The sequence below is a fragment of the Yimella sp. NH-Cas1 genome, from assembly GCF_022359705.1.
In the GTDB taxonomy this organism is placed as follows: Bacteria; Actinomycetota; Actinomycetes; order Actinomycetales; family Dermatophilaceae; genus Yimella; species Yimella lutea.
The window spans coordinates 2061701-2289939 of the sequence record NZ_JAKSGG010000003.1 but is presented as its reverse complement, the minus strand read 5'-3'; the positions used below and the strand labels follow the sequence as shown (position 1 = coordinate 2289939).

At 66.7% G+C, this 228239-nt stretch carries 224 protein-coding genes, 1 tRNA gene and 8 pseudogenes (1 of these 233 cut by a window edge); 136 read left to right on the top strand and 97 right to left on the bottom strand.

The annotated features are described in order from the left end of the window. Together MF407_RS11345 and MF407_RS11340 are read right to left on the bottom strand one after the other, a co-directional pair. Positions 1-580, bottom strand: the 5' portion of a protein-coding gene (locus MF407_RS11345; RefSeq protein WP_239702330.1) for a hypothetical protein. The gene continues 311 nt to the left of window position 1, outside the view; 580 of the gene's 891 nt are visible here — the first part of the coding sequence; the start codon lies at positions 578-580; the stop codon falls past the left edge of the window. A gap of 142 nt (positions 581-722) precedes the next feature. Beyond that, positions 723-1571: a hypothetical protein gene (locus MF407_RS11340; RefSeq protein WP_239702329.1), complete on the bottom strand. Its 849-nt coding sequence runs from the start codon at positions 1569-1571 to the stop codon at positions 723-725. Positions 1572-1773: 202 nt separating this feature from the next. Between MF407_RS11340 and MF407_RS11335 the strand changes: the two genes are divergently transcribed. The 4 genes and pseudogenes from MF407_RS11335 (at position 1774) to ppsA (ending at position 6479) form a co-directional block, all read left to right on the top strand. After that, positions 1774-3045 carry an aminotransferase class I/II-fold pyridoxal phosphate-dependent enzyme gene (locus MF407_RS11335; RefSeq protein WP_345770860.1) on the top strand — a complete coding sequence of 424 codons (1272 nt, stop codon included), beginning with the start codon at positions 1774-1776 and terminating at the stop codon, positions 3043-3045. Positions 3046-3070: 25 nt separating this feature from the next. After that, positions 3071-3424: pseudogene (locus tag MF407_RS15915) on the top strand (hypothetical protein); the annotation flags it as partial. Between the two features lie 65 nt (positions 3425-3489). Further along, positions 3490-4068 carry a kinase/pyrophosphorylase gene (locus MF407_RS11330; protein ID WP_345770859.1) on the top strand — a complete coding sequence of 193 codons (579 nt, stop codon included), beginning with the start codon at positions 3490-3492 and terminating at the stop codon, positions 4066-4068. A gap of 35 nt (positions 4069-4103) precedes the next feature. Then, positions 4104-6479: a phosphoenolpyruvate synthase gene (ppsA, locus tag MF407_RS11325; RefSeq protein ID WP_239702328.1), complete on the top strand. Its 2376-nt coding sequence runs from the start codon at positions 4104-4106 to the stop codon at positions 6477-6479. Positions 6480-6540: 61 nt separating this feature from the next. Here the strand turns inward: ppsA and MF407_RS11320 are convergent, their stop codons facing one another. From MF407_RS11320 to MF407_RS11295, 6 genes and pseudogenes are all read right to left on the bottom strand, one after another. Further along, positions 6541-7260 carry an ABC transporter permease subunit gene (locus MF407_RS11320; RefSeq protein WP_129626052.1) on the bottom strand — a complete coding sequence of 240 codons (720 nt, stop codon included), beginning with the start codon at positions 7258-7260 and terminating at the stop codon, positions 6541-6543. Beyond that, positions 7257-7889 carry an ATP-binding cassette domain-containing protein gene (locus MF407_RS11315; RefSeq protein ID WP_345770858.1) on the bottom strand — a complete coding sequence of 211 codons (633 nt, stop codon included), beginning with the start codon at positions 7887-7889 and terminating at the stop codon, positions 7257-7259. The genes MF407_RS11320 and MF407_RS11315 overlap by 4 nt, the downstream gene beginning before the upstream one ends. A gap of 97 nt (positions 7890-7986) precedes the next feature. Continuing rightward, positions 7987-8103, bottom strand: a pseudogene (locus MF407_RS15630) (ATP-binding cassette domain-containing protein); the annotation flags it as partial. Positions 8104-8168: 65 nt separating this feature from the next. Further along, a complete protein-coding gene (locus tag MF407_RS11305) occupies positions 8169-9086 on the bottom strand; it encodes an ABC transporter permease subunit (RefSeq protein ID WP_239702327.1) in 918 nt (305 codons plus the stop codon). Continuing rightward, positions 9083-10012 carry an ABC transporter ATP-binding protein gene (locus MF407_RS11300; protein WP_239702326.1) on the bottom strand — a complete coding sequence of 310 codons (930 nt, stop codon included), beginning with the start codon at positions 10010-10012 and terminating at the stop codon, positions 9083-9085. Before MF407_RS11300 ends, MF407_RS11305 begins: the two co-directional genes overlap by 4 nt. 77 nt (positions 10013-10089) lie before the next feature. Continuing rightward, complete coding sequence (locus MF407_RS11295) at positions 10090-10845, bottom strand: NAD-dependent deacylase (protein ID WP_239702325.1); 756 nt, start codon at positions 10843-10845, stop codon at positions 10090-10092. 64 nt (positions 10846-10909) lie between these two features. On the opposite strand from MF407_RS11295, the gene MF407_RS11290 reads away from it, so the two are divergent. Further along, a complete protein-coding gene (locus MF407_RS11290; RefSeq protein ID WP_239702324.1) occupies positions 10910-11569 on the top strand; it encodes a type IV toxin-antitoxin system AbiEi family antitoxin domain-containing protein in 660 nt (219 codons plus the stop codon). Here the strand turns inward: MF407_RS11290 and MF407_RS11285 are convergent. After that, positions 11452-12438, bottom strand: a complete 987-nt coding sequence (locus MF407_RS11285) for an IS3 family transposase (protein WP_170221769.1) — start codon at positions 12436-12438, stop codon at positions 11452-11454. The two genes, MF407_RS11290 and MF407_RS11285, sit on opposite strands and share 118 nt — an antisense overlap. Beyond that, complete coding sequence (locus tag MF407_RS11280) at positions 12435-12923, bottom strand: hypothetical protein (RefSeq protein WP_170221731.1); 489 nt, start codon at positions 12921-12923, stop codon at positions 12435-12437. Before MF407_RS11280 ends, MF407_RS11285 begins: the two co-directional genes overlap by 4 nt. Before the next feature lie 650 nt (positions 12924-13573). Between MF407_RS11280 and rpsJ the strand changes: the two genes are divergently transcribed. The 38 genes from rpsJ to MF407_RS11090 all read left to right on the top strand — a co-directional run bounded on the left by rpsJ (position 13574) and on the right by MF407_RS11090 (position 38051). Then, entirely contained in the window at positions 13574-13882 is a 309-nt protein-coding gene (gene rpsJ, locus MF407_RS11275) for a 30S ribosomal protein S10 (RefSeq protein ID WP_006946210.1), read from the top strand. Positions 13883-13897: 15 nt separating this feature from the next. Further along, positions 13898-14566, top strand: coding sequence for a 50S ribosomal protein L3 (rplC, locus tag MF407_RS11270; RefSeq protein ID WP_129626065.1), 669 nt, complete (start codon positions 13898-13900; stop codon positions 14564-14566). A 5-nt stretch (positions 14567-14571) separates the two neighbouring features. Beyond that, a complete protein-coding gene (gene rplD / locus MF407_RS11265) occupies positions 14572-15573 on the top strand; it encodes a 50S ribosomal protein L4 (RefSeq protein ID WP_129626067.1) in 1002 nt (333 codons plus the stop codon). Further along, positions 15570-15878 carry a 50S ribosomal protein L23 gene (gene rplW, locus MF407_RS11260; protein ID WP_129626069.1) on the top strand — a complete coding sequence of 103 codons (309 nt, stop codon included), beginning with the start codon at positions 15570-15572 and terminating at the stop codon, positions 15876-15878. The genes rplD and rplW overlap by 4 nt, the downstream gene beginning before the upstream one ends. A 25-nt stretch (positions 15879-15903) precedes the next feature. Next, positions 15904-16740: a 50S ribosomal protein L2 gene (rplB, locus tag MF407_RS11255; protein ID WP_239702323.1), complete on the top strand. Its 837-nt coding sequence runs from the start codon at positions 15904-15906 to the stop codon at positions 16738-16740. A gap of 3 nt (positions 16741-16743) precedes the next feature. Beyond that, positions 16744-17025, top strand: coding sequence for a 30S ribosomal protein S19 (gene rpsS, locus MF407_RS11250; RefSeq protein ID WP_129626073.1), 282 nt, complete (start codon positions 16744-16746; stop codon positions 17023-17025). A 62-nt stretch (positions 17026-17087) separates the two neighbouring features. Beyond that, on the top strand, positions 17088-17456 hold the full coding sequence (rplV, locus tag MF407_RS11245) for a 50S ribosomal protein L22 (RefSeq protein ID WP_129626246.1): 369 nt from the start codon (positions 17088-17090) through the stop codon (positions 17454-17456). Between the two features lie 3 nt (positions 17457-17459). Then, positions 17460-18332, top strand: coding sequence for a 30S ribosomal protein S3 (gene rpsC, locus MF407_RS11240; protein WP_239702322.1), 873 nt, complete (start codon positions 17460-17462; stop codon positions 18330-18332). Next, positions 18332-18751, top strand: coding sequence for a 50S ribosomal protein L16 (gene rplP / locus MF407_RS11235; protein ID WP_129626077.1), 420 nt, complete (start codon positions 18332-18334; stop codon positions 18749-18751). The genes rpsC and rplP overlap by 1 nt, the downstream gene beginning before the upstream one ends. Further along, positions 18751-19011 carry a 50S ribosomal protein L29 gene (rpmC, locus tag MF407_RS11230; RefSeq protein WP_129626079.1) on the top strand — a complete coding sequence of 87 codons (261 nt, stop codon included), beginning with the start codon at positions 18751-18753 and terminating at the stop codon, positions 19009-19011. Before rplP ends, rpmC begins: the two co-directional genes overlap by 1 nt. Before the next feature lie 2 nt (positions 19012-19013). Beyond that, positions 19014-19319, top strand: a complete 306-nt coding sequence (gene rpsQ, locus MF407_RS11225; protein ID WP_129626081.1) for a 30S ribosomal protein S17 — start codon at positions 19014-19016, stop codon at positions 19317-19319. 251 nt (positions 19320-19570) lie between these two features. Beyond that, positions 19571-19939, top strand: a complete 369-nt coding sequence (gene rplN / locus MF407_RS11220; protein ID WP_129626083.1) for a 50S ribosomal protein L14 — start codon at positions 19571-19573, stop codon at positions 19937-19939. Positions 19940-19942: 3 nt separating this feature from the next. Then, positions 19943-20284 (top strand): 50S ribosomal protein L24, encoded by a 342-nt coding sequence (rplX, locus tag MF407_RS11215; RefSeq protein ID WP_211345133.1) that lies wholly within the window; start codon positions 19943-19945, stop codon positions 20282-20284. Further along, positions 20284-20856, top strand: a complete 573-nt coding sequence (gene rplE / locus MF407_RS11210) for a 50S ribosomal protein L5 (RefSeq protein WP_129626085.1) — start codon at positions 20284-20286, stop codon at positions 20854-20856. Before rplX ends, rplE begins: the two co-directional genes overlap by 1 nt. A gap of 1 nt (position 20857) precedes the next feature. Next, on the top strand, positions 20858-21043 hold the full coding sequence (locus tag MF407_RS11205) for a type Z 30S ribosomal protein S14 (protein WP_115923839.1): 186 nt from the start codon (positions 20858-20860) through the stop codon (positions 21041-21043). Positions 21044-21161: 118 nt separating this feature from the next. After that, complete coding sequence (rpsH, locus tag MF407_RS11200) at positions 21162-21560, top strand: 30S ribosomal protein S8 (RefSeq protein ID WP_129626087.1); 399 nt, start codon at positions 21162-21164, stop codon at positions 21558-21560. Between the two features lie 25 nt (positions 21561-21585). Next, positions 21586-22125: a 50S ribosomal protein L6 gene (gene rplF, locus MF407_RS11195; protein WP_129626089.1), complete on the top strand. Its 540-nt coding sequence runs from the start codon at positions 21586-21588 to the stop codon at positions 22123-22125. A gap of 3 nt (positions 22126-22128) precedes the next feature. Continuing rightward, the gene (gene rplR / locus MF407_RS11190) at positions 22129-22509 is read left to right on the top strand and encodes a 50S ribosomal protein L18 (RefSeq protein WP_129626090.1); all 381 of its coding nucleotides are present in this window, start codon (positions 22129-22131) and stop codon (positions 22507-22509) included. Between the two features lie 37 nt (positions 22510-22546). Continuing rightward, the gene (gene rpsE / locus MF407_RS11185) at positions 22547-23245 is read left to right on the top strand and encodes a 30S ribosomal protein S5 (protein WP_129626092.1); all 699 of its coding nucleotides are present in this window, start codon (positions 22547-22549) and stop codon (positions 23243-23245) included. Further along, positions 23245-23427 carry a 50S ribosomal protein L30 gene (rpmD, locus tag MF407_RS11180; protein ID WP_129626094.1) on the top strand — a complete coding sequence of 61 codons (183 nt, stop codon included), beginning with the start codon at positions 23245-23247 and terminating at the stop codon, positions 23425-23427. The genes rpsE and rpmD overlap by 1 nt, the downstream gene beginning before the upstream one ends. Further along, on the top strand, positions 23427-23891 hold the full coding sequence (gene rplO, locus MF407_RS11175; protein WP_129626096.1) for a 50S ribosomal protein L15: 465 nt from the start codon (positions 23427-23429) through the stop codon (positions 23889-23891). Before rpmD ends, rplO begins: the two co-directional genes overlap by 1 nt. Positions 23892-24092: 201 nt before the next feature. Then, positions 24093-25400, top strand: coding sequence for a preprotein translocase subunit SecY (secY, locus tag MF407_RS11170; RefSeq protein WP_129626098.1), 1308 nt, complete (start codon positions 24093-24095; stop codon positions 25398-25400). Positions 25401-25507: 107 nt separating this feature from the next. Continuing rightward, positions 25508-26887, top strand: coding sequence for an NAD(P)/FAD-dependent oxidoreductase (locus MF407_RS11165; protein ID WP_129626100.1), 1380 nt, complete (start codon positions 25508-25510; stop codon positions 26885-26887). A 129-nt stretch (positions 26888-27016) separates the two neighbouring features. Then, the gene (locus tag MF407_RS11160) at positions 27017-27589 is read left to right on the top strand and encodes an adenylate kinase (protein ID WP_205744761.1); all 573 of its coding nucleotides are present in this window, start codon (positions 27017-27019) and stop codon (positions 27587-27589) included. A 7-nt stretch (positions 27590-27596) separates the two neighbouring features. Continuing rightward, positions 27597-28463, top strand: a complete 867-nt coding sequence (gene map / locus MF407_RS11155; RefSeq protein ID WP_239702901.1) for a type I methionyl aminopeptidase — start codon at positions 27597-27599, stop codon at positions 28461-28463. Between the two features lie 272 nt (positions 28464-28735). Next, positions 28736-29143: a TOBE domain-containing protein gene (locus tag MF407_RS11150; RefSeq protein ID WP_239702321.1), complete on the top strand. Its 408-nt coding sequence runs from the start codon at positions 28736-28738 to the stop codon at positions 29141-29143. A gap of 32 nt (positions 29144-29175) precedes the next feature. Further along, positions 29176-29904 carry a molybdate ABC transporter substrate-binding protein gene (modA, locus tag MF407_RS11145; RefSeq protein ID WP_239702320.1) on the top strand — a complete coding sequence of 243 codons (729 nt, stop codon included), beginning with the start codon at positions 29176-29178 and terminating at the stop codon, positions 29902-29904. A gap of 11 nt (positions 29905-29915) precedes the next feature. Further along, positions 29916-30710 carry an ABC transporter permease gene (locus tag MF407_RS11140; RefSeq protein WP_239702319.1) on the top strand — a complete coding sequence of 265 codons (795 nt, stop codon included), beginning with the start codon at positions 29916-29918 and terminating at the stop codon, positions 30708-30710. Next, a complete protein-coding gene (locus MF407_RS11135; protein ID WP_239702318.1) occupies positions 30707-31768 on the top strand; it encodes an ATP-binding cassette domain-containing protein in 1062 nt (353 codons plus the stop codon). The genes MF407_RS11140 and MF407_RS11135 overlap by 4 nt, the downstream gene beginning before the upstream one ends. Before the next feature lie 21 nt (positions 31769-31789). Further along, entirely contained in the window at positions 31790-32512 is a 723-nt protein-coding gene (locus MF407_RS11130; RefSeq protein ID WP_141927700.1) for a hypothetical protein, read from the top strand. A 148-nt stretch (positions 32513-32660) separates the two neighbouring features. Next, a complete protein-coding gene (gene infA / locus MF407_RS11125) occupies positions 32661-32882 on the top strand; it encodes a translation initiation factor IF-1 (protein WP_006946284.1) in 222 nt (73 codons plus the stop codon). A gap of 71 nt (positions 32883-32953) precedes the next feature. After that, complete coding sequence (gene rpmJ, locus MF407_RS11120; RefSeq protein ID WP_019286332.1) at positions 32954-33067, top strand: 50S ribosomal protein L36; 114 nt, start codon at positions 32954-32956, stop codon at positions 33065-33067. 231 nt (positions 33068-33298) lie between these two features. Next, positions 33299-33670, top strand: a complete 372-nt coding sequence (rpsM, locus tag MF407_RS11115) for a 30S ribosomal protein S13 (protein WP_129626110.1) — start codon at positions 33299-33301, stop codon at positions 33668-33670. A 77-nt stretch (positions 33671-33747) separates the two neighbouring features. Further along, positions 33748-34152, top strand: coding sequence for a 30S ribosomal protein S11 (gene rpsK / locus MF407_RS11110; protein WP_129626112.1), 405 nt, complete (start codon positions 33748-33750; stop codon positions 34150-34152). Between the two features lie 29 nt (positions 34153-34181). Then, the gene (gene rpsD, locus MF407_RS11105; RefSeq protein WP_129626114.1) at positions 34182-34790 is read left to right on the top strand and encodes a 30S ribosomal protein S4; all 609 of its coding nucleotides are present in this window, start codon (positions 34182-34184) and stop codon (positions 34788-34790) included. A gap of 141 nt (positions 34791-34931) precedes the next feature. Continuing rightward, entirely contained in the window at positions 34932-35951 is a 1020-nt protein-coding gene (locus MF407_RS11100) for a DNA-directed RNA polymerase subunit alpha (RefSeq protein WP_129626116.1), read from the top strand. A 42-nt stretch (positions 35952-35993) separates the two neighbouring features. Further along, the gene (rplQ, locus tag MF407_RS11095; protein ID WP_239702317.1) at positions 35994-36527 is read left to right on the top strand and encodes a 50S ribosomal protein L17; all 534 of its coding nucleotides are present in this window, start codon (positions 35994-35996) and stop codon (positions 36525-36527) included. Between the two features lie 87 nt (positions 36528-36614). After that, positions 36615-38051: a serine/threonine-protein kinase gene (locus MF407_RS11090; RefSeq protein WP_239702316.1), complete on the top strand. Its 1437-nt coding sequence runs from the start codon at positions 36615-36617 to the stop codon at positions 38049-38051. 230 nt (positions 38052-38281) lie between these two features. On the opposite strand, the gene MF407_RS11085 is transcribed toward MF407_RS11090, so the two are convergent. Both MF407_RS11085 and MF407_RS11080 read right to left on the bottom strand, forming a co-directional pair. Continuing rightward, a complete protein-coding gene (locus MF407_RS11085) occupies positions 38282-39649 on the bottom strand; it encodes a M1 family metallopeptidase (RefSeq protein WP_239702315.1) in 1368 nt (455 codons plus the stop codon). A gap of 245 nt (positions 39650-39894) precedes the next feature. Then, positions 39895-41070 carry an MFS transporter gene (locus tag MF407_RS11080; protein WP_239702314.1) on the bottom strand — a complete coding sequence of 392 codons (1176 nt, stop codon included), beginning with the start codon at positions 41068-41070 and terminating at the stop codon, positions 39895-39897. 238 nt (positions 41071-41308) lie between these two features. Between MF407_RS11080 and truA the strand changes: the two genes are divergently transcribed. The 3 genes from truA to rpsI all read left to right on the top strand — a co-directional run bounded on the left by truA (position 41309) and on the right by rpsI (position 43379). Continuing rightward, positions 41309-42139 carry a tRNA pseudouridine(38-40) synthase TruA gene (gene truA / locus MF407_RS11075; RefSeq protein ID WP_239702313.1) on the top strand — a complete coding sequence of 277 codons (831 nt, stop codon included), beginning with the start codon at positions 41309-41311 and terminating at the stop codon, positions 42137-42139. 250 nt (positions 42140-42389) lie between these two features. Beyond that, the gene (rplM, locus tag MF407_RS11070) at positions 42390-42839 is read left to right on the top strand and encodes a 50S ribosomal protein L13 (RefSeq protein WP_129626128.1); all 450 of its coding nucleotides are present in this window, start codon (positions 42390-42392) and stop codon (positions 42837-42839) included. A 33-nt stretch (positions 42840-42872) separates the two neighbouring features. Further along, entirely contained in the window at positions 42873-43379 is a 507-nt protein-coding gene (rpsI, locus tag MF407_RS11065; RefSeq protein ID WP_129626130.1) for a 30S ribosomal protein S9, read from the top strand. Between the two features lie 115 nt (positions 43380-43494). Here the strand turns inward: rpsI and MF407_RS11060 are convergent, their stop codons facing one another. Continuing rightward, positions 43495-44028 carry a helix-turn-helix domain-containing protein gene (locus MF407_RS11060; RefSeq protein ID WP_239702312.1) on the bottom strand — a complete coding sequence of 178 codons (534 nt, stop codon included), beginning with the start codon at positions 44026-44028 and terminating at the stop codon, positions 43495-43497. A gap of 186 nt (positions 44029-44214) precedes the next feature. On the opposite strand from MF407_RS11060, the gene glmM reads away from it, so the two are divergent. Beyond that, positions 44215-45564: a phosphoglucosamine mutase gene (glmM, locus tag MF407_RS11055; RefSeq protein WP_129626134.1), complete on the top strand. Its 1350-nt coding sequence runs from the start codon at positions 44215-44217 to the stop codon at positions 45562-45564. Between the two features lie 110 nt (positions 45565-45674). Here the strand turns inward: glmM and MF407_RS11050 are convergent, their stop codons facing one another. Genes MF407_RS11050 through MF407_RS11035 form a run of 4 tightly spaced genes read right to left on the bottom strand, consistent with a single transcriptional unit; the run spans position 45675 to position 49593 of the window. Further along, entirely contained in the window at positions 45675-46517 is an 843-nt protein-coding gene (locus MF407_RS11050; RefSeq protein ID WP_239702311.1) for an MOSC N-terminal beta barrel domain-containing protein, read from the bottom strand. 3 nt (positions 46518-46520) lie between these two features. Then, on the bottom strand, positions 46521-47378 hold the full coding sequence (locus MF407_RS11045) for a hypothetical protein (protein WP_239702310.1): 858 nt from the start codon (positions 47376-47378) through the stop codon (positions 46521-46523). A gap of 36 nt (positions 47379-47414) precedes the next feature. Continuing rightward, positions 47415-47906 carry a carbonic anhydrase gene (locus MF407_RS11040; protein WP_129626140.1) on the bottom strand — a complete coding sequence of 164 codons (492 nt, stop codon included), beginning with the start codon at positions 47904-47906 and terminating at the stop codon, positions 47415-47417. A gap of 1 nt (position 47907) precedes the next feature. Then, the gene (locus MF407_RS11035; protein WP_129626142.1) at positions 47908-49593 is read right to left on the bottom strand and encodes a fumarate hydratase; all 1686 of its coding nucleotides are present in this window, start codon (positions 49591-49593) and stop codon (positions 47908-47910) included. A gap of 257 nt (positions 49594-49850) precedes the next feature. Between MF407_RS11035 and MF407_RS11030 the strand changes: the two genes are divergently transcribed. From MF407_RS11030 to MF407_RS15910, 5 genes and pseudogenes are all read left to right on the top strand, one after another. Continuing rightward, the gene (locus tag MF407_RS11030; RefSeq protein WP_239702309.1) at positions 49851-51170 is read left to right on the top strand and encodes an extracellular solute-binding protein; all 1320 of its coding nucleotides are present in this window, start codon (positions 49851-49853) and stop codon (positions 51168-51170) included. Then, the gene (locus tag MF407_RS11025) at positions 51167-52117 is read left to right on the top strand and encodes a sugar ABC transporter permease (protein WP_239702308.1); all 951 of its coding nucleotides are present in this window, start codon (positions 51167-51169) and stop codon (positions 52115-52117) included. The genes MF407_RS11030 and MF407_RS11025 overlap by 4 nt, the downstream gene beginning before the upstream one ends. 3 nt (positions 52118-52120) lie before the next feature. Beyond that, positions 52121-52984 (top strand): carbohydrate ABC transporter permease, encoded by an 864-nt coding sequence (locus tag MF407_RS11020; RefSeq protein WP_239702307.1) that lies wholly within the window; start codon positions 52121-52123, stop codon positions 52982-52984. Between the two features lie 42 nt (positions 52985-53026). Continuing rightward, positions 53027-54331 (top strand): sn-glycerol-3-phosphate ABC transporter ATP-binding protein UgpC, encoded by a 1305-nt coding sequence (ugpC, locus tag MF407_RS11015; protein WP_239702306.1) that lies wholly within the window; start codon positions 53027-53029, stop codon positions 54329-54331. Positions 54332-54384: 53 nt separating this feature from the next. Next, positions 54385-54477: pseudogene (locus MF407_RS15910) on the top strand (ATP-binding cassette domain-containing protein); the annotation flags it as partial. A gap of 89 nt (positions 54478-54566) precedes the next feature. Here MF407_RS15910 and MF407_RS11010 read toward each other — a convergent pair. Both MF407_RS11010 and glpX read right to left on the bottom strand, forming a co-directional pair. Then, positions 54567-55490 (bottom strand): carbohydrate kinase, encoded by a 924-nt coding sequence (locus tag MF407_RS11010; RefSeq protein ID WP_129626154.1) that lies wholly within the window; start codon positions 55488-55490, stop codon positions 54567-54569. Positions 55491-55504: 14 nt separating this feature from the next. Further along, the gene (gene glpX, locus MF407_RS11005; RefSeq protein WP_129626156.1) at positions 55505-56494 is read right to left on the bottom strand and encodes a class II fructose-bisphosphatase; all 990 of its coding nucleotides are present in this window, start codon (positions 56492-56494) and stop codon (positions 55505-55507) included. A gap of 120 nt (positions 56495-56614) precedes the next feature. On the opposite strand from glpX, the gene MF407_RS11000 reads away from it, so the two are divergent. After that, positions 56615-57217 (top strand): DUF4245 domain-containing protein, encoded by a 603-nt coding sequence (locus MF407_RS11000; protein ID WP_168990259.1) that lies wholly within the window; start codon positions 56615-56617, stop codon positions 57215-57217. Positions 57218-57279: 62 nt separating this feature from the next. Here MF407_RS11000 and MF407_RS10995 read toward each other — a convergent pair whose 3' ends face one another. Then, a complete protein-coding gene (locus MF407_RS10995) occupies positions 57280-57537 on the bottom strand; it encodes an exodeoxyribonuclease VII small subunit (protein WP_239702305.1) in 258 nt (85 codons plus the stop codon). 10 nt (positions 57538-57547) lie between these two features. Continuing rightward, positions 57548-58786, bottom strand: coding sequence for an exodeoxyribonuclease VII large subunit (xseA, locus tag MF407_RS10990; RefSeq protein ID WP_239702304.1), 1239 nt, complete (start codon positions 58784-58786; stop codon positions 57548-57550). Between the two features lie 252 nt (positions 58787-59038). Between xseA and MF407_RS10985 the strand changes: the two genes are divergently transcribed. Then, a complete protein-coding gene (locus tag MF407_RS10985) occupies positions 59039-60073 on the top strand; it encodes a 4-hydroxy-3-methylbut-2-enyl diphosphate reductase (protein ID WP_129626164.1) in 1035 nt (344 codons plus the stop codon). 109 nt (positions 60074-60182) lie between these two features. Here MF407_RS10985 and MF407_RS10980 read toward each other — a convergent pair whose 3' ends face one another. Beyond that, on the bottom strand, positions 60183-61436 hold the full coding sequence (locus MF407_RS10980; protein ID WP_239702303.1) for a threonine/serine exporter family protein: 1254 nt from the start codon (positions 61434-61436) through the stop codon (positions 60183-60185). Positions 61437-61462: 26 nt separating this feature from the next. Beyond that, a complete protein-coding gene (locus MF407_RS10975; RefSeq protein WP_239702302.1) occupies positions 61463-62668 on the bottom strand; it encodes a DNA recombination protein RmuC in 1206 nt (401 codons plus the stop codon). A gap of 107 nt (positions 62669-62775) precedes the next feature. Between MF407_RS10975 and MF407_RS10970 the strand changes: the two genes are divergently transcribed. Further along, positions 62776-64128 carry an MFS transporter gene (locus tag MF407_RS10970; protein ID WP_239702301.1) on the top strand — a complete coding sequence of 451 codons (1353 nt, stop codon included), beginning with the start codon at positions 62776-62778 and terminating at the stop codon, positions 64126-64128. A gap of 4 nt (positions 64129-64132) precedes the next feature. Here the strand turns inward: MF407_RS10970 and MF407_RS10965 are convergent, their stop codons facing one another. After that, positions 64133-65113: a DUF389 domain-containing protein gene (locus MF407_RS10965; RefSeq protein ID WP_239702300.1), complete on the bottom strand. Its 981-nt coding sequence runs from the start codon at positions 65111-65113 to the stop codon at positions 64133-64135. Positions 65114-65143: 30 nt separating this feature from the next. On the opposite strand from MF407_RS10965, the gene ychF reads away from it, so the two are divergent. The 7 genes from ychF (at position 65144) to MF407_RS10930 (ending at position 76378) form a co-directional block, all read left to right on the top strand. Beyond that, complete coding sequence (ychF, locus tag MF407_RS10960; protein WP_239702299.1) at positions 65144-66223, top strand: redox-regulated ATPase YchF; 1080 nt, start codon at positions 65144-65146, stop codon at positions 66221-66223. Positions 66224-66256: 33 nt separating this feature from the next. Beyond that, positions 66257-66538 (top strand): type II toxin-antitoxin system RelE/ParE family toxin, encoded by a 282-nt coding sequence (locus MF407_RS10955; RefSeq protein WP_239702298.1) that lies wholly within the window; start codon positions 66257-66259, stop codon positions 66536-66538. A gap of 10 nt (positions 66539-66548) precedes the next feature. Further along, on the top strand, positions 66549-66845 hold the full coding sequence (locus MF407_RS10950; protein WP_101601793.1) for a HigA family addiction module antitoxin: 297 nt from the start codon (positions 66549-66551) through the stop codon (positions 66843-66845). Then, positions 66842-67666 (top strand): SDR family oxidoreductase, encoded by an 825-nt coding sequence (locus tag MF407_RS10945; protein WP_188332583.1) that lies wholly within the window; start codon positions 66842-66844, stop codon positions 67664-67666. The genes MF407_RS10950 and MF407_RS10945 overlap by 4 nt, the downstream gene beginning before the upstream one ends. 654 nt (positions 67667-68320) lie before the next feature. Then, positions 68321-69847, top strand: coding sequence for a hypothetical protein (locus MF407_RS10940; protein WP_239702297.1), 1527 nt, complete (start codon positions 68321-68323; stop codon positions 69845-69847). Between the two features lie 160 nt (positions 69848-70007). Beyond that, positions 70008-75218: an ATP-binding protein gene (locus MF407_RS10935; RefSeq protein WP_239702296.1), complete on the top strand. Its 5211-nt coding sequence runs from the start codon at positions 70008-70010 to the stop codon at positions 75216-75218. Continuing rightward, entirely contained in the window at positions 75215-76378 is a 1164-nt protein-coding gene (locus MF407_RS10930; protein WP_182814435.1) for a hypothetical protein, read from the top strand. The genes MF407_RS10935 and MF407_RS10930 overlap by 4 nt, the downstream gene beginning before the upstream one ends. Positions 76379-76554: 176 nt before the next feature. On the opposite strand, the gene MF407_RS10925 is transcribed toward MF407_RS10930, so the two are convergent. Next, positions 76555-77385, bottom strand: a complete 831-nt coding sequence (locus tag MF407_RS10925) for a site-specific integrase (RefSeq protein WP_239702295.1) — start codon at positions 77383-77385, stop codon at positions 76555-76557. Here MF407_RS10925 and MF407_RS10920 point away from each other — a divergent pair. Then, positions 77384-77551 (top strand): hypothetical protein, encoded by a 168-nt coding sequence (locus MF407_RS10920; RefSeq protein ID WP_239702294.1) that lies wholly within the window; start codon positions 77384-77386, stop codon positions 77549-77551. The two genes, MF407_RS10925 and MF407_RS10920, sit on opposite strands and share 2 nt — an antisense overlap. A 68-nt stretch (positions 77552-77619) precedes the next feature. On the opposite strand, the pseudogene MF407_RS10915 reads toward MF407_RS10920, so the two are convergent. After that, a pseudogene (locus tag MF407_RS10915) lies at positions 77620-78808 on the bottom strand (IS3 family transposase). A gap of 86 nt (positions 78809-78894) precedes the next feature. On the opposite strand from MF407_RS10915, the gene MF407_RS15625 reads away from it, so the two are divergent. The 7 genes from MF407_RS15625 (at position 78895) to MF407_RS10885 (ending at position 84312) form a co-directional block, all read left to right on the top strand. Then, the gene (locus tag MF407_RS15625; RefSeq protein WP_275578238.1) at positions 78895-79017 is read left to right on the top strand and encodes a hypothetical protein; all 123 of its coding nucleotides are present in this window, start codon (positions 78895-78897) and stop codon (positions 79015-79017) included. 295 nt (positions 79018-79312) lie between these two features. Further along, entirely contained in the window at positions 79313-79870 is a 558-nt protein-coding gene (locus MF407_RS10910) for a hypothetical protein (protein ID WP_239702293.1), read from the top strand. 119 nt (positions 79871-79989) lie between these two features. Continuing rightward, positions 79990-80652, top strand: coding sequence for a BadF/BadG/BcrA/BcrD ATPase family protein (locus MF407_RS10905; protein WP_239702292.1), 663 nt, complete (start codon positions 79990-79992; stop codon positions 80650-80652). Next, positions 80541-81389, top strand: a complete 849-nt coding sequence (murQ, locus tag MF407_RS10900) for an N-acetylmuramic acid 6-phosphate etherase (protein WP_239702900.1) — start codon at positions 80541-80543, stop codon at positions 81387-81389. Before MF407_RS10905 ends, murQ begins: the two co-directional genes overlap by 112 nt. A gap of 105 nt (positions 81390-81494) precedes the next feature. Then, on the top strand, positions 81495-82379 hold the full coding sequence (gene ppk2 / locus MF407_RS10895) for a polyphosphate kinase 2 (protein ID WP_239702291.1): 885 nt from the start codon (positions 81495-81497) through the stop codon (positions 82377-82379). A gap of 350 nt (positions 82380-82729) precedes the next feature. Beyond that, positions 82730-84139 carry an OFA family MFS transporter gene (locus tag MF407_RS10890; RefSeq protein ID WP_129626186.1) on the top strand — a complete coding sequence of 470 codons (1410 nt, stop codon included), beginning with the start codon at positions 82730-82732 and terminating at the stop codon, positions 84137-84139. Next, on the top strand, positions 84136-84312 hold the full coding sequence (locus tag MF407_RS10885) for a hypothetical protein (RefSeq protein WP_168990254.1): 177 nt from the start codon (positions 84136-84138) through the stop codon (positions 84310-84312). The genes MF407_RS10890 and MF407_RS10885 overlap by 4 nt, the downstream gene beginning before the upstream one ends. Before the next feature lie 73 nt (positions 84313-84385). Here MF407_RS10885 and MF407_RS10880 read toward each other — a convergent pair whose 3' ends face one another. Together MF407_RS10880 and MF407_RS10875 are read right to left on the bottom strand one after the other, a co-directional pair. Continuing rightward, positions 84386-85039, bottom strand: a complete 654-nt coding sequence (locus MF407_RS10880) for a hypothetical protein (protein ID WP_239702290.1) — start codon at positions 85037-85039, stop codon at positions 84386-84388. Then, positions 85032-85484 carry a Fur family transcriptional regulator gene (locus MF407_RS10875; protein WP_239702289.1) on the bottom strand — a complete coding sequence of 151 codons (453 nt, stop codon included), beginning with the start codon at positions 85482-85484 and terminating at the stop codon, positions 85032-85034. Before MF407_RS10875 ends, MF407_RS10880 begins: the two co-directional genes overlap by 8 nt. 97 nt (positions 85485-85581) lie before the next feature. Between MF407_RS10875 and MF407_RS10870 the strand changes: the two genes are divergently transcribed. Further along, a complete protein-coding gene (locus tag MF407_RS10870) occupies positions 85582-86028 on the top strand; it encodes an SRPBCC family protein (protein ID WP_239702288.1) in 447 nt (148 codons plus the stop codon). Positions 86029-86031: 3 nt separating this feature from the next. Here MF407_RS10870 and MF407_RS10865 read toward each other — a convergent pair whose 3' ends face one another. The 4 genes from MF407_RS10865 to MF407_RS10850 form a co-directional block, all read right to left on the bottom strand. Continuing rightward, positions 86032-86706: a DsbA family oxidoreductase gene (locus tag MF407_RS10865; protein WP_239702287.1), complete on the bottom strand. Its 675-nt coding sequence runs from the start codon at positions 86704-86706 to the stop codon at positions 86032-86034. Positions 86707-86820: 114 nt separating this feature from the next. Continuing rightward, positions 86821-87690 carry a universal stress protein gene (locus tag MF407_RS10860; RefSeq protein ID WP_129626194.1) on the bottom strand — a complete coding sequence of 290 codons (870 nt, stop codon included), beginning with the start codon at positions 87688-87690 and terminating at the stop codon, positions 86821-86823. A 52-nt stretch (positions 87691-87742) separates the two neighbouring features. Then, the gene (locus tag MF407_RS10855; RefSeq protein WP_239702286.1) at positions 87743-88816 is read right to left on the bottom strand and encodes an acyl-CoA dehydrogenase family protein; all 1074 of its coding nucleotides are present in this window, start codon (positions 88814-88816) and stop codon (positions 87743-87745) included. Between the two features lie 6 nt (positions 88817-88822). After that, entirely contained in the window at positions 88823-89998 is a 1176-nt protein-coding gene (locus MF407_RS10850; protein ID WP_129626198.1) for an acyl-CoA dehydrogenase family protein, read from the bottom strand. A 137-nt stretch (positions 89999-90135) separates the two neighbouring features. Here MF407_RS10850 and MF407_RS10845 point away from each other — a divergent pair, with 137 nt between their 5' ends. Then, complete coding sequence (locus tag MF407_RS10845; protein ID WP_239702285.1) at positions 90136-91818, top strand: formate--tetrahydrofolate ligase; 1683 nt, start codon at positions 90136-90138, stop codon at positions 91816-91818. A gap of 91 nt (positions 91819-91909) precedes the next feature. Here the strand turns inward: MF407_RS10845 and MF407_RS10840 are convergent, their stop codons facing one another. Beyond that, a complete protein-coding gene (locus MF407_RS10840; protein WP_129626202.1) occupies positions 91910-92641 on the bottom strand; it encodes a VIT family protein in 732 nt (243 codons plus the stop codon). A 150-nt stretch (positions 92642-92791) separates the two neighbouring features. On the opposite strand from MF407_RS10840, the gene MF407_RS10835 reads away from it, so the two are divergent. From MF407_RS10835 to MF407_RS10825, 3 genes are read left to right on the top strand one after another with little or no spacing between them, the layout of a single operon-like run. Next, a complete protein-coding gene (locus tag MF407_RS10835; RefSeq protein ID WP_129626204.1) occupies positions 92792-94267 on the top strand; it encodes a DHA2 family efflux MFS transporter permease subunit in 1476 nt (491 codons plus the stop codon). Further along, complete coding sequence (locus MF407_RS10830) at positions 94264-94686, top strand: NUDIX domain-containing protein (protein WP_239702284.1); 423 nt, start codon at positions 94264-94266, stop codon at positions 94684-94686. The genes MF407_RS10835 and MF407_RS10830 overlap by 4 nt, the downstream gene beginning before the upstream one ends. 41 nt (positions 94687-94727) lie before the next feature. Next, positions 94728-95678, top strand: a complete 951-nt coding sequence (locus tag MF407_RS10825; protein WP_129626208.1) for an L-lactate dehydrogenase — start codon at positions 94728-94730, stop codon at positions 95676-95678. A gap of 65 nt (positions 95679-95743) precedes the next feature. Here MF407_RS10825 and MF407_RS10820 read toward each other — a convergent pair whose 3' ends face one another. From MF407_RS10820 to MF407_RS10800, 5 genes and pseudogenes are all read right to left on the bottom strand, one after another. Further along, entirely contained in the window at positions 95744-96895 is a 1152-nt protein-coding gene (locus tag MF407_RS10820) for an oligopeptide/dipeptide ABC transporter ATP-binding protein (RefSeq protein ID WP_129626210.1), read from the bottom strand. Between the two features lie 16 nt (positions 96896-96911). Next, positions 96912-97931 (bottom strand): annotated as a pseudogene (locus tag MF407_RS10815) (ABC transporter ATP-binding protein); the annotation flags it as partial. 6 nt (positions 97932-97937) lie between these two features. Continuing rightward, positions 97938-98903, bottom strand: a complete 966-nt coding sequence (locus MF407_RS10810; RefSeq protein ID WP_129626214.1) for an ABC transporter permease — start codon at positions 98901-98903, stop codon at positions 97938-97940. 6 nt (positions 98904-98909) lie between these two features. After that, the gene (locus tag MF407_RS10805) at positions 98910-99920 is read right to left on the bottom strand and encodes an ABC transporter permease (protein ID WP_129626216.1); all 1011 of its coding nucleotides are present in this window, start codon (positions 99918-99920) and stop codon (positions 98910-98912) included. Between the two features lie 141 nt (positions 99921-100061). After that, positions 100062-101723: an ABC transporter substrate-binding protein gene (locus tag MF407_RS10800; RefSeq protein ID WP_129626218.1), complete on the bottom strand. Its 1662-nt coding sequence runs from the start codon at positions 101721-101723 to the stop codon at positions 100062-100064. Positions 101724-101926: 203 nt separating this feature from the next. Here MF407_RS10800 and typA point away from each other — a divergent pair, with 203 nt between their 5' ends. The 4 genes from typA (at position 101927) to MF407_RS10780 (ending at position 109146) form a co-directional block, all read left to right on the top strand. Beyond that, on the top strand, positions 101927-103828 hold the full coding sequence (gene typA, locus MF407_RS10795; protein WP_239702283.1) for a translational GTPase TypA: 1902 nt from the start codon (positions 101927-101929) through the stop codon (positions 103826-103828). 28 nt (positions 103829-103856) lie between these two features. After that, entirely contained in the window at positions 103857-104369 is a 513-nt protein-coding gene (locus MF407_RS10790; RefSeq protein ID WP_239702282.1) for a flavin reductase family protein, read from the top strand. A 78-nt stretch (positions 104370-104447) separates the two neighbouring features. Then, a complete protein-coding gene (locus tag MF407_RS10785; protein ID WP_239702281.1) occupies positions 104448-106298 on the top strand; it encodes a VanW family protein in 1851 nt (616 codons plus the stop codon). Between the two features lie 10 nt (positions 106299-106308). Beyond that, complete coding sequence (locus MF407_RS10780; RefSeq protein WP_239702280.1) at positions 106309-109146, top strand: FAD-binding and (Fe-S)-binding domain-containing protein; 2838 nt, start codon at positions 106309-106311, stop codon at positions 109144-109146. 34 nt (positions 109147-109180) lie between these two features. Here the strand turns inward: MF407_RS10780 and MF407_RS10775 are convergent, their stop codons facing one another. Further along, a complete protein-coding gene (locus tag MF407_RS10775; protein WP_211345138.1) occupies positions 109181-109822 on the bottom strand; it encodes a response regulator transcription factor in 642 nt (213 codons plus the stop codon). Next, entirely contained in the window at positions 109819-111036 is a 1218-nt protein-coding gene (locus tag MF407_RS10770; protein WP_141927761.1) for a histidine kinase, read from the bottom strand. The genes MF407_RS10775 and MF407_RS10770 overlap by 4 nt, the downstream gene beginning before the upstream one ends. Before the next feature lie 131 nt (positions 111037-111167). Between MF407_RS10770 and MF407_RS10765 the strand changes: the two genes are divergently transcribed. From MF407_RS10765 to MF407_RS10755, 3 genes are all read left to right on the top strand, one after another. Continuing rightward, a complete protein-coding gene (locus MF407_RS10765; RefSeq protein ID WP_239702279.1) occupies positions 111168-112064 on the top strand; it encodes an ABC transporter ATP-binding protein in 897 nt (298 codons plus the stop codon). Further along, the gene (locus tag MF407_RS10760; RefSeq protein WP_141927762.1) at positions 112061-112888 is read left to right on the top strand and encodes an ABC transporter permease; all 828 of its coding nucleotides are present in this window, start codon (positions 112061-112063) and stop codon (positions 112886-112888) included. Before MF407_RS10765 ends, MF407_RS10760 begins: the two co-directional genes overlap by 4 nt. Before the next feature lie 76 nt (positions 112889-112964). Continuing rightward, positions 112965-113813, top strand: coding sequence for a siderophore-interacting protein (locus tag MF407_RS10755; RefSeq protein WP_239702278.1), 849 nt, complete (start codon positions 112965-112967; stop codon positions 113811-113813). A 12-nt stretch (positions 113814-113825) separates the two neighbouring features. Here the strand turns inward: MF407_RS10755 and MF407_RS10750 are convergent, their stop codons facing one another. Next, on the bottom strand, positions 113826-115625 hold the full coding sequence (locus tag MF407_RS10750; RefSeq protein WP_239702277.1) for an HNH endonuclease signature motif containing protein: 1800 nt from the start codon (positions 115623-115625) through the stop codon (positions 113826-113828). 279 nt (positions 115626-115904) lie between these two features. Then, positions 115905-116903 carry a GNAT family N-acetyltransferase gene (locus MF407_RS10745; protein ID WP_239702276.1) on the bottom strand — a complete coding sequence of 333 codons (999 nt, stop codon included), beginning with the start codon at positions 116901-116903 and terminating at the stop codon, positions 115905-115907. Between the two features lie 64 nt (positions 116904-116967). Between MF407_RS10745 and fdxA the strand changes: the two genes are divergently transcribed. From fdxA to MF407_RS10730, 3 genes are all read left to right on the top strand, one after another. After that, a complete protein-coding gene (gene fdxA, locus MF407_RS10740) occupies positions 116968-117294 on the top strand; it encodes a ferredoxin (RefSeq protein WP_129627706.1) in 327 nt (108 codons plus the stop codon). A 12-nt stretch (positions 117295-117306) separates the two neighbouring features. Beyond that, a complete protein-coding gene (gene dapC, locus MF407_RS10735; protein ID WP_239702275.1) occupies positions 117307-118419 on the top strand; it encodes a succinyldiaminopimelate transaminase in 1113 nt (370 codons plus the stop codon). 168 nt (positions 118420-118587) lie between these two features. Further along, entirely contained in the window at positions 118588-119874 is a 1287-nt protein-coding gene (locus MF407_RS10730; RefSeq protein ID WP_239702274.1) for a citrate synthase, read from the top strand. A gap of 208 nt (positions 119875-120082) precedes the next feature. Here MF407_RS10730 and MF407_RS10725 read toward each other — a convergent pair whose 3' ends face one another. Continuing rightward, the gene (locus MF407_RS10725; protein WP_239702273.1) at positions 120083-121096 is read right to left on the bottom strand and encodes a hypothetical protein; all 1014 of its coding nucleotides are present in this window, start codon (positions 121094-121096) and stop codon (positions 120083-120085) included. Further along, positions 121093-122064, bottom strand: coding sequence for a 2,3,4,5-tetrahydropyridine-2,6-dicarboxylate N-succinyltransferase (gene dapD, locus MF407_RS10720; RefSeq protein ID WP_239702272.1), 972 nt, complete (start codon positions 122062-122064; stop codon positions 121093-121095). The genes MF407_RS10725 and dapD overlap by 4 nt, the downstream gene beginning before the upstream one ends. Positions 122065-122127: 63 nt before the next feature. Between dapD and dapE the strand changes: the two genes are divergently transcribed. The 5 genes and pseudogenes from dapE (at position 122128) to MF407_RS10695 (ending at position 126191) form a co-directional block, all read left to right on the top strand. Beyond that, a complete protein-coding gene (gene dapE / locus MF407_RS10715; protein WP_129627721.1) occupies positions 122128-123222 on the top strand; it encodes a succinyl-diaminopimelate desuccinylase in 1095 nt (364 codons plus the stop codon). A 50-nt stretch (positions 123223-123272) separates the two neighbouring features. Continuing rightward, the gene (locus MF407_RS10710) at positions 123273-124025 is read left to right on the top strand and encodes a TIGR00730 family Rossman fold protein (protein WP_129627733.1); all 753 of its coding nucleotides are present in this window, start codon (positions 123273-123275) and stop codon (positions 124023-124025) included. Positions 124026-124062: 37 nt separating this feature from the next. Then, positions 124063-124359, top strand: coding sequence for a DivIVA domain-containing protein (locus MF407_RS10705; protein ID WP_239702271.1), 297 nt, complete (start codon positions 124063-124065; stop codon positions 124357-124359). Between the two features lie 8 nt (positions 124360-124367). After that, positions 124368-124953 (top strand): annotated as a pseudogene (locus tag MF407_RS10700) (DNA-3-methyladenine glycosylase I). Further along, the gene (locus MF407_RS10695) at positions 124950-126191 is read left to right on the top strand and encodes a hypothetical protein (protein ID WP_239702270.1); all 1242 of its coding nucleotides are present in this window, start codon (positions 124950-124952) and stop codon (positions 126189-126191) included. The pseudogene MF407_RS10700 and the gene MF407_RS10695 overlap by 4 nt, the downstream one beginning before the upstream one ends. Before the next feature lie 150 nt (positions 126192-126341). Here the strand turns inward: MF407_RS10695 and MF407_RS10690 are convergent. From MF407_RS10690 to MF407_RS10675, 4 genes and pseudogenes are all read right to left on the bottom strand, one after another. Then, positions 126342-127663, bottom strand: a pseudogene (locus MF407_RS10690) (SPFH domain-containing protein). Beyond that, the gene (locus MF407_RS10685; protein ID WP_239702269.1) at positions 127664-128110 is read right to left on the bottom strand and encodes an NfeD family protein; all 447 of its coding nucleotides are present in this window, start codon (positions 128108-128110) and stop codon (positions 127664-127666) included. A gap of 25 nt (positions 128111-128135) precedes the next feature. Continuing rightward, positions 128136-128927, bottom strand: a complete 792-nt coding sequence (locus MF407_RS10680; RefSeq protein ID WP_239702268.1) for an enoyl-CoA hydratase-related protein — start codon at positions 128925-128927, stop codon at positions 128136-128138. 38 nt (positions 128928-128965) lie between these two features. Beyond that, positions 128966-129751, bottom strand: a complete 786-nt coding sequence (locus tag MF407_RS10675) for a PaaX family transcriptional regulator C-terminal domain-containing protein (protein WP_239702267.1) — start codon at positions 129749-129751, stop codon at positions 128966-128968. 234 nt (positions 129752-129985) lie between these two features. On the opposite strand from MF407_RS10675, the gene MF407_RS10670 reads away from it, so the two are divergent. Then, the gene (locus MF407_RS10670; RefSeq protein ID WP_115923734.1) at positions 129986-130153 is read left to right on the top strand and encodes a DUF3117 domain-containing protein; all 168 of its coding nucleotides are present in this window, start codon (positions 129986-129988) and stop codon (positions 130151-130153) included. Between the two features lie 71 nt (positions 130154-130224). Here the strand turns inward: MF407_RS10670 and MF407_RS10665 are convergent, their stop codons facing one another. Continuing rightward, positions 130225-130857 carry an O-methyltransferase gene (locus MF407_RS10665; protein WP_129627096.1) on the bottom strand — a complete coding sequence of 211 codons (633 nt, stop codon included), beginning with the start codon at positions 130855-130857 and terminating at the stop codon, positions 130225-130227. Positions 130858-131075: 218 nt separating this feature from the next. Here MF407_RS10665 and sigE point away from each other — a divergent pair, with 218 nt between their 5' ends. The 6 genes from sigE (at position 131076) to MF407_RS10635 (ending at position 134620) form a co-directional block, all read left to right on the top strand. Continuing rightward, positions 131076-131729 carry an RNA polymerase sigma factor SigE gene (sigE, locus tag MF407_RS10660; protein WP_129627120.1) on the top strand — a complete coding sequence of 218 codons (654 nt, stop codon included), beginning with the start codon at positions 131076-131078 and terminating at the stop codon, positions 131727-131729. Further along, positions 131726-132226, top strand: coding sequence for a hypothetical protein (locus tag MF407_RS10655; RefSeq protein ID WP_239702265.1), 501 nt, complete (start codon positions 131726-131728; stop codon positions 132224-132226). The genes sigE and MF407_RS10655 overlap by 4 nt, the downstream gene beginning before the upstream one ends. Before the next feature lie 291 nt (positions 132227-132517). Next, positions 132518-133546, top strand: a complete 1029-nt coding sequence (locus MF407_RS10650; protein WP_239702264.1) for a trypsin-like peptidase domain-containing protein — start codon at positions 132518-132520, stop codon at positions 133544-133546. Between the two features lie 79 nt (positions 133547-133625). Further along, positions 133626-134000 (top strand): preprotein translocase subunit TatA, encoded by a 375-nt coding sequence (locus MF407_RS10645; protein ID WP_239702263.1) that lies wholly within the window; start codon positions 133626-133628, stop codon positions 133998-134000. 47 nt (positions 134001-134047) lie between these two features. Next, positions 134048-134374 (top strand): DUF2975 domain-containing protein, encoded by a 327-nt coding sequence (locus MF407_RS10640; protein WP_239702262.1) that lies wholly within the window; start codon positions 134048-134050, stop codon positions 134372-134374. Further along, positions 134375-134620 (top strand): helix-turn-helix transcriptional regulator, encoded by a 246-nt coding sequence (locus MF407_RS10635; RefSeq protein WP_239702261.1) that lies wholly within the window; start codon positions 134375-134377, stop codon positions 134618-134620. It abuts the gene before it with no gap. Positions 134621-134633: 13 nt separating this feature from the next. Here MF407_RS10635 and MF407_RS10630 read toward each other — a convergent pair whose 3' ends face one another. The 8 genes from MF407_RS10630 to MF407_RS10595 form a co-directional block, all read right to left on the bottom strand. Beyond that, complete coding sequence (locus MF407_RS10630; protein WP_239702260.1) at positions 134634-135392, bottom strand: anti-sigma factor; 759 nt, start codon at positions 135390-135392, stop codon at positions 134634-134636. Then, positions 135385-135957: a sigma-70 family RNA polymerase sigma factor gene (locus MF407_RS10625; RefSeq protein WP_239702259.1), complete on the bottom strand. Its 573-nt coding sequence runs from the start codon at positions 135955-135957 to the stop codon at positions 135385-135387. Before MF407_RS10625 ends, MF407_RS10630 begins: the two co-directional genes overlap by 8 nt. A 126-nt stretch (positions 135958-136083) precedes the next feature. Then, complete coding sequence (locus MF407_RS10620) at positions 136084-137220, bottom strand: Mrp/NBP35 family ATP-binding protein (protein ID WP_239702258.1); 1137 nt, start codon at positions 137218-137220, stop codon at positions 136084-136086. Positions 137221-137248: 28 nt separating this feature from the next. After that, a complete protein-coding gene (locus MF407_RS10615) occupies positions 137249-137881 on the bottom strand; it encodes a DUF1003 domain-containing protein (RefSeq protein ID WP_239702257.1) in 633 nt (210 codons plus the stop codon). Next, positions 137878-139191 carry a CBS domain-containing protein gene (locus MF407_RS10610; RefSeq protein ID WP_239702256.1) on the bottom strand — a complete coding sequence of 438 codons (1314 nt, stop codon included), beginning with the start codon at positions 139189-139191 and terminating at the stop codon, positions 137878-137880. Before MF407_RS10610 ends, MF407_RS10615 begins: the two co-directional genes overlap by 4 nt. 30 nt (positions 139192-139221) lie before the next feature. Next, positions 139222-139698, bottom strand: a complete 477-nt coding sequence (locus MF407_RS10605) for a hypothetical protein (protein WP_239702255.1) — start codon at positions 139696-139698, stop codon at positions 139222-139224. 9 nt (positions 139699-139707) lie between these two features. Further along, the gene (locus MF407_RS10600) at positions 139708-141393 is read right to left on the bottom strand and encodes a long-chain fatty acid--CoA ligase (protein WP_239702254.1); all 1686 of its coding nucleotides are present in this window, start codon (positions 141391-141393) and stop codon (positions 139708-139710) included. Positions 141394-141421: 28 nt separating this feature from the next. Beyond that, positions 141422-142375 (bottom strand): cyclase family protein, encoded by a 954-nt coding sequence (locus MF407_RS10595; RefSeq protein ID WP_239702253.1) that lies wholly within the window; start codon positions 142373-142375, stop codon positions 141422-141424. A 175-nt stretch (positions 142376-142550) separates the two neighbouring features. Here MF407_RS10595 and MF407_RS10590 point away from each other — a divergent pair, with 175 nt between their 5' ends. Together MF407_RS10590 and MF407_RS10585 are read left to right on the top strand one after the other, a co-directional pair. Then, on the top strand, positions 142551-143468 hold the full coding sequence (locus MF407_RS10590) for a TetR family transcriptional regulator (RefSeq protein WP_239702252.1): 918 nt from the start codon (positions 142551-142553) through the stop codon (positions 143466-143468). Next, positions 143465-144766: a hydroxyacid-oxoacid transhydrogenase gene (locus tag MF407_RS10585; RefSeq protein ID WP_239702251.1), complete on the top strand. Its 1302-nt coding sequence runs from the start codon at positions 143465-143467 to the stop codon at positions 144764-144766. The genes MF407_RS10590 and MF407_RS10585 overlap by 4 nt, the downstream gene beginning before the upstream one ends. A 376-nt stretch (positions 144767-145142) precedes the next feature. Here the strand turns inward: MF407_RS10585 and MF407_RS10580 are convergent, their stop codons facing one another. Both MF407_RS10580 and MF407_RS10575 read right to left on the bottom strand, forming a co-directional pair. Then, positions 145143-146627, bottom strand: coding sequence for an aminopeptidase P family protein (locus tag MF407_RS10580; RefSeq protein ID WP_239702250.1), 1485 nt, complete (start codon positions 146625-146627; stop codon positions 145143-145145). 25 nt (positions 146628-146652) lie between these two features. After that, entirely contained in the window at positions 146653-147102 is a 450-nt protein-coding gene (locus MF407_RS10575) for a DUF1795 domain-containing protein (RefSeq protein ID WP_239702249.1), read from the bottom strand. On the opposite strand from MF407_RS10575, the gene MF407_RS10570 reads away from it, so the two are divergent. Further along, positions 147074-147367 carry a hypothetical protein gene (locus MF407_RS10570; protein WP_239702248.1) on the top strand — a complete coding sequence of 98 codons (294 nt, stop codon included), beginning with the start codon at positions 147074-147076 and terminating at the stop codon, positions 147365-147367. The two genes, MF407_RS10575 and MF407_RS10570, sit on opposite strands and share 29 nt — an antisense overlap. A gap of 2 nt (positions 147368-147369) precedes the next feature. Here MF407_RS10570 and MF407_RS10565 read toward each other — a convergent pair whose 3' ends face one another. Continuing rightward, positions 147370-147903 (bottom strand): hypothetical protein, encoded by a 534-nt coding sequence (locus MF407_RS10565; RefSeq protein WP_239702247.1) that lies wholly within the window; start codon positions 147901-147903, stop codon positions 147370-147372. Positions 147904-148036: 133 nt separating this feature from the next. Between MF407_RS10565 and MF407_RS10560 the strand changes: the two genes are divergently transcribed. Then, positions 148037-148885 carry a PHP domain-containing protein gene (locus MF407_RS10560; RefSeq protein ID WP_129627049.1) on the top strand — a complete coding sequence of 283 codons (849 nt, stop codon included), beginning with the start codon at positions 148037-148039 and terminating at the stop codon, positions 148883-148885. 276 nt (positions 148886-149161) lie between these two features. Here the strand turns inward: MF407_RS10560 and MF407_RS10555 are convergent, their stop codons facing one another. Together MF407_RS10555 and MF407_RS10550 are read right to left on the bottom strand one after the other, a co-directional pair. Then, entirely contained in the window at positions 149162-150181 is a 1020-nt protein-coding gene (locus MF407_RS10555; protein ID WP_239702899.1) for a LuxR C-terminal-related transcriptional regulator, read from the bottom strand. 2 nt (positions 150182-150183) lie between these two features. After that, on the bottom strand, positions 150184-151872 hold the full coding sequence (locus MF407_RS10550) for a DEAD/DEAH box helicase (protein WP_239702246.1): 1689 nt from the start codon (positions 151870-151872) through the stop codon (positions 150184-150186). 197 nt (positions 151873-152069) lie between these two features. Here MF407_RS10550 and MF407_RS10545 point away from each other — a divergent pair, with 197 nt between their 5' ends. Further along, positions 152070-152795 (top strand): ferritin-like fold-containing protein, encoded by a 726-nt coding sequence (locus MF407_RS10545; RefSeq protein WP_129627040.1) that lies wholly within the window; start codon positions 152070-152072, stop codon positions 152793-152795. A 71-nt stretch (positions 152796-152866) separates the two neighbouring features. Here MF407_RS10545 and MF407_RS10540 read toward each other — a convergent pair whose 3' ends face one another. The 3 genes from MF407_RS10540 to MF407_RS10530 all read right to left on the bottom strand — a co-directional run bounded on the left by MF407_RS10540 (position 152867) and on the right by MF407_RS10530 (position 154312). Beyond that, positions 152867-153136 (bottom strand): GlsB/YeaQ/YmgE family stress response membrane protein, encoded by a 270-nt coding sequence (locus MF407_RS10540; RefSeq protein WP_129627036.1) that lies wholly within the window; start codon positions 153134-153136, stop codon positions 152867-152869. Between the two features lie 261 nt (positions 153137-153397). After that, positions 153398-153619, bottom strand: a complete 222-nt coding sequence (locus tag MF407_RS10535) for a DUF3107 domain-containing protein (protein ID WP_129627033.1) — start codon at positions 153617-153619, stop codon at positions 153398-153400. 63 nt (positions 153620-153682) lie between these two features. After that, complete coding sequence (locus MF407_RS10530) at positions 153683-154312, bottom strand: TetR/AcrR family transcriptional regulator (protein ID WP_239702245.1); 630 nt, start codon at positions 154310-154312, stop codon at positions 153683-153685. A gap of 68 nt (positions 154313-154380) precedes the next feature. Between MF407_RS10530 and moeB the strand changes: the two genes are divergently transcribed. From moeB to MF407_RS10515, 3 genes are all read left to right on the top strand, one after another. Continuing rightward, a complete protein-coding gene (gene moeB, locus MF407_RS10525; RefSeq protein WP_239702244.1) occupies positions 154381-155553 on the top strand; it encodes a molybdopterin-synthase adenylyltransferase MoeB in 1173 nt (390 codons plus the stop codon). 70 nt (positions 155554-155623) lie between these two features. Further along, positions 155624-158755: an ATP-dependent DNA helicase gene (locus tag MF407_RS10520; protein WP_129627028.1), complete on the top strand. Its 3132-nt coding sequence runs from the start codon at positions 155624-155626 to the stop codon at positions 158753-158755. Next, positions 158755-162114, top strand: a complete 3360-nt coding sequence (locus MF407_RS10515) for an ATP-dependent DNA helicase (RefSeq protein ID WP_129627025.1) — start codon at positions 158755-158757, stop codon at positions 162112-162114. The genes MF407_RS10520 and MF407_RS10515 overlap by 1 nt, the downstream gene beginning before the upstream one ends. A gap of 5 nt (positions 162115-162119) precedes the next feature. Here MF407_RS10515 and MF407_RS10510 read toward each other — a convergent pair whose 3' ends face one another. Beyond that, positions 162120-163274, bottom strand: coding sequence for a phosphotransferase (locus MF407_RS10510; protein WP_129627022.1), 1155 nt, complete (start codon positions 163272-163274; stop codon positions 162120-162122). A 41-nt stretch (positions 163275-163315) separates the two neighbouring features. On the opposite strand from MF407_RS10510, the gene nudC reads away from it, so the two are divergent. The 4 genes from nudC to MF407_RS10490 all read left to right on the top strand — a co-directional run bounded on the left by nudC (position 163316) and on the right by MF407_RS10490 (position 167223). Then, positions 163316-164332 carry an NAD(+) diphosphatase gene (gene nudC / locus MF407_RS10505; protein ID WP_239702243.1) on the top strand — a complete coding sequence of 339 codons (1017 nt, stop codon included), beginning with the start codon at positions 163316-163318 and terminating at the stop codon, positions 164330-164332. Next, positions 164329-166449, top strand: coding sequence for an ATP-dependent DNA helicase UvrD2 (locus tag MF407_RS10500; protein WP_239702242.1), 2121 nt, complete (start codon positions 164329-164331; stop codon positions 166447-166449). Before nudC ends, MF407_RS10500 begins: the two co-directional genes overlap by 4 nt. Before the next feature lie 136 nt (positions 166450-166585). Then, positions 166586-166813, top strand: a complete 228-nt coding sequence (locus tag MF407_RS10495; protein WP_141927787.1) for a hypothetical protein — start codon at positions 166586-166588, stop codon at positions 166811-166813. Positions 166814-166917: 104 nt separating this feature from the next. Further along, the gene (locus tag MF407_RS10490; protein ID WP_141927788.1) at positions 166918-167223 is read left to right on the top strand and encodes a WhiB family transcriptional regulator; all 306 of its coding nucleotides are present in this window, start codon (positions 166918-166920) and stop codon (positions 167221-167223) included. Positions 167224-167355: 132 nt separating this feature from the next. Here the strand turns inward: MF407_RS10490 and MF407_RS10485 are convergent, their stop codons facing one another. Further along, positions 167356-168666 carry an AarF/ABC1/UbiB kinase family protein gene (locus tag MF407_RS10485; RefSeq protein ID WP_239702241.1) on the bottom strand — a complete coding sequence of 437 codons (1311 nt, stop codon included), beginning with the start codon at positions 168664-168666 and terminating at the stop codon, positions 167356-167358. 155 nt (positions 168667-168821) lie between these two features. Then, positions 168822-169577: a hypothetical protein gene (locus MF407_RS10480; RefSeq protein WP_129627008.1), complete on the bottom strand. Its 756-nt coding sequence runs from the start codon at positions 169575-169577 to the stop codon at positions 168822-168824. A 171-nt stretch (positions 169578-169748) separates the two neighbouring features. Between MF407_RS10480 and MF407_RS10475 the strand changes: the two genes are divergently transcribed. After that, positions 169749-170297, top strand: a complete 549-nt coding sequence (locus MF407_RS10475) for a M48 family metallopeptidase (protein WP_239702240.1) — start codon at positions 169749-169751, stop codon at positions 170295-170297. Here MF407_RS10475 and MF407_RS10470 read toward each other — a convergent pair. Together MF407_RS10470 and MF407_RS10465 are read right to left on the bottom strand one after the other, a co-directional pair. Beyond that, the gene (locus MF407_RS10470) at positions 170230-170829 is read right to left on the bottom strand and encodes an NUDIX domain-containing protein (protein ID WP_141927791.1); all 600 of its coding nucleotides are present in this window, start codon (positions 170827-170829) and stop codon (positions 170230-170232) included. The two genes, MF407_RS10475 and MF407_RS10470, sit on opposite strands and share 68 nt — an antisense overlap. Further along, positions 170826-172274: a zinc-dependent metalloprotease gene (locus MF407_RS10465; protein WP_239702239.1), complete on the bottom strand. Its 1449-nt coding sequence runs from the start codon at positions 172272-172274 to the stop codon at positions 170826-170828. The genes MF407_RS10470 and MF407_RS10465 overlap by 4 nt, the downstream gene beginning before the upstream one ends. 179 nt (positions 172275-172453) lie before the next feature. Here MF407_RS10465 and MF407_RS10460 point away from each other — a divergent pair, with 179 nt between their 5' ends. Next, the gene (locus MF407_RS10460) at positions 172454-174016 is read left to right on the top strand and encodes a molybdenum cofactor biosynthesis protein MoaE (RefSeq protein WP_239702238.1); all 1563 of its coding nucleotides are present in this window, start codon (positions 172454-172456) and stop codon (positions 174014-174016) included. 4 nt (positions 174017-174020) lie between these two features. Here MF407_RS10460 and MF407_RS10455 read toward each other — a convergent pair whose 3' ends face one another. Continuing rightward, complete coding sequence (locus tag MF407_RS10455) at positions 174021-174629, bottom strand: PPA1309 family protein (RefSeq protein ID WP_239702237.1); 609 nt, start codon at positions 174627-174629, stop codon at positions 174021-174023. 114 nt (positions 174630-174743) lie between these two features. On the opposite strand from MF407_RS10455, the gene MF407_RS10450 reads away from it, so the two are divergent. After that, the gene (locus tag MF407_RS10450) at positions 174744-177782 is read left to right on the top strand and encodes a UPF0182 family protein (RefSeq protein WP_239702236.1); all 3039 of its coding nucleotides are present in this window, start codon (positions 174744-174746) and stop codon (positions 177780-177782) included. Here the strand turns inward: MF407_RS10450 and MF407_RS10445 are convergent, their stop codons facing one another. The 3 genes from MF407_RS10445 to MF407_RS10435 are packed head-to-tail and all read right to left on the bottom strand — an operon-like array spanning position 177783 to position 179841. Next, positions 177783-178367 carry a TetR family transcriptional regulator gene (locus tag MF407_RS10445; protein ID WP_168990294.1) on the bottom strand — a complete coding sequence of 195 codons (585 nt, stop codon included), beginning with the start codon at positions 178365-178367 and terminating at the stop codon, positions 177783-177785. Continuing rightward, entirely contained in the window at positions 178364-179098 is a 735-nt protein-coding gene (locus MF407_RS10440) for an ABC transporter permease (protein WP_129626988.1), read from the bottom strand. The genes MF407_RS10445 and MF407_RS10440 overlap by 4 nt, the downstream gene beginning before the upstream one ends. Continuing rightward, positions 179095-179841 carry an ABC transporter ATP-binding protein gene (locus MF407_RS10435; RefSeq protein ID WP_129626986.1) on the bottom strand — a complete coding sequence of 249 codons (747 nt, stop codon included), beginning with the start codon at positions 179839-179841 and terminating at the stop codon, positions 179095-179097. The genes MF407_RS10440 and MF407_RS10435 overlap by 4 nt, the downstream gene beginning before the upstream one ends. A 182-nt stretch (positions 179842-180023) precedes the next feature. Between MF407_RS10435 and MF407_RS10430 the strand changes: the two genes are divergently transcribed. Then, positions 180024-180100: transfer RNA gene (locus tag MF407_RS10430), tRNA-Met, on the top strand. Positions 180101-180171: 71 nt separating this feature from the next. On the opposite strand, the gene MF407_RS10425 is transcribed toward MF407_RS10430, so the two are convergent. The 6 genes and pseudogenes from MF407_RS10425 to MF407_RS15905 form a co-directional block, all read right to left on the bottom strand. After that, positions 180172-180540, bottom strand: coding sequence for a hypothetical protein (locus MF407_RS10425; RefSeq protein WP_239702235.1), 369 nt, complete (start codon positions 180538-180540; stop codon positions 180172-180174). A 127-nt stretch (positions 180541-180667) separates the two neighbouring features. Beyond that, positions 180668-181489, bottom strand: a pseudogene (locus tag MF407_RS10420) (oleate hydratase); the annotation flags it as partial. Between the two features lie 113 nt (positions 181490-181602). Continuing rightward, complete coding sequence (locus MF407_RS10415; protein WP_239702234.1) at positions 181603-181890, bottom strand: hypothetical protein; 288 nt, start codon at positions 181888-181890, stop codon at positions 181603-181605. Positions 181891-181934: 44 nt separating this feature from the next. Continuing rightward, the gene (uvrA, locus tag MF407_RS10410; protein ID WP_141927799.1) at positions 181935-184301 is read right to left on the bottom strand and encodes an excinuclease ABC subunit UvrA; all 2367 of its coding nucleotides are present in this window, start codon (positions 184299-184301) and stop codon (positions 181935-181937) included. A 215-nt stretch (positions 184302-184516) separates the two neighbouring features. After that, positions 184517-185230: an SDR family oxidoreductase gene (locus MF407_RS10405; protein WP_239702233.1), complete on the bottom strand. Its 714-nt coding sequence runs from the start codon at positions 185228-185230 to the stop codon at positions 184517-184519. Then, a complete protein-coding gene (locus MF407_RS15905) occupies positions 185227-186042 on the bottom strand; it encodes a transglutaminase family protein (RefSeq protein WP_129627360.1) in 816 nt (271 codons plus the stop codon). The genes MF407_RS10405 and MF407_RS15905 overlap by 4 nt, the downstream gene beginning before the upstream one ends. 90 nt (positions 186043-186132) lie before the next feature. Here MF407_RS15905 and MF407_RS10395 point away from each other — a divergent pair, with 90 nt between their 5' ends. The 5 genes from MF407_RS10395 (at position 186133) to MF407_RS10375 (ending at position 191592) form a co-directional block, all read left to right on the top strand. After that, positions 186133-186834, top strand: a complete 702-nt coding sequence (locus tag MF407_RS10395; protein WP_205744807.1) for a general stress protein — start codon at positions 186133-186135, stop codon at positions 186832-186834. Positions 186835-186882: 48 nt separating this feature from the next. Continuing rightward, entirely contained in the window at positions 186883-187419 is a 537-nt protein-coding gene (locus MF407_RS10390; RefSeq protein WP_129627357.1) for a PadR family transcriptional regulator, read from the top strand. Next, complete coding sequence (locus MF407_RS10385; protein ID WP_129627354.1) at positions 187416-187820, top strand: nuclear transport factor 2 family protein; 405 nt, start codon at positions 187416-187418, stop codon at positions 187818-187820. Before MF407_RS10390 ends, MF407_RS10385 begins: the two co-directional genes overlap by 4 nt. Before the next feature lie 8 nt (positions 187821-187828). After that, positions 187829-189871, top strand: a complete 2043-nt coding sequence (locus tag MF407_RS10380; RefSeq protein ID WP_129627351.1) for an NADPH-dependent 2,4-dienoyl-CoA reductase — start codon at positions 187829-187831, stop codon at positions 189869-189871. Positions 189872-189942: 71 nt separating this feature from the next. Continuing rightward, positions 189943-191592 carry an HNH endonuclease signature motif containing protein gene (locus MF407_RS10375; RefSeq protein ID WP_239702232.1) on the top strand — a complete coding sequence of 550 codons (1650 nt, stop codon included), beginning with the start codon at positions 189943-189945 and terminating at the stop codon, positions 191590-191592. Here the strand turns inward: MF407_RS10375 and MF407_RS10370 are convergent. Together MF407_RS10370 and MF407_RS10365 are read right to left on the bottom strand one after the other, a co-directional pair. Beyond that, positions 191511-191879 carry a hypothetical protein gene (locus MF407_RS10370; protein WP_239702231.1) on the bottom strand — a complete coding sequence of 123 codons (369 nt, stop codon included), beginning with the start codon at positions 191877-191879 and terminating at the stop codon, positions 191511-191513. The two genes, MF407_RS10375 and MF407_RS10370, sit on opposite strands and share 82 nt — an antisense overlap. After that, positions 191876-195637, bottom strand: a complete 3762-nt coding sequence (locus MF407_RS10365) for an FtsK/SpoIIIE domain-containing protein (RefSeq protein WP_239702230.1) — start codon at positions 195635-195637, stop codon at positions 191876-191878. Before MF407_RS10365 ends, MF407_RS10370 begins: the two co-directional genes overlap by 4 nt. Positions 195638-195830: 193 nt before the next feature. On the opposite strand from MF407_RS10365, the gene MF407_RS10360 reads away from it, so the two are divergent. The 11 genes from MF407_RS10360 to MF407_RS15900 all read left to right on the top strand — a co-directional run bounded on the left by MF407_RS10360 (position 195831) and on the right by MF407_RS15900 (position 205016). After that, positions 195831-197057, top strand: coding sequence for an ATPase, T2SS/T4P/T4SS family (locus MF407_RS10360; RefSeq protein ID WP_239702229.1), 1227 nt, complete (start codon positions 195831-195833; stop codon positions 197055-197057). Continuing rightward, the gene (locus MF407_RS10355) at positions 197054-197914 is read left to right on the top strand and encodes a type II secretion system F family protein (RefSeq protein ID WP_129627339.1); all 861 of its coding nucleotides are present in this window, start codon (positions 197054-197056) and stop codon (positions 197912-197914) included. The genes MF407_RS10360 and MF407_RS10355 overlap by 4 nt, the downstream gene beginning before the upstream one ends. Next, positions 197911-198834 carry a type II secretion system F family protein gene (locus MF407_RS10350; protein WP_239702228.1) on the top strand — a complete coding sequence of 308 codons (924 nt, stop codon included), beginning with the start codon at positions 197911-197913 and terminating at the stop codon, positions 198832-198834. The genes MF407_RS10355 and MF407_RS10350 overlap by 4 nt, the downstream gene beginning before the upstream one ends. A 57-nt stretch (positions 198835-198891) precedes the next feature. Then, a complete protein-coding gene (locus MF407_RS10345; RefSeq protein WP_129627379.1) occupies positions 198892-199077 on the top strand; it encodes a hypothetical protein in 186 nt (61 codons plus the stop codon). Continuing rightward, positions 199046-199453, top strand: coding sequence for a TadE/TadG family type IV pilus assembly protein (locus MF407_RS10340; protein ID WP_129627333.1), 408 nt, complete (start codon positions 199046-199048; stop codon positions 199451-199453). Before MF407_RS10345 ends, MF407_RS10340 begins: the two co-directional genes overlap by 32 nt. Then, positions 199450-199911 (top strand): pilus assembly protein, encoded by a 462-nt coding sequence (locus MF407_RS10335; RefSeq protein ID WP_239702226.1) that lies wholly within the window; start codon positions 199450-199452, stop codon positions 199909-199911. Before MF407_RS10340 ends, MF407_RS10335 begins: the two co-directional genes overlap by 4 nt. Further along, positions 199908-200387: a pilus assembly protein TadG-related protein gene (locus MF407_RS10330; RefSeq protein ID WP_239702225.1), complete on the top strand. Its 480-nt coding sequence runs from the start codon at positions 199908-199910 to the stop codon at positions 200385-200387. Before MF407_RS10335 ends, MF407_RS10330 begins: the two co-directional genes overlap by 4 nt. Before the next feature lie 87 nt (positions 200388-200474). After that, positions 200475-201581 (top strand): peptide chain release factor 2, encoded by a 1107-nt coding sequence (gene prfB, locus MF407_RS10325; RefSeq protein WP_141927829.1) that lies wholly within the window; start codon positions 200475-200477, stop codon positions 201579-201581. Positions 201582-202040: 459 nt separating this feature from the next. Beyond that, the gene (gene ftsE, locus MF407_RS10320) at positions 202041-202769 is read left to right on the top strand and encodes a cell division ATP-binding protein FtsE (protein ID WP_239702224.1); all 729 of its coding nucleotides are present in this window, start codon (positions 202041-202043) and stop codon (positions 202767-202769) included. 1 nt (position 202770) lies between these two features. Then, positions 202771-203691 carry a permease-like cell division protein FtsX gene (gene ftsX, locus MF407_RS10315; RefSeq protein ID WP_239702223.1) on the top strand — a complete coding sequence of 307 codons (921 nt, stop codon included), beginning with the start codon at positions 202771-202773 and terminating at the stop codon, positions 203689-203691. 26 nt (positions 203692-203717) lie between these two features. Further along, a complete protein-coding gene (locus MF407_RS15900) occupies positions 203718-205016 on the top strand; it encodes a M23 family metallopeptidase (protein WP_239702222.1) in 1299 nt (432 codons plus the stop codon). On the opposite strand, the gene MF407_RS10305 is transcribed toward MF407_RS15900, so the two are convergent. The 4 genes from MF407_RS10305 to MF407_RS10290 form a co-directional block, all read right to left on the bottom strand. After that, entirely contained in the window at positions 205017-206207 is a 1191-nt protein-coding gene (locus MF407_RS10305) for a PQQ-dependent sugar dehydrogenase (RefSeq protein ID WP_239702221.1), read from the bottom strand. A gap of 32 nt (positions 206208-206239) precedes the next feature. Further along, positions 206240-206719 carry an SsrA-binding protein SmpB gene (gene smpB, locus MF407_RS10300; RefSeq protein ID WP_239702220.1) on the bottom strand — a complete coding sequence of 160 codons (480 nt, stop codon included), beginning with the start codon at positions 206717-206719 and terminating at the stop codon, positions 206240-206242. A gap of 85 nt (positions 206720-206804) precedes the next feature. Further along, positions 206805-209411 carry an FHA domain-containing protein gene (locus tag MF407_RS10295; protein ID WP_239702219.1) on the bottom strand — a complete coding sequence of 869 codons (2607 nt, stop codon included), beginning with the start codon at positions 209409-209411 and terminating at the stop codon, positions 206805-206807. 87 nt (positions 209412-209498) lie between these two features. After that, on the bottom strand, positions 209499-210959 hold the full coding sequence (locus MF407_RS10290; protein WP_239702218.1) for an FHA domain-containing protein: 1461 nt from the start codon (positions 210957-210959) through the stop codon (positions 209499-209501). A gap of 153 nt (positions 210960-211112) precedes the next feature. Between MF407_RS10290 and MF407_RS10285 the strand changes: the two genes are divergently transcribed. Both MF407_RS10285 and MF407_RS10280 read left to right on the top strand, forming a co-directional pair. Beyond that, positions 211113-212387: a pitrilysin family protein gene (locus MF407_RS10285; RefSeq protein ID WP_129627301.1), complete on the top strand. Its 1275-nt coding sequence runs from the start codon at positions 211113-211115 to the stop codon at positions 212385-212387. Continuing rightward, complete coding sequence (locus MF407_RS10280) at positions 212384-213727, top strand: pitrilysin family protein (protein WP_239702217.1); 1344 nt, start codon at positions 212384-212386, stop codon at positions 213725-213727. The genes MF407_RS10285 and MF407_RS10280 overlap by 4 nt, the downstream gene beginning before the upstream one ends. 1 nt (position 213728) lies before the next feature. On the opposite strand, the gene hisN is transcribed toward MF407_RS10280, so the two are convergent. From hisN to aroA, 4 genes are read right to left on the bottom strand one after another with little or no spacing between them, the layout of a single operon-like run. Beyond that, on the bottom strand, positions 213729-214526 hold the full coding sequence (hisN, locus tag MF407_RS10275) for a histidinol-phosphatase (RefSeq protein ID WP_239702216.1): 798 nt from the start codon (positions 214524-214526) through the stop codon (positions 213729-213731). Between the two features lie 47 nt (positions 214527-214573). After that, positions 214574-216334, bottom strand: coding sequence for an FUSC family protein (locus MF407_RS15895; RefSeq protein WP_129627293.1), 1761 nt, complete (start codon positions 216332-216334; stop codon positions 214574-214576). Positions 216335-216344: 10 nt separating this feature from the next. After that, positions 216345-217358, bottom strand: coding sequence for a ribosome small subunit-dependent GTPase A (rsgA, locus tag MF407_RS10265; RefSeq protein WP_239702215.1), 1014 nt, complete (start codon positions 217356-217358; stop codon positions 216345-216347). A gap of 3 nt (positions 217359-217361) precedes the next feature. Continuing rightward, positions 217362-218663, bottom strand: a complete 1302-nt coding sequence (gene aroA, locus MF407_RS10260) for a 3-phosphoshikimate 1-carboxyvinyltransferase (RefSeq protein WP_129627287.1) — start codon at positions 218661-218663, stop codon at positions 217362-217364. Positions 218664-218714: 51 nt separating this feature from the next. Here aroA and MF407_RS10255 point away from each other — a divergent pair, with 51 nt between their 5' ends. The 4 genes from MF407_RS10255 (at position 218715) to rsrA (ending at position 221404) form a co-directional block, all read left to right on the top strand. Beyond that, the gene (locus MF407_RS10255) at positions 218715-219548 is read left to right on the top strand and encodes an SOS response-associated peptidase (protein ID WP_239702214.1); all 834 of its coding nucleotides are present in this window, start codon (positions 218715-218717) and stop codon (positions 219546-219548) included. 3 nt (positions 219549-219551) lie between these two features. Continuing rightward, a complete protein-coding gene (locus MF407_RS10250) occupies positions 219552-220196 on the top strand; it encodes an alpha/beta family hydrolase (RefSeq protein ID WP_168990303.1) in 645 nt (214 codons plus the stop codon). A 231-nt stretch (positions 220197-220427) separates the two neighbouring features. Further along, positions 220428-221135, top strand: coding sequence for a sigma-70 family RNA polymerase sigma factor (locus MF407_RS10245; protein WP_129627373.1), 708 nt, complete (start codon positions 220428-220430; stop codon positions 221133-221135). After that, positions 221132-221404, top strand: coding sequence for a mycothiol system anti-sigma-R factor (gene rsrA, locus MF407_RS10240; protein ID WP_129627281.1), 273 nt, complete (start codon positions 221132-221134; stop codon positions 221402-221404). Before MF407_RS10245 ends, rsrA begins: the two co-directional genes overlap by 4 nt. Before the next feature lie 26 nt (positions 221405-221430). Here rsrA and MF407_RS10235 read toward each other — a convergent pair whose 3' ends face one another. Together MF407_RS10235 and MF407_RS10230 are read right to left on the bottom strand one after the other, a co-directional pair. After that, positions 221431-222705 carry an HD domain-containing phosphohydrolase gene (locus tag MF407_RS10235; RefSeq protein ID WP_129627278.1) on the bottom strand — a complete coding sequence of 425 codons (1275 nt, stop codon included), beginning with the start codon at positions 222703-222705 and terminating at the stop codon, positions 221431-221433. Continuing rightward, on the bottom strand, positions 222702-223940 hold the full coding sequence (locus MF407_RS10230) for a hypothetical protein (RefSeq protein ID WP_239702213.1): 1239 nt from the start codon (positions 223938-223940) through the stop codon (positions 222702-222704). Before MF407_RS10230 ends, MF407_RS10235 begins: the two co-directional genes overlap by 4 nt. A gap of 522 nt (positions 223941-224462) precedes the next feature. On the opposite strand from MF407_RS10230, the gene MF407_RS10225 reads away from it, so the two are divergent. Continuing rightward, positions 224463-224618, top strand: a complete 156-nt coding sequence (locus MF407_RS10225; protein WP_239702212.1) for a hypothetical protein — start codon at positions 224463-224465, stop codon at positions 224616-224618. A gap of 56 nt (positions 224619-224674) precedes the next feature. Here the strand turns inward: MF407_RS10225 and sodN are convergent, their stop codons facing one another. The 5 genes from sodN to MF407_RS10200 form a co-directional block, all read right to left on the bottom strand. After that, the gene (sodN, locus tag MF407_RS10220; RefSeq protein ID WP_129627272.1) at positions 224675-225076 is read right to left on the bottom strand and encodes a superoxide dismutase, Ni; all 402 of its coding nucleotides are present in this window, start codon (positions 225074-225076) and stop codon (positions 224675-224677) included. A gap of 75 nt (positions 225077-225151) precedes the next feature. After that, a complete protein-coding gene (locus tag MF407_RS10215; protein ID WP_275578226.1) occupies positions 225152-225493 on the bottom strand; it encodes a S24 family peptidase in 342 nt (113 codons plus the stop codon). 11 nt (positions 225494-225504) lie between these two features. Continuing rightward, positions 225505-226341: an amino acid ABC transporter ATP-binding protein gene (locus MF407_RS10210; protein WP_129627266.1), complete on the bottom strand. Its 837-nt coding sequence runs from the start codon at positions 226339-226341 to the stop codon at positions 225505-225507. Next, a complete protein-coding gene (locus MF407_RS10205; protein ID WP_239702210.1) occupies positions 226338-227279 on the bottom strand; it encodes an amino acid ABC transporter permease in 942 nt (313 codons plus the stop codon). Before MF407_RS10205 ends, MF407_RS10210 begins: the two co-directional genes overlap by 4 nt. Further along, positions 227279-228190 (bottom strand): ABC transporter substrate-binding protein, encoded by a 912-nt coding sequence (locus tag MF407_RS10200; protein WP_239702209.1) that lies wholly within the window; start codon positions 228188-228190, stop codon positions 227279-227281. The genes MF407_RS10205 and MF407_RS10200 overlap by 1 nt, the downstream gene beginning before the upstream one ends. Between the last annotated feature and the right edge of the window lie 49 nt (positions 228191-228239).

Sequence of the window (228239 nt, the reverse complement as noted above, 5' to 3'; positions counted from 1 at the left end):
GCTCGGGAAGTCCGGCACTCACGAGCAGCAGCCGCGTCCTGCTTTCGTACGGCGACTCGACCCCGGCACGGACGAGGCTCGCCACCGCCCGCGCGGACGACGCACGCGGGCGATGGTCGAAGCTGGTTTCGGCGAGTTGCTCGATCGTCATCGCCCCGGCGTGCACGAGCGAGTCACCCAGGACGAGCAGGTCGACGAATGGCAGCTCGGTGGACAGGTCGGCGAATGTCTGTGCTCCGGTGGTGACGACGATCCCGCCTCGCTCGGTCAGCGTCGGTGGCTTGCGATACCAGTGCAGTTGCACGTCGTCCCGTTTCGAACTTCGTCGTTCGACGGAACCGAGATGAACAACACTGCTTCGCGGCACGACGGCGCCGAGCAGAACGGCTGCGGTCTGCCGACAGGCGAACTCCGCGGCCGGCAGTTTGCGGAGCAACGCGGCCACGATCTGAGTCTCGGACGGTGCGGCGTCGGCGCGGCAGTACAGACCACGCGACAACGCCCGGTACCGGCGGCCGCGCAGTTGCCGCCCCTCGATCCCGGCGGCCAATGCTTCCTTGCGGGTGAACACCTGGTGCATGCGGCAGACCTTGGCACGGACATGACGGTCGCTTCGGAGTTCTCCACACCGTCCACCACCAAAGCGCGACGGTCGTGCGTTACGCCGTAGTACGTGTCCGTACTCGGGCGTAAAGCGCGACCGTCGCGACTTGGATTGCCGATCAGCTACCGACGTAGCACTTGGTCGGCTTGAAGTTGTCGACGGCCATCAGGAACTTCACCTCGTAATCGTTCCAGCCGTCCGTGCGCAACTGCTTGGTCGGCGAGGTGGCTGCCTGGACAACGCCCTGGTCGTCGGAGCAGATGGCGGTCATCGAGGTGTTGCCGCCCTTGCCGTCGGTCTTGTACCGGCCCGAGACGATGGCGGTCTTGGTCGCCGGGTCCTGGGCGACCTTCATGTTCGGGTCCACCTCGGTGACGGTCGCGTAGCTGTTCTCGGCGTTCCTGGTGATCTTCAGACGCACCTTCTTGGCCGACGCCGGCAACTCGCCGCTCGCGCGGGTCACCTTGATGACGTTGGTGCCCTTGTTGACCGAGATGCTGTCCTTCACGGTGCCGACCTCGTTGCCGGACGCGTCCAGCAGCACGTACTCGATGTCGACCAGGCCGCGGCCCGAGGAGTCGACGTGCAGCACGGAGTAGAAGTCGCCGCGGTCGCCGCCGGCGGTGCGGTAGCCACCCAGCTTGACGATCTCGGCCTTGGTCAGCGGACCGGACGGGATGGCGCTCACGCTGGCGTCCAGTGCGGACTTGTCGTTCTTGTCCTCACGCTCGGACGTCGGCTTCTCCTCGCCGGCCTGCTCGGAGCCACCCTGCGAGGTCTCCGACGCCGACTCCGACGTCGTGCTCGAAGAGTCGGACGAGTTCTGCGACTCGGGGGTCGAGGACGCCGAGGACGTCGAGGACGCCGTGCTGGTGGCGGTCGGTGCGTCTTTGCTGTTGCACGCGGTCAGGCCGAGTGCGGTGGTCAGTGCGATTGCGGACAGTGCGACGCGCTTTGTGGTGCGCATGACGAATCCCCCTCAAGGATCAGCTGTATTGGTGTGAACCGTGGTTGCGACGGCGGCACCCGGCAGCGGGTTCCAAGACGATCGCGCCGACCGGGACATCGGCACCGTCGATCGTCATCTCACCGCGCGAGCCCGTGCACGGCAGGGTCGGGCGGGCTGGAAGAATGGGCGACCGTCTGGTTACCTCAATCCGGGAGCTGCTGTGGCCCTTGTCGACCTGTCCGCCGAAGAACTCGCCGCCTTCATGACGGCGCAGAAGTCCGCGTACGACGAACTGAAGTCGCGCGGTCTGAAGCTGGACGTCACCCGTGGCAAACCGTCCGCCCAGCAGCTCGATCTGTCGAACGAACTGCTGAAGCTGCCGACCGGCTACGTGGCCGCCGATGGCACCGACACCCGTAACTACGGCGGACTGCACGGCCTCACAGAGCTTCGCGAGATCTTCGCCGAACTGCTCGGTGTGAGCGTGGATCAGCTTGTGGCGCAGGGTAATTCCAGCCTCACGCTGATGCAGCAGGTGCTGGTCGACTGCTTGTTGCACGGCGCCGTCGACAGCGAGCGCCCGTGGAGCGGCGAGGACAAGATCAAGTTCATCTGCCCGGTGCCCGGCTACGACCGCCACTTCTCGTTGCTGAACTCCTTCGGCATCGAGATGGTCACCGTCCCGATGAACGCCGACGGCCCGGACGCCGACAAGATCGCCGCGCTGGTCAAGGACGACGCGTCCATCAAGGGCATGTGGGTCGTGCCGACGTACGCCAACCCGACCGGCGACACCGTCAGCCAGGAGGTCGCCGCGAAGCTGCTCGCGATGCCGACCGCCGCCCCTGACTTCAAGATCTTCTGGGACAACGCCTACGCGCTGCACCACCTCACGGACGTGGAGACCAAGTCGGTCGACGTGTTGTCGCTCGCCGCGTCGTCCGGCAACCCGAAGCGTCCGATCCTGTTCGCCTCAACCAGCAAGATCACCTTTGCCGGCGCGGGCGTCGCGTTCCTGGCCGCGTCCACCGAGAACATCGGCTGGTTCCTCAAGCACGTGGGTATGAGTTCGATCGGCCCCGACAAGGTGAACCACCTTCGGCACGCGCAGTTCTTCAAGGACGCCGACGGGGTTCGCGGGCACATGCGCAAGCACGCCGAGATCATCGCGCCGAAGTTCGAGGCGGTCGAGCGCATCCTCACCGAACGCCTCGCCGAGCACGACATCGCCGAGTGGACCAAGCCGATCGGTGGCTACTTCGTCAGCCTCGACGTGCTGCCCGGCACCGCGTCCCGTGTGGTGCAGCTGGCCAAAGAAGCGGGCATCGCCCTGACCCCCGCCGGCTCCAGCTTCCCGCTCGGCACCGACCCCGACGACGAGAACATCCGCCTGGCCCCGACCATGCCCCCGTTGGAAGAGGTCGAGGTCGCGATGGACGGCGTGGCCACCTGCGTCCTGCTCGCGGCGGGGGAGTACCTCTCCAAGAACTGAGCTACCCCCAGCACGCTGGACGAGCATGGGCGAGCGCCGCGTTCGGGACCCGGTGACGGTCGCCTACTCAGGCGATACGAAACCGCCCGAAACCGACACCACCACGAAAGCAGCGCGTCCGAAATGTCGGGACATTCTGACGATCCGACCCGGTAGGAAATACCACAAAGGGTGTGGGACAGTGTGTCTTGTGAGTGACCAAGGCCACGTGGAGCCGACGCCGGCGTTCTTCCTCGCCGGTGGTACCGGAATCTCCGCCGAGACCCTCGGCAACATGATTCTTCGGCAGTTCCCCAACGTCACGTTCGTGCGGCAGAAGATCCCGTTCATCACCTCCGTCGAAGCGGCCGGCGAGGTCGTGCAGATGCTGGACGCGGCCAAGACCGACACCGTCACTCCGTTGGTGTTCTCCACTGTCGCCGACGAGCAGATCCGCTCGAACTCATGCGCACCCAGTGCGCGTTCATCGACCTGTTCGGCTCACAGCTGGACGAGGTCGAGAAGGTGCTGCACGCCGAGGCCGCGCACAAGGGTGGCTCGGCACATGCCGTCCGCGACCAGGCCCGGTACGACTCGCGCATGAAAGCGGTCGAGTACGCCATCGAGCACGACGACGGCGCCAGCTTCCGGGCGATCGAGAAGGCCGAGGTCATCCTGTTGGCACCGTCGCGGTGCGGCAAGACGCCCACCACGATGTACCTCGCCCTCCAGCACAGCGTCTTCGTGGCGAACTACCCGCTGGTCGACGAAGACCTCGAGTCAGCCAAGCTGCCGCGTCCGATCGCGCCGTACGCCGACAAGTGCTTCGGGCTGATCTCGACGGCGGCCCGCCTGTCCGCGGTGCGCAACGAGCGACGTCCGGGCAGCAAGTACGCCTCCCAGGCCCAGTGCCTGTTCGAACTGCGTCGTGCGGAAGCGATGTTCCGCGCGCACAAGATCCCGTTCATCAACTCCTCGACGATGTCGATCGAGGAGATGGCGGCCGTGATCATGCAGACCCTCAAACTCAATCGCGTTCACTGACGACCGTTTACACGGCCCTTCCGGAAGGACCTGCAATGAGCAGCAACATCGAGTGGTACGAGAACCTCGGCATGCACGATGTCGAGTTGGTCGGCGGCAAGAACGCCTCCCTCGGTGAGATGGTGCAGCACCTGTCCAAGGCGGGCGTGCGCGTCCCGAGCGGTTTCGCCACGACGGCGGACGCCTACCGCCGCTTCCTGATCGAGTCGGGTCTGGCCGAGCGCATCGACGGGATGCTGAAGACGCTCGACGTCGACGACGTTCGTGAACTCGCCCGCGTCGGCAACGAGATCCGCACCGCGGTCGAGCAGCAGCCGTTCCCGACCGACCTCGAGGCCGAGATCCGTGAGGCCTACGAGAAGCTCGCCGGCGAGCACGGGGACGAGGTCAGCTGGGCGGTGCGTTCGAGCGCGACGGCCGAGGACCTTCCGGACGCGTCCTTCGCCGGGCAGCAGGAAACCTTCCTCAACATCCACGGCATCGACAACATCCTGCACGCGATCAAGCTGGTCTTCGCCTCGCTCTACAACGACCGCGCGATCGCCTACCGCGTCCACAACAACTTCGAGCACTCGGTCGTCGCGCTGTCGGCCGGCATCCAGAAGATGGTGCGCTCCGACATCGGTTCGTCCGGTGTCATGTTCACGATCGACACCGAGTCCGGCTTCAAGGACACCGTGTTCATCACGTCGTCCTACGGTCTGGGCGAGGCCGTCGTCCAGGGCGCCGTGAACCCCGACGAGTTCTACGTCTACAAGCCGGCGCTTGCGGCCGGCAAGCCCGCGATCCTCAAGCGCGGCGTCGGCGGCAAGGCGATCAAGATGGTCTACACCGAAGACAAGTCGGTCGGCCGAACGATCGAGACCGTCGATGTCGACCCGGCCGACCAGGCTCGCTTCAGCATCACCGACGCGGACGTCGAGGAGCTCGCCCGTCACGCGGTGAAGATCGAGGAGCACTACGGCCGCCCGATGGACATCGAGTGGGTCAAGGACGGACTCGACGGCCTGATCTACGTCGTCCAGGCCCGTCCCGAGACGGTGAAGTCGCGCGAATCCGGTTCGCAACTGGAACGATTCACAATGAAGTCGCGCGGCGACGTGCTGATCGAGGGCCGCGCGATCGGTCAGAAGATCGGTGCCGGCGCCGTCCGCAGCCTGAAGTCGATCGACGACATGGCGCAGTTCCAGGCCGGCGAGGTGCTGGTCGCCGACATGACCGACCCCGACTGGGAGCCGATCATGAAGAAGGCGAGCGCGATCGTCACCAACCGTGGTGGACGCACCTGTCACGCCGCGATCATCGCGCGTGAGCTCGGCATCCCGGCGGTCGTCGGCACCGGCGACGCGACCCGCAACCTTCCGGACGGCGCCGAGGTCACGGTGTCGTGCGCCGAGGGTGACACCGGTTTCGTCTACGAGGGCATGGTCGACTTCGAGGTCACCACGACTGCTCTGGACGAGATGCCGGAGCTGCCGGTTAAGGTCATGATGAACGTCGGCACGCCCGACCAGGCGTTCGAATTCTCCCGCCTGCCGAACAAGGGCATCGGCCTGGCGCGGTTGGAGTTCATCATCAACCGCCAGATCGGCATCCACCCCAAGGCGCTGCTCGAACTCGACCAACAGGACCCTGAGCTGAAGGCGGCCATCGAGGAGCAGATCGCGGCGTACGACAGCCCGCGCGAGTTTTTCGTCAAGCGTGTTGCCGAGGGTGTGTCGATGCTGGCGGCGGCGTTCGCGCCTGAGCCGGTCATCGTCCGGATGTCCGACTTCAAGTCGAACGAGTACGCCAACCTGCTCGGTGGTGAGGCGTACGAGCCGCACGAGGAGAACCCGATGATCGGTTACCGCGGTGCGTCGCGGTACCTGTCGAAGGATTTTGCCGACTGCTTCGCGATGGAGTGCGAGGCGCTGCGGTTCGTCCGCGAAGACATGGGCCTGACGAACGTGAAGATCATGATTCCGTTCGTGCGCACCATCGCCGAGGCGAAGGGCGTCATCGAGCTGCTGGGCCAGCATGGTCTGAGGCGCGGCGAGAACGACCTGCAGGTCGTGATGATGTGCGAGGTGCCCTCGAACGCGGTCATCGCAGACCAGTTCCTGGAGCACTTCGACGGGTTCTCGATCGGCTCGAACGACATGACCCAGCTGACTCTCGGCCTCGACCGTGACTCCTCGCTGGTGGCGGGTTCGTTCGACGAGCGCGACGACGCGGTCAAGGCGATGCTGTCGATGGCGATCAAGGCCTGCCGTGAGCAGGGCAAGTACGTCGGCATCTGCGGCCAGGGTCCGTCCGACCACCCCGACCTCGCCGAGTGGCTGCTCGACCAGGGCATCGAGTCGATGTCGTTGAACCCCGACACCGTCGTCGAGACCTGGTTGCGTCTGGCCAAGCACGTCAAGGCCTGATAACCGACGCCGGAGCCGGCGTGGTCGGGTGCTCGTGGTCAAGTCCGGCGTATTGAGCACCTCAGACGTCGGAGATCGTGGTGTGTGACAGCTTGCGGCCGGCGATGAGCACACCGCCGATCAAGCACAACACGGCGGCGATCAGCCCGAACCACACCGGCGGGTGCACCTTCTGGCCCACCTCGGCGACGGAGTGCAGGACGCTGGTGCCCCAGGCGCGAGCCGAGAGCCAGGCCGCCGGCGAGATCAGCGAGGTCAGGCTCGCTTCCCAGACCAGCCAGTACACCAGGCATCCGACGACGCTGCGGTTCAGCAAGGTCGCGAGCGTGGTGAAGATCCCGGCATACGCGACGGACGCGGTCACGCCGCCGAGCAGCGCGCCGAGCCAGAGGTCGTCCTGCACGCCGACCATGATCAGCGCGGCGATCATCATCGGTACCGCCGCGAACACCAGTGTGCACAGCAACACCACGAACGCCTTCGTCGCGATGATCGACAGCCGCGACACCGGTTTGGTCAGCAGGTAGATGATCGAACCGTCATCGAACTCGGAGTTGATCAACGTCGTGGTCGCCATGAGCGCGACGACGGGCACGACGATGCCGATGCCGAACGTCCGCACGAGCACCAGGGGAGCATCGCCGGGAGACAGGGTGTCACCGTCGGCGACCCGGATCAGCGTGGCAAGCAGCAACAACAACGCCGGGATGAGGAACAGCAGGATGGCGCGGGCCCGCCCGAACAACGAGCGGACGGCCAGGCGCAGGATCGGAATGTTCATCGGCCCACCAGGTAACTGAAGACGCTTTCCAGCGATTCGTCGGTCGGGATCAGTTCGAAGAGTCGGACCTCGGCATCACGGGCGAGCTTCGCGACCACCGTCGCGAAGCGTCCGAAGTCGTCGGCTTCGACCTCGAGGTACTTCTCGCCATTGACCCGGACGCCGCGCACGGTGTCTTCGCGCATCAGCAAGGTCGCAAGTAATCGGTTGTCGCTGCTACGGATTCGGTACTGGTTCGGACGATCGGTCATCAACCGTCGAATGGCCGCGAAGTCTCCGGACGCCGCGTGCCGTCCGGAGACCACTACCTCCACCTGGCGCGCCAATTGCTCGACCTCCTCCAGGATGTGCGAGGAGAAGACGATCGTGCGCCCTTGTGCCGCATACGAATTCAGCAGACTCATCATCGAGCGCCGCTGGATCGGATCCATGCCGTTGAACGGTTCGTCGAGCAGCAGCACCGCGGGATCGTGGACCAGCGCCGCGGCCACCTTGATGCGTTGGCGCATGCCCTTGCTGTAGGTCGAGATCTTGCGATCGGCCGCGTCGGCCAGAGCGACCAACCCCACCGCGTGCTTGGTCGCGGCCTCTGCTTGGGGGAGTCGGTGCAGGTCGGCGTTCAGCCGCACTGAACTGCTCGCCGGTGAGGAAGTCGTACATCGGTTCCTGCACCGGCACGAGTCCGATGTGGCGATACATGCCGACGTCGCCGCGCACCGGACGGCCGTCGAGTGTCACGCTGCCGGCCGACGGAGCAAGGAGTCCGGCCATCATCGACAGCAACGTCGACTTGCCGGCACCGTTCGGGCCGAGCAGTCCGGTGATGCCGGGACGGATGTCCATGGAGACGTCGTTGACCGCGACGACGTTGCCGTACCACCGCGAAACCGATTGCAGCACAAGGTCGCTCACAGCGATGCCGCCTTTCGCATCCGCTGGATCAACAGCAAGGTCGGTGCGACCACCCACACCACACAGACCGCAGCGGCCGCAGGCACTCCCACTCCGGTCGGTTTCGGGATGGTCGGGTTGGGCGTCGGTTGATCGAAGAGCCCGGCGACGAGTTCGGCGACCGCGGTGAAGGGATTGAATGACGCCGGGATCTGCCCGCGTGCGGGATGGTCGCTCTGGTAGGTGATGCTCAGCGCGCTGGTGACGATGCCCGAGGTCACCATCAGCACGATGATCACCGCGGCGACGGCGAGCCCGGAGCGCGTCGTCAGCGTGCACACCAACCCGGCGATCGCGGCCAGGATCAGCGCGAGCAAGAGCGCCCCGAACAATGCGGAGAGGTAGTTGCGGGTGTGCACCCCACGGTCGAGTTCGGAGGTCATCGCGACGCCGTACCAGATGGTCATCGGCACGGCCACGACCAGGAAGATCGCGGTGGCCAGTGCGGCCAATCGCGTCAGCACGAACATCGTCCGCGACACCGGACGCGCGAAGTACAGCACGATCGTCCGATACCGCAGGTCGCGCGCGAACAGTACCGGCGCCTGCGTCGCCACGAACACCGTGATCAACAGCTGCGTCCAGTACGGGAAGCCGAAGTAGTTGGACAGGGGCGCGAACAGCTCGGCCTGGTCGGTCAGCGACATCCGTCCGAGCTGGACGATGATGCCCGCCAGCACGACCGCCGGGATGAGCATGAGGCCGGCGATCAGCCATGGCATCACCTTGGACTTGCCGGAGCGACCGACGCCGAACGCATGCCCGAGCGAGACCGTGAACAGTTCGCGCAGGATCGCACCCGTGCCCAGGCGGCGTCCCTGGAATCCGCGATATCCCAGGTCGTGAATGACGCCCTGGCGACTCGGCGTGCTCATGCGTCAGCCCCTTGTTGGAAGACCTCTTCGAGGGTGTGGTGGATCTCCTGCACCCGCACGAGTCCGAGCCCGAGATCGACGGCGACATCGCGGACGACGTCCAGTGCCTCCGGACGATCGATGCGCACCTGCACCTGTTCGCCGGCCGGCCAGGCCTGCAGGCCGTGGTCGACGAGCGCCTGCCCGAACCGGCGGTCACTGCCCGCCGGACCCAGCACCTCGACCAACACCGTGCCGGTCGTGTGCGTGAGCTCGGACGTGGCGGACGCGCGCAGCAGGCAGCCGGCGTCGATCACCACGATGTGGTCGGCGGTGCGCTCGAGCTCACCGAGCAGGTGACTGGTCACCGCGACCGAGATGCCGAAGTCGCTGCCCACCCGTGCGATGAGGTCGAGCATGTCGTCGCGGGCGCGCGGGTCGAGTCCGTTGGTCGGCTCGTCGAGGAAGACCAGGCTCGGGTCGTGCACGATCGCCTGCGCGAGCTTGGCCCGCTGCTTCATGCCGGTGGAGTAGCCGCCCATCGCGCGGTGGCGTTCCTCGTCCAGCCCCACGTGGCGCAACACCTCGGACGTGCGCTCGCGGGCGGCCGTACGGGGCAGCCCGGACATCAACGCCATGTGCATCACGAAGTCGGCCGCGCTGACATCGCCTGGCAGACAGTCGTGTTCGGGCATGTAACCGACGCGCGACCGGATCTGCGCACCCTGCGTGGCGGGGTCGAGTCCGAGGACGTGTGCGGATCCGCTGGTCGCCGGAAGCAGCCCGAGCAGCACCTTGATGAGGGTCGATTTACCGGCACCGTTCACGCCGACGACGCCGGTCACGCCGGCGGGGATCCGCAGACTCAGGTCGTCGAGGGCGCGCACGCCGGGGTACTGCTTGGTCAGTCGGTCCGTCTCGATGACGAACCCCTGCGCGGGTTGCACCGTCGGCACCCCCTCATCAGCCGGAACGATTCGTCCGCAGCGTATGCCCGCTCATCGACAGTGTCCGGACGGCGCGCTCAGGTCGCCCGGATCGCTTCCACCAGCGCGGGCAGGGCGCTCGCCGCCGGTGCCCGCCAGACGTGGGTCACCTCGTCGCTGTGCTCGGTCGGATTCGGGTTGATCTCGATCACCGGCACGCCCCGAGCCGCGGCGAACCTCGGGAGCAGCGACGCCGGCGCGACGATGCCGGAGGTGCCGACGGTGAGCACCAGATCGGCACTTTGTACTTCCTCGACCGCCCGGTCGAACGCGTCCGGCGGGAGCATCTCGCCGAACCACACGACGCCCGGACGCACCAGCCCGCCGCACGCCGGACAACTGGGGGGAGTGAGCCGTTCGACCGGCTCGTGCGGCACGTCCACGCGATCGGTGTACGGACGCTCGCAGTCGCTGCACCGGAACGCCGACAGGTTGCCGTGCAGGTGGACGACGTCGCGGCTGCCGCCGCGTTCGTGCAGGTCGTCCACGTTCTGTGTCACCACCAGGACGTCGGCCCCTTTCTCCCAGTCGGCCAGCGCCCGGTGTCCTGCGTTCGGCTCCACCTGATGGTGCCGCTCGAACCGCCACAGGTACCAGGCCCACACCATCTCCGGGTCCTCGTCCCAGGCCTCGATGCTCGCCAACTGCATCGGGTCGTAGTGGTTCCACAGCCCGTCCTCGGGGTCGCGAAACGTCGCAAGCCCGCTCTCGGCCGAGATCCCCGCACCGGTGAGCACCACCACCCGCCGCGCGTCCCGGGTCACCTCGAGTACTTCATCCGGCACGTTCGTCATGCGTTCACGGTAGTTGTCCACAGGGCCCTCAGCAGGATCCGCGGATCGGGCGCACCATGTGCCGATGGACGTCGTGTCGTGGGAAGAGGTGCAGTCGCGTGGACTCGGCGCCCGGGACGTGCGCCGACTCGTCGCGACCGGTGAATGGACACGTCTGCGGCGAGGGTGGTTTGCCACCCGCGCCGCTGCGGACGACGAGGACGCTCAGGTGGTCGAGCAGATCGACCGCCGCCACGAATCTCCCGGTGGGATTTTGACCGCTCTGCAACTGCGACTCGCCGGCGTCGCCTATGAGCCGCAGTTCGACGTGCCTGACTCGGGACAGTGGACGCCCGCCGGACGTGGGTATCGCGCCGACTTCCGCGTGACCGGTCACAACGTGCTCATCGAGTTCGACGGCAAGGTGAAGTACGAGAACGGCGACTCGGTGTTCCAGGAGAAGAAGCGCGAAGATCACCTGCGCTCGCTCGGCTGGATCGTCGTCCGCGTTGTGTGGTCCGATCTGAAGATCCCTGGGCGCGTTGCGACCCTCGTCCGTGAGGCGGTGGCGCAGGTTACGTACAAAGGCCCGGGTTACGTCCGGATGCGCACGTTATACGGAATGAATCAAGCTGTTTGGGACAGCTGTGGGTTGGGTGTGTTGGGTTTGTTGATCCAGACGGTGTCTGGGGGCATGTGCGTGATCGGCGGTTTGTGGTGCCGGGCGGTGTGCTTGGCGGCGTAGGCGGCTTTGGTGGTTGCCCACTGGTCGTGGGTACTGCTCCAGGTGCCGTGGTGGACTCGGGCCGGGGTGTGTCCGGCGAGGCCGGCGTGGTGGTGGCGGGTGTTATACCGGTCGAAGAACTCGGCACTCCACTGCCGCGCGTGTTCTAAGGAGTCGAACTCTTCGGGGTAGTCCAGGTCGTACTTCACCGTTTTGAACAACGCCTCGGCGAACGCGTTGTCGTTCGACACCCGAGGGCGTGAGTACGAGGCGTGGACGTGCATCGTGGCCAGCAGTTCTCGCACGGTCCCGGCTCGCATCACGCCACCGTTGTCGGCATGGATGACCTGCGGTGTGCCCTGCTGGGCGGTGAACGCGTTGTTGAACAGTTCCTGGGTGAACCGGTGGTCCTCGACGTGCTCGACGCGGTACCCGACCACGTACCTCGAGTACAGATCGATCATCGAGTACAGCTTGAAACTCATCCGTCCTGGACCGGGCAGGTTGGTGATGTCCCAGCACCACACTTGTCCCGGGGCGGTGGCGTGCAACCGGGGAGTGGACCGTGCACCGTACCCGCGGTGCGCGGTGTGCCGGCGGCGATCACTGGACTGCCCTTCGCGACGCATGATGCGGTGCATCGAGGGCAACGAACACAGGTACACGCCCTGATCCAGTAGTTCGAAGTGTGCCTGCCGGATCGATAACCCTGCCAACTCGACCGTGTTGAGGGCCTGCACCACGGCCTTCGCCTCGGCAGCGGTGACACGGTTGGGGTACGCCCGTTCCGTGTGGGGCACCACCACCCCGATCCGTGGGGGCGGATTGAGATATCGGTAGTAGGACGACCGAGCGATCCCCAGCCAGGCACAACCCTGGACGATGCTCACTCCGGCATGGCCGAGGGCCGTGACGGTATCGGCGGCAACCTCGAAGTATCGGGGTCTCTCAACCAGTCCGGCATCCCCGGGCGGGGTGGTGGTTCCTCCTGGTTGGGGCCCGCGCTCTTGGCCAATCCCTCCAAGAGCGCGGCAGCTTTTCCCAGCAGTTCCACCGCGGACTGCGATTGCTCCAGTTCTTGTTGCAACCGCTGGTTCTCACGCCGCAACCGTTCCAGCTCAACGCGTTCGTCATATTTCAACACGTGCCTCGCTACCGTCGTTGGCTCTTTGGTGGCCGGGTCGACCAACCGGCCAGCGTCCCGCCACATCGACCACTTCTTGATCGAGAACGGCGTGACACCGACCCTACGCAGGAACGCGGCCTTCGCACCACGCTCGAGGCACTGGTCATGCTCCAGCAGTAGAGCCCACCGCTGCTCATCAGTGAAAGCCGCATGACGCGACGGACGAAACGGCACCTCATCAGAAACCATCAGGGAAATCCTTTCCCCACCCAGCTGTCTCACAACAGCCTGACGCACTGGGTATAACGTGCGCATCCGGACGTAACGTGAGCACCTGTACGTAACCTGCGCATCTGCACCTACGGCGTGCATCGTTGCCGGCCGCGAACGCGAGAAAGCAGCGGAAGCCCCAAACCCGTCTCCTTCAAGGCCTGCTTGTGAACCGGACGCCACGAGAAGCCCGACGCCGGAGGCGATACGGAGCCCGCCTGCGAAGGCGAGCACCCGAGAGCCGGACGGGGACACGAAACTTCCCGGAAACCGACGGCAACGCCCCGAGCAACGAAGGTGCCCAGCACCACAACGCCTCGATTTGGCGCGTACGCCACTGCATGGCACACTGGACAAGTTGCTTGCTGCGTGATGTCGCATCTGTTCGACCGGTTCAACCCGGGCGAAGTGCGGAATCTTCGTTGGCGCTGAGGCGAAGTTCGGCCCAGTGACAACGGCACAAGCCCCGGTCCCTACGGACCGGCCCACCCCGCCACTCGGTGAAAACGTGTGCGCTGTGCTGCGAAGCAGGTGCGACACACCCGACCGCGGGGGTCGGGGCCGGAGCCCGAAAAGGCCGGCCAATTGACAGATGTAATAGAAGTACGGCGAGAGAGAGACGCGACAAGATGGCGGGACAGAAGATCCGCATCCGGCTGAAGTCGTATGACCACGAAGTCATCGACAGCTCGGCGCGCAAGATTGTCGACACGGTTACTCGTGCCGGCGCAACGGTGGTCGGCCCTGTGCCGCTCCCGACGGAGAAGAACGTCTTCTGCGTCATCCGTTCGCCGCACAAGTACAAGGACAGCCGCGAGCACTTCGAGATGCGTACGCACAAGCGGCTCATCGACATTGTTGACCCGACGCCCAAGGCAGTCGACTCGCTCATGCGTCTCGACCTCCCGGCTGACGTCAACATCGAGATCAAGCTCTGAAAGGGGGAGTGACTCATGACTCACACCACTGAGCGCTCCGTCAAGGGCGTTCTCGGCGAGAAGCTCGGCATGACCCAGGTGTGGGACGAGAACAACCTTCTCGTTCCCGTCACCGTGATCCAGGCCGGCCCCTGCGTCGTCACGCAGGTGCGCGGCGAAGAGACCGACGGCTACCACGCGGTCCAGATCGCCTTCGGTGCGATCGACCCGCGCAAGGTCACCAAGCCGTTGACCGGTCACTTCGAGAAGGCCGGCGTGACGCCGCGTCGCCACGTCGTCGAGATCCGCACCGCTGACGCTGCCGAGTACACGCTCGGCCAGGAGATCACGGTCGACACCTTCGAGACCGGCCAGGAGATCGACGTCGTCGGTCGCACCAAGGGCAAGGGTTTCGCCGGTGTCATGAAGCGTCACGGCTTCCACGGCGTGAGCTCCTCGCACGGTGCGCACAAGAACCACCGCAAGCCCGGCTCGATCGGTGGCTGCGCCACCCCGGGCCGTGTCTTCAAGGGCATGCGTATGGCCGGCCGTATGGGCGGCGTGCGACAGACCACCCAGAACCTCACGATCCACGCCGTGGACGCCGACAAGGGCCTGCTGCTCGTCAAGGGTGCCGTTCCCGGTCCCCGCGGCGGCGTCGTCCTGGTGCGCACGGCTGCTAAGTCGATTCAGAAGGACGCCTGATTTCGATGACTTCCGTTGACATCCTGAACCCGTCGGGTTCGAAGTCGGGCTCCGTCGAGCTGCCGGCCGAGATCTTCGACGTGACCACGAACGTCCCGCTGATCCACCAGGTTGTTGTGGCTCAGCTGGCCGCTGCCCGTCAGGGCACTCACTCCACCAAGACGCGCGCCGAGGTGCGCGGCGGTGGACGCAAGCCGTACCGCCAGAAGGGCACCGGCCGCGCCCGCCAGGGTTCGACCCGTGCGCCGCAGTTCGCCGGTGGTGGCATCGTCCACGGCCCGCAGCCGCGTGACTACAGCCAGCGCACCCCGAAGAAGATGAAGGCCGCCGCCCTGCGCGGAGCCCTCTCGGACCGGGCGCGTCACGGCCGCATCCACGTGCTGACCGCGATCGTCGAGGGTGACAAGCCGTCGACCAAGTCGGCCGCGAACCTGCTCGGTGGTTTGTCGGACCGCAAGAACCTGCTCGTCGTGCTTGCACGCAACGAGGAGGTCTCGACGCTCTCGGTGCGCAACCTGGCCGACGTCCACGTGCTGTGGGCCGACCAGCTGAACACCTACGACGTCCTGTGCGCCGACGATGTCGTGTTCACCCAGGCCGCTCTGGAGAGCTTCCTGGCCGGGCCGACGCAGGCCGCGAAGCTGGACAAGGGTGCCGCCAAGGCGTCCGCTCCCGCCGCGCTGGTCGACACCGACGCCGCCGACACCGCCGACAACACTGACGAGACCGCCACGACCGAGGCTTCGGCCGAGGCCGGCGGCGAGGTGACCGAGGGTGGCTTCGGCTCCGACTCGGCCGCACCACTGGCCGGTGGCGCATCGCCCGACCCGGTGAAGTTCACCGTCAAGGGCAACAAGGACTCGATGAAGTACCACGTCGCCGGTTCGCGTTGGTATGACGCGACCGCCGCCGAGGTGTGGTTCACGACCGCCGAGGCCGCGGCTGCCGCAGGCTTCGAGCCGGCCGGTGGAGCCAAGGCTCAGCAGGTCAAGGAGGACGACAAGTGAGCACGCAGTTCAACGTCGGCAAGGACCCGCGCGACATCCTCGTCGCGCCGGTGCTGACCGAGAAGTCGTACAGCCTGCTGGACGAGGGTAAGTACACGTTCGTCGTGGACCCCCGCGCCAACAAGACCGAGATCAAGATTGCCGTCGAGCAGATCTTCGACGTCAAGGTCGACTCGGTCCACACGCTGAACCGTAAGGGCAAGACGCGCCGTACCCGTTTCGGGATGGGCAAGCGCAAGGACACCAAGCGCGCGATCGTCTCCCTGAAGGAAGGCTCCATCGACATCTTCGGCTCCGCGAGCTGAACGACGGCGAGGACAAGGACTAACAATGGGTATCCGTAAATACAAGCCGACGACGCCGGGACGGCGTGGTTCGAGCGTGGCCGACTTCGTCGAAGTCACCCGCTCGACCCCCGAGAAGTCCCTGGTGCGTCCGCTGCCGAAGACCGGTGGTCGTAACGCCTCGGGCCGCATCACCACTCGCCACATCGGCGGTGGCCACAAGCGCGCTTACCGGGTGATCGACTTCCGTCGTTCCGACAAGGACGGCGTGCCGGCGAAGGTCGCTCACATCGAGTACGACCCGAACCGCACCGCGCGCATCGCGCTGCTGCACTACGCGGACGGCGAGAAGCGTTACATCATCGCCCCGAACAAGCTCAGCCAGGGCGACACGATCGAGAACGGTGTCGGCGCCGACATCAAACCCGGCAACAACCTGCCGCTGCGCAACATCCCGACCGGTACGGTCGTCCACTGCATCGAGCTTCGGCCCGGTGGCGGTGCGAAGATCGCCCGCTCGGCCGGTTCGCGTGTGCAGCTCGTCGCCAAGGACGGCCCCTACGCCCAGCTGCGTATGCCGTCCGGTGAGATCCGCAACGTCGACGTGCGCTGCCGCGCCACCGTCGGCGAGGTGGGCAACGCCGAGCAGAGCAACATCAACTGGGGTAAGGCCGGCCGTATGCGCTGGAAGGGCAAGCGCCCGACCGTCCGTGGTGTCGCCATGAACCCGGTCGACCACCCGCACGGTGGTGGTGAGGGCAAGACCTCCGGTGGTCGTAACCCTGTGTCGCCGTGGGGACAGAAGGAAGGCCGCACCCGTCGGCCCAACAAGAGCAGCGACAAGATGATCGTCCGTCGCCGTCGTACTGGAAAGAAGCGCTAAGAGATGCCTCGTAGCCTGAAGAAGGGTCCCTTCGTCGACGACCACCTCGCCAAGAAGGTCGAGGTCCAGAACGAAGCCGGCACCAAGAACGTCATCAAGACCTGGTCGCGTCGCTCGATGATCACCCCGGAGATGCTCGGCCACACGCTGGCCGTGCACGACGGCCGCAAGCACGTCCCGGTCTTCGTGACCGAGTCGATGGTCGGCCACAAGCTGGGCGAGTTCGCCCCCACTCGTACCTTCAAGGGTCACGAGAAGGACGACAAGAAGGGCCGCCGCCGCTGACGCGGGGGCGAGACCTGGTGACTACCAGCATGACTGCAACTACCGAAAGCAAAGGACAGGCGATGGAAGCCAAGGCGCAGGCGCGGTTCGTCCGTGTGACGCCGATGAAGGCCCGCCGCGTCGTGGACCTCATCCGGGGCAAGAACGCCCAGGAAGCGATCGCCGTGCTCACCTTCGCGCCGCAGAGCGCGAGCGAGCCGGTGCTGAAGGTGCTCAACAGCGCCATCGCCAACGCACGCGTGCAGGCCGACAAGCACTCTGTTGCGTTCGACGAGCGCACCCTCGTGGTGACCTCGGCGTTCGTGGACGAGGGCCCGACCATGAAGCGGTTCCGCCCCCGTGCCCAGGGCCGCGCGAGCCGCATCAACAAGCGCACGAGCCACATCACCGTGTTCGTCGCACAGCCCGAGAAGAAGGACGGAGGCCGCTGAGACATGGGTCAGAAAATCCACCCGAACGGTTTCCGCCTCGGCATCACGACCGAGCACAACAGCCGTTGGTTCGCTGACAGCACCAAAGAGGGTCAGCGCTACAGCGACTACGTGAAGGAAGACGTCGCGATCCGCAAGCTCATGTCCAAGGGCATGGAACGCGCCGGCATCTCCCACGTGGAGATCGAGCGCACTCGCGACCGCGTCCGCGTCGACATCCACACCGCTCGTCCGGGCATCGTCATCGGACGCCGCGGCGCCGAAGCCGACCGCTTGCGCACGTCGCTGGAGAAGCTCACCGGCAAGCAGGTTCAGCTGAACATCCTCGAGGTCAAGAACCCCGAGGCCAACGCTCAGTTGGTCGCCCAGGGTGTCGCCGAGCAGCTCGCTGCTCGTGTGAACTTCCGTCGCGCCACGCGCAAGAGCATCCAGTCCGCTCAGCGGGCCGGCGTCAAGGGCATCAAGGTGATGGTCTCCGGTCGTCTGAACGGCGCCGAGATGAGCCGCACCGAGTTCTACCGCGAGGGCCGTGTTCCGCTGCACACCCTGCGCGCCAACATCGACTACGGCTTCTACGAGGCCCGTACGACGTTCGGCCGCATCGGTGTGAAGGTCTGGATCTACAACGGTGACCTCACCGCCAAGGAACTGGCTCGCGAGCAGGCTGCTGCTCCGTCGCGTCCGCAGCGTCGCCGGGACGACCGTCCGGCACGTAGCGGTGACCGCGGTGGACGTGGTGGCGAGCGCGGAGGCGACCGTGGTCGTCGCGACCAGGCTCCTGCCGAGTCCACCGAGGCTGCGATGGAGGCAACCGCCGAGGCTGCCGCGACCATCGAGACCCCGAGCACGAGTACCCCTGAGGGAGGCGACGCCTGATGCTGATTCCGCGTCGTGTGAAGCACCGTAAGCAGCACCACCCCAAGCGGACCGGTGCAGCCAAGGGCGGCACCACCGTGGCGTTCGGCGACTACGGCATCCAGGCTCTCGAGCCGGCCTACGTCACCAACCGTCAGATCGAGTCCGCTCGTATCGCGATGACCCGCTACATCAAGCGTGGCGGAAAGGTCTGGATCAACATCTACCCGGACCGCCCGCTGACCAAGAAGCCGGCCGAGACCCGCATGGGTTCCGGTAAGGGTTCGCCGGAGTGGTGGGTCGCCAACGTCAAGCCGGGCCGCGTCATGTTCGAACTGTCCGGTGTGTCCGAAGAAGTTGCTCGCGAGGCCCTGCGCCTGGCGATGCACAAGCTGCCGATGAAGTGCCGCTTCGTCGCACGTGAAGGTGGTGACTTCTGATGGCTCTTGGTTCCAAGGACCTCGCGCCGGCGAAGCTGCGCGAGCTCGGTGACGAGGAACTCGTTTCCCAGCTCAAGGAAGCCAAGCAGGAACTGTTCAACCTGCGTTTCCAGTCGGCCACCGGCCAGCTGGAGAACAACTCGCGACTGCGCGCCGTCCGCAAGGACATCGCGCGGCTGTACACCGAGATGCGCGAGCGCGAGCTCGGCATCGGCCGGGACGCGAAGACCGAGTCCGACTCCGACGAGAAGGTGAGCTGAACATGGCTGAGAAGACGGAGCAGGAAACGGTGACCGACAACCTCGGACACGGTGGAGACCGTAACTACCGCAAGACCCGTCAGGGTTTCGTGGTGAGCGACAAGATGGACAAGACCGTCGTTGTCGAGGTCGAGGACCGCGTCAAGCACGCGCTCTACGGCAAGGTCATGCGCAAGACGCACCGCCTGAAGGCGCACGACGAGGCCAACTCGTGTGGCGTCGGTGACCGCGTCCTGATCATGGAAACTCGTCCGCTGTCGGCGCAGAAGCGCTGGCGCGTGGTCGAGATCCTCGAAAAGGCGAAGTGATCTTCGTCGTCGTGGTGGGTGTTCAGCACCTGGCTGCGACGACGTGATTTGGAGCCGTACGGCGACAGACCGTAGACTGGACTGTCGCCGTACGGCGCCCAAACCCTCAGCGTTCACGCACATGCTTCCGCTCCGTGGATCCCACGGAGCGTCGACATGAGAGCGCCGAACCTGAGATGTACATGTATCCGTTCCGCAAGGCTCGGACCCGATCGGGTCTCGAGAACCGGTGAGACGACAGGAGAAGAACTGTGATCCAGCAGGAGTCGCGACTGAAGGTCGCCGACAACACCGGTGCCAAGGAAATCCTTTGCATCCGTGTGCTCGGTGGCTCTGGTCGTCGCTACGCCAGCGTCGGTGACACCATCGTGGCGACCGTCAAGGACGCCATCCCGGGTGGCAACGTCAAGAAGGGCGATGTGGTCAAGGCCGTCATCGTCCGCACCCGCAAGGAGCGCCGTCGTCCGGACGGCAGCTACATCCGCTTCGACGAGAACGCCGCGGTGATCCTCAAGAACGACGGTGACCCCCGTGGCACCCGCATCTTCGGCCCGGTGGGCCGCGAGTTGCGCGACAAGAAGTTCATGAAGATCATCTCGCTCGCACCGGAGGTGCTCTGACTCATGGCGAAGATGAAGATCAAGAAGAACGACCTGGTTCAGGTCATCAGCGGGCCCGACAAGGGCAAGCAGGGCAAGGTCATCTCGGTGAACTCCGAGACCGAGCGTGTGGTCGTCGAAGGCGTCAACCGCGTCACCAAGCACCTGCGCGCCGGCCAGCCGGGCCAGGCCAGCGGTGGCATCCAGGTCGTCGAGGCGCCGATCCACGTGTCGAACGTGATGATCGTCGACCCCGAGACCGGCAAGCCGACCCGCATCAAGACCCGTGTCGAGACCGTCGATCGCGACGGTCGCAACAAGACCGTCCGGACCCGCGTGTCCGTTCGCTCGGGTAAGGACCTGTGATGACTGAAACCGCAACCACCACCGAATCGATGCCGCGCCTCAAGCAGCGCTACAACGACGAGATCAAGCAGGCCCTGCAGAGCGAGTTCAACTTCGCGAACGTCATGCAGGTGCCCGGCGTGGTCAAGGTCGTCGTGAACATGGGTGTCGGTGACGCCGCCCGTGACAGCAAGCTGATCGAGGGCGCCATCAGGGACCTGGCCGCCATCACCGGTCAGCAGCCGGCCGTGACCAAGGCCCGCAAGTCGATCGCGCAGTTCAAGCTGCGTGAGGGTATGCCGATCGGTGCGCACACCACGCTGCGCGGCGACCGCATGTGGGAGTTCCTGGACCGCCTGGTCTCGGTTGCTCTCCCGCGTATCCGCGACTTCCGCGGTCTGTCGCCGAAGCAGTTCGACGGCAACGGCAACTACACCTTCGGTCTGAACGAGCAGTCGATGTTCCACGAGATCGACCAGGACAAGATCGACCGCGTGCGTGGCATGGACATCACCGTCGTCACCACCGCTGCCAACGACGACGAGGGTCGCGCGCTGCTGCGTCAGCTCGGCTTCCCTTTCAAGGAGAAGTGACATGGCGAAGAAGGCCCTGATCAACAAGGCGAACGCCAAGCCGAAGTTCGCGGTTCGCGCGTACACGCGCTGCAACCGGTGCGGTCGCCCGCACTCGGTGTACCGCAAGTTCGGCCTGTGCCGTATCTGCCTGCGCGAGATGGCTCACCGCGGCGAACTGCCCGGCGTCACAAAGTCCAGCTGGTGATCCGTCGCTACGGCGACGGAACGACAGCACACTCATTCATCAGTTTCAGATCTACACCGAAGGTCGGCCGCGAACAATCGCGAGCTGAAACCGCGGTGAGGGAGGGCGGGACAGCCCAATGACCATGACAGATCCGATTGCGGACATGCTGACCCGAGTCCGGAACGCCAACTCGGCGCACCACGACTCGACGTCGATGCCGTTTTCGAAGCTCAAGTCTCACATCGCCGAGATCCTCAAGTCCGAGGGATACATTGCGGACTTCCGGGTCGAAGAAGCGACCGTGGGCAAGACCTTGATCATCGACCTCAAGTACGGCCCCAACCGGGAGCGCTCGATCGCCGGCGTCCGCCGCGTGAGCAAGCCCGGTCTGCGCGTGTACGCAAAGTCCACCAACCTGCCGAAGGTTCTCGGTGGACTGGGTGTCGCGATCATTTCGACGTCGTCCGGCCTGTTGACCGACAGGCAGGCCGCTTCCAAGGGTGTAGGCGGGGAAGTCCTCGCTTACGTCTGGTAATCCGGGAACGAAGGAGGAATAAGACATGTCTCGTATTGGACGTCTTCCGGTTCCCGTGCCGAGCGGTGTTGACGTGACCATCGACGGTCAGGACGTCGCGGTGAAGGGCCCCAAGGGCTCGCTCGCCCTGACCGTTCCGTCGCCGATCACCGTCGCCAAGGGCGAGGACGGCACCGTCGAGGTGTCGCGCCCGAACGACGAGCGTGAATCGCGTTCGCGCCACGGCCTGACCCGCAGCCTGATCAACAACATGGTTGTCGGCGTCACCGAGGGTTACACCAAGAAGCTCGAGATCCACGGCACCGGTTACCGCGTGACCGCGAAGGGCTCCGACCTGGAGTTCGCTCTGGGCTACAGCCACCCGATCACGGTCAAGGCTCCCGAGGGCATCACGTTCGCCGTCGAGAACCCGACCCGTTTCTCGGTCACTGGCATCGACAAGCAGCTGGTCGGCGAGGTTGCTGCGAACATCCGCAAGCTGCGCAAGCCCGACCCGTACAAGGCCAAGGGCGTGCGCTACGAGGGTGAGCACATCCGCCGCAAGGTCGGAAAGGCCGGTAAGTAAGCCATGGCAAACGCACGTATCGTCAAGCGTTCGAGCAGCAAGGCTGCTGCTCGTAACCGTCGTCACTTCCGTCTGCGCAAGCGCGTCTCGGGTACGACCGCTCGTCCCCGCATGGTCGTGAACCGCAGTTCGCGTCACGTCTTCGTGCAGATCGTCGACGACACCGAGAGCAAGACCCTCGTGTCGGCGTCGACCATGGAGGCCGACCTGCGCTCGTTCGACGGTGACAAGACCGCCAAGGCGAAGAAGGTCGGCGAACTGCTGGCTGCTCGCGCCAAGGACGCCGGCATCGAGGCTGTCGTCTTCGACCGCGGCGGTAACCGGTACGCCGGTCGTGTCGCCGCCATCGCCGACGGCGCCCGCGAGGGTGGTCTGACGCTGTGATGCACATGACCAACACTGCTGAGAAGAGGAACCACTGATGGCTGGACCCCAGCGTCGAGGTGCCGCTGGCTCCGCCCAGGGCGGCCCCGAGAACAGCGACAACAACAACAACGCCAACGACCGCGGCGGCCGTGGTGGCCGTGGCGGACGTGACGGCGGTCGCGACAACCGTCGTGGCAACCAGAACGACGACCGCAACCAGTACCTGGAGCGCGTCGTCGCGATCAACCGCGTGGCCAAGGTCGTGCAGGGTGGTCGCCGGTTCAGCTTCACCGCGCTCGTCGTGGTGGGCGACGGCCAGGGCACCGTGGGTGTCGGCTACGGCAAGGCCAAGGAAGTTCCGGCCGCCATCGCCAAGGCTGTCGAGGAGGCGAAGAAGAACTTCTTCCGCGTCCCGATGATCGGTGGCACCGTGCCGCACCCGGTCCAGGGTGAGGCTGCTGCAGGCGTCGTCCTGCTGCGTCCGGCTGCTCCCGGTACCGGTGTCATCGCCGGTGGTCCGGTGCGCGCCGTCCTGGAGTGTGCCGGTGTTCACGACGTGCTGTCCAAGTCGCTCGGCTCGGACAACGCGATCAACATCGTCGGCGCCACCGTCGCGGCCCTCAAGGGCCTCGAGCGTCCCGAGGCTGTCGCGGCTCGCCGCGGTATGCCGCTGGACCACGTCGCCCCGGTCGCGCTGCAGCGCGCCATGGCCGCTGCTGCTGCGGAGAAGTCCGCTGAGAAGGCAGGTGCGTGATGGCAACGCTGAAGGTGACCCAGATCCGTTCGGATATCGGTAACAAGCCGAAGGCGCGTGAGACCCTGCGGACGTTGGGCCTCAAGCGCATCGGCCACACCGTCGAGCAGGAGGACCGCCCGGAGATCCGTGGCATGGTCCGCGCGGTGCGCCACCTGGTGACCGTTGAGGAGATTGACTGATGGCTGACAACGAGCAGAAGACGCACGCACTGAAGGTGCACCACCTGCGTCCTGCCCCCGGTGCCAAGACCGCCAAGACCCGTGTCGGTCGTGGTGAGGGCTCCAAGGGTAAGACCGCCGGACGCGGTACCAAGGGCACCGGCGCTCGGTACCAGGTGCCGGAGCGTTTCGAGGGTGGCCAGACGCCGCTGCACATGCGTCTGCCGAAGATGCGGGGCTTCAAGAACCCGTTCAAGGTGACCTATCAGGTCGTCAACCTCGACAAGATCTCGGCGCTGTTCCCCGAGGGCGGCACCGTGACGATCGACGATCTCGTGGCCAAGGGCGCGGTCCGCAAGGGCCAGCCGGTCAAGGTGCTCGGCACCGGCGAGATCTCCGTCAAGGTCGACCTGACCGTGACCAAGTTCTCGGCTTCGGCCAAGGACAAGATCGAGGCCGCCGGCGGTTCGATCACCGCAGCGTGATCGGTCGGCAGACCCGATGACTGTCGCCCCAGGCGACGGGCCCGCAACGGCCCGATCGTCCTGGGGCACAGTCGTCTGCGGATATTCGTTACAGGTAGAGTTCCGCTAGTTTTCCCAGGCTGCGCACACCGGCGCGGCACATTCGACTTCGGCCGGGATCGGCCGGTTGCCGCCGCGGCGGCGCTTGCTCAGGAGGATCCTTTGCTTTCTGCCTTCGGACGGGCGTTCACAACGCCCGACCTGCGCAAGAAGATCCTGTTCACGCTGGCGATCATGGCGTTGTTCCGACTCGGCTCGCACGTGCCGACGCCGGGCATCTCCTACCAGTTGCTGCAGGCCTGTCAGTCCGCGGCGAGCGGTCAGCAGAGCCTGCTGGGCCTGGCCAACCTGTTCAGTGGTGGCGCCCTGTTGCAGTTCTCGGTGTTCGCGCTCGGCATCATGCCGTACATCACCGCGAGCATCATCGTGCAGCTGTTGACGGTGGTCATCCCGCGGTTCGAGGAACTGAAGAAGGAAGGCCAGTCCGGTCAGACCAAGATGACGCAGTACACGCGTTATCTGACCATCGGCCTGGCCCTGCTGCAGTCCTCGACGCTGGTCACCGGCGCGGCGAACGCCCCCTACCGACTCATCGGCGGAACGGCCGACACCTGTTCCACCATCACCACCGACAAGAGCCTGCCGACGCTGATCATCATGGTGCTCGTGCTGACCGCCGGTACCGGTCTGGTCATGTGGCTGGGTGAGCAGGTCACCGAGCGCGGTGTCGGAAACGGTATGTCGCTGCTGATCCTGGTGGCTGTCGCTGCCGCCGTCCCCGGCTCCGTCTGGGCGATCAAGGACCAGGGCTGGGGCAAGTTCATCCTCGTCTGCCTGCTGGGTATGGCGATCACCGTGGCCGTCGTGTTCGTGGAGAACTGTCAGCGCCGTATCCCGGTGCAGTACGCCAAGCGGATGATCGGACGCCGTTCGTACGGTGGCACGTCCACCTACATCCCGCTCAAGGTCAACATGGCCAACGTGATCCCGATCATCTTCGCCAGCTCGTTGCTGTCGTTGCCGGTCATGCTTGCGACCTTCGCCGACCAGACCAAGGGCTGGGGGCTGTGGGTCAACGAACACCTGGCCCGCGGTGACCACTGGTTGTACATGGCGATCTACACGCTGTTGAACATCTTCTTCACGTTCTTCTACGTCTCGATCACCTATCAGCCCGACGACGTCGCCAACAACCTCAAGCAGGGTGGCTCCTTCATCCCGGGCATCCGTGCCGGTTCGGCGACCGCGAAGTACATCGGCTACGTGCTGAACCGCATCACCGCGGTCGGTGCGCTCTACATCGCCGTCCTCGCGCTGATCCCGCTGGTTGCGCTGGCGCTGGTCAACGCCAACCAGAACTTCCCGTTCGGTGGCGCCTCGATCATCATCCTTGTGGGTGTCGGTCTGGAGACGGTCAAGCAGATCGACTCCAAGCTGCAGCAGCATCACTACGAAGGTTTCCTGCGATAGGTCGTCTCGCGCGGGTCGGCCGTTGCGGATCGCGACAGCGCGGTGTGGTGCGTAGATCACAGCCCTGGACCGCTGGGTAGCCGATCGGATCCGCCTAGGCTGAGGGCATGGGTGAGCACACTGGTCGTAAGCCGCGCGTCGTCGTCCTCGGTGGTGGGTTCGGAGGTCTGTCGACCGTCCGGGCACTGCGCAAGGTCGATGTCGATGTCATCCTCATCGACCGTCACACGTACAACACTTTTCAGCCGTTGCTGTACCAGGTGGCCACCGCCACCCTGAACCCCGGCGATGTCACGTGGTTCCTGCGTGCGGTGCGCGAGCACAACCCGCGGGTCCGGTTCATCAACGGCGACGTCGAGACGATCGACCACGACGCTCGACAGGTCAAGCTCGAGGGCGGGGAGTCCGTCGACTTCGACCACCTGGTGATCGCCACCGGCGTGACCGCGAACTTCTTCGGCATCCCCGGCGCCGACGAGCACGCACTGCCGCTCTACACCCGCGCGCAGGCGCTCGAGGTGCGTGATCGTCTGTTCACCGGGCTGGAGTACGCCGCCGCGCACCGCAAGGGCGAGGACGTCCGGGTCGTGGTGGTCGGTGGGGGAGCGACCGGTGTGGAGACCGCCGGCGCGTTGGCCGAACTGCGTAACAACGACATGCCGGTGACCTACCCCGAGCTCGATCGCACCCGCACGCACGTGACGCTGATCGAGATGGCGCCGCACCTACTGGCTGCGTTCGGCGAGAAGAGCCGCGACTACGCGCGCCGTTCGCTGGAGAAGCGTGACGTCGACCTGCGCTTCAACACCACCGTGAAGCAGGTGCGCAGCGACGGCGTCGTCGTGAACGACGGCGAGTTCATCCCGGCCGGTGTGGTCATCTGGGCCAGCGGGATCAAGGCGCCGGACGAGGTGGCGAACTGGGGCGTGCCGCAGGGGCGGGGCGGACGCATCGAGGTCGACGACCACCTGCGGGTCAAGGGACTGAAGAACGTGTTCGCGGTCGGAGACATCTCGGTCGAGGACGGCGACCGCGCGTTGCCGCAGCTCGCGCAGCCCGCGCTCCAGGGCGGCGCGTACGTCGCCAAACTGATCCGCAACGAGATGAACGGTGAGCAGACCGCCCCGTTCGAGTACAAGGACAAGGGCATCCTGGCCACCATCGGACGCAGTTCCGCAGTGGCCGAAGCGACGAATCTGCCTCGGATGCAAGGCTTTCCGGCGTGGGTGGTGTGGACCGGAGTGCACGTGTTCACGCTGCTCGGGGTCCGCAACCGCGCTGCCGCGATGGTCAACCTCGGCTCGCGCTACCTGTTCTGGCACCGCAGCCACAATGCGATCGTCGGCGACACCCCGACCGCGCAGACGCTGCGTCCGGAGCAGATGCAGCAACTCATGGCAGAGCGTGACGCCTCGCCGGTGGCCATCGAAGGCGACGGTACGCCCGCTGCACTGGCCGATCGCGGCGAAACAGGGTCGCACTCCTGAGCTGTGCCGTAATGTCCGCCACCTGACCTGCGAGGCAGCGGGGCCGTGCCGCTCGGTAGGCTGCGCCCAGTGTTTCCATGTGTTTCCCATGGTCGAGGTAACTCGACCCTGAACTCGGAGGTTCGCTAGATGCGACTGATCATCATCGGCCCGCCCGGCGCCGGCAAAGGCACGCAGGCCGAGCGCATCACGCAGCGCCACGAGATCCCGCACATTTCGACCGGTGACATCTTCCGCGCCAACATCAAGAACGAGACCGAACTCGGCAAGCAGGTGAAGTCGATCCTGGACGCCGGTGGTTACGTATCCGACGACCTCACCAACGCCATCGTGGCCGACCGCCTGAAGCAGGACGACGCGCAGAACGGCTTTCTGCTCGACGGTTACCCGCGCACCCCGGCCCAGGTCCAGGCGCTGGACGAGATGCTCGCCGCGGAGGGCAAGAAGATCGACGCCGTCCTCGAACTCGAGGTCGACGACGAGGAACTCATCGCCCGTCTGCTCAAGCGTGCCCAGACCTCCGGCCGCACCGACGACACCGAGGACGTCATCCGCGACCGTCAGGCGATCTACGTCCGGGAGACGCAGCCGCTGACCACCCTTTACCGCGAGCGCGACCTGCTGGTCGCCGTCGACGGCGAGGGAGAGATGGACGAGGTCACCGAGCGCATCGAAGGCGCGTTGGCGAAGGTGGCGCAGTAAGCACGTGATGTTCGGACTCGGCAAGGAGAAACTGCCGGTCAAGACGCCGGAGCAGCTGCGGCTCATGCGCAAGGCCGGCCTCGTGGTGGGGCAGTGCCTGCAGGAGGTGCGGGCCGCTGCGGTCGACGGCATCAGCACCGGCTACCTCGACGCGCTTGCCGAAGCGTTCATCCGTGCGCAGGGTGCGACGCCGTCCTTCCTGGGATACCAGGGCTTCCCGGGTTCGCTGTGCATCTCGGTGAACGAGGAAGTCGTGCACGGCATCCCGGGTGAGCGACTGTTGAACAACGGCGACCTGGTCTCCATCGATTGCGGCGCGATCGTCGACGGCTGGCACGGCGACTCGGCGATCTCCTTGATCGTCGGCGGTGACCTGAACGCCCGGCCGCAGGACGTCGCGCTCTCGAAGGCGACGCACGACTCGATGTGGGCGGGCATCGGCGGCTTCCGTTCCGGCCGCGGCATCTACGAACTCGGCGGCGACATCCAGGACTCCATCGAAGCCTCGCAGCAGGCGATGAACGCCGACGGGCTCGAGGTCGCGTTCGAGATCGTCGACGGTTACACCGGCCACGGCATCGGCCGTGAGATGCACATGGAGCCGACGGTCTACAACGAGCGCGTGAAGGCCAAGGGGCCGCAGGTGCGGGTCGGCGCCACCGTCGCGATCGAACCGATGGTCACGCTCGGCACCTACGAGACCCACGAGTTGGGCGACGACTGGACGGTCGTCACCGACGACGGATCGCGTGCGGCGCACTGGGAGCACACGGTCGCGCTGACCGACGACGGGCTGTGGGTGCTGACTGCTCTGGACGGTGGACGAGTCGAACTGGAAGCCCGCGGCCTGCCCTTCGGCCCGCTCGCCGACTGACCTCGCGCCGGGACCGCTGATTTCTCGGAAGCTTCTGTGGTCGCCTACCAGCGCATCTCACCGTGGTTTCGGCGCATACGCCCTCCTTCGTCGGGCGTATGGCTCAACCAGCGGGTGGGGTGTACGGCTCAACCAGCGGGGATGGGTGAGCCGATCTTTTTCGCTGGTTGAGCCGGGCGCCTGAGGGACGAAGGTGCACGCGCCGAAACCGCTGGCATGCTCGAAGCGACTCATCCACAGATCTCCGCAAATGAGACCTGTAGCATTCGACAATGCCGCAGATACGGATCAAGGACGCCGCTGCGTTCCTCGGGGTCAGTGATGACACAGTCCGCCGGCTGGTCGACAACGGCAGCCTCCCGGCAACGACGGACGCCAGCAATCGCAAGGTGATCGACGGACGGGGCCTCGCACAGTTCGCCAAGGAGCACCCGTCCGGCGCTATGGCCGACCCGTCGTCCGTCGGACGTTCGGCGCGCAACAGGTTCGTCGGCATCGTGACCGAGGTCGTGATGGACAAGGTGATGGCGCAGGTCGAACTGCAGTGCGGACCCTTCCGCGTCGTGTCGCTCATGTCGAGCGAGGCCGCCCGCGAACTCGGCCTCGAACCCGGTTCGGTCGCGGTCGCCGTCGTGAAGTCGACCAATGTCATCGTCGAGACCGCCGGGGGCGTCTCGTGAAAATTCTCTCGGCGGTCGTTGTGTGCGTGGCAGTGGCCGCTGGTACCACCGGCTGCTCCGGCGACGAACCGGACGCGAAGGTCCTGCGGGTCTACGCGGCGGCCTCGCTGAAACAGGCCTTCACCGAGATCGGCGCGACCTTCGAGGAGAAGAACCCCGGCGTGACGGTGGAGTTCAACTTCGCCGGGTCCTCCGACCTCGCCACTCAGTTGAAACAGGGCGCGCCGGCCGACGTCTTCGCATCGGCAGATCCAGCGAACATGAAGAAGGTCGCGGACGACGGACTGCTGGCCGGCGGCTCCACGGTGTTCGCCTCGAACATCCTGCAGATCGCGGTGCCGCCGAAGAACCCCAAGGGCATCAACTCGCTCGCCGACCTCACCGGGAGCGGCATCAAGGTCGTGGTCTGCGCGCCGCAGGTGCCGTGTGGTTCAGCGACCCAGAAGGTGCTGCGTGCCGCGAGTCTCACCCTGAAGCCGGTGAGCGAGGAGTCGTCGGTCACCGACGTGCTGAACAAGGTCGTCACCGGCGAGGCGGACGCCGGCCTCGTCTACCACTCCGATGTCAGGGGCGCGGCGGGCAAGGTCGAGGGCATCGACTTCGAGCAGTCGAGGGCGGCGCGCAACAAGTACCCGATCGCCGTCCTCCGCGCGAGCGAGCAGTCCGATCTGGCGAAGGCATTCATCGGTGCGGTTGCCGCGCCGAAGGGGCAGAGTGTCCTGGGGCACGCCGGCTTCCAGCAAGCGTTCCCGGTCGAGTGAGGCGCGAACCCGTGCGCACAACGCGGCGATCGGACTACACCGGCCTGCCGCGGTGGGTCTACGCACCCGCGGCCCTGGGGGCGGTGTTCGTGCTGCTGCCGCTGGTCGCGATGATTGCGAAGGTCGACTGGGCGCGTTTCCCCGGACTGGTCACCTCGGATGCGTCGCGGGACGCTCTCGTCCTCAGCCTGAGGACCTCGAGCGCCTCCACCGTCCTTTGTCTGATTCTCGGCGTCCCCATGGCAATGGTGTTGGCGCGCAACAGTTTTCCCGGACAACGTGTCGTTCGATCGCTGGTGCTCCTACCCCTCGTACTGCCGCCGGTGGTCGGCGGTATCGCGCTGCTCTACACGTTCGGGCGACGCGGTCTGCTGGGCAGCACGCTCGACGTCCTGGGCGTACAGATCGCGTTCTCGACGACCGCAGTCGTCCTCGCCCAGACCTTCGTGGCGCTGCCCTTCCTCGTGCTCAGCCTCGAAGGGACGTTGCGCAGCGTCGGTCAGCGTTACGAACAGGTGGCTTCCACACTCGGCGGCACGCCGACCTTCGTGCTCATCCGGGTGACGCTGCCGCTGGTGCTGCCCGGGGTGTTGTCCGCAGCGGTGCTCGCGTTCGCCCGCTCGCTCGGTGAGTTCGGGGCAACTCTGACCTTCGCCGGCAGCCTGCAGGGAGTCACCCGCACCCTGCCATTGGAGATCTACCTGCAACGTGAGTCGGACGCCGACGCCGCGGTCGCGCTCTCCCTCGTCCTGGTCGTGGTCGCGGTGCTCGTCGTCGCACTGGCGCAGGGCAGGCGGGACCGATGACCGGGGCTCTGTCGCTGCGGGCATCCCACGAAACCAGAGGGCTCGACGTCGCGCTCGAGGTGAAGCCGGGGGAGCACGTCGCGATCCTCGGCCCGAACGGCGCCGGCAAGTCGACGGTGCTGTCGCTCATCGCCGGGCTGTTGCGTCCCGACGCCGGCCGCGCCGTCCTCGACGATCGCACGCTCTTCGACGAGAGGACCTTCGTGCCGCCGCACGCCCGCGGGGTCACCCTGCTGGCCCAGGATCCGTTGCTGTTCCCGCACCTGTCGGTGCTCGACAACGTCGCCTTCGGCCCACGGGCGTCGGGCGCGACGGCGAAGCAGGCACGCGCCACCGCCGAGACCTTCCTCGACGAGGTCGACGCGTCCGAGTTCGTCGACCGCAGGCCGGCGCAGCTTTCCGGGGGGCAGGCACAACGTGTCGCGATCGCCCGGGCGCTCGCCGCAAGACCGTCATTGCTGCTGCTCGACGAACCGATGGCGGCCCTCGACGTCGCGGCCGCCCCGTTGTTGCGTCGCGTTCTCAAGCGGGTGCTCGCCGACAGGTCCGCGCTGATCGTGACCCACGACGTCCTCGACGCCTTGCTGCTGTCCGACCGGCTGATCGTGCTGGACCAGGGACGAATCGTCGAGGACGGCCCCACCCAGGACGTCATCGCCCGCCCGCGTACTCCGTTCACCGCTCGTATCGCCGGACTCAACCTGATCAACGGCATCGCAGCGTCCGGAACCCACCTGGTCGATGCGCACGGTGTCGACGTCTCCGGGGCACCGACCGAGCAGCTCGCGACGGGGGAGTCTGCGCTCGCGGTCTTCAGCCCCAACGCCGTCGCCGTGTACGAGACGCCGCCGCACGGCAGTCCGCGCAACACCTTCGAGGTCACCGTCGTCGAGCTCGAACCGCGGGATGCGCAGGTGCGGGTACGCGCGCACGACCGCGCCGGACACACCCTGCTCGCCGACCTGACCGCGTCCTCGGTGGGGGAGTTGGACCTGTACCCGGGCAAGCGCGCCTTCTACTCGGTGAAGGCGACGGCCGTGACGATTTATCCGTCCTGAGTCCGTGGCACACTGACGCCCATGTCAGGGGCGAGACTCACGATCGATTTCGCAGGCGAGATCTTCGAGGTCTCCCCGGAACGCACGTTCACCGTCGGGCGCACCGGCGACCTCGAACTGGACGACAACGGGTACCTGCACCGTCATTTCCTGGAGTTCGCGCATCGCGACGGGCTGTGGTGGATGCACAACGTCGGCAGTAGGTTGCCCGCGACCATCACCGGCGGCAGCGGCCTGATGCGCTCGACCGTCGCGCCCGGTGCCGGCGTCCCGATCGTGTTCTCACCCTCGGTGGTCACCTTCTCCGCGGGCGCAACCACCTACGAACTCGAACTCACCACGAACACCGACATCTTCGAGTCCACGCCGCATGTCGTCGATCCCGGCCGCGGCAAGACCACGATCGCGCCGACGACCTTCACCGTCTCGCAGCTGCAGGCGATCGTCGCACTCGCCGAGCCGATGCTGAAGTACAGCGGGTCGGGTGCGTGGCAGATCCCGACCTCCGCCGACGCCGCCAAGCGACTGGGGTGGACGCAGACCAAGTTCAACCGCAAGCTCGACAACGTGTGCGACAAACTCGCGCGCGCCGGCGTCCGCGGTCTGCGCGGATCGGAGAGCGATCTTGCCGTGAACCGTCGGATGGTGTTGGTCGAGTACGCGGTCGCGACTCTGCTGATCACCGCAGACGACCTGCACCTGTTGGCCCTCGGCGAGGACACGCCCGACCGCATCGTCCGCTGAGCCCACCCGAATCCGCTCGATTTGGGCGCAGTGGGCCACCCGGCGTAAGCTCGTGCGTCGGTTCGGTATGTCTTGTCGACACTCCGATCCGCAACCACAGGGCCGCCCATCCGGGGCGGAACCGTTGACCAGTGAGTATGTGGAGGATATGGCCAAGAAGGACGGTGTCATCGAGATCGAGGGCACGATCGTCGAAGCTCTCCCGAACGCAATGTTCCGGGTGGAGCTCACGAACGGTCACAAGGTGCTCGCACACATCTCGGGAAAGATGCGTCAGCACTACATCAGGATCCTCCCCGAGGACCGTGTTGTGGTCGAGCTTTCCCCGTATGACCTGACCCGTGGCCGCATCGTCTTCCGCTACCGCTGATCGCATTCGCACACCGCCGAGACCTGTCCAGTGATGGGTGAGTCGCGGCCTGATCCGAAGACAGTAGGCAGATGAAGGTCCAGCCGAGCGTCAAGAAGATCTGCGACAAGTGCAAGGTGATCCGCCGTAACGGCCGGGTCATGGTCATCTGCGAGAACGCTCGCCACAAGCAGCGCCAGGGCTGACCAAACCCGCACGAGTCGTGTCTTCGAGCAAGACGCAGACGAAAAACTGAAGATCGCCCCGTTCACCTGGACGAGGCGAACCATCGCAGCGCCCGACCCCTGTTCCTTCACTGAGGAACAGGACGTCACCTTCGGCTCGGAGGCCGAAGACCCGCACCACTCACTCCTGAGTGAACACGGGACCGGCGACTGCACCAGACCTCCGGACGAAAAGCACAGGAGAAAGCCGACATGGCACGACTCATCGGTGTCGACCTGCCGCGCGACAAGCGCGTCGAGGTCGGCCTCACGTACATCTACGGTGTGGGCAAGACCCGCGCCGCCGAGGCGCTCGCCGCCACGGGCGTGAACCCGGACACCCGGGTTCGCGACCTCAGCGAAGAGGAACTCGTCAAGCTTCGCGACAACCTGGAGCAGTACCGCCTCGAAGGCGACCTGCGACGTGAGGTTGCCGCGGACATCCGCCGCAAGGTGGAGATCGGTTCCTACCAGGGCCTGCGCCACCGCCGTGGCCTGCCGGTCCACGGCCAGCGCACGAAGACCAACGCTCGTACTCGCAAGGGTCCGAAGAAGACGGTCGCCGGCAAGAAGAAGGCCAAGTAATCCAGGCCTTCCGGCCAGTCGGGCACGCAATCGCGTGCCAACCCATTCGCTGAAGTCTTACCCGTAGGAGAAAGTTCATGCCTCCCAAGAGCCGTACGGCTGCGGGCGCCAAGAAGGTGCGCCGCAAGGAGAAGAAGAACGTTGCCGCTGGTCACGCATACATCCGCAGCACGTTCAACAACACCATCGTTTCCATCACTGACCCCACCGGTGCAGTGATTTCGTGGGCCTCGGCCGGCCAGGTCGGTTTCAAGGGCTCGCGTAAGTCCACCCCGTACGCCGCCCAGATGGCTGCTGAGGCTGCTGCCCGCCGCGCCATGGATCACGGCATGCGCAAGGTCGACGTCTTCGTGAAGGGCCCGGGTTCGGGCCGCGAGACCGCGATCCGTTCGTTGGCCGCGGCCGGCCTCGAGGTCGGCGCGATTTCCGACGTCACCCCGCAGCCGCACAACGGTGTCCGCCAGCCCAAGCGTCGCAGCTGAGCTGACGAGAACTTCAAGGAGAAGATGACATGGCCCGTTACACCGGTCCCATCACCAAGAAGTCGCGTCGCCTCAAGACCGACCTCGTCGGCGGCGACAAGAACTTCGAGATGCGCCCCTTCCCGCCCGGCCAGCACGGCCGCGGTCGGGTGCAGGAGAAGGAATACCTGACCCAGCTGCAGGAGAAGCAGAAGGCTCGCTTCGCCTACGGCGTCATGGAGAAGCAGTTCGTCCGGTACTACAAGGAAGCGGCTCGCCGCTCCGGCAAGACCGGTGAGAACCTGCTCATCATCCTCGAGTCGCGCCTCGACAACGTGATCTACCGCGCCGGTCTGGCCCGCACCCGTCGTGCGGCCCGCCAGCTGGTCAGCCACGGTCACTTCGAGGTCAACGGCGTGCGCGTCGACGTCCCGAGCTACCGCGTGGAGCAGTACGACATCATCACCGTCCGTGAGAAGTCGCGCGAGAAGTTCCCGCTGCAGCTGGCCCGCGAGACCGTCGGCGACCGTCCGATCCCGGCGTGGATGCACGTCGTCCCGGGCAGCCTGCAGGTGCTGATCCACCAGCTGCCGACCCGCGAGCAGATCGACGTGCCGCTCACCGAGCAGCTCATCGTGGAGCTCTACTCGAAGAACTGATTCGACTTCCCGGGTTCGCTTGTCCTGCAAGCGAACCCGGGAATCGGTCGCTCTTCACGGCACAACCCTGATCCCGGGGGACAGAGCCCGATCAGGTTTCGTCAGGCGTCAAATAGCGGTCGCCTGTGGAAAGGAAACAACGTGCTCATCGCACAGCGTCCCGTCCTCTCGGAGGAAGTTGTCTCCGAGAACCGCTCCCGGTTCGTCATCGAGCCGCTCGAGCCGGGCTTCGGTTACACCCTCGGCAACTCCCTTCGTCGCACCCTGCTCTCGAGCATCCCGGGTGCCTCGGTCACCAGCCTGCGCATCGACGGTGTGCAGCACGAATTCTCCACGATCCCCGGGGTCAAGGAGGATGTCACCGAGATCATCCTGAACATCAAGGGTCTGGTCGTCTCCTCCGAGCACGACGAGCCGGTCGTCATGTACCTGCGCAAGCAGGGCCCGGGCGTCGTCACCGCGGCGGACATCGCGCCGCCGGCCGGTGTCGAGGTGCACAACCCCGACCTGGTGATCGCCACCCTGAACGACAAGGGCAAGATCGAGATGGAGCTGACCGTCGAGCGCGGTCGCGGCTACGTCTCGGCCAACCAGAACAAGTCCGCAGACCAGGAGATCGGTCGCATCCCGGTCGACTCGATCTACTCGCCGGTGCTGGCCGTCACCTACAAGGTGGAAGCCACCCGTGTCGAGCAGCGCACCGACTTCGACAAGCTGATCGTCGATGTCGAGACCAAGAACTCGATGGCTCCCCGCGACGCGATGGCGTCGGCCGGTAAGACGCTGGTCGAGCTGTTCGGTCTGGCTCGCGAGCTCAACGTCGAGGCTGAGGGCATCGACATGGGTCCGTCGGCCACCGACGCCGCGCTGGCCGCCGACATGGCACTGCCGATCGAGGACCTCGACCTCACCGTCCGCTCGTACAACTGTCTCAAGCGCGAGGGCATCCACACCGTGGGTGAGCTCGTCGGACGCAGTGAGGCCGACCTTCTCGACATCCGCAACTTCGGTACGAAGTCGATCGTCGAGGTCAAGGACAAGCTGCACGAGATGGGCCTTCAGCTCAAGGACAGCCCGCCCGGGTTCGACGCGAGCGCGATTGCCGACCGTTACGAGGACGACGCTGACGAGATCAGCTTCGCCGAGGACGAGCAGTACTGAGCCGCAACGCTTTTCGCGTAGCAAAGACCAACAGGAGAAATCATGCCTACCCCTACCAAGGGCCCCCGCATCGGTGGCGGTCCCGCGCACGAGCGGCTCATCCTCGCCAACCTGGCGCAGTCGCTGTTCGAGCACGACCGGATCACCACCACCGAGGCCAAGGCCAAGCGCCTTCGTCCGCTGGCCGAGCGTCTGATCACCTTCGCCAAGCGCGGTGACCTGCACGCCCGTCGTCGCGTGATGACCGTCATTCGTGACAAGGGTGTCGTCCACCGTCTCTTCGTCGAGATCGCGCCGGACATGACCGACCGTCAGGGTGGTTACACCCGCATCACCAAGATCGCCCCGCGCAAGGGCGACAACGCTCCGATGGCCGTGATCGAGCTCGTCCGCGAGCCCGTCAACGCCAAGCCGAAGCGCGCTGTCGTCGCCGAGGCCGAGGCTGCCACCAAGCGTTCCGCCAAGGACGCGGAGGCTGCTGACGAGGCGACCGCTCCCGCGCCCCTGGGCGACACCGAGGACGCTGCGGCCGGCTCCGAGCCGGGCGATGGCGAAAAGGTCCAGCAGGAGGCCTGAGTCCTCACGCACGCGTGACCGGCGTCGTTCCCGAAAGGGAGCGGCGCCGGTTCGCATCTGCCGGGTCTGCAACTAGAGTCCTGCGTCATGGGCAGGACGCTCCGGCAGGGGGAGATCTTCGCCGGCTTTCGGGTTGAACGACGTCTGGGCGCCGGTGGCATGGGCGCGGTGTACGCGGTCGATCATCCGCGCCTGCCACGCCAGGTGGCGCTGAAGTTACTGACGGCGGACGCCACCGACCAGGGTGCCGCTGCCCGCTTCGAGCGCGAGGCCGAGACCATCGCGCGGCTGGACCACCCGAACATCGTCGGAGTGCTCGATCGCGGCATCGAGGACGGCCACCCGTGGATCTCCATGCAACTCATCGACGGGGTGGACGCCGACAGCCTGCTGCGCAGCGACGGTCCGCTGCCGCTGGGTCGTGTGGTGCACATCGGGACGCAGATCGCCGAAGCACTGGACGCTGCACACTGCCGCGGTGTGGTGCATCGCGACGTGAAGCCTGCCAACATCATGCTTGCCCGCGCCGAGCACGGGCAGTCCGAACGTGCGCTGATCACCGACTTCGGCATCGCCCGGTTGGAACAGGCAGTTGACGTGGGCGGTGCTTCGCCCGGCGAGGATTCCACCGCGCCGGTCGACATCACCGGCAGCCTGGACGGCGTCCGGGCGACCGCGGCGTACGCGTCCCCGGAACAACTCGCCGGTGATCCGACCGACGGGCGCTCCGACCAGTACTCCCTGGCGTGCACCGTGTTCGCACTGCTGACCGGCCACGGCCCGTACCCCGGCCCGGCGCGGACGGCGATCATGGGTCACCTGAACGCCCCGATACCTTCGGCGGACGTCGAGCGTCCCGAGATTCCGAAGGCCGCGGCCGTCGCACTGCAGCGGGCGATGAGCAAGCACGCTGCTGATCGATACGACAACTGTGCGCAGTTGATGCAGCACTTCCGGACGAGCCTGGCGGCGCCTGCCGTGCCTGCTGCGACGAAGCGGAATCGGATGCTCCTGCCGGCCGTCGGTGTTGCTGCGCTCCTCGGGGTCGGCGGAGTCGGACTGTGGCAGGTGCTGGGGGCGGACGCGGACCAGAAACGGATGGTGATCGGCGCGACCACCGCCACTCGCACGACCGCTTCGACCAGCACGAAGCCCACCGAGGACGATCTGTGGCGCAAGGGTGCTCCGGTGCTGGCGATGTGGCCGAACCTGTTCCCACAGTCACCGTCGGCCGAGGGCTACCAGAACATGCTGTGTTCGCCGAACGACGAGGAGAAGTCGTTCCGTAAGGTGCAGAGCTCGTACCGGTTCATCTGCGCGGTGCGGCAGCAGGGACCAAGCAAGCCGGTGATCGATGTCGATCTGGTGGTCTACAAGCCGGGGGACGGGCAACGCGCACAGGACGCCATGGTCGACGGCGTCCCACCGCTCCCGGTCGTCGCGCACGGCACGAAGCTGCGTACCTACCACCTCAACGATCCGGTGGCGGGCAGCTGGATCCTGGTGCGGTACAACGGCTGCTGACAAGAAGGACATCCACATCCAGGTGGGCACGAAGGATGGCTCACTGAGCTACTCCGAGCTGTACGACTGGATCGCAGCCGCCCCGTTCTGAGCGCTTCCCCGTCGAGGTGGCGTGGTCTCGATCGCGGCACTCCGCTAACGCTCCGCACCTACTCGACCACCGTGGATCCGCACGTACTCGACCACCGTGGGTCGCACCTACTCGACCACCGTGGATCCGCACCCGTCTGTCAGGCGGCCGGCGGCTCTTGCGTCGGCGTCGTCTCGCTCTCCAACCACGTGGTGATCCAGGTCTTCAGATCGACGCCGATCTTGTCACTGAAGTGCTTGATGAGGTCGTCGCGGGTGACGTTGCCGTACTTCTTGACCGACGGCCAGGTCTTCAGCGCCGCCCAGAACTTGTCGCCGTAGGCGGTGGCCATGCGGTCGTACATCACGGCCCCGCACACGTAGACGTTGGAGGCTGCGAAGTCGTCCTTGTCGTACTTGCCGGGAGGGCCGGACTGACGGCGCAGGCCGGGTTCCATCGACCGGTAACCACTCATCGTCATCTCGTACGGCGAGAACCCGGCGTGGTCCTCGTACTTCGCCTGGAGGAAGAGAGCCAGACCCTCGTTCAGCCACATGTCACGCCAGTCGACCGGGGAGATGACGTCACCGACCCACTGGTGTGCGTACTCGTGGGCGAGGGTGGGCAGGAAGTATTCGCGCTGATTCGCGGTGCTGTCGCCCATCGTGTTCATCGTCTGGGTCTCCATCGCCGAATCCGACGGCACCATCAGCGAGCCGCCGGTCGCGAACGGGTAGGGCCCGAGGTACTTCTCCAGCCAGGTCAGGATCTCGGGCGACTTCTTCAGACCGTCGACGACACGCGTTCGGTCGGAGCGATCGGGGCGGTACCAGTAGAACAGTGGCAGATCGCGAGGACCCTTGTCGGTGAGCAGCGCGTACTCACCGAAGGCCACAGTGGTCAGGTAGGACGATGCCGGCTGATCGAGGTGGAACCTGCGCACACTGGTCTCGCCGGTGACCTTCTCCGGGCCGGGGCGACCGTTGAACACGCCCTTCGTGCCCTCGTGAGCAGTGAGTGTCGCGTCGTAGAACGCCTTGTCGGCCGGCTGGTCATTGACCGGGTACCAGGTGAACGCCCCGAACGGTTCCTGCATCGTCCAGGCGGTGCCGTCGGGCGACACGGTGAAGCCGAGCCCTTCGTCCTGGTCGCTGCGTTCGGACGGTGCGGGGACGGGCGCCGGGGTGCCGGAATAGTCGACCACGAGTTCGTGGCGGCTGCCCTTGTCGAGCGTGCCGGTCGCAATCTTGAGGACGCTGTCGCCGCGGCTCGAGGTGACCGGTTTTCCGTCGAGAGTGGTCGCGTTGACGGTGAGCGGGGAACCGAGGTCGAACTGGACGTCGGTGCGCTGCTCGGTGACCCGGAAGGTGATCTTCGCTTTGCCGGTGAGCGTCTTCGTGCTGGGCTTCCAGTCGAGCGCGAGGTCGTAGTGGAGAGTGTCGAGGTAGGGCTCACCGCGGTGCGGGTAGTAACTGTCCTCGACCGGGTTCGACTGTGCCGCAGACAGATCCGAGGGCCTGTCGGGCACGGGAGGCAGGTTCGGTTCCGACGGCCGATCGCCGGACGTCGATGTGTCCGGGCCGCTCGGTTCGGACGTGCCGCTCGACGTGGGCGCCGGGGTCACCGACGTGTCGATCCCGTTGCACCCGGCAAGGAGCGACCCGGCGAGGGCGAGTGCGAGCAGTCGGGTGGCTCGATGGCTGCGCCGGCGTACGTCCATTGCTTTCCCCCAGGATTCGGAACGGTCCTCAGGGTAGACGCCGCTGCCGACACTCAGGTTCGAAAAGCCTTGGCCAGCGGCAGGATCGCCAGCACGAGCACCATCGGCACCGCGAATCCGAGGCGCAGGTTGTCGTTGCCCACGGCCCCGGTCATCACGGCGCCGAGGAGTGCGCCGACGTAGTTGAACTGGTTGAACCGCGCGATGATCGCGTCGACCTCGGCGCGCACCATGGCGGGATCAGGATTGGTCAGTGATTCCCGGGCGATGGACGCCGCGGCGGAGTACGACAGCGGCGCGATGACCGAGATACCGAGACCCATCACCGTGAACCCCAGCATCGCGACCCAGCCCGCCGATGCGAAGACGACCGTCGTGAGTCCGATCGCGCCGAGCACGGCTGCGGCGCTGACGAGCGGCACGGCGCCGAAACGGTGGGCCAAATGGTCGCCGGCACCGCGTCCGAGCAAGGAGGCGATCAGATAGGGGAGCGTGGCGATCGAGACCATCGCCGCCGACGCGGCGAACTGCTTGTCGAGGTACGTCGGTCCCCAGGCGGTGACGGCGGTGTCGGCCATGTAGAACAGCACCATTGCGGCACCGACCAGCAGGATGCGACGCCACGGTACGGACGTTCTGCTCTCGCCCTTCTTCTCGCCGATCGGGACGATCGGTCCGCCCACCTTCCGGTACGGAGCGAACACCAGCGCCGCAGGGATGACAGCGAGTCCGAGCGCCGCCAGTTCGAACGAAATCGTATGTGTCGCAAGGGCGCCCAATGTTCCGAAGATGCCGCCCAGCGTCCAGGCACCGTGGAAGGTGGGCATGATCGGGCGCGCGTATTCGTGCTCGACGGCGACGCCCTGCATGTTGCTGCCGGCGTCGACGAGCCCGACCGCGAGCCCGTACGCCGCCATCGACAGACCCGCAGTGAGCATGTTCGTACCCAGCGCGAGCAACGGGAGTGTGAGTGCCATCAGTCCGAAGCCGACCCGCAGCGCGAGCGCGCTGCCGCGGCGGGGAGCGATCCACTCGCCGGCCAGCGAGCCGAGGCCGGATGCGAGGACGAGTCCGAGCAGCAGCACCGACATGTCGCCCGGGCTGAGCTCGAGCTTGTTCTGCATCTGCGGCAACCGGGTGGTGAGCGAAATGAAGACCAGCCCCTGCCCCAGGAACGCCGCCGCCACCGCAGCACGCTGGGAGGCGTGGGAGTGACGGGGGCCGGTCATGGGCGGCATCGTCGCACGCCTGTCTTCACCACGTCCCGGAAAATGAACAATCGTCCAAGATCTCGGCCGCGCCGTTGACCAGCCGGTCGTCCCATGACGGCGCCCGAATTGTCGAGATCGCCGAGGAACTCTGCGAGCCGGATCGGCATGAGGCTCTCCTGAACCACCATGACGACTTGCAAACATCCCTTTGCGGTTCAGGGCGGCCACCGGCTCCGCGAGTCGTTAGGCTGCCGACGTGCGACTACGGGTGGATTTCGGCTACGACGGCACGGACTTCTCCGGCTGGGCTGCGCAACCCGGACGGCGCACGGTCGAGGACGAACTGGCCAAGGCCTGGGCGACGATCCTGCGCGCCGATGCACCCAAACTCACGGTCGCCGGACGGACCGACGCAGGCGTGCACGCGCGCGGTTCGGTCTGCCACCTGGACGTCGACGAAGAACTGCTGGCCAAGCTGCCCGGGCGCTCGGACCGCGACCCGGTGGACGCCGCAGTCACGCGTCTCAACGGAGTGCTGCCGGACGACGTCGTCGTCCATTCAGTGTCGCTCGCTCGGCCGGGCTTCGACGCTCGCTTCTCCGCCAGCTCGCGTCGCTACCTCTACCGGATCGCCGACGCCGACGCGTTCCGTGACCCGCTGCGCCGGCGCGACACCGTCTGGATCAAGTCGCCCCTCGACCTCGACGCGATGGACGAAGCAGCCGCGAAACTGTTGGGGCTCAACGACTTCGCCGCCTTCTGCAAGAAGCGCGAAGGTGCCACCACCGTCCGGACGCTGCTGCGCCACGACTGGGCGCGCGCTGCTGACGGTGTGCTCGAAGGCACTGTCGTCGCGGACGCCTTCTGCCACTCGATGGTGCGTGCCCTGGTCGGTGCGATCGTCCCGGTCGGGGAGGGGCGGCGTCCTGTCGACTGGCCCGCACAGGTGCTGACGGCCGCCGTCCGTGATCCCGGTGTGGCGGTGATGCCGGCGCACGGCCTCAGCCTCGAAGAAGTTGCCTATCCGCCGGACGCCGAGCTGGCCGCTCGCGCCCAACAGGCTCGATCGGTGCGCACGCTCGATTGATCAGCCGCGGTTCGAGGTCGCGGGCGATGCCACCGCCGAGTGGACTTTTTGCACAGAAGTTGTGCAATTGATCGTCCGGCAGTGTGCGGACGTCGCTCCAAGCGGTTTGATTTCGTTGCTACGCAAGGGAATCGCCTGATTTGGGTGGACGCTCGTGCGCTCCCTATCATTGAACAGTTGCCTGCGCCCAGTGCGGCAGGCCGATCCGCTCCACCGAGCGGACCACCCGACAGACCAGAAGGAAAGACGAGTGCGTACCTACACGCCCACGACCGTCGCCGCTCAGGCCGACCGCAAGTGGCACGTCATCGACGCCACCGACGTCGTTCTCGGCCGCCTCGCGGCCCAGACCGCGACGCTGCTGCGCGGCAAGCACAAGCCGACCTTTGCTCCGCACATCGACACCGGTGACTTTGTCATCATCATCAACGCCGACAAGGTCGCGTTGACCGGTGCGAAGCTGGAGAAGAAGCGCGCTTACCGTCACTCGGGCTTCCCGGGTGGCCTGAAGTCGGTGTCCTACACCGAGCTCATGGCCAAGGACCCGGCGAAGGCCGTCGAGAAGGCCGTCCGCGGCATGCTGCCCCACACCTCGCTCGGCCGCAACCAGCTGGCCAAGCTGAAGGTCTACACGGGTTCCGAACACCCGCACGCTGCGCAGCAGCCCGTTCCGTTCGAGATCAACCAGGTCGCGCAGTAAGCGCCCCCGGTTACATAGTTTTCAAGGAGAATCGTGGCTGACCAGCAGATCGACAACGAGGCCCTCGAGGCCGACGAGCCCACCCTGAGCTCGTACACCAGCGAGTCCACCGAGGCCCCGACGAGCGAGCCGACCCGCCGCCCGTCCGCTTCGGCACCGGGCGGTGCCACCGGCCGCCGCAAGCAGGCCGTGGCCCGCGTCCGCATCGTCCCGGGAACGGGCGAGTGGAAGATCAACGGCCGCACGCTCGAGGCCTACTTCCCCAACAAGGTGCACCAGCAGATCGTCAACGAGCCGCTGACGCTGCTCGAGCTCGACGGCGCATACGACGTGCTCGTGCGCGTCCACGGCGGTGGCCCCTCCGGCCAGGCCGGCGCCGTCCGCCTGGGTGTCGCCCGTTCGCTGAACGGTGTCGACGAGGAGCTCAACCGTCCGGCCCTGAAGAAGGCAGGCTTCCTGTCCCGTGACGCTCGCGTCCCGGAGCGCAAGAAGGCCGGTCTCAAGAAGGCCCGTAAGGCACCGCAGTACTCCAAGCGTTGATCCGACGCTTTTCGTCGAACGCCCCGTCGCTCAGTGCGACGGGGCGTTCGTCCTTCTGTTCCGTCTTGCCCGAAAAGGCGACCACTCCAAGGCCCGGCCCCGAAGGCCCAGCGAACTACTGCGGCGGGTCGACGGGATACGGCGCGAGAAAGACCGCCACCCGCTTGGCTCCCGGACTACCCGCACCGATGCGTCGGTAGCGCTCGTTGAGCTCGTCCAGCTCGGCCAGATAAGCGACGAACTGCTCCTCGGTCGCCAGGACCGGCACATCGCGCAGGCCGCACGACTCCTGCCAGATCGAAGCCCACGCGTCCTGATCGTCGATCCAGCGGTGCGCCCGCTGGGCGAAATGGTCGACGTAGTCGTGATCGAGCCAGCGCCCGGTGGGGTCGTCCTCCGCGACGTCGTCGAAGGACTCGTCGTCGTCCTCGTCGTCGGCGATCGCCCAGACCCGGGTCTTGGCGTTGCCCAGGCCGGTGTCCTCGACCAGGCCGGCCGCCTCGAGCACGCGCAGGTGGTAGCTGATGACGCCGGTGTTGGTCTCCAGGACGCGGGCCAGCTCGGCTCCGGTGGCGGCACCGTCAATGCGCAGGTGCGCGACGATGCGCGACCGCAGCGGGTGGGCGAGGGCCCTGCGTGGCTGTGACATCGCCCTCGATCCTAGGCCGTCGTGCCTGGTCAACGCGTCGGCCGTGGCCGGATCGGCGGCACCGGACGCCGTCGGGCGTACACTCGTCCGGATGCTCCGCCTCAGGGCTGCGAGCCCAAGGGAGTGTGAGCAAGTCAAACAAGGGGTCCGTCGTGGCTCCGGCATCGATCGAAGCTAGGTGAGTAAGTGACGCGTCTGTTCGGCACCGATGGAGTACGAGGACTGGCCAACGGCCCGGTGATCAACGCCGACAAGGCGCTGCGGCTGTCCGAGGCAGCAGCCAGGGTCTTCGGACGCACGATCACCGGCGGCGGCGAACGCATGACCGCGGTCGTGGGACGCGACCCGCGCGCCTCGGGTGAGTTCCTCTCCGCGGCGGTCATCGCCGGCCTGGCCTCCAGTGGAGTCGACGTGTACGACGTCGGCGTTCTGCCGACGCCCGCCGTCGCGTTCCTCACCGCAGACCTCGGCGCCAACTTCGGCGTCATGCTCTCGGCAAGCCACAACGCGATGCCGGACAACGGCATCAAGTTCTTCGCTCTCGGTGGCCACAAGTTGCCTGATGAGGTCGAGGACCGCATCGAAGAGGCGATGGACGCCACCCCCGACCGCCCGACCGGTGCCGCCGTCGGACGCGTCCGCCCGTTCACCGAAGGTGCTGCGCGCTACACCGATCGGCTGCTCTCGTCGCTGCCGCACTCGCTCGACGGGCTGCATGTCGTCATCGATGCCGCCCACGGTGCGGCCAGCGAGGTCGGCCCGGATGCGTTCCGCCGCGCAGGTGCGAAGGTCACCGTCATCGGCGCCGAGCCCGACGGTCTCAACATCAACGACGGCTACGGCTCCACCCACCTGGACAAGCTCCAGGCGACCGTCGTGAAGGCGGGTGCCGACTTCGGCGTGGCCTTCGACGGCGACGCCGACCGCTGCCTCGCGGTCGACGCGTCCGGCAGCCAGGTCGACGGCGACCAGATCATGGCGATCCTCGCGGTCGGCATGAAGCAGCGCGGTGCGCTCGCGGGTGACACCCTGGTGGCCACCGTGATGAGCAACCTGGGGCTGCACAAGGCGATGGAACAGCATGGCATCACGGTCAAGCAGACCGCGGTCGGTGACCGTTATGTGCTCGAGGAGATGCGTCGCAGTAGCTACAACCTGGGCGGCGAGCAGTCCGGCCACGTCATTCTGACCGATGTCGGCACCACCGGCGACGGGGTGCTCACCGGACTCATGCTGGCGGCGCAGGTCGCATCGTCCGGCCGCACGATGGCCGAACTTGCCACCGTGATGTCCCGCCTGCCGCAGCACATGATCAACGTCAAGGGCGTCGACAAGGCGGCTGTGGGAAGCAATGCCGCTGTGCAGGAAGCGATCTCGCAGGCGAGCGCGGAGCTCGGCGCCGACGGACGCGTGCTCCTGCGTCCCTCGGGTACCGAGCCGGTCGTCCGGGTGATGGCCGAGGCCCCGACCGCTGAGCTTGCCGAGTCGGTGACCGCGCGTCTGGCGCAGGTGGTCCAAGCAGAGCTGGCGCTCTAGAGCCACCACCCGAAAGTCCGCAGTTCTGGCGAGTTGACCTCGAAGAACTGCGGACAGTCGATTTCCTGCGTCCGTAGAACGCGCGGGTGGAGTCGCCGGTTGTGCGACTTTCAGGTGTGGGGGATGACCTCGTCGCCGAGGGAGATCTCGCCTTCGGAGTCGGGGATGAGGGCAATGGCCATCCAGGTCTTGCCGTCCGAACGCCGGTGCTGCGCAAGGGTTCTGATCGGTTCCTTCGCCGTGCGATAGGTCTGTGGATCGATCGTGGTCATCACGCATCGGTCGACCCGTTTCGCGACCCGGAAGTCGACGTCTGCGATACGGACGCCGCTCCAGCCGTCCTCGGCGAACGCCTCGGGCACGCCGTCGATCAGGATGTTCGAGCGGAAGCGGTCGGATCCGATGGTCGCAGCATCCTCGCCGCGTTCCACCGCGTGTTCGGTCACCCAGTCCTGCAATCGAGCGACGGACGCCGTCGACAGCAGGGTGACCGGGTAGCCGTCCTGAAAAGCGGCATGGTCGTCCGGGCGTGAGAACTCCGGGTTCAAGTGTCGTGCAGTCGGATTCGAGCACCACACCAGATGGAATCCCTGGGTGCCGAGGGCGCGGTCGAGCCAGGCGTCCGCCTGCGTACCGGCGGCCCGCGCGGTCATCGGCGGACGGGTGAACATTCGCACCGAACATTCCTCGCCGTCGTGCGGAAGGTCGACGGTGAGCGGCTCGATGCCGGGCGCCGACAGCCTCAGCGCCACCTGGGCGAGCCCGGTCGCAGCATTGTCGGCCACGACGCTGAACAGCGGCGGGAATTCACGGGCGGAGATCAACTCGCCGAAGTCGTTGACGACCATCCACTCGCGGTCGCCGGCCAGTCCGGCACGGGTGACGGACGCCTTCTCGACCGGTCGGATCGCGGTGCTCTTGACGGGGTGGACGGCCAGAGAGACGACCCGCATCGATCAGCTCTTCCGCTTGGTGCCCGGGAGGTAGCCGGTGTCGATGACTGCCTTCACGAACGGCTTCGCCGTGTCCAACAGACCGGCGGCATCGGGTACGTGCGCCCAGAACGAGGCCGCGCTGTGGTCGGTCTCGCGTTCCATCTCGTCGTAGAGCTTCGCGCCGGCGTCGGTCATCGCACCGTCGGCGCCAAGAACTCCCTTGGCGCGCAACGATTCTGCGGCGCCGTCCCAATCGGCGTCCGACCACCCGCGGGTCTTCTGCGAGATCTTGCGCCCGAGGGTGCGTCGGCGCAGGTCGGGGTCGGGGTGCGGGGCCTCATGGAAGACCAACGCCTCAGCGGGGGAGAGACCGGCGAGGACGAGTGCCGCCACGTGACCGTCGCCGCGGTACTCGCGGGCGATCGTGATCGCGTGCCAGAACTGCAGGTGCGGCTCGTTGGGCCACGGCGCGAAGGCCCACGCAGCGGCCAGCGGGCGTCCGGCGTAGGACGCTTCGCCGATCGCTACGCGCAGCGCGCCGACCATCTCGCTGAGTTCGGGAGCCTCGACGCGGTCACCGAGCGCATCGCGCAGAGATGCATCCACCGCACGGGTCCGCGCTGCGTCCACCTCGGACAGGCCGGCGGTCAGCGCCGCGTTCCAACCGTGGTTCACGTATGCCGGATTGAAGTTGTAGAACGTGGCCGCGACGACCGCGGCGGTGCACCGTCCGAGCGGTGCGGCGCGTCCGCCGAAATAGAGGCCGAGCGGGTCGAGTCCGAGCGACTGCTGAGCGGCCTCGTTGTGCGGGTTGAAGTAGGCGAGCACGTGATACGGCTCGAGGGTCTCGTACGCGGCGCGGGCCATCACGGAACTCATGCGCCGACCCTACGCCCCGTGCGGGTTGAGCCGGCTTCAGTCGAGCGGTTTGAGCAGGCCGGTGTCGACGTCGTAAATGAACCCGCCCACCTCGGCGCGCTCGCCGATCAACGGGTGGCTGCGCACCTTCATCAGGTCGGTGCGCAGCGCCTTGCGCTGGTCGTCGACCACATGGAATCGCTGCCAGGTGGAGTCGGTGCCGGTGAGTTCGTTGATCTTGGCGTGCAGTTCGTCCTCGGTCTGCGCCGCCATCGCGCACTTGGTGTGCGGGATGACGACGATCCGGTTGACGTTCAACAGGTGCACCGCGAGCACGAGTGCCTCGAGGGCCGGCTCGTTGACGCGTCCACCCGGGTTGCGGAAGATCTTCGCGTCACCGGGCTTCAGGCCGAGCATGCCGAGCGGGTCGATACGTGAATCCATGCAGGTGACAACGGCGACACCGGCCTTCGCGATGCCGTCGAATCCCTTGAGCGAGAACGCATCTGCGAACGTACGGTTCGCTTCGAGCAGGTCGTCGAATGCCATGTCATAGCCCCAATCGTGTGGTGATGGTGAATGCGGTCGGCCTCGCGGTGGAAGCGAAGAAGTCGTTGCCCTTGTCGTCGACCACGATGAACGCGGGGAAGTCCTCGACCTCGATCTTCCAGATCGCCTCCATACCGAGTTCCTCGTACTCGACGACCTCGACGCTCTTGATGCAGTCCTGCGCGAGGCGAGCAGCGGGGCCACCGATCGATCCGAGGTAGAAGCCGCCGTGCGCGTCGCAGGCGTCGGTGACCTTCGTGCTCCGGTTGCCCTTGGCCAGCATCACCATCGATCCACCCGCGGCCTGGAACTGGTCGACATAGGAGTCCATGCGGCCGGCTGTGGTCGGGCCGAAGGAGCCGGACGCGTAGCCCTCGGGGGTCTTGGCCGGTCCGGCGTAGTAGACGGGGTGATCCTTGAGGTACTGCGGCATCTCCTCGCCGGCGTCCAGGCGTTCCTTGATCTTCGCGTGGGCGATGTCGCGGGCGACGACCAGCGGACCCGTGAGCGACAGTCGGGTCTTGACCGGGTGCTTTGACAGCTCGGCCAGGATCTCGGGCATCGGTCGGTTCAAGTCGATCGCGACGACATCGTCAGAGCCCTTGTCCTCGAGTTCCTCGTGCGTGGTCTCGGGCAGGAAGCGCGCGGGGTCGGTTTCGAGCTGTTCGATGAACACTCCCTCCGGCGTGATCTTGCCCAGGCACTGGCGGTCGGCCGAGCACGACACCGCGATCGCGACGGGCAACGAGGCGCCGTGGCGGGGCAGGCGCACCACCCGCACGTCGTGGCAGAAGTACTTCCCGCCGAACTGCGCACCGATACCGAAATTGCGGGTCAGCTCCAGCACGCGCTCCTCGAGCTCGGTGTCGCGGAAGCCGTGCGCGGTCATCGAGCCACTGGTCGGCAGTTCGTCCAGGTACTTCGCGGACGCGTACTTGGCTGTCTTCAAAGCGAATTCGGCACTCGTGCCGCCGATGACGATCGCCAGGTGGTACGGCGGGCACGCGGCCGTACCCAGCGAGCGGAGCTTCTCGTCGAGGAACTTCAGCATCGCGTCAGGGTTCAGGATCGCCTTGGTCTCCTGGTAGAGGAACGACTTGTTCGCCGAGCCTCCGCCCTTGGCCATGAACAGGAACTTGTACGTCGTTTCGTGCCCGGCCTGGGTGTCGGCGTACAACTCGATCTGTGCGGGCAGGTTGGAGCCGGTGTTCTTCTCCTCCCAGGTGGTGATCGGAGCCATCTGTGAGTAGCGCAGGTTGAGCTTGGTGTACGCGTCGTACACACCGCGGCTGAGCGCCGCCTCGTCCGGGGCGTCACCCTCGACGAGAACCTGAGATCCCTTCTTGCCCATGACGATTGCGGTACCGGTGTCCTGGCACATCGGTAGCACGCCGGCGGCAGCGATGTTCGCGTTCTTCAGCAGGTCGAGTGCCACGAACTTGTCGTTGTTGGACGCGTCCGGATCGTCCAGGATCCCCCGCAGCTGGCTCAGGTGCGCCGGGCGCAGGTAGTGCGCGATGTCGTGCATCGCGGTGGACGCAAGCAGTTGCAGAGCCGAAGGATCGACCTCGAGGAAGGTTCGGCCGCCGGGGCCCTCGACGGTGCGGACTGCCTCGTCGGAGAGTTTGCGGTACGTCGTGGTGTCGGGCCCGATGGGCAGCAGGTCCTCGTAGGCGAATTCGGCCATCGCTTGCTCCTTGTCGTCGATGCGGGACCAGCGTATTCCCGTGCCGGGCATGCCCGGGGGCAGGATCGGGCGCGTACGCCTGGAACGACGACGGGGTTCCGGTCGGATAGTCGTCGTGTCCGGATCGAGACAAAACGGGTACCGGCGATACGGCCCGAATGACCCAACCATCAGTAAGGTCGGTTTGTCGTGACATTTGTCACATGCGAGTGGTAGGACATGCCGATCACTCGAAAGGACACGACAGGAGCGATCACATGACAGGCCGAACGCCACCTCGGCGCAGTGCCGCGTTCATCGCGGCGACTGCCCTCGTGGCCAGCATGGGGCTCGCTGCGTGCGGCAGCGACGACTCCGCCGGGGGCACCCCGACCCTCACCTGGTACATCAACCCCGACGTCGGTAACGCCGACCCGTCGGCCGCGAAGGGTGGTCAGGCCTACCTGGCCAAGCGTTGCGCGGACGGATCCAAGGGCAAGTACAAGATCAAGGTGCAGTTGCTGCCCAACGACGCGAGTGACCAGCGACTGCAGTTGCTGCGCCGTCTCGCCGCAGGCGACAAGACGATGGACATCATGAGCGTCGACCCGGCGTTCGCCACCGAGTTCGCGGCGGCCGACTACTACGCACCGGTGCCCGACAGCCTGCAGGCGCAGTTCAAGCAAGACCGGGTCCAGTCGTCCGTCGACGCGTCGATGTACAAGGACAAGCTCGTGTCGGTGCCGTTCTGGGCCAACACCCAGCTGCTCTGGTACAAGAAGTCGGTCGCTCAGAAGGCCGGACTCGACCCGCAGAGCAAGCCGGTCACCTGGGACCAGCTGATCGAAGCTGCCAAGAAGACCAACACCCAGATCGGCGTCCAGGCCAAGCTCTACGAGGGCTACGCGGTGTGGATCAACGCGCTGATCACCAGTGCCGGCGGCGCGATCGTCGAGAACCCCGGCGAGACCTACGACAACCTCAAGCTCGGCATCGACAGCGCAGCCGGCAAGAAGGCCGCCGACATCATCCGCAAGGTCGCGACGTCCGGCGTGGCCGGTCCGGCGATCGGTTCGTCGACCGAGACCGAGTCGCTCGGTCTGTTCGACGGACGCAACGGTGGGTTCCTGGTCAACTGGCCCTACACCTACGGCGCACTCGCGAACACCGACAAGAAGGACGTCGGTGCCGCGCTCTACCCGCGCGTCTCAGCGGGCGAGGAGTCCAAGCCCCCGTACGGCGGCATCCAGCTCGCCGTCGGCAAGGAGTCCAAGCATGCCGACCTGGCCTATCAGGCGATCTCCTGCATCACGAACCAGGAGAACCAGACCATCTACATGACCAAGTCGGGCAACCCCGCCAGCCGCAAGAAGGTCTTCGACGACGCAGGCGTGGAGAAGGCCTTCCCCGGCGGCATCGCGAAGTTGATCCGGGAGAACCTCGACAACGCCGCACCGCGTCCGCTCACCCAGTACTGGGGTGACATCTCGTTGGCGCTGCAGCAGCGGTTCAGCCCGCCCGGGGCGCTCACCCCGCAGACCCCGGCGAGCACCCAGAAGTACATCGGCGAGGTCCTCAACGGAAAGGCACTGTTGTGAGTACCGCTACAGAAGCCGCTCCCGACACCCGCAAGCGCAAGGGCGGACTCTCCGACCGCGCGAAGGGTGAGCGGTCGCTCGGATGGAAGCTGGCCGGCCCCGCGTTCATCATCATGCTGCTGGTGACGCTCTACCCGATCGCGTACGCGATCTACCTGTCGCTGTTCAGCTACCGCCTCACCGACCCGAGCGCACGCAAGTTCGTCGGGTTGCAGAATTACATCACCGCTCTGGGTGACGGCCTGTTCTGGGAGGCGTTCATGACGACGTTCTTCATCGTGGTCGTCACGCTGGTGTTCGAGTTGATCCTCGGTTTCGCGATCGCGTTGCTGATGAACAAGGTCGTGCTTCCGCGGCGCACGCTGCGCACGATCGTGCTGATTCCGTACGCGATCATCACCGTTGTCTCCGCGTTCGCGTGGTTGTACGCGGCGCAACCGGACACCGGATTCATCAACCACTGGCTGCACACGCTGAGCTTCGGCGCCTGGGACCTCAACTACGACTGGTTCGGCGGACGCTGGAGCGCGCTGTTCATCATCTGCCTGTCGGAGATCTGGAAGACGACCCCGTTCGTTTCGCTGCTCCTGCTGGCCGGTCTGGCCCAGGTGGACGGCGCGATGGAGGAGGCCGCGAAGGTCGACGGTGCGTCCTGGTGGCAGCGACTGACCAAGGTGATCCTGCCGAACATGAAGGCGGCGATCATGGTCGCCACCCTCTTCCGCACGCTCGACGCGGTGCGTATCTACGACAACCCGGTGGTGATGACCGGTGGTGCGAACAAGACCACGACGCTGTCGATGCTGGTCGGCCGGGAAACGGTCGAACGCGTCGAGATCGGCATGGGCTCCGCGCTCGCCGTGATCCTGTTCATCATCGTGCTCATCATCGCGGGCATCTTCGTCAAGGGCTTCAAGGTCGACCTGGCCGGTGGAGGGAGGAGCTGATCCATGGAAACCAACGTCAGCAACAAGGCAAAGTGGGGAATGTTCGCCTTCTCCATCCCGGTGATGATCTGGACGATCATTCCGATCATCTGGATCTTCGCGACCTCGCTGAAGAAGCCGGGCGACCTCACCAACCCGGACAAGAGCACGTTCGGCAACTTCTGGCCCAAGGAACCCACTTGGGACAACTACAAGCTGATCTTCAGCTCCGACGGTGCTGGTGAGCTCTTCAAGCCGGCCCTGTGGAACTCGATCATCATCTGTCTGCTCGCGACCTTCATCGCGGTGATCCTGGCGACGTTCTGTGCGTACGCCATCGCCCGACTGGACTTCCCGGGCAAGAAGCTGATCCTCACCACGGCGCTCGCGGTGTCGTTCTTCCCGGTCATCGCGATGGTCACCCCGCTGTTCAACCTGTGGCGTCAGATCGGCCTGTTCGACACAATGCCCGGTCTGGTCATCCCGTACCTGGCGTTGACCCTGCCGTTGTCCATCTGGACGCTGTCGGCCTTCTTCCAGCAGATCCCGTGGGAGATGGAGCAGGCGGCGCAGGTCGACGGCGCAACCAGCTGGCAGGCCTTCACCAAGGTCATCGCCCCGTTGGCCGCACCCGGTGTGTTCACGACCGCGATCATCGCGTTCTTCACCGCCTGGAACGACTTCGTGTTCTCAAGCAACCTGACCTCGGAGAACGCGCGGACCGTCCCGGCTGCGCTGGCTTTCTTCACCGGCGCCAGCCAGTTCGAACAGCCGACGGGCGCCATCTGCGCGGCCGCGGTCGTCGTCACCATCCCCGTCGTCATCCTCGTGCTGCTGTTCCAGCGCCGGATCGTCTCGGGTCTCACCTCCGGTGCCGTCAAGGGCTGACCGGGCACATCTCGTACGCCCTGTTTTCGAAAGGCAGATTTCATGTCAAGCATCGAGTTGAAGAACATCGTCAAGAAGTACGGTGACGGCTTCCCGGCAGTGAACGACGTATCGCTGGACATCGCGGACGGCGAGTTCATGATCCTCGTCGGCCCGTCCGGTTGCGGTAAGTCCACGCTGCTGCGGATGGTCGTGGGCCTGGAGGACATCACCTCCGGTGACCTGCTGATCAACGGCAAGCGGGTCAACGACCTCGCGCCGCGTGACCGCAACCTGTCGATGGTGTTCCAGAACTACGCCCTCTACCCGCACCTGACGGTGGGGGAGAACATCGCCTTCCCGCTGCGGCTGGCCAAGGGTCAGCACAGCGAGGAGGAGATCAAGTCCAAGGTGCAGGCCGCCGCCGACATGCTGGAGCTCAACGAGCACCTCGAGCGCAAGCCGGCCAACCTGTCCGGTGGTCAGCGGCAGCGTGTGGCCATGGGTCGCGCGATCGTCCGTGACGCGGACGCGTTCCTGTTCGACGAGCCGCTGTCGAACCTGGACGCCAAGCTGCGCGGTCAGATGCGTACCGAGATCGCGCGCATGCAGCGCCGCCTCGGCATCACCACCATCTACGTCACCCACGACCAGACCGAGGCGATGACCCTCGGCGACCGGGTCGCGGTGCTGAAGAAGGGTGTGCTGCAGCAGTGCGCATCGCCGCGCGAGTTGTACGAACAGCCGATCAACCTGTTCGTTGCCGGCTTCATCGGTTCGCCGCCGATGAACTTCCTGCCCGCGCGGGTCGACGGCGACACCCTGCACCTGCCGTTCGTCGACGTCCGTATGGACGGCGATCTTGCGGCCAAGGTGAAGGGCAAGGATCTGGTGATCGTCGGTCTGCGTCCCGAGCACATCAAGGACGCCTCGCTGGGCGACAAGATCGACGGTGTCACGTTCACCGCGAACGTCGACCAGACCGAATGGTTGGGCAACGAGCAGTACGCCTACATCCCGTTCGAGGCCGACTCCGCGGTGCGCGACAAGCTCGAGGAACTCGACCGCGACCTCGACGGTGAGGGCATGCGCACCCAGATGATCGTCAACCTCGACTCCCGTTCGCGGGTGCTCGAGGGAGACGACGCCGAGTTGATCTTCGACCCGTCGTTGATGCACGTCTTCGACCCGGAGTCCGGCGACAACCTGACCCGCGACGACGACAAGGCGGCCGAGATCGCTCGCGACTCCGAGCAGCAGCGCAAGGCTGCCCTCGATCGTGCGAAGGCGCGCGAGGCGAAGTCCTCGAACACCCCGGTGCACGCCGGCGACCGTGATCGGGACGGTGGCTCCTCGCGGGCGTCCTGACCACAGGTACACCAAAGGGCCCGTCCCGGTTCGCCGGGGCGGGCCTTGCCCGGTTCGCGGGGCGTCCGCCGCATCACCTGTCGTTCGGTCAACGGCGTCGCGTCGCCATCGCGACCGTGCTTGCGATGGAGCCGGAAATCCTGGTCAAAGCGCGCCACCGACTGAACCCCAACCAAATCGGCGTGAGTTTGTGCCCTTCGCCGGGCCCGGCGAAGGGCACGAACTCACGCCAATTTCAGTCGATTGCGAGGTCTGCTCGGGTCGGCGGGTTGGCTCCGGCACGGGACACCGTGATCGATGCCGCCGCGACTGCACGTTGGAGTGCGGGCAGGACGTCGTCCCAGCCGGCTTTCTGGAACCGGGACCGTGCTGCGAGGCTGCCCAGGAAGCCGGCGTCCGACAGGCCGCTCAATAGCCCGGACATGAACGAGTCGCCCGCACCGACCGTGTCGGTCACCGAAACCGACTGGCCGGCAACGGTTTTCACCGCATCGTCGAAGCCGGCGGACGGCAGGCAGGCGACCGCACCGTCGGACCCCCGCGTCACGACGATCAAGGCCGGACCGAGCTGCGCCCACAGGCGCGCGATCTCCTCGACCGGTACCTCGCCGTACAACCAGCGCACATCCTCGTCGCTGGCCTTGACCACGTCGCAGAGCCCGACCAACTGCTCGATGTCGGACCGCGCGTCGCCCGGCTCGCCCATCAGCTGCGGACGGCAGTTCGGGTCGTAGGAAATGGTGCCGTGGGCGCGTTGGGTGAAACACGCCTCGCGGATGGCGGACGCGCCCGGTTGCAGTACGGCCGCGATGGATCCGGTGTGCAGGTGCTCGGCCGCGGGAAGCTCGTACGGCACCTGCCAGTCGATGTCGAACGTGTACGTCGCCGCACCCGTCTCGTCGAGGACGGCCTGCGCGGTGGCCGTACGTTCGGCACCGTCGCTGCCGGCCACCAACTGGACGTCGTCCGCGGCGAGGTGCGCGCGGATCGCGGCGCCGCGGTCGTCGTCCCCGATGAACGTGGCCAGTTGTGCCGGTTGCCCGAGCCGGGCCAGCCCTATGGCGACGTTCAGCGGCGACCCACCGACATGCTCGGCGACCTCACCGTTCACCGGGCGCACGACGTCCACGAGCGCCTCGCCGACCACCAACGTCCGCATGATCAAGATTCGGCTCAGCGGTAGTCGTCGACCTTGGCCGCGATGTGCCGGGCCTCGACCATCCGGATGGTGCCACTGGTGGAGCGCATCACCAGCGACTGCGTGGTGGCGCCGCCACCTTCGTAGTGGACGCCCTTGAGCAGTTCGCCGTCGGTGATGCCGGTGGCGACGAAGAAGCAGTTGTCGCTCTTGACCAGTTCGTTGGTCGACAGCACCGCGTCGATGTCGTGACCGGCATCGATCGCGCGCTGCTTCTCGTCGTCGTCGACGGGCCACAGGCGACCCTGGATGACGCCACCCATGCAGCGCATCGCGCACGCGCTGATGATGCCTTCGGGGGTGCCACCGATACCGAGCAGCAGGTCGATACCGGTGCCCTCGCGGGCGGCCATGATCGAGCCGGCGACGTCGCCGTCGCTGATGTAGCGGATGCGGGCGCCGGCGTCGCGCACCTGGCGACCGAGCTCCTCGTGGCGCGGGCGGTCGAGCATCACGACGGTGACGTCGGAACGGTTCATTCCCTTGGCCTTGGCGACCCGTCGGATGTTCTCGGCGACCGGCAAGCGGATGTCGACGACGTCGGCCGCTTCCGGGCCCGCCGCGAGCTTGTCCATGTAGAAGACCGCGCTGGGGTCGTACATCGAACCGCGCTCGGAGACCGCCATGACCGACACCGCGTTGTTCATGCCCTTCGCGGTGAGGGTGGTGCCGTCGATCGGGTCGACCGCGACGTCGACCTCGGGGCCGGTGCCGTCACCGACACGCTCGCCGTTGAACAGCATCGGCGCGTTGTCCTTCTCGCCCTCACCGATCACGACCACGCCGTTCATCGCGACGGTGGAGATCAGTTCGCGCATGGCTGCGACGGCAGCGCCGTCGGCGGTGTTCTTGTCGCCACGGCCCACGAATCGTGCGCCGGCCATTGCGGCGGCCTCGGTGACACGCACCAGTTCGAGCGCGAGGTTGCGGTCGGGTTTGATCGAGATCGACGGCTGTTCGGACATGGGTCTCCTTCGAACGGGCGTGGGGCTTGGGCTGAGCCTATCGGCCATGTGGCGTGCGCCACCGTCCGATCCGGGTAGTCGATGGCGCGGTCACGCCCGCGATGAGGGACGATGGACGGCGTGACCGTCGACGAAACCGCCACGCAGCAGCACCCGCAGGAGCCCGGCACGCAGCAGCCGGCACCGAAGCGACGGGGTATGCGCGGTAACGCAAAGAGCATGATCATCTCGATGCTCGTCGTCGTGCTCGGCGTCATCGGTTGGAATGCGCTGATTCCCCGGGTGAACAAGATCGATCGCGAGGGCGTCGACGTCGCCGCCATCGCGCGCGAGACCAACATCTCGCTGAAGTGGCAGGTGTCCTACCCGCAGCCGGCGCCGAAGGGGTGGATCCCTGCCAACGTCCGGGTCATCCGTTTCCAGAACCAGCCACCGACCTGGCAGGCCGGCTACGACCTGCCCGACAGCAAGTACATCGCCGTCCAGCAGACGGCCGAACCTACCGAGATGTGGGTGAAGCACCAGACCAACTACGCCAAACCGCAAGGCACGGTGCAGGTCGATGGTGCCGAGTGGACCAAGCTGTACCGCTCGAGCAACAAGCAGTCGTCGCTGGTGCGCAAGGATCCGTTGAACGGCCTCTCGACGATCGTGACCGGTCGTGGCGAGTGGTCCGAGCTGCAGAAGTTCGCCTCGCTGTTGAAGCCGGCCAAGACGTCCTGAGGTTCGCCCTCGGCAATCGGTCCTGGTAGCAACCGGTTTCGTCTACTACGGATGTAGCGAGGTCAGTCGTCGGCGGGTTCGTCGCCGGTGAGCCGCTGCACCCGCTCCTGCGCGTCGTCCAGCCAGGTGTGGCAGTGCTTGGCCAATGCCTCGCCGCGCTCCCACAGCCGCATCGACTCCTCGAGCGACACCGAGCCGGCCTCCAACGTCGAGACGATGCGGGCCAGCTCGTCCCGCGCCTCTTCGTAACCGAGTTCCTTCACGTCGGCGAACTCGTCGCCGGCGACGGCTGCTTCGGTCTTCGGTTGCTGCTTGGGCATGCGTGCCAGCCTACGACGCTGGCTCCGCGACGGGACGGACGGCGAAGTCGCCGCGCGCCACGGTGACCCGCAGCAGGTCGTCCGCTGAGACGTCCGCGACGTCGGTGATCACGGTGCCGTCGACCTGACGCACGACCGCATACCCGCGCTCAAGGATCTGCTGCGGCGACAGTGCGCGCAGTTGCCCCTGCAGGTGCGTAACGCTGTCGTGCGAGCGTTCGAGCCTGTGCGACAACCGAATTCGTGCGCGTTCCTGCAGTCGGACGATCTCCTCGCGGCGCGTCTGCACCATCGTCTGCGGGTCGGCGAGCACCGGACGGCTGGTCAGCATGTCGATCCGCTGGCGTTCGTGGGAGATGCGCCGGTGCAGGCTGTGTGCACCCGTCTCGCGCAACCGGCGAACACCGGCAAGCTGCTCCTGCAGGTCGGGGACGATGAGCTTTGCCGCGTCGGTCGGGGTGGACGCGCGGACGTCGGCGACGAAGTCGAGCAACGGACTGTCCACGTCGTGCCCGATGGCGCTGACCACGGGGGTGCGCGCCGACGAGATCGCTCGGATCATCGTCTCGTTGGAGAACGGCAGCAGATCCTCGAACGATCCGCCGCCTCGGGCGATCACGATGACATCGATGTCGGGATGCGCGTCGAGCTCGCTCAGCGCGGCGGTGACCTCCTCGACCGTCGACGACCCCTGGACGGCAACCTGCCTGATCTCGAATCTCGTTGCCGGCCAACGGCGCCGAGCGTTCTCGACGACGTCGCGCTCGGCCGCGCTGTTGCGTCCGCAGATGAGTCCGACGGTCTTGGGGACGAACGGCAGCGGCCGCTTGCGGGACGCATCGAACACCCCTTCGCTGCGCAGCAACTGCTTGAGGCGCTCGACCCGGGCGAGCAGTTCGCCGATGCCCACGGCGCGGATCTGACGCGCGTCCAACTGCAGCGAACCGTTGCGCGACCAGAAGGTCGGCTTGGCATGCATCACCACGCGAGCGCCCGGCTGCACGGACGGTCCCATCGCGTTCAGCGTGTTGACGTGGGTGGTGACCGACATCGACAACTCCGTGTCGGTGTCGCGCAGGGTGAGGAAGACCGTGGGCGCTCCCGGACGGCGGTTGACTTGCACCAGCTGCCCCTCGACCCAGACCGGTGACATCTTGTCGATGTAGTCGCCGATCCTCATGCTCAGCAGGCGCAGCGGCCAGGGCTCGTCGGCCGTGGTGTCGGCGGCCTTCTCGGGCAGGGGAGTCACGCTGCCGAGAATAAGCCGCGTTCGTCTTGCCGACGTGGGCACATGGAAAGGTCCCGCGTATGTCCTCCCCTGAATGACATACGCGGGACCCTTCACCCCCGTGAGCGCGGCACCCCCGTGTCCGCGTCATAACCATCGACGCCGTGACCGCGGTGATCGGTTGCCTGGAGTCGGGAAGATCTCGCGATGTGAGACAGATCGCAGGGTGGCTGCAATTCGGGACGCGGCGCTCGCTCACCTACCATGGCAAGCATGACTTCGACGACCGAGACCGTCCGCGCCGAGAGCACCGACACCAAGCGCGTCCTGCTGGCTGCGCCGCGGGGGTACTGCGCCGGTGTCGACCGCGCGGTCATCACCGTCGAGAAGGCGCTCGACCTGTACGGACCGCCGGTGTACGTCCGCAAGGAGATCGTGCACAACAAGCACGTGGTGACCACGCTGGAGAAGCGTGGGGCGATCTTCGTCGACGAGACCCAGGAAGTACCCGAGGGCGCCACGGTCATCTTCTCCGCCCACGGAGTCGCGCCGGTCGTGCATGACGAGGCCGCTGCGCTGTCGTTGAAGACGATCGACGCCACCTGCCCGCTGGTCACCAAGGTGCACCGCGAGGCCAAGCGGTTCGCGTCCGACGACTTCGACATCCTGCTCATCGGGCACGAGGGCCACGAGGAGGTCGTCGGCACGTCCGGCGAGGCACCCGAGCACATCACGCTCGTGGAGAGCCCCGACCACGTCGACGAGGTCACCGTGCGCGATCCGGAGAAGGTCGTCTGGCTGTCGCAGACCACGCTGTCGGTCGACGAGACGATGGAGACCGTGCGCCGGTTGCGCGAGAAGTTCCCCAAGCTTCAGGACCCGCCCTCGGACGACATCTGTTACGCCACGCAGAACCGCCAGCTTGCGGTCAAGCAGATGGCGCCGGACACCGATCTGATGATCGTGGTCGGCAGCCGCAACTCCTCCAACTCGGTTCGCCTCGTAGAGGTCGCCCTGGAGCACGGCGCGAGGGCCGGGTACCTGGTCGACTACGCCGACGAGATCGACGAGTCTTGGCTCGACGGTGTCTCGACCGTCGGCGTCACCTCCGGTGCGTCGGTGCCCGAGGTGCTCGTGCGCGACGTGCTGACCTACCTGGCCGAGCGCGGCTACGAGGACGTCAAGCCGATCGTGGCCGCCGAGGAGAGCCTGCTGTTCGCGCTCCCGAACGAACTACGTCGCGACCTCAAGGCCAAGAACGGCGCGGACGCCGACAAGGTGCGCCACGACGCCGGCTCCCTGCACTGAGGCGTCCCCCACGCCGGCGCTGACATCGGCGCCAGTCGCGCGGGGTATCGAGATTTGCTCGCATCCTGACGCGAGCGGATCTCGTCACCCCAGGCATCCGGCCGAAGCTTCAGCCGGCGGCGGCACTCACCCGCCGGGACTGCGCCGCGACGTAGGCCAGGCGCACCCAACGGGCCAGCGTCGTGCCGATCACCAGGCCGAGGGCGACAGCGAGGATCACGCCGGCCGCGACAGCTGCGGTGGGACCGGACAGCTGCGGTTCCAGCCCGAGTTGAGCGACCGAGACCAGGCCGATCGACCCTGGCACGAGCAGCCAGAAGCTCGGTAGAAAGAGCACCATGCGTGGCAACCCCCGGCGAAGCACTGCGACAGACCACGCAGTGACGCTCGCAACGATCGCGCCCACGAAGGCACCGGTCCAGGCAGTGTTCGTCAGCGCTTGGGTGATCAGCTGAGCGGTCATCGTCGCGGCGAGCACCAACAGCACCCAGGGCGCGATGATCCGAGGCACGGACTCCTGCAAGCAGATCCCGGCGGTCACCAGCAGCAGTCCGAGAGTCGGGCTCCACCAGCCGAGGTCGTCGGTGCGGGCGTTCTGCAAGGCTCCGGCGTCGACGTCCAACAGTGCGGCGGCGCCGACGATCCCGATGGCGAACATCACCAATTGCGTTGCGCCTGAAGTCAATCGGGCTGTTCCACTGACGACCGCACCGTTGACCAGTTCGGAGAGGCCGGTCACGATCGTTGCGCCGGGAAGTAACACCGCCACCGGTGGCAGGAGGGTGCGCAATGGACTTGCCACGTAGCCCTGTCGGTACGCCCAGAACGCAGCGAGCGAAACTCCGAACGCGGCCACGCATGGAAGCAGGGCAGCGGGCAACAACCCACGTCCGGTGCCGCGCATGAGCATCGCGACGAACGGCGACATGATTGCTCCGAACGCGACCGCTGCCCAGGACGGTTGGAGGATGAGGGCCAGTCCGATGCCGACGCAGAGACCGCCGAGGTACATCCCGCTGACGGGATGTCTGTGCGGCTGGGCGCGAAGGCCGCGCAGGCGCAGGAGGGCTTCATCCGGATCCATCGAACCGGCAAGGAGGCCTTGCTGGATCGCAGCGACCGCTGCGGATTGATCCAGGCGCAGCGGACCCTCGACGGACTCGTAGGTCGCGGGTGTGCCGTGGCCGAGTGACAGCGCCACGCCGACCGGCTGCGCGTGCAGTTGGACGCCGGGGTGGCCCAGGCGAGTCGCGATGACCCGGATGTCCCGCTCGACCTCATGCGATCCGGCGCCGCCGGCGATGAGTGCTGCAGACAGGTACACCAGCAGTTGGCGCACCTGGTCGTCACTGGCTCGGTTCACCCGCCGATTATTGCGGAGGCAGGCGACTACGCCGTTTCGCAGGCGTCGTCGGGCCCCGATCGGTCGGGTACGCCGAAGTCCAGCCTCGGCCGCCTGACCTCGTCGTCGAGTGCGTCGATGAGTTCGGCGGCGGTCAGTGGGCGCGGTGCCTGCTCGATCGGCGGCACGTCGGGCACTGGCTCGGAAGCAAGGCCGAGCGACTCCATCCGCCGCGCGGACACCAGCACGCGTGCTTCGAGCGTGCCGACCATCGCGTTGTACGACTCGACCGACCGGCGCAACGAGTCGCCCATGCGATGGGTGTGCCTGCCCAGGGTGCCGAGGCGTTCGTACAGCTCGCGTCCGATCGTGAGCAGTTCCTGGGCATTGGACTCCAGCGCGTCCTGACGCCATACCAGCGCCGTGGTCTGCAGGGCACTCAGCAAGGTGGCGGGGGAGACCAACAGCACCCGGCGGCCCATCGCGCGATCGATCAGGTCGGGGTCGGTACGGACCGCCGCCGCGAGGATCGCCTCGGACGGCACGAAGCACAGCACCGCCTCGGGCGTCGTCGCGAAGCCGCTCCAGTAGTCCTTGGCCGAAAGCGCATCGACGTGTCCACGAAGTGCCGTGCTGTGGGTGCGCAGCAGACGCTCGCGCTCGGTGTCGTCGACCTCGCCGGACTGCGCCGCGAGGAAGTGCTGGATCGGTGCCTTCGAGTCGACCACGAGCACTTTGCCACCGGGCAGGCGGACGACGGCGTCCGGACGAATGTCTTTGCCGTGCCTACTGATTGCGCGCACCTGTTCGTCGAAGTCGCAGTGCTTGATCAGACCGGCATGCTCAAGCACCCGGCGCAGTTGCATCTCACCCCAGGCCCCGGAGGTGTTCGAGGACTTGAGCGCACCGGCGAGCACCGCGGTCTGCTGATGGAGCGCGCCGGTGGTTTCGTTGACCGCGCGCAGTTGTGCACCGAGGGCGCCGTACTGCGACGCGCGGTCGCGTTCGAGCGCCTCCACCTGGCGCTCCACCCGGGCGAGCGTCGAGGAGAGCGGGGCCAGTGCCTGGGCGGTCTGCTGGTCTTCACCCAGCGCTGCTTCGAGGTCGATCACCCTCTCGCGCAGCAGCCCGGCCTCGGTGGTCGCGCCCACCACGCGCGCCTCGTACCGCGTGCGCAACCAGGACCACAGCACCGCTGCGGCCACCGCAACACCGACGACCATGCCGAGGACGAAGAACCCGATCTGACTCATGACTTCAGCCTTGCATCGACCACCGACAAGCACCGTAGGTGGCGAACTGCCGCACGCGAGTCACCGGGGCGATAGATTTCGCACCGCACCCGCACCCAGGAGGACCCATGTCCAGCGCCGTCAGCACTGAGGGCACCAAGAGCGTCGCCGCCGGCGAGCTCACCCGCAGCCAACGGCTCGACCGGTTGCCGTTCAACAAACTGCACGGACGGTTGCTCGGCGGCTCCGGCATCGGCTGGGCCCTCGACGCCATGGACGTCGGACTCATTTCTTTCCTGATGGTCGCCATCAAGCAGGAGTGGGGCCTGTCGACCGCGCAGATCTCCTGGATCGCGTCCGTCGGCTTCATCGGCATGGCCGTGGGCGCGTCGATGGGCGGATACCTCGCCGACCGCATCGGCCGGCGTAACGTCTTCGCGCTCACCTTGATCGTCTACGGCCTGGCGACCGGGTTCTCGGCGTTGTCGACCGGTTTCTGGATGCTCATCGTGTTCCGCTTCGTGATCGGCCTGGGCCTCGGCGCCGAGTTGCCGGTCGCGTCCACGTTGGTCAGCGAGTACGCGCCGGCTCGGATCCGGGGGCGCATGGTCGTGCTGTTGGAAGCCTTCTGGGCGGTCGGCTGGATCCTCGCCGCGCTCATCGGCTACTACGTCGTGCCGCAGGACAACGGCTGGCGCTGGGCGCTCGTGCTCGGTGTCGTCCCGGCGCTGTATGCGATCTACGTCCGCCGGGGACTGCCGGAATCGGTGCGCTTCTTGGAGAAAGTCGGACGGATCGACGAGGCGGAAGCGTCTGTGCGGCGCTTCGAGGAGGCGTCCGGGATCGAACCCGTGCCGTCACCGACACCGCCGCCGGCTGCGAAGCCGTCGATCAAAGCGTTGTGGGAGAAGCGTTTTGCCGGACGCACGGTCGCGCTTTGGCTCACCTGGTTCGGGGTGAACTTCTCCTACTACGGGGCCTTCCTGTGGATCCCGACCTTCCTGGTCGCGCAGGGTTTCCCGATGGCGAAGTCGTTCGAGTTCACGCTGTGGATCACGCTCGCCCAGTTGCCCGGCTATGCGGTTGCGGCGGTGCTGATCGAGAAGATCGGACGCCGGTTCACGCTCGCCGCCTTCTTGCTCGGGTCGGCGGCCTCGGCGATCGCGTTCGGGCAGTCGAGTTCGGAGTCGGCGATCTTGCTGACCGGCTGCCTGCTGTCGTTCTTCAACCTCGGTGCGTGGGGTGCGCTGTACGCGGTCACCCCCGAGGTCTACCCGACGACGATGCGTGCCACGGGCAGCGGCAGCGCGACGGCGTTCGGCCGGATCGCGTCCATCGTCGGCCCGTTGCTCGTGCCCTGGGTGCACGATAACTACGGCACCGGCACGACCTTCGTCCTGATCGCGGTGTCGTTCGCCGTCGCCATGCTCGCTGCACTCGGCCTGCCGGAGTGGAAGGGCAAGGAACTACAGAGCGCTTGAGCGGTCAGTGCGTCCGCGTCGCTGCGCGACGAGATCGGACGCGGAACAGCGGCTGGGTGAGTCTGTCCATGCGTTTCCACGCGAAGCGCTGAACGAGCACGGTCACGGTGCCGGCCAGCAGCATGCCCGCGAGGTTGAGTCCGAGTTGTTGGAGCGACCCGACGATCTCCGAAGGGGCCTCCAGCGCGAGACCGAGAGCCAGGTTTCCCGCGGCCGGCACGGTGGTCACCGAGATGAAGACACCGACCATCGCCTGGCCCTTGTCCGCCGACAGTGCCAGCACCCCGGCGGCTCCGGCGAGCAGCGCCACGACGAACGACCACTCGTCCGGGTGCCAGATGAATGCCGTCTGGGGACGGGGCCTGGTGACCATCTCCCACGTGACCCAGCCGAACAGTGCGGCGATCCACGCGACCACCACCGTCACCGCGATCGCGAAGGTGAAGCTCAGCACCAACAGTTTGAGACCGCGATAGGCCAGCCGTCCCGTGCCGAGCACCAGGCCGGTGCAGATCGCCGCGACGGTCCCGAACTCGGGTCCGACCACCATCGCGCCGATCACCAGGATCGAGGAGTCGGTCAGCACCGCGATCGCGGCGAGCATCACCGCGATGACCAGGAACAGGTGGAAGGTGATGGTCGGTCGGACGGCGCTCGCGGCCTGGCTCTTGACGACGTCCCAGATCACGGCGTCGTCGGGATCACCTGCGGCCGCCTCCTCCACCTCGTGGGCACGCCGGAACGGTGTTGCGGTCAGCGGGACGATGGCGATCCCGCCGGTTTCGTCCAGTCCCAGGTCGGACAGGTCTTCCAGGATGCTGCTCGCGACCTCGCGGGCAACGTCGGCCTGGATGAGATCGCCCGGCGGTTCGATGCTCGCCCCGGGGATGCGGATGACATTGGTCACCGTCGCCTTGTCGGACAGCAACGACAGCACCGGATCGACCAGATCGGGCGGCACGGTGAGACGCAGGTGGACGAGCATGCGCCAAAGGGTAGTTAGACTCTTGTCCCCGTGGCCCTCACCATCGGAATCGTCGGACTGCCCAACGTCGGCAAGTCCACCATGTTCAACGCTCTGACCAAGAACAATGTGCTCGCCGCGAACTACCCGTTCGCGACCATCGAGCCCAATGTCGGCGTCGTCCCGTTGCCCGACCCGCGCCTGAAGGTGCTCGCCGGAATCTTCGGTTCCGCGCAGATCCTTCCCGCGACGGTCTCTTTCGTCGACATCGCCGGCATCGTCAAGGGCGCCTCGGTGGGTGAGGGGCTGGGCAACAAGTTCCTGGCCAACATCCGCGAGGCCGACGCCATCTGTCAGGTGGTGCGCGCCTTCGTCGACGACGACGTCCACCACGTCGACGGCAAGGTCGAACCATCGTCCGACCTGGAGACGATCAACACCGAGCTCATCCTGGCCGACCTGCAGACCTTGGAGAAGGCCGTGCCGCGTCTGGAGAAGGAGGTCAAGGGCAAGAAGACCGACAAGGCCGTCCTGGACGCCGCCGTCGCCGCCCAGAAGATCCTGGAGACCGGTGACCCGCTGTCCAAGCACCCGGGCGAGATCGACCTCGAAGCCGTCCGCGAACTCGGTCTGCTGACCACCAAGCCGTTCATCTACGTGTTCAACGTGGACGAGGACCAGCTCACCGACGAGGACTTCCAGGCGAAGATGCAGGAACTCGTCGCTCCCGCCGACGCGATCTTCCTGAACGCCAAGCTGGAGTCCGAGGTCGCCGAACTGGACGACGCCGAAGCGCGTGAGTTGCTGGAATCAGTCGGCATCGAGGAACCGGGTCTGGATCAGTTGGCGCACAAGGGTTTCAACACTCTCGGCCTGCAGACCTATCTGACGGCAGGTCCGAAGGAGACCCGCGCCTGGACCATCCGCAAGGGCTGGACCGCGCCGCAGGCCGCCGGTGTCATTCACACCGACTTCCAGAAGGGCTTCATCAAGGCCGAGGTCATCTCCTTCGATGACCTCGTCGAGACCGGCTCCGTCGCCGAGGCCCGCGCGAAGGGCAAGGCCCGCATGGAGGGCAAGGACTACGTCATGCAGGACGGCGACGTGGTCGAGTTCCGATTTAACGTCTAGCGTTAATGACGCGCTGCGTTATATGATGGTCGGGTGATCGTCTCCTTTGCCGACCGCGATGCCGAACGCCTGTTCCTGCGACAGCGCGTCAAGCGTCTCGACTCTCGTCTGCACAAGAAGGCGCTCACAAAGCTGTTGCTACTCGATGCTGCCCACGAGCTTGATGAACTCCGCGTTCCACCGGGGAACCGGCTGGAAGCACTCAAGGGCGACCGGATCGGTCAGCACAGCGTCCGAATCAACGACCAGTGGCGGATCTGCTTCGTCTGGACTCCTGCGGGCCCCAGCGAGGTTGAGATTGTCGACTATCACTAGGAGGTGCGACATGGATGACAAGATTCCCCCGATCCATCCGGGCGAGATCCTCATGGAGGAGTTCCTCGTTCCGATGGGCGTAACTCAGAACCGGCTGGCAGTATCCATCGGCGTTCCGCCGCGTCGGATCAACGAGATCGTGCACGGCAAGCGTCGGATCACGGCGGATACGGCTCTGCGTCTGGGGCGCTTCTTCAGCATGAGTGCGCAGTTCTGGATCAACCTGCAGGTGCGCTATGACCTTGAGGTCGAGATGGACGCCCTCGGGGACGCGCTGGACAGCATTCAGCCGCTACGGACTGCATGAGCGCCCGGTCACTTCGAGGACGAGCGGCACTCGTGACGGGGGTCAGTCGTCGGCAGGGGATTGGGTTCGCGATTGCGTCGAGGCTGGTCCGAAGCGGGGCTGACGTGCTCGTGACGCACCATCGGCCGCATGACCTGGACCAGCCGTGGGGTGGGGACGACCTGGAGGCAGTGATGCAGGAGCTCGACGCGAATCGTGCTGACTCCAGCCAGCGCGTCGTCGACCTTGCGGTTGATCTGGCTCAGGACGGTGCTCCCGAGGCTGCCGTGCATAGAGCTGTGACGGAGCTCGGCCATCTGGACATCCTCGTCTGCAACCACGCCCGATCGGGCGGCGATGGGGCCCTCGGCGACCTGACCGCCGAGATGCTCGACGCCCACTGGACCGTCAACGCCCGCTCGTCCCTCCTGCTGGTGCAGGCGTTCGCCGCGCAGCACGATGGACGCCCGGGTGGTCGCGTCGTCCTGATGACCTCGGGCCAGGGCCTCGGACCTATGCCGGGCGAGGTGGCCTATGCGGCGTCCAAGGCAGCACTCGCGGGTGTCACGGTGACCTTGGCCGACCAGCTTGCCGATGTCGGCATCACCGTCAACACGGTCAATCCAGGGCCAGTCGACACGGGATACATGACCCCCGAGATCATGGCTCGGGTCGCGCCGATGTTCCCATTCGGGCGGATGGGCGAACCGGATGATCCCGCTCGCTTGGTGGAGTGGCTGGTCAGCGATGAGGGCCGTTGGGTGACGGGGCAGGTGCTCAACACCGAAGGTGGGTTCGCGCGCTGGCGTCCTCCTGCTGACGGTCGGCCGCCGGAAGCCTGAGACGTACCTCCGTGCTGCTCCGCAGTGAACCGAAGCGCCTACGTGCTGATTGACTGGTACAGGTGCTGCTCGTTGTCTGATTCGGATGCTGCTGGTGTGATCCCCCTCGCGCTGTTGGCGCCCTGGCGGCCGTTCAAAGACGTGTTTCCTACTCAGAAGTCCCCGACGGATCGGTGTGCACCGATGTGCCGTGATGGTTACAAGTGGCGGAACGTGGTGGAGTTCCGCTTCAACGTGTGAATCGGCGCAAAACCGCAGGTCAGAGGGGGTGTGACCCCTCCCAGTCCGCACAGAGTCCGCAAGAATTTCAGCAGGATGAGCTCGATCGGGCGGTGTCGGCGGGCCGATCGCTAGCCTCGCTCCTCAACTGGCACGTCTGTGACGTGACCTTTGGCGTAGGACGCAGGTCCGCTGCGTGGCGTATGAGTCGGACTCCTGCCATACGGTGAAGGCGTGAGCATTCCGTACATCCCCGGCTACACCACCGCAGACGGTGGCACGAGCCTGTCGGCAATGTGGAGCCCACCCACCGGCGGTTACCCACCCACACTATGGCCAGCTCGTCGGCTGGATGACATCGATTCGAGCCCTTCCGGTTGGGTCGTTGTCGAGGAGCACTTCTTCACCCCGAGCGAGCACGGGGGCCGCGGCTGTGTGCTGATTGAAGCCGGCAGCGAGGAGGACGCGCTCACCGATACGACGTGGATCGGGCGAGACCTAGGAGGTTTCAGCGTCTGGAGTTCGCCGAGCGGCGCAAGCGGCTACGACAACGGCCTCATCGAGAGTCGAGGCGGCGTCGCCACCGAATTTTTCATTCAGGCGCTCAACGCCACCGGCGCTTCCTTGCCGCAGATAGAGGTCACCCACCCGTTCCTGTGGTTCTGGGACGCCTTCGAGGTCCCGAACGGTTGGCACTACGTCAGTGCCGCCGGTCGCGAACACGAGTTGATCCGCTACTCGCGAGGCGAGGACGCCTGGAAGGTTGAGGTGCGTGTCCAAGAGTTCCGGACTTTCCTTAAGACCTGTGGGAAGTCCGCGATCCTTCAGGTTGACTACGTCACGAAGGTCGCGGATGGCAACTTCGAACGGGTTGACAGCGACTTCCGCAACGCGTGGGCCCACGTCGACTTCCATGCCGTCGCAGACTTCCTGACTGGCGTTGACCGGCCCTCGATGTCGCGCCTGTTCGGCCAATACGTCCTAGTCGGGCAGAACACGGGTCGACGACCTCGGTGGGAAGAATTCCACTCCGCGACCGAGCACCCGAAGTTCATCTACGGCACCGACTCCGAGACGGGAGAGCACCTCACTCACTCCTGTGACCCCGGCGAGCTCGGGACGTACTTCGACAAGGACAACTCGCGCCTCCACTACCTCACTCCCATCTATTTCAAACGGGAAGTGCTCCAGGACTACGTCGCGGAACCGGGTAGGTATGAGGTGACTCCCTTTCGTCTGTCTTGCTTCAATCTGTGGGGGGTCGATATCTCGATCAACAGTGCCGGTCTGGTGGAGGTCTACCTCGGCGACATTGGCAGCAAGATCCCGCACGAGGAATGGGGGCACTGGCGTAGTTACAACGTCCCGCCCGAAGGAAAGATGGAAGAGGGGCGCTTCCGTCGCGACTTCCTGAACCAATGGGCATCATCACCCGACCCGATTGGCGACATGCGGCAGGCACGCGTATCCGCGAACGAGGCTGCTCGTCAGAAGCTCGGAGGACAACTGTGGCGCTCCCTGCCTGCTGACCTCGAGTTGCAGTACCGGTCGCTCATGGGCCCGCTTACAGACGATCCATCCGCCCTGATCGGCCCTCTCCTGATCATTGCGAAGGTGTTTGTCGACGGACTTGACTCCAAGCTGCTGAAGCGGACTGTCGGTGGGGCAGAGAAGGACGAGAGGTCGCTGTCGCTGCTGAAGAAGCTGCTTATTTCGCTCGGCGACACGAGCGACGCATCCAAGATCCTCCGCGACCTCTACGCAATGCGATCCCGCGGAGGTGTCGCTCATCTCAGCAACTCGGAGTCGAGGGTCGCGCTCGCTGAACTAGGGATTGACGAGGTGGCACCGACCGCCGCTTTTCAATCGATCGTCCTTCAGGTCGGAGCTGCGGTCACGAAGGTGAGCGACTTGCTGGCCGATTCGGCACGCAGCGACTTGGACCATCAAGGGAGGGAGTGATGCCCGGACGAACGTTCTCGGCGAAGTGCCGTAGGCAGGTGGTCTTGACGAGCTGCTCGCCGCGGCTGGGGCGTCGATGGTGGTCGCTTGCCACATGCGCTCCATGGCGATCACTACTCAATCGGCGCGAGGCGTCCCTGGCACTGGTTGAGGACCAGACGTGAACCTCAGGGCGACGCACTACGGCTACACGTACCAAGACCTGCTCACAAGCGTCGCGCTCGTCGACCTCATGCTTGGAACCGCGACGGACATCACGGTCGACGCGAAGGGATTCGAAGGCGACCGATTCGACGACCTGACCATCAACTATGGTTCCGGTCGACGCGTCCGCGTGCAGATCAAGCACACCGAACAAGACCGCGAACTTTCCCAGGCGACCTTCTCCGCCGATGGCCGCAGTCTAAAGCTCAACTACCTGTTCGACGCGCTCCTCAGCGACCTGGCCGCGCATGCGGCCTCCACGTATAGGGTCGTCGTCCGGGACGGCGCCCCTGCCGCTGACCTTGCCACGGTCCTCAGGCCCGTAGATCCCGCACTCGACCCCGGTGACCCCCTGTTCGGCGTCTCGACGCGTCGGTACAAGTTTGACCCTGATGCGCTGCGCGTGACGGCGCCGTGGCAGAAACTCGTCGAGCATCTCACCGACGAACAGATCCACGCGGCGTGCTCCAGTCTCACCATCGATACCAACGCTCCGGCCAGCACCATCAACCTGGTCGCGCCAGGACCTGCCGAACTCGTGCTCCTGCGGCGATCAATCGAAGAGCTCGGGGCCGGACGTCCGCCAAACACCCATCGGGCACCCGAGGACGTCGCACTTGCTCTAATACACGCGGCCACAGCCGCACGCACTCTAAGTGGATACGTCCGGCGCGAAGACATCTCGCCGCGCATCGGGCTAACCACGGACTTCGGAGCCGTAACCGAAGGTCACCCCGTAGAAAGGGCCGTCGCCGTCAGCCGTACTGGCGCTGCGGCAGCCGTGCAAGCACACCTGCAGGGCCTCATTACCGCGGGCGGGCGCGCCATCCTCACTGGGGAACCAGGAGCTGGCAAGTCCTGGCTCTGTGAACAACTCGCGGACGCGTACCGTGACGCCGGCTGGATCGTCGCGAGGCACCACTGCTGGCTCGGTGCCTCCGACATCGACCGCGACGAACGCGTACTGGCCGATGTCGTCATCGGAAGTCTCCTCGCGCAGCTTGAGCAACTGGCGCCTGAAGCAACGGTCGGACTTCGACCTAGATTCGCCGCCACTCGCGAGACGCTCGAAGCTGCGCTCCACGCTTGCCACGACGCCGAGCCGCAGCGAAAAATCCTGCTCATCGTCGACGGTCTCGATCATGCTGACCGCGTCCTCGGGCGACACTCCGGGGTATCGCCGGACCCGTCTCGAGTGCTAGTCGACCGACTCGCCAACGTGGACCTTCCGGCTGGAGTCGCGATGCTCATCGCCAGCCAGCCTGGAACACATCTCGATAACGCCAAACCATCCAGCGGCGAGCCGATACAAATGCCGCGAATGTCTTGGGAAGAAGTGAAGCTGTTCGCGCAGCGCCACCATCTCATCGCTAGTGAGGGCACGGTCGAGAGGCCTGTCGCGGAAGAACAAGACGATCGCAGCATCGTTGATGCCCTCTACGACAGATCCGCCGGCAACGCCCTCTACGCTACTTACCTCTGTCGCCATGCTGTCCGAGCCTCACCACTCGACCACGACAACGCCCCGCCACCAGCACCGCATGAGTTGATCCACCGTCTGCAGCGGGTACCCACACAAGCGACCGACCTCGACGCGTACTACGACCACCTCCTTAATGGGCTCACCGGTGACCAAGTAGCCGCCATCGGCGCGCTCGCAGTATGCGATTTCGCGCTGAACGCTGCTGAACTCGGCGAGATGGTGCCCGAGGTGACGCTTTTCCTCGACTCTGCCCTCGCGGCGCTCGCGCCCGTCTTGAACTCCCAACCCGGCCTGGGAGGTCTAAAGATTCACCATGAGAGTTTCAGCCGTCACATTCTCAGAGACAAGCCAGAAGTGTGGGTCGCGACAATCCGTCAGAAGGCTGCCGCGTGGCTCGAAGCACGCGGCTTTCTTTCCGACGCGCGTGCGTTCCGGCACTTGCCCGAACTCCTTGCGCAACTCGACGAGTACGACGAACTGAGAGCACTCGTCGGCCCCAGCTTTGTCGGAGACGCCATTCGTGCCCTCCAGCCGCCGGAGGCTCTTAAGAGAGTTGTCGGGGCAGTGGCTCGACAGAGCGAACAGCGCCTCGACTGGCCAACCCTTACGACCTGCATCGAACTTCGTAAGGCCATCGACGTATACGAGACCGAGTCGCTTCCTGACACTCTCGTTAATTACGGCGACGTCGTTGTCTCCATCCTCGGCGCAGACACGGTTGCTGGGCGGCTCCTATACGACGGGCGAGCCACGTTCCCCGCAAGATGGGGCCTGCGACTATGCCGGATTGTCGACCAGGCCGGTGCTCCGGCTCCCTGGGAGGCCTATCTGCTCGCGCGAAAGCGCGAGGAAGAACGTGACCGCACTAGGTACCTTGGCGACAACGATGGCAACCTTCACCTGGCCACACAACTCGCTTCATTGCGTGTCCGTGAGCAACGAAACCGCTTCGGTGACGACTTCGTCGATCGCGTCGCCGAGAACCTCGACGGCGACCACGCTGCCGACCTCGGCGAGCTCGTCGAGGTGTTCACATCCGGACTGCCAACGGGGGCCATGCCGGAGGTTGTAGCCAGGATGACCGACCCCGCCAAGGCAGCTCGGGCCTTCCTCACCCTGGCCGACCTGGCAGCCGCGGGCGAACGGGGCCTGCCAGCGCCCACGGACCTTGCCCGTGAAGCCCACCGCCTCAATCCAGTCGGCGACATCCGGGGCTATCTCCGCCACGGGATCACCCCAGAGGAGGTGCTCGCCGGACTCGGCACCGACGACTTCGCAGCCGATCTGAGGGCTGCCACCAGCGCAGTCACGACAGAACACCATCCCGACTACAACGTCGTCGCCCGCTGGCTCGCACTCCTTATGCTCGCGCACGCACTCGACCGGACGACGCCCCTGACACTGAGCAGCCAAGTCGCCGGCCTCGGGTTCTACCGTGCATGGCTCCAGTTCGCTATCTCGACCGTCGGCATCGCGGATGATGTCGCCAGCGGGATCATCTCGCCTCCTGATGCATCGACGACTGTCCGCGTGGCACTTGAGCGGCTTGCCGAGCACGCCGAACCATTCACCGGGTCACCGCGAGCCTGCGACCTCTACTCCATTCACCCGCTCATACATCACGTCATAGAGAACGCGCTCGTTGTCGTTCAACAAGGTGACCTCGACGCGGTCCTCGGCCACCTCACCGCTATCGGCGAAGGGACCAGCACATCGCTCATGGGGATGGCTGAAAACGGCCCGTTGACCACAAATGGCCTGCTCGAACTTCTCGCGCGTGTCTCCGAGAGCATTGGTATCGAGGCCACCCATGCCCTGATCGAAGGTATCCGCGAGCATCGCCAGGTCACGCACGGCATGTACTCGGTTGAAGCCGATTTCGAACTCGCGACCGCGCGAATCTGCTACGCGGCCGGCGCGACAGACGAGACGCAAGAGTGCTGGGCCCGCGCCGCTGCGCTCCTCGCCACCTACGGAGGGCACAAGGACCCGACCATCGGTGAGTTCATGGACACCGTCACTGATCTTGCCGACGTCGACGTTGACACTGCTCGGGAAGCGCTCGGAAGGCTCCTCGACCTCGCCTATCTCGTTAGGCAGCACACCGACGGACGCGGGACCAATCATGTGCCCCAGGACTGGTGGGAAGCATCAGCCCGCATCGACCCCATTGCGGCGGCCCTCGACGGCGCGAACGTCTGGCTCGCCGAACTCGGGTTCGAAGACGCCCGCGTGCAGACCGCACTCGAGGAGTTACTGGAAACCCAGTCCTCCGCCGCCGATCCCATCGTGGCCGCCGCTCTGCGTCTTGCCGCCGGGTCAGACTGGCGCCGCCCGAACATCGACTTTGAGGTCTTAGTCCGCCTCCAGCCTGAATACGGCCAGACGCCCCAAGCAGACGCCGTGCTCACCTCGACTGCCAACAACATCGCAGCGTCGTACGACGACCAGCCCCTGATGTACGCGAGTGAGACCACCAAGTCCGTAGCCACGGGCGACCTCATCGACGCCGTTACTGCACTTGGCGGTACGGCGTTCGCCATCCGGGAGCCTCGCGAGGACAAAGACGAGAACAGAGCAAATATCGACCGCCGAACCGAGCCCACCGATCTGCTGAACGCACTCGACAGCCATCAACGACCCGTCCTCCCGGCAGGTCGCGATGGCGCGATCGCAGCTGCCCGGGACTACGACAACAAGGACTACCGTGACGACGCGGGCGCCGCACGATGGAGCTTCGATGCACTGGCGAACGCCATCGGATGGCGCATCCTCGAAACGATCCAGACAGACGGCGCTGAAGCAGGCATCGCACTCATAGACGACATCGCTCGCGAGGTCCCCACCTACAAGGACAACTCGATCTTCGCTGCCCTCGGCGAAGGACTCGCTGCGCGGTGCGACGACACGACGACCGAACTCAAGACGGTGGCCTCCTACTGCCTTGCGCTGGCGTACACCCGCATCCGGGGCGGCGGAGGTTGGCGCAACTTCGCAGGACGCGAACAAGCCGACCTGTGGGTCACGGCCTACGCCCTCGATCCCTACACCGCTGAACGCACGCTGGCCGCTGCTGTCGGTCACACCGCACGCAGCAACTCGGTCGCGTTCTACGGAGTCACCCAAGCCATCATCTCCGCTCTCGCCGCCCAACCAACGGCTTGCGCAGGTGGCACCGCCATCGACTGCTGGAATGCCGGCTACGAGGTTCTCCGAGCGCGTGTGCCCAGGACTCCGGCGCGCGGCCACCACACCTACAACCCAACCAAGGCCCCCGACCCACTCGACCACCTCAACAATGCGTTTGCCATCCTGGCTGTCGCATCCATCTCCCAAGGAATGCGCGCTGACCTACGACGTGCCCTCCTTGCCGTCACATTGCTCCTCACTTGCCGCCCGACGATCGCGCAAGTGGCGCTCGTCCGGGTGCTCGAACATCCGCTCGACGCCGCACGCATCACGTGGCTCCTCGAGGTCGTCAAGGACTGCCTCCCCCGCGGCCAACTGACTGACGAAATGGCGGCCCTCCTCACGGCGCTCTCCAAAGCCGACCTGCTTTCTGTGCGAGTTGTTGCCGCCGATATTCTCAGGAGTCACAACAAGCCGGTCCCAGTCCCGCCAGCCACCGAACCGGCGGCTGAGGTGCGGCTCGCGTTCAGCCAGTTCATCCAGGAGTACGAATGAGCGACGGGGATGAACTTCTGCGTGCACAGGCGATGGTCGCCATGGCTGTTGGGGACCGACTTGAGCTCGCCGAGGAACCGCCAGGATTCCGCCTCGCCATTACTGGCGGCGTCCTTGCCCGCCTCGACTCCATCACTGCACGAATGCGCGATCAGTTCGAACACCTTCGCACCCCGAGCAGCAGGCGCATCCCGGACGCCTACTACGCAGACGAACAAGAGACCGAGAACGAGTTGCAGAAAGTGGGTGCCGGCCTACGCGCGGCGATCGCGCTCGGCGGCAGCGTCGGTGACCCGTTTGAGATTGAGAGAGACCTCGCAGCCGACCTCACGCCCACTGGCATATGGGCGCGCCGCAGCGAAGCATCGAGAGTTCCGCGACCCACGACCCGGCCCGCGGTCTTCGATTGGTCGCTGGAACCAATCCCGTGGATTGACGATGAAGACTTCAATTGGCCACCGGCTGACGCAGATGCCCTGACCGGAACTCGTCAGTTGGCAGGCGGTGAAGGGGAACGGGTCCGAGTCGGCGAGGTTCCGTTTACCGACTGGGTGCAGTTGGGGTTCATCGAGCGACAACGAACGTTCGCGACCCGGTACCCCACGAACCCTGGCCGCCAAGTCCTACTGATGGCGGGCTTGGAGGTGTGCGACGGGCCCCCGCCAGCGAACAGTGGGCCGCTTTCGGAGCTGCCGCCGGGACTCTGGGCGTACGCGTACACCGACCTCGTCTCCGGCCTAGACCAAGACGGTGCACGCGCTGCAGTCGCAACCATGCGAAAGCCGCTGGCAGCACTCGTGTCCTTTGAGCAGACGCCGGGGGCCCCGTCACAGGAGCGTGGGCTGGGGCTGCACCAGTTCTGCCTCACCCCGCAACTGGAGATTGTGGCCCTCCTGGGTCTTCGGCCCGAAACCCCGGCAATCCGGCACACTCTTGTCGACGACCAGGGTCAAGCGATGGTCTGTCGGCAGTGGCGCAGTTATCTCGTTCACGATGGCAACTACGGGCCGCTCGAACCAGCGGTCGTTGGCGCAGATCTCATCATCCGCCGCGATCTGTTCGACATCCTCGAAGCAGCCATCGGAGCCAAACGTATAGACCTTGGCCTCACAGTTCGCCACCACCAAGGGCCGGAATCACACAACGACACCGAGGACTAATGACGGACGCGAGCTGTCACACCATTGTTGCGGATTGGCACGAATCGTCGATGACCTTGACCCAGCCCAACGGAGGCACGACTGTTCCAGGCGGCTGTGTGGGTGCTGGGACGCCCCCGGGGAGTGAACGGGCGGCACGCAGGCGAAGTGATCTGCGATCCAAGAGCGCGGGTCACTCACCCGTACCCGCAACCAAGTCGACTAGGGGTGCGGCGGGTGGGCCGAGCGACGCGGACATGATCGACTCCGCTGCGTGCCTCGTGCGCCTCGGCGGTCGGCCAGAGGTGGGCGTACGTGTTGAGGGTCGTGGTCGCCTTCGCGTGGCCGAGGGAGCGCTGGACCGTTACCACGTCGCAGCCGGCGGCGATGAGGCCGGAGGCGTAGAAGTGGCGCAGGTCGTGGAGCTTGATGCTGGTGAGGCCGGCGTCCCGCAGGGTCTTGCGCCACCAGTAGCCGACGGTGTTCTGGTGCGGTGGGTCGTCGCCCTCCCCGGCGAAGAGCCACCGATTCTTGCCGGTGGTGCCGTGAGCGGTGACGTGCTCGGCGAGCACGCTGATGAGGCTGTCGGCGAGGTAGATGACGCGCTCTGAGCCGTACTTCGGTGCCCGTACGTCGATGGCTCCACCGTTCACGCGCTGCACCTGGCGGGAGACCTTCAGCGACCTGCGGAGGAAGTCGACGTCGCCGAACTGGACCCCGGCGGCCTCACCCAACCGCAGGCCGGCGAAGGCGCAGAGGGCGATGAACGGCTGGAACCGCTCGTCAGCCACGGCCATGAGCTGCCCCACCTCCTCAGGGCTGGGGATCGACATGGCCACGTCCGCGCGACGGCCGCGGGGGAGGCGGACGCCGTCCGTCGGGTCGGAGCCGATCACCCGGTCCTTCACCGCGGCGCGGAACACCGACCTGACGTTGACGTACCGCGTCTTGATCGTCCCGGGGGCGAGTCCGGCGGCGTTCATCTGCTTGATCCAGGTCTCGACGTCCGAGCGCCGGACCTGCTTCATGGGCTTCTCCGCAAACGGCACGGATCTGGCCGCCAGCGACATCGCGAGGACGGTGCCGGGTGCCCAAACCTGGCGGGCCGACCACTCGCCGAAGAACGCCGCGAACGTGATTCGTCCGGCCTTGGGGTTGGCGTACGTGCCGGTGACTACCGCCGAGGTGACGTGATCCAGCCACTGCTGCGCATCGATCTTGCGGTCGAAGGGGACTGCTGCACGATCGGGTGACAGGTTGGGTCACGCAGCCTGAGTGGCTGGCGTGGTCATGATTGCTTCGTATTCGACGGGGGTCAATCGTCCGAGGGCGGACTGCCTGCGGCGTCGGTGGTAGGTCCTCTCGACCCAGGTCACGATCGCGATCCGGAGCTCTTCGCGAGTGGCCCAGGCACGGCGGTTGAGGACGTTCTTCTGGAGTAGGGCGAAGAAGCTCTCCATGGCGGCGTTGTCACCCGCGGCGCCGACCCGGCCCATCGATCCGACCATGCCGTGACGGTTGAGTGCACGGACGAATTTCCTGGAACGAAATTGCGATCCTCTGTCCGTGTGGACCACGCATCCGGCCACATCACCGCGCCGCGCGACGGCATTGTTGAGCGCCGCGACCGCGAGCCGGGACTTCATCCTCGAGTCGATGGAGTAACCCACGATCCGGTTGGAGTAGACGTCCTTGAACGCGCACATGTAGAGCTTGCCTTCACCGGTCCAGTGCTCCGTGATGTCTCCGACCCAGAGCTGGTTCGGACCCTCCGCGTTGAACTCGTGACGGGTCACGCCGTGCGTGTCAACGAAGGCGCACAGGTCGTCGTGGACCGGCGGGCCGGGCTTCTTCGCCTGGCCCTTCTTGGGCTTGCCGAACACGCTCCACCAGCCGTTGGCAGAGCAGATCCGCCACGCGGTCCGCTCCGCCATCGCTTGGCCGGCATCGCGGACCTCGTCGACGAGGAACCGATAACCGAACTCCGGGTAGTCGTAGGCGTCGAACAAGGCGTTCGCGCGGTAGGCCTCGACCAGTTCGGCATCGGTGACCGGTTGGGCGAGCCAGCGGTAGTAGGGCTGGCGAGCGATCTTGAGCACCCGGCACGTCACCGAGACGGGGATCCCGTCCTCGGCCAGCTCGCGGACGAGCGGGTACATCATTTTCCCGGAAGGTTCGCCTGCGACAGATAGGCGGCCGCCCTGCGGAGGACTCCACTTCTTGCTCGAGCAGCCGGTTGCGGCGCTTGAGCTCACGCAGTTCGGCGTTCTGGTCCTCGGTCATCCCAGGCTTCACGCCGTCCTCGACATCGGCGCGGCGCATCCACGAGTTCAGCGTGGTCTGGTGGATCCCGAAGTCCTTCGCGATCTGGTCGAGCGGGGTCTTCGGGTCCCGGCTCCTGGCGACACGAACCACGTCGTCACGGAACTCGCGGGGGTAGGGCTTGGGCACAGCGACATCCTCTCAAGCCTGCCCATCGGGCAAGCCAGGTCAGTTGTCACCTATCCGTGCAGCAGTCCCAAGATCGGGCCGCTGACGTGGCCACGCTGAAGGCCGCAGGCGAGAAGTTGGATGCGCTGCTGAACCTCACCGAGGACGAGGTCGATGCTGTCATCGAAGACTTCAAGCAGCTGCAGCGCAAGGGCAAGAAGAAGGCGTAGTGGCGAGGGAGAGGCGAAGGAGAACATGACCAGGCCTGAGACTTGGCGAGGTCAATGACGAGGGTCGCGGTCCGCAAATAGTCCGCAAGAAGTCCGGCGGAGACCGATTCTCGCCGACGACGTCCAACGGTCCCGCCAACGCGTTGCCGCAGGTCAGGCCGTGTGTTCCGGCTTCAACCGACGACGACCAACGACCACCGAGAACCACGGCTTTCGTTCCGCTTCAATGTCTAAAGTTGCTCGCCTTCGCGCGTGACGATTTCCGATCGGGATCACCGGTGTGCAGGTGCCCGCTGTGTCGATCGCCGAGGGCGAGTCGCCTGCGGATGCCGTCGTACGCGAGGTGGAGGAGGAGGGGGCCGGCATCACGGCTAGGATCGTTCGCTCGCTCGGACTTGAGTCGTACGACATGTGGCCCGCAAAGCCCGAGGGTTCGGTCAAGACCTCGTACGCGCGCAGATCGAGGGACGGATGGTCGGCATGCTCGCCAACTCATTGGCGTCGGTCTCTGGCGTTCAACAACATCCTCGCGCACCATATCCCGCAGCTCGCCCGCCCGGAAGGCGCAGAAGACCGCACGGCGCTTCCGGTGTCGGGGGACGACGCGGAGGCCAAGACACAGGTCAGTGAATTGGTGGTTCGTCTCGGTTTCGACACCGTCGACGCCGGTTCGGCGGCCGAAAGCTGGCGGACCGAGCCCGAGAGCAGCGCGTACACGCCTCTTTACCTGGCCGACGCAGACACGCCGGACCAGGAAGTGATGAGCGCACTCTCCGGACCGGTATCGGCCGCAGCCCTGCGGGACGCGTTGAAGCGCGTCGAGCGTGTCGACGTGGCGGCGCGCCAGTTCTGAGGGTGCCGGCGGTCTTCACCGCTGCACGATTCACCCGGACGGCTTGATTCGGTCTCACTGTTGTGAACGAATGCTCCGGGTGACCAGGTATCCCAGGCGTCCGCGACCGGCTTGACGTGATGAACGACGTCCTCACCTTCGACATCGGAAAGACCGGATGCCGGGTTGCGCTCTGGCGCAACGGTATTCAGGTCGGCATGGCGGAGGGTCCGGGTGCCGTGGGCGTCGCCGATCCGGACGGCGTCGACCAGGCTGTGGCCAGTACGAAGCAAGCCCTCGACCGATTGCAGACAAGGTGCTCGCTCGGTGATGTCGGCGCTGTCGCTGTCGGTCTTGCCGGCATGGCGAGTGCGCCACACCGGCGTGTCGAACTCCTGCACAGGCTGGAGGGCCAACACCGGGGCGTGACCGTGTTGGTGACGAGTGACGCCGTGCTGCCCCATGTCGGCGCGCTGGCCGGGAACGCGGGAGTCGTACTCGCCGCAGGTACCGGCGCCACCGCGCTCGCGGTCGCCGCCGACGGGCACTATTGCCGCGTCGACGGTTGGGGGTACCTGCTCGGTGACGCCGGAAGCGGTTACGCCATCGGACGGGCCGGTCTGGAGCAGGCGCTGCGTGAGCACGACGGACGAGGTGGCAGCCCCGGCCTGATGAGTCGTGCACGCGAACGCTGGCCGGATCTGAGCACGTTGCCCTCGTCGCCGCCCAGCTCGAGCAGGACCGCGGTGTCAGCGCGGCCGTCGAAGCCGCCGCGCCGCAGATCACGGCAGCACTGGAGGTGATCGTCGAGCGACTCGAAACCGGTGGACGGCTGCTCTACGCCGGAGCCGGCACACCAGGGCGGCTCGCGGTGCTCGACGCCGCCGAATGCCTGCCCACGTTCGGCGCGGGCCCCGAGACCGTCCTGGCGATCATGGCCGGGGGAGAACGAGCGCTCACCCGTGCGGTCGAGGGCGCTGAGGACGACGCCGACCAGGGTGCGCGTGACAGGCACATGGCTCAGGTGAGCGAGCGCGACGTGCTGGTGGTGATCAGCGCATCGGGGCGCACGCCATACGTGCTCGGCGCAGCCGTCGCGGCTAAGCAGGTCGGTGCTGCGACCGTCGGCATCGTCAACAACGCGGGCACTGCCGTCGCAGACGCGGTCGACCTTCCCATCGAGGTGCTGACCGGTCCCGAGTTCGTCACCGGATCGACGCGATTGAAAGCGGGTACCGCGCAGAAGCTGGTGCTCAACATGCTCTCGACCACCGCGATGATCCGTCTCGGCAAAGTGCACGGCACGCTCATGGTCGACGTAGTGGCGACCAACGCGAAGCTGCAACGTCGCGCCTTGCGCATCGTGACCGAGACGACCGGCACCGACGACGCCACCGCTGCTGCGGCGCTCGCATCCTGTGACGGCAACGCGAAGTCGGCCATCACCTCCGTACTGCTGTACATCCCGGCCGAGGAGGCAGTGCGTCGGCTCGCTGCGGTGGACGGACATCTCGCGCGTGTCCTGAGCGGCGGCGAATAGCCGCTCACACGGGAATTGCGCTGCGCCGGAATCGGTTTCAGGTATTCGTCCGTAACAGGCGCCGAAAGGTCGCCGGGGTGATGGAATGGACGCATGGTGCAGCACATGAACCTTCGTGAGTACATCGACAAGCTGAAGATCGAGGGCTACTCGGTCGCCGGCGCGAGCGAGGAAGACCCGGTGCTGATCGCACCCGACGGCAAGGCTGTCGAGACCTGGCGCCAGGGCTACCCGTACGAAGAGCTTCTCGACCGGGACGTGTACGAGGAGGAGAAGTACAAGCTGCAGGTCGAACTGCTGAAGTTCCAGTACTGGACGCAGGACGTCGGCGCCAAGCACGTCATCGTCTTCGAAGGCCGCGACGCCGCCGGCAAGGGCGGCACGATCAAGCGCTTCGTCGAGCACCTCAACCCGCGTGCCGCCCGTGTGGTCGCGCTCAACAAGCCGTCCAACACCGAACAGGGCCAGTGGTACTTCCAGCGCTACGTCAACCACCTGCCGACCGCCGGTGAGATCGTGATGTTCGACCGCAGTTGGTACAACCGCGCGGGTGTCGAGCGCGTCATGGGCTTCTGCACCGACGAGGAGTACGACGTCTTCATGCGCCAGGCGCCCCGCTTCGAGCGGATGCTCGTCGAGAGCGGCACGACCGTCACCAAGTTGTGGTTCTCGGTGACCCAGGACGAGCAGCGCACCCGCTTCGCGCTGCGCCAGATCGACCCGGTGCGTCAGTGGAAGCTGTCGCCGATGGACCTGGAGAGCCTCGACCGGTGGGAGGCCTACACGAAGGCCAAGGAAGCCAACTTCGAGCTCACCGACAAGCGGTACGCGCCCTGGATCGTGGTGAAGAGCAACGACAAGAAGCGGGCTCGCATCAACGCGATGCGCGCCTTCCTGCACCAGTTCGACTACGAGGACAAGGACGAGTCCGTCGTCTTCGCCCCCGACCCGAAGATCGTGACTCGCGCGAAGCACACCGTCGGCGACTGATCGGCGGTCCCCGCCCCCCGCGTTTCAGGTCACAGTTTCGTCGAGCCTGCGGCGGCCGGTCCGGCGCGGTCCAGAGTTCGGCGGGCACGCTCGGGAAACCCACGACCGGCCGCGTCCAACCTCAACTACGTCAAGGACGGCACGATCGCCAATCAGGCGATCGTCAAAGTGGGCTCCGACGGCAAGATTGCCCTTTTTCACCGCAGCGTCGGCCCATGTGCTCGTCTATCTCACCGGGTCCGGCCCTTTCGTCGTGCGTTCCGGTCCGGTCGGCGAGAAGCACGGTGTGGCAGTGCGCCGCTCGCTATCAAGGCGTGGTGTGATGCATGGCACAAACGAAAGGAGGGACGATGGCGTTCCTGGACAAACCGAGCTCGGTCGCACCACCGGGCTACAGCCGCTGGCTCATTCCGCCGGCGGCGCTCGCGGTACACATGTCGATCGGGCAGGTGTACGCGTTCTCCGTCTTCAAGGCCTCATTGGTGGCCCGCTTCGACTCCTCACAGACCGCGGTCGCGTGGGTCTTCTCGATCGCGATCGTCTGCCTGGGTCTGTCCGCGGCGATCGGCGGAAGCTGGGTCGAGCGCAACGGTCCGCGACGGGCGATGCTGGTCTCCGCCGTCTTCTGGTTCACCGGCTTCCTGGTGGGCTCGCTCGGCATCGCCACCGGTCAGCTCTGGCTGCTCTACCTCGGGTACGGCATTCTCGGCGGCATCGGTCTGGGCATCGGCTACATCTCACCGGTCTCGACGCTGATCAAGTGGTTCCCCGACCGCCCGGGCCTCGCGACCGGAATGGCGATCATGGGATTCGGCGGTGGCGCCCTCGTCGCCGCGCCGCTGTCGAACTCGCTGATGCAGCGCTTCGACGGTGACTTCGACCCCACCGCGAAGGGTTCGGTCGCCTCGACGCACGCGTTGACGATGACCTTCCTGACGCTCGGCGTCATCTACCTGATCTTCATGATGATCGGTGTCGCACTGATCAGATTGCCGCAGGGATACGGCGGACACGACGACACCGTCGCCCACCATCCCGGACGAAACGGCGCACTGGTGCGGGCGAACGAGGCGATCAAGACCCGCCAGTTCTGGCTGTTGTGGATCGTGTTGTTCTGCAACGTGACTGCCGGTATCGGCATCCTCGAGCAGGCCGCCCCCATGATCCAGGACTTCTTCCGCAGCGGCGGCAGCTCGGCGATCACCGCAGCCGTCGCGGCCGGGTTCGTCGGCATGCTCAGCCTGGCCAACATGGGCGGACGCTTCGTCTGGTCGGCACTGTCGGACTACATCGGACGCAAGCCGATCTACATGTTGTACCTGGGTGTCGGAGCGGTCATGTACCTGCTGCTCGCCTCGACCGGACACAAGGCGACGTGGATGTTCGTCGTCTTCGCGCTGGTGATCATCTCCTTCTACGGCGCCGGCTTCGCGACCGTCCCCGCCTATCTGAAGGACCTCTTCGGCACGCTGGAAGTGGGCGCGATCCATGGCCGGTTGCTGACCGCGTGGTCGGCGGCGGGTGTCGCCGGACCGCTGATCATCAACGGCTTCCTGGATGCCGCCGGTAAGCCAGGATCGCTCACGGCGGCCGATTACCGTCCGGCGATGTTCACGATGGTCGGTGTGCTGGCGGTCGGCTTCGTCGCGAACCTGCTGATCACCGTCGTGAACGAGAAGCACTTCGACCAGCTCGCCGAGCCGGAGAAGAAGTACCGCTCGCGCGATGCAGCCGCAGCGACCACGGGAGGATTCGAATGAGCAACAACGAGATTCGGGAAGAACCCCGGGACGAGGTCCGGCACGAGCAGGTGCCGGGTCAGCACGCGAGCACCAGTCCGCTGATGGTCGCCCTCGCGTGGGCGCTCGTCGCGATGCCGCTGCTCTACGGGCTGTGGCAGGCCGTCATCAAGGCGTCCAAGCTGTTCGCCTGAACGAACGCGAATCGGCCGGCCGGGAGTCATCCCGGCCGGCCGATTCATTGGTGAATCAGGCTGATTCGATCAATCAGCGGTGCAGGTCGAAGCGGTCCAGCTCCATGACCTTGACCCAAGCGTCGACGAAGTCGCGGGTGAACTTCTCCTGCGCGTCGTCCGAGGCGTACACCTCGGCGACGGCGCGCAGCTCGGAGTTCGCACCGAAGACCAGGTCGGCGCGGCTACCGGTAAAGGTGGCACCGGACGTGGCGTTCTTGCCGTTGTAGAGGTCGCCCTCGCCGCGCTCCCAGGAGGTCTCCAGGTCCAGCAGCGTGACCAGGAAGTCGTTGGTCAGCGCACCCTCGCGGTCGGTGAGCACGCCCACCTTGGAGCCGGCGGTGGCGGCGTGCCAGGCCATGCGGATCATGAACGGGGCGTAGGTGCCGAAGTCGGCCGGCCACCAGTCCTTGGAGTCGGTCATCACGTGTGCGATGTCCTTCTTCACCTCGGCCAGGTCGAGGGCCTCGAACGCCTTGACGTAGTCGAACTCCTCGCCGAGCGGGTTATGGGCCGGGGAGTTCTTGGCGAGGATCTTGATGTTCAGGCGGTTCGGCCACCACCGCTTGTTGTGGTCGGGGTCCGCTGCCGCGCTGTGGGTCACCGGGCAGCGGGCCTCCTTGGCCTCGCCCTGGTCGTTGGTCTCCTCGATCGTCGTGGTCTCGATCGGGTCGGACACATCAGTCATTTGTGATTCCTGACTTCGTCAGGGTTGAACCGGCGGTCGTGCAAGCGGGGCACATGCCCCAGTAGATGACCTCGGCCTCGTCGATGACGAAACCGTGGTCGTCGTTCGCCGTCAGGCAGGGTGCGTGGCCGACCGAACAGTCGACGTCGGCGATCACCCCGCAGGATCGGCAGACCAGGTGGTGATGGTTGTCGCCGCGTCGCCACTCGTACCGGGCGGGGGAGCCGGCGGGTTCGATCTTGCGCACCAAGCCGGACGCCGTCAGCGCCGACAGGCAGTCGTACACGGCCTGGTGCGAGACGGCCGGCAACTGTGCGCGTACAGCCCGCAGGATCTCACTCGCGTCCGCGTGTTGGTTGGCGCGGACAGCGTCGAGCACGGCGACGCGAGGGCGAGTCACGCGCAGGCCGGCCTCACGCAGGCTGCGGTCGAGCTTCTCGGTCATCACCCCTCATGTCTATCCCGTTTTCTTGAACGATTTAAAACAAGCAGGTGAACGGTCTCCCATTGTGGACGCCGCCACACTGTGCTGCAGTGGGCGCATGGACAGCAGCCAGGAACGGGTCGTCTCGGCCACCCGCGTCATCGACGCACCCGTGGACGTCATCTTCGAACTCATCGCCGATCCTGCCCGGCAGCCGGAGTGGGACGGAAACGACAACCTCTCGAAAGCCGCTGCAGGACAACGGGTTCACCAGGTCGGTGATGTTTTCCGGATGACCACGACGAAGGGCAAGGAACGCGACAACCACGTCGTCGAGTTCGAGGAGGGTCGGTTGATCGCCTGGAAGCCCTCCGGTGTCGGCGAGCCGCAGGCGGGCCATCTGTGGCGCTGGGAACTCGAACCGATCGACACCGGCTCGACCCGGGTGACGCACACCTACGACTGGACCGGCCTCAGCGACGAACAGCGCTTCGAACGGGCGCGCTGGACGACGTCCGAACGGTTGCTGGGTTCGATCGACCGACTGGCAGCTGCGGTCGAATAGACCTCAGCCGCAACAGCTTCCGCCGCAGCAGCCGCCGCCTTCGGGGGCGTCCTCGAGGGCAAGCGTGAGCGCCTTGGCGAAGGTGTCGACCGGCTGCGCACCGCTGACGCCGAAGCGCCCGTCGACGACGAAGAACGGTACGCCGTTGATCCCGATGCCCCTGGCCTGATCGGCGTCCGAGCGCATCGCGGTGTCGTACTGCTCGGAGCCGAGAGCCTCACCGATCTCGTCCGCGGACAGCCCGTGCTCGGTGCCGATGCGGGTCAGCACGTCCTTGTCGGCGATGTTCTCGCCGTGCTCGAAGTGCGCAGCGAAGAGCGCGCGATTGACCTCGGTCGCAACGCCACGCATCTGAGCCAGGTGCACCAGGTGGTGTGCCAGCCGGCTGTTGGCGACCTTGAGGTTGGCGTAATCGAACTGCAGACCGTCGGCAGCGGCGACGCCGGCTACCTGCTCGGTCATCGCCTCGATCTGGTCGCGGGGCATGCCCTTGGATTCGGTCAGGTAGTCGATCTCCGAACCCTCGAAGTGCTCGGGAAGGTTCGGGTCGAGCTGGTAGCTGTGCCAGATGACCCGGACGTCGTCGCGGCCCTCGAAATCGGCCAGCGCCTGGTGGAAACGTTCGGTGCCGATGAAGCACCACGGGCAGGCGAGATCGGACCAGATGTCGACGTTCATGCCCCTATCAAAGCCGGGGACCGCCTCCGCATTCCCGCCGGGGCCCGCGAGTGTCATGAGGGATGAGGCAGACACGCCTCATCCCTCATGACACTCGAACCGGACTCGTTGTGGTCAGCGGACGATCGCCACCGGGCACTTGGCGGAGTGCAGGACACCGTGGCTCACCGAGCCCAGCATCATGCCGCGGAACCCGCCGCGACCGCGCGTGCCGATGGCGAGCATCGAGGCGCCGACGCGGTCGGCCTCGGCGGCGAGAGCGGACGCCGGATCGCCCTCGATTACCTCGGCGGTGATGGAGAGGTCGGGGTGATCCGTGCGGAGCCGATCAGCAGTGCCGCGCAACTCGGCCTCGACCGCTTGGTGGATGCCTTCACCGGCGGTCATCAGCACCGCGCCGTCGACGTACGAGGCGGCTGCGATGGTCGCGGCAGGCTGCGACCACACGGCCACCAGGTGCAGCGGCGCACCGCGTTCTGCGGCCACCTCGCAGGCCATCGCGAGGGCCCGCTGGGACGGCTTGGAGTCGTCCACCCCGACCACGATCGGGTGTTGCGGACCGACGGACGGTGCATCCGCGCGGACCACCACGACCGGGCACTTCGCATGTGCCGCAACGGCATACGAGACCGAACCGAGCAGAGCCGACAGCACCGGACCACGTCCGCGACTGCCGAGCACGATCACGCGCGCACCCTCAGCCGCCTCGACGAGGATCTCGGCCGGGTTGCCCAGCGAGTGGTGCGGTTCGACGTCGGACGCACCCAGCGCGGACGCCTTCTCCGCACCGATCTTCGCCATCTCGACGGCGCCGTCCTCGATGACCTGGCGGTCGATCATCACCCCTGCGCCGGCGTCCGCGAACGTGGGCATTGCGGTGGCGGACACGACGCGCAGCTTGTCGCCGCTGCGTCGTGCCTCACTGGCCGCCCATTCGAGAGCGCGTTCGCAGTCCGGGGTGTCGTTGTAGCCGACGACGATCATGGCTGAACCTCCCACTCGTTCCTACTATCCAGTGTAGTGAACGGAGTCGGGCTCAAGCCAGGACGTCGACCATCTCGTGTTCGCGCACTCCGGCGATCAGGCGGGCCAGGTGGTACCGGCTGTCGCCGAAGGTGTGCTCGATCTGCGTCAGTCGCGTGGTGTGGTGGCCGACCGAGTATTCCGCGGTCATGCCGATGCCACCGTGCAACTGGATCGCTTCCTGTCCCACGTGGCGACCGGTGCGCCCGGTGATCAGCTTCAGCCGCGACGCGGTCGCGCTGTCACCCGGGTGGTCGGCTATTGCCATCGACGCGAAATTGACTGTGCTGCGGGCCAGTTCGACGCTGACGTACATGTCGGCAGCGCGCTGGGTCAGCGTCTGGAAAGCCGCCAGCGGCACGCCGAACTGCTTGCGCGTCTTGAGGTACTCCACGGTCGAGCGCAGCGCCGCACCCATGGCGCCGAGCGCTTCACCGCCGAGCGCGATGATGCCGACATTGAGGCCTTCGGCGAGCAGGTCGAGGTCGCCGAGGCGGATCGCCTCGGCGCTTTCGAACGAAACGCTCGCGCCGGACGCCTTCGGTTCCCTGACCAGGAAGACGCAGGTGCAGCCCTCATCCGGGCACTGCGCCGTGGTGACGACGGCGTCGGCCTCGGTCAGGTCGTTGTTGCCGAGCTTGTGACCGGTGATAGTCCATCCGTCGTCGGACTTGGTCGCGGTCGCCTCCGGGTGTTCGGGGTCCCAGGCGCGGCCGGGCTCGGCCAGTGCCGTGAGTACGACCGAACTGCCGTCGACGATCGACTCGAGCAGGTCGTCGCCGCCCTCGCCACGGGCGATCATCACGGCAGCCGCCATGGCGTCGGCGTAGGGGAGTTCGAGGCGGGCAGCGCCCAGTTCGGCCGCGGCGATGGAGACCTCGACCGGGCTCGCGCCCATGCCGCCGGCGTCCTCGGAGATGGGCAGACCCAGCAAGCCCATCTCGGCGATGGCCGTCCAGGCGTCCCGGTCGAGCGGCCGCGGACCGACCGGTACATCACCGGAAGTTTCCTGCGGCACAAGGCGATTCGCCATCTCGCGCACCGCGCTCTGCAGGGCCTTCTGTTCGTCGTCGTAGGTGAAGTCCATGGTTGTTCAGCCCTTCAGTCCGAGGATGCCGCCGGAGATGACGCTGCGCTGCACCTCGTTGGATCCGCCGTAGATGGAAGCCTTGCGGAAGTTGAGATACATGGGCGTGGAGCGCGCTGCCCACTCCTCGATGTCGTCGGTCGGCGTCCAGTGCAGCGACGCCGGTCCGGCGATGTCGGTGATGAGTTCGAGGACCTCCTGCTGCAACTCGCTGCCGCGCAACTTCAGGATCGAGGACACCGGGTCCGGCTTGCCCTCCTTGCTGTTGCCCGCGACGCGCATGACGGTGACCTCGAGGGCCATCACCTCGGCCTCGAGCTCGGCGATCCGGGCCGCGAGCAGCGGGTCGTCCAGCATGGTGCCGGTCGCCGTCTTCGTCTGTGCCGCATAGGCTTTCGCGTCGGCGAGGTTGCGCTTGATCGAGCCCACGGGAGCGACACCGACACGCTCGTTGCCGAGCAGGAACTTCGCGTAGTCCCACCCCTTGTTCTCCTCGCCGACGAGCTGGTCAGCCGGCACGCGGACGTTCTCGAAGAACACCTCGTTGACCTCGTGGCCGCCGTCGATCAACTTGATGGGACGCAGGGTCACGCCGGGGGAGTTCATCTCGATGAGCAACATCGAGATGCCCATCTGCTTCTTCGGCGCGTTCGGGTCGGTGCGCACCAGGCAGAAGATCCAGTCGGCGAACTGCCCGAGCGTCGTCCAGGTCTTCTGACCGTTGACGATGTATTCGTCGCCCTCGCGGACGGCGGTGGTGCGCAACGAGGCCAGGTCGGAGCCGGCGTCCGGCTCGGAGAAGCCCTGGCACCACCAGATGTCGAGGTTCGCGGTGGGCGGCAGGAAGCGCTCCTTCTGCTCCTGCGAGCCGAAGGAGGCGATGACCGGGCCGATCATGTTGGCGTTGAACGCCAGCGGCGGCGGGACGTTGGCCGCCTGCATCTCGGTGCGCCAGATGTGCCGCTGCAGTTCGGTCCAGTCCTTGCCACCGAACTCGGTCGGCCAGTGCGGGACGGCCAAGCCGTGCTCGTTGAGCAACCGCTGGGCGCGACGCATGACGTCGGGGTCGACCTCGCCGTCCTTGGACAGGCCGGAGCGAAGCTCCTCGGGAACGGTCTCGGTGAAGAACCGGCGCATTTCCTGCTGGAAAGCCCGGTCCTCGTCGGTCAACTGGCGTTGCATCGTTCAGCCTCGATCCATCGGACGGCAGTGGTTGTTCTCACGGTAGACGTTCGATCCCGGCTTGGTAAGCGTTTGCTTAGTCGAGTTCGGTCCGGCATCCGCTGTGCCGCCGGAGCGGGTGCGGCAGAGTGTGATCCATGACGCAACCCAGTGATGTGGAGATTGCCGCCACCACCCCCATGCGGCCCATCGAAGACGTCGCCGAACGAGCCGGCATCCCGGCTCGGGCCTTGTACAAGTATGGCGATCACAAAGCCAAGGTCGACGTGCGACACGTCGCCGCTTCGCAGCGCAGGCCCGGTTCGAAGCTGGTGCTGGTGACCGCGACCAGTCCGACCCCGGCGGGCGAGGGCAAGACGACGACCAGCGTCGGTCTCACCGACGCGCTCAACCAACTGGGCGAGAACGCGATCGTCTGCCTGCGCGAGCCCTCGCTCGGTCCGGTGTTCGGGATGAAGGGCGGCGCGGCCGGCGGTGGTTACGCGCAGCTGAACCCGATGGCCGACATCAACCTGCACTTCACCGGCGACTTCGCCGCGATCGCAGCGGCCCACAACCTCTTGGCTGCAATGCTCGACAACCACCTGCACCACGGCAACGAGCTCGGCATCGACCAGCGGCGCATCCTGCTCAAGCGGGTGCTCGATGTGAACGATCGGGCGCTGCGCGACATCGTCATCGGACTCGGCGGCGTCATCAACGGCATCCCGCGCGAGTCGGGGTTCGACATCGTCGTGGCCTCGGAGATCATGGCGATCTTCTGTCTGGCCACTTCCCTGGAGGACCTGCGCGAACGGATCGGACGCATCGTCGTGGCCCGCACGCGTGACAACAAGCCGGTGACCGCGGCTGATCTGAAGGCCGACGGCGCGATGACAGCCCTGCTCAAGGACGCGTTGTCGCCCAACCTCGTCCAGACCCTCGAGGGCAACCCGGCGTTCGTGCACGGCGGTCCCTTCGCGAACATCGCGCATGGTTGCAACTCGGTCATGGCGACGAATGCCGGTCTCGCACACGCAGACTGGGTCGTGACTGAAGCAGGCTTCGGTGCCGACCTCGGCGCGGAGAAGTTCGTCGACCTCAAGTGCCGCATGACCGGGCTGCGTCCGGACGTCGTCGTGATCGTTGCGACGATCCGTTCGATGAAGTACCACGGCGGCGTTGCCACGGCCGATCTGACGACCGAGAACCTGCAGGCGTTGGACGACGGTCTGCTGAACCTCTACCGCCACTTGGAGAACATCCAGAACGTCTTCGGTCTGCCGGTCGTCGTTGGCATCAACCGTTTCCCCTCCGACACCGACGCCGAGATCGACCTGCTGCGCAAGCGCATGGCCGACCGCGGGGTGTCGGTGCAACTCGCGACCCACTTCGCCGACGGTGGCGAAGGTGCACTCGACCTGGCGCGCGCCGTCCGACTCGCCGTGGCCGAGAGCCCGTCACCCGACCTGCAGTTCACCTACGGCGACGAGGCATCCTTGGAGGAGAAGCTGCACGCCGTTGCGACGCGCGTGTACCGCGCGGGTTCGGTCGACATCCCGGCCGCGGTCCGCAGGCAGATCGCCGCACTCGAGGCGGAGGGGTACGGCGACCTGCCGGTCTGCGTCGCCAAGACCCAGATGTCCTTCTCGACCGATCCGGCATTGCGCGGAGCGCCCACGGGACACACCCTCGAGGTGCGGGAGGTCCGTCTCGCCGCCGGCGCAGGCTTCGTCGTCTTCGTCTGCGGCACCATCATGACGATGCCCGGATTGCCGAAAACTCCTGGTGCAGAACGTATCTCGGTCGATGCGGAGGGTCAGGTCACCGGTCTGTTCTGAGACTCGCCGAGTGGCCGGGCTGTGAACCGGTGGCCGGGACATAACCCGGCCACCCGACCGTAGCCCGGCCACTCGGTGAGTCAGACGTGAGTCAGACTCCGGTGCCGACCAGGCTGCCGATGCCGAAGGTCACGGCCATCGCGAGCGATCCGCCGAGGACGTTGCGAAGGACGGCGGCGCGCACGTTCGCCTCGCTGAGACGGGCGCTGACGGCGCCGGTGATCATCAAACCGATGGCGACCGCGAGGAAGGTCACCGGCACGTTGATGCTGCTCGGCAGCAGGATGACCAGCACCGGCAGCAGCGCCCCGAGAGTGAACGCGCCCATCGAGGCCCAGGCGGCGTGCCAAGGGTTGGTGTATTCGTCGGGATCGATCCCGAGTTCGACCTCGGCGTGCGCGGCGAGCGCGTCGTTGGCGGTGAGCTTCACCGCGACCTGTTCCGCGAGCTCGCGATCCAGACCCTTGCTCTGGTAGATCTGCGTAAGCTCCTCGAGTTCCTCCTCGGGCATCTCCTCCAGCTCGCGAATCTCTTTGGCGATCAACGCTTTCTCGCCGTCGCGCTGAGTGCTGACCGAGACGTACTCGCCGGCCGCCATGGAGAGTGCTCCCGCGACCAGTCCGGCGCTGCCCGCGACCAACAAGGACTGACGGTCGTTGGTCGCACCGGCGACACCGATGACCAGCCCCGCAACGCTGATGATGCCGTCGTTGGCACCCAGCACTGCGGCGCGCAACCAGTTGAGCCGGCTGGCCGTGCTCTCGGTGTGCGGTTCGTCGGGGTGCGGGACGACGGCGTCCGCCTTCGTGGCGTCGGTGCTCATGCCGTTCCTCCCTCGCGTCGTCTGTCTGTGCACGCAAGTGTGCACGCAACTGTGCACGGAGCGCTCCATCCAACTGTGCTCGGGCGAAGCGGCGGTGTCCACGAAGGGAAGGCTCATCTGACCAGCCGGCAGCAGGCCTATCGTTGCCGCATGGCAACCGATGATCTGAAGGATTCCTGGCGCGCACTGTTCGCGCTGTTGTTCGGGTTCTTCATGATCCTGGTCGACTCCACGATCGTCTCGGTCGCGACGCCGGCGCTGATCGAGGGACTGGGCGCCGACATCACCGGGGTGGTGTGGGTGACCAGCGCCTACCTGCTCGCGTACGCGACGCCGCTGCTGATCACCGGACGCCTCGGCGACCGCTTCGGTCCCAAGCGGGTGTACCTCGTCGGGCTCACCGTGTTCACGCTTGCGTCCTTGTGGTGCGGCCTGACGTCGTCCATCGGCGGGCTCATCACCGCGCGCGTCGTGCAGGGCGTCGGCGCAGCCCTGTTGTCGCCGCAGACGATGACGATCATCACCCGTATCTTCCCGGCCGAACGGCGTGGCGCCGCGATGGGTGCGTGGGGCGCGACCGCGGGAGTCGCGACGCTCGTGGGTCCCATCCTCGGCGGCGTGCTGATCGACGAGCTCAGCTGGGAATGGATCTTCATCATCAATGTGCCGATCGGGGTGCTCGCGTTCGTGCTGGCCTGGCGACTGGTGCCCGACCTGTCGGTGCAGTCGCATCGCTTCGACCTGCTCGGTGTGGGGCTGTCGGCGGTCGGGATGTTCCTGGTGGTGTTCGGTATTCAGGAGGGACAGCGTTATGACTGGGGCACCATCACGGGGTTCATCTCGGTGCCACTGCTGATCATCGGGGGACTGCTCGTCCTGGCCGCCTTCGTGTACTGGCAGCGGGTGAACCGATCCGAGCCGTTGGTGCCGCTGGTCCTGTTCAGCAACCGCAACTACTCTCTTGCCAACGTGGCGATCGCGACCGTCGGACTGGCGATCACCGCGATGGCGTTCCCGATCATGCTCTGGGCGCAGGTGGTGCGCGGCTGGACGCCGACCCAGGCGGCGCTGCTGCTCGCACCGATGGCCCTGCTCACCGCCGCGCTCGCACCCTTCGTCGGACGCCTGGTCGACCGGATGCATCCGCGGATCCTCGCCGGGTTCGGGCTCTCCTGCTTCGTGGTGGCGCTGGTGTGGCTCGGGTACCTGCTCGACCGAGACACGCCGTTGTGGCTCGTGCTGATGCCGATCCTGCTGCTGGGCGTCGCCAACGGCTTCATGTGGTCACCGCTGTCGGTGACCGCAACGCGCACCCTGCCGCCGCAGCGAGCCGGCGCCGGTTCGGGTGTCTACAACACCACCCGCCAGGTCGGCGCGGTGCTCGGCAGTGCCGCGATCGCCTCGTTGATGGAGGCTCGACTGGCCGACCGGCTCGGCGCGGGGGTGGGGTTGACCTCACCGGAACCCGGCGCCGCCGGAGGATCGATCGGTCACATTCCGCACGTCGCCCACGAGTTCTCCCGCGCGATGGGTGAATCGCTGTACCTGCCGGCGGCCGTCGTCCTCATCGGCGTCGTCGCCGTGTTGTTCTTCACTGATCCGCACGGTGTGAAGGCGGACGCGTGAACCGGCACGTCGTCGGGGCTGCGATCGTCGACGATCTGGCTGCACCGACGCTTCTGCTCGCGGCCCGCAGGTCAGCCCCCGCAGCCCTTGCCGGCGGCTGGGAGTTCCCCGGCGGCAAGGTCGACGAGAGTGAGAGCCACGAGATGGCGATGCACCGAGAACTGTTGGAGGAGTTGGGAGTTCACGTCCATCTCGGCGACGAGGTGCCCGGTCCGCAGGACGGCGGTTGGCCGCTCGGCGAGAACTATCTGATGTTCGTCTTCTTGGCTGTCATCACCTCGGGCGTACCCGCGCCGCTGGAGGATCACGACGAGTTGCGCTGGCTGCCGCTCGATGATCTGTTCGACGTGGGCTGGTTGCGCGACGATCTGCCGATCGTTCACCTGCTGCATTCGCGTTGGTCACGGGCGGGCTCGTAGGCTCGGCCCCGTCAGCGCATCCGTCGGCAGGGGAGAGCCCGATGAAGTACGTCGAGAACAAGGTCGTCCTGATCGGTGCCGGCGCGGTCGGCATCGCCTACGCGTACGCGCTGGTCAACCAGGGCATCGCCGACGAACTGGTGCTGCTCGACACCGACGAGAACCGCACCCGTGGCGAGGTCACCGACCTCAACCACTGCGAGGCGTGGGCGCCGAGTCCGATCACCGTCACCCACGGCGGCTACGAGGAGTGCAGGGACGCCGCCATCGTCGTGCTGTGTGCCGGTGCTGCTCAGAAGGCCGGCCAGACCCGGCTCGACATGGTGGGCACCAACGTCCGCATCACCCAGGACATCGTCAGCGAGGTCATGGCGTCCGGGTTCGACGGCATCTTCCTGGTGGCTACGAACCCGGTCGACATCCTCACCTACGCCACCTGGCGGCACAGCGGTCTGCCGTCGGCACAGGTGCTCGGATCGGGCACCAGCCTCGACACGGCGCGACTGCGGTACAACCTGGCGCAGTACTTCGAGGTGGCCACCACCAACGTCCACGCGATGATCATCGGCGAACACGGCGACTCCGAGCTGCCGGTGTGGAGCGCCGCGTCGATCGCGGGCCGCTCCCTCGCCAAGCGCATCGCGGCGAACCCGCAGATCGAGGCCGACATCGAGGACATCTATGTGCGGACGCGGGACGCCGCCTACGACATCATCGCCGCCAAGGGATCCACCAGTTATGGCATCGGCATGGCGCTGGCCCGCATCACCCGGGCGATCCTGTCGAACCAGAAGGTGACGCTGCCGGTGTCCGCGCTGCTCGAAGGGCAGTACGGCCAGGAGGGCATCTACATCGGGGTGCCGGCCAGCATCGGCCGCCGCGGGGTGCGCGAGGTGGTCGAACTCGACCTGGACGACCAGGAGACGCAGCGCTTCACCGCCAGCGCAGACACGCTACGGGCGGTCATGCGCGAGTTCTGGCCCGAGGCCTGAACCGAAAACGCGTGAGACGTGGTCGCTTTGCACCAGGACGACCACGTCGCACGCGTCTTTCCGGCCTACAGCTTCTCGGGCTCGAACATCGACCCGGCCTCGTCGGAGGAGTCACCGGTCTGGTCGGTGGCGACCGCCTTGACCTCGTGCGGCTGCAACTCCCCGGACGCGATCTGCTCGGCGTAATGGCAGGCGACCCGGTGTCCCTGGGTCACGCCGTCGATCTGCACGATGCGCAGTTCGGGACGGTCCGTGTCGCACTTAGTCTCCTGCTTCCACGGGCATCGGGTGTGGAAACGGCAACCGCTCGGCGGGTTGGCCGGGCTCGGAAGGTCGCCGACCAGGATGATCCGTTCCCGACTGTCCTCGACGACCGGGTCGGGTACCGGGACTGCTGACAACAGCGCGCGCGTGTACGGGTGCAGCGGGTGCGCGTACAGGCCGTCGGCGTCCGATTCCTCGACCAGTGAGCCGAGGTACATCACGCCGATGCGGTCACTGATATGGCGCACCACCGCAAGGTCGTGCGCGACCACCAGATAGGTGAGTCCGAACTCTTCCTGAAGGTCTTCCAACAAGTTGATGACCTGGGCTTGCACCGACACATCGAGCGCGGAGACGGGCTCATCGGCGACGATCAGCTTCGGGTCCACCGACAGTGCCCGGGCGATACCGATGCGCTGACGCTGCCCGCCGGAGAACTCGTGCGGGTACTTCTTCAGAGCAGCGGGAGGCAGACCCACGGCCGACAGCAGTTCGCGCAGCCGCTTGTTGGCGGCCGCCTTGTCCTTCGCGAGTCCGTGGGCGTTCATGCCCTCGAGCAGCAGCGCCTCGACGGTCTGGCGGGGGTCAAGGGAGGACAGCGGGTCCTGGAAGACCATCTGCATGTCTTTGCGCTTGCGGCGCAATTCCTCACCCTGAAGCGAGGCGACGTCGACGCCGTCGAAGATCACCGTGCCCTCGGTCAGGTCTTCCAGGCGTAGCAACGCACGTCCGAATGTCGACTTGCCGCAACCGGATTCGCCGACCAGACCGTACGTCTCGCCGCGCTTGATCTGCAGGTCGACGCCGTCGACCGCGTACACATAGCCGACCGTCTTGTCGAAGATCACTCCCCGCTTGATCGGGAAGTGCACCTTCAGGCCCGTGACGTCGACCAGGACGTCGTCGCCGTCGGAGCGGTTCGTGCGGTCCTGTTCGGTGGTGGCGGTGCTCATCGGCGGTCCTTCCTTCGATCGGGTTGAAGCAGCGCAGGAACCGGTCTGCGTCGAAACCGGGTTCGATCTGCTCCAACTCGGGGGTCTGCTCGGTGCACCGACCGATCGGCTGCGAACACCGCGGCGCGAACGCGCAGGCCGACGTCCAGGGCAGGTTGTCGGCAACCGAACCGGGCACCGGGTTGAGACGGCCGCGGGGCGCGTCCAACCGGGGGATCGACTGCAGCAGACCGTAGGTGTACGGGTGACGCGGCTGGGCGAACAGGTCGTGGCGCGCAGCACGTTCGACGATGCGTCCGCCGTACAGCACGTTGACCTCCTCGCACAGTCCGGCAACGACGCCCAGGTCGTGGGTGATCATCACCAGAGCGGTTCCCGAGTCACGGACGAGTTCGCCGAGCAGGGTGAGGATCTGTGCCTGAATGGTGACGTCAAGGGCGGTGGTCGGCTCGTCGGCGATCAGCAGGCGAGGCTTGCAGGCGAGCGCCATTGCGATCAACGCGCGTTGACGCATGCCGCCGGACAGTTGGTGCGGGTACTCCTTCAACCGCCGATTCGGGTCGGGAATGCCGACCTTGTCGAGAAGCTCCTTCGCCTCCGGCATCGCCTGTTTGCGGGAGAGGCCGCGGTGTCGCTCGATGACCTCGGTGACCTGAATGCCCAGGGGTACAACGGGATTGAGCGAGGACAGTGGGTCCTGGAAGATCATCGCGACGTCGCGTCCGCGGCGTTCACGCATCTGGTTGTCCGACAGGGACAGCAGGTCGGTGCCCTCGAACTCGACGGTGCCGGAGACCTTGTTGCCGCGCTTGGGAAGCAGGCCCATGATCGCCATCGACGTGACCGACTTGCCGCAGCCCGACTCACCGACGAGACCGACGGTCTGGCCGGGGCGGACGTCGAAGGACACTCCGTCGACGGCACGGAAGGGCTTCTTGCCCTTCGTGCCGAAGTCGACGGTCAGATCGCGCACGCGCAGCAGCGCCTCGGACGAGGCAGGCCGGCGCCGCGGGGTTGTTTCAGTGGTTGTCGTCACCGTGGGTCACCTCCGGGACTTCGGGTCGAGGGCTTCGCGCAGGGACTCACCCATGAGCGTGAAGCCGAGTGCGGCGGCGATGATGCACAGCGCCGGGTAGACGGCCATGTGCGGGAAGGCGTCGACGAGGTCCTGCGCCTTGCCGAGCATCTGGCCCCACTCGGGCGAGGTGTCGTCGGGGTTGCCGGCGCCGAGGAACGACAGCGCGGCCGCGTCGATGATCGAGGTGGCGAACACCATCGTGGCCTGCACCAGCACCGGCGACAACGAGTTGGGCAGCATGTGCCTGAACACGATCGCCGACGGTTTCACACCGAGCGCACGCGCGGCGAGCACGTGATCGCTGGAGCGCTGCGCCATCATCGAACCGCGCAGCAACCGGGCGAAGGTCGGTGTCATCGCGACGCCGATCGCCACGATCACCGTGGTCTGCGAGGCGCGGCCGAACATCGCCGCGATCGAGAAGGCCAGCAGCAGTGACGGCAGCGACAGCATGATGTCGACGATGCGCATCACCAGCGAGTCGACCCAGCCACCGAGGGCGCCGGCGAGGGTGCCGAGGATCAGCCCGCCGACGAAGGCGAAACCGGTCGCGCTGAACGCGATGATCAGCGTGTTGCGCGAGCCGTAGATAAGTCGGCTCAGCAGGTCGCGGCCGCTGGTGTCGCCACCGAGCGGGTAGCCGTCCTGGGCGTCCGGCACCTGGTGGTTGGCCGAAACCTGGTCGATGAGGTCGCGCGCCGTCGGGTCGTGCGGCGCGAGCAGCGGCGCGAAGATCGCCATCAGGAATATCAGTGCCACGATCACCGCACCGATGATGAACATCGGGTTGCGGCGCAGCCGCTCCCAGGCGCTGGCGATGAGGCTGACGCCCTCGCCGTCCTTGATGCCACCGGCGTCGACGTCGGAACGCGCGGTAGACTCGGCGAGCTCGTCGATGCGCGCCTTCTTGGAGTTTGCGTTGAGAACCATCGTCGATCACCGGATCCTGACGCGCGGGTCGATGTACGCGTACGCGATGTCGACCAGCAGATTGATGAGCACGTAGGTCAGTGCGGCCATGATGATCAGCACCTGCACCACCGAGTAGTCGCGGGTCTCGAAGCCGACCTTCATCGCATCGCCCAGCCCGGGGATCGAGAACACCGTCTCGGTCAGCACCGCACCGGTGAGCAGACCACCGACCTGCAGACCGATGGTGGTGACCACCGGGAGCATCGCGTTGCGCAGCACGTGGCGGGTGCGGATGGTGGCCGGCTTCAGACCCTTGGCCTCCGCGGTGCGGATGAAGTCCTCGTCCAGCACGTCGAGCACCGACGCACGGGTGATGCGGAAGATCACCGCGAACGGGATGGTGGCCAGGGCGATCGCCGGCAGGATCAGGTGTTTCGCGGCGTCCCATGCGGCGTCGTACTCGCGGGTGATGAGTCCGTCGAAGATGAAGAACCCGGTGACGCGGGTGGCGTCGAGCTCGGGACTCTGGCGACCGGCGACCGGCAGCAGGTGCCAGTCGACCGCGAAGAACTGCTTGAGGATCACCGCGAGGAAGAACACCGGCACGGCGACGCCGACCAGCGAGACCAGAATGCCCAGCCCGTCGAAGATGCCGCCGCGCCGCTTCGCCGCGAGGTAGCCGAGGGGGATCGCGGTGATGAGTGCCAGCACGATCGCGAAACCGGTGAGTTCGATCGTGGCGGGGAGGCGGTCGAGGAACACCTTCATGGCGTCGGTGCCGGCCGCGACCTGCGAGCTCACACCGAAGTCGCCGCGCAGGGCGTTGGTGAGGAACTTCCAGTACTGCACCGGCAGCGGCTGGTCGAGACCGAGGGTCTTGCGCAATTGAGCGGCGCGTTCGGGGGTGGCGCGCTCACCGAGCATGGCGGACACCGTGCCGCCGGGGAGCATGCGCAACCACACGAAGATCAACAGAGACAGCGCGAACAACACGCCGATCATCTGGATCACCCGGCGGGCGATGTAACGCAGCAACGCGGGCTCCTTCCGTGGGGGTGGGGTACGTGGTCGGCCGGCTCACGGGGCGAGGGTGCCGGCAGACGAACCGGCGGCCGTGCCCGGTAACACTAGGACACGGCCGCCGGCTACGGCTGAACCTTGCTTACTTCTTGGGGCTTACTTCTTGACCGCGGTGGAGAAGTCCTCCGAGGTCAGCGGGCTGGCCACGATGCCGCTGATGTTCTTGCCGAACACGATCGCCGGCGGCGAGTTCGAGATCGGCAGACCGGGCAGGTAGTCCTTCATCAGCTTCTCGCTCAGCTTCTTGTACGCAACCGTGCGCTGTCCGGCGTCGACGATGCTGTCGGCGTCGGTGATCTCCTTCTGCAGCTGCGCGCCCCACGGGTAGGAGGTGACGCCCATCTGCTTGCCGATGAAGAAGTTGGCCAGGAAGTTGTCCGGGGTGTTGTAGTCACCGGTCCAACCGATGAAGAACGCCGGCGACGCACCGTTGGAGGTGCCGTCGGTGTAACCACCGGCCCACGGCTTGGTGACCGTGTTGACCTTCACGCCGACCTTCTCCCAGTCGGCCTTGACGGCCTGGAAGATCTTCTGCGGGTCGGGCATGTAGGGGCGGGTGACCTCGGACGGGTACCAGAGGTCGATCGACAGGTTCGACTGTCCCGCCTCCTTGAGCAGGCTCTTCGCCTTCTCCGGGTCGTACTTGTACTGCTGCACCGCGTCGCTGTAGCCGTCGACGGTCTTCGGGTACCACTGGGTCGCCACCGTCGCGCCCTCGGGCAGCTGGGTCTTGACCAGCTGGTCACGGTTGATCGCGTAGTACAGCGCCTGGCGGACCTTGAGGTCCTTCAGTGCGGGGTTCTTCGTCGGATTGAGGCCCAGGTAGAGGATGTTGAAGGCCGGACGAACCATGAGGTTCATGCCCGCGCTCTTCAGCGAGGCCCAGTCGACGGGGTTCGGCAGGTCGTAGCCGTCGACGTCACCGGCCAGCAGCGCCTGCTTGCGCGAGGTGCCGTCGGGGATGATCTTGAAGACCAGCTTGGCGACCTTGGCCTTCTCGCCGTAGTAGGAGTCGTTGCGCACCAGGGTGACCGTCTTGTTCTGCACGTCGTACGACTGGAACTTGAACGGGCCCGTGCCGGTGGGGTACTTGGCGGCGTACTCCGACTGGGTGATGCCGTCGCCCTGCGCCTTGACGTCGTTGGCCTTGTACTTCTCCAGCGCCGTCGGCGACTGCATCGACCAAGCCGGCAGGCCCAGCAGCGCCGGGAACTTCGAGGTCGGACGCAGCAGCTTCAGCTCGACGCTGTCCTCGCCCTTGGCGGTGCAGCCCTGGTAGAGGTCGGTCTTCGACTTGTTGAAGCCGCCCATGTTGTCGTTCCAGTACGACGCGGCGGTCTGGCCGGCCTCGTTCTGCTTGTCCATCCGCTCGAAGTTCTTGCACACGGCGTCAGCGTTGAACGGGGTGCCGTCGGAGAACTTCACGCCGGTGCGCAGCTTGAACGTCCAGGTCTTGCCGTCGGAGCTGGGGTTCCAGCTGGTGGCCAGGCCCGGCGTGAGGTCGGCGGTGCCCGGCTTGAAGTCGACCAGGCCCTCGAACATCTGCCGAGCCGGTCGGAACGACTCGCCGTCGGTGGCGTAGAAGGGGTCGAAGGTCTTGGGCGCACCCGCGGCGGCGAAGGTCATCGTGGCGTTCGACTGGCCGCCGCTCTCGGACCCCTTTCCACCCTCTTCGCGCTTGGACTCGGCACAGCCGCTTAGCACCAGCGCGGCTGCGCTGACAACGGCGAGCGCGGAGGCCTTCCTGGAGGTCTGCATCTTTTCTCCTCATCGTGTGGGCGGGCAGCATGGACCCTGCCCCGTACGGATGTGGCGACCCTAGACCGCATGTGAGGACATACACACGGGCATCGCCCAGGCTGTTACCGATCTGAGTCCTGGTGTCCGGTCAGGCCGTGCGCGGTCGGGGACCGATGGTCTGTGGTCGGAAGCAGTGTGCCCGGGATGAGAGAATCGCGGTCATGCCCTTGAAGACCCGCGACGACGTTCGAAACGTCGCCATCGTTGCTCACGTCGACCACGGCAAGACCACTCTTGTCGACAAGATGCTCTGGCAGACGGGTGCGTTCTCCGAACGCCAAACCGTCGAGACGACCGGTGAGCGGGTGATGGACTCCGGTGACCTCGAGCGTGAGAAGGGGATCACGATCCTCGCCAAGAACACCGCGATCAGCTACGACGGCCCCGCCGCCGACGGCCAGAAGATCACCATCAACATCATCGACACCCCCGGCCACGCCGACTCCGGCGGAGAGGTCGAGCGCGGCCTGTCGATGGTCGACGGCGTCGTGCTGCTCGTCGACGCGTCCGAGGGCCCGTTGCCGCAGACCCGCTTCGTGCTGCGCAAGGCCCTCGCCGCGCACATGCCGGTGATCCTGTGCATCAACAAGGTCGATCGCCCCGACTCGCGCATCGAGGAGGTCGAGGAAGAGGCCTACGAACTGTTCATGGACCTGCTCGACGACGCGCAGGGCAACATGGACCAGCTCGACTTCCCGGTCGTGTACGCGTCCGCCAAGAACGGTGTCGCCTCGACGGTTCGTCCGGCGAACGGCGAACTGCCCGAAGGCGATTCGATGGAGCCGCTGTTCAAGACCATCCTGGAGACGATCCCGGCACCGTCGTACGACGACGACGCTCCGCTGCAGGCACACGTCACCAACCTCGACTCCAGCAACTTCCTCGGACGCCTGGCGCTGCTGCGTATCCACAACGGTGAGATGCACAAGGGCCAGCAGGTCACCTGGTGCCGTCATGACGGCACCCAGCAGAAGGTGAAGATCACCGAACTGTTGATGACCCAGGGCCTGGAGCGTCAGCCCGCCGACAGCGCCGGTCCGGGTGACATCATCGCCGTCGCCGGTATCCCCGAGATCACCATCGGTGAGACGCTCGCCGACCCGGAGAATCCGATCCCGTTGCCGCTCATCACGGTCGACGAGCCGGCGATCTCGATGACGATCGGCACCAACACCTCGCCGCTGGCCGGCAAGGTGCGTGGTGCGAAGGTCACCGCCCGCCTGGTCAAGGACCGCCTCGACCGCGAACTCATCGGCAACGTGTCGCTGCGCATCCTGCCGACCGAGCGTCCGGATGCCTGGGAGGTGCAGGGCCGTGGTGAGTTGGCGCTCGCGATCCTGGTCGAGCAGATGCGGCGTGAGGGCTATGAACTGACCGTCGGCAAGCCGCAGGTGGTCACCAAGGAGATCGACGGCAAGACGCACGAGCCGGTCGAGGCCCTGACCATCGACACGCCGGAGGAGTACCTCGGCGCGATCACGCAGATCCTCGCGGCGCGCAAGGGTCGCATGGAGCAGATGACCAACCACGGCACCGGCTGGATCCGGATGGAGTTCAAGGTGCCCTCGCGTGGCCTCATCGGCTTCCGCACGGAGTTCCTCACCGAGACCCGCGGCACCGGCATCGCGCACCACGTCTTCGACGGCTACGAGCCGTGGTACGGCCAGATCGTCACCCGCATGTCGGGTTCGATGGTCGCCGACCGTACCGGCCCGGTCACCGCGTACGCGATGGTCAACCTGCAGGAGCGCGGCGTGCTGTTCGTCGAGCCCGGCACCGAGGTGTACGAGGGCATGATCGTCGGCGAGAACTCCCGCGCCGACGACATGGACATCAACATCACCAAGGAGAAGAAGCTCACCAACGTGCGTGCCTCCTCGGCGGACAACTTCGAGAAGGTCATCCCGCCGCGCAAGCTGTCGCTGGAGCAGAGCCTGGAGTTCTGCCGCGAGGACGAGTGCGTGGAGGTCACGCCGGAGAGCGTCCGTATCCGCAAGGTGATTCTCGACGCCGGTGAGCGCAACCGCGCTGCATCGAAGGCGCGTAACGCCGAGAAGTCCTGAGCCGCAACGTAATTGGATGGTGACCCCGATGAACCGGAGTATTGACGGCCTACCGGTGGATGTCGACCCCGACGCCTACCGGCAGGCGATCGGACGTCTGGTCACCGGGGTCACCGTCGTCACCACTGTGGCCGACGGGCACGACCACGCGATGACGGCGAATGCCGTCACGTCGGTGTCGCTCGATCCGGTGCGGTTGCTGATCTGCGTGGAGCGGGAGGCTCGTTTCCACGACGCCGTGATGTCCGCGGGTGTCTGGAGCGTCAACATCCTGGACGCTTCGCAGCGCGCCGCCGCGGCGTGGCTCTCGACGCGGGGGCGCCCCCTGCACAGTCAGCTCGATCGGGTGCCGCATCACCGTGACGAGACGGGTGTCGCGTTGCTCGACGGCGCGCTGGCAACGATCGTGTGTCGAACCGGTGACACGCTGGTGTCCGGCGACCACACGATCGTGGTCGGCGACGTACTGTCGTTGCACATCGCCGACCAGCCGGGGGAGGCGCTGGTCTATTTCAGGGGCCGCTTCGGCAGCCACAAGTAGATCGCGCCTGCGCGGTGTGGCCCGGCGACAAGCGGGGGTCGGCACGGATCAAGGCATGGACAGATGGGTAAGAAAGCAGTGAGTGATAAGCCTTCGCGTCGGGGCCGCTGGATCGCCGCGATCGCCGGTGGCACGGCGGTCGTCCTGGGTCTGGGTTACGTCGGCACTGCTGCCGCCGTCACCGACAAGATCCCCGACGGCACCACGATTGCAGGCGTCGACGTGGGCGGCATGACGAAGGCGAAGGCCGAGGACGCCGTCTCGACCCGAACGCGTTCGACGATGAATCGTCCGATCACCGTGAGCGCCGAAGGCAAGAAGTTCACTCTGGACGCCGCCCGTTCCGGTCTCTGGCTCGATCCGGGCCGGGCGGCCGACGGACTCACCGGGTTCTCGCTGAATCCGTCCGTGGTGGGCAAGCACCTGTTCGGTGCGCGCGAGAACCGTCCCTTGACGGCGAAGGCAGACACTCAGAAGTTGGCTGCTGCGATCACCGCGGCCGCCGGCACCTTCAAAGGGTCCGCCGTCAACGGGTCGGTGAAGTTCAACAACGGCAAGGTCGACGTCGTCCGTTCCAAGGACGGCACCGGCATCCACGCCGACGCCGTCGCCCAGCAGATCGCGAAGGGTTGGCCGGCCAAGACCGAGTACACCGCCACCATCGGCCACGTCGAGCCGCCGCTGACCAATGCCGAAATCGACGCCTTCGTGAAAGACTTCGCCGGCCCGGCGATGAGCGGGCCGGTCACCGTCAAGGTCGGCGCCAAGACCTCCAAGGTCACGCCCGTCGCGCTCAGCGCCGTGCTCAGCGCCAAGGTCCAGGACGGCACGTTGAAGCCGGTGATCGACGAGGCCAAGCTGCGCGAAGTGCTCGACACCCTGTCCGGTGAACTCACCACACCTGCGCAGAACGCGCACTACGGTCCGGGTGGCAGCATCGTGGAGGCCAAGAACGGCTCCGAGGTGGACCCTGCAGGCGCCGGCCCGCTGCTGATCAAGGCGCTGACCGACCCGACCCGCACCCTCACGTTGAAGTCCAAGCCGGTCAAGGCGGCGATGGTGGCCGCCGACCTGAAGAACCTCGGCACCGAGAAGATCTCCGAGTTCGTGTCGCGCTACCCCGGCGGTGCCCAGAACGAATCCCGCACCAAGAACATCCAGGTCGCGCTGGCCAAGATCAACGGCATGGTCATCGCACCCGGTGAGCAGTTCAGTCTTCTGCAGTCACTGACTCCGATCACCAAGGCGAACGGCTACGTCGAGGCCGGGGTGCTCGTCGACGGCATCCACGAGAAGGGCACCGGCGGTGGCATCTCGCAGGTCTCGACGACGATGTACAACGCCGCATTCTTCGCCGGAGTCCGTCTGGACGAGCACACACCACACGCCTATTGGATCCCGCGGTACCCGATGGGACGCGAGTCCACGCTCTGGGTGCCCACGATCGACCTGCGGTGGACGAACGACACCGGCCGCCCGATCCGCATCGAGGCCGGCACGCAGAACAGCGCCGCGGTGATCAGGTTGTACGGCACAAAGACCTTCAACGTCTCGACGAACACCGGACCCCAGTTCGCATTCACCGAGCCCAAGACGCGCTACATCACCAAGAAGGGGTGCGAGGTGCAGGCGCCGGCTCAGGGCTTCAAGGTCACCGTCACCCGTGTCGTCACCGACCTCTCGGGCAAGGTGGTCAAGAACGAGGCGAACACCACGAAGTACATCCCGTCCGACAAGGTCGTCTGCGGCCCTGACCCGAACGCCCCGTCGACCTCGACGGCGCCACGGGCGTCGGCCACCGGCGCGGCTGCGTCGAGTCCACCGACCACACCGGCCACCACACCGGTGTCTGCCTCGGCGTCTGCCTCGGCGTCTGCCTCTGTGTCTCCCTCCTCGACCGCACCGGCGGCGACGTCGACCAAGAAGTAGATTCTGGGGCGTGAGCACCACCCCTTCGATCGCTGCCGACGCCCTGCGCCGGGCCGGAGTCCGTGATGTCCTGGCCGACGGCACGAATCGCGCCGCGTACTCGACGGACGCCTCGCTGTACCGCTTGCTGCCGACGGCGGTCGTGCGTCCGCACGATCGGGACGAGGTGCTTGCGACCTTGTCAGTCTGTCGTGAGCTCGGGCTCCCGGTCGTGGCACGGGGAGCGGGCACGTCCTGTGCCGGCAACGCGATCAGCAGCGGGGTCGTGCTTGATTTCTCGCGGCATATGAACACGTTGCTGTCCCTGGACGCGGAGGCAGGTATTGCCGTCGTCCAGCCGGGCATCGTCCATGCAGCCCTGCAACGACAGGCGCTCGCTGCCGGGTGGCGGTACGGTCCTGATCCCTCGTCGCACACCCGCTGCACGATCGGCGGCATGATCGGCAACAACGCGTGCGGATCGAGGGCATTGGGCTACGGCAAGACCTCGAACAACCTGCTCGCGCTCGAGTCGGCGCTCGCCGACGGCACCGTGCTGCGAACGTCCGTGGGTGCTCCTCGCAGCGATGTGTCGGCGTCCGCGCCGGTGCTCGGCGAACTGGACGCGCTGGTCGGCTCCTCGCTGGCGCTGATCCGACAGGAGTTCGGCCGATTCGGACGTCAGGTGTCCGGCTACGCGATGCAGGAACTGTTGCCGGAGAACGGTTTCGACGTCACACGGTTTCTTTCCGGGTCGGAGGCGACGCTGGCCGTCGCGACCGAGGCAACCGTCCGACTGGTGAAGGAACCCGGAAGGCGCGTGTTGATCGTGCTCGGCTACGCCGACATCTACGACGCCAGCGATGCCGCGGCCGGGCTGTTGCCGTTCGCGCCGATCGCCGTCGAGGGGATGGACCGCAGGATCGTCGATGTTCTCGCCGCCCGACGCGGACCGGCCGCGGTACCGCCGCTGCCGCGCGGAGACGGCTGGCTGTTCGTCGAGTTGGCCGGTGAGGACGACGGGGAACTGCAGCGTCAGGCCGAACTCGTTGTGGCACAAGGGTCCTGCCTCGATTCGATGATCGTCACTGATCCCGTCGTTTCTGCCTCGCTCTGGCGGGTGCGTGAGGACGGCGCCGGACTGTCCGGACGCTCACCGCGGGATCTGCCGGCCCATGCCGGCTGGGAGGATGCAGCCGTTCCGCCGGCGGAACTCGGTCCGTACCTGCGCGAGTTCGACGACCTGCTGGTCGAGCACGATCTTTCCGGGCTTCCGTACGGTCACTTCGGTGACGGGTGCCTGCACATTCGGATCGACTTCCCGTTGGCCGCGCCGGGAGGGACGTCCCGGTTCGGTGACTTCCTGGACGCGTCGGCCGAGCTCGTCGCGAAGTACGGCGGTTCGCTGTCCGGGGAGCACGGGGACGGCCGTGCACGCAGCGGACTACTGCCGCACATGTACTCACCGCAGGCCATCGAACTGTTCGCTCGGGTCAAGCAGATCTTCGACCCCGACGGTCTGCTCAACCCCGGAGTGCTCGTCGACCCGGATGCTCCGACCGCACACCTGCGCATCCCTGCGGCGAGGAAGCCCGCGGTGCCGCTCGCGCTGCGCTACCCGCATGACGGCGGCGACTTCGCGCAAGCGGTCCACCGCTGTACCGGCGTCGGTAAGTGCCGCGCCGACAACAGCGGCACGCACGGAGTCATGTGCCCCTCCTACCTCGCCACCGGCGAGGAGAAGGACTCCACGCGAGGCCGCGCCCGTGTCCTGCAGGAGATGCTCAACGGAGAACTCGTCAGCGGCTGGGACGCGCCCGAGGTGCACGACGCTCTCGACTTGTGCCTGTCGTGCAAGGGCTGCCTGTCCGACTGCCCGACCGGCATCGACATGGCCTCCTACAAGTCCGAGGTGCTGCACCAGACGTACAAGGGCAAGCGACGTCCGGCGTCGCACTACTCATTGGGCCGTCTGCCGCAGTGGGTTCGCCTGAGCCGCAAGACTTCTCGTCTTGCTTCGACGCTGAGTGGCGTGGGTGACAGGTTCGCGTTCGCCAAGAAGCTGGCCGGCGTCGACCCCCGTCGCTCCATCCCGCGATTGGCACCGCGCACCTTCCGTGCCTGGTGTCGCGACAACGGTGTGCCGCTGTTCGATGCGGCGAACGTCGAACCCGGCCAGGTCGTTCTTCTGGTCGATACCTTCACCGACTACTTCGCGCCCGACACCGGAGCGGCTGCGGTCCGGGTTCTGCGTGCCGCTGGTGCGCAACCGGTCATCATCGAGCGGGACGGATGCTGTGGGCTGACACTGATCAGCACCGGCCAGCTGGATGAGGCGAAGGAGACCCTCGGCAGTTCCATTGATGAGCTGGATCTCGCTGCAGCACAAGGGCTTTCGATCGTGGGTCTCGAGCCGTCATGCACGGCGGTGTACCGGAGCGATGCCCACGAACTCATCGGCGGCGAGGCGTCCGACCGGGTGGCGGGCGCGGTTCTCACGTTGGCGGAGTTCCTGTCGTCGTTGCCCGACTGGCGTGCACCGGACCTGTCCGGTCGCGCGATCATCGCCCAGCCGCACTGCCACCATCACGCGGTCATGACCTGGTCACCCGATGCGCAGTTGCTCAAGGCTGCCGGAGCCGACGTCCGGCGACTGTCGGGTTGCTGCGGTCTTGCCGGCAATTTCGGTGTGGAGCAAGGGCATTACGAGGTGTCGGTCAAGATCGCGGAGCAACAGCTGCTCCCTGCGCTCGAAGCTTCACCTGACGCCGTCCTGCTCGCTGACGGTTTCTCCTGCCGGACCCAGGCCGATGACCTCGCCGATCGCAAGGGTCTTCACCTGGCACAGATCCTCGACCAAGCGCTCTGAGGGCCGGGCACCTCGGCGATCGAGCAGCAGCGGGTCAGCGGCTCGCTTCGTGCACCATGATCGCCGCCTGGACGCGGTTGCCGGCGTCGAGTTTGGCCAGGATGCGCGAGACGTGGGCCTTCACGGTGGGGACGCTCATGTAGAGATCGGCCGCGATGTCGGCATTGGACAACCCGCGGCTGATCAGGACCGCAACTTCGTGCTCGCGATCGGTGAGTCGCTCCAGGCGGGCGGCGTTCGCGGGGTTGTCGGGCGTGGATGCAGTGACCCGGTCGACCAGTTGCCGGGTGACGCTGGGGGAGAGCACCGGCTCGCCCTCGCAGACCGCCTTGACCGCGCCGACGAGACGCTCGGGTCGCGAGTCCTTCAGCAGGAAGCCGCCGGCACCGGCGCGCAATGCCTGCACCACGAGGTCGTCGGCGTCGAACGTGGTCAGGACGATGACGTGTGGCGCGTCGTCCGCCGCACGCAGCGTCGCGGTGGCGTTGATGCCGTCCATCACCGGCATCCGGATGTCCATGAGTACGACGTCCGGCTTACAGTCGCGGGCGATATCGAGCCCGGCAGCACCGTCGGTCGCCTCACCCACCACCTCGATGTCGGGCGCGCCGCCGAGGATCATCCGCAGCCCGGCGCGCACCAGAGCGTCGTCGTCGACCAGCAGTACCCGGATCACACGCCGACCTTCTCACTGTCGCGCAGCATGGGCAGCACCGCCTTCACGACGAACCGCTCCGATCGGTCGATGCCGTAGTGCAGCGAGCCGCCCGCAAGTTCCACCCTCTCGGTGAGTCCCAACAGACCCAGTCCTGATTCCGGCAGACCGGTCTCCTGTCGGGTGACGGGGTTGCTCGTGCGGATGCGTAGGCTTACCTCGTCGCGATCGATGTCGATCGTGATCGGGACCCCACGCGCGTGCTTGCGTCGGTTGGTCAACACCTCCTGCACGACCCGGAAACCACTGCGAGACAACGATTCCGGGATGTCGTCAAGGTCCCCATGGATGACGAGATCAATCGGTCCGTCGCCGGTCGGGGTGTCCTGCACGAGAGCCTGGACGGCGGACAGATTGGGCTGTGGCGGTTCGATGCCCACGTTCTCGGCGTCGCGCAGGACGCCCAACACCTCGCGCAGCTCGGTCAGCGCAATCTGCGAGTTGTCGCGGATGATCTCTGCGGCCTCGCGCACCTGCTGTTCGGACAATCCGGTGCGATAAGCGAGCGCGCCGGAATGCATGGCCACCAGCGAGATCCGGTGAGCCAGGACGTCGTGCATCTCGCGGGCGATGCGGCTGCGTTCACCTAGTCGGGCTTGCTGGACGCGTGATTTCTCCTGTTCGCCCGCGGCCTGGACTTGGCGACGTAGGTTGGCGACCAACTCCCGGCGGGCGCCGATCGCGACGCCGACAGCCACACAGAAGGCCGTGCTCAGGAGCGACATGATGACGGAACTCATGATGTCGGCGGTGGAGCGCTGCGGCATGGGGTGCAGCAGTTCGTAGACGACCTGGCCGCCCAGCCACCCGATGGATGCGACCACGATCTCCGCCCACCGGCGGCGGGTGCTCAACGAGATGAAGGCGATCGCCGCAGGAGGCACCGCTGCGACCGCCACCGACGACAGCACGATCGTCGAGGCACAGATCGCGATCGGCCGGCGACGCCGGAAGAACAGCAGGCCCAGGGAGGCGAGGCCAGCCCCGATCTCGACGATCCACCAGCGCGACTCGGCTTCGTAGCCGGGGTAGTTGCTGGTGGCGAGCACCAGCACGAGCACGACGCTCAGGATCGTCGCCGAGCCGAAGCGCCATGCCTCGCCCCAGGCGTGCCTCAAGCGTCCCGACGAATGCGCCGGTGCCTGCGGTGCGGAGGGACGAAGAGCTGCGGTCATCGCTCCAGCGTAGGCAGTGGCGGGGCAGGCCAATATCCGTCCCTGGTCGCAGCCGACCCCCTACGAAAGTCGCACCAGGTGCATCCCCGAGGCCGATGCGCCGGCGTCCTCGGACGCGAAGGATGGTCACCATGATCGAAGTCAACGGATTGACCAGAACCTACGGAGCGCATCGCGCCGTGGACGACGTGACCTTCCGGGCCGAGCCCGGCCGGGTCACCGGCTTCCTCGGTCCGAACGGTGCCGGCAAGTCCACCTGCATGCGGATGATGGTCGGGCTGACACCACCCACCGCCGGTACTGCGACCATTCTCGAGCGGCAGTACACCGCGCTGCCGAACCCGGGCCGCCACGTGGGGGTGTTGCTCGATGCGTCGGCCCAGCACCCGGGGCGCACCGGACGTGAGGTACTTACTCTCGGCGCTCGCACGATGGGTCTGCCGAAGGGGCGGGTCGACGAACTGCTCGAAGTCGTGGGCCTCACCCCCGTCGAGGCGAAGCGTCAGGTGCGCAACTACTCGCTCGGCATGCGCCAGCGGCTGGGGATCGCCCATGCGCTGCTCGGTGACCCCAAGGTGCTGATCCTGGACGAGCCGGCCAACGGACTCGACCCGGCGGGCATTCGCTGGATGCGCAGTCTGCTGCGTGGCTTCGCGGACGAGGGCGGCACCGTGCTGCTGTCCTCACACCTGTTGCACGAGATCGAGGTGATCGCGGACGACCTCGTGGTCATCGGCCGCGGTCGCATCGTGGCACAGGGGGCCAAGCAGGAACTGCTCGCTACAGCAGGCACTTCGGTCACCAGCACCGACAACCAGCGCCTGGGTGAAGCTCTTGCCGGACAAGGCGTTTCGGTGACCGCTGTGGGGCAGAAGCTGCGCGTCGACGCGGAACCGATCGTTGTGGGCACGGTTGCGCTGCAGCACCAGATCGTCTTGACCGAACTCACCAGTGCCGGCGCCGCCGGGCTCGAGGACATGTTCCTCCAACTCACCGCGGGCGACGCCCGAGAAGGGGTCGCAGCATGAGCAACGCCACCACCGACCAGCACCTCGACAAGGCACTGTCGGGTGTCCGGCTGCCGTCTCGACTCGATCCGGGCGAGGTATCCCGAGTGCCGTTCATGCGCCTGGTCTCCGTCGAACTGCGCAAGCTCATCGACACCCGCAGCGGGCGCTGGCTGCTCATCGGCATCGCGTTGGTGACGGCCGTCGTTGTCGCGATCCTCGCGTTCACCGGTAAGGCGGACACGAACAAGGACTTCGGCAACTTCCTCGGTGCGACGATCATTCCGCAGAGCTTCCTCCTGCCCATCCTCGGCATCATGGCCGTCACCACCGAATGGTCGCAGCGCACCGGGCTGGTGACTTTCACCCTCGAACCCAAGCGGGCACGGGTCGCCGTCTCGAAGCTGCTGGCAGTCCTCATCGCCGGCTTCGCCATCGTCGCACTCGGTGCGCTCATGGCTGCGGGCTTCACGCTGCTCACCGACGTGGTGCGAGGCTCCGACCCGTCGTGGTCGGTCTCGTGGCAGGTGGTCGTCGGCATCCTGGTCGCGCAGTTGATCAATGTCGGTATGGGTTTCGCGTTCGGTGCGCTCATCCAGAACACCCCCGGCGCGATCGTCACCTACCTGTTCCTGCCGATCGTCTGGTCGATGGTCGCCTCCGTCTCCTGGATGCGCACGGTCGGTGAGTGGGCCGACACCGGCCAGACTCTGCAGCCGCTGTTCGATGCGCAGATGCAAGGTGACGACTGGGCAAAGCTTGCCGTCTCCGTGCTCATCTGGCTGGTGCTGCCGCTGACCCTCGGCATCTGGCGGATGGTGCGAAGCGAGGTCAAGAGTTCCTGAGCTCTCCAGTGACGCGGGTCCTGTCGCTCTTCAGGGGGAGCGACAGGGCCCGTTCGCATGAAGTTAGGCTTACCTTATGTCTGATCGTCCGCGCCGCGTCCCGAAGTCCGTCACCGTCGTCCGCACCGAGCAAGTGGCACCGCAACTCGTTCGGGTGGTCGTCGCCGGCGACGATCTGGCGCAGATCGGGGAACTGGAGTTCACCGACCACTACGTGAAGCTGCTCTTCCCGCCGGCGGGCGCCGACTACGCGTGGCCGTTCGACCCGGAACTCATCCGCGAGGAGCGCCCGCGCGAGCAGTGGCCGGTCACCCGCACCTACACGATTCGCTGGTTCGACCCGAGCACCCGCGAATTGGCGCTCGACTTCGTCGTCCACGGGGATGCCGGAATCGCCGGGCCGTGGGCATCTCGTGTCCAGCCGGGGGAGAACATCGGGTTCATGGGTCCCGGTGGAGCCTGGGCGCCCAGCCCCGACGCCGACGTCCACCTGTTGATCGGTGACGAGTCAGCGCAGCCGGCCATCGCCGCCGCCATCGAACGACTTCCCGCCGCAGCTTCGGCGAAGGTCTTCGTCGAGGTTCGCGACGTCGATTCGCACATCCCGATGCCGGCCGGGGAGGGTGTCGAGATCACCTGGGTGCACCGGGAGGAGGAGCGTCTCGGCCACGGGCACAGTCTCGCTGCCGCGGTGCGGCGTGCCGAATGGCCGGACGGTGAGGTGCACGCGTTCGTCCATGGCAACGCCGACATGATCAAGGACCTGCGCAAGTACCTGTTCATCGAACAGGGCCTGCCGCGTGACCAGGTTTCGATCTCCGGCTACTGGCGTACCGGGCAGGACGAGAACGCCTGGCAGGCGGGCAAGCGTGAATTCGTCGAGCAACTCGAGGCCGAGGAGTCCGCGCTCGAAGAAGCACACTGACGCGGCGACGGATCAGAGTCCTTCGGTGTCCCGGTAGGTCTGTAGGAGTCCGGGTTCGGTGGTGTAGGTGCGGCCGGTGGGTGAGGTCCAGGCGCACACGCCGGCGGTGTTCATGACCACCTGCCAGCCGCTTTGTTTCATTTTGTGGTGGTGTCGGCACAGGCATTGCAGGTTGGTGTCGGTGGTGGGTCCGCCGCGTTGGTAGGCGGTGACGTGGTCGGTGTCGGTGAACACCGCGTGCCGGGCACACCCGGGTGCTCGGCAGTGTTGATCGCGGGCTTGGATCCTGCGGCGCATCGTCTCGGGTGGTCGGTACGCCTGTGAGGTGTCCTGGTGGATGAGTTCGCCGGTGAGTGGGTTGAATTCGACCCCGGTGGTGGTGATCGTGGTGGCGTTCTGGATGAGTGCTTCGATCCCGTACCCGGACAGTGCGCCCGCGCGGTGATGGATTCCTAACGCACCGGTGTCGCGGTTCGTGTCGCTGCTCGTGCTGGTGAAGAGGCCGAGCGCTTCGCCGCGGGTCACGGTCTTCTTGGATGACCTCCCCTTGCTGGGACCGGGTGTGTCACCGCCGGTGCCGCCGGGACCGTTCCCGCCACCGCCGGGGTTGCCGCCTGGGTTGCCGCCTAAGCGGCCGTCGTCGCCGTCATCGCCACTGTCCTCCTTGCCGCGGTCACGACCGGAATCGCCGTTCCTGTTCGCGTCCGCAGAGTTGTTGCTGCAGCCCTGGCATGCGGTGGGAGTAAGGATCTGAATATCAAGGATGTAGTTCAGGTTGCGGGTGACGATCTCGTACAACGCGTCGGCCCGGTACTCACCCAGGAGTTTGTCGGCAGCGTCTTCACTGGTGTCGGACCGTTTGAGATCGTAGGCGCGTTTCTCGACCAGGTCACAGATTTCCGCGACCTGCGCATCGGGCAGGACCGCGGTGAAGGACGCCAACCCGGGGGTGGGGTGGGGGTCGAACCACACCCCGGTCTGCTGTGCTTTCGTACGCTTGTGGGTCTTGCGGGCGGCTGCCGCCTCGAACCTGGTGAGGAGGGTGCGGGTGGAGCGGCGTGCGGACGCCGCACCCCGGCAGTGGATCTTGCGTTGAAGGATCGTGTCTTCGATGAGTTCGCAGGTGTCGGGGCGGGCGTCCTGCAGTTCGGTCGCGACCGCGGTCACGGTGTCCAGGTTCGCCACACCAGCAGCCACCTCCGTGAGCAGAACCGGTGTTTTGGTGGCTGCCCACACCGATTTGCGCACCAGCTGCGACGCGGCGATGCAGGACAGGCGCAGTTCGGCCGCGACACCATCAGCAGCGAACTCACCCACATGCCCCGGCTCGTGTTGCACGAAGTCAGTGCAGGTCACGTCGTGGGCGTCCCAGCGTGCGTACTGACTGATCGAGATCGCCCGGACGGCGCCGGCGGTGTTCATCACCGAGTGCGCCACCCGGATCGATTCCTCGAACTGCCGGGTCTGTGTCACCCAGTGATCCTCGTCGTCACCCTGGTCGCCATCACCTTGCTCACCGGCCGTCTGTTGGTCGATCCCGGTGAGGTCGGTGAGGTCGTCCTGCGTGAAGAACTTGTCGCCGGCTGCGTCCACGGTGAACGGGTTGTCGCTGTTGAGGCGTTCGAACACGTTGTGTGCCAGCAGTTGGGCGATGAGCAGTTGGATGGTGGCGGGGTTCGCGCCTGGTACCAGTTCGGGGTGCGATGCCAGTTCGATGGCTGCGTCGACACCGTCTTCGAGCATCACTGCTTCGAGCAGGTCACGCGGGGTGATCGCGTCCTGTCCGAGGGGTTTCGTCGTGGTGTTCGACATGCCCACATCGTACACCTGTTCGAACCGAGTTGGAATGGTGTGAACGGACGAATATCGTTTGTGGACAACCGAATTGGTTACTCGCGGGTTGTGGAGAATGCGTGGTTGAGCGGTCGTGGTTGGGCGGTCGTGGATGGTTGCCTTGGTTTCGGCGCGTACGCCCTCGTCCCTCGGGCGTTCGGCTCAACCAGCGGCGCCGCGTACGCCCTCTCCCTCGGGCGCGGGCTCAGCGCGCGTGACGGGTGTTCGGTTCAACCGGCGGGGCGGAAAGTGAGTGACTCAGAGACGGGCGTAGATGTACTCGTGGTGCGTGCTGAACCCGAGCGATTCGTAGAGCCCGATGGCCGGTGCGTTGTCGCTGCTCACCTGTAGATACATCGAGCGGACGCCGCGTCGGTCGGCCTCGCGAGCAGCAGCTCCGACGAGGGCCCGCCCGAAACCCTTGCCGCGAAACGCTTCTGCCACGTGCAGGTCGAAGAGTCCGACCCAGCCGGGGGAGTATGCGAGGCGGGTGTTCGCGCGCGGCGCGGTGTCGGAGAGCGTCAGGTATCGGCCGTCCTCGACCCCGGCGAGAACGCGTGCGGCGACGGTTCGTCGATCGATCGTGCGCGGACTCGCCGCACTCCACCACTGGTCCGTCGGTCGAGTTGTGGCATCGACGGTGACGCCTATTGCGGATCGCGCCAGCGCGATCTCGCGTACCGCCGCGGTCATGACAGCGACCCGCGGCGAGCAACGTCCGCCGCGCCGGTCGATCTCGGCCACCACCGGGTGATCCGATGGATCGAAACCGACCGGGCCGGCGATCTGGAACAACGCAGGCAGTCCGAGGCGGGCGTACCAGTCCACGCAGCGGTCCACCGCGTCCGAAGGCGAGAAGCCTGAATCGCCAACGGCAAGAACGGAATTGGCTCGTCCGGTGAATCCTTCGGCGCTGCGCAGCAGCCAATCGCCGAGATGCTCGCTGGTCAGCGGCGGCAGGCCGTCGACCATCAGTCGTTGCAGGTCGTCGATGGGGACGGTGCGGTGCGGATGACCACGACGTGATGCCTTCGGCGGAATCTCCTTGGCCGCGACGACGTCGGCCCACTCGACACGAACGCGTCCGTGCCGGGAATCGACCTCGATCCCGCTGCCGTCCGCGCAGAGCAGCTCGCCGGTCACGTCGGTGAACACGGCGCCGGTCGGGTCGCCCGGAAGAAGTCGGCGACGGACCGCAACCCTGCGTCCGACACGAACCGGCCAGGGAAGGTGAGACTTAGTACGCTCGTCGCCCATACGGCTTGCATACTAGGTCAGCAGAAAGTGACCAGCCGGTCCATCATCATCAGGAGGACTCCTCATGACGTACGTCATCGCCCAGCCTTGTGTCGACCTCAAGGACAAGGCGTGCATCGAGGAATGCCCCGTCGACTGCATCTACGAAGGTGAACGCAGTCTCTACATCCACCCGGACGAGTGCGTCGACTGTGGTGCCTGCGAGCCCGTCTGCCCGGTCGAGGCCATCTACTACGAGGACGACACCCCCGAGGAGTGGGCCGACTACTACAAGGCCAACGTCGAGTTCTTCGACGACCTCGGCAGCCCCGGCGGCGCGGCGAAGATGGGTCTCATCCCCAAGGACCACCCGCTGATCGCGGCGCTGCCGCCGCAGTCGCACGACGAGTGATCCGGCCGGCGCGTGCCCGTCGATCGTCATCTTCCTGATTTTCCCTGGGACACCCTGGCGCAGGCCAAGGCTGTCGCGAACTCGCATCCGGACGGCATTGTCGACCTCTCGGTCGGCACGCCCGTCGACCCGACCCCCCAGGTCGTCCGTGACGCGTTGATCACGGCCGCGGATGCGCCCGGCTACCCGCAGGTCTGGGGCACCCCCGATCTGCGCGAGGCGATTTCGGCCTGGTTCGCGCGCCGGCGCAATGCGGCCGGTGTCGACCCCGACGGCGTCATGCCGACCATCGGTAGCAAGGAACTCGTCGCTTGGCTGCCGACGATCCTGGGCCTCGGGCCGGGAGATGCTGTCGGTTTTCCCGAGATCGCCTACCCGACGTACGACGTCGGGGCGCGCATCGCCGGAGCGACCCCGGTGCCTGCTCAGTCGACCGTTCAGTTCGGTCCGCGTGCTCCGAAACTGTTGTGGCTCAACACTCCTGGCAACCCGCACGGTCAGGTGTTGCCCATCGATCACCTGGCCAAGGTGGTCCGGTGGGCCCGTGAGCGCGGCGTGATCGTCGCGTCCGACGAGTGCTACGCCGAGTTGGACTGGCGTGACGGTGTCGACGACCTCACCACGCCGAGCATCCTGGACGAGCGGGTCTGCGGCGGCGACCACACCGGCCTGTTGTCGGTCTACTCGATGTCCAAGCAGTCGAACATGGCCGGCTACCGGGCGGCGTTCGTCGCCGGTGATCCGGCTCTGGTCAAGAGGCTGGTCGACTTCCGCAAGCACGCCGGGATGATGGCGCCCTGGCCGGTGCAGCGAGCCCTGCTCGCCGCGGTCCAGGACGACGAGCACGTCGCCATCCAGAAGGAGCGCTACCGCTCGCGTCGAAACACCCTTCTCGGCGCACTGCGCGAATCCGGTTGGCGCACAGACCATTCCGAGGCCGGTCTGTACTTGTGGGCGACCAAAGGGCAACCGTGCCGGACCACTGTCGACGAACTCGCCGGCAAGGGAATCCTGGTGGCACCCGGAGACTTCTACGGCGCAGCTGCGTCAGCCCACGTCCGCGTCGCGCTGACCGCCCCCGACGAGCGGATCGAGCAGGCGGCGGCGCGTCTGACCGCCGATTGATCACGGTTGACCGGTGGGCGGCGGACGCGTTTCACTACGTCTGCAGAACTGTAATTCTTGACACCCGGGGTGCCCCATCTGCCGGTGCAGTGCTGGGGTACCGTCATCGTCAGGCTCAGCAACCGGCGTCTGCGCCGGATTTTCGCGAGGACGGAAGGCATTTCCCTTATGACTGACACCGCTCCGGCCACCTTCGCTGCGGGTGACAAGAAGCTCGAGTTCGCCGTGATCCCGGCGACCGAGGGCAACGACGGCTACGACATCTCGGCTCTGTTGAAAGAGACCGGCAATGTCACGCTCGACGTCGGATTCGTCAACACCGCATCCTGCAAGTCGGCCATCACCTACATCGACGGCGACGCGGGCATCCTGCGCTACCGCGGCTACCCGATCGACCAGCTGGCCGAGAAGTCGACCTTCCTGGAGACCTCCTACCTGCTGATCTACGGCGAGCTTCCCACCAAGGAAGAGCTCGAGGAGTTCACCGGCAAGATCCAGCGGCACACGATGCTGCACGAGGATCTCAAGGACCTCCTGGCCGCCTTCCCGCGTGACGCGCACCCGATGTCGGTCCTGTCGGCCGCGGTGTCCGCGCTCGGCACCTTCTACCAGGACTCCCTGTCGATCACCGACAAGGAGCAGATCGAGCTGTCGACGATCCGGCTGCTGGCCAAGCTGCCGACCATCGCCGCCTACGCGTTCAAGAAGAGCGCCGGTCAGCCGACGCTCTACCCGGACAACAACCTCGACCTCGTCGAGAACTTCCTGCGTCTGACCTTCGGTTACCCGACCGAGGACTGGACCCCGAACCCGACCGTCACCAGGGCGCTCGACCAGTTGTTCATCCTGCACGCCGACCACGAGCAGAACTGCTCGACCTCCACCGTCCGTCTGGTCGGTTCGGGTCACGCGCACCTGTTCGCCTCGATCTCGGCCGGCATCCACGCGCTGTCCGGTCCGCTGCACGGTGGCGCGAACTCGGCCGTGCTGGAGATGCTCGACACCATCGAGAACGACTTCGGCGGCGACGTCGACAAGTTCGTCGAGAAGGTCAAGAACAAGGAAGACGGCGTGAAGCTCATGGGCTTCGGGCACCGTGTCTACAAGAACTACGACCCGCGTGCGGCCATCGTGAAGAAGGCCGCCGACGAGGTGCTCGAGGCGCTCGGCGTCGAGGACCCGAAGCTGGAGATGGCTCGCCGGCTGGAGGAGATCGCGCTCTCCGACGACTACTTCGTGTCGCGCAAGCTGTACCCGAACGTCGACTTCTACACCGGCATCATCTACAAGGCGATGGGCTTCCCGGCCGAGATGTTCACGGTGCTGTTCGCGATCGGCCGCCTGCCGGGTTGGATCGCCCAGTGGCGCGAGATGGTCGAGGACCCGGCCACCAAGATCGGCCGTCCGCGCCAGATCTACATCGGTGAGAGCGAGCGCGACTACCCGTCCGCCTGACCCACACCGAGCGGTTTCAATAACGACCGGATCCCTCTACTACAGCGGTAGTAGAGGGATCCGGTCGTTATTGCGTGCGGGCCCGTCAGAGTTCGAGGGCCATCGGCGACATCGCCACGAAGTTCTGACCGAGGTTAAAGAACGTGCCGTGCAACAGGACGACCGGATTGGGGTGTGCTGGGGTCGGCTTGCAGTTCCACAACCCCGCTCAGTGCAGTTCGATACGCACCGTCGTCGCGGAGGCCGTCGGATTGGTCGCCTTGTCCCACGTCCAGCCGGAGCGGTCGGACGTGCGGTTCCAGGCCCGCCCGCCGACGACGACCGAGCTGATCTGCTCGGACTGCGCATGCGCGACGGCCCAATGGCCGATACCCCACGCCTGTTTCGTGGACTGTGCACGCACCGTGACGTACTTGCCGCTCGGTGTGGCGGTCACCCCGGTCTGCTCGCGAAGCTTCGCGACGACGTCGGTAGGAGAGCCCGGCTCGGTCGGGTCGTCCAGTCGGCAGCCCAACGACTCGGGGAACTTCCCCTCGAAGGAGGTGGCCAGCACTCGACCCTGGGTCTCGTGATCGGCATACGCCTCCGGGTAACCGGAGCGCTGCACATCCTGGGCCACTTCGGTCAACGGCCGGGTCTGCCATTGGTCGACCTTCACCAGAGCGGCGTAGAACCGGCGACTGGCGTACACCGGGTCGAGGATCTGCTCGGCGGTGCCCCAGCCCATGCTCGGACGCTGCTGGAACAGTCCTAGCGAGTCCCGGTCACCGCTGCGCAGATTGCGCAGTTTCGACTCCTGTATCGCGGTGGCGTTCGCGATCTGGCTCGCCCTGGTGGGCAGCCGCAGGACGTCGGTACCGACCATGCTGATCGTGGCCGAGTTGGCCACCTGCTCCGGACTCCACTGGTAGTCGAAGCGGTCGTCACGCACTTTGCAGGAGTTGGATCCGACGGCGTCCTGCACCCGCTGATATCCGTAGTAACCACCACCGGCGATGAGCGCCAGCAAGCCCAGCGGTAGCAAGCAGCCGAGCGTGCTGGTCAGGCGAGTGCGCCGGTGATCGGACTCGAAGCGCGCGTCGCCGAGGTGAAGGGCGTCCTCATCGTCCCAGTCGCTGTCGGCATCGCCATAGGGGTCGCCGTAGGAGTCGGCGGTGCCGTTGTGATGCCGGTCGTACAGCTCCGTGGTTTCGCCGCGGCGCCGTTTGCGTCCGAAGATCACGCTCGGGCGCCGGTGGTGTGGTCGCCGCTGTGGGTGTTGGCGTGCAGGGCCTCGTTGAGCTCGATGCCCTTCCCCTCGCGGGCACGGCACTCGACGGTGCCGGTCTCGGAGTTGCGGATGAACAGCATGTTGGATCCGCCGGACAGTTCGCGTGCTTTCACGACCGAACCGTCGGGCATGGTGACCTTGGTGCCGGCGGTGATGTAGAGCCCTGCTTCGACCACGCAGTCGTCGCCGAGCGCGATCCCGATGCCGCTCTCCGCGCCGAGCAGGCAACGCTCGCCGATGCTGACCCGCTCGGTGCCACCGCCGGACAAGGTGCCCATGATCGAGGCGCCGCCGCCGATGTCGGAGCCGTCACCGACCACGACGCCCTGCACGATGCGGCCTTCGACCATGGAGGTGCCCAGGGTGCCGGCATTGAAGTTGCAGAAGCCCTCGTGCATGACCGTGGTGCCCTCGGCCAGGTGCGCACCCAGACGGACGCGGTCCGCGTCGGCGATCCGGACTCCGCTCGGCACAACATAGTCGGTCATCCGCGGGAACTTGTCGACACCGAAGACCTGCACCGGTCCGTCGACCCGCAGGCGCATCCGGACGGTCTCGAAGTTCTCCGGGGAGCAGGGGCCCAGGTTGGTCCATACGACGTTCTGCAGCACGCCGAACAGTCCGTCCAGGTTCATGGAGTTGGGCTGCACGATCCGGTGGGAGAGCAGGTGCAGGCGCAGGTAGGCGTCCGAGGCGTCCTTGGGTGCCTCGTCCAGGTCGATGCTGGTCAGCACCACCTTCGTGCGCACCTGGCGGCGCGGGTCCTCGCGCACCTGGGAGGCCAGCTCGGAAGGTGCACCATACGGATCGTCCGCCGGGGCCTGCCCCAGTCGCGGGGCGGGGAACCAGGTGTCGAGCACCCGGTCGTCGGTGGTGATCGTGGCCAGGCCGTAGCCCCAGGCGTTGCGCTGCTCGGTCATGCCTCAAGGCTAGGTGAGACTCCCCGCGGAGCCCGGTAGCGACCGTCCGACAAGATGTGTTCCATGGCTTCTCTCGACCTGAACACGGATGTCGTGACCTTGACCGCCGCCCTGTGTGACATTCCATCGGTGAGCAAGGACGAGCAGGCGATCGCGGACGCGATCGAGGCGGCGTTGCGCGAACTGCCGCATCTGAGCGTGCAGCGGGACGGCAACGCGATCGTCGCCCGCACCGACCTCGGCCGCGAAGAGCGCGTCGTGCTCGCCGGGCACATCGACACCGTCCCGATCACCGACCCGCCGAACGTTCCCGTGCGCCGGGTCGACGGGATGCTCCTCGGGCGTGGGACGACCGACATGAAGGGCGGGGTGGCGGTGCAGCTGGCGCTCGCGGCGGGAGTGCCCGAACCGACCCGCGACGTCACCTACGTCTTCTACGACTGCGAAGAGATCGAAGCCGAGTTCAACGGCCTGGCCCGGCTCGTGCGCAATCACCCCGACTGGCTCCAGGCCGACTTCGCGGTGCTGCTCGAACCGACGGACGGCGGGATCGAGGGCGGCTGCAAGGGCACGATGAAGGTCGACGTGTCGGCCAAGGGCATCGCCGCTCATTCGGCACGACCGTGGAACGGACACAACGCGATTCACGAGGCGGGGGAGATCCTCGCCCGGCTGTCCGCGTACGAGCCACGTACGGTCGACGTCGAGGGCCTCGCCTACCACGAGGCGCTGAACGCGGTCGGTATCGCCGGCGGCATCGCGGGCAATGTCATCCCTGACCGATGCGTCGTCTCGGTCAACTACCGGTACGCACCCGACCGCGACACCGAGCAGGCGCTGGCCCATCTGCGCGAGGTCTTCGCCGGGTACGAGATGGAGGTCAAGGACGCCGCCGACGGGGCGAAGCCCGGCCTCGACAAGCCCGCCGCCAAGGGGTTCGTCGACGCGCTCGCACTCCCGGTCGTCGGCAAGGAGGGCTGGACGGACGTCGCACAGTTCTCGGCGCTCGGCGTCCCGGCGGTGAACTTCGGGCCCGGCGACCCGAACCTGGCACACACCGACGACGAACGCTGCCCCGAGGATCAGATCACCGCCGCCTTGGAGGCCATGCGGCGATGGCTGTCGCCCGACTTCGCGGATGGGAGCCAGGCACGATGAACGCAGCCAAGGGGGAGGAGCCGATCGGCATGACTCGCGCCGAGATCGAGATGGTCGAGATCGAACGCCGCGGCTACCGCCGCGGGGCCACGACGCTGCGTGGTTCGCAGGTGCCCCACACCACCACCGACCAGCGTCTGCTGGATCGCCAACCCGACTCCGACTGGTTGCACACCGACCCCTGGCGGGTGATGCGCATCCAGGCGGAGTTCGTCGAGGGATTCGGCGCGCTCGCCGAACTCGGACCGGCGATCAGCGTGTTCGGCTCGGCCCGCCTCCAGCCCGGCAGCGAGCACTACGCCAAGGCTGTGCAGGTCGGACGGTTGCTCGCCGAAGCCGGCTACGCGGTCATCACCGGCGGTGGACCGGGCGCGATGGAGGCAGCCAACAAGGGGGCCTGCGAGGCCGGGGGAGTCAGCGTCGGACTCGGCATCGAACTACCCTTCGAGACCGGCCTGAACGAGTACGTCGATCTCGGTGTGAACTTCCGCTACTTCTTCGTCCGCAAGACGATGTTCGTGAAGTACTCGCAGGGATACGTTGTGCTCCCAGGCGGATTCGGCACGCTCGACGAACTCTTCGAGGCGATTACGCTCGCGCAGACGCAGAAGATCACCAGCTTCCCGGTGGTGTTGCTGGGCGCAGACTTCTGGACCCCGATGCTCGACTTCGTCACCGGAACGCTGCTGGCCGAGGGGATGATCTCGCCGGACGACGTGAAGCGACTGCAGATCGTCGACGACCCGGCCGAGGCTGTCGAGATCATCATCCGTGAGGACCGCCTGCTGCACCCTCCGGCGTGAGTCGGATCGCGAGGCCTCCGGGCATTACCCTGTCCGGGTGATCCTCGTTCTCATCGTCCTGCTCGTGGTCGTGGCCGGCCTGGCGGTTGCCGCTGTCATGGGACGCTTCGGCGGGTTCATGGACGACGCGGTCACCACGACACCCTTCGAGACCCTGCCCGACGGCCACCTGACCTCGGACGACGTCGCGTCCCTGCGCTTCGACCAGACCGTGCGCGGCTACCGCATGGGGCAGGTCGACGACGTCCTCGACCGCCTCCGTGAGGCGCTCGACGACCGCGACGCCGAGATCGCCCGTCTGCGTGCCGAGCGGGACCAACGCATCGAGTATTAGAGAATTCCTTGGGGGACAACGCAATCGTCATCGGACCGGACGGCATCGCACGTTGTGCGTGGGCCGGGTCCGATCAGCTCTGTCTCGCGTATCACGACGACGAGTGGGGTCGGGCCGTACACGGTGAGCAGGCGCTGTACGAGCGGATCTGCCTGGAGGCCTTCCAGTCAGGCCTCGCGTGGATCACGATCCTGCGCAAACGACCCGCGTTCCGCGTGGCCTTCGCCGAGTTCGACCCTGATGCAGTCGCCTGCTTCGACCAGGGCGATGTCGACCGGCTCATGAAGGACGCCGGCATCGTGCGCAACCGGCGCAAGATCGACGCGGCGATCACGAACGCGCTCGACGCTCATCCTGCGTGAGCGAGGCGGACTCGACGAATTCGTCTGGTCGTTCGCCCCGCGGCACCACCGTCCGCCGACAAGCCTCAGCCACGTGCCGGCTCGGACACCAGAGTCTGTGGCACTGTCGAAAGCGTTGAAACAGAACGGTTTCGCGGACGTCGGGCCGACCACCATGTATGCAGCCATGCAGGCATGCGGTCTCGTCGACGATCATCTCGCCGGCTGTCACCGGCACGCAGAGCCGCGATGAGCCTGGCAGCCTGTTCGGCGTTGATGCGCGTCCAGCAGCGTCTGGGTCGGTCCGTCGACGCCCACCTGGGCTGGTGGGTCCTCGGCGCGTTCCTGCTCGCGCGGTTGTTCTCGGCGGTGCTGATGGCCCGCATTGCGCCGCACACGGGCGAGATGGTGGTCGCCTACCGGGAGGAGCGCGGACCGCTCGGCTACTGGGACATCGTCCATTCGTGGGACGGCAAGTGGTACGAGCAGATTATCCGTGAGGGCTACCCGAAGGTGCTGCCGCTCGACCAGGAAGGCGAGGTCGCGCAGAACACCTGGGCGTTCCTGCCGCTCTACCCGGCCATGACAGCGGGACTGATGCTGGTCAGCGGGTTGTCGTTCGGCGCCGCGGGATCACTGATCTCGATCTCCTATGCCGGTGCCGCTGTCGTGTTGATGAGCGTGCTGTTGCGTGAACGGATCGGTGCGCGCGGCGCGTTCGCCGCCACGCTGTTGTTCTCGGTGGCGCCCTCGTCGCCGGTGCTGCAGATGACCTACACCGAGTCACTCGGGATTCTGCTGCTGACCATCTTCCTGTGGGCGATCACCAGGGAACGCTGGCTGACGGCGAGCGCCACCGCGCTGCTGCTCGGCTTCGAACGACCGATCGCTCTGTCGCTCGTCGGGGTCGTGCTGGCGGTGCTGCTGCGAATGGTGCTGCGGCGGCACGATCTGCGGCTGCGCCCTCGTGACGTCCTGGGCGCGTCAGTGACGTTGATCGCGACCGGCATCTGTGGCCTTGCCTGGCCGGCCGTGGCTGCTTGGCGCACAGGGGAGTTGGACGCCTACACGCGCACCCAGGCCGGGTGGCGTGCCGGAGACGTCGTGCCGTTCAAGCCCTGGTACACCAACTTCCAGATCCTGTTCGGTGAGGGCAGGGGCGTCATCGTGCTCTTCGTCCTGGTCACCGTCGTGTTCATGATGATGACGGGGCCCTGGTCGCGCGGACTGGGTTTCGTGCTGCGCGCGTGGATGGTGTCGTACTCGCTGTACCTGCTGGCCATCGTGGACGTCTGGAGCAGCACCTTCCGCTTTCTGCTGTTCCTCTGGCCGATCACCGCGATCCTGGTCGGGGCCGCGCAACAGCGGTCGGGGGACCGGTTGCTGGTCGGCTGGCGTACCGCCGCCTGGGCTGTCGTCTTCCTCGGCTGGCAGATCTGGTGGGTGGACGAACTGTTGCACTTCACCCCGCCCGCCGACAGCGCGATCTGACACCAAGGCAGATTAGGACGAGACTCACCCACACGCTGGTCGAGTAGGTGCGGAGCGTTAGCGGAGTGCCGCGATCGAGACCGGATGAGGAACGTCCGAGACGAACAGCCCCGCCGGTGACCGGCGGGGCTGTTCGGTGAAGCGGATGGGTCAGTCCTGCTGCCCCGGGTGCTTGGGCAACTGGACGCCCTGGCCGAAGCCGTCGGGAGCCTGCTGCGGCGGCAGCGTCGGGTGAGCCTGGGTCGAGCCACCGTCACCGCCGGTGATCGCCCGTGGATTCTGCGCGGCGGGCTGCTGGTTCTCCGCGGCCGCCTGGTCCTTGGCTGCCTGACGGTCGGCACGGCGCTCTGAGCGACGCTTGGCGTCCTCCTCCATGATGTCGCCGGCGACGGACTGACGGGCGACGGCTTCGGCCTCGGCGACGGCCTTGGCGACAGCCGGGTCGCGGCTGAGGTCAAACCATTCCTCGACCTCGTCCTCGTCCACCTTGGGGACGTCCTCGTAGGACGGCATCTCGTAGCGGAAGGTGCCGTCGTCGCTCTGCTGCCCGAAGGACTTCGCGAAGCCCTGCAACGCTGAACCGAAGTCGCTCGGCACGACCCACACCTTGCTCGCCTCGCCCTTGGCCATCTCCGGGATCTGACGCAGGTACTCGTACGCCAGCAGTTCGGGCGTCGGCTTGGCCGCACGGATCGCGGCGAACGTCTTCTCGATGGACTTGGCCTCACCCTGGGCCCGCAGGTACAGCGCGGCACGGTCACCCTGGGCGCGCAGGATGCGCGACTGACGGTCACCCTCGGCGGCGAGGATGGAGGCCTGCTTGGCACCTTCTGCGGCGAGGATCTGGCTCTGCTTGTCACCCTCGGCCGACTTGATCGCCGACTCGCGATGACCCTCGGCGGCCAGGATGGTTGCACGCTTCTCGCGATCCGCCTTCATCTGCTTCTCCATCGATTCCTGGATGGAGGGCGGCGGGAAGATGGACTTCAACTCGACACGGGCGACGCGCAGACCCCAGCGGGACGTGGCCTCGTCCAGGACGCCACGCAGCTGGGTGTTGATGACCTCACGGGAGGTGAGCGTCTCCTCCAGCGTCATGCCGCCGACGACGTTACGCAAAGTCGTGGTGGCCAACTGCTCCACGCCGACGATGTAGTTGTTGATCTCGTAGACGGCAGAGCGGGGGTCGGTCACCTGGAAGTAGACGACAGTGTCGATGTTGACCGTCAGGTTGTCCTCGGTGATCACCGGCTGCGGGGGAAGCTCACCACCCGTTCGCGCAGGTCGACCTTGGCGCGGATCCGGTCGACGAACGGCATGAGAAACAGCAGCTGCCCCGACACCGTCTTGGTGTATCGGCCGAGTCTCTCGACGACGGCTGCTTCCGCCTGCGGCACCACGGCCACCGACTTGACCACGATGATGACCGCCAGGATGGCGATGATCGCCGCGATGATGAGTAACGGTTCCATTCAGTTCTCCCCGAAATTGTCGCTGTCAACGACGGCAACAGCACCGTCGATCCGATCCACGACGAGCTTCTCGCCGGGTTCGAAGGTCATGTCCGGTCGAGCCGGACGAGCAGTCCAGATGTCGCCACCGATCCGCACCAGGCCGCCGTCCTCGGTGACCTGTTCGACCACTTCTGCGCGTGCGCCGAGCAGGGCGTCGGTGTTCATCGCGTGCATCGGTCCGGACAGGAAGTGTCGCTTGAGCGGCGGACGGACCAGCAGCAGCAGGGCGATCGAGACGACTGCGAACACCACGGCACTGACCCAGGTGTCGGCGCCGGCCGCGGAGGTGCCGGCTGCTGCGAGAGCGCCACCGCCGAGCATGAGCAGGACGAACTCGCCGCCGAGGACCTCGAGCCCGATCAGGGCGAGCCCGGCGACGATCCAGAAGAGTGTCGTCCAGTCCATGTGCCCTACTTCCTCGACTTCGTGCTCAGCGTCCCTCGAACACCGGTGGCTTCTTCGCGATGAACGCGTCCACGGCCGCGCGGTGATCGGCCGTGCCCCCGGTGAGTTTCATCAACTCGGCTTCCTTGGCCAACGATTCGGACAGCTCATGAGTTGCCGCGAATCCGACCGCGCGCCGGACGGACCCGTACGCCATCGTTGGTCCCGATGCTAACCGCTGAGCCAATTCGGCGACTGCGGAATCGAATTCATCGTCGGGGACGACCGTGGTCGCCAACCCGAGTTCGAGGGCCTCGTCGGCCTTGACGGTGCGCGGGAAGAACAGCAGCTCCTTCGCTTTGGCGATACCGACCAGACGCTGCAGCGTCCACGAGGACCCGGAGTCGCAGGATAGAGCGATACCGGTGAACGCCAGATTGAAACCAGCGCTCGCGCGCAGCACGCGTAGGTCGGCGGCGAAGGCGAAGGCAGCGCCTGCACCGGCAGCAACACCGTTGACCGCGGCGATCACCGGTTTGTTCATGGTTGACAGCAACTCGACGATCGGGTTGTAGTGCTCCTCGACGGTGGTGTCGAGTGCGTCCGAACCGAGTTCGAGCAGCCCGAGGTGTTCCTTGAGGTCCTGGCCGACACAGAAGGCGCGGCCGGTGCCGGTGAGCACGACGACTCGCACGCTCTCGTCCTCAGCAGCCGCCTGCAACGACGACAGCAGCAAATCCTTGGTCGGGATGTCCAGCGCGCACATCTCGTTCGGGCGGTTGATCCGAACGGTCGCGACACCGCCGTCCCGCTCCACGACGACAGGGGCCTCGGTCATGGACGTTCTCCTTGGTTGGTCAGGCCACGGACGGGCTTTCAGGCCCGGCCGAGTGCGGTGCGGATACAGGACTCAACGTACGCCGACGCTCCCGGCCGCAGCCGGGCGGCCACGTCGCGGAAGCGCTCGGACGCAACGGTGCCCGGCCACGCGGCGGGTAGAACCTCGGGTGGCAGGCCGGGGTCACGGAACAGGAACTTGCGCCACTCGTGAACTGCGAGCGTCCTTGTCAGATAACGCTCTTCGTCGCTCGCATCGTCGGGGAAGCCCTGCACCAGTTCGGTCAGCCAACGGTCGTACTGTCGGTGCGCGTCGGCGATCTGCTCCAGGTCCCACATCGACGACGCGAACTGCCGCGGGTCACCGGACAACTCTGAGTGGAACTCGCGATAGCCGGGCCCGAGGGTGCCTGCGAGGTCGTCGCTCGCACGGGGAGCGATCCAGGTGTCGACGGCCAGCCTGGCGTAGCCCAGGTACTCCATCGAGGCCCGGACGCGGGCTCGAGCCGACCGGTCGCCGCTGTGTTCGACGACGACGATGTGCCACCGACCGTCCCACTCGGGCGTGCGGTCGGCGTAGATCCGTTGTCCGGCGGTGGCCAGGCGCTGCGCGGCCCGCGGGGTCATCGCGTAGCCGCGCGCGCCGTCCCGGGTCTGGGCGGTGAGCCAGCCTTCGCGGGCCATGCGCGAGATCGCGGTGCGGGTCGCCGCCGGGGCGATGTCGACGACGCCGGTGAGCTGCACGAGTGCCGCGACGGGGGCCCACTTCGTGCTCGACAGCAGGTGGTCGCCGTAGATGTCGAAGACGGCGGACCTGGCGAGCATGGCCACATGCTGCCACGGTCTGTCGCGGCGTGGGATGGGCGCCGTTGCGACAGACCGGGGCCGGTCGGGGGATCGTTGCAATTCGTTGACCACCGAATTTCCTCCCTGCGCCCGCACTGGGGGATAATGGTCGACGTAAAGGGTGCGTCACCGAGTCATCGGCAAGACAAAAACGAACTGTGTGGATGCCGACGCGCCCGTCACGAAAGCCACACGGCGGAAGGGGAAGCACCCATGGCGGCGATGAAGCCGAGGACTGGCGACGGCCCGCTCGAAGTCACCAAGGAAGGCCGGAGCATCCTGCTGCGCATGCCGCTGGAAGGCGGTGGCCGACTCGTGGTCGAGATGAACGCCGAAGAGGCGCAGGCGCTGGGCGACGCCATCAAGGGTTGCATCGGCTGATCACCCGGTACAGATGACGGAAAGTCCCGTGGATCAACTGATCCACGGGACTTTCGTGCTGTTCCGGACGGTCAGCGCTTGATCGCGACCAGCAGTCCGTCGCCGACAGGCAGCATCGTGGTCGCGAGATCTGAGTCGTCGCGCAACTGCTTGCCGAGGTCGCGCAGCGTACGGGTGACCTCGTCGCGAGCGGTCGGGTCGGCGACCTGGTCGTGCCAGAGCATGTTGTCGATCGCGAGCACCCCGCCTGGATGCAACAGGCGCAGCGCTTGCTCGACGTACTGGGGGTACTCGGTCTTCTCGCCGTCGACGAGCACCAGGTCGTAGCCACCGTCGGTGAGCCGGGGCAGGACCGACAGCGCACTGCCGACGATCGTGCGGGTGCGTTGTGGTGGGTAGCCCGCCTCGGCGAACGCCTGCTTGGCGGCGTGCTGATGCTCGCTGGAGATGTCGATGGTGGTCAGGATGCCGTCGGACGGCATGCCGGTCAGCAGCCACAGGCCGCTCACGCCGGCACCGGTGCCGATCTCGACGACGGACCGGGCCTGGCAGGACGCGGCAAGCATGCGCAGGGCCGCTCCCGTGCCGGTGCCGACGGGGACGCATCCGAGCTCGTCGCCACGGGATCGCGCGCGCTCGATGTGCTCCGGTTCGACCGTGAACTCCTCGGCGTAGGTCCAGGTACCGGGTCGCATGGATGTCATGGCTGACAAATCTACTTGGCGCGCCCGACAGTGCGAAAATGGATGCGGAATCGACCAGGGGAAACAAACAGGCGAGACCGATCGTTGAACCGAATGACGCTCACGGGCGTCCAGTCGGTGGGATCGACAGCAGCTGTACCGCGGTCACACAGCTGACACACAGCCGGGTGGGTGAGGCTGGAGCCGCGCAACGACTGGATGAACTGGGGGACAACGACATGACCGCGACGCCCGATAGGACGACGTTGAAGCGAACCAAGACAGTGGTGCCCGACCAGGCCCCGGCAGGCTGGCAGCCGCCGACCTGGGAGGAGATCGTCGCCGAGCACTCCACGCGGGTCTACCGGTTGGCCTACCGCCTGACGGGCAATGTCCACGACGCCGAAGACCTCACGCACGATGTCTTCGTCCGGGTGTTCCGCTCCCTGGGCTCATACCGTCCCGGCACCTTCGAGGGCTGGCTGCACCGCATCACCACCAACGTCTTCCTGGACAAGATGCGCCGCAAGCAGCGCATCCGGTTCGACGCCTTGTCCGACGACGCCGCCGCCCGGCTGGTCAGCCGCACCGGCAGCCCGGAGCAGTTGTACGCCGACGCACACTTCGACGACGACATCCAGCGTGCGCTCGATGCACTGTCGCCCGACTTCCGCGCCGCGGTCGTGCTCTGCGACATCGAGGGTCTGTCCTACGAAGAAGTCGCCGCGACGCTGGACGTCAAGCTGGGCACCGTCCGATCCCGCATTCACCGCGGCCGCGCCCAACTGCGTGCCGCCCTGGCGCACCGCGACCCCGCGGTTCGCCCGGTCGAACCGGTCGTTCCGGCTCGTACCTGTCTCGGTCTGGGGCGGCCCGTGGAGGTCGGCGGATGATCTGTCCCGAGCACGACGTCCTCGTCGATTACGTCGACGCAGTCCTCGACGCCAAGACGGCAACCGTCCTTGAGCGGCACCTGGTCGCGTGCCAGTGCTGTCGGTCGAAGGTGGCTGCCGAGCGGGATCTCATCGGTCGGATGCGCGGGGTTCCGGCCAACGCGCCTCGCGGCGACTCCGACTTCATGGCCGGACTGCTCAGTCTGGGTGATCTGCCGACCCAGCCGATGCCGGCCCGACGATCCTCGTCGAAGTCGCCGGCGACGATTGCCTGCCACGCGCCCGCTCAGTACGTCTCCGCGCGCAAGCCGATCGGTATCGCGGCGCTGGCCGTCGTCGGTTGCATCAGCGCGGCCGTCGTCGCCATTCATGCTCCGGTGCAGAGCGGCACGCCCGCTCGCATGCCGGTGATGCGCAGTCAGCCAGCCACGGGGCAGTCGCCGATGGCGCGGGTGATCGGTTTCGAGCAGAACGCTCCCGGCTCGCCGCGTCCGTAGTCCCCGCGGCGAGCGGGTCCCGACCGGCCTCTCCCCCCGCGTCGGTGCACGACCGGGTCACGATCGAGAATGGACACCATGTCGCAGGACCCGCGATCCAGACCCCTTCCCGTCCCGCGCCCGGGCGCTGCCCCGCACCCGCACGGGCCGGCCACGCCCACCTCCGGCGCAGGGAACCCGACAGGCAGCGCCCCCGGCCCTTTTCCGGCGCCGCCGGTGCTCGGTCCTGCTATTGGTCCAGGTGATGGTCCGCAGGCACCCGCGCCACGTCGTCCCAGGCGGGCCGGTCTGTTGATCGCGAGCGCCGCGCTGCTTGCTCTGTTGTGCGGCGGCGTCGGCGGGTATGTCGGCAGTGAACTTGCCGGTCGACAGGATTCATCATCCGCAGACGTAGCCGCCGGCAATGTCGAAGCCATCGCGAACAAGGCTCTGCCGAGCGTCGTCACAATCAGGATCAGCAGTTCGTCGGGGGTGCCGCGGGGCAGCGGATCCGGCTTCGTGCTGCGCTCGGACGGTTACATCGTCACCAACAACCACGTCGCGTCCGCGGGTGGTGACGGTGCCGGCCTCAAGGTCCTGTTCTCCGACCAGTCGGAAGCGGACGCGCGGATCGTCGGGGTCTCCCCGACGTACGACCTCGCGGTCCTGAAAGTGGAGCGCAAGGATCTTCCGGCGCTGGAACTCGGCGAGTCCGACGACCTGAAGGTCGGTCAGTCGGTGATCGCGGTGGGTGCTCCGCTCGGCCTCACCGGGTCGGTCACCACCGGCATCGTGAGTGCGCTGAATCGGCCCGTGGTCACCGGCGACGACGATTCGTCCGGAGGTGCCAGCAGTGAGTCCAACTCGCGTTCCTACATGAACGCGATCCAGACCGACGCGGCGATCAATCAGGGAAACTCCGGTGGCCCGCTGTTGGATCTGCGGGGAAAGGTCATCGGCGTGAACTCCGCGATCTACTCCTCGCGCAGCGGAGGAAGCATCGGTCTGGGTTTCGCGATCCCGGCGGACCAGGTGCGGCGCACGTCCGACCAACTCATTCGTACGGGCAAGGCCGAGTACCCGGTCATCGGTCTCGACTTCGACCCCGGCTATTCCGGCGACGGTGTGAAGGTCTCGAAGGTCAACCCCGACGGGCCGGCTGCGAAGGCCGGTGTCAAGGAGGGCGATGTGATCACCTCGATCGACGGTGTGGCCACCAAGGACCCAAAGACCTTCCTGGTGACGTTGCGTTCCAAGGAGATCGGCGACACCATCACGGTGGGATTCAAGACCGGCGAGGAGCAGAAGTCGGTGACGATGCGCACGGGAGCCGGCAGCTGAATCGCCACCCGGCGCCTGCGGTGCGCCGGACGTCGTAGGCTGTGCTTCGGCCTGTGCACGAGGGAAGGAGAGAACACCAGTGTTCGGTATCGACACCTGGGAGTTCGTCCTTCTCGTCTGCCTGGCCGCTTTTCTGATCGGCCCCGAGCGACTACCCGAATACGTGGCGAAGTTGCGCGGCTGGGTTAAGCAGGCACGCGAGTATGCCGAAGGCGCGAAGTCGCAGCTCAAGGACGAGATCGGCCCCGAGTACGCCGACATCAACTGGCGGCAGTACGACCCGCGTCAGTACGACCCCCGCAAGATCGTCCGGCAGGCGCTGTTCGACGAGGACGACGATGCTGCCGAGGTTCCCGGGCAGCACGACCCGGTGATGGACGAGGTGGGGTCCACCTGGGAGCCGATGCGCTACGACCCCGACCGACCCACCCCGTACGACGACGATGCCACCTGAATCCTAAACGCTCCTATCGTTTCACGATCGATTAACATCGTTGCTCGATGAGCAGCAGTGGTGTGCAACAGACGATGGCACGTCGAGCCACGGTGTTCTCCCACGACTCCTTCCACTACGTCGATGGCGTCATTGCGTCGATCGGTGCAGGTTCCCTTCTTCTTTTCGCCGTCGCGGTGGTGGCGCGCTTCGCCAATCACAGCACCGCAGGTGACGAGGTCGCCCCCGGCGTCGTCGGGCTCATCTGCGCAGCCTCGCTCGTGGTCGCCGGCGTGGCCCTCGTGGTGTATGTCCTGCGCGCACTGCTGGCCCAAGCAGTGACCCTGGACTCGCGGGCGAAGTACCTACAATCCGAACTCGACGAGGTGATCTGATTGCCGATCATCACCGAGATCGACGTGATGTTGGCGCGCCGGAAGATGAGTGTGGGCGAGCTCGCCGATCGCATCGGCATCACCCCGGCAAACCTGGCGGTACTGAAGAACGGCCGCGCCAAGGCCGTTCGGTTCGCGACGCTCGAGGCGTTGTGCGAGGTGCTCGAGTGCCAGCCGGGCGATCTGTTGCGATGGGATCCGGGCGAGGTCACCGACGAACGCGCCCGGAGCACGGTCTCGGCGTGACCGACCGGCTGCCTCAAACGAGTTCGACCACGAAAAGCGGCGGGGAGGTCGGTGCCTGCGGGGTGGTACCGCTCGGTTCGAGGGTGACTCCGAATGTCTTGGCCCGTCGCAGGTCACCTCGCAGCTGCATCGATACCGACGACCTGTGCGACATCTGCGACGTCGTCAGCGCTCCCGCATTGGCCGTACCGCCTGCGCCGTTGATCAGCCACATCGTGTACGCCTTCCCCGCAATCGACTGCGGGACCGGGTCGAAACGAACGGCGCCGAGACCGTCCGACGTCCAGGCCACCGTCACCTGTGAACCGCGGTAGGTGGCTGTGCTCCGGCGTGCCTGGTCGTCGGCCAGGATCTGCTCGGCGGGGTCGACCGACTGCGGTTCGCGCAGTCGCCGCACGGTGACTGTCCCTACGCCCGCGATCGCGGCCGTCGCTGCTGCGGCAAGCACCGCTCGCCTACTGATTCCGCGACGCCGCACCGCCGCGGGCCGGTGAACGCGATCACCGGTGCGCCCGCGTGCCGGCGCACGCTCGTCCGCGCCGGTCTCCTGTGCAATGTCCTCGGCGAACGCCGCCAGCACCTTCGACCTCAGCCCGGGCGGCGGCACTTGTGCTGTGTCGAGCGAGAGCCCTTCCAGAGTCGATCGCATGAGTTCCAGTTCGCTGCGACAACGCGCGCACGTGGCCAGGTGGGTTTCGAACCGGTGTCTTTCCAGATCATCGACCGCATCCAGCGCGTAGACCCCGACAAGATCGTGGATCGACTCAGACATTGTCTGCTCCGAGCACCCCGCGCAGACAGGCGGCCATTTCTCGCAATCCGTCCCTCACCCTGGACTTCACCGTGCCGAGCGGCGCGCTCATTTTCTCCGCAATCTGACGCTGTGTCAGCCCTTCCCAGTACGCGAGTTCGATGGCATGGCGTTGCACTGCACTGAGCGTTTCCAGGCATTGCCGGACCGCGAGTCCCGCTTCCGCTGCGACCATGATGTCCTCGGGACCGAGCGCGGGGCCGACGGGCTCTTTGGCGTACCTTTCGTCCCGGCGGCGAGCCGCCTCGACCGAGCGGACGCAGTCCACGGCGCGCCGGTGGGCGATGGCGAGCACCCAGCCCCAGGCACTCCCTGCGGGACGGAAGAAGGACGCCTTCTGCCATACCTCGAGAAACACCTCTTGGGTGACCTCCGCGGTCAGAGCTTCGTCCCGGAGTACACGCAGCACCATTCCGTAAACGCGGGTCGACGCCAGGTCATATGTCCTGGCGAACGCGTCTTGGTCGCCGGCGGCGCACGATGCGATCAGCACGCCCAAATCGGTTGCGCGATCGGAAACTGTCATAGCTGCATCCTGTCGTTGTGAACCGTCCTTGCTTCGAAACGGGCGATGAGTATTCGTAGCGATCGGTCGCACGGATGAAGGAACAGGCCGCCCGGACGCCGCCGCGGAGTGTCCGGACCAGCGGGGTCAGCGGACGCTCGGGGTGAGGCCCAACGAACGGCCGGCCAGCCCGCGCGCACGCGTCCCGAGGCCCTTGGCGATCGCGCGCAGCGCGACTGCGGCGGGGGAGCCAGGACGGGAGAGGACGACCGGGGCGCCGGTGTCGGCACCCTCACGCAACGCGGTGTCGAGCGGGATCTGACCGAGCAGTTCGACGGACGCACCGACCGAGCGCGACAGTGAGTCTGCGACGGCCCGGCCACCGCCGGATCCGAAGATCTCCTGGCGGGTGCCGTCGGGCAGTTCGAGCCATGACATGTTCTCGATGACACCGGCGATGCGCTGTTTGGTCTGCAGCGCGATGGAACCGGCGCGCTCGGCGACCTCGGCGGCTGCCTGCTGCGGGGTGGTCACAACCAGGATCTCCGCGGTCGGGATCAGCTGGGCGACCGAGATCGCGATGTCACCGGTGCCGGGCGGAAGGTCCAGCAGCAGCACGTCCAGGTCGCCCCAGAACACGTCGCCGAGGAACTGCTGCAACGCCCGGTGCAACATGGGGCCGCGCCAGACGACCGGCTGGTTGCCGGGGACGAACATCCCGATCGAGATGACCTTCACGTCGTGGGCAATCGGCGGCAGGATCATGTCGTCGACCTGCGTCGGCTTCTGGTCGACGCCCAGCATGCGCGGCACCGAGAAACCGTAGATGTCGGCGTCGACCACGCCGACCCGAAGGCCGTTCTGGGCCATCGCAGCAGCGAGGTTGGTGGTGACCGACGACTTGCCGACACCACCCTTTCCGGACGCGACCGCATACACCCGGGTGAGTGAACCGGGCTTGGCGAACAGGATCTCCTTCTCCGCAGCTCCGCCACGCAGCGACGCCTTGAGGTTTGCGCGCTGCTCGTCGTTCATCACGCCGAGACGCACCTCGACGCCGGTGACGCCCTCGACCCGCTGCACAGCAGCGGTGGTGTCGGAGGTGAGCTTGCTCTTCAGCGGGCAGCCGGAGATCGTCAGCAGGATCGTGACGCTGACGTGGCCGGAGTCGGAGATGTCGACGCTCTCCACCATGCCGAGGTCGGTGATGGGCTTTCGGATCTCGGGGTCCTCGACGGTCGCGAGTGCAGCGCGGACGGCATCGAGTGTGGGGGCGACAGACATGCTCTCCATGGTAGGCGCCTGAGCGCGGTCACCCCAATGCGGCCGTGCCTGACTCACTCCGCTGCGGTTTGTCCTTCTTCTTGCGCGGCTTCTGCTCGGACTCCGTGGGCTGGCCGAGAATCCCGCGCTCCTCCATCTCCTCCAGCAGGTTGCGCAGCTCGCTTCGGACGAAGTCGCGAGTTGCGGTGTCACGCAACGCAAGTCGCAGCGATGCGACTTCGCGGGTGAGGAACTCCGTGTCGGCTAGGTTGCGCTCATCGCGTCCACGGTCCTGTTCCAGAGCGACGCGGTCACGGTCGTCCTGTCGGTTCTGCGCGAGCAGGATCAGCGGAGCGGCGTACGACGCCTGCAACGACAGGATCAGCGTCAGCAGGGTGTAGTTCAATGCACGTGGGTCGAACTGCGCCGCCTCCGGCATGAAGGTGTTCCAGGCCAGCCAGAGGGCGACGAACACCGTCATGTAGAGCAGGAACGCCGGCGTTCCCATGAACCTCGCAAACCGCTCGGACAGCACCCCGAACCGTTCGGCATCGACGCCGGGCCATGACAAGAACCGTCGCCGAAGTTCGCGCGGCTGGTCCAGGCGTGAACTCGACGTCTCGCGCCGCACGGTCTGCTTGCGGTCGATCTTCTTGTCCGGACGCTCGGCACGTTCGCTCATCGCAGACCACCTCCCGAACGGTTGACGGAGGAAGCGTTGCGTACGTCGTGCCGACCTTCGCGCCAGTCGTCCGGGAGGATGTGGTCGAGCACGTCGTCGACGCTGACCGCGCCCAACAGGTACCCGTTCTCATCGACCACGGGCAACACGACAAGGTCGTAGGTGGCCAGCGTGCGCGTCACTTCCTCGAGGTTGGCATCCACCGGGATCGCCTCGACCGTCTGGTCGACCGCCATCCCGACGGACGTGTTCGGCGGTTCCCGCAACAGTCGCTGGGCGTGCACCAGGCCGATAAAGCGTCCGGTCGGTGTCTCAAGCGGTGGGCGGCAGACGAAGACTGCTGAGGCGAGCGTCGGCGCCAGTTCCTCGCGGCGGATCATCGCCAACGCCTCGGCGATCGTGGCGTCCGGGCCCAGGATCACCGGCTCGGACGTCATCATGCCGCCGGCGGTGTTCTCCTCGTAGGTCATCAACCGGCGCAGCGGGGCGGCGTCGTCCGGGGCCATCAACTGCAGCAGGTGTTCGGCCTGCTCCGGCGGCAGGTCGGCGAGCAGGTCGGCCGCGTCGTCCGGTTCCATGGCCTCCAGGACGTCGGCGGCCCGTCCTCGTTCGAGGCCACCGATGATCTCGATCTGATCCTCCTCGGGCAGCTCTTCAAGGATGTCGGCCAGTCGGCTGTCGTCGAGCGCAGCGGCGACCTCGGCGCGGCGCTTGGGGTTGAGGTCGTGGATGACCTCGGCGAGGTCGGCCACGCGCAGGTCCTCGTAGGTCTCCAGCAGGCGCTCGGCACTCTGCGCGCCGGACTGACGGCGCAGGCCCTGCACCTGGTCGAGGTCGACCAGCGAGGTCGTGCCGGGACGCCGGCGGATCAGCCGGGACACGGCCCGGCTGGTGGACGACTGCGCCTGGCCGCTCTGCCGGACGAACACCTTGGTCAGGATCCAGTCGCGGCGCGCATTGCGCGCGATCGCGATGTCCTCGACGACCGCCTCGAAGCTGCCGTCCGGGTCATTCACGGTGACCCGGCGCTCGAACATCTCCGCGAGCACGAGCGTCTCGGTGGCGCGCTGCTCGAACCGGCGCATGTTGACCAGACCCGTGCTGATCAGGGCTGCGGGGTCGATGCTGGTCACGCGGGTCATCGGCAGGAACACGCGCTTCTTGCCCGGCACCTCGATGACCAGGCCGATGGCGCGGGGATTGCGACCGGTGAAACTCACCACGACGTCGCGAACCAGGCCGACGCGGTCGCCCAGGGGGTCGAGCACGGTCAGCCCGGCGATTCTCGACACGAAGATCCGGGTGCTCACAACAGGTCAGCCTATGTCCCCGAAGGAGATTCAGTGTCTGCGGCGTAGCCGTCCGAAGTGTCGTGGCCGCCAACGGTCGGTCGTGGCGGGCGTCTGCTCCGGCGGACGGGCACCGGAAGGCTCGTTCGCGCCGGGTTGCGGGACCGGGGCGTCGACATCGACGTCGATCGCCCAGACCGCACAAGAGGCCTTCCACCGGTCCAGCACCTGTTGACCCGGAGCGCCTTGGCGCGCGCCCATCAGAGCGGTGATCGCGGGCTCCCAGGCCGGCACGCCCGGACGCAGCCGGAAGGCGCTCGCAGGCACCGGGCCGACCCGGGCGCGGGTGTCCTTGGTACGCAGGATGACCTCGATCTGCGCAGGCAGCACGGGCAGGTGCTGCTCGTCGGGGCCGCTCACGACGTACAACCGACTGCCGTCGACGGCGTGCCACACCGGCCACGGTCGACCCTCGACGACCAGCCAGCTGATCGCCGACCGGGGGAGCACCGCACCAACCTCGCTCATGTGCGCAGACTACTGACTCGCAGCCGAACCCGTCTTCGCGTCGTCGCGTAATTGCCGGCGCAGGATCTTGCCCGTGGTGGTCTTGGGCAGTTCGTCCATCAGATCGACGTGTCGCGGGTACTTGTAGGCGGCCATGCGTTCCTTGCAGAACTGCACCAGTTCCTCGGGGGTGGTCGACGAGCCGTCATTGAGCGACACGTACGCCTTCACCGACTCACCGCGGTACTCGTCGGGCACGCCGACGACCGCGACCTCCCGGACGTCCGGGTGGGTGTAGAGGACGTCCTCGACCTCGCGCGGCCAGACCTTGTAGCCGGACGCGTTGATCATGTCCTTCTTGCGATCCACGATGTAGAACCAGCCGTCCGCGTCCATGAATCCGACGTCACCGGTGCGCAGTTCGCCGCCCGGCAGTGACTCCGCGGTCGCCTCCGGCTTGTTCCAGTAGCCCGGGATGACCTGTGGACCACTGCTGCAGATCTCGCCGACCTCACCCGGCGCAAGCTCCTCGCCGTTCTCGCCGACAATGCGAACAACGGTGTCGTACACCGGGACTCCCACTGACAGTGCACCTGAATCCTCATCGACCGGAGCCCTTGATCCAGCCGGCACGCAGTGCGTCGGCGAGTTCGTCTCGGTCAGACCGTAGGCGTTGTGGATGTAGTGACCGGACAGCTTCTCGAACCGGTCGGTCACCGCGGGCGCGATCGGTGCGCCACCGGAGTAGATCAGCCGGAATGAGGAGAAGTCGTCCTTGCTGACGCCGGGTGTCGAGGACAGCGCGATGAAGACCGTGATGGATCCGATGGTGAACGTCGGGCGGTGTTCACGCAAGGTGTCGAGCACGACGTTCGGCTCGAAGCGGTAGGCCAACACCAGTGGACAACGAGCCGCGATCGCCGCACCCACGTGCCCGACGAGCCCGGTGATGTGGAACAGCGGTGCGATGCCGAGCACGCGATCCTCGCTGGTGAGCTTCATCCACCGCAGATAGGTGGAGGAGTTGAACGCCATGTTGGCGTGGGTGTTCATCGCACCCTTCGGTACACCGGTGGTGCCGGAGGTGTACGTCAGCACCGCGATGTCGTCCGGGGAAGGAGTGCGCGTCCTCGGCTCGCGCCCGGCGTACTCCTCGATGATTCGCGACAGCGCGGTCGTGCCCTCGGGGGCGTCGCCCCGGCGGACGTCGGCGAACAGGCGCTCGTCGTCGCGGCTCTGTTCATCGAGCGGGTTGACGCTGACCACGGTGCGGACGGACGTCTGCCCACCTTCGACCACGCCCGCGACGACCTGGTCGTACAGCTCGTCGTGGCACAGCACCGCCACGGCACCGGAGTCACCCAGCAGGTAGGTGAGTTCGCGAGCCTTGCTCATCGGGTTGATCGCGACGCCGCAGCCACCGGCCTTCCACGCGGCGACCAACCCGATGAGGAAAGCGGGATGATTCTGCAGGTAGAGAGCAAGCCGGTCACCCTCGGCGAAACCGCTCTCCTGCAGGAAGACTGCGAGCGTGTCGGATCGCTCGTCGATCTCCTTCCAGGACAATGCGCGGTCGAACCACAGGACGGCGGTGTCGTCCGGTGCGGCTTTCACGGCTTCACGCCACAGCGACAACATGTCAGGTCGGTCGGCGGTGATGCTGTGCGGCTGACCGTCCTCGTATCGCGACAGCCAGGGGTGCTCGGCGTTGCTCATTCTGCGTCAGGTCCTCTCGTGCTCGCTGCTACTTGATCGCGAGCGGGTTGACCGGCGAACCGGTGGCGCGGTGCACCTTCAGGGGAGCGGCGGCGTACAGGAAGGTGTACTGCTTGTCCTGCGCGCTGGAATCCGCGAGCGTCTCCAGGTCGCAGATCTCGGTGAGCGTGACGCCGAGGTTGCGCATGAGCGCGTTGTGCAGCACGAGGGCGACGCCGTTGTTCGGGTCGTAGGTGACCTCGTTGGCGATCGTGTCGGTGACCAGGTTGGGGATCTCCATATCCTGGAACCACTCGACGAGTTCGGGGCTGTAGACAAGGCCGGGCTCGTTGAAGCCCTCGTAGAACTTCTCACCCTCGTCGAAGAAGCGCTGGATGAAGTTGGTGCGGATCACGATGATGTCGTGCTTCTCGATCGTCGTGCCCTGGGCCTCGGCGCACTTGACGAGGTCTTCGTGGGTGAAGGTCTCACCCTTGTCCATCGCGTCCTTGCCGACGAACCGCGCCATGTCGAGCAGGATGCCGCGTCCGACGACACCGCGCTGCGCGATCGGCTCGACGCTGGCCTTGTCCATGCCGCCGACGGTGGTGCGGGCGTCGTAGCCGTTCCACAGCTTGCCGCCGTACCAGACGTGGCCGAGGGCGTCGTACTGCGTGGAGCCCTGCAGGAAGGCGTTGATCTTGTCGTCGGCGTAGTGCAGGCCGCCGGGATACTGGGGTGCGTCGTCGCTGTCCCAGGTGGCCTCGTCCAGCAGCATCGTGCGCTCCGCAGGGGCGCGGCCTGGCCACACCGGGTCGCCCTTCGGGTCGTTGATCAAGCGCTGGAGGGTGTGCACCTCGCCCTTGGTGACCGACTTGATGCCACGCAACACCTCTTGATCGGTGAGGTAGTTCAGCGAACCGACCTCGTCGTCCGGGCCCCATTTGCCCCAGTTCGAGGGGGAGTCCTTGAGCAGTTCGTCGAGGCTGATGGCGTCTGACATGTGGGACCTCCGCAGTGAGAAGCGGGCCGAATGCCCGCTCGGTCATATTTGATGTGTGTGGTCAGCGTCACAAGCCGACGACGGGATGTCAACAGGGATCCAGCCAGGTTCTCACCAGGTAGACGCTCGTCCAACAACTCTTTCGCGGATCATTATGTTCATCTAGCCTGAACACATGTCGACGATCACCACGGGCGTGCGCGTGGGGCGATCGGTGCGCGCGCACCGGCAGCGACAGGGAATCTCGTTGCGCGACCTCGCCGCTCGGCTCGAGGTCAGCCCGGCGACACTCAGCGGTATCGAGAACGGCAACACCGCGCTCTCGGTGGACCGGCTGTTCCACATCGCCGACGAGCTCGACGTGTCCGCGCCGCGGCTGCTCGAGCCCGGCGATGTGGACGACCTTCCGCGTCCGCCGGCGACAGCCAAGGGTCTTGCTTCGTGGCCCGACCTGCCGGACAGCGGCGCCGGTAACTGGCGCACATTCCACGATCTCCCGCTCGACCCGGCACTGACCGGGGCGCTGATCGCGTTCTGCCAGAAGGGTTTTCACGGAGCGTCGATCCGCGACATCGCCGACTGTGCGGGGCTCAGCGTGGCCGGCCTCTATCACTATCACCGGTCCAAGCAGTCCATGTTGCCTGCGTTGCTCGACCTCACGATGGCCGACCTCTTCTGGCGCCTGGAGGCCGCCCGCGACGGGGACCCGGATGCCGACGAGCGACTGCATCGCACGGTCGAATGCCTCGCGCTCTACCACGCACGGCGTCCCCGCTTGGCTTTCCTCGGTGCGAGCGAGATGCGCAGTCTCGCGCCGTCGGACCGCAGCCGGATCACCCGGTACCGCAAGGACGTGCAGAGGATGCTGGATGACGACATCCGCGCCGCTCTGCGCGAGGACCCTGATGCCGACCGGCTCGTGGTGACACTCGGCAACTCGATCTCCACCATGTGCACCTCGATCGCACAGTGGATCCACCACGACGGTTCGATCAGCCCCGAACTGATCGCCGTCGACTATGCCGACGCCGCAGTCGCCATGGTCACCCAGAGACGTCAACCCGCAACCCGATCCCGAAAGGCCACACGATGAGCACCCTGCCCACGCCACAGTCCCCGGAGAGCGTCTTCACCTACGGTGCGCCGCAGCTGAAGTTCGGTCCCGGCGCGGCCGACGAGATCGGCTACGACCTCAGCCTGACCGGTGCCAAGCGCGTCCTGGTCGTGACCGACCCGGGCGTCGCCGAAGCCGGGGTCGCGCAGCGCGTCGCCGACCAGATGGGTCAGTTCGGCATCGAGGCCATCGTCTGGGACGGCACACATGTCGAGCCCACCGACGACTCGTTGCGTGAGGCCGTCGACTACGGCCGGTCGAACGGCCCATGGGACGCGTTCGTCGCCGTCGGGGGCGGCAGCAGCATCGACACCGCCAAGGCAATCAACCTGATGACGTCCAACGAGGGCGAACTGATGGACTACATCAACGCGCCCGTCGGTGGTGGCAAGGCGCCCCAGAACCCGCTCAAGCCGCTGGTCGCCGTCCCCACCACGACCGGTACGGGTTCGGAGAGCACGACCATCTGTGTGCTCGACGTGCTCTCGCTCAAGGTGAAGACCGGGATCAGTCACGCCCGGCTGCGTCCGACGATGGCCGTCATCGATCCGATGGTCACGCTCACCCAGCCGGCCGGGGTGACCGCCGCCGCCGGGATGGACATCCTGTGCCACGCCCTCGAGTCGTACACCGCGCGTCCGTACACCTCCTACGAGCACAAGCAACCGCACGAAAGGGTGCCCTACTGCGGGTCGAACCCAATCGCCGACATGTGGTCGGAGAAGGCACTGGCGCTGCTGGCCGGGTCCTTCCGCACGGCGGTCCACGACGGAGACAACCTGGACGCACGTGCGGACATGGCGCTCGCCGCCACTTTCGCCGGCATGGGCTTCGGGAACGCCGGCGTGCACATCCCGCACGCGAACGCCTATCCGATCGCCGGCCGGGTCAAGGACTTCCACCCGAAGGACTACCCCTCTCACGAGCCGATGGTGCCGCACGGAATGTCGGTGTCGCTCACGGCTCCTGAGGCCTTCCGGTTCACGTTCGATGCCGACCCCGAGCGGCACCTGAAAGCTGCCCGGCTGCTCGCGGCCGGTGCTGACAAGAACTACGACTCCGTCCCTGACCCCGAACTGCTACCGACCGTCCTCATCGACCTCATGCGTGACATCGACATCCCGAACGGGTGTGGCGCGGTCGGCTACGACAGCAGTGACATTTCCGACTTGGTGGAGGGGACGATGAAGCAGCAGCGTCTGCTCACCACCTCGCCCAAGCCGGTGACCGAGGAAGACATCGCAGGCATTTTCGAGCGGAGTCTGAACCTCTGGTGAGCTGGTGACGACCCGACCGCAGCCGCCCGCCGAATTCTCGGCGGGCGGCTGTCGTCCGGGGAAGGAGTGTGTCGAAGGTCTCGTTGTTTCAAATTGGAAGTTTTCGATATCGAAATGTACGATAGAGAACATCAAGGCCACCGACAAGACCCAGGAGAGGAGGCCGGTGATGCTCGGTCAGATGCCGTTCACGCGCCACCAGCTGGCGATCGTCAAGGCTGCAGACGCATACCGCACGGAGAAGTCGCGTTCCAGCGCCCTGCGCGGATTGTTCAGCCGCTGATTCTTCGGGAAGCCGCTGCCAGCACAGCAGCCTCCTCGCACATGACTAAGGTCCTCAACCGAATTCGGTTGAGGACCTTCGTCGTGGGGCCGATCAGCCGCGCTGCACCCGGGCGATCCACTCCTCGACGTCGGAGCTGCTGCGTGGCATGTGATCGGACAGGGTGCGGTGCCCGTCCTGCGTCACCAGGACGTCGTCCTCGATTCGGACGCCGATGCCACGGAACTCCTGCGGCACGAGTTGGTCGTCCGCCTTGAAGTACAACCCCGGCTCGACGGTCAGGATCATGCCCGGCTTGAGTTCGGCGTCCATGTAATCCTCCTTGCGGGCCAGCGCGCAGTCATGGACGTCGATACCTAGGTGGTGGCTCGTGCCATGCACCATCCACCGACGGTGGTACTGGCCCTCTTCGGTGTCGAGCGTCTTCTCGACATCGACTCCCTCGGGCAACAGGCCCCACTCGAACAGGTGCTCGGCGATGACCCGGATCGCGGCCGCGTGCACATCGCTGAACTTGTTGCCCGGCTTCACCGCGGCGATGCCGGCCTCCTGGGCGGCGTGCACCGCGTCGTAGATCTTGCGCTGCACCTCGGAGAACGTGCCGTTGACCGGCAACGTCCGTGTGATGTCGGCGGTGTAGAGCGAGTCGACCTCGACGCCGGCGTCGAGCAACAGCAGGTCGCCGTCCTTCACCTCGCCGGTGTTCTTGATCCAGTGCAGTGTGTTCGCGTGGTCACCGGAGGCGCAGATGGAGTCGTATCCGACGCCGTTGCCCTCGTGGCGGGCGACCAGTCCGAAGACGCCCTCCACCCAGCGCTCGCCGCGTCCGCTCTCCAACGCCTTCGGCAGATCGGCGATGACCGCCTCGAAACCACGCTCGGTGGCGTCCACCGCGTCCTGCATCTGCTCGATCTCCCAGTCGTCCTTGATCAGACGCATGGTGGAAAGAACGCGGGCCAGCTCGTCGTCGAGCGTCGTCTCCTGCTGCTCGACACCCGCTTCGCTGCGCACTTTGTCGACCAACGCGGTGATGTCGCGGTCGGCGTCGCGCACCACGGCGAGTTGGACGGCGCCGGCATCCTTGGCTAGCGCGTCGGGCAGCTCGTCGATGTGCCGAGCGGTCACACCCAGCTCGGCCTCGATGTCCTCCAACGTCGGGCGGGCGCCGACCCAGAACTCGCCGTAGCGCGAGTCGCCGAAGAACTCCTCGGTGTCGCGCCCGGCCAGCGGACGGAAGTACAGCACGGCCTCGTGGCCGGATTCGGTCGGCTCCAGCACCAGCACCGCATCGGGTTCGCGATCACTGCCCAGGCCGGTCAGGTGGGCGAACGCCGAGTGCGGCCGGAACTGATAATCGCAGTCGTTGCTGCGGACCTTCAGGCCGCCGGCAGGCACGACCAGTCGTCGACCGGCGAAATCGGCGCTGGCCGACGCGCGCCGGTCGGCCGCGAAATCGGCCACCCGTGCGCGGTCGGGCGCGCTGGTGTCCCGTTCGGCCCAACCGGACGCAACGAACTGGCGGAATGCCTTGGTGTACGGACGGCTTCGGTGCTCGGGTTTCTTCTGCTCTTCACTCACCCGACCATCGTCGCACGGCCACGGATCAGCTCGTCCAGGTCCAGGAGCCGAGGATCGCGTTCATCGCGCTGTCACCCGCAGCCTTCTCGCTCGTGGCGTTGGTCATCGTCGAGATGTAGACCGTGTTGCCCTTCTGGGTGAAGTACTGCGTCTGCGACATGTCCTTGCCGCTTACCGTCCGCTTGACGACGTAGCCCTTGGCATCGCCGCCGGCGATCTTTCGGTCGGCCACCGGGGTCACGGTGGCGTTCTGCTGACGCATCTGCGTGGCGCCGGCGTTGACGTAGGCATCGAGGTTCTGCCCCGGGGCCCCCGGGGTGCTGACGACGTTGAAGTTGCTGAAGACGCCACCGGTCGGCTTGTCGGCCTTGATCGCGAGGACGATCTGGGCGTTCGGCACGGTCGCCTTGGCCCAACCGGCCGGCTTGGTGACGTGGAACTCGTTCTTGCTGTCGGCCTCGGCGCCCGCCGGCAACCCGCCGCCTGCGCTGCTCGATGCCGAGCTGGTCGGGCTCTCGCTGGGCGAGGAGGACTGCGGGCTGGAGCTCGAGGAGGTGCTGCTGGACGTCGAGGAGGAGGGCGACTCGGTCGACGTCGAACTCGTCGCAGAGGACGTGGTCGAGGAACTCGTCGAAGAATTGGTCGAGGAGTTGACCGTGACCGGCGCATCGGACGCACACGAAGTCAGCAGGACGGCAGTGGCAGCAGTGGCGAGGCAGGCAGTTAGGCGCATGCCGTAAGGCTAGACCGTGGTGCGGTCCTGCCGGGCGTCCAGGCTAGTGCGGGATACCTCTGAGCGCGCGAAATGTTCAGCATTCTCCGGATGCCACAGCAGTGCCGCTGCCGCCACCCCCACGAGAGCCACCGCCAGTGCGAGCACGGTCGCCACCGGCGACGGATAGCCGCGTGTCAGCAGACTCCAGGTGTGCAGCAGCGCGAACAGCGCGAGCACGGTCGCCGCGATGCGCGACCACCGACGTCCCCGTCGGTTCAGCCAGGCCATGATCAGCCAGACGACTGCTGCGACGCAGGCGGACACAGCCAGCACGGTGACCATCGTGCTCGTCGCCTCGTCCACCTCGATCGCCGTGAGCCGCTCCCGGGGGTGGGTGCGGCCACGTTCCTCGAGTCCGGCTCGAATATCGTCGCGCAGCGTCGATGCCACCAGGGCGCTGAGCGCGGAGAGGGTGGCACCGACCCACATGAGCAGCACGGCGCGCCGCAGCGGCCGGGGTGCGTCGTTCATCAGTTCCTCTTCGAGTCGAGCGTCATCCACGTGGGCAGCGAGCGGTCATCGCGCCACGACGTCTGACTTCGCACCGACAGTAGTCGTTCCTCCGCCCGGTGGATCGGCCTCAATGATTCCCTGCCCAGCCTGTCCGATTGTGCCTGCGGCGTAGCCTGCTGGGGTGCGCATCGACCTCCATACCCACTCCATCGAGTCCGACGGAACCCAGACTCCCGCCGACGTCATCCGGTCGGCGCAGGAAGCCGGTCTCGACGTCGTGGCGTTGACTGATCACGACACGACCTCCGGCTGGGAGTCAGCCCGGAGCGTCGCGCAGGACGTGGGGATCGGCTTCGTCCCCGGCATCGAGATCTCCTGCGAGATCGATCACCTGAGTCTGCATCTGCTCGGTTACCTCGTCGACCCGCAGCACAGCGGGCTGTTGGGCGAAATGGAGAAGGCGCGGATCTCCCGCGAGGGGCGCGCCATGGCGATGGTCGACCTGCTCGAACCCGACACCGGCCTCACCTGGCAACACGTGCAGGCGCAGGTCGCGCAGGGCGCCACGATCGGACGTCCGCACATCGCGGACGCGCTTGTGCAGATCGGTGCCGTGGCCGACCGGGCGGACGCCTTCGACCGGTTTCTGTTCTCCGGCAGCAAGTACCACGTCGGCCATTACGCGGTCGATCCGGTACGCGGGGTCGAACTGGTGCTGGCGGCGGGCGGGGTGCCGGTGCTCGCCCACCCGTTCGCCCACGTCACCGGACGGGTGGTCGCCGACGCCACGGTGGAGGCGATGATCGAAGCCGGGCTCGCAGGGATAGAGGTGGATCACCGTGACCAAGGGCCGGCGCAGCGGGCCCACGCGCTGGAGTACGCGACCCGTCATGGGCTGATCCGTACCGGCAGCAGTGACTATCACGGGGCCGGCAAGCCCAACCGTCTGGGTGAGAACACCACGGACCGCGCCGAGTTCGAGCGGTTGCTGGCTCTGGCGAGCGGACCGGCCGAGGCGTTCGTGCCATGAGTCGGTGGGTCCGTTCGGCGCCATCGGTTCAGTACCCGGAGTAGGTCTAGGACCTGCCGGGGCGACCCCCGCAGCGTTGCAGCCGCCCGGGTCGACCGCCTGAGCGGCTCGGGAAACACCGATAGCCAGCATCCCCCCTGCATGCTGGCTACCGCGTGGTGGTCCTTCGAGGCCGATGGAACATCGGACCCTTCCTCGAATCTCCGCCATGAACATCGTGCCGGGTTTCGTCAAGCGTCGCCATGAGACTTCGGCGTAGGTTCGCCGGCAAGGGTCCTAGGACCGTTTGCGCGGTTCGGGAGGGGACGTCGCGAGCAGGTCGGCCATTGCGAAAACGATCGCCGAGCGCTGGCCGACACCTAGCTTGCCGAGCACGCTGCCGACATGTGTCTTGACTGTCTTGAGGGAAATGCCGAGTTCCTGTGCGATCTGCGCGTTCGTCAGCCGCTCGGTGGCGATCATCGTCGCGATCTGGTGCTCGCGCGGAGTCAGATCGACCCGCACCGGTTGCTGATCGTCGTCCGCGCCGGAGGTCAACGGTTGGGTGAGCATCCATTCGGCCATGTCGACCTGGGTCTGCTCGAGCGTCATGCGTACGGCCGCGATGTCACGGAGCAACTTGTCGTCGCCGATTTCCTCGACGGCCCGAGCGATCTCGCCGGTCCGACGGTAGGCCGCCTCGAGTTGGTCGGTGATCTGGACGAAGCGTTCTCGTGGATCGCCCGACATCGCGCTGTTGAGTTCGGGATGCAAGGAGTACAGCGCCTCGGGTGCGGCTCCGACGTGGCGGTCGCGAGCCTGCGCAAGCATCAGTGCCTCCCCGAGCCAGAGCGCCGCGTGAACGACCTCGTCGTCGTACACGTCCGGCGTCAGGCTCTGGATCGACATCAGTCCGGCGATGTCACCGGTGTCAGGGTCCTTCAGCGGCACGATCACCGCGTCGGCGGAGATCTCGTCCGGGTCGCCGAACGGGATCGTCCGACTCAGCAGCGCACCGTCATCGGAGCGGAAGACGTACGGCCGCCCGCTGCTGCGGATCCAGTGGGACAGACCGCCCTTGCCGAACTTGGTCACGTCCGGCTGCAGGTGCCGGTCGTGGTCGTAGATGTACGGGATCACGACCGTGTCTTCACCGTGGAAGAAGCCCAGATAGAAACTGTCGATCGGCGCGATGTTGTGCAGCGTCATTCGGCAGATCGAGTAACGGCGCCGGTTCGAGCCCGGTTCGGAGGTGCGCAGCCGGTGATCGGCGAGCCGCAGATGGCTCACGACCCGATCGGAGAACGGCCGCTGCATGCTCACGACGAAGTGCTGCCCGACGCGTCACCGTTTCCGCCGGCGTTCCCGCTGCGGGTCCGGCGACGGCGACGCGGCCGTGTAGCACCTTCGCCACTCGCAGACCCGCTGTCGTCCTTCGACCGCTTCGGTGCGGTCTCGGACGCACCGTCGCGTCCACCGTCGCGTCCACTGCCGCGTCCACCGGAGCGACGCTCGCCGTCGCGGCCGCCACGTCCGTTGCCGCCGCTGCGGCCACGGCCGGCACCGGAGGCACGGCCGGACCCGCGAGCACGGTTGCCGGCCGATGCACCGACCTCGCCGAGGTCCTCGAGTTCCTCCGCATCGAGGCCGGCACGGGTACGCGCCGAGCGCGGCAGCTTCCCGGTGACCGAGGGGTCGATGTCGAGGTCGGTGAACAGGTTGTCGGAGGAGGAGTAGGTCTCCACCGGCTCCGGGATGCCGAGGTCGAGGGCCTTGTTGATCATCGTCCAGCGGTGCAGGTCGTCCCAGTCGACGAACGTGACTGCGGTGCCGGTCTGGCCCGCGCGTCCGGTGCGTCCGATGCGGTGGACGTAGGTCTTCTCGTCCTCGGGGCACTGGTAGTTGACGACATGGGTGACGTTGTCGACGTCGATTCCGCGGGCTGCGACATCGGTCGCGACCAGCGTGTCGATCTTGCCGGAGCGGAACGCACGCAGCGCCTGCTCGCGAGCGCCCTGGCCGAGGTCACCGTGGATCGCGGCTGCGGCGAACCCGCGCTCGGCGAGATCGTCCGACACCTTGGCGGCGGTGCGCTTGGTGCGGGTGAAGATGATGGTGAGGCCGCGGCCCTTGGCCTGCAGGATGCGGGCCAGCATCTCGACCTTGTCCATCGCGTGGGCGCGATAGACGAACTGGGTCGTCGCCTTGACCGTGTGGGCGTTGCCGCCGTCCTCGGTCATCGCGCGGATGTGGGTCGGCTGGGTCATGTATCGGCGCGCGAGTGCGACGACGGCGCCGGGCATGGTGGCCGAGAACAGCATCGTCTGGCGTGAGGCGGGAGTCATCGCGAGGATCTTCTCGACGTCCGGCAGGAAGCCCAGGTCGAGCATCTCGTCGGCCTCGTCGAGGACGGTCACCTTCACATTGCGCAGGTCGAGGTCACCGCGCTGGCTGAGGTCGATCAGACGGCCGGGCGTGCCGACGACGACCTCGGTGCCGCGCTTCAGAGCGGCGATCTGCGGTTCGTACGCGCGTCCGCCGTAGACCGCCTCGACGCGCACCGAACGGCGCGTGGACGCGGTCTTGAGGTCGTTCGTGACCTGGACGGCCAACTCGCGGGTCGGCACGACGACCAGGGCCTGCGGTGCACCCGGCACGGTGAGGGTGTCGAATCCGTCCTCGTCCGGGCCGGTGACCCGGTGCAGTAGCGGCACGCCGAAGCCGAGGGTCTTGCCGGTGCCGGTCTTGGCCTGGCCGATGATGTCGTGGCCGCCCAGTGCGACCGGCAGGGTCATCGACTGGATCGGGAACGGAGCCAGGATGCCGGCGTCGGCCAGCGAGGCGACGATGCCGGGACGGACGTCGAAGTCGGCGAACGTCTGCTCGACGACAGGTGCCGGCGCAGCGTCGGAGACATCGAGGGTGACGATGTCGGCGTCGGCGATCGTGGGCTCGGCGTCGGGCTCAGTGGTGGTTTCAGCGGTGGGTTCGGTGTTGATGTCGGTCATGGGTGTGGTCGATTCCTTCGATCGGGCGTCTACGCCGTGCGGACGCGGGCGCGGCACAGGCGTGACTTGAGGGGAGCCGATCGGGAGTCTTCGCGGGCGGCCTCGGGGCCGCCGATGGTTCGATGCGTGTCATGTGTGCCGACCGGGCACCGTTGTTGACAAGGCAATCGTAGCCGCAGGTGGATAGCATCACGGCCATGGCCGATGACCTGACCCCTTCCGAAACCGTCGAACGCCCCGCGAGGAGCGCGCAGGACCTCGATGACCCGACCTTCCGCGCCGGCGTCGTTTCGCTGCTGGGCATGCTGGCGTACGGCGAACTCGTCAGCTTCTTCACCGTGGTCGCCGACGCCGATCGCGCACCCTCGACCGTGAAGAAGGTGCGGCTGACCGAGGTCGCCATCCGCGAGTTCGAGCACCACAAGCTGCTCGCCGCCCGCCTGGAGGAGTTGGGTGCCAAGCCGCATGAGGCGATGGCGCGGTTCCGCCCGGCGCTGGACGAATGGCACCGCCGCTGCCAGCCCACCGACTGGTATGAGGGCCTGATGAAGGTTTACGCCGGTTCGTCGATCGCGTCGGACTTCTACGCCGAGTGCGGGCGTTTCGTCGATCCGCAGACCCGCGCCCTCGTCGAGCAGGTGCTGGACGACGCCGATCACTACGCTTACGCCAAGCAGGAACTCGAAGCAGCGATCGTCCGCGACCCGAAGCTCGCCGCACGGATGGCCTTGTGGGGCAGGCGAATCGTGGGGGAGGCACTGTCGCAGGCGCAGCGCGCGGCCGCCGACAATGACGAACTCACCGCACTGCTCGTCGACGACGGTTCAGGGCGCGGTCTCGACCTCGCCGAGGTGATGCACCTGTTCACCCGCATCACCGAGGCCCACACCGAGCGGATGGCAGCTCTGGGGCTGTCTGCCTGAACCGAACGGAAACGAACGAGCCCGCCACCCCGAACGGATGGCGGGCTCGCTCGTTTTACGCGAGGTGTTGCTCAGACGCGGCTGTTGCGCGAGGTGATCGCGGTGTAGCCGAAGACCAAAGCCGCACCGATGATGACGCTGATGAAGAACTGGATCCAATCGAAGCCCTTGGTGTCACCGACGCCGAGCTGACGGGCCAGGAAGCCACCGATGAGGGCGCCGAGAATACCGAGAACGATGGTGATGGCGATGCTGATGTTCTGCTTACCGGGCACCACCAGACGGGCGAGTGCGCCGATGACGATACCGGCGATGATCCAGGAAATGATGCTCGAGAGCATTGATACTCCTTGGGGTGAATCTGGCCTTCAGGGGCCGTTTCCCGAACACCGGGGTTGTGGTTCGGGTCCTGCTGTGTTGCAAGCAGATTCGGCACCCATTTGGCGCTTCCTCCACCTACCTGTCCACGAAGCTACTCCGCAGACGCCGGCAGTGGTGGGATGAGGTCAACCCCAAGTTGGTAACGAAACGGACACGACCCCCGCCCTTCGGGTGGGATCGTGTCCGTTCGCACGTAGTGGTCGAGCAGTGCTGCCCGTGGCTCAGCTGCCGAAGCCGACGCGGCGCTCCTGCTCCGAGCCGATGTCGACATAACCGAGCGCCTCGGCCGGCACCACGACGGTGTGGCCCTTCTCGTCGGTGAGCGTGATCGCGGTGCCCGCGCTCAGCGCGTTGGTGATCAGCTCGCGTACCTGGTCGGCGGAGTCGGTGGACTCGATGACGATCTCGCGCGCGATGTTGCGCACTCCGATGCGGATTTCCATGGCTCTCCTGAAGTCTGTTCGGACCGGTTCTGCTCCGAGCCTATGTCGGCTCTCGGCGAGAGGTCAGTCCTGGTCGGCGGTCTTGGGGAACCCGGCGATGCCGCGCCAGCCGAGAACCGTGACGAGACGCTCGGCCTCCTGTCGCGGCATGCGGGGTTCCTGCGACACCCAGAACCGCGCGACGACCTGCGCCATTCCTACCAGGGCCACGCCCAGCACCATCGCCTGCTCGGGCGGCAGGCCGGTGTCCTCGGCGATGACCTCGGACACTGCGGTCGCACTGAGCGTGCCCATCCGCTCGACCCGGGCGGCGACGACCGGCTCGTTGATCAGGTCGGACTCGAACACCATCCGGAAGGCGGCGTCCTTGCGCTCGACGAACTGGAAGAACGCGCTGATCGCCGCAGCCACCCGGTCGCTGTTGTCCTCGGTGGAGGTGAGGGCGGCATTCACCAGCTCGGGCACCTCACGCGTGTGGTGCTCCAGGAGGGCGAGGTAGAGGTCGAGCTTGCCCGGAAAGTGCTGGTAGAGCACCGGTTTGCTGACATTGGCGCGCTCGGCGATCTCGTCCATCGCCGCGCCGTGGTAGCCCGCCTCGACGAAGACCGACTGGGCGGCCTCCATGAGCTGGGCCCGCCGAGCCGAACGAGGCAGCCGACCACCGCGCGCAGTCGTGTCAGACGAGTCGCCCACGATCATTACCTCCAAGTTCTACTCGCCGGTCAGTTCGTCATCTTATGCACAGATCTAGGCTGGACGGCATGGATGGTGAAGCATCGGAACAGGGCAGATCACAGGTGGTGAATCCGGTCGGCGTTCTCGATGAGGACCAGGTGCGCCGATACGCGCGCCATCTGTCCCTGCCGTCCGTCGGCCCGGCCGGTCAGCGCCGTCTGCTGGACGCCCGAGTGCTCGTCATCGGAGCAGGTGGTCTGGGCGCGCCGGTGCTGCAGTACCTCGCGGCTGCCGGCGTCGGAACGATCACCGTGGTCGACGACGACGAGGTCGATCTCAGCAACCTGCAGCGTCAGGTGATCCATCGCACCGGCGATGTGGGGGCGGCGAAGGTCGACTCGGCCGCACGAGCCGTCGGCGAGTTGAACCCGGACGTCCGGATCGTCGCCGTCCGTGAGCGACTTGACGCCGCCAATGTCGTCGATCTGTGCAGCGATCACGACGTGGTCGTCGACGCGACCGACAACTTCGGCACCCGCTTCCTTCTCAACGATGCCTGTGTGCTGCTCGGTCTGCCGCTGGTGTGGGCGGCGATCAACCAGTTCGACGGCCAGCTCACGGTGTGGTCTGCGGGGGAGGGGCCGTGTCTACGGTGCCTGTTCCCGGTGATGCCCGACCCGGCGGCTGCCCCTTCGTGTGCTGCGGCCGGTGTGCTCGGAGTTCTGCCGGGTCTGCTCGGAGCAGCCCAGGCGTCCGAGGCACTCAAGCTCGTGCTCGGTCTGGGCGCCCCGCTGGTGGGTCGGATCGCGGTGTTCGACGCGCTCGCGTTCGAATGGTCGCAGATCCCTGTCGCCGCCGACCCGTCATGCCTGGTCTGCGGCCCGGACGCGGTGCCGATCGACATCCGTGACGAGGATCCCGCGTCGTCGACCGACCGGGTCGAGGTCGTGCCCATGGTCGATGCGGTCGAAGCCGGGCGGCTGCTCGCCTCGGGCGCGGTGCGGCTGGTCGACGTGCGTTCGGCGCAGGAGTGGGCGCAGGCGTCCGTTGCCGGTTCGCAGTGGTTGCCACTGGACGACATCCGGCAGGGCGCCGCCCCCGAGGCCGATGGGCTGCCACTGGTCGTGATGTGCCGCTCCGGCGTCCGGTCCGCCGAAGCAACACGTCTGCTGCTGGAGCGCGGCATCGACGCGCGCTCCCTCGACGGCGGGATCCTGGCCTGGGCCGCCGCCGTCGATCCGGCCCTCGACCCCGCCTGAGCGCGTCCTGGGGCGGGCCCCGTCCGGCCCACGCCCGAGGTTGTCGGTGGCGGCTGGTGTGATGGCTGGCATGGTCGAACTGGTCCGTTGCGCACCCGACGCAGTGCAGGCTCCCGTTCTCGACGCCGCCCAGGGTGCTGCGGTGTCGAGTCCCGCGGCGACCCGTCTGGTGCTGGGCGCGCCGGGCACCGGCAAGAGCCTGCTCGCGGTCGAAGCAGTCGTCGACGCCGTCGATGCAGGAGTGCCTTCTGACTCCTGCGTGATCCTGTCGCCGACCCGCGTTCGTGCCGGCGCGCTGCGGGAGCGAGCATCAGCACGTCTGGCGAGCACCTCCAGCGCACCGATGGCGCGCACTCCCCAGGCGCTGGGTTTCGGCATCCTGCGCCGGATTGCTGCAGTGGAGGGGCGGGAGGCGCCCCGTCTGTTGACCGGCCCCGAACAGGACGTGATTCTGCGTGACCTGCTCGCCGGGCACGCGTCCGGTGAGGTGCCCGGCCCGCGTTGGCCCGACTTCGTGCACGAGGCGCTGGCGACCCGAGGGTTCCGGCACGAGCTACGAGACCTGCTCATGCGTGCGGTCGAGTGGGGTGTCGATGCCGACCACCTGCGTCTGCTCGGTGAGGAGCACGAACGGCAGGAGTGGATCGCTGCCGCACACGTGCTCGACGAGTACGACCAGGTCACGGCTCTGTCCCGGCCGGGAGCCTACGACCCTGCCTGGATCATGGGCGGTGCGGCCGACCTGCTGGAGGCCATGCCCGACCAACTCGAGCAACTGCACCGGGAGTTCGCGTTGATCGTCGTCGACGACGCACAGGAACTCACTCGAGCCGCAGCACGACTGGTGTCGCTGCTCGCCGGACCGACGACCCGGTTGATGCTGATCGGCGATCCCGATGTCGCGGTGCAGACCTTCCGCGGCGCCGACCCGCGGCTGTTCCTCGATCTCGCCGAGCGCGCCGGCTCACCGGCCCGGTTCGAACTCGGCACCGCTCATCGTTCGCCGCGCACCATCCGCGAAGCAGCCGCGCGGGTGACCGCACGCATCGGCTCGGTGGCCGGCGGCGAGCACCGGAGCCCGTCCGCCGCCGCACGTGAAGGGTCGGTCGAGGTGGCGATGCTGCGTGCGGTGAGTCAGGAATCGGCTCATATCGCAGCCGAACTGCGCCGTGCGCACCTCGAGGGCTCCGTGCCGTGGTCGCAGATGGCCGTGATCACGCGGGGGCAGGCCCGCATCTCCGCGCTGCGTCGGGTGCTGCAGAGTGCAGGTGTGCCGGTGGCGATGCCGCCGACGGTCATCGCGCTGCGCGACGAACCGGCAGTCCGACCGCTGCTCACCTTGTTCGAAGTCGTGGCCGACCTCGCCGCGGGTCGGGTGCCCGCCTGGACCCCCGACGACATCATCGATGTGCTGAGTTCTCCTCTGGCACATATGGATTCGTTGTCCATCCGGCGTCTTCGTCGTGCCCTCCGCTCGGCAGAGTTGGCCGACGGAGGCAGTCGCTCCAGCGACGAATTGTTGGTCGAGACGGTGCACCGACCCGAGTTTCTCGGCGATGTCGGCCCGGACGCGGTCGGCCTCTTGCGCATCTCCGCCGTCCTTGCGGCGGGCACGGCCGCGTGGCAGGCGGCGGACGCGTCCGCGGAGACCGTCCTGTGGGAGATGTGGATCGCCGCCGGCGTCGCCGGTCCGTGGTCACGCGCGGCGCTCGCCGGTGGCACCTCGGGCGCCCGTGCCGACCACGACCTCGACGCCATCGTCGGCCTCTTCGGGGCGGCGGCGTCCTACGTCGACCGGCTGCCCGGTGCGTCACCGGCCGGTTTCCTCGACCACATCCGTGACCAGGAGGTCGCCGGTGACCGGCTGACCTCCTCGGCCCCGGCGCAGGACGCGGTGGATCTGCTGACCACTCAGGCGGCCGCCGGCCAGGAGTGGCAGTTCGTGGTGCTCGCCGGAGTGCAGGAAGGGGTGTGGCCCGACTTGCGGCTGCGCGGTTCGCTGCTCGGATCCGAAGCGTTGGTCGATGCGCTCACCGGACGCCCTGCCGATCTGCGCTCGCAGGCCGCGGCGGTGCGTTACGACGAGACCCGGCAGTTCCTCGTCGCGTTGACGCGCGCCTCAGAGCGGGTCCTGATCACCGCGGTTCGATCGGATGAGGAGCAGCCGAGCGTCTATCTCGACATCGTCGACCCGATCGACGATCCGGACGGCAGGAAGCACACCGATGTCGGACGCGGGTTGAACCTGCGGTCGATGGTCGCCGAGCTTCGCCGTGAACTCGTCGTTCCCGAGTCCGGTCCGCAGGGGGAACTCACCCCGGTCGAGGCGGCTCGGCTGCTCGCCGAACTCGCGCACCGCGACGTCGCCGGCGCCGACCTCGATCAGTGGTGGGCCTTTCACGAACTCACGTCGACCGATCCGGTGCGGCGGGTGGATCAGCCGGTGCGGGTCTCACCCTCGAAGGTGGCCGACTTCGGCACCTGTGGGCTGCGCTGGTTTCTCACCTCCCGTGGTGGCGACGGTCCTGACCAGGGTGCGGCGAACATCGGGATCCTGGTGCACGAGATCGCGGCCGAGTACGCCGACACCGATCCCGATCGCATGCAGCAGGCGTTACGGGACCGCTGGGGCCGTTTGGGTCTCGGCGAGTCGTGGATCAGTCGGCAGCAGTTCCGGCTGGCCTCGCTGATGCTCGCGCGGATGCACCGTTACGTCGACGAGGCGGCCGCCGGCGGGTGGACCCCGATCGGCGTCGAACAGGACTTCCAGGTCAGCGCCGGACGCGTCCGCCTGGCCGGACAGGTCGACCGAATCGAGCGGCACGAGACCGAGGGCATCCGGGTCATCGACCTCAAGACCGGAGGGTCCGCACCGTCCGGTAAGGAAGTCGCCGAACACCCGCAACTCGGCGCCTACCAGTGGGCCGTCGAGCACGGTGCCTTCGGAGCCGACGAGACCTCCGCCGGGGCGGCATTGCTGCAGGTGGGCAAGGGCTCGGGCAAGGGCGTCAAGGAGGACTACAACCTGCAGCAGCAGGTGCCGCTGTCGTCCACCGAAGATCCGGAATGGGCCGACCGGCTGCTGCACGCCACCGCCGAGGGAATGGGTGCCGCCGAGTTCACCGCGACTCCTGGCAAGCAATGCAGCACCTGCTCGGTGCGGGCGGCCTGCCCGGTACTTCAGGAAGGGGAGTCGAGCTGATGAGCAGCACGGCTGTCATGCACAGCAGCCTCGAGATTGCGCGCCGGCTCGGCATGTTCCCGCCGACCGACGAGCAGCGAGCCATCATCGAGGCCGACCCGGACGCCCCGATGCTGGTGGTCGCAGGTGCGGGTTCGGGCAAGACCGAGACGATGTCGAACCGGGTGGTGTGGCTGGTCGCCAACGGCTTCGTCCAGCCCGATCAGGTGCTCGGGCTCACCTTCACCCGCAAGGCAGCAGGCCAATTGGCCGAACGCGTCGCTCATCAATTGCGCGCGCTGCGTGCCGCAGGCCTCTGGGTGCCGCAGCAGGACGCCGACGGAACGCTCGGGCTGTCCGACAGCCCGACCGTGCTCACCTACCACTCCTACGCCGGCCGACTCGTGCGTGAGCAAGGCCTGCGCCTCGGCGTCGAGCCCGACTCCCGAATGCTCACCGAGGCAGCGGCCTGGCAGTACGCCGCCGAGGTCGTGCATGGCTACGACGGGCCGATGGACGATGTCGACAAGGTCGAATCCACTGTCACCGCAGCCGTGGTCGCGTTGTCGGGTGAGATGTCCGAGCACCTGCTGACGCCGCAGGACCTGCGGCTGGAGATCGAGGCAATCCTGTACGGGTTGGAGGATCTGCAGGAGGCCGGGCGGCTGAAGAAGGCGTCCAACCCCGACTACCGCGACCTCGTGGCTGCGATGCGAGCGCGACTGGCGGTTCTGCCGCTCGTGGAGCGGTACCAGCAACTCAAGCAGGCGAGGTCAGCACTCGACTTCGCCGACCAGATGGGTCTCGCGGCCAACCTGGCGTCGCGATTCGGCGGGGTCGGTCAGTTGGAGCGGCGCCGGTTCAAGGCGGTGTTGCTGGATGAGTTCCAGGACACCAGCGAGGCACAGTTGCAGCTGTTGAAGAATCTCTTCGTGGCCGAGGGCGAGCCGGTGCGGGTCACCGCCGTCGGCGACCCGCACCAGTCGATCTACGGCTGGCGCGGGGCCAGTGCCACGACGCTCGGCTCATTCCCCGCACACTTCGCCGACGCCTGCGGTGACGCCGCCGTCCGACCGCTGTCGCGCAGCTGGCGCAACGACCGGGCGATCCTGGCCGCGGCCAACGTGGTGGCCGCCCCGCTGCGGCAGGGAAGCCCGGTGGCCGTGCCCGCCCTGCAGGCAGCCGAGACCGCGGGAGAAGGGGCAGTGTTCGCTGCCCGTCTGGAGACGATCGAGCAGGAAGCCGATCACGTCGCTGCGTGGCTCGCGCAGCGGTGGCAACCCGACCAGAACGGCGATCACCCGACGGCCGCTGTCCTGTGCCGCAAACGCTCGCTGTTCCCGTTGATGATCGACGCGCTCGATCGCGCTGACCTGCCGGTCGAAGTCGTCGGCGTCGGCGGTCTGCTGATGACGCCCGAGGTCGCCGATCTGGTGAGCCTGCTCTGGGTGGTCCAGGACCCGACCCGGGGCGACCGGTTGATCCGGTTGCTCACCGGCCCGCTGGTGCGGCTCGGTGCGGCCGACCTCGATGTCCTCGCCGCTTGGTCGCGGCGCATCGAACAGGACGGCAGACCACAGGTTCCGCGCACCGAACAGGACCGTGAGCCCGACACCCGCGATCGGCCGTCCCTGGTCGAAGCCTTGGATCATCTGCCGCCGGTCGACTGGGCCGGGCCGGCCGGAAATCCGATGAGTTCTGTTGCTCGAGAGCGACTTTCCGGTTTGTCGCTGGCGATCCGCAGCCTGCGCCGTCTGACCGGTCTCCCGCTTGCCGAACTCACCGGCGAGGCCGAACGCGCACTCGGTCTCGACATCGAGGTCATGTCGCGGCCCGGAGTGACCCCGCAGACGGCGCGGGTGCACCTCGACGCGTTCGCCGACGTCGCGATGAACTTCACCGCCAGTGCCGACCGCCCGACGCTCGGCGGCTTCCTGTCCTGGCTGGATGCAGCCGAGGACGAAGAACGCGGCCTCGACAAGGCCGAGATCGAGTCCAACAGTGCGGCGATTCAGGTGCTCACCATCCACGCGGCCAAGGGTTTGGAGTGGGATCACGTCGCGATTCCGGGGATGACCGAGACCGTCTTCCCCAACCACCGCCGCTCGGCCACCTACAACACCGACCTGCAGGGATGGAGTGTCGGCGCCAAGACCGACCCGAACGACCGCAGCACCTGGGTGCTGGAGGAGAAGGGCTGGACAGTCGGCCTCGATGGTGTGCCCTATGACCTGCGGGGCGACAGCGACGGGCTGCCGTCGCTTCCCATCGGTGAACTCGCCGACCTCGTCGAACTGCGCGATGAGTACAAGAAGTTTCGCGAGGCGAACGGCGAGCACGGCCTCGCGGAGGAGCGGCGGCTGGCGTACGTCGCGCTCACCAGGGCGAAGCACTCGATGCTGATGACCTCGTCCGTGTGGTTCTCGGGGAGCAAATGCCGCCTGCCCTCCCGCTTCCTGTGCGATGTCATCGACGCCGGACACGTTGTTTTCGAACCGAATTCACCCGATCCAGACCCGGACGCGACGAATCCCCGGCTGGTCGACGGGCTGTCCATGGTGTGGCCCGACGACCCGCTGGCCCGGCGTCGCAGCGCGCTGCTCGAAGGCCGCGAACACGTGCTGAACGCATTGCAGGAGATCACACCGGCGGCCGGCCCCGATCCCCTCGGCGCTCTGGAGGTCGACGGTCCGTTCTCCGATGCCGAACGTCGTCGGCGACGCGAACTACGCACCCTGCTGCACGAACGCGCGGTCGGCACCGGGGTGCGGGTGCCGACCGTCCAGTTGCCCGGTCATTTGTCCGCCTCGTCGGTGGTGGCGTTGGCGAGCGACCCGGAGAAGTTCGCGCTCGACCTGCGCCGGCCGATGCCTTCCCCGCCCGCGTACGCAGCGCGCCGAGGTACCCGCTTCCACGCCTGGGTGGAGGAGCACTACTCGAAGGCGGCCCTCGTCGACATCGACGAACTGCCCGGGTTCGCCGATCTGGACGCCGACGTCGACGCCGACCTGGAGACGATGAAGGCCAACTTCCTCGCCTCCGAATGGGCCGGACGTGCCCCGATCGCCATCGAGGTGCCGATCGAGACCTGGGTCGCCGGGGTGTCGGTGCGCGGTCGGATCGACGCGGTCTTCGAGGACGCCGATGGCTATCTGATCATCGACTGGAAGACCGGTCGTCCGCCGTCGGGCCTCAGCGGTTCGGCACGTGTCCTGCAGTTGGCGGCCTACCGGCTGGCGTATGCACGACTACGCGGCATCGAGCCGGAGCGGGTGAAGGCCGCGTTCTACTACGCCGCGACGGGTGAGACGGTACGCCCGGAACTGCCCGGCGACGACGCGATCGACCGGCTGATCACCGCTATCCCGCTGCAGGAGTAGCGGATTCAGTTCTTCGGGTCGCGCTTGATCTGCATTTCGACGGTGTCGTCGTCGCGCAGGTGCTGTTCGTCCTCGGCCGAAGTGTCCGTTGTACGGGCGTCCGTGGTGACGGCGTCGGTGGCCGCGAAGTCGTCGTCACGAACATCCGGCTCGGGCGACGCACTGTCGACGTCGACGCTGTCCTCGCCGGCGAGTTCGTCCAACTGGTCGGCGGTGACCGCTCTGGACCTGCGCGGGGGTGCCGGCATCAGGCTTTCGTCACCGGAGGTCTGTTCGTTGAGCCGGCGAAGAGCGGCAGCCCGGCGGTCGATGAGCGCGTCGTCGTCGGCGGCGACGGCGTCCAGCAGCACCGTGATGCGTTGCAGTTCGGCGCTGAGCCGGATGCGTCGCTCCAGGTGCTTGTCCGGTGCCTCCGTGCGCACCGCGGAGTAGGACTCGAGCACGGTATCGAAGGCCTCCGACGGCGCCAGCACCCATAGGGCCGCGAAATCGTCGGCCGGGTCGCAGACCGCGGCGTTCTCCCAGGACGCGATCGCGCAGACCTTGTCCGACCCCCAGAAGACGTCATGACCTTCGAGCGGTCCGTGCGTGACACAGGTCGGGAAGCGCCAGAGCGAGACTTCCTCCAGGGCCCGTTCCCAGCGGGCCAGCAGGGCCGAGGGCACGAGTCCGGTACCGGCGGCGCGGTCGAGGATCGCCAACCTGCGCGAGCGGTAGCCGTCGCAGTCGTAGCTGGGCACCCCGACTTCATCGGCAACTCGAGGGTCGACGTCGTGCAGGGCGGCCAGGGCGCGTCCGACCTCGATCGCCTCCCGGCTGCCGCCGGTCAGGCCGCGCCACACCATCGGGTCGCCAGGAAGCTGCGGGGCCACCGTGACCAGATTGCGATCGGCCAGCGTCATCCGTCCCTCGGCCACGGGCACCGCGAAGGGCACCCGCTTGGCGAGCAGGCGGGTGAAACTGCCGGCCTGCTCGGCGGCAGCCGCAGCCGCCGCGTTGCGCGAGACGCGAACGGTCCAGGGCTGCCCGTCGGACGACTCGACCCGGGCCTGCTGGTACTTGTCGGTCACGCGGGTCGGCAGCGCGACCACGGAGCGGGGCTGCACGCGGGGGAGGGCTGCATCGGCGAGGGCGGCCAGAACGTAGGGACTGCGAAGCACGGCCTCACGGTACGCGGACACGGTCGCCTAGCCTGGGAGCCGTGGCCGATTCGTCCCCAACTCATCGCGATTCAGATCTCGTTCCGACCCCCGGCGGGGATGACCGGCACGCGCATCTGATGCTGTCGCGCAGCATCCTCGACCGTGACTCCTTGCGCCGGGAGGATCCATCGCTGCTGCAGAGCCTGTTGTCGTCGCCCCGGACCCGGGTACTGCACCTGCGTGGTGAGCGAATGCCGGTCACCACCCAGGGCGATGTGGTGCGGTTGCTGCTGCGGGCTCCGCAGCCGGCCGACAGCGACCTTCCGGCTGCGTACCTCGGCCGACAGGAGGGAGCCGACTTCGTCGCCGTGTTCGACGTCCCGGAGCGAAAGGTGCCCGGCGATGCCGGTACCACTGATCCGGACGACCTCGCCCGTCAGAGCGAGCGCACGCACCGCAGCCTGCGATCGCTGGCACCGGGGTTGCCCGTCGCCGATCTCGGCTTGGCAACAACGTCGGTCGCCATGGCGAACTGGGTTGCCACCCAACGGTTCTGCGCCCGTTGTGGACGCCCCGTCGCACTGACCAAAGCGGGCTGGGTCATGACCTGCGATGAGGGGCATCATCATTTCCCGCGCACGGATGCCGCGGTCATCATGTCGGTGGTCGATCCGGACGACCGGCTGTTGCTGGCCCAGGGCACCCGGTTCGTGCTTCCCACGGGCATGTCGGTGCTCGCTGGTTTCCTGGAGCCAGGTGAGTCGATGGAGGCCGCCGTGGCTCGGGAGGTGATGGAGGAAGTGGGTTTGCCGATCGTGGAGGCCGAGTACGTCGGCAACCAGCCGTGGCCCATGCCGGCCTCGTTGATGATCGGTTACGCCGCACGCACGGACGAGACGCGGTTGCGCCTTGATCCGGTGGAGATCCGCACTGCCCGCTGGTTCACACGGGCCCAGTTGGACGACGCGTTGGCCGGCGGCGAACTCACGGTCCCGCCGCGCCTGTCGATCGCTCGCCACCTCATCGAGCGCTGGTACGGCGCGGCCTTGCCGGCGCAGCCCGGAGACGTCTCGTGACGCCCGACGAGGTACTGCACGGCCTCGACCCCGAGCAACGGATCGTCGCCTCGAACCCGCTCGGTCCGATGTGCGTTCTCGCCGGCGCCGGCACCGGTAAAACCCGCGCCATCACCCACCGGATCGCCTACGGCGTCCACTGCGGTGCCTACCAACCGCAACGCATTCTGGCCGTGACCTTCACCGCCAGAGCGGCGGGAGAGATGCGCACGCGTTTGCGCGGACTGGGGCTCGACAAGGTGCAGGCGCGCACCTTCCATGCAGCATCCCTGCGTCAGCTGGGTTACTTCTGGCCGAAGGTCATCGGCGGGGCTCCGCCGCAGATCATGGGGCAGAAGGCGCCGGTGATCGGCGAAGCCGGGGCTCGGCTACGGCTGCAGCTGGATCGGGTGGCGATCCGCGACATCGCCTCCGAGATCGAGTGGGCCAAGGTCGGCATGCTCACCCCCGAGACGTACGCGCGGCACGCGGCCAAGGCGGGGCGCAATGTCGCCGACCTCGACCACATCGCGATGGCGCGTCTGTGGGAGATGTACGAGGACGTGAAGTCGGGGCGCCACGTGATCGACTTCGAGGACGTCCTGCTGCTCATGGCCGGCTTCCTGGTCGAGCGGGATGACGTGGCGCGCGCCGTCCGCGAGCAATACCGCCACTTCGTGGTCGACGAGTACCAGGACGTCAACCGCGTCCAGCAGACCTTGCTCGATCTGTGGGTCGGCGACCGAAGCGACGTGTGTGTGGTCGGTGACCCGGCGCAGACGATCTACTCCTTCACCGGTGCCTCGCCACGACACCTGCGCGAGTTCGCCACCAAGCACGCCGGCGCACAGACCGTTCGCCTGGTGCGCAACTACCGCTCGACCCCGCAGGTGCTGCAGTTGGCCAACGCCGTGCTCGGCGCCGCCAAGGACGGGGGATACGCCCAACTGCAGGCGCAGTCCGACGACGGTCCGGCCGTCGAGTTGCACCAGTTCGCCGACGACGTCGCCGAAGCGTCCGGCATCGCCCAGCGCATCAAAACGCTGCTCGCGCAGGGCGTTCCGCCCAGCGAGATCGCCGTCCTCTACCGCATCAACGCACAGTCGGAGCCGCTCGAACAGGCGCTCGCCGAAGCCGGCATCAACTACCTCGTGCGCGGCGGGGAACGCTTCTTCCGTCGTGACGAGGTCAAGCGGGCCGTGGTCCTACTGCGAGGTGCGGCTCGTTCGGACGACGGTTCGGCGCCCTTGGGTGCGCTGGTGCGTGACGTCATCACCGCGGCCGGATGGTCGCCGCAGCGGCCCACCGGCGGGGCCCTGCTCGAACGCTGGCAATCGCTCGAAGCCCTCGCGACCGTCGCCGACGATCTGGTGACCGCGAACCCGCAGGCACGCCTGCCAGACCTCATCGTCGAACTCGACCGACGGATGGCCGAGCAGCACGCGCCGTCCGTCGAGGGGGTCACGCTCGCTTCCCTGCACGCGGCCAAGGGCCTGGAATGGGACGCCGTCGTATTGGCGGGATGCTCCGACGGCCTGCTGCCGCTGTCGCATGCCGAAGGCCCCGAAGCGATCGAGGAGGAGCGCCGACTGACCTACGTCGGCCTGACCCGTGCCCGCAAGCACCTGGTGCTGACCTGGGCGCAGGCACGTCAACCGGGCGGCAAGCCGACCCGTTCGGTCTCGCGCTTCCTGCACGCCGCCGACGGAATCCTCGACGGTGTGGCGCCGCGGCAGCGCAGCGAGAAGCGCTCGACGGGTCGGGGTAAGAAGGTCGAGCGCGCCAAGCTGGTGCGCTGCCGCACCTGCGCGAAGGATCTCTATACGGCGGCCGAGCGAAAGATCGGCCGTTGCAGTGACTGTCCGCCCACCTACGACGAACAGACCTTCGAGGCTCTGCGCACCTGGCGTAAGGGCGTCGCCGACCGCCAGCGGGTGCCGGCGTTCGTCGTCTTCACCGACGCGACCCTCATCGCGATCGCCGAGCGCGGTCCGGTCGACGAGAGTGGATTGGTCGGGGTCTCCGGGGTGGGCGCCCGCAAGCTCAAGGTTTACGGACCGTCGGTGCTGGGCGTCCTGCGCGGCGAGCCTGCCGATGACATGATCGAAAAGTCTTGTGCTGCAATGGAATCCGACTGAGCTTTACTGCATCGAGAAATTGGTCGTTAAATAAGTTGCCCCGTGTGAGAAGGCGCACGTAGCCTGAGACACGTTCAGCCCGGCCCCTTCGTGGGTGTGCTGGGGTCGTTGATGAGTCGAGAGGAGGGTTGGCCTGATGGAGACCAAGACCATGTGCACTAAGACGGGCCTGTTGTCCGATCTGCGTTTTGCGCACTCGTCCTCGCCGACCCTCGCAGGCATCTCTGCCTCGACCCAGGGGAGCAGTGTGTCCGTCGTCTCGATGGTCGCCGCCGAGTACTCGCGTGAGCGCAGTGGCAATGCCCCCTTCTTCGGCACCGATGTCGAAAAACCTCCGCGGCAGGAGGTCACCGTCTCGATCTGATCGCAGATTGACGGTCCTCTTTCAAAGGCCGCGGAACCCTGACAGGGTCCGCGGCCTTCGTGTATTCCGCGGACGAAGCACACGACTACGAAAGATCAACAGACATGTTCGAAGCGATAGACACGGGGCTCCGTGACTTCATCGACCAGGCCATCGACTCTCAGGAGGACGGGATCGAACTGCCGTGCCAGGTCAACGACCCGGAGATGTGGTTCGCCGAGCGGCCGGACGACATCGAGTTCGCCAAGGCGCTGTGTGGCACGTGCCCGCTGCAGCGTGAATGCCTCACCGGAGCCGTCGACCGGCGTGAGCCGTGGGGCGTCTGGGGCGGCGAGCTGTTCCAGGCCGGCGTCGTGATCGCGCGCAAGCGTCCTCGTGGACGTCCGCGCAAGAACGCGATCGCGGCATGACCACCGTCTCGTCCGGCGGAAGTCGGGTGAACGGTCGACAGCAGGTCGGCAAGGGCGCAGGGGTGATGAGTGTGGTGCGATTTCGGGGGACGCACCACGCCCACCACCCCTGCGCTCTCGTCGCGGGCTGACTCAGAAGTCGGCGCCGGGGACGTTCTCGGCGAAGATCCGGCGGGCCGGCACGGTGCCGTCGATCTGGCAGAGCACCGCCACCCCGCCCAACCAGGTGCGGTAGATCAGCACGAACTCCGGCGGAAGATTGAGGCGAAGGCCCACACTGAACTGGGAGCTGCGCGGGTCGTTGATGTAGTTGAACACGCTGCGCAGCCAGGTGCGGGTGAACTCGAACTCGTCGTGCCGTAGTGGCTCGATGAGGACAGCGAAATACTCCAGCAGCTGGTCGGCGTCGATGTCGATCGACGACTTCACGAACCCGGCTTCCCGCAGCAGGTCCAGCAGGCCCTCGGCATCCTCCTCCAACGCGAGCGTGACCAGTTCGCCGAGCACCGGCGGCAATCCGTCCGGAAGACGGTTGACCGCGCCGAAGTCAAGCACGCCCAGGCGCCCGTCCGGCAGCAGTCGGAAGTTGCCGGGATGCGGGTCGGCGTGCAGCAACCCCGCTTGTCCCGGCCCGCCGAGCAGGAACTCCAGGTAACGACGCGAGACCAGGTCGCGCTCTTCCTGGCTGCCCTCGGCGATGATCCGTGACAGCGGGGTGCCCTCGACCCATTCGCTGACCAGGACGAGGTCGGTGGCGTGGACGACGTGGGGAAGGGCGAAGTGTTCGGAGCCCTCATAAGCCTCGACGAACTGTTCCTGCATCACCGACTCCAGGCGGTAGTCGGTCTCCTCGCTCATCCGGGCGCGTAGTTCGTCCAGGATCGGCACGACATCCAGCCCGGGAACCCACGAGGTCGAGACGCGCATGACGCGTGCCAACTGGTTGAGATCGGAGAGCATCGCTTCGGCTGCTCCCGGGTACTGCACCTTGACCGCCACCTCACGGCCGTCCTTCCAGACCGCTCGGTGCACCTGACCGATCGAGGCCGAGGCCACCGGCGTGTTCTCGAACGACTCGAACTTGCCGCGCCAGCGGGTGCCCAGTTGTTCACGCAGCACCTTGTTGACCGACTCCTGTGACATGGCCGGCGCGGAGTCCTGCAGTTTGGTCAGCATCGAGCGGTACGGCGCGGCGAGTTCCTCGGGCAGCGCGGCCTCGAAGACCGACAACGCCTGCCCGAACTTCATCGCTCCGCCCTTGAGCTCCCCGAGCACCTTGAACAGCTGTGCGGCTGTCTGCTCCTGCATCTTGGCGGTGACGGCTTCGGCGGGCGCACCTCCCACCCGGCGGCCGAACCCGACCGCGGCCCGCGCCCCTATCCCCAGAGGTAGCGATGCCAGCCGTGCGGTTCGCACGACGGCCTTGCGAGGAAGATCCGTCATGGGGACATTGTGACTGACGGTGGGCTGAGTCCGGCTGACCGGCGTCCCGCTCACGTCCGGACATCTGGAACACCTCCGGTCGTCCGGGTCGGATCTGGCAGCGCCGACGGCACCAGATGCGACGTGGACGACAAGATGCGACCGGGAAGGCAGGATCACCCCGCCTGCTGCGCCTGGCACACGCACAGCGGGTGGATCGGCCAGACGTGATGCATGACTCGGCCGAGCGAACTGGAGACCGACATCGCCGAGCCGATGGGAAGCGGGTTGTCGCTCATCAGGCCGCGTGCGACCAGCCCGGCGAATCCGACTGCTACATGGGCGAGTTCGGGAGATGTGGTGGGTTCGTCGTCGTACAGATCGTTGCCGAGCACCTGGGGACGAAGGCGTTCCCAGCGCCGGTCGAGATCGTGCCGTCGGGCGTTCAGGCACCCTTCGCACGGACCGGCATCCGCCTGCAGCAGGGGTCCGACGACGATCTGATCCGGGCCGATTTCGACGACCAATCGTGAGACTCCCGGGCCCAGGCGTGCGCCGGGTGCGCCGACCGTGATGCCCAGCATCGGCAGGTGCGGATTCGCGGTGGCGCCGAGCTGGTCGAGCAGGTGCGCGATCGCGACAGCCACCGGGCCACACCCGTGCACCGCGAAGTCGAGTCCGCGCAGATCCGGCGGCAGCGTGCAAGTGACCGCGTCGCGCAGTGCGTCGGCGGCGCGTGCGTCGAGTCCGCGGAAGGCGGTCGCCCATTGCGAACGGGTGAGGGCGCCGGCAGCGACGATGCGGTTGATCACCGCGGGTCGGAACGGCCCGACGACCTGGGGTGAGCGTGCTCCCAAGCCGATCAACAGATGTGACTCGTCGTAGCGCAGCGCGCGAGAACGGTTGGGCGACAGGGTGATCGGTTCGATCATGGTGGTTTCTCCGTGACGTGGAGGATGGCTGCGACCGGGGCGTCCGGTCAGAGTGCCACTGATCAACCGAGCCGGTTCCGGTTCTCCACAGCGCCCGGCTCATGGTGCCGGTTCTGAGCGAGGTGGTGGACGATTCGTGCCGTGTCGGTGCTCGGACGTAGGTTCACCGGCATGGAACCAACGCCTGAGGTGGAGATCGTCCGCTCCTCCCGCCGCCGCTCGACGCTCTCGGCGACGCTGGTCGATGGACGCGTCGTGGTGCGGGTGCCGGGCACCATCTCCACGGCCGAGCTCGACCGTCTCGTCCCTGGGCTGGTGCGTCGGGTGATGGCAAGGCAACGCCGCCCGGCCGCGTCCGACCAGGCGTTGATGCAGCGGGCACGGGTGTTGTCCGAGCGTTACCTCGACGGCAAAGCAGTGCCGGCATCGGTGCGTTGGGTGGGCAACCAGCAACGCCGGTGGGGTTCGTGCTCGGTGAGTTCGAAGCAGATCAGGCTGTCGGACCGGTTGCAGAACATGCCGCAGTACGTCATCGACCATGTGCTCGTGCACGAACTGGCGCATCTGTTGCACGCCGACCACGGGCCGGCCTTCAAGGCGCTCGTGGCGCGCTATCCGCAGCTCGAACGCGCAGAGGCGTTTCTCGCGGGAGTCAGCTTCGGCTCGGGGCTGCCGCCGGTGCCGATGGACGACCTGCCCGACGAGCCAGCAGATCCCTGATCCGCAGTACGGTCGCGGGTAGATCGGGATCGGTCGGCTGCGGGATCGCGTCCACCGGCCACCACGCGGCAGCGTCCGACTCCTCGGATACGACGCACTCGGCCGGTTCGTCCAGCACGATCGCGACCCGCACGTCGCGGTGAGAGGTGCAGCGGCCGAACGCAGCCGAGAGCTGATGATGGTGCAGGTCGACGATCATCGCGTTCGCGACATCGACCGGTAGCCCGGTCTCCTCGCGCACCTCGCGCACCGCGGCATCGATGACGCCGGCGTCATCACTTTCGAAGTGACCGCCCGGCTGCAGCCACAGCCGGGCCTTGCGATGCATGATCAACGCGACATGCTCCAGCCTCGGGTCGAAGACGAAGCCACCGCAGGTCAGGTGGTCGGACACTCCGTCGCGGCTCACCGCGTCCGGATGAACCGCCAGGTGTGCGAGGTACTCCTCGCGCACGTCGTTCAGTTCGGCAGTGGGCGCGTCCCAATGCTCCAGCAGGCGGACGACGTCCGCCTGCAGGTGTTCGAAGCTCATGCCTTGGGATCGTCGCCGGACTGGTCGCCGGACTTGTCGCCGTCACCGTTGCCGGGCTCGTCGGCCGGGGAGTCCGACTTCTCCGACTCCATCTCCTCGCGGCCCTGTGCCAGCAATGCGGCGAGCGCGTCGTCCATCTCGTCCGGCTGTGCAGGCTTCTCTCGGGCTTGCTCCTTTTCGCCGTTGACGTAACCCATCGGGTCGTCGAGGTCGTCGGCGCCGGGAGCGAGATCGGGGTGCTTCCAGGCCCCGTCGCGGCCCGCCGTTCCCTTGGAATCCTCAAGTGCGGCAAAGAGATTGGCGGCGTCACGCATGCGACGTGGGCGCAGTTCGAGTCCGACCAGGCTGGCGAAAACTTTCTCCGCCGGACCACCGGTCGCGCGGCGACGGCGAACCGCCTCGGACAGGGCGTCGGCGTGCGGCAGGTGCGGGCGCACCGCACGGTCGCTCACGGTGTCGACCCAGCCTTCGACCAGGGCGAGCAATGTCTCCAGGTGAGCGAGGGTGCGCTTCTGGGCCTCGCTCGGCTCCGGGCGGAAGATCGATCCGGAGATCGACTCCTGCAGTGCAGCCGGGTCCTGCATGTCGGCGTTGCGCATGGCCTCGTCGATCGCCTCGGTGTCGATCGAGATGTCGGCGGCGTAGGACTGCACGGCCGCGATGAGGGCCGGGCCGAGCCAGGGCACGTTCTGGAACAGGCGCGTGCGAGCCGCTTCGCGTACCGCGAGGTACAGGTGGATCTCGCCGGCGTCCATACCGAGTCCGTCGGCGAACGCGGCGACGTTCGTCGGCATGATCACCACCGGGTTGCCCTCGACGAGGGGAAGCCCGACCTCGGTGCCCGTGACCAGTTCACCGGCGAGCGTGCCGACGGCCTGGCCGAGTTGCATCGAGAACACGGCACTGCTCATCCGACCGAGCATCGGCTCGAGCTGACCCATCATCTGCGGCGGCATGCCGAACTGCTCGGCGCCGAGATTGCCGATCTGGTCGCGCATCGCGCGCATGACGGCGGCGTTGACGGCGTCCGAGATGGGTTCGACCAGGCGGCGCCAGGTGGGCATCGTCGCCTCGACCCACTCCGAACGACTCCACGCCTTGCCGGCTCCGGTCGAGGCGAAGTCGGTGACCTGGTCGAGCCACAGGTTGGCGACCATCACCACCTGGTCGACGTCCTTGGCCGTTGCGGCCGACACGCTCGGGTCGCCCTCGGTCGAGACGGTGCGGCGGGCGACGTCACGGGCGGCTTCGATGTTGAAGCTGCCGTCGGACGGCGCCGCCATCATCGCGGCCATCTGCTGCTGCATCTGGGCGAACATGGCCGGATCGATGTGGCCGAGGCCGAGCTCGGACATGGCCTCGCGCATGTCGTCGCCGCCGCCCATCAGGTGCTTGAGCAACTCGTTGAGGTCGGGTACGTCGTCGGGGCGCTCTTCGGGGTTCATCTCGTTCCTTCGCGCAACGGATCGTGGGTCTGATCCTCGGTCCGGTCTGTTGGTCGTAGGTCACTTGCTCGGGTCAACCACACGGCGATGCGAATCGTTCCCGGTGCCAGGTTCGAGAAGTCGAGCCCACAGTGCCTACGCTACGTCGGTACGCCGCCCGAGAAGCACCTGGAGTCCTGATGAACCAAGCGCGGGTCACGCTGACCGACGTCCGCGACACCCCTTTGTCCGTGGACGAGGTGCTGACGGCCGTCCAGGACCCCGCTGCGGGAGGCATCGGACTCTTCGTCGGAGTCGTGCGTGACCACGACAACGCCAAGGATGTCGACGGGCTGGAGTACTCGGCGCATCCCAGTGCCGTTGACGGATTGCGGCGGGTGTGCGAGCAGGTGCTGAGCGACGAGGTGAGCAAGGTGGCAGCGGTCCATCGCGTCGGTTCGTTGCAGGTGGGTGACCTCGCTGTGGTCGTGGCGGTGAGCGCGCCGCACCGTGGCGCCGCGCTGGACGCGTGCCACCGCCTGATCGACGACCTCAAGCTGACGGTGCCGATCTGGAAGCACCAGAGTTTCTGCGGACGGTTCGGACGAGTGGGTCGGCCTGTGAGCGCACCGACGCCCGACCGATCGCACGACCCATCGCCCGAACACGCCGAAGGGCAGCCGTCCGCGCAATCGACGGCCGGCCGGCGCGGCCTGTCGTTCCGCAACGTTCTGCTGATCGCCGTCACCGTGCTGGTCGTCATCGCGATCGCCTTGATGTCGATCATCAAGGTGCCGGTCGTGATCCTGCGGCCCGGCCCGGCGACCGACACTCTCGGGAAGGTCGACGGCAAGGACGTCATCGCGATCCAGGGCGCCAAGACCTACCCGACGTCCGGGTCGCTCGACTTCACCACCGTCTCGCTCGCCGGCGGACCCAACTATCCGGTCTCGGTGATCGAGTACCTCCAGGCGAAGTTCCTGGACAAGAACGCGCAGATCGAGCCCGAGGAGGCGTGGTTCCCCAAGGACGTCAGCGGCGACCAGATCAAGCAGAAGAACGCCGCCGACATGACCGACTCGCAGGAGACTGCCGAGGTCGTCGCCATGCGTTCGGCCGGCTTCACGGTGCCGCAGAAGGTGCTCGTCGGCATGATCGCCGAGGGCGCGCCCGTGGGGAAGGCGCTGGTGGTGAAGGACCAACTGCTGAGCATCGCCGGCAAGAAGGTCACCGACCTCGCGTCCGTGCACGCCGCGATGGACGGCGTGAAACCCGGTTCGTCGGTGCCCGTCCAGGTGCTGCGCGGTGGAAAGAGAGTGTCGGTGTCGGCGAAGACGGCTGCCGCCCAGAACGGACGGGCGGTCTTCGGTATCGGACTCGACCCGGAGTACACGATGCCGTTCGAGGTGAAGGTCAACGCCGGCAATGTCGGCGGGCCGTCGGCCGGAATGATGTTCACCCTGGCGATCTACGACAAGATCACGCCCGGCGCCATGACCGGCGGCAAGAAGATCGCCGGCACCGGCACGATCAACGAGATGGGCGAAGTCGGGCCGATCGGGGGAGTGCGCCACAAGATGGTCGGTGCGAAGGACGCCGGGGTCGGTTACTTCCTCGCGCCCGCGTCCGACTGCGACGAGGTCGTCGGCCACGAGCCGGACGGTGTGACGGTGATCAAGGTCGCGAGCCTCAAGGAGGCACTCGCCGTCATGCCGAAGATCGCCAAGGGCGAGACCACCGGATTCCCCGCCTGCACGAAATAAGGTGTCAGTCCTCGTCGTCGAGACTGGCCCGCAGTGCGGCCACCAAGCCGGGTGCGATGTCCGTGCCCACGGCGACCTTGTCGTCCTCGTCGTGTTCGCGTTGCCGCAGCAGGCAGATCGCCTCACCGTCGCGCAGCACACCGACCAGCAGCCGGACGTCGCGACGGTCGGGGTGCGCGGCCAGCACCTCGGCGGCCTGCTCGGCGTTGTCGGGCAGGTCGTTCTCGGCCTCCGGCGGCACCACGATGCGTTCGATCGCCAGCAGCACACCCTCCACCTCGGGCGGCCACGCCAGGCGTCCGAGCATCGACTCGATGGACGAGGTACGCGGCATGCCCTCCTGCTCGATGGCGCTGAAGGAGTCCGGGTCGGCACCCTTCAACTGATCGGCGAGTGCCGGTTCGTTGGCCAGCAGCGCAGAGTTGGTCGCGAGAGCGAACAGGCGCGGTGCCTGGTCCCAGCCGGCCGCGGCGACGTGACGTTCGGTGTCGACGGCGCACTCACCCAACGGGCTGAGAAGCGGCTTGGCCGTGGGCTGTGACTCGGGCTGTGACTCGGGCTGGTCCAGGGACTGCTCGGAGATCGGCTGATCGGGCGCTTGCTCGTCGGTCATGTGCGTCATCGTCTCGCACAGGTCTCGATCCCGGCGAACCGGCGGTCCTTCGGCGGGGTCGCCGGGTTAAGGTCTCCAGGACGCCAGTTGGCGCGAAGCCCGACGGAGGTACACGTGAGTTCGGCCGACGACAACGCACGCGGCGGTTCGGGAGACGGCCCGGGCGGACGCGACGACGCGTGGACCGCGCTGGACGAAGCGCGGCGACGCGGGGCCGGACGCCGGCGCTGGCTGATGCTGGGTGTCGCGCTGTTCCTCGGTTACCTCGCGATCCGATTCGGGGCTCGCCTGTGGACCGAGAAGTTGTGGTTCGACGCCATCGGCTACTCGCAGGTGTTCCGTAACGAGATGTTGGCCAGGACCGGGTTGTTCATCGCCGGCTTCCTGCTGACGGCGGGCCTGGTGTGGCTGAGCATGCGACTGGCCTACCGACACCGTCCTTTCCTTCCGCCGGGGTCGATCGAACCCGACGCGATGGAGCGTTACCGCGCGCTGGTCGAGCCGGTGCGGTCGACCGCGTTCAACGGCATCCCGATCCTGATCGGTCTGTTCGGCGCCGGAGTCGCCGGTAGTCAGTGGAAGACCTTTCTGCTGTGGTGGAACCGCACCGACTTCGGGGTGAAAGATCCCAAGTTCGGTAGGGACATCGGTTTCTTCGTGTTCAGCCTGCCCTGGTGGCAGTTGGTCACCGCGCTGCTGACGATGGTGCTGATCTTTGCTCTGGTCGCAGCGGTGGTGGTGCATTACATCTACGGCGGCATCTCGCTCACCCGCGAACCCGGCTCCCGATTCACCTCGGCGGCCAGGCTGCATCTGTCGCTGGCGGCGGCCGGCCTCGTCCTCGTCCGGGCGGCGGCCTACTGGCTCGACCGGTATGCCCTCACCACGAAGGATGCGCGGCTGATCACCGGTATCGACTACACCGCCGACCACGCGCAGATCCCCACCAAGACCGTGCTCGCGGTCGCCGCCGTGCTGTGCGCCGGCATGTTCATCGCGACGATCTGGACGCGTACCTGGCGCCTACCGGTCATCGGGCTGTCCTCGATGGTCGTACTCACGTTGGTGCTGTCGGCGATCTACCCCACGATCATCGCCAACTTCAAGGTCAACCCGAACGCGCGTGCGCTGGAGTCGCCGTACATCGCGCACAACATCAAAGCCACGAAACAGGCGTACGGGATCACCAACCTGGTGGCGACCAATCAGCAGCCGGAGACGGCAGCCAAGCCGGCCGAACGTCGCAAGGACGCCGCAGCGATTCCCGGCATCCGGTTGGTCGACCCGTACATCATCTCGCCGACCTTCCGGCAGTACGAGGGCCAGAAGCAGTACTACCAGTTCGCCGACGTGCTCGATGTCGACCGGTACAAGGTCGACGGCAAGGAGACCGACGTCGTGGTCGGCGTCCGCGAATTGGATCAGTCGGGTATCCCTGCGGGACAGCGCAACTGGGTGAACGAGAAGACCGTCTACACGCACGGGTACGGCGTGGTCGCGGCGTACGGCAACCAGCGCGGTGACGAGGGCCAGCCCAACTGGCTCGCCTCGACGATGCCGCAGCAGAGCAAGGTCGGAAAGTTCGAGCCGCGGGTGTACTTCGGTGAGATGTCGCCGAACTACTCGATCGTCGGCGGACCGGAGGGTGCGGCTCCGGCCGAACTCGACTACCCCGACAGCAGCACCGGCGGCGAGCGTCGCACCACCTACGCCGGAAACGGCGGCGTCGCGCTCGGCGGGGTGTTCCGCAAGCTCGCGTACGCGGCGAAGTACCAGGAGTACAACTTCCTGTTCTCCGACAGCATCAACGAACAGTCGCGCATCCTCGACGTCCGAAACCCTTCGGACCGGGTGAAGAAGGTCGCTCCCTGGCTCACTGTCGACGGCGACCCGTACCCGATCATGGCCGGTGGACGCATCCAGTGGGTTATCGACGGTTACACCACGAGCGCGCGCTACCCGTACTCCCAGATGTCGTCGCTCGATTCCTCGACCGAGGACTCGATCACCAACAACGCCGACAACGTCCGCTCGATCCGCGAGGGGTCGATCAACTACATCCGCAACTCGGTGAAGGCGACCGTCGATGCGTACGACGGTTCGGTGAAGTTGTATGCCTGGGACGAGCAAGACCCGGTGCTGAAGGTCTGGCGCAAGTCGTTCGGTGGCACGGTGCTGCCGCTGTCGCAGATGCCGACGGCGGTGCGTGAGCACGTCCGGTACCCCGAGGACCTGTTCAAGGTGCAGCGCGAGATTCTCGGCAAGTACCACGTAAGCGACCCGGCGACCTTCTTCAGCGGCACGGACTTCTGGCAGGTGCCGGCCGACCCGACGCGGGCGGGCAGCGGTCAGCAGCCGCCGTACTACCTGTCGATCTCGATGCCGGGGGTGCAGCAACCCACCTATTCGCTCACCTCGTCCTACATCCCGGTCAGCAGCGGCGGTCAAAGCCGGCAGAACCTCGCTGCGTACCTCGCCGTCGACTCAGATGCGACGCCGAGACCCGGTCAGCCGAACGGCAGCTACGGCACGATGCGGCTGTGGACGATGCCTCGTAATGTCACGATCAAGGGGCCCGCGCAGTTCCAGAACGACGTCAACACCTCCAACGAGGCATCGACGACCTTCCCCCAGACGCTGTCGGTGTTCATGCAGGCCAACGGTGACCGAGTGCAGCGCGGCAACCTGCTCACCCTTCCCCTCGCGGGCGGGCTGCTGTACGTCCAGCCGATCTACGTAAAGGCCTCCGGCACAACGGGATTCCCGCTACAGCGGGCGGTTGTCGTGCAGTTCGGCAACAAGCTTGCCTGGGGCGTGACTCTTGGGAACGCGCTTGATGATCTGTTCGGTGCCAGCGCCGCCGGCAGCGACGACGACAAGCAGCCCGATCAATCAGACACCGTCGACAAGGCTCTCTCAGACGCCAACAGCGCGTGGACGCGTGGGCAGGACGCCCTCAAGAAGGGTGACCTGGCCGGCTACCAGAAGGCGATGAACGAGATGAAGGCCGCGCTCGACCGAGCCGTGCGGTTGAACGGAGCTGCGGGCACGCCGACCCAACCGTCTCCGAGCCCGTCGCCCTCTCCCAGCCCGTCGCCGTCTGCGCCTGCCACGGCCCGTCCGTCCGCAGCACCGGCTTCCGCCACGCGTTAGTCAGAGTTCGCCGGTCAGGTAGCGCTGCAGGTTGGGCGCGACGGCGTCGACCAGTTCGTCGATCTCGGCGTCCCGGACCGCAGGGAGCCCCAGGATCTGGCGGGTCACCAGCAACCCGGCGATCTGACTGGCGAAGAGGGTGAGTCGCAGTTCGACGTCCCGATGGTCGTCGAGGCGCTCGCGGATGGGGGCCAGGATGACGCCGGTCAGCAGGCCGCGGACGAGTTCGTCCTCGCCGTTGATGAGAGCCTGACGGAACCGGGCGACGATGCTCGGCCCGGCCGGTGAGGCCCACACGGTGAGGATCTGGCGCAACGCCGTCGCAGCGAGTTCGTCGATCGGGCAGGTGCGGACCGGCTCGAGCACCACGGCCGGGTCCGACGGGAACTCGACCGCCGCCACGAACAGTCCGCGCTTGTTGCCGAAGTAGTGGCTGATCAGTGCCACATCGACCTCTGCTTCGTCGGCCACCCGGCGCAGCGTCGTGCGGTCGAAACCGTTGGTGCTGAACAGTTCTCGTGCCGCGTCCAGGATGTCGTCCTTCGCGCTCGAGCCTGCGGAGCGGCGTCCGGTGCGGCGGCTCACTTGGTCTGCCTCGGCATCGACCATGCGGCCAGAGCCAACGCGCCGAGCGCGAAGAGGGCGAGAACACCGACGTTCGTCAGGACGTCCGCCGACGGGTCGGCCTGCGAACCGATCGCCTGCAGTCCCTTGACCGCGTAGGTCATCGGCAGGAGGTCCGAGAGCCACTCCAGGACGGTCGGCATTCCCTCGCGCGGTGCGAACAACCCGCACAGGAAGATCTGCGGGCCGATGACGAGCGGCATGAACTGCACGGCCTGGAACTCGGTGTGGGCGAACGCGCTGGCGAGCAGGCCGGTGGCGACACCGACGATCGAGGCGATGACCGCGACCAGGAGCACCCAGGCGATCGGCCCGGCCGGGTCGACGCCGAGCAGCCAGTGCGTCACAGCCACCAGGACCAGCCCTTGGACGAGCGCGGTCACCGCGAAGGCGACCGCGTAGCCGATCAGCAGATCGGCTCGGTGCAGGGGAGTGGTGAGCAGGCGTTCGAGTGTGCCGCTGGTGCGTTCGCGCAGCATGGCCACGCTGGTGACCAGGAACATCACGAGCATCGGCAGGATGCCGAGCATGGTGAGCGCGACCCGGTCGAAGGTGCGCTCGTCGTTGAACACGAAGTACAAGAGCGTCAGCAACAGGGTCGGCACCATCACGATCAACCCCATGGTGCGGTGATCGGCCTTCAACTGCTGCAGGATGCGTTTGATCGTGGCAGTTGCGATTCGCGGGTTCATCGGTTGCCTCCAGTGCGGATGAGGGCGAGGAACGCGTCCTCCATGGAGTGCTTGCCGGTGCGTTCGAGCAGGTCGTCCGGCGGTAGATGGGCCAGTAGGCGACCGTCGCGCATGAGCATGACGCTGTCGCAACGGGCGGCTTCGTCCATCACATGGCTGGACACCAGCAGCGTCGTGCCGGCTTCGGACAGCCCGCGCAGGTGGGCCCAGATGTCCTCACGGGTCAGCGGATCGAGTCCGACAGTGGGCTCGTCGAGCACGAGCAGCTCCGGTTCGCCGACGAGCGCGCAGGCCAGGGATGCGCGGCTCGCCTGGCCGCCGCTGAGGTTCTCCACGGGGCGGTCGGCGAACTCGCCCAGCCCGACGGTCTCGATCGCTCGATCGGCGTCGTGCTTCGAAAAGCCTTGCAGTGCAGCGAAATAGACAGCGTTGTCGCGCACGGTGAGGTCGCGGTAGACGCTGACCGCCTGGGTGACGTAGCCGACCTTGCGACGCAGCCCGGCGTCGGTCGGGGAGTGGTCGAGCACGGTCAGTTCTCCGCGTTCGATCTTCTGGACCCCGACGATCGTGCGCATCAGTGTCGTCTTGCCACAGCCGGAGGGTCCCATCAGCCCGACGACCGTCCCGCGCGGTACCTCGAAGGTGAGGCCGTGCAGAACCTCGTTGCCGGAGCGGCTGACGACGAGGTCACGCGCGGAGACTGCCGCCCGCGAGGAGAACTCATCAGGCGTTGAATTCATCATGTGTTGAAATGTCCTCGAATGTCGGCTCGAAGTCAAGGGCTGCGTGGTCGATGGTGTTCGCGCTGGTCGAACAGCGTTGAGGCGCACGGACTTTCAGCACTGGCCGCGCTCGCCTCCGGATGACGGTGAGTTGTCGATTTGGTGAACGGCGAACCGGTGATTTATGGTTATGGACATACCGACGCGGGGTGGAGCAGCTCGGTAGCTCGCCGGGCTCATAACCCGGAGGTCGCAGGTTCAAATCCTGCCCCCGCTACCAAAGCCGTTTTACTCCAACTGGCGACCTGAGGGTCATCGTGGAGTGAAGCGGCATCGAACAGATCCTCGGAGTTAGCTCCGAGGATCTTTTCGCTGTGCGGCGTGATGTCGCGATGATCGGGTCGCCCTGGGGTTTCCAAACAGGATCACCGCCGTCTTGGTGTTGCGGCGACGAGCGTCGTTGACGCAGTGCAGCACGTAGTTGTACGCATTGAGTTGCTCGTCGAGCAGCACGAACTGTTCGCGGTGCTGCACCTCCTCAGCTGCGAGAGCCATGAGGTGGTTGGACGGTGCGACCCGACTGCCGGTGAGTTGGTCGGCAGCTTCCGCGCCGCTTGCACCGGCGAACGTGGTGCGCAACGGCTCCCTGAACGCGCCCCGTCGCTGACCCGTGACGAGCCGCCTGAACTCGTCCTGCGGCTTCGCGAACAAATCGCGCACCCCGGCATCGGTGCCCACCGAGAGCGAGGAGGACCGGCGTCGGGAGCGCGAGGCCGAGATCCGGCGTGAGCACCGGCTCGCCCGGCGAGTCGCCATCGAGGCGGGCCGCACGGCCGGCGCCTGGCGCTCAGCCGCGCAGGAGCCCGGCCTGCTCGAGGAGGCGTCCGATCTGGTTGTCGTCGAGCCGGTCGACGAGCGTGGAGCGCACCCGCCCGGGGCCAGGGACCTTGATCGGGTAGCCGCCGCGGAGTCGGGCAGAGGCGTCGAGGAGCGCCCGCACGTCGTAGGTCGACCCCCACACCTCGCGGACGGCTCGCTCGATGCCGACTAGCGAATAGGCCGCCTCCATCCCGGTGCGGACGGAGTACTCGGTCGTGAAGATGCAGTCCCGGCTCGTCTCGGCGAACTGGCCGATGAAGGCGAAGTTCTGCGCCCCCTCGGGGACGACGTCGGGGCGGTCGCCGGCCTTGCGCGGCATGAAGAAGCTCGTGACGTAGGGCATCATGACGGGCACGCAGGTCGCGCCGTCGGCCGCCAGCTCGGGGATCTCCTCGACGGGGACACCCATGTGGTAGAGCCACTCCTGGACGATCTCCTCGCCCGTGCACTCCTGGATCGACTTCTTCACGTAGTCGCCGGGGACGTCGCTGAAGAGGGCGTAGACCCAGACGACGACCTGGCCGGGGTCTTGGGCCTTGAACTGCGGCTGACGGTTGACCGTCCACGACAGGAGCCACGAGGAGTCGCGCGCCGTGACGATCCCGCCGGTCACGGTGCGGCTGGAGAGGGGGTCACGGCCGCAGATTCGGCGGATCTGCTCGGGGATCCGCTCATCGAGGGTCGTGACCGTCGCCGACTCCCACTTCGTCTCGGGAATGCTGCTGCAGAAGACCTCCGGGCGGCCGAATGCCGGGTCCTTGCGGGCGACCTTCTTCCACAGGTCCCACGACCTCGCGATCGCCGGGGCCACGGGCGGGTGACACGGGCCGCGTTGGGAGACTGGCGCCTGGGTAAGGAGTCCGGTATGGCTCCGTCGACGCAGTGGCGATCGTTCAGACGAAGTCAGGCATGCTCACCCGCGCCAGTCGGATGCCTCGCGGTCCGCTCACGCAACCAGGTAGTCGTTCCGGCGGCCATGCCCCGCGACTTGGGCATCTGGTGCACCGGGACCACGATGAGCGAAGCCTCACGTCGCAGGGACCACTTGATGGCGTGATAGACGGCTGACAGCGATTCAGTGCTGTTCACGGCGATAAGTCCCGGGGCAATAAGCATCGCTTCATGCCACGGCCCCTCCAGGTCGGCTAGGTCGGCCAGGTCTTCCGAGGTCCAAGCGAGGTAGACGGTCAATGTCGTCATCCTTTTCGACGTGCGCAGCGGCGACCGCAGCCAGCTCATGTCCGCTCGAGCCGCCGCGCGAGGTAGGGCGCGGTCACGCTCCCGTCGGCCTGCACGATGTCGGCCGGCGTCCCGGTCGCGACGACTCGACCGCCGGCGTCTCCTCCGCCCGGGCCGAGGTCGATGACCCAGTCGGCTGTGGCGATCACGTCGAGGTCGTGCTCGACGAGAACCACCGTGTTGCCGGCGTCGACGAGCTGGTGCAGCTGGCGCAGCAGCAGCGCGGTGTCGGCGGGGTGCAGTCCTGAGGTGGGTTCGTCGAGCAGGTAGAGAGTGTGGCCTCGGTGCGCCCGCTGGAGCTCGGTAGCGAGCTTGATGCGTTGCGCCTCGCCGCCGCTCAGTTCGGTCGCAGGCTGTCCCAGTCGCAGATATCCCAAGCCCACCTCGCGCAGCGTCCGAAGGCTGCGTGCAACGGTCGGCACGTCGGCGAGGAATCTCGCGGCATCGTCGACGGACAGGGCGAGGACCTCCGCGATGTTCTTGTCGCGATAGGTGATCTGGAGCGTCTCGGGGTTGTAGCGATCGCCGTGGCACGTCGGGCAGGGAGCGTAGGTGCCAGGCAGAAAGAGCAGCTCGACGGAGACGAACCCCTCGCCCTGACAGGTCTCGCACCGGCCCCCGGCGACGTTGAAGGAGAAGCGGCCGGCGCCGTAGCCACGAGCCCGGGCCGCGTCCGTGGCGGCGTACAGCTTCCGCACGGCGTCGAACATCCCCGTGTATGTCGCGAGGTTGGACCGCGGCGTCCGGCCGATCGGGCGCTGGTCGACCAATACCAGTCGGTCGAACGACTCACGAGCAGTCGGGTCCTCGGCCAGGACCTGGGTGACCAGGGTCGACTTGCCGGACCCGGACACCCCGGTGACGGCGGTCAGCACGCACAGCGGGATGTCGACAGACACGTCGCGCAGGTTGTGGCGATGTACGCCGGTCAGTCGCAGCCAGCCCTGCGGGGCCCGCGCATCGTGCACAAGCCGCTCAGAGCGACCGAACAGGTAGGCGCTGGTGACCGAATCCGTAACCTCTTCGAGGTCCGCGACAGGGCCGCTGTGAAGCACCCGACCTCCGGCCTCGCCCGCACCCGGGCCGATGTCGACGACCCAATCTGCTCGTCGTACGACGTCGAGGTCGTGCTCCACGACGAACAGCGTGTTGCCAGACGCCTTGAGGCGGTCCAGGACATCCAGCAGGGGCTCTGCGTCGGCCGGGTGCAGTCCGGCGAAGGGCTCGTCCAGGACGTAGACGACCCCGAACAGACCCGAACGCAGCTGCGTGGCGATCCGCAGGCGCTGCGCCTCTCCAGGCGACAGCGTCGTCGAGCTCCGTCCCAGGCTCAGGTAACCCAGGCCCAGATCTAGGAGCACCTCGACGCGCGCGACCAGGTCAGTGCAGATCCGCGACGCGACCTCGTCGGCACCCGCGGGCCGCTCGGCGACCGGACGCAGCAGAGTCACCAGCGCTGTGAAGGGCAGGTCGTTGACCTCGGCGATGGAACGCCCGAGGAAGGTCACCGCGAGGGCTTCGGGCCGTAGTCCACTGCCCTGGCAGTCCGGGCAGGGCGCTTCCTCCACGAACCGCATGGCCCGCTCGCGCATCCGCTCGCTCGTGGAGTCGGCCAGCACGTGCATGACGTGGCTGCGCGCGCTCCAGAACTTGCCGTAGTAGCCGTGGTCGACGCGACCTGGTTCAGGCTCGATGAGCACCGAGGGCTGCTCTTCGGTGAACAGCAGCCAGTCGCGGTCCCGCTTCCTGAGACTGTGCCACGGCTTGTCGACATCGATGCCGAGCCCCATCACGATGCTGCGCAGGTTGGCGCCCTGCCACGCGCCCGGCCAGGCGGCGATCGCCCCTTCACGGATGCTCAGTGACGGGTCCGGGACGAGCAACTCCTCGGTGACGTCGTGGACGACGCCCAGGCCGTGGCAGCGCGGGCACGCGCCCGCGCTGGTGTTGGGCGAAAACGCCTCGGCCGCGAGGTGATCGGCACCAGCCGGGTAATCGCCGGCCCGCGAGTAGAGGATCCGCAGCAGGTTGGACAGCGTGGTGATGGTGCCGACCGACGAGCGCGAGGTGGCCGCGCCCCGGCGCTGCTGAAGCGCGACCGCAGGCGGCAGGCCGGTGATCTCCTGCACGTGCGGGGCGCCGACCTGCTGCAGCAGCCGGCGCGCGTAGGGCGCTACCGACTCGAAGTAGCGGCGCTGCGCCTCGGCGTACAGCGTGCCGAAGGCCAGCGACGACTTCCCCGACCCAGAGATCCCGGTGAACGCCACCATCACGTTGCGAGGAATGTCCACATCGATATTGCGCAGGTTGTTCTCATTGGCACCGCGAACATGCACAAAGCCATCGGTCGCATCGGTGGTCACGTGCTGCCCCTGTCGGTCGCCCTCGGTGTCGTCGACGACAAGTTATCGCGCTGCCCGAACGCCATCGTCACTGAGACTCGTCCGCGGCGGACCTGGGTGCAGCAGATGCGTGTTTGCGTGACGGGCCGAGGCGGTGTGCACGGCTGTCAGCCGAGATGCTCCTGGTCTCGGAGCTGCCGCCGGACTCGGCGGCCGTCCGAATCGCGCCGGAATCCTTACGATGGTCGCCGGTTCGTCGCCGCGGGCGCGGGACGGATCGAGATGGTTTCGTAGGTCGCGTCCGGCGTCGCGGTGAGCGCGGTGCGGACAGCGGTCGCCACCGACTCCGGGCGCAGGAACTCCAGCGGGTCGTACGGCCGGTTCTCGGACGCGACAAGTTCGCGCTGCATGTCGGTGTCGACACGTCCGGGGTGCACGGAGCAGACGCGGATGCCGTCGGGGCGCAACTCCTCGCGCAGAACATCGGTCAGCGCGGTGAGGGCGAACTTGGTCGCCGGGTAATGGCCGCCCTTGCCGGACGCCTTCAGGCCCGAGCCGGAGTTGATCGTGACGATCGTGCCCTCAGCGGCCTGTAGCGCCGGCAACAGCAGGCGAGTGAGGTCGGAGACCGCAATCACGTTGAGCTCGAACATTCTTCGCCAGATGTCACGCGAGGAGTCCTCGGTGCGTTGACCGCCGGCGACGCCTGCCGAGTGCACGACGGCGTCGAGACGATCGAGTCCCAGCGCGGCGACGGCGTCCGCCGTCGACTGTTCGTCGGCTAGGTCGCAGATGAAGGGCTGAGCAGACTCGTACGAGGCGCAGGCGGATTCGACAGCATCTCGGTCACGTCCGCCGATGATCAGGTGATGGTCGGGCGCGAGAGCGGCACACACGGCGGCGCCGATCCCTCGGGTGCCTCCGGTGACGAGCACGCTGGGGCGGGTCATTCGGTGGCCTCCTTGCTGGTGACGGTCATCAGCTGCATCCAGGGCGCTCCGTAGGTGGTCACCATCGCGACGTCGGCGGCATCGCGGCCGATACCGATGATCACGCGTCCCTTGCGTGGGCTGTCCCAGCGCGGGTCGAAGTCCCACCAACGATCGCCGAGCCACACCTGAGTCCACGCGTGGAAGTCGTACGGACGTCCGGTCGGTTCGACGTCCATCTCGCTGATGTAGCCATGCACGTACCGCGCGGGGATGTTCATCGCCCGGCAGAAAGTGATCATCAGGTGCGCGAAGTCGCGGCAGACGCCCTGGCCACTGGCGAAGGTGTCGACCGATGTCGCGGTGCTCGTGGTCGAGCCGGTCGTGTAGCTCAGCCACTGGTTGACGAAGGTGTTGATCGCTGCAACCCGCTGGTAGCCCGGCTTCATCGTGCCGAAGCGCTTCCACGCCTGGTTGCCGAGCAGATCGGGCAAGCAGTAGCGGCTGGTCAGGGTGTAGAGCAGCACGTCGTCCGGGAGGTCGGTGGGCGCCATCTCGGGGGCGTCCTCGTCCCAGGAGTCGAACGCGTCCGGAACTGTGGCCAGGGCCGAGTAGGTGAGTGTCGTGACCCCGATCGGCAGGGTGAGGCGGGTGCACGGGTTGTCGTACACGTCGCGGAAGTGGTGCAACGGGAGGTCGTCGGTGATCGTCCAGTTCTCGTCCTTGATCGACACGGTGTCGGACGGCTGCGCTGCCACCTGGAAGACGGCGGCGGTGGGCGCCAGCGAGGAGTAGCGGAAGGTGCATCCGAGTTGCAGGGTGCGAGTGGACACGACGCTCCTGTTCGTTGGATCGGGGGACCTGCTCACTCTAGGTGGGGACGACAGCGCTGCGGTGCCTCGCAGGGGTGGCACAATGCAGGCATGAGCACGCCTGGCATGCGCCCGAACAACGCCCACCTTCCGAAGCTGACCCTCGACTACCCGATGTCGCTGGGTGTCTTCAGCGAGTACGAGGAGGCGCAGCGGGCGGTCGACTACCTGTCCGACCACGAGTTCCCGGTGCAGCAGTGCATGATCGTCGGCACCGACCTCAAGCAGGTCGAGCGGATCACCGGGCGTCTGACCTGGGGACGCGTGCTGCTGGGCGGCCTGGCGTCCGGTGCCTGGCTGGGTGCGTTCGTCGGACTGATCTTCAGCCTGTTCTCCAACGAGAACGGCCTGTCGATGATCCTGTCCACGGTGCTGCTCGGTGCGCTCTTCGGAGCGTTCTGGGCGGCCATCGGTTACGCAGCAACCCGGGGCCGTCGCGACTTCACCTCGGTGTCTCAGGTGGTCGCCACGAAGTACGAGGTGCTGGTCGAGCACAAGAGCGTCAATCAGGCGCGTGAACTGCTGTCGCAGATGGGCGGCGACGCAGGCCGCGCGGCGCGGGCTGCGCAGGAAGCGACGTACGCTCCCCGTGATGCCGGTCCGCAGCGCACCTACAGCGAATCGTTGAACGACGGTCGTGGCGGGGCGACTGCGCAGCCGACGCCCGAGGGACAGCAGAGCTGGCCGGCGACCGAGCCGCGCTACGGACAGTACCAGCAGCCGCAACAGCCGGAGACTCCGAACCAGGGCTAACCTATGCAACTCGTTGCACAACAGCGAGTTGCATAGTACTTTCGTCGCGTGGCACTGGAGCACGCGATCCTCGTCTCGCTCGCCGAACGCTCGGCGTCCGGATACGATCTCGCGCGCCGGTTCGATGCGTCCATCGGGCACTTCTGGAAGGCGAGCCACCAGCAGATCTACAAGGTGCTCGCCCGAATGGAAGCCGACGGCTGGGTGAGCACCGAACGTGTGTCCCAGGGGGCGCGTCCGGACAAGAAGGTGCACGCGATCACCGAGGCCGGGCACGCCGAACTCCTCGCCTGGTCGGCCCGTCCGACGCCCGCTGAGGCTGTGCGCAGCGAGTTCGCCGTCCGTATCCGTGCGCTGCACCTGCTAGATCGAGCGACGGTGCTGGGCGCCGTCCGGGACCGGCGGCAACAGCACGAGGACGCCCTCGCGGGCTACGAAGCCAGCCGCCGCAAGTACTTCGCCGACCCGGCTGAACTCGCCGACGACGAGATCGGCCCCTACCTCGCGCTACGAGGTGGAATCCGCTTGGAACGCAACGGTATCGACTGGTGCGACGAGATCATCGAGACATTGGAGCAGAGATGAAGAAGTTCCGCGAGGCGGCCGAGGCCCACGACTGCGACGCGATGGCCGCGCTGTTGGCCGACGACGTCCGCTTCATCAGCCCGGTGGCATTCAAGCCGTACGAGGGCAAGGCGGTCACGGCCGCGATCCTGCGTGGGGTGATGCGCGTCTTCACCGATCTGCGGTACGAGCGCGAGATCGTCGATGGCCGGCAGAGCGCACTGATCTTCCGGGCGATGGTCGGTGACACGGAGGTCAACGGCTGCGACTTCATCACCGTGGGACCGGACGGGTTGATCACCGAGTTCATGGTGATGGTCCGTCCGCTGCGCGGCGCGAATGCGCTCGCCGAGGCGATGGGCGCACAGTTCGACCAGATCCTGGCCGAGGCCGCCGCCGACATGACCGATTCACAGAAGTGAGCACACCGATGACGAACCCGCAGCAGTACCCGCACCTGCTCAGCCCGCTCGACCTCGGATTCACCGAACTGCGCAATCGCGTCGTGATGGGTTCGATGCACACCGGCATGGAGGACAAGCTCAAGGACCTGCCCAAGCTCGCGGCGTACTTCGCCGAGCGTGCTCGCGGTGGTGTCGGACTGATCGTCACCGGCGGCTACGCGCCGACCAAGCGTGGGTGGCTGCTGCCCTTCGGTAGCGAGATGACCAACGCACGGCAGGCCGCCAAGCATCAGGTCGTCACCGACGCGGTGCACGCCTACGACGGCAAGATCCTGCTGCAGGTCCTGCACGCCGGCCGCTACGGGTACACCCCGTTCAACCTTGCGCCGTCGCGCAAGAAGTCGCCGATCACGCCGTTCCGGCCGTGGGCGATGTCGACCAAGCAGGTCGACCACACGGTGTCGGCGTTCGCGAAGGCGGCGAAGCTGGCCAAGGACGCCGGCTACGACGGTGTCGAGATCATGGGGTCGGAGGGCTACCTGATCAACCAGATGCTCGCTGCCCGCACCAACGACCGCACGGACGCGTGGGGCGGCACCGCCGAGAAGCGGATGCGCTTCCCGGTCGAAATCGTCGCTCGCACAAGAGAACTCGTCGGCGACGATTTCATCCTGCAGTACCGCATCAGCCTGCTCGACCTGGTCGACAACGCGCAGACCTGGCAGGAGACCGCCGAACTCGCCAAGAAGCTCGAGGCAGCGGGTACGACGATCCTCAACACCGGCATCGGCTGGCACGAGGCACGCGTACCGACCATCGTGACCTCGGTACCCCGCGCCGCATTCGCCTGGACGACAGCGAAATTGAAGGACGAGGTCGGTATCCCGGTCGTCGCGTCCAACCGGATCAACAAGCCGGAGACCGCCGAGGAGATCATCGCGTCAGGCCAGGCCGACCTGGTGTCGATGGCACGTCCGTTGCTCGCCGACGCGGAGTTCGTGAAGAAGGCGCAGGAGGGCCGCTCCGAGGAGATCATCACCTGCATCGCCTGCAACCAGGCCTGCCTCGACCACACGTTCGCGAACAAGCGCGCCAGTTGCATGCTCAACCCCCGCTCGGGCCACGAGACCGAACTCGTGCTGCTGCCAACGCGGACCGTGAAGCACATCGCGGTCGTCGGTGCCGGCCCCGCCGGGCTTGCCGCCGCCGTGGAGCTGGCCGGACGCGGGCATCGGGTGGAACTGTTCGAGGAGTCGGCGGAGATCGGTGGCCAGTTCAAGCTCGCCGCGAAGATCCCCGGCAAAGAGGAGTTCGTCGAGACGATCCGCTACTACGAGCACATGCTGGATCTGCGAAATGTCAAGACTCACATGGGAGTTCGCGCGAGCCTCGACGACCTGAGGCACTTCGACGAGGTCGTGCTCGCCACCGGCGTCGAGCCGCGCGTGCCATCGATCGCGGGCATCGACCACCCGAAGGTGGTCACGTACCAGCAGGTGGTCGGCGAGGGCGTCCCTGTCGGGCAGCGCGTTGCCGTGATGGGTGCCGGCGGCATCGGCTTCGACGTCAGTGAGTTCCTGCTGCACGACGTGGGGGAGAGCCTCGATCATTGGATGCAGCGGTGGGGTGTCACCGATCCCGAACAGGAGCGCGGTGGCCTTACCGACAAGGTGAAGATCAGTCCGCGCCGCGAGGTGATCCTGTTGCAGCGCAAGGCTTCTGCGCACGGTAAGGGCCTGGGCAAGACCACCGGATGGGTGCACCGTCAGACCCTCAAGGACTCCGGCGTGCAGTTCGTCGGTGGGGCTGAGTACGTGCGTGTCGACGACGACGGTCTGCACATCACCGTGCCCGTCGACCCGAAGGACGAGAAGTCCGAGCGTGAGGCGAAGGTGCTGCCCGTCGACACCGTCGTGCTGTGCACCGGGCAGGAGTCGGTGCGTGACCTGGTGCCGCTCACCGATGCCCTCGGCAAGCCGGTGCACGTCATCGGTGGCGCGGACGTCGCGGCTGAACTGGACGCGAAGCGGGCGATCAAGCAGGCGACCGAACTGGCTGCGCGGCTCTAGATTTTCCTCGCCCACAGCGGTCCCGGTTTCCGACCAGGGACGTTGTCGGTGGGCCCGCCTAGAGTCTTCGTATGGCCCTTAGCTACGAGTTCTACGAACCGGTCTCACCGGTGGAATTCGTTCTGCTGCAATCGCTTTCGGATCAGAAGCAGCGTTTGTTGAACCAGCTTGTGAACGCTTTGGGTTCACCTGCGGAGATGCTGACGTTCGCGAACCGGATGTCCCGTGAAGCGTTCTACCGGCTCGATGCCGAAGCCGTGCGGAACGCCGGTGGCATCAGCACCGCTCGGCCCGTCGATGTCGATGACATGCGGCTGTTGGAGGAAGCCATCAAAGGCTCCACCCAGTTGGCGTCCACGTCACAAGCCGTGCAGGCAATGGCCATGGCTCGGTATGCCGCGATCGATGAAGAGCTGGTCGATTCCGACACCGGCGTCACGGCGAAGGTCGAGTATGCGCTCGGTCACCAGGCGTCGTTCGCCGACACCGACCTGGCGGCTGCCTGTCAGATGGCACCCCGCACCGCGTCGAGCAAGCTGAGCAACTCCATCGATGCGTGCACCAGAACTCCCGGGTTGCTGGCTGCGGCGGTGGAAGGGGAGATCCCGTTCTGGAAGGTGTCGCTCGTTGCGTCGGAACTGGTGAACGCCTCACCCAAAACCTCCCACCGGGTCGAGCAGCACCTGCTCGACACCAAAGGCTTCGACGCCTGGGGTTACCTCAAAGTGAAGAGCGCCGCGCGGGCACTGGTGACCCAGTGGGAGGCCGAGGCCGCGAAGAAGACCCGCCAGAAGGAAGCCAAAGAAGCCACCGGTGTGTGGGTTCGTCCCTCCGACATTGCCGGGATGGCGGAGTTGTGTGCCGTCGGCCCGGCCGACCAGATCGCCCGCATCTACGGAGCCGTGGACCAGTTGGCTGATCGACGCTCGAAGAACCCGCCCGAGGGCAACGAGACCGGTGAATCGAAGCCGACGCTCGGACAACTGCGCCTGGGCGCGTTGCACGACCTCGTCACACAAAGCGCCGACATCTCCTACCACGTCGTCATCCAGGTCCCTGTCGTGCGTGAGGAACAAGCCGCCACGGCTGCAACGAAACGTGCCACCGACGACCCGGACCACGAGCCCGAGGCGTCCCCGGACGACGGATCACCACCACCCGGACAATCCAGCTCATCCCCGCGAGGCCCGGACGACTTTGAATTCGCTTCAGAAACAGGTGAAACCGCCCGGGCGTACAAAGCCGGTTGGGCACGGATCGCCGGGATTGGGTTCATCCGGCCCGAAGTGCTCGACGCGTTGATCGACCAGTTCGGTTGCCGCCTGACCCGGGCACTGGTCGACGCCGACACCGGAGTCACCGGTGAAACCTCGACGACGGCGTACGAGCCCACACCCAGGATCAGGGAGTTCGTGCAGCAACGCGACCAGACCTGCCGGTTCCCGATGTGCACCAGGACCGCCATCAGGTGCGACATCGACCACGTCATCGAATGGCCCCAGGGACCGACTGTCGGGCACAACCTCGCCGCACTTTGTCGTCACCATCATGACGCGAAGACGAAGAAGCACTGGGACTACGAGATGAGCGACGACGGAGTCTGTACCTGGACCTCACGCACCGGCCGCACCTACGTCACCTACCCGGACTCGGTGCACGACGATTCATCGCCCGGTCCGTCCGGACTCGATCGCGCGGGCGCCGCGACCTGGGCGACCTGAAGTTCGGTGAGTTCGCCGCGGTGGACCAGGAATCCGTTGCCCGGACGCGGACGGTCGAGTTTGGGGCATCGGAGCGCGAACAGTTCACCGTCGGTGCGGCTCGGCATCAGCAGCACGCCTGTGCCACGGCGCCGCAGTTCGCCGACGAGTCCCCGGTAGTTGCCGGAGAGCTGATCGATGTCTCCCGACGCGACGACGACGGCGCCGGTGCTGCTCGCCTTGGCCGCGTAGCGGGCCAGCGACTCCTCGATCTCCGAGTCGACCAACGCACAGACGTCGTCGATCAAGAGAACGCCGGTCGGATCGCGAGCAAGCCACTCGGCCAGTTGTGTCCCGTCTTCCGGTTGGAAGACGTCATCGGGCAGGTCAGCGCGGGTGTCGGTGGAGATCCAGCAAGTAGGACGCCCGTGCAACTGTTCGGCAACCGTGAGGAGGGTCGTGGTGCGTCCGCTGCGGGGTGGTCCCGCGATGATCGCGACCAGATCATCGAGCCGTCCGAGGGGAGTGCGACCGTGCCGTCGGCGCCGGCTCCGACGGCGATTCCCTGAGACGGAGCCAGGTCGGTGACAGGCACTGCGGTCGGGACCGCATCGATGCGGTGTATGCCGGTCGGCACGAAGCATGCAGGCAGCTCGGCAGGAAGCGTGATCTGCAGTTCTGTCCCGTCCGGCACCGTCAGACCGCGCCCGGGTGGCATGTCTGAGGGGATGCAATCGCGAGGGACCCCGATCGCCGCGAGATCGTCCTTGTCGGCCATCGCCAGTGCGATCTGGGAACGAAACAGTGACAAAGAGCGGCTGGTCAGCAATCCGCGTCCCCCGGTCGCCAACACGTGCACGTCGGCGGATGAACCGTCGCGCAGGATCGTGGTCGCCAGGTCCATGAGGCGGAAGAGCGCCGCGTCGTCGGCGAGATCGTCGAGCACGTCCCAGCCGTCGATCACCAGGATCAGCCGCTGACGCCCCCGCTCAGGATGTCGTCGACGGTCGGTGATCTCGTCGGTGACGTACTCCAGTACGCGTTCGACGCGACTCGGTTCATCCGGGCTGACGACGGCTCCCACGCGCGAATGGCTGCCCAGATCGGCCAACGACCGCCCGAGATCGAGGATGTAGACGTGCGGGGCGTCGTCCTGGGAGAGGGCCTCGGCCAACAGGGTGCGGACTGCCGTCGATCGTCCACTGCGCGGACCACCGACGATCGCAAGGTGCTGATCGGTCGGCGGCGACCACACCATGGCCGGCTGATCCTGTCGGTGCGGGCGATCGGCGACGCCGAATCGGTAGCCCGCTGATTCTGCGCCGCAGACGGTCACTGAGTCGCGTCCGTCGAGGGTCCGTCGTGTCACTGCGTCCGGCAGTGGCGGGAGCCACGGAGGCGGCGAAGCGGTGATCCGGAGGTGTTCTGCGCAATCCTTGAGCAGGGGCGCGAGCCGGGTGAGGATCGACTCGTCTTCGGTTCCGCGGTGCTGGGTAGGTCGACCGAACTCACCCACCGAGATGCTGTCGCGCCGTAGTGCAGGCACTGTGACTCGCGCGCTCTGGAACAGCTGGGACTCACCACCGCCGCAGCGCAGGTATCCCCGTCCGGGGGACGACGCCGGGATTCGGGCGGCGTCCACGGTGTCGATGACGTCCTGGGAGTCGCCGTCGTCACGCACCCGCAGCGCGATGCGCAGGTTGACGTTGGCTCTGATGTCGGCCGACACGATGCCGGCCGGACGCTGTGTCGCCAGCACCAGGTGCACACCCAACGATCGCCCCACGGTCGCCAGTCTCACCAGACCGTCGACGAAGTCAGGCAATTCCTCTGCCAGCACGCGGAATTCGTCGATGATGAGGCACAAGCGCGCAATGGTCGGGGCGCTCGGATCGCGGTGATAGTCGTCCAGGTCCTTCGCGCCGGCTACAGCAAGCAATCGTTCACGGCGCTGGAGCTCGGCCTGCAGTGACACGAGTGCGCGCTCGGTGAGATGCCCGTCAAGATCGGTCACCAGCCCCACTGTGTGGGGCAGCCGAGCGCACTCGCGAAAAGCTGCGCCGCCCTTGTAATCGATGAGGACGAAGTTGAGTGCATCCGGACGGTTGGCGGCAGCCAGCGAAGCGATGAGCGTCTGCAACAGTTCCGACTTGCCTGCGCCGGTCGTGCCGGCGAGTAGCGCGTGCGGTCCGTCGACCACCAGGTCGGTGACTGCCGGTCCTGACGCCGTGGCACCGAGGAGGGCGGACATCACCGGTCGACGGGGCCAGTTCGCTTGAAGCGCAGCGATATCGAGCAGGTCTGTGCCCAGGTGTGAGCGCCATACCTCGTCCAGTCCGACCTGTGTCGGTGGAGTGCCGTTGACATCGATCGACGAGATGTCGTGTGCGGGGGCGAGGAGCCTCGCCGAACGATCGAGCAGTCCGGTGGCCGGCAGATCGGGGACACAGTCGGTGACGTCATCGGCGAGCACCGTCATCCGTGTCGAGGAGTGCAACCGGACGATCGGATGGGCGCGGTCGGGTAACTCGGTCTCGCCGAACGCGACGACGCTGCAACGGTAACGCTTCGGATCGCCGATGATCTCGGTCAATGCCTTTGCAGCGCAGGTGAACTCCGCGTCAAGAAGGATGAGCAGCAGACTCGGCGGATCCTGTGAACGATCGTCCGGGGAGCAGACCGGAAGGCCGCGGACGAAGTCGGCGAGGGCGTCCGGATGGTCGAGGTCGAACAAGGCCGCGGGACGGTCGAGCACGGGTCGCAGGTGGGGGAGCCAGCCCAGCTCGGTCTCATCGAGCCGGCGGTGGCTGACGACTGCGATCCTCAGGTGCGCCGGTGAGTGCCAGGCCACGGCCTGGACCAGCAGGCTCTCGAAAGCACGTCGATGGTCGTGACCGGCCACGCCGACGACGCGGTGCGCCGCGAGATCGACCGTCACGGGCGCGTCCGGCAGCGGCACCCGCTCGTCCTCGGCGCCCTCGCGTTCCACGGTCAGCCCGGAGGTGATGGTTCCGCGACCGATTCGCCAGTGCAGGTACCCGTACTCGGCCGGGTGTCGGTGCCACAATCGCCGGTCGAGGGTCTCGATGGTGCGGAATGCATCGCTGAGACCTGGGAGTGCGCGGATTCTGATCGCGTGCTCGGCCAGCAGCGTGCGGGCGACCCGCTCCCGGTGGCGTTGCAGGGCCTGGTTGTAGTCATCGATGTCTCGTCCGCGAGATCGTCGTCCGTCGCGCTTGTCCGACAGGTGCTGGGCGAGCATCAGCACGGGACTGAAGAGGGCGAAGGCGAGGAACATCATCGTCTTCATCCACCACGCGAGGCCGACACCGATCACGAGCGGGAGCAGGATCACGATCCACGGCATCGTGCGTCGATCTGGACGTCGCGGGCGCGTCGGGGCGGATAGCCGCACCTGTGGTGGTGGGGCGGAACGCGCCGGCGGACGCCGAACCGGCACCCTCGCGTCCTGTGCCGGGCGTCGCCCTGCAGGTGGTGTGCTGAGTGTGAGCGTGGAGTTGCCGACCCTCAGTTCGTCACCGACGCGCAGCTCCGACCCCGATTCGACCGCACCGATCTTCCGGCCGCCGATCTGCGTACCGTTCGTCGAATCGAGATCATGGACGGTGACCCGACCGGCGTCCAGGGCCACCGCGCAGTGCAGTCGCGACACGTCCGGGTCGTCGAGAGGAAAGACCGCAGGTTCAACCCTGCCGATCGTCAGCGGCCGGCGGTCGAGCCATCGTCGCGCGCCGACCTGCGGGCCGTGGATGCATTCAAGGGCCAGCAGTCCACGATGCGTTGCTGCGGTGGGTCGGAACGACAGGACCGAACCATGTGCGATGTGGCCGACGAGGAAATCGTCGGTGAGTTCGTCCCGTCCGATCCACACCTTGCTCGGCACCGGACAACCCGACGAGGTCATGGCGGTCCGGACCTCTGCCCACGTCGAGTCGGACGCCGCCGCGATTCGCACGTCGTGGACGGTCGACTCCGCACCCACGATGCTCAGGGCCAGTTCGATCCGACGGATGCTCGAGGACTCAGGTCGTTGCAGGTGTGCCATGGGCGCGGAGTATCGCCCGAGATGGGGTTCGCTGCCGGTGGGCCTGTGGATAAGTGCTCGAAGGTCAACAGATGGTCAAGAACAGGCCAGCCGGACGCCAAATTTTGTGGATGAGTGTTCCGGTCCGGCTGCAGAGCGCGTTTCATGTGCTTCATGCCGCCGGTAGGTGCCCAGCGGCAGGAAGGCAAGGGGCATGAACGGTATCCAGGTCATCGAGGGCGAAGTCCGCGAACTCATTCGTCGACGTCGCCTCGACCCGGTCGGGGACCGTGCCTCGCTGCACTCGCTCGTGCACGACGTCGTTCAGGACTACGAGGAGCGCACGCTGCACGGTGGGCTCGAGCCGCTCGGTGACCGTGATGTCGCCACACGCAGTGTCCTCGATTCCGTCCTCGGTTTCGGGGCACTGCAGCAGTACCTCGACGACCCGACGATCGAGGAGATCTGGCTGAACGATCCGAACCGGGTCTTCGTGGCGCGACACGGCGTATCCGAGCTCACCCCGACGATCCTGACAGAGCACGACGTCCGCAATCTGGTCGAGCGGATGCTCAAGCCGTCCGGTCGACGGGTCGACCTCTCCTCACCGTTCGTGGACGCAACCTTGCCGGACGGGTCCCGGCTGCACGTCGCGATTCCGGATGTGACCCCGGGCCGCTGGTACATCAACATCCGAAAGTTCGTCGCCAGAGCACACTCGTTGGACGATCTGGTCACGCTGGGTTCACTCAACCGGCACGCAGCCCAGTTCCTGCGAGCCGCCGTCGCCAGTGGCCTCAACATCCTGGTGACCGGAGGTACGCAAGCCGGCAAGACGACGATGCTCAACTGTCTGGCAGCCGCGATCCCACCCACCGAGCGGGTGGTGTCCTGCGAAGAAGTCTTCGAGCTGAAGCTCAATCTGCGTGACTGGGCAGCGCTGCAATGCCGCCAACCGAGTCTCGAGGGCACCGGGGAGATCCCGCTGCGGCGCCTGGTCAAGGAAGCGCTGCGCATGCGCCCCTCCCGGATCATCGTCGGTGAGGTGCGCCAGGAGGAGAGCCTCGACCTGCTGATCGCAATGAACAGCGGTTTACCCGGCATGGCGAGCCTGCACGCCAACTCCGCACGCGAGGCACTGGTGAAGATGTGCACGCTGCCGCTGCTTGCCGGACCGAATGTGGGTTCGCAGTTCGTGATGCCGACTGTCGCCAGCTCGATCGACTTGATCGTGCACGTCGGGCTCGAACGCGACGGGAAGCGTGCTGTTCGGGAGATCGCCGCGGTACCAGGGCGATTCGAGGGAAGCGTCATCGAATTGGCCGAGTTGTTCGTACGGCGTGACGGGGAACTGGTGCGGGGCGAGGGATTCCCGCCGCACGAGGAACGTTTCGCGCGCGCCGGGTACGACGTCGCCGACCTCTTGGGGGACCGACGATGATCCCGGTCGTCAGTGTCTTGTTCGGCCTGGGCGTCTTCTGCATCTACTGGTCCTTCTGGCCGCGTATGCAAGCCAAGCCGAAGTCCAAGGTCACCGCCGTCGACCGGTTGCGCAGCGACCTTGCGGTCAGCGGCGTTCGCGGATTCTCCCTGCCGATGCTCACCTTCATCTGCGGCGGAAGTGCGCTGCTGGTGTTCCTGGTCGCCATGGCGGCCACCGGGGTGATTCCGGTGGCACTCTGCTTCGCCGTCCTCGCCGGCTACGGCCCGATCGCGCTCGTCCGTAGCCAGGCACACAAACGGCGGCACAACCGCCGTGAACTCTGGCCAGACGCGGTCGATCACATTGCCTCCGCGGTCCGCGCCGGGCTTGCCCTGCCCGAAGCGTTGGCGCAGTTGGCGATTCGCGGACCGGAGGAGCTGCGACCGGCGTTCGCGCAATTTGCCCAGGAGTATCGAACCTCGGGTGACTTCCAGCGGTGCCTGGACGATCTCAAGCAGCGCCTCGCCGACCCGGTGGCCGACCGACTGGTCGAATCGCTGCGGCTGGCACGCGAGGTAGGTGGCACCGACCTCGGGCGACTGCTGCGCACCCTGTCGACTTTCCTGCGCGACGATGCGCGCACCCGCGCTGAGTTGGAGGCGCGGCAGTCCTGGACTGTGAACGCCGCTCGACTGGCACTCGTGGCGCCGTGGTTGGTGCTGCTGATGTTGGCCACGCGCGGCAGTAGCCTGCAGGCATACAGCAGCGGTACAGGGGTGGCGATCCTGACGATCGGCGGCCTGGTGTCGTTCGCTGCCTACCGGATCATGCGCCGGATCGGCCGGCTGCCCAGTGAGATCCGGGTGATGGCATGACCGCCAACCTCGGGTGGATCGGTGCCCTGTGCGGACTGGTGGCGGCCGCCGGACTGCTGTTGCTGTGGCAGGGCCTGCCGATGCGCCGACGGTTGACATTGTCCGACCGGATCGCACCCTACGTCGCCGAGCGGCCACGTCCCTCCAAGTACCTCGGCGGCCCGATCGCGTCCGACCAACTGTGGAACTCCTTGCTACGCAAGGCCGGTGGTGTCGTCGACTCCGTGCTGGGCGGAAGTGTCTCGGTGCGTCGCCGGCTCGAACGAGCGGGCAGCAACGCGTCCGTGGAGGATTTCCGGGCTGAGCAGGCGATGTACGGCTGTGTCGCGGCGCTCGCCGCCACCGGCTGGGTGTCCTTGCGGATGGCGTCCGGATCGCAGTCGCCGGTGACCGCAGTGCTGCTGGTGCTCATCGCCTCGGGTGCAGGGGTCGTCCTGCGTGACCAGCTGCTCACTCGAGCAGCTGAGAAGCGCGACCGCCAGATCCTGGCCGAATTTCCCGCAGTCGCAGAACTCCTGGCGCTCGCCGTCACTGCTGGCGAAGGTGCGGCGGCTGCTCTGGAACGTGTGGCTCGTCTGTCGAAGGGGGAGCTGTCGAGCGAACTGCGCCGGTGTCTCATCGACGCACGTGCCGGCGCCAGCCTGCCGGAAGCGTTGCAGGGTCTCGCCGACCGCACCGGACTCGCCAGCCTGGCTCGGTTCGTCGACGGCATCGTGGTCGCTCTCGAACGCGGAACACCCCTCGCTGACGTGATGCGTGCGCAGGCGCAGGACGCGCGTGACGCCGCCAAGCAGGAACTCATCGAACTGGGTGGCCGGCGGGAACTGGCGATGATGGTTCCGGTGGTGTTCCTCGTCCTGCCGGTGACCATCCTCTTCGCGGTCTGGCCAGGGCTGTCCGCGCTCAAACTCACGATGTGAATTGCATTGTGTCTCAAGGGAAATACGGAGGTAGGAACAATGAGCGGTCTGCAGAGAATGTCCGACCGGATGCTGCGCCGAGTGGTCGAGCTGCGCGGCGAGGGTGAGCGCGGCGACGTGCCGGGCTGGGTTCTGATCACCTTGATGACCGCAGGACTGGTCACCGCGATCTGGCAGTTCGCCCAGCCTCAGCTCACCAGCTTGTTCGACAATGCCATCCACGGCGTCAACGGCGGCAAATGAGTCCGATCGCGAACGGGGCAGCGCCGTCGCGGAGTTCGCGATGGTCGGATCCTTACTGGTCGTGCTCTTCCTCGGTGCGTTCCAGGTGGGGTTCGCCTTGTTCGTGCGCAACTCTTTGACGGCGTACGCCGTCGAGGGTGCCCGTTACGGTGCTCGGGCCGACTCGACACCGGCTGCCGGTGCCGATCGAACCCGTGGCCTGATCGATCAAGCTTTGGACGACCGGTTCTCCGGTGACGTGAGTGCGAGTGAGACGACCGAAGGCGGTGCGCGCGTCGTCGTGATCAAGGTGCGTGCGCAACTTCCGGTGCTCGGGCCTTTCGGTCCACCAGGCGGGCTCGAAGTGTCCGGGCGGGCGTACGCGGAGGCGCAATGAGGCATGCTCTGAGCACGCTGGTCGAACGGATACGCGTCCGATTGCGGGAACCCGAACGCGGCAGCGCCGTGCTGGAGTTCCTCGTCGTCGGTGTGCTGCTCACACTGCCGGTCTTCTATCTGGTCATCACCTTGTCCAGGATGCAGGCCGGGGCCTACGCGGTCTCCGGGGCGGCGCGCGAAGCCGGCCGCATGTACGTCACCGCCTCGGACGACGCGAGCGCGGCCGGACGCGCCGATGCAGGGGCGGCGTTGGTGTTCGCCGATCATGGTCTGAGCGGCGATATGACGCTCGCCTGCTCAGCATCGCCGTGCTTGACCCGTGGCGCCCAGGTCACCGTGCGCACCGCTGTTGACGTCGATCTCCCGCTGGTGCCCGATTTCCTCGGGGCAGTGGTTCCCACCTCCGTGCGCATGACCAGCACTCACGTCGAATCGGTGGGGAAGTACCGCGAATGAGGTGGCTCGTGGACGCGCTCGTCACCCGTCTGCAGCGAGACCCCGAAGGCGGACGCATCCTCGTCCTCGCGGCCGGACTGTTCGCGATACTCGGCCTCCTTGTCGTGGGTGGCATCGACGTCACGGCAGTCCAGTTGGCCAAGATGCGGGTGCTGAACGCAGCCGACTCCGCGGCACTCGAAGCGGCCGACAGCGTGGACGAAGGATCGGTGTACCGGGGCGGGCTGGCGGGAGGAGTGCCACTGACCGACGCACGAGTGGGCCAGGCAGCGCAGGGAAGCCTGTCCCGGCAGGAGGTGCCGGCAAATGTCCAGGCCTGGCAGGTGGTGAACGGTTCGGCACCGGAGAACAACACGGCCGTCGTACGCGTCCAGGCACTCGTCCGGCCGCCGATCACCGGGGGCTTCCTGTCGTTCCTCGGCACCGAGGTATCGGTGACCGTCGAGTCACGAGCACGTTCCATCGTCCGACCGTGAGTGCCGAACCCACTGGGTCTGCCAGGTGGGCTCGGCGCGCATCAGTAGGTTCGGCAAGTGCGCGGCACTGCCGTAGGCTTGCCGACTGTGGCTGTTGATTTTGCGGTGGAACTGAAGGAACTTCGCGCGACGATGAAGTCGGTGAGCGACGTGACCGACATGGGTGCGCTCCGAGCTCAGATCACCGACCTCGAGGAGCAGTCCGGCGCCCCCGATCTGTGGGACGACCCCGACAAGGCGCAGCAGGTGACCAGCGCTCTCTCTCGCGCCAACTCCGAGATCGAGCGCATCGAGACCATGGACCAGCGCATCGACGACCTCGAGGTGCTGGTCGAGATGGCCACCGAGGAGAACGACGCCGACACCCTCGCCGAAGCCGAGCGTGAGCTGATCTCGATCCGCAAGGCCGTCGGCGAACTCGAAGTGCGCACCCTGTTGAACGGCGAATGGGACCAGCGCGAGGCCGTCGTCACGATCCGCGCCGGAGCGGGTGGTGTCGACGCCGCCGACTTCGCCGAGATGCTCATGCGCATGTACCTGCGCTGGGCCGAGCGTCACGGCTACCCGACCAAGGTGATGGACACCAGCTACGCCGAGGAGGCCGGCCTGAAGTCGGCCACCTTCGAGGTCAACGTGCCCTACGCGTACGGCCACCTGTCGGTCGAGGCCGGCACCCACCGCCTGGTGCGGATCAGCCCGTTCGACAACCAGGGCCGACGCCAGACCAGCTTCGCCGCGGTCGAGGTGATCCCGCTGATCGAGCAGACCGACTCCATCGAGATCCCCGAGAACGAGCTCAAGATCGATGTCTTCCGCTCCAGCGGCCCCGGCGGCCAGAGCGTCAACACCACCGACTCGGCGGTGCGCATGACGCACATCCCGACCGGTGTCGTCGTCTCGATGCAGAACGAGAAGAGCCAGATCCAGAACCGCGCCGCCGCCCTGCGCGTCATGCAGTCCCGACTGCTGTTGCTCAAGCGTCAGGAGGAGGCCGCACAGCGCAAGGAACTGGCGGGCGACTCCACCGCGAGCTGGGGTGACCAGATGCGCTCGTACGTGCTGAACCCGTACCAGATGGTCAAGGACCTGCGCACCGAGCAGGAGACCGGCAACACCTCGGCGGTCTTCGACGGCGAGATCGACGCCTTCATCGAGGCCGGCATCCGCTGGAAGCGCACCGGCGAAAAAGACTGACGCACAGCGCTTTTCGCGAGTGACTGCACGACAATCGGCTCGGACATCGATGGATGTCCGAGCCGATCCCCTTGCACTCGGCGATGAACGACGCTGAATCGGCCTCGCCCCGCGGCAGGCACGCGTCGGCGGACACCACTGGCTGGGTCGCGCCGGTCGCCACCGAACGAACGGTCATGCCACCGCCGGTGTGGCCCGCGGCAATCAACCGAGTGCCGGACGGATTCACGAACACATACCCCCGGCGTAGGCGAATCGAGCCGTGGCCACGCCGGACGCGGTTCGGCCGCCATGGGTAGACCTGCCCGTGCGTCAGGACCATGCCACAGCGCCATTTGGCCGGGCGTCCGGCGTGCCGTCCGGGGCCGGACGCTACCGCGGCGTACGGTGGCGATGCCCCGGCGAGCATCTCGCTGCGGCCGCACCATCCGACCGACGTGAGGCCTTGCTCGAACCCGCATGATCACCTTCGAGAACGTCACCAAGCGGTACGCGGGCAGCGCCGAACCGGCGTTGTCCGATGTTTCGATCGACGTGGGGCGCGGCGACTTCGCCTTCCTCATCGGGACCTCCGGCTCCGGCAAGTCGACGATGCTGCAGTTGATGACCCGCCAGATCACGGCGTCCCACGGCGCGATCCTGGTCGCGGGCCGCGACCTGCGTACGTTGCCTGACCGGCACGTGCCGCAGCTGCGCCGGGACATCGGCGTGGTCTTCCAGGATTTCCGTCTGCTGGAGAACAAGACCGTCGCGCAGAACGTCGCGTTCGCTCTGCAGGTGCTCGGCACCAAGCGGCACCGGATCAAGCAGATGGTGCCCGAGATCCTCGAACTGGTCTCGCTGGACGGCTTGGCCAAACGGCGTCCGCACGAGTTGTCCGGCGGCGAGCAGCAGCGCGTCGCGATCGCGCGCGCGATGGTGAAGAAGCCCCAGATCCTGCTGGCCGACGAACCGACGGGAAACCTCGACCCCGACACCAGCACCGAGATCGTGAAGGTGCTGGAACGGATCAACAAGACCGGGACGACCGTCGTGGTCGCCACCCACGACGAGCGCATCGTCGATCTGTTCCGCAAGCGGGTCATCGAACTGCACAACGGAGAACTCGTGCGCGATGAACAACTCGGCAGCTACCTGGCCGAACCTCAGCCGGACGACCGGCGTGGGCGCGGACGGTTGGTGGACTGAGGTGCGACTGCGTTTCATGCTCGGCGAGGTCGGTGGGGGCCTGCGCCGCAACATGTCGATGATCATCTCCGTGGTGCTGGTCACGATGGTGTCGATGTTCTTCCTCGGTCTCGGTCTGCTTGCCCAGAAGCAGGTCACGATGGCCAAGGGGTACTGGTACGACAAGGTCGAGGTCTCGATCTTCATGTGCACCAAGGACTCCTCGGCGGCCGCCTCGTGTGTCGACGGCGCGGTGACGCCGGCTCAACGCGACCAGGTCAAGCGAGACCTGGAGAGCATGAAGCCGTTGGTGGAGCAGATTCACTACGAGTCCGCCGCGCAGGCCTACGAACGGTTCAAGCAGCAGTTCAAGAACAGCCCGTACCTCAGTGACGTCGGCCCGGACTCGATGCCCGCGTCCTTCCGGGTGAAGCTGTCCGACCCCAACCGTTACGCCGAGGTGGTGGCTGCCATCGACGGATCGCCCGGGGTGGAGGCGATCACCGACCAGCGCAAGGTGCTCGACACCTTCTTCAAGCTCCTCGGTGTGCTCAGCGTCGCCGCCGTCGGTCTCGCGGCGCTGATGGTGCTGTGCTCGATCCTGCTGATCAGTACGACGGTGCGACAAGTGGCGTTCAGCAGACGGCGCGAGGTCGAGATCATGCGCCTGGTCGGCGCCTCGGCCACAACCATTTACCTGCCGTTCGTCATCGAGGTGGTCCTGGCTGCTCTCCTTGGTGCCGTGCTGGCCGGGGTCGCGCTGTGGCTGCTGGTCGTCAAGGGCGTGGCCGATCTGTTTTCGGCCGAGGGTCGCGGGGGTGACGTTATTGCGCTCATCGGTGCGGACGAGGTGTGGCAGGTCCTACCCTGGTTGGTGGGTGGAGCCGTCGTGTTGTCCATCCTCGTCTCATGGTTGAGCCTGCGCCGTGTGGTGAGGGTGTAGGTGTGACGCAGAAAGGCACAAGCGACGTGGAGCGAACTGAACGAGGTCTGCGCCCGACCCTGCGACGCGGTGCAGCCATCGCGGCACTGACGATGCTCGTTCCCGGCGGGGCAAACGCGGCAGCGGACGATCCCGGCGACCAGAAGGCCAAGATCGACCGGCAGATCATCGCGACGGCCGGCGGGCTCGACGCCGTGAGTCGTCAGTTGATCGCTGCCTCGGACGCGCTGCGTCGCACCGACGGCCAGCTGGCGAAGGCACGTACCGACCTGGGCACCAAGCAGAAGGCGCTCACCGGCGCCGAGAACCACCTCAAGGGTGTCAACAGCCAGCTCAAGATCGCGCAGTCCGAGGAGCGTCGGGCCCGCGGTGACCTGACCACGATCAACACCAATCAGGTCAGGACCAAACGTCTGGTGGGTGGTGTGGCGCGGCAGAGCTACATGACCGGTGGTCTGGGGTCCTTCGACCTCACGCTGCAGATCCTGATGAGTCGCAAGAACCCGTCGGAGACGATGTCACTGGCCGACATCGTGATGCGCCAGCAGAACGGCGTCCTGACGAGCCTGGCGGGGGAGAAGGCGTCCAAGACCGCTGCGATCAACCGGCTCGGTGCTGCCAGCCGGCGAGTCGCCCGGCTGAAGGTGCAGGCCGGCACCGCGGTGACCGCGGCAACGACTGCTCGCAACAACGCGCGGTCCGCAAAGGCCCGCCTGGAGTCACTGCGACGCACCCAGATCACCCAGCGTGACTCCCTCGAACGGCAGCGCAAGGCCGACCTGAAGCTGCTGGCCTGGCAGAAGGGCGAGTCGTCCCGCCTGGGCCGGGTGCTGGCCTCGCGCGCCGCAGCCCGCGCGAAAGCGGCCCGGCAGGCACGCATGGCCGTGCCGCCACCGGCCGCTTCCCCGCGTGCGCCCAGCCGCAGCAGCGGCTTCCTCGAGCCGCCCGCGTCACCGAGTTCGATCGTGTCCGAGTTCGGCATGCGTCACAACCCGGTGCTGAAGGTATGGATGCTGCACGCCGGCGTCGACTGGGCCTTGGCCTGCGGGACGCCGGTGTACGCGTCCGCCGCCGGCGAGGTGGTCACCGCGACCTACAACAGCGTGGCCGGCAACTACGTGGTCGTCGACCATGGGTTCGTCCGTGGGGTCAACCTCGCCACGATGTACGAGCACCTGTCGGCGTTCGCCGTCCGTGGCGGCACGGTGAAGAAGGGTCAGCTGGTGGGGTACGTCGGCACCACGGGTCGGTCCACCGGTTGTCACCTGCACTACACGACGTTGAATGACGGACAGGCCGTCGACCCGCGCAGCTGGATCGGCTGATCAGCCGGCGCTGATCCGCAGGACGCGGTCGTCGCTGCCGTTGCTGGTGGTCACGTACAACGCGCCGTCCGGACCCTGGCGGGCTGCACGAAGGCGTCCGTACGCCTCGTTCACCGGCTTCGGGGCCTGTGTCGAGACCACCCTCGTGCCCGATGAATCAAGTTGCAACACAAGGAGTTTCGAACCTTTGAGCGCCGTCGTGACGAGTGCGCCGTCCCAGTTCTTCCATTGCTTGCCGGTCAGGAAGGTCGCCGCACAGATCGCCTCTGTCATGTCGCCGGACGACCACACGGCCGGCACCGCGTCGGGGAAGCGGTCGGTGTCGGTCATCGACACCGACTCGTCGTAGTCGTCCTGGCTACCGCCCTTGCTGGGGTCCCAGCCGTAGTTGGCGCCTTTGCGCAGCAAATTGATCTCGTCGTTCTTGTCGGGTCCGTGTTCGGCGACGTACACCCGTGACCCGCGTACGGCCACGCCCTGGACGTTGCGGTGACCGTACGTCCACACCAGACGCTCGCCGGCATTCGAGGAGGACGCATACGGGTTGTCCGCAGGCGCTCTGCGGGTGCGTGGATCGATCCGCAGCACCTTCCCGCCGAGGCTCGAGCGGTCCTGCGGCACAGCGGCATCCGCCGTATCTCCGGTGCCGACGTACAACATGCCGTCCGTGCCGTAGTCCATCCGGCAGCCCGAGTGACGTCCGCTGCCGGCAACAGGGAGCCCGGTCAACAGATCGCGGACGCGGTCGGCACTACGACCGTCCGGCGAGAGTTTCCGCACGACGAGACGGATGTCGACATCCCGGTGGGTTTCACAGGTGAGGAACTGACGCGATGTCGCGAAGTCCGGCATCAGCACCACACCCATCAGACCACCCTCGCCGCGTGCGTTCAGAGAGTCGAGGTCGGCAGCGACGGGTGTGCGCTGTGCCCCGGGCCGCGTCGAGGACAGCAGGGAGAGGCCGCCCGAACGTTCGGTCACCAACATCTGGCCGCTCGGCAGGAACGCAAGATCCCAGGGGTGCTCCAGCCCGCCGGCGACCGGCCGGACGGTGAGCCTGGGGGAGTCGGAGCCCGCCGGTGTGGTCGACGGCGCGGTCGACGGTGAGGACCCGCCAGAGCCTGAGGGTGAGGATTCGCCGGAGCCGGGTGACCCCGAGGTGCAGCTCGCGAGCAGGAGCGCGGCCACCATGACCGTTCCTGCCGTGCGCCGTTTCATCGCGCCTACCTGCGACCGCGCTTGAACACGTTCGACATCGCCCGCTCGGCTTCGCGGTTGTCCTGCCGTTCGCGCAGCGACTGCCGCTTGTCGTGCAGCTTCTTGCCCTTCGCCAGGCCGATCTCGACCTTCGCCTTGCCGTCGAGGAAGTACAGCGACAGCGGGATGAGCGTGTGCCCGGACTCGCGCGACTTGGCGATCAGCTTGTCGATCTCGGCACGGTGCATCAGCAGCTTGCGGCGGCGCTTGGCCGAGTGGTTGGTCCAGGTGCCCTGCAGGTATTCGGGAATGTGGACGTTCTCCAACCACAGCTCGCCGTTGCGTTCGCCTGCGAAACCGTCGGTGAGGTTGGCGCGCCCCATGCGCAGGCTCTTCACCTCGGTGCCCATGAGGACCAGGCCCGCCTCGACCGTCTCCTCGATGAGGTAGTCGTGGCGCGCCTTCTTGTTGTTGGCGATGATCTTCTTGCCGGCTTCACGGGGCATACCGAAAAGGATACGTGCCGAAACGGGTGCAGCCCCACCGAATTGTCGGTGGGGCTGCCCAGTGTGTGGCTGCTTGTGGTGCTGATCAGTCGGCGGTCTTGCGCAACCGCCACTGGGTCAACGCGGTGAAGACGGCCGCGAGCACCAGCAGCATCGCGACGCACAGGATCCAGGTACCGGAGGAGTGCGACCACAGTGGGTCATCGACGTCGGCACGGAAGGCGGCGAACTGTTCGCCGTCGGGGATCCAGTCCTGCAGACCGACGGTGGACACGGCCGCGGCGTACCCCCAGCGACCCGGGGTGAACCAACTCAGCTGCTCCATGACCGCTCGCCCGTCGACAGGGAACAGGCCACCGCACAGCACCATCTGCGTCATGATCGACACCACCAGCAGCGGCATGACCTGCTCGCTGGTCGTCACGAAGCTCGACATCAACAGGCCGAGCGCGACCGCGCAGAATGCGGTGAGCCAGGTAGCGATGATCAACTCGATCAGTCCGCTGCCGAACATCACCGCCGACGACGGACCGGGTTTCACCAACGTCACCAGGACGACCAGCACGATCGACTGCAGCAGCGTCAGGAAGCCGAAGATCGCCAGTTTGCTCCACAGGTACGCCGCCGGTGACAGACCGACCGCCTTCTCCCGGGTGAAGATGGCGCGCTCGCCGACCAGTTCCCTGATGCTCGCCGCCGTGCCCATGAACAGCGCCCCGACGATGATCACCACCAGCAGGACGCGTGGTTCGGCGGTGTTGATCTGATCGGCCGGCGGAGTGGCCAGTCCGTGCTTGCTCGGGACGACCATCACCAGGACGGCGAGCACGACCGGAAGCAACAGCATGAACGCGGTGTAGCCCTTGTCGGCGAAGATCACCTTGAGGTGCCGCCGCGCGAGCGTCGACAACTGCGAACCGATGGACTGCTGCCTCGGCGGCTTCTCCAGCGGACGTTGCGCAGGACGACGAGCCGACAGCGGTGCTTCGATCTGCTCGGCCTCGAGCGGGGAGGCCTTGAAGCGCTGCTTCGATCCCTCGGGATCGCGGGCGACCTGAGTGAACACGTCGGCGTGGTCGGAGAGCCCGAAGAAGCGCAAGAGCTGGTCGGGCGGTCCGAAGTAGGCGACCTTGCCACCAGGCGCCAGCAACAACACCTTGTCGCAGACGTTGAGGTTGGCGACACTGTGCGTGATCACCACGACTGTGCGACCGCCGTCGGCCAGGCCGCGCAGCGTGTGCATGACCTGCTTGTCCAGGCCCGGGTCGAGACCGGACGTCGGTTCGTCCAGGAACAGCAGCGAGGGTCGGGTCAGCAACTCGAGCGCGACCGAGGTGCGCTTGCGCTGGCCACCGGACAGCTTGTCGACCCGGGTGTCGGCGTGGGCGGTGAGGTCGAGTTCGCCCATGACCTCATCGACCCGGCGGTCGCGCAGGTGCTTGTCGAGGTCGTCCGGGAAACGGAGCTCCGCGGCGAACCGCAGCGCCTGCTTGACGGTGAGCTGGCGGTGGACGACGTCGTCCTGCGGCACCACTCCGATGCGGTGACGCAGGTCGTCGAAGTTCTCGTACAGGTCTCGTCCGTCGTAGTAGACCTCGCCCTCGGTCGCCTGCTGCGAACCGGTCAGCGCCTTCAACAGCGTCGACTTGCCGGCGCCCGACGGGCCGATGACCGCGAGCAGGCTGGACCCTTCGAGGGCGAACGAGATGTCGTCCAGCAGCTTCTTGCCACTCGGCAACTCGAAGGTCAGGTGGTTGGCGACGAAGTTGACGTCACCCTCGTCGAGGCTGGCGACGAGCTGACCGCGCAACACTGTGAACCGCGAGTGACCGACAGCCAGCAGGTCGCCCTCGCCGAGGCGTCCCGCGGTGATCCGCTGACCGTTGATGTACGTGCCGTTACGGCTGTCGAGGTCCTGGACGTCGAACCCGACACCGTTCGGCACCAGGCGAGCATGCACCCGGGAGACCAACAGGTCATCGACGACGACCTGGTTCTCCAGGCCGCGACCGATGGTCAGCGTGCCCTGAGCCGCACCCGGCCCCGGGACGCCTGCACCGCCCGGGCCGCCCGGGCCGCGCTGTCCGCCCGGCCCGCCGGCAGGAGCCAGCACCTGAGGAGCGGCGCCGCTCAAGGCTGTCGGGCGACCGTCGGACGGCGCCCGCATCGCATCCTGCAACTGGTAGCGGTCGAACACCACACCGGTGTGAGAGGGGACGCGAGGCACCGACGAGGTCGCGGGCAGTCGCTTGGGCAAGGGTCCGCTCGGACCACCGCCGGGACGCGTGGGTCCGGTCGGTCCCGAAGGGCCACCGGTCGCCGGGCGTGAGCCGGGACCGGGCATGCGGGCTCCCGCCGAGGGCATCGGCGCACTCGTGGAACCGCCGGTGGTACCCGAGTCACGGGTCACGACACCGATCGGCTGCGCATCCAGACCGCCGAACTGGACGCGTCCACCGACGTCAACGATCGTGGGCCCGCTGATCCGCTGACCGTCGACGAAGGTGCCGTTGGAGGAGCCGAGGTCGGTGACCTCGATCCGGTCACCCGTGCGGCGCACCTGGGCGTGCCGGCGCGAAGCACCCGCGTCGGTGATCATCAGGTCGTTGTCGCGGCTGCGGCCGATGGTCAGGATCTGGTTGTTGGCGATACGGCGTGAGTTGTCGCCGTACGTGATGCGGACATCGGTCATCGACCCGTCCCCCTGGTCGTGGTGGTCATGTGCGTACTCGCGGCAGGTTCGAACAATCGATCAACAAGCGGTCCCCGTCTCGCGAGATCAGATCGTCACCAGCCAGCCGTCGCGCACCTCGAACGTGGTGCCACCGACGCCGATCCGGTCGCCTTCCTGCAGGTGCGAGCGCTCGACCCGGCGTCCGTTGACATAGGTGCCGTTACGGCTGCCGAGGTCCTCCAACAGCAGTCCTTCGTCGTCGGCGGTGATGCGCAGGTGCTTGCGCGAGACCAACATGTCGTCGAGGACGATCGAGTTGTCGCGTCCACGCCCGATGGTCAGTGCATCGTCGTCGGAGTCGGTGGCCGTGGAGCCACCACCGGACTGGCCCGGGGCATCGTTCGCGGGCGGTGCCGGGATCGCGTCACCCGCCGACGGGTCGGTCGCCATCGGGCTCTCGGCCGCCAGTCCCTGGTGGTGGGCGGACCAGGCGTCCTGCGCCTCGGCCTGGCCCTGTCCTTGCTGGTAGCCCTGCTGGTATCCCTGCTGATGGCCCTGGGGCTGCCCCTGCGCCGGGTGCGAGGCGTCCTGCTGGAAGGGCTGTGCCTGCGGCCCGTCCATCGGCGGGCGGTGCACCTCACCGGGGGCGCGGTCGTCGTGGCCACCGAACGGCTCGGGCTGCTGCGCCGGACGGGCGTACGGGTCGTAGCCGCCCTGCGATCCGTCGTCCGGTCCACGCCGGTCCTCGCCGCCGAAGTCGTCGTCGTCGGGACGGTGGTGCATGGTGGCCTGACCGTCCGCCGGGGCACCGAAGTCGTTCGGTTCGTCGCGGTGGCTTTCGTCCTTGCTCAGGCTCAGGCCCGAGGGCTGTTCGTCGGGCACATGGTGCTCGTGCTGCTCGTGCTGCTCGTGCGAGGTCTGCGGGACGTTCGGCTCGTCGACCGGCGCCTGTGCTTCACGTGGGTCCTGTGTAGACGGGGCCAACTGCCCGTTGCGGTCGGTCCAGTCCTGGTGAACCTCGTCCGCGGTCGGGGCCGAGCCGGGGCTGACCCAACCCCCGGGCGTCGCGGCTCCGGCCGCTGCCGCGGCACCGAGTCCGCCGGCGGCCGCGCCGTTCCAGTCAGCTCCGCCCGAACCATCGGGACGCTGCTCGTCGTCGCGATCCCGGGCGCCGGCGTCGGAATCGGGCTCGACCTGCGCGACCTGCTCCTGCGAGGCGAAATCCTCGACCGGCTGCTGTGCCACCGGTTCATCGACGCGCACGTCATCACGTCGGTCATCCCGGTCGTTCGTGAAGCTGTCGTGCCGGGCGGGAGCATCGGAGGCCGCCGGCTCCTGCGTCCGCGACCACGAGGCCCAGGCGGACGACAGCGACTTCGGTTCCTCGTGTGCGGGTGCTTCGGCCGGCGCGTTCTCGCTCTCGGCGCCGAAGGCGGCCGGGCCTGTCCACGCGGGCGTCGCACCGGGCGAGGTGTCCTGCCAGACGATCTGCGCCGGAGCGCCGTGACCGCCGTGCGCGGGGGCGGACGGGTGGCTGCCGAACTGCGGGTCGTGCGAGGTGCTCATCAGGTCTCCGACTTTCGTTGACGATCTGCGGTCCGGCGCACCGGCCGGACGTCGGTTCAGGTTACCCGGCAGCTCACCCGTGAGGACGAATGCCGGACGATTGCCCCGACGCCCGTCAGGGCACGGCGGTTCCACCCGCTTAGGGTGGCGCCCATGCCCTTGGACTTCGAAGTGCACGACCACACCCTCGACAACGGACTGCGCGTCGTGGTCGCGCCCGACCCGAGCGTCCCGGTCGTCGCCGTGAACCTGTGGGTGAACGTCGGTTCACGTCACGAGACGCCCGGCCACACTGGACTGGCTCACCTGTTCGAGCACCTGATGTTCCAGGGATCGCGCAATGTCGCCGAGGGCGAGCACATGCGCGTCCTGATGGGCCACGGCTCCCGGCTGAACGCGACGACCTGGTTCGACCGCACCAACTACTTCGAGACCGTCCCGACCGGCGTGCTCGATCTCGCGCTCTGGCTGGAAGCCGATCGGCACGGCTATCTGCTGGATGCCGTCACGCAGACCTGCCTGGACAATCAGCGCGACGTGGTGAAGGAGGAGAAGCAACAGCGCTACGACAACCGGCCGTACGGGCACGCGTTGGAGGACCTCTACGGCCTCGTCTTCCCCGAGGACCACCCCTACCACCACTCCACGATCGGCTCGATGGCCGATCTGGACGCGGCGACGCTGGACGACGTCCACGACTTCTTCAAGCGGCACTACGGCCCCAACAACACCGTGCTCACGTTGGTCGGCGACGTCGGTGCCGAACAGGGGATCGAGTTGGCGGACAAGTACTTCGGCGGTATCCCGCGCGCCGACATCGCGCTCGCCCCTCGCACGGAACCGTTGCCGCCGTTGACGGCGCCGCTACGTTTCGAGCGCACGGACGACGTACCCGACGACCGGCTCTACCTCGCGTTCCGACTCCCGCCCGACCACACCCGTGACTACCTGGTCGCCGAGGCGGCGTTCGACATCCTTTCGGGTCTGGCCACCTCGCGGCTGTACCGACGGGCCGTCCGCAGCGAGCAGGTCGCCACCCACGTCTCGCGCAGTTGCATGGGTCTGGTCGACGGTGTCTCGCTCGGCCTGCTGACAGCGGACGCGGCCGAGGACTCGAGCATCGACCGGGTCGAGGAGGTCATCTGCGAGGAACTCACCCGTCTGGCCGACGAGGGCCCGACCGGCGCCGAGATGAAGGCCGCCTTCGCCGACTTCGAGCGCGGCTGGCTGCAGGCGCTCGCCGTGCACGAGGAGCGAGCCGACACGATCAGCCAGTCGACGCTGCTGCACGACGACCCGCAGTTCATCAACACCCACCTGGACGACGCCGCGACGGTCACCGCCGATGAGGTACGCCGGGTCGCGAGTGAATGGATGCGGCCCGACTCGCGAGCTGTCGTCGTCCACAAGAAGGGAGCCGCAGCATGAACGCCGCCCGACCCGAGGTGCACCCGCCCGCGCCGTGGACCTTCCCGCAGGCGAGCGAGCACACGCTCGACAACGGACTGCAGGTCGCGCTCTATCCGTTGCCGGGACAGCACGTCACCTCCACCCGTCTCAACCTCCCGGTTCCGTTGGCCGCCGAGCCGCGCGACCGGGAAGGGGTGATGACGATGGTCTCCCGGACGATGGACGAGGGCACCGCGTCGCACTCCGCCGACGAGATGGCCGAACTGTTCGAGGGCAACGGCATCGCGCTGCACGCGGGCGTCACCCAGCACGGCATCTGGCTCGACCTCGAAGCGACCACCCGCAACGTCGAGACCGGCTTCGGGCTCGCGCTGGAATGCCTCACCGAACCGGCCTTCCCTGAGCAGGAGGTGAATCGACATCGCCTGCAACGGATCTCGCAGATCGACCACGATCTCGCCGACCCCGGCTACCGCGGGACGTTGGAGTTCGTCCGTACCTTCTTCACCCCGCAGTCGCGGTTGTCCCGGCCCACCGGGGGAACGCGCGAGTCGCTTGCCGACCTCACCCGTGAGGACTGCGCACGCTTTCATGCCGACTGGGTGCGCCCGGGCGATGCGTTCGTGGTGGTGGCGGGCGACTTCGACGAACAAGCGATGCTCGCTGCGTTGAACCGGACGCTGGGCGGTTGGCACTCCCAGACGTCCGCGCCGACGCTGGACGTCGCATCCGACCAGCCCGCGGACGACCGCAACCGCGTCGTCTTCGTCGACCGTCCGGGCTCGGTGCAGACCGAGATCCACCTCGGCTGGTTGGGCCCGGCCCGCGAGAACGGCACGCAGTGGGCGCCCTACCCGGTGTTGTCGTACGCCGTCGGCGGTTCGCCGCACGCCCGCATCGACCGGGTGCTGCGCGAGGAGAAGGGCTATACCTACGGGATGCGCGGCAGTTTCCGACCGAGGTCCGACTTCGGGCAGTTCATCGTCGCGGGCTCGGTGCGGGCGGACTCCACGCCCGATTCGTTACGGCTGCTGGGGGAGATCTTCGACGGCGTCGACGGCGGTCTGGACGCCGAGGAGCTGCGCGAGGGCGTCGATTTCCTGTCGATGACGGCTCCCGCCCGGTACGCCACTGCGGACGCGGTCGCCGACGAGGCAGCGTCGCTCCATTTCGTCGGCCTGGACACCTCGTTCATCACCGACTACCTCGCGGCCATGCGGTCGTTGACCCTCGAGGACGTGAACTCGGCCTGGCAGCAATGGAGTTCGCAGCCTCGGACGATCGTGCTCGTCGGTGATGCCGATAAGTACGCCGACCAAGTGGGTGCGCTCGGCATCGGCGATCTGACGGTCGTCTGACCTACGCCTCGGGTGCGCCCGAGGATCCCAAGCGGCGCAGCACCTCGTCGTGCAGCAGGCCGTTGCTGCTGACCGCGTTGCCGCTCCAGCAGCCGGGTTTCCCGTCGAGGCCGGTGAACCGGCCACCGGCCTCGGTGACGATCGGCACCAACGCCGCCATGTCGTAGGTGGCGAGTTCGGGCTCGGGCGCGATGTCGACGGCGCCCTCGGCGACGAGCACGTGCGACCAGAAGTCGCCGTACGCCCTGCTGCGCCAGACATCGTCCATCAGTTGCAGCATCGCTTCGCGCTTGCCGTGGGCGTCCCAGTCGCGCACGTTGGCGTACGACATCGAGGCGTCCTCGATCCGCGACACCTTGGACACGTGAATCTGCTTGGCGCCCTGCAGGTTTCGTCCGGTCCAGGCGCCGGTGCCCTTGCCCGCCCACCAGCGGCGCCCGAGTGCGGGGGCGGCGACGAGGCCGACCACCGGCTCGTCGTCCTCGACCAAGGCGATGAGGGTCGCCCAGACCGGCAGACCGCGGACATAGTTCTTGGTGCCGTCGATCGGATCCACGACCCAGCGACGCGGACCCTCGCCGACCAGTCCTTGTTCCTCGCCTTCGACGGCGTCGCGCGGGCGGGCCCGTTTGAGCTGAGCGCGGATGATCTCCTCCGTCGCGATGTCGGCGTCGCTCACCGGTGTCAGGTCGGGTTTGTTGTTGACGATCAGGTCGTCGGCCCGGAACCGGCCCATCGTCGTCGGCTCGACCGCATCGGCGATCACGTGGGCGATACGGACATCATCGGAGTAACTCACGAGGACGACCGTAGCGACCCTGCTGTGGTGGCGCCGGGACCTGCGCGTCAGTCGTCCGCCTGGACGGTGCGGAGCGGGAGCTGTGGCGCACCGATGCCCAGCACGGTGTCCAACTGTTCGCACAACTGATCGGCGTCGACCAGACGCGTGCTGACCGGCGGCAACTCACGGATCACGGTGCGCAGACGTGTGGCCATCCCGGCAGCGTCCAGGTGCTCGGTCGGGTCGCGTAGCCAACAGGCCACGAGAGCGGTGAAGACGAGCTGATTGACGGTGATCTCGACCCGGGACCAGGACCCGAGCGTCACGGGGAGGTCCTCCTGGGCGATCTTCAGGATGCGCGCCGCCTGCAGTTGCTCGTAGGCGAGGTCGCGCCGCACCCGGAACCCCGTCTCGGATGCTTGATCGCCTGCCGCCAGCAGCTCCAACAGGTCAGCGGTCACTCGCAGCACCCGCCGGAACTGCCTGCGTACCAAAGCGATCGGCGCCCGTCGGTCGGTCGCCCACATCACCAGCAGGCTCACTCCGACGCCGATGAGTGTGTCGATGATGCGTTCGCCGACGACGTCACCCACCGCCTGCCCCTCGTTGCTTGTGGTGGTCACCAGCAGCGCCATCGGGGTCACGAAGAAGGCGGCGATCGCATAGTTGCGTACGGCGGTCCACTGGACCAGGAAGACCAGGACGAGGCAGATCGCGATCGCGGCCTCGAGCGGCGGGTGCAGCGCGTGGACGCCGATGAACACGACGATGCCGGCAAGTGTGCCGAGCATCCTGTGCAGTCCGCGGTGGGTGAGGGACAGGCGGTCGGTGCCCAGTGACATCACCAGAGCGGTCGTCATCACGGCCCAGAACGGATGGTGTAACTGCAGCCCGTACGAGACGGCACAGGTGAGCGCGATCGCCATGCCGATGCGGCGGGCGGCCAGCCACGGCAGCGACCGCGGAGAGAGTCCCCAGCGCAGCATGTACTCCACCGGCGGGGCACCCAGGTACCTGCGCTGAGCACCCGCCTCGACCTCGACGACCGCTCCCGGCAGCCACCGTTCGGCGACCTCGTCGATGACCTCGAAGTGCAGCTTGCGCAGCTCGATGAGCAACGAATGCCACTGTCGCCCACCAGGATTTCGTCCGGACGCTTCGGCGAGCGTCATGCTCGCGGCAAGCACCTCTGCGTAGGCGGCGTCCCGCAGTCGGGCCAGTTCGAGGGCGTCGTCCGAAGCTTTGTCCGTCGCCTCGGTGAGGTCTTCGACCGCCTCGGCAGCCTTCGCCACAGCGAGGGTTTCGGCGGACTCCTTGGCGCGCGGATGTAGCACCAACGTCGTGACGGACGCGACCAGGCAACTGAGTGCACAGACCGCCATCACCTGCCAGGCGCCCACCCCGATCGTCGGTAGGTAGGAGGCGATCGCGGGACCGATGATGAGGAACATCGGTCCCGGTGGGTCGGCCATCAGTGCGTTGTAGCCGAGCACCGCCGTCATGGCGATGGCGGTCATCGACAGCGTGAGCAGCACGGGGTTGTCGCCGATGAGCACCGCGATCGCGCAACCGATCAGGTAGGCGGCGTCCATCCAGAGCAGGATGTGGAGCCGAGCGCGCCACGGGCGGCGGATCGCGGTGTTGCCGACGAAGGACCCGGTGATCGACAGCAGCGCGAGTTCCTTGCCGAGCGTGGCCCAGACGACCAGTACGGTCACCGTCGTCATCGCGGTCGCGCGAAGGGCGACCTTCCACTGACCCGGCGCCGACTTGATCTCGGCGAGCGCCGACAGGTGGGAGCCGGCGGTGCTCAACCCGATCGCCACCGCAGCACCGTCACTCGTCCTCGGGGTTGCCCAGGCGCGAACGCAGCAAGCGGCGCAGCGACTCCAACCGGGCCGGCCCGGAATCGCCGGCGTGGCCGGCCGCGACCCAGGCGTCCAGCGCACAGTACTCGTTGTCGTGCGTGCACCCGCGTGGGCATTCCTCGGTGCCCGCCGCGAGTTCGGGGAAGTGGTCGATGAACGAAGCCGGATCGACGTGGGCCAGACCGAACGATCTGACGCCCGGGGTGTCGATCACCCAGCCGCCCTCGGGCAGCGGCAGTGCGATGGCCGAGGTCGAGGTGTGTCGGCCGCGTCCGGTGACGGCGTTGACGTGTCCGACGGCCCGGTCCGTCCCGGGCACGAGGGCATTGACCAAGGTCGATTTGCCGACTCCGGAGTGCCCCACCAGAACGGTCATCCGATCGTGGACCCGCTCGTGGACGGCGTCGAGCCCGGTGATGGTGCCGTCGTCCTTGACCTCGGTGACGACGTACGAAACATCTAGTCCTGCATAGGTTTTCATGAACTCGTCCGGGTGGGCGAGGTCGGCCTTGGTGAGCACGAGCAGCGGCTCCATGCCGGCGTCGTACGCGGCGACCAGGCATCGGTCGACCATCCGCGGACGCGGCTCCGGATCGGCCAGGGCGGTGACGATCGCCAGTTGGTCGGCGTTGGCTACCAGCACCCGCTCCACGGGGTCGGTGTCGTCGGCGGTGCGGCGAAGGAACGTGTCACGCTCCTCGATCCGGACGATGCGGGCGAGGGAGCCCTCGGTGCCGGACGTGTCCCCGACGAGTCCCACGCGGTCGCCCGGAACGATCGGGCTGCGGTGTAGTTCGCGCGCTCGCATCGCGGTGACCGGGTGATCGTCGACCAGCACGGTCCAGCGTCCTCGGTCGACGGCGGTCACCATGCCGATGATCGCGTCCTTGTGCGCCGGGCGGTCCTTGGTGCGCGGACGGGTACCGCGCCGGTTCGGGCGCACGCCGATGCGCGACTCGTCGTAGTCGTAGCGTCCGCCCACGGATCAGTCCCGGTGCCCGAGCATCTGATCCCAGAGCCGGGTGAAGGTGGGAAGCGTCTTGCCCACGGTCGCGACGTCCTCGACCACGACGCCGGGCACCCGCAGGCCCAGCACTGCAGCGGCCATCACCATGCGGTGATCGCCGTAGGTGTGGAAGACGCCCTCGTGCAGTGGCGCGGGATCGATGCGCAGGCCGTCGTCGGTCTCGGTGACCTTGCCGCCGAGACCGTTCAGTTCGGCGGTGAGCGCCGCCAGGCGATCGGTCTCGTGGCCGCGCAGATGTGCGATGCCGCGCAACTGGCTGGGGGAGTCGGCGAGCGCGGCGAGCGCCGCGACCACGGGGGTCAGTTCACCGACGTCGTGCAGGTCGAGATCGACGGCCGAGATCTGTCCGTCGCCGCTGACGGTGAGACCGTCGCGGTCCAAGCTCACGTCGGCGCCCATCGCGTCCAGGATGTCGCGGATCGCGTCGCCCGCCTGCGTCGTGAACTGCGGCCAGCCCGGCACGCGCACGGACCCTCCGGCGACCAGTGCCGCGGACAGGAACGGTGCCGCGTTGGAAAGGTCGGGCTCCACCTCGACCTCGACCGGGCAGATCTCGGACGGTTCGACCCGCCAGGTGTTCGCGTCCAGATCGTCGACCACCACACCGGAATCGCGCAGCACCTCGACGGTCATCGCGATGTGCGGCAACGACGGCAACGGTTTGCCGTCATGGACCACGGTGATGCCCTGCTCGAAGCGGGCACCGGCCAGCAGCAGCGCCGACACGAACTGCGATGAACCGGACGCGTCGATCAGCACCTTGCCGCCGCGCACCGAGCCGTTTGCGACGACGGTGAAGGGGAGAGCCTCGGCGCCCTCGGTGCGCAGTTCGACCCCGAGGTCACGCAGCGCACCGAGAACCGGCGCCATCGGACGGTTACGCGCGTGCGGGTCGCCGTCGAAGGAGACCTCGCCGTCGGCGAGAGCCGCGACCGGCGGCAGGAAGCGCATCACGGTGCCGGCGAGACCGCAGTCGATACGGGCCGGCCCGCGCAGGGCGAGTGGTTCGATCAGCCAACTCGGTTCGTCGTCGACCTCCTCCTCGATCACCTGCGTGCCGAGGCTGCGCAGGGCGTCGATCATCAGAGTCGTGTCGCGCGAGACCAGCGGACGGGTGATCCGTGAGGCGTCGGTCGCAAGTGCCGCGAGCACTGCGTACCTGTTGGTCAGGCTCTTCGAACCGGGCACCAGCACGGTGGAGTCGAGCGGGCCAGGGGCGGTCGGTGCCGGCCAGTCGCCGGTGGGAGTCTGCGGATCCATCGGGTCCAACGGTAGTGCGAGAGCGCACGTGCGCGGCTTTAGGCTGGCCACATGTGTGGGCGATACGCAGCCAGCTTCAGCCCGGACGACATCGCCGACGAGTTCGATGTCGACGAGGACCGCACCGATGAGCACGCTCGATCGGTGTTGGCGAACCCACAGCAACCGCCGGCCGGTGCGCCCGACTGGAACATGGCTCCGACCAAGCAGTCGACCGTCGTGCTGACGCGTGTTCCGAAGGACGATCCCGACAACGGACCGGTCCGTCAGCTGCGCCTGCTGACGTGGGGTCTGGTGCCGTCGTGGTCCAGGGACACCAAGGTCGGTCTGCGAATGATCAACGCTCGATCCGAGACCTTGCTCGACAAGGGCGCATTCGCGAAGGCCGCGGTCGGTCGGCGGTGCCTGGTTCCGGCTGACGGTTGGTATGAGTGGCAGGTCAGTCAGACCGCGACCGACGCGAAGGGCAAGCCGCGCAAGCAGCCGTTCTTCATCCGTCGTGGCGACGGCGAGCACTGTGCGTTCGCGGGTGTCTATGAGTTCTGGCGCGACAAGAGCAAGGACGCGGACGACCCGGACGCGTGGCTCACGACGTTCTCGATCATCACCACCGCGGCCGAGGCCGGCCTCGACCGCATCCACGACCGTCAGCCGCTGGTGCTCGACCGCGAGGTGTGGCAGCACTGGCTCGACCCGGACACCAAGGACCCGGACGAGGTGCGCGCGCTGCTCGAATCGCCTCCGCCGGGCCGTTTCGAGGCGTGGCCGGTCTCGTCCGCAGTCGGTTCCGGACGCAACAACGGCGAGCAGTTGACCCTGCCGATCGGCCGGGACGAGCTTCGGGGAGTCACCGACCCGACCACCGGCGAGATCATCGGGGCATAGCGAATGTCGTTGCAGACCAGGCTGCAGATCAAGGAGATCGACACTCCTCAGGGAGTCGGCCGAGCGCACATCGAGCGCGCGACGGATGCTCGCGGCACGGTTGTGGTGAGCCACGGTGCCGGCGGCGGGATCGAAGCGCCCGACCTGGTTGCGCTCCGTACCCTCGTCGCCGACGGCTGGAACTACGTCCGTGTCGAGCAACCCTGGCGGGTTGCCGGACGCAAGCTGGCGACGCCGCCCAGAACACTGGACGTGGCCTGGGCGCCGATCATCGCGGCGCTCACCGCGGGTCGCGGCAAGCTCCCCGGTCCGTTGGTCGTGGGCGGCCGGTCCGCCGGTGCCCGGGTCGCCTGTCGCACCGCGGTCGAGGTGGGAGCGGACGCCGTGCTGGCCCTGTCGTTCCCGCTGAGCGGGGCCGGCAAGTCCGACCGGGGCCGCGCGTGCGAGGTGCGTGGCGTGCTGGACGCCGGGCTGCCGATCGCGGTGGTGCAGGGAGCAACCGACCCGTTCGGCCGTCCGGACGATTTCCACGACGAGTTCGGTGACGCGCTGCCGGTCTTCGCGTGCAAGGGGGCGCACGGCTTCAGCAAGCAGCCCGGCGATGTCGTGGCTGCGGTGCGGGACTGGCTCGGCACACTCGCCCGTTGAACCGCGCGTCTGGGTCGGGTGAGGCCGGAATGATCAGGCCCCGACGGGTGTTGGCCTGAGCGTGCGGGTGAGTGCTCGCACGGGAGGAGGAAACCGAGCGTGTTTGCCGCACCCTGCGCGCCCGACGACGTGGCGTACGACGCCACGCCCCAGCCGGCGCCCAACGGTCTCGGCCTACCGGCCAAGCCGAAGGAGACCGACCGTCAGCGGTCGGCGTTAAGCTGGACCACGATGACTCAGGATGGATCCTCCAGCACGGCGACCGTGCCAACCGACCTGCCGGACGACGTGGCCGACGGCGACGACGACGACCGCAGCCACGAGAAGACCGCTGTATCCGGCGGCACCGTCGACGTGTCCGCGGAATCGCCGGCCGAGCGCCTGGCTCGCTTCGAACGCGACGCGATGCCTTACCTCGACCAGCTCTACAGCGCCGCACTGCGCACCACGCGCAACCCCTCCGACGCCGAGGACCTCGTCCAGGAGACCTTCGCGAAGGCGTACGCCGCGTTCCACCAGTACAAGCCGGGTACGAACCTCAAGGCGTGGCTGTACCGCATCTTGACCAACACCTACATCAACGACTACCGCAAGAAGCAGCGGCAGCCGTTGCAGTCCGACGCCGCCGAGATCGAGGACTACCAACTCGCACGTGCCGAGGCGCACACGTCCAAGGGCCTGAAGTCCGCCGAGGCCGAAGCGCTGGACCACCTGCCCGACTCCGATGTGAAGCGCGCGTTGCAGGACATCCCGGAGGACTTCCGGTTGGCCGTCTACTTCGCCGATGTCGAAGGCTTCTCCTACAAGGAGATCGCCGAGATCATGGAAACCCCGATCGGCACGGTGATGTCGCGCCTGCACCGCGGACGCCGGATGCTGCGGGAGAAGCTCACCGACTACGCGCGTGAGCGCGGATTCATCAAGGGTGACGACGCATGATGTTCAACGGGGCCCACGGGTGCGACAGTTACCTGCAGCACTTGGGCGAGTACCTCGACGGTGAACTCACCGACGCGGAGTGCGCCGCGCTCAAGGAGCACCTGGCCGACTGCCCGCCGTGCCTGGACGAGTACCAGCGCGACGCGATCATGAAGGCGCTCGTGCGTCGCTCCTGCCAGTGCGAATCGGCGCCCGTCGCCCTGCGCACGCAGATCATGCAGCGGATCAGCACCCAAGTCACGACGGTGGAGATCCACCGCATCGACTGAAGCGGTCCGTCCGGCTTGCTTCGCCGTCAGCGGGTGGTGGTGCCGGCGTGGGTCAGCAGGTCAACGACGTCCGGGTCGTACTCGTAGCCCATGCCCAGCGAGATCCGCTCGATGGCCTCGGCCCGCGCTTCGGGACGTCCCTGGGTGAGGTCGTCGTAGGCGTTGCACACCTTCAGGATGCGGCACTCGACCGGGACGTCCTCGCCGAACTCGCGCACATTGCGGTACGGCGTGGTCTGCTGCTCGATGATCTCGGCGACCCGTTCCATCCCGCCGAGGGTCCGGACGACTCGGGCTCCTGCGATTGCGATCGCGGCCTGGTCGGACGGTGCGGCTTCGCTGGTGGCGCCGCCCGGGATCGGGTCGGTCAATCCGAGTTGGCCCACGTCATGCATCAGCGCCGCCGTCTCCAGGTCGCGTAGCTCCCGGTCACTCAGCATCAACTGCAGGCCGACCTCGCGCGCCAGGTCACGAACCCGACGCCCGTGGCCGGTGGTGGTGTACCCCGTGCCGTCGGTGAGCCGTCCCAGCGCGGCGATGGTGTCGTGGCGCACCCGGACGATCGCCGCCTGCCGGCGAAGAGCGGTTCGCATCAGCAACAGGGGTGAGGCCATGACCGGCACCGACCACAGATCGAGCGGGCCGAACCCCAGCGCGATCGCGACCGCGATGCCCAGTACCGCGAGCCAGACCGGACCGATCTCGCGGGCGAGTTGTTCGCCCTGGGTGCGAAGGCGTCCCGGTGCGGCAGTGCGCAGCACGAGAAGCCCGAGGTCGACGGCGATCGCCACCAGGCCGCAAAGGGTCATCGCCAGCGCCGTACGCCACGGATCGTCGAGCCATCCTTGAGCAGCCGAAGCCGGCGATTCGCCGTCGATGATCGGCATGTTGCGGAACAGCAGGGCGGCTGCCGTTGCGCCGATCAGGCGGCTGCCGAGCATCGCCAACGAGGTGCGGCCCTGACCCGTCAACGAGGACAAGCCCACCCCGACCATCGTTCCGACCGCGAGGGCGACGACCACCAGAGCGGTGCCGGTCAGGGCGTTCTGAGCGGTCGACAACGGAGTCAGCACCATCGCCAGTCCGATGGACGGCGCCAGTGGCGATGCGTCCGTGCCGCTGGGCAGTCGAAGATGCAGCGGGACGACCAGGGCGAGCGCGATGGTCATCACGCCCAGACGCCAACCCGCGTCGGCAAGTGCCTGTGCCGGATTGAGGGCGAGCGTGGCAGCCGCGACGAGCAGCACGACCGCGCTCAGCACAACGATCGCGCGATCGACCAGCGGCTGACGAGTCCTCATCCCACGGCACCTTCGTGGACCCCCAACGGGGACGGCGAGGCGAGTTTCTGGATGATCTGCTCAGGCAGGGTTCCGCCGGCTGCAGCGGACATGCCGTGACGGGCGGCCGGGTCGAGTTCGTCGCGTCGGGCAACGGCCTCGATGCACTCGCAGATCAGCGTGGAATCGACGCCTGCGTCGCGGCCGAGCTCCATGAGCCGGTGCTCGAGCATCGACGCCAGGGCATCGGCCGTGGCCAGCACCCCTGTCACCGACGTGTTGCCCGGCGCACCCAGTGGGTCGGACTGGGTGGCGATGACCTTCCGGACGTTGCTCAGGAAGTCGACGCCGTCGAGCAGGCCTGCTCCGCGACGGGCGGACTCACGGTCGACGGTGATGATGTCCGGGCGATCGGGGTCGATGGTGCCCAGGTGGTGCAGGCGTGCTGCATGGCGGACGTCCTGGACGTCGGCGTCGGACAAACCGCGCACATTGCCGATCTCCTCCGCGATCACCATCACGAGCTCGCCGTGGCGGCGAGACCCCGGACGGTGGAGTTCGAGGGCGGAAACCAACGCCTCGACGGCGTGGTCGACGTTGGATGCCTCGGCGGCGAGGGAGGAGTAGGCCCATTGCGCCAGCAGCAGCGGAGGTGCCATGACCAGGACCGTGAACGGCCCGATGCGAGCACCGACCCACAGCACCACGATCAGGTAGGAGATGAGGCCGCCGATCAGGAACAGCAGCGAGCTGCTGCGTCCGAAGTCGCGCAGCGACACGTTGTACGGCACCCCGACGGTGATGTGGATGACCGCGCTCAGCAGCAGGGCGTTGACCAGCAGCATGACCAGGGTGGCCACGAACATCGGGAACCAAAGCGTCGAGATGTGCCCGCTGATCCATGGCCGCCGACCGGTCCCGGCATCGGTCATGACACTGAACACGACGCCGCCGGCCATGCCGACCCAGCCGGTCATCACTGCGTTGAACGCCCGGACGCGGGATGACCATGTGCTAAGGAAGAGGCTGGCGGCGATGATTCCCAGGGCGGCCGCACCGACCGGTCCGCAGAGCACAGCAGCAACACCCATCAGGGTCGACGTCAGTGACATTGAAGCGAACCGCTGGGCGAAGGCGGAGAACGACTCGGCGACCCATGCGACGCAGACGAGCAGGACGAGAGTGACCGAGTCCTGAACGCCGTCGCCCATGAGCGTGCACGCGATGATCGCGCCGATCAGTGCAACGCCGAGCACCGTCGTGAGTGGGGTGGCGCTGCCTAGAGCTGCTCGTCGCGGATCTGTCAGGGAAGCCGGTACGGCGCCGCTGGGGGGCGGCGCCGTAGTGGTGTTCATGTTTCCGATCAGAGGATCAGTTGCCGCCCGGCGGACGCCATCCGACGATCGGGGTGGGGGACGTCGTCTGCCCGCCGGACAGCATGGCGGCAAGCAGTTGGAGTGAGGCGTTCATAGATGGTCCACCTGAGTGCTGTAGTCATGCGCTCGGTCGAGCGCAGTCCTTGATTATGCCATGTGTCACACATCCTTGAACAGATGTTCGGACTGGGTGACCTGCAGTGAACGCCAGGTGATTTCTGCCTCCGGGTGCCGGTGTGGGAGACTGACGGAGTTTGCCGGGCCCGCCCGGCCATTGGACGACATTCAGGAGCAGACCATGAGCAAGCGCGGTCGTAAGCGTCGTGCGCGCAAGGGCAAGGGTGCCAACCACGGCAAGCGTCCCAACGCCTGAGCGAATCGCACAGACATGACGAAGGAGCGGTGCATCTGCACCGCTCCTTCGCCGTTCCTGCCGGTCGCACGTCAGGTCGTGCGTGGGGCGTGCTTGCCGGACGACCCGACCTCGTCGTGGGAGTGGTCCTCGAACGGGTCCGGGTCGTACGCCTGGACGCGCGGGTCGTCCTCGTCGGATCCTGAACATGACGAAGGGGCACGACCGCGACGGTCGTGCCCCTTCGAACCGGGAGCGGTGCTCAGGCCTTCTTGGTCTCCCAGAAGATGCGATCGATCTCGGCGATCTTGGCGAGGAGGTCGTCGGCGACCTTCTCGTCGAGCTCACCCTTGGTGCCGCTGGCGCCGGCGAGCTTGGTGGCCTCGTTGACGAGGGTGTGCAGCTCGGGGTACTTCTCGAAGTGCGGCGGCTTGAAGTAGTCGGTCCACAGCACCCAGAGGTGGTGCTTGACCAGCTCGGAGCGTTGTTCCTTGATCAGGATCGCGCGGGTGCGGAAGTCCGGGTCGTCGTTGTCGGCGACCTTCTTGATGATGGCCTTGATCGACTCGGCCTCGATGCGGGCCTGAGCGGGGTCATAGACGCCACAGGGCAGGTCGCAGTGGGCGCTGACCTCGACGGTGGGGGCGATGAAACGGCGGAACATGGGAGTCCTTCCCGTGGGTTTTCGCTGGGCGTGGCCCACTCGGCAGCAGCCGAGCAAGCCCTGTCGAGATCGAACTTACTCCGCGCGGCGACCGAGTGGGCGGCGGGGCAACGGTCGTCCGCCGATCACCGCGGCGACCATCCCGCAGGACGGGATGGCACCGACCGTTCTGGAGTCTGTGCCCTCGGCAGGGTTGTCGCTCTCGACCCACCATCCGTCCGGTGTCTCGCCGCGGACCCGCTTGACGGCCAGCGGACGCGGACCGGCCGGTGACGGTGGTAACTGCACCAGGTGGACGCGTCCGGGACGGGGACGGGCGCCGTACAGCACCAGTAGCCGGTCGCCGTCCTGATAGGTGGGCAACATGGACCGGCCTCGCACGATGGCGAGGCCGATCTTGAAGCGGGACAACGACATTCGCGTGCCGCTCAGCGCTTGGTGAGGTTTGGTGCGTCGGGCTCCGGTGTCGGCGATTCGTCCTGCTCGGCAAGGATGCGACGCAGAAAAGTGCGGGTGCGTTCGTGCTGTGGGCGGGCGATGATCTCGCGTGGCTCTCCTTGCTCGACCACCACGCCGGCGTCCATGAAGACGACACGGTCGGCGACGTCACGGGCGAAGGCGATCTCGTGGGTCACCACGATCATCGTCATCCCGCCTTGCGCCAGCTCGCGCATCACGTCGAGCACCTCGCCGACAAGTTCGGGGTCGAGCGCAGAGGTCGGCTCGTCGAACAGCATCAACTTGGGGTGCATCGCGAGAGCGCGGGCGATCGCGACCCGCTGCTGCTGGCCACCCGACAACTGCGCGGGGTAGTGGCCGCAGCGGTCGCCAAGACCCACCCGCTCGAGCAATGTGCGTGCCTCGTCGCGTGCCTGCTTCTTGCCGACACCCTTGACGTGCACCGGCGCCTCGGCGACGTTTTCCAGCGCCGTCATGTGTGGGAACAGGTTGAATCGCTGGAAGACCATCCCGATCTCGCGACGCTGGTCGGCGATCTTCCTGTCGGGTAGGTGGTGCAGCGTGCCACCGCGATCCTCGTACCCCATGAGGTCGCCGTCCACCCAGATGCGTCCACCGTTGATGGACTCCAATTGGTTGATGCAGCGCAGGAACGTGGTCTTGCCCGAACCCGACGGACCGAGCAGGCAAACCACCTCGCCCTCGCGGACGTCGAGGTCGATGCCCTTGAGCACCTTGTTGTCGCCGAAGCGTTTGGTCACGTTGACCGCGTGGACGAGCGGCTGCGCGTGGGTGCCGGTGGTCATGCGGATCCCTTGCCGATCATCGTGAGTTTTCGTGAGCTGTTCGTCTGGGTGCCGTAGCCGCGTCCGAAGCGTCGCTCCAGGAAGTACTGGCCGACCATCAGGATGGAGCAGATGATCAGGTACCACAGGAATCCGGCGACATAGGCGGGCATGATTCGGCCGGTGTTGTTGGCCACCTGGGTGACTTGGAACCAGAGCTCGTTGGACACCGGCACTGCCACGAGCAGTGAGGTGTCCTTGACCATCGCGATCGTCTCGTTACCGGTCGGCGGGACGATCACGCGCATCGCCTGCGGGAGCACGACGCGACGCATGGTCTTGCCGTTGCTCATGCCGAGTGCCTGAGCGGCCTCGGATTGCCCCTTGTCGACCGACAGGATGCCGGACCGCGCGATCTCGGCCATATAGGCGGCTTCTGACAGGCCGAGCCCGAGAATGCCGACTGCGATTCCGTTGGACAACGCGTTGACGTCGATCGAGCCGAACACCAGCGGGGTGTCGATTCCGAAGATCTGCTGCGCGAACGGAATGCCGACGTCGAGCTTGGGGTAGAGGAATCCGGCGCCCACCCCGAGCATCACCAGCAGGACGAGGCGGGGGATGGCGCGGAAGAACCAGGTGTAGGCGAAGGCGACGCCGCGAAGGACGGGGTTGCCCGACAGTCGCATGACCGCCAGCAGGATGCCCAGAGTGACGCCGAGAACCATCGCGCCGATCGTGCAGACGATCGTGCCCTGTACCAGGCCACGCAGGACGGGGCTGAAGTTCATCACGTTCGGGACGAACTCAAGATTCCACCGGTCGTTGGTGAGCAACGAGCTCACGAACATCGCGACCAGAATCAAGATGACCGCGACGGCGACGAAGCGCCACGGGTGCCGGACCGGCCGGGCGTTGATCTCGCCCGGCCGGTCGTCGTTGTGTGTCTGAGTGGTCATCAGACCGAGGGATTGACCGCGAAGTCGTCGATAGCGCCGCCGTCGACCTTCCACTTCTTGAGGATCTGGTCGTAGGTGCCGTCCTTCTTGATGGCCTTCAAGCCTTCGACAAGCACGTTGCCGAACTCGTTCTGGTCCTTCTTGACCACGTAGCCGTAGGGGGCGGTGTCGTAGTTCTCACCGAGCAGTTCGAGCTTGTCGCCACTCTTGTTGACGGCGTCGACCGAGACCGGGAGGTCTGCCACCATCGCGTCGGCCTTGCCTGCGGACAGGTTCAGCGTTGCCTTGCTCTGGTCCTGTTCGATGAGCAGCTTGATCTCGCCCTTGCCGCCAGTGGTGCACTTCTTACTACGGGCCTGCATGTCGGCGACCTGGACGGTGCCCTTCTGTACGGTGACCGTCTTTCCGCAGGCGTCGTCGAGCGAAATTTTCTTCGGGTTGCCCTTCGGCACGACCCACTGGCTGCCGGCCTTGAGGTAGCTCACCATCGTGACCTGCTGCATGCGCTCCTTGTTGATGGTGAACGAGGAGACGCTCATGTCGTACTTGCCGGATCCGACACCGAGGATGAGCGAGTCGAAGCCGCCGTTGACGTACTTCGCCTTGAGTCCCAGCTTGCCGAGTACCGCGTCGAGCAATTCGATGTCCATTCCGACGATCGTCTTGCCGTCGGTGTCGAAGTACTCATTGGGCGGGTAGGACGCGTCGGTACCGATAGTCAGCGTGCCCTTGCTCTTCAGGTCAGCCGGCACCTTGTCGGCGAGCGAGGTGTCCTTGGCGACGCTCTTCACCGACTCTTTTGCGCTGCTGGTGCCCTCCTCGAGGCTGTCCGAACCGCAGGCGGTCAGACCGAAGGTGAGAGCGACCGCTGTGACCAGAGCGATACGTGAACGCGAGTGGACCAGTGCCATGGTGGAACTCCTTGCAGATCGACGACCCGAGCGGGCCCGAATGTGCGCA

Coding starts and splice junctions, on each gene's coding strand:
- MF407_RS11340 (WP_239702329.1), bottom strand. CDS start 1,571: ATGCGCACCACAAAGCGCGTCGCACTGTCCGCAATCGCACTGACCACC.
- MF407_RS11330 (WP_345770859.1), top strand. CDS start 3,490: ATGCGCACCCAGTGCGCGTTCATCGACCTGTTCGGCTCACAGCTGGAC.
- ppsA (WP_239702328.1), top strand. CDS start 4,104: ATGAGCAGCAACATCGAGTGGTACGAGAACCTCGGCATGCACGATGTC.
- MF407_RS11320 (WP_129626052.1), bottom strand. CDS start 7,260: ATGAACATTCCGATCCTGCGCCTGGCCGTCCGCTCGTTGTTCGGGCGG.
- MF407_RS11305 (WP_239702327.1), bottom strand. CDS start 9,086: ATGAGCACGCCGAGTCGCCAGGGCGTCATTCACGACCTGGGATATCGC.
- MF407_RS11295 (WP_239702325.1), bottom strand. CDS start 10,845: ATGACGAACGTGCCGGATGAAGTACTCGAGGTGACCCGGGACGCGCGG.
- MF407_RS11290 (WP_239702324.1), top strand. CDS start 10,910: ATGGACGTCGTGTCGTGGGAAGAGGTGCAGTCGCGTGGACTCGGCGCC.
- MF407_RS11280 (WP_170221731.1), bottom strand. CDS start 12,923: ATGGTTTCTGATGAGGTGCCGTTTCGTCCGTCGCGTCATGCGGCTTTC.
- rpsJ (WP_006946210.1), top strand. CDS start 13,574: ATGGCGGGACAGAAGATCCGCATCCGGCTGAAGTCGTATGACCACGAA.
- rplC (WP_129626065.1), top strand. CDS start 13,898: ATGACTCACACCACTGAGCGCTCCGTCAAGGGCGTTCTCGGCGAGAAG.
- rplD (WP_129626067.1), top strand. CDS start 14,572: ATGACTTCCGTTGACATCCTGAACCCGTCGGGTTCGAAGTCGGGCTCC.
- rplB (WP_239702323.1), top strand. CDS start 15,904: ATGGGTATCCGTAAATACAAGCCGACGACGCCGGGACGGCGTGGTTCG.
- rpsS (WP_129626073.1), top strand. CDS start 16,744: ATGCCTCGTAGCCTGAAGAAGGGTCCCTTCGTCGACGACCACCTCGCC.
- rplV (WP_129626246.1), top strand. CDS start 17,088: ATGGAAGCCAAGGCGCAGGCGCGGTTCGTCCGTGTGACGCCGATGAAG.
- rpsC (WP_239702322.1), top strand. CDS start 17,460: ATGGGTCAGAAAATCCACCCGAACGGTTTCCGCCTCGGCATCACGACC.
- rplP (WP_129626077.1), top strand. CDS start 18,332: ATGCTGATTCCGCGTCGTGTGAAGCACCGTAAGCAGCACCACCCCAAG.
- rpmC (WP_129626079.1), top strand. CDS start 18,751: ATGGCTCTTGGTTCCAAGGACCTCGCGCCGGCGAAGCTGCGCGAGCTC.
- rpsQ (WP_129626081.1), top strand. CDS start 19,014: ATGGCTGAGAAGACGGAGCAGGAAACGGTGACCGACAACCTCGGACAC.
- rplX (WP_211345133.1), top strand. CDS start 19,943: ATGGCGAAGATGAAGATCAAGAAGAACGACCTGGTTCAGGTCATCAGC.
- rplE (WP_129626085.1), top strand. CDS start 20,284: ATGACTGAAACCGCAACCACCACCGAATCGATGCCGCGCCTCAAGCAG.
- MF407_RS11205 (WP_115923839.1), top strand. CDS start 20,858: ATGGCGAAGAAGGCCCTGATCAACAAGGCGAACGCCAAGCCGAAGTTC.
- rpsH (WP_129626087.1), top strand. CDS start 21,162: ATGACCATGACAGATCCGATTGCGGACATGCTGACCCGAGTCCGGAAC.
- rplF (WP_129626089.1), top strand. CDS start 21,586: ATGTCTCGTATTGGACGTCTTCCGGTTCCCGTGCCGAGCGGTGTTGAC.
- rplR (WP_129626090.1), top strand. CDS start 22,129: ATGGCAAACGCACGTATCGTCAAGCGTTCGAGCAGCAAGGCTGCTGCT.
- rpsE (WP_129626092.1), top strand. CDS start 22,547: ATGGCTGGACCCCAGCGTCGAGGTGCCGCTGGCTCCGCCCAGGGCGGC.
- rpmD (WP_129626094.1), top strand. CDS start 23,245: ATGGCAACGCTGAAGGTGACCCAGATCCGTTCGGATATCGGTAACAAG.
- rplO (WP_129626096.1), top strand. CDS start 23,427: ATGGCTGACAACGAGCAGAAGACGCACGCACTGAAGGTGCACCACCTG.
- MF407_RS11165 (WP_129626100.1), top strand. CDS start 25,508: ATGGGTGAGCACACTGGTCGTAAGCCGCGCGTCGTCGTCCTCGGTGGT.
- MF407_RS11160 (WP_205744761.1), top strand. CDS start 27,017: ATGCGACTGATCATCATCGGCCCGCCCGGCGCCGGCAAAGGCACGCAG.
- map (WP_239702901.1), top strand. CDS start 27,597: ATGTTCGGACTCGGCAAGGAGAAACTGCCGGTCAAGACGCCGGAGCAG.
- MF407_RS11150 (WP_239702321.1), top strand. CDS start 28,736: ATGCCGCAGATACGGATCAAGGACGCCGCTGCGTTCCTCGGGGTCAGT.
- MF407_RS11135 (WP_239702318.1), top strand. CDS start 30,707: ATGACCGGGGCTCTGTCGCTGCGGGCATCCCACGAAACCAGAGGGCTC.
- MF407_RS11130 (WP_141927700.1), top strand. CDS start 31,790: ATGTCAGGGGCGAGACTCACGATCGATTTCGCAGGCGAGATCTTCGAG.
- infA (WP_006946284.1), top strand. CDS start 32,661: ATGGCCAAGAAGGACGGTGTCATCGAGATCGAGGGCACGATCGTCGAA.
- rpmJ (WP_019286332.1), top strand. CDS start 32,954: ATGAAGGTCCAGCCGAGCGTCAAGAAGATCTGCGACAAGTGCAAGGTG.
- rpsM (WP_129626110.1), top strand. CDS start 33,299: ATGGCACGACTCATCGGTGTCGACCTGCCGCGCGACAAGCGCGTCGAG.
- rpsK (WP_129626112.1), top strand. CDS start 33,748: ATGCCTCCCAAGAGCCGTACGGCTGCGGGCGCCAAGAAGGTGCGCCGC.
- rpsD (WP_129626114.1), top strand. CDS start 34,182: ATGGCCCGTTACACCGGTCCCATCACCAAGAAGTCGCGTCGCCTCAAG.
- rplQ (WP_239702317.1), top strand. CDS start 35,994: ATGCCTACCCCTACCAAGGGCCCCCGCATCGGTGGCGGTCCCGCGCAC.
- MF407_RS11090 (WP_239702316.1), top strand. CDS start 36,615: ATGGGCAGGACGCTCCGGCAGGGGGAGATCTTCGCCGGCTTTCGGGTT.
- MF407_RS11080 (WP_239702314.1), bottom strand. CDS start 41,070: ATGACCGGCCCCCGTCACTCCCACGCCTCCCAGCGTGCTGCGGTGGCG.
- MF407_RS11060 (WP_239702312.1), bottom strand. CDS start 44,028: ATGTCACAGCCACGCAGGGCCCTCGCCCACCCGCTGCGGTCGCGCATC.
- MF407_RS11050 (WP_239702311.1), bottom strand. CDS start 46,517: ATGCGGGTCGTCTCTCTGGCCGTCCACCCCGTCAAGAGCACCGCGATC.
- MF407_RS11045 (WP_239702310.1), bottom strand. CDS start 47,378: ATGAGTTCCGTGATGGCCCGCGCCGCGTACGAGACCCTCGAGCCGTAT.
- MF407_RS11040 (WP_129626140.1), bottom strand. CDS start 47,906: ATGGCATTCGACGACCTGCTCGAAGCGAACCGTACGTTCGCAGATGCG.
- MF407_RS11035 (WP_129626142.1), bottom strand. CDS start 49,593: ATGGCCGAATTCGCCTACGAGGACCTGCTGCCCATCGGGCCCGACACC.
- MF407_RS11030 (WP_239702309.1), top strand. CDS start 49,851: ATGACAGGCCGAACGCCACCTCGGCGCAGTGCCGCGTTCATCGCGGCG.
- MF407_RS11020 (WP_239702307.1), top strand. CDS start 52,121: ATGGAAACCAACGTCAGCAACAAGGCAAAGTGGGGAATGTTCGCCTTC.
- ugpC (WP_239702306.1), top strand. CDS start 53,027: ATGTCAAGCATCGAGTTGAAGAACATCGTCAAGAAGTACGGTGACGGC.
- MF407_RS11010 (WP_129626154.1), bottom strand. CDS start 55,490: ATGCGGACGTTGGTGGTCGGCGAGGCGCTCGTGGACGTCGTGCGCCCG.
- glpX (WP_129626156.1), bottom strand. CDS start 56,494: ATGTCCGAACAGCCGTCGATCTCGATCAAACCCGACCGCAACCTCGCG.
- MF407_RS10995 (WP_239702305.1), bottom strand. CDS start 57,537: ATGCCCAAGCAGCAACCGAAGACCGAAGCAGCCGTCGCCGGCGACGAG.
- MF407_RS10985 (WP_129626164.1), top strand. CDS start 59,039: ATGACTTCGACGACCGAGACCGTCCGCGCCGAGAGCACCGACACCAAG.
- MF407_RS10975 (WP_239702302.1), bottom strand. CDS start 62,668: ATGAGTCAGATCGGGTTCTTCGTCCTCGGCATGGTCGTCGGTGTTGCG.
- MF407_RS10970 (WP_239702301.1), top strand. CDS start 62,776: ATGTCCAGCGCCGTCAGCACTGAGGGCACCAAGAGCGTCGCCGCCGGC.
- MF407_RS10965 (WP_239702300.1), bottom strand. CDS start 65,113: ATGCTCGTCCACCTGCGTCTCACCGTGCCGCCCGATCTGGTCGATCCG.
- MF407_RS10950 (WP_101601793.1), top strand. CDS start 66,549: ATGGATGACAAGATTCCCCCGATCCATCCGGGCGAGATCCTCATGGAG.
- MF407_RS10945 (WP_188332583.1), top strand. CDS start 66,842: ATGAGCGCCCGGTCACTTCGAGGACGAGCGGCACTCGTGACGGGGGTC.
- MF407_RS10930 (WP_182814435.1), top strand. CDS start 75,215: ATGAGCGACGGGGATGAACTTCTGCGTGCACAGGCGATGGTCGCCATG.
- MF407_RS10920 (WP_239702294.1), top strand. CDS start 77,384: ATGGGCTTCTCCGCAAACGGCACGGATCTGGCCGCCAGCGACATCGCG.
- MF407_RS10925 (WP_239702295.1), bottom strand. CDS start 77,385: ATGAAGCAGGTCCGGCGCTCGGACGTCGAGACCTGGATCAAGCAGATG.
- MF407_RS10905 (WP_239702292.1), top strand. CDS start 79,990: ATGAACGACGTCCTCACCTTCGACATCGGAAAGACCGGATGCCGGGTT.
- ppk2 (WP_239702291.1), top strand. CDS start 81,495: ATGAACCTTCGTGAGTACATCGACAAGCTGAAGATCGAGGGCTACTCG.
- MF407_RS10890 (WP_129626186.1), top strand. CDS start 82,730: ATGGCGTTCCTGGACAAACCGAGCTCGGTCGCACCACCGGGCTACAGC.
- MF407_RS10885 (WP_168990254.1), top strand. CDS start 84,136: ATGAGCAACAACGAGATTCGGGAAGAACCCCGGGACGAGGTCCGGCAC.
- MF407_RS10880 (WP_239702290.1), bottom strand. CDS start 85,039: ATGACTGATGTGTCCGACCCGATCGAGACCACGACGATCGAGGAGACC.
- MF407_RS10875 (WP_239702289.1), bottom strand. CDS start 85,484: ATGACCGAGAAGCTCGACCGCAGCCTGCGTGAGGCCGGCCTGCGCGTG.
- MF407_RS10870 (WP_239702288.1), top strand. CDS start 85,582: ATGGACAGCAGCCAGGAACGGGTCGTCTCGGCCACCCGCGTCATCGAC.
- MF407_RS10865 (WP_239702287.1), bottom strand. CDS start 86,706: ATGAACGTCGACATCTGGTCCGATCTCGCCTGCCCGTGGTGCTTCATC.
- MF407_RS10860 (WP_129626194.1), bottom strand. CDS start 87,690: ATGATCGTCGTCGGCTACAACGACACCCCGGACTGCGAACGCGCTCTC.
- MF407_RS10855 (WP_239702286.1), bottom strand. CDS start 88,816: ATGGACTTCACCTACGACGACGAACAGAAGGCCCTGCAGAGCGCGGTG.
- MF407_RS10850 (WP_129626198.1), bottom strand. CDS start 89,998: ATGCAACGCCAGTTGACCGACGAGGACCGGGCTTTCCAGCAGGAAATG.
- MF407_RS10845 (WP_239702285.1), top strand. CDS start 90,136: ATGACGCAACCCAGTGATGTGGAGATTGCCGCCACCACCCCCATGCGG.
- MF407_RS10840 (WP_129626202.1), bottom strand. CDS start 92,641: ATGAGCACCGACGCCACGAAGGCGGACGCCGTCGTCCCGCACCCCGAC.
- MF407_RS10835 (WP_129626204.1), top strand. CDS start 92,792: ATGGCAACCGATGATCTGAAGGATTCCTGGCGCGCACTGTTCGCGCTG.
- MF407_RS10825 (WP_129626208.1), top strand. CDS start 94,728: ATGAAGTACGTCGAGAACAAGGTCGTCCTGATCGGTGCCGGCGCGGTC.
- MF407_RS10820 (WP_129626210.1), bottom strand. CDS start 96,895: ATGAGCACCGCCACCACCGAACAGGACCGCACGAACCGCTCCGACGGC.
- MF407_RS10810 (WP_129626214.1), bottom strand. CDS start 98,903: ATGGTTCTCAACGCAAACTCCAAGAAGGCGCGCATCGACGAGCTCGCC.
- MF407_RS10800 (WP_129626218.1), bottom strand. CDS start 101,723: ATGCAGACCTCCAGGAAGGCCTCCGCGCTCGCCGTTGTCAGCGCAGCC.
- typA (WP_239702283.1), top strand. CDS start 101,927: ATGCCCTTGAAGACCCGCGACGACGTTCGAAACGTCGCCATCGTTGCT.
- MF407_RS10790 (WP_239702282.1), top strand. CDS start 103,857: ATGAACCGGAGTATTGACGGCCTACCGGTGGATGTCGACCCCGACGCC.
- MF407_RS10770 (WP_141927761.1), bottom strand. CDS start 111,036: ATGACCGCAGCTCTTCGTCCCTCCGCACCGCAGGCACCGGCGCATTCG.
- MF407_RS10765 (WP_239702279.1), top strand. CDS start 111,168: ATGATCGAAGTCAACGGATTGACCAGAACCTACGGAGCGCATCGCGCC.
- MF407_RS10760 (WP_141927762.1), top strand. CDS start 112,061: ATGAGCAACGCCACCACCGACCAGCACCTCGACAAGGCACTGTCGGGT.
- MF407_RS10755 (WP_239702278.1), top strand. CDS start 112,965: ATGTCTGATCGTCCGCGCCGCGTCCCGAAGTCCGTCACCGTCGTCCGC.
- MF407_RS10750 (WP_239702277.1), bottom strand. CDS start 115,625: ATGTCGAACACCACGACGAAACCCCTCGGACAGGACGCGATCACCCCG.
- MF407_RS10745 (WP_239702276.1), bottom strand. CDS start 116,903: ATGGGCGACGAGCGTACTAAGTCTCACCTTCCCTGGCCGGTTCGTGTC.
- fdxA (WP_129627706.1), top strand. CDS start 116,968: ATGACGTACGTCATCGCCCAGCCTTGTGTCGACCTCAAGGACAAGGCG.
- MF407_RS10730 (WP_239702274.1), top strand. CDS start 118,588: ATGACTGACACCGCTCCGGCCACCTTCGCTGCGGGTGACAAGAAGCTC.
- dapD (WP_239702272.1), bottom strand. CDS start 122,064: ATGACCGAGCAGCGCAACGCCTGGGGCTACGGCCTGGCCACGATCACC.
- dapE (WP_129627721.1), top strand. CDS start 122,128: ATGGCTTCTCTCGACCTGAACACGGATGTCGTGACCTTGACCGCCGCC.
- MF407_RS10710 (WP_129627733.1), top strand. CDS start 123,273: ATGGTCGAGATCGAACGCCGCGGCTACCGCCGCGGGGCCACGACGCTG.
- MF407_RS10695 (WP_239702270.1), top strand. CDS start 124,950: ATGAGCCTGGCAGCCTGTTCGGCGTTGATGCGCGTCCAGCAGCGTCTG.
- MF407_RS10685 (WP_239702269.1), bottom strand. CDS start 128,110: ATGGACTGGACGACACTCTTCTGGATCGTCGCCGGGCTCGCCCTGATC.
- MF407_RS10680 (WP_239702268.1), bottom strand. CDS start 128,927: ATGACCGAGGCCCCTGTCGTCGTGGAGCGGGACGGCGGTGTCGCGACC.
- MF407_RS10675 (WP_239702267.1), bottom strand. CDS start 129,751: ATGCTCGCCAGGTCCGCCGTCTTCGACATCTACGGCGACCACCTGCTG.
- MF407_RS10670 (WP_115923734.1), top strand. CDS start 129,986: ATGGCGGCGATGAAGCCGAGGACTGGCGACGGCCCGCTCGAAGTCACC.
- MF407_RS10665 (WP_129627096.1), bottom strand. CDS start 130,857: ATGACATCCATGCGACCCGGTACCTGGACCTACGCCGAGGAGTTCACG.
- sigE (WP_129627120.1), top strand. CDS start 131,076: ATGACCGCGACGCCCGATAGGACGACGTTGAAGCGAACCAAGACAGTG.
- MF407_RS10655 (WP_239702265.1), top strand. CDS start 131,726: ATGATCTGTCCCGAGCACGACGTCCTCGTCGATTACGTCGACGCAGTC.
- MF407_RS10640 (WP_239702262.1), top strand. CDS start 134,048: ATGAGCAGCAGTGGTGTGCAACAGACGATGGCACGTCGAGCCACGGTG.
- MF407_RS10630 (WP_239702260.1), bottom strand. CDS start 135,392: ATGTCTGAGTCGATCCACGATCTTGTCGGGGTCTACGCGCTGGATGCG.
- MF407_RS10625 (WP_239702259.1), bottom strand. CDS start 135,957: ATGACAGTTTCCGATCGCGCAACCGATTTGGGCGTGCTGATCGCATCG.
- MF407_RS10620 (WP_239702258.1), bottom strand. CDS start 137,220: ATGTCTGTCGCCCCCACACTCGATGCCGTCCGCGCTGCACTCGCGACC.
- MF407_RS10615 (WP_239702257.1), bottom strand. CDS start 137,881: ATGAGCGAACGTGCCGAGCGTCCGGACAAGAAGATCGACCGCAAGCAG.
- MF407_RS10605 (WP_239702255.1), bottom strand. CDS start 139,698: ATGAGCGAGGTTGGTGCGGTGCTCCCCCGGTCGGCGATCAGCTGGCTG.
- MF407_RS10600 (WP_239702254.1), bottom strand. CDS start 141,393: ATGAGCAACGCCGAGCACCCCTGGCTGTCGCGATACGAGGACGGTCAG.
- MF407_RS10595 (WP_239702253.1), bottom strand. CDS start 142,375: ATGTCAGACGCCATCAGCCTCGACGAACTGCTCAAGGACTCCCCCTCG.
- MF407_RS10590 (WP_239702252.1), top strand. CDS start 142,551: ATGTCGACGATCACCACGGGCGTGCGCGTGGGGCGATCGGTGCGCGCG.
- MF407_RS10585 (WP_239702251.1), top strand. CDS start 143,465: ATGAGCACCCTGCCCACGCCACAGTCCCCGGAGAGCGTCTTCACCTAC.
- MF407_RS10555 (WP_239702899.1), bottom strand. CDS start 150,181: ATGCAGCGGCCGTTCTCCGATCGGGTCGTGAGCCATCTGCGGCTCGCC.
- MF407_RS10550 (WP_239702246.1), bottom strand. CDS start 151,872: ATGACCGACATCAACACCGAACCCACCGCTGAAACCACCACTGAGCCC.
- MF407_RS10545 (WP_129627040.1), top strand. CDS start 152,070: ATGGCCGATGACCTGACCCCTTCCGAAACCGTCGAACGCCCCGCGAGG.
- MF407_RS10540 (WP_129627036.1), bottom strand. CDS start 153,136: ATGCTCTCGAGCATCATTTCCTGGATCATCGCCGGTATCGTCATCGGC.
- MF407_RS10535 (WP_129627033.1), bottom strand. CDS start 153,619: ATGGAAATCCGCATCGGAGTGCGCAACATCGCGCGCGAGATCGTCATC.
- moeB (WP_239702244.1), top strand. CDS start 154,381: ATGGATGGTGAAGCATCGGAACAGGGCAGATCACAGGTGGTGAATCCG.
- MF407_RS10520 (WP_129627028.1), top strand. CDS start 155,624: ATGGTCGAACTGGTCCGTTGCGCACCCGACGCAGTGCAGGCTCCCGTT.
- MF407_RS10515 (WP_129627025.1), top strand. CDS start 158,755: ATGAGCAGCACGGCTGTCATGCACAGCAGCCTCGAGATTGCGCGCCGG.
- MF407_RS10495 (WP_141927787.1), top strand. CDS start 166,586: ATGGAGACCAAGACCATGTGCACTAAGACGGGCCTGTTGTCCGATCTG.
- MF407_RS10490 (WP_141927788.1), top strand. CDS start 166,918: ATGTTCGAAGCGATAGACACGGGGCTCCGTGACTTCATCGACCAGGCC.
- MF407_RS10485 (WP_239702241.1), bottom strand. CDS start 168,666: ATGACGGATCTTCCTCGCAAGGCCGTCGTGCGAACCGCACGGCTGGCA.
- MF407_RS10480 (WP_129627008.1), bottom strand. CDS start 169,577: ATGATCGAACCGATCACCCTGTCGCCCAACCGTTCTCGCGCGCTGCGC.
- MF407_RS10475 (WP_239702240.1), top strand. CDS start 169,749: ATGGAACCAACGCCTGAGGTGGAGATCGTCCGCTCCTCCCGCCGCCGC.
- MF407_RS10470 (WP_141927791.1), bottom strand. CDS start 170,829: ATGAGCTTCGAACACCTGCAGGCGGACGTCGTCCGCCTGCTGGAGCAT.
- MF407_RS10465 (WP_239702239.1), bottom strand. CDS start 172,274: ATGAACCCCGAAGAGCGCCCCGACGACGTACCCGACCTCAACGAGTTG.
- MF407_RS10460 (WP_239702238.1), top strand. CDS start 172,454: ATGAACCAAGCGCGGGTCACGCTGACCGACGTCCGCGACACCCCTTTG.
- MF407_RS10455 (WP_239702237.1), bottom strand. CDS start 174,629: ATGACCGACGAGCAAGCGCCCGATCAGCCGATCTCCGAGCAGTCCCTG.
- MF407_RS10440 (WP_129626988.1), bottom strand. CDS start 179,098: ATGAACCCGCGAATCGCAACTGCCACGATCAAACGCATCCTGCAGCAG.
- MF407_RS10435 (WP_129626986.1), bottom strand. CDS start 179,841: ATGATGAATTCAACGCCTGATGAGTTCTCCTCGCGGGCGGCAGTCTCC.
- MF407_RS10405 (WP_239702233.1), bottom strand. CDS start 185,230: ATGACCCGCCCCAGCGTGCTCGTCACCGGAGGCACCCGAGGGATCGGC.
- MF407_RS10395 (WP_205744807.1), top strand. CDS start 186,133: ATGAGCACGCCTGGCATGCGCCCGAACAACGCCCACCTTCCGAAGCTG.
- MF407_RS10385 (WP_129627354.1), top strand. CDS start 187,416: ATGAAGAAGTTCCGCGAGGCGGCCGAGGCCCACGACTGCGACGCGATG.
- MF407_RS10380 (WP_129627351.1), top strand. CDS start 187,829: ATGACGAACCCGCAGCAGTACCCGCACCTGCTCAGCCCGCTCGACCTC.
- MF407_RS10375 (WP_239702232.1), top strand. CDS start 189,943: ATGGCCCTTAGCTACGAGTTCTACGAACCGGTCTCACCGGTGGAATTC.
- MF407_RS10365 (WP_239702230.1), bottom strand. CDS start 195,637: ATGGCACACCTGCAACGACCTGAGTCCTCGAGCATCCGTCGGATCGAA.
- MF407_RS10360 (WP_239702229.1), top strand. CDS start 195,831: ATGAACGGTATCCAGGTCATCGAGGGCGAAGTCCGCGAACTCATTCGT.
- MF407_RS10355 (WP_129627339.1), top strand. CDS start 197,054: ATGATCCCGGTCGTCAGTGTCTTGTTCGGCCTGGGCGTCTTCTGCATC.
- MF407_RS10350 (WP_239702228.1), top strand. CDS start 197,911: ATGACCGCCAACCTCGGGTGGATCGGTGCCCTGTGCGGACTGGTGGCG.
- MF407_RS10345 (WP_129627379.1), top strand. CDS start 198,892: ATGTCCGACCGGATGCTGCGCCGAGTGGTCGAGCTGCGCGGCGAGGGT.
- MF407_RS10340 (WP_129627333.1), top strand. CDS start 199,046: ATGCCATCCACGGCGTCAACGGCGGCAAATGAGTCCGATCGCGAACGG.
- MF407_RS10335 (WP_239702226.1), top strand. CDS start 199,450: ATGAGGCATGCTCTGAGCACGCTGGTCGAACGGATACGCGTCCGATTG.
- MF407_RS10330 (WP_239702225.1), top strand. CDS start 199,908: ATGAGGTGGCTCGTGGACGCGCTCGTCACCCGTCTGCAGCGAGACCCC.
- ftsE (WP_239702224.1), top strand. CDS start 202,041: ATGATCACCTTCGAGAACGTCACCAAGCGGTACGCGGGCAGCGCCGAA.
- MF407_RS10305 (WP_239702221.1), bottom strand. CDS start 206,207: ATGGTGGCCGCGCTCCTGCTCGCGAGCTGCACCTCGGGGTCACCCGGC.
- smpB (WP_239702220.1), bottom strand. CDS start 206,719: ATGCCCCGTGAAGCCGGCAAGAAGATCATCGCCAACAACAAGAAGGCG.
- MF407_RS10295 (WP_239702219.1), bottom strand. CDS start 209,411: ATGACCGATGTCCGCATCACGTACGGCGACAACTCACGCCGTATCGCC.
- MF407_RS10290 (WP_239702218.1), bottom strand. CDS start 210,959: ATGAGCACCTCGCACGACCCGCAGTTCGGCAGCCACCCGTCCGCCCCC.
- MF407_RS10285 (WP_129627301.1), top strand. CDS start 211,113: ATGCCCTTGGACTTCGAAGTGCACGACCACACCCTCGACAACGGACTG.
- MF407_RS10280 (WP_239702217.1), top strand. CDS start 212,384: ATGAACGCCGCCCGACCCGAGGTGCACCCGCCCGCGCCGTGGACCTTC.
- aroA (WP_129627287.1), bottom strand. CDS start 218,663: ATGGATCCGCAGACTCCCACCGGCGACTGGCCGGCACCGACCGCCCCT.
- MF407_RS10255 (WP_239702214.1), top strand. CDS start 218,715: ATGTGTGGGCGATACGCAGCCAGCTTCAGCCCGGACGACATCGCCGAC.
- MF407_RS10250 (WP_168990303.1), top strand. CDS start 219,552: ATGTCGTTGCAGACCAGGCTGCAGATCAAGGAGATCGACACTCCTCAG.
- MF407_RS10245 (WP_129627373.1), top strand. CDS start 220,428: ATGACTCAGGATGGATCCTCCAGCACGGCGACCGTGCCAACCGACCTG.
- rsrA (WP_129627281.1), top strand. CDS start 221,132: ATGATGTTCAACGGGGCCCACGGGTGCGACAGTTACCTGCAGCACTTG.
- MF407_RS10235 (WP_129627278.1), bottom strand. CDS start 222,705: ATGAGGACTCGTCAGCCGCTGGTCGATCGCGCGATCGTTGTGCTGAGC.
- sodN (WP_129627272.1), bottom strand. CDS start 225,076: ATGTTCCGCCGTTTCATCGCCCCCACCGTCGAGGTCAGCGCCCACTGC.
- MF407_RS10215 (WP_275578226.1), bottom strand. CDS start 225,493: ATGTCGTTGTCCCGCTTCAAGATCGGCCTCGCCATCGTGCGAGGCCGG.
- MF407_RS10210 (WP_129627266.1), bottom strand. CDS start 226,341: ATGACCACCGGCACCCACGCGCAGCCGCTCGTCCACGCGGTCAACGTG.
- MF407_RS10205 (WP_239702210.1), bottom strand. CDS start 227,279: ATGACCACTCAGACACACAACGACGACCGGCCGGGCGAGATCAACGCC.
- MF407_RS10200 (WP_239702209.1), bottom strand. CDS start 228,190: ATGGCACTGGTCCACTCGCGTTCACGTATCGCTCTGGTCACAGCGGTC.